This window comes from Clostridium mucosae, assembly GCF_024622765.1.
Classification (GTDB): Bacteria; Bacillota; Clostridia; order Clostridiales; family Clostridiaceae; genus Clostridium.
Genome location: NZ_JANKAF010000008.1, coordinates 1 through 167,071 on the forward strand (window position 1 = coordinate 1; position 167,071 = coordinate 167,071).

The 167,071-nt window shown below is 29.1% G+C and carries 159 protein-coding genes, 3 pseudogenes, 1 riboswitch and 1 other annotated feature; of the genes and pseudogenes, 151 read left to right on the forward strand and 11 right to left on the reverse strand.

The genetic code is table 11. The features are described 5' to 3' along the window. Nucleotides 1–83 (forward strand): IS3 family transposase (locus NSA50_RS10160; RefSeq protein WP_257443380.1); only part of this gene is annotated, 83 nt, incomplete at its 5' end. Nucleotides 84–274: 191 nt separating this feature from the next. Here the strand turns inward: NSA50_RS10160 and NSA50_RS10165 are convergent. After that, nucleotides 275–682, reverse strand: coding sequence for a hypothetical protein (locus NSA50_RS10165; protein ID WP_195264345.1), 408 nt, complete (start codon nt 680–682; stop codon nt 275–277). Nucleotides 683–970: 288 nt separating this feature from the next. Here NSA50_RS10165 and NSA50_RS10170 point away from each other — a divergent pair, with 288 nt between their 5' ends. The 15 genes from NSA50_RS10170 to NSA50_RS10240 all read left to right on the forward strand — a co-directional run bounded on the left by NSA50_RS10170 (nt 971) and on the right by NSA50_RS10240 (nt 16,069). Continuing rightward, entirely contained in the window at nt 971–1,270 is a 300-nt protein-coding gene (locus NSA50_RS10170) for an ATP-dependent Clp protease adaptor ClpS (RefSeq protein ID WP_257444897.1), read from the forward strand. 1 nt (nt 1,271) lies between these two features. Next, a complete protein-coding gene (gene clpA / locus NSA50_RS10175; protein WP_257444899.1) occupies nt 1,272–3,503 on the forward strand; it encodes an ATP-dependent Clp protease ATP-binding subunit ClpA in 2,232 nt (743 codons plus the stop codon). A gap of 381 nt (nt 3,504–3,884) precedes the next feature. After that, nucleotides 3,885–5,018, forward strand: coding sequence for an SEC-C metal-binding domain-containing protein (locus tag NSA50_RS10180; protein ID WP_195264348.1), 1,134 nt, complete (start codon nt 3,885–3,887; stop codon nt 5,016–5,018). Nucleotides 5,019–5,033: 15 nt separating this feature from the next. Beyond that, nucleotides 5,034–5,303, forward strand: coding sequence for a hypothetical protein (locus NSA50_RS10185; protein ID WP_257444902.1), 270 nt, complete (start codon nt 5,034–5,036; stop codon nt 5,301–5,303). A gap of 18 nt (nt 5,304–5,321) precedes the next feature. After that, nucleotides 5,322–6,248 carry a tetratricopeptide repeat protein gene (locus tag NSA50_RS10190; RefSeq protein ID WP_195428327.1) on the forward strand — a complete coding sequence of 309 codons (927 nt, stop codon included), beginning with the start codon at nt 5,322–5,324 and terminating at the stop codon, nt 6,246–6,248. A 273-nt stretch (nt 6,249–6,521) separates the two neighbouring features. Further along, nucleotides 6,522–7,448: a 4Fe-4S dicluster domain-containing protein gene (locus tag NSA50_RS19890; protein WP_257444905.1), complete on the forward strand. Its 927-nt coding sequence runs from the start codon at nt 6,522–6,524 to the stop codon at nt 7,446–7,448. 27 nt (nt 7,449–7,475) lie between these two features. Continuing rightward, nucleotides 7,476–8,366, forward strand: coding sequence for an RnfABCDGE type electron transport complex subunit D (locus tag NSA50_RS10200; RefSeq protein WP_257444907.1), 891 nt, complete (start codon nt 7,476–7,478; stop codon nt 8,364–8,366). Nucleotides 8,367–8,373: 7 nt separating this feature from the next. Then, nucleotides 8,374–8,988, forward strand: a complete 615-nt coding sequence (locus tag NSA50_RS10205; RefSeq protein WP_195264353.1) for an RnfABCDGE type electron transport complex subunit G — start codon at nt 8,374–8,376, stop codon at nt 8,986–8,988. Between the two features lie 21 nt (nt 8,989–9,009). Then, on the forward strand, nt 9,010–9,726 hold the full coding sequence (gene rsxE / locus NSA50_RS10210) for an RnfABCDGE type electron transport complex subunit E (protein ID WP_195264354.1): 717 nt from the start codon (nt 9,010–9,012) through the stop codon (nt 9,724–9,726). A gap of 14 nt (nt 9,727–9,740) precedes the next feature. Next, nucleotides 9,741–10,319 (forward strand): electron transport complex subunit RsxA, encoded by a 579-nt coding sequence (rsxA, locus tag NSA50_RS10215; protein ID WP_195264355.1) that lies wholly within the window; start codon nt 9,741–9,743, stop codon nt 10,317–10,319. A gap of 13 nt (nt 10,320–10,332) precedes the next feature. Then, nucleotides 10,333–11,130 carry an RnfABCDGE type electron transport complex subunit B gene (locus NSA50_RS10220; protein WP_195264356.1) on the forward strand — a complete coding sequence of 266 codons (798 nt, stop codon included), beginning with the start codon at nt 10,333–10,335 and terminating at the stop codon, nt 11,128–11,130. Nucleotides 11,131–11,375: 245 nt separating this feature from the next. Beyond that, nucleotides 11,376–12,161, forward strand: a complete 786-nt coding sequence (locus NSA50_RS10225; protein WP_257444911.1) for a C1q-like domain-containing protein — start codon at nt 11,376–11,378, stop codon at nt 12,159–12,161. Between the two features lie 31 nt (nt 12,162–12,192). Further along, entirely contained in the window at nt 12,193–12,333 is a 141-nt protein-coding gene (locus NSA50_RS10230; protein ID WP_195264358.1) for a hypothetical protein, read from the forward strand. A 215-nt stretch (nt 12,334–12,548) separates the two neighbouring features. Further along, nucleotides 12,549–13,562 carry a DNRLRE domain-containing protein gene (locus NSA50_RS10235; protein WP_257444914.1) on the forward strand — a complete coding sequence of 338 codons (1,014 nt, stop codon included), beginning with the start codon at nt 12,549–12,551 and terminating at the stop codon, nt 13,560–13,562. A gap of 32 nt (nt 13,563–13,594) precedes the next feature. Continuing rightward, nucleotides 13,595–16,069 carry a collagen-like protein gene (locus NSA50_RS10240; protein ID WP_257444916.1) on the forward strand — a complete coding sequence of 825 codons (2,475 nt, stop codon included), beginning with the start codon at nt 13,595–13,597 and terminating at the stop codon, nt 16,067–16,069. Between the two features lie 235 nt (nt 16,070–16,304). Here the strand turns inward: NSA50_RS10240 and NSA50_RS10245 are convergent. Both NSA50_RS10245 and NSA50_RS10250 read right to left on the reverse strand, forming a co-directional pair. Further along, nucleotides 16,305–16,837 (reverse strand): annotated as a pseudogene (locus NSA50_RS10245) (transposase); the annotation flags it as partial. Between the two features lie 137 nt (nt 16,838–16,974). Continuing rightward, nucleotides 16,975–17,331 carry a winged helix-turn-helix transcriptional regulator gene (locus NSA50_RS10250; protein WP_195266887.1) on the reverse strand — a complete coding sequence of 119 codons (357 nt, stop codon included), beginning with the start codon at nt 17,329–17,331 and terminating at the stop codon, nt 16,975–16,977. Nucleotides 17,332–18,206: 875 nt separating this feature from the next. On the opposite strand from NSA50_RS10250, the gene NSA50_RS10255 reads away from it, so the two are divergent. Then, nucleotides 18,207–19,010 carry an SDR family NAD(P)-dependent oxidoreductase gene (locus NSA50_RS10255; protein ID WP_257444919.1) on the forward strand — a complete coding sequence of 268 codons (804 nt, stop codon included), beginning with the start codon at nt 18,207–18,209 and terminating at the stop codon, nt 19,008–19,010. Between the two features lie 263 nt (nt 19,011–19,273). On the opposite strand, the gene NSA50_RS10260 is transcribed toward NSA50_RS10255, so the two are convergent. Continuing rightward, complete coding sequence (locus NSA50_RS10260; protein ID WP_257444920.1) at nt 19,274–20,542, reverse strand: FAD-dependent oxidoreductase; 1,269 nt, start codon at nt 20,540–20,542, stop codon at nt 19,274–19,276. Between the two features lie 141 nt (nt 20,543–20,683). Continuing rightward, complete coding sequence (locus NSA50_RS10265) at nt 20,684–21,004, reverse strand: YqfO family protein (protein WP_257444922.1); 321 nt, start codon at nt 21,002–21,004, stop codon at nt 20,684–20,686. A gap of 286 nt (nt 21,005–21,290) precedes the next feature. Here NSA50_RS10265 and NSA50_RS10270 point away from each other — a divergent pair, with 286 nt between their 5' ends. The 65 genes from NSA50_RS10270 to NSA50_RS10590 all read left to right on the forward strand — a co-directional run bounded on the left by NSA50_RS10270 (nt 21,291) and on the right by NSA50_RS10590 (nt 89,269). Beyond that, nucleotides 21,291–21,695: a hypothetical protein gene (locus tag NSA50_RS10270; protein WP_195428322.1), complete on the forward strand. Its 405-nt coding sequence runs from the start codon at nt 21,291–21,293 to the stop codon at nt 21,693–21,695. Nucleotides 21,696–21,915: 220 nt separating this feature from the next. After that, nucleotides 21,916–23,913 carry a methyl-accepting chemotaxis protein gene (locus NSA50_RS10275; RefSeq protein WP_257444924.1) on the forward strand — a complete coding sequence of 666 codons (1,998 nt, stop codon included), beginning with the start codon at nt 21,916–21,918 and terminating at the stop codon, nt 23,911–23,913. Between the two features lie 398 nt (nt 23,914–24,311). Further along, entirely contained in the window at nt 24,312–25,028 is a 717-nt protein-coding gene (locus tag NSA50_RS10280; protein WP_195263698.1) for an MgtC/SapB family protein, read from the forward strand. A 114-nt stretch (nt 25,029–25,142) separates the two neighbouring features. Then, nucleotides 25,143–25,595, forward strand: a complete 453-nt coding sequence (locus NSA50_RS10285) for a MarR family winged helix-turn-helix transcriptional regulator (RefSeq protein ID WP_195263697.1) — start codon at nt 25,143–25,145, stop codon at nt 25,593–25,595. 102 nt (nt 25,596–25,697) lie between these two features. Further along, the gene (locus NSA50_RS10290; protein WP_195428320.1) at nt 25,698–26,111 is read left to right on the forward strand and encodes a HutP family protein; all 414 of its coding nucleotides are present in this window, start codon (nt 25,698–25,700) and stop codon (nt 26,109–26,111) included. Between the two features lie 801 nt (nt 26,112–26,912). Continuing rightward, nucleotides 26,913–29,537, forward strand: a complete 2,625-nt coding sequence (adhE, locus tag NSA50_RS10295; protein WP_195263695.1) for a bifunctional acetaldehyde-CoA/alcohol dehydrogenase — start codon at nt 26,913–26,915, stop codon at nt 29,535–29,537. A 152-nt stretch (nt 29,538–29,689) separates the two neighbouring features. Beyond that, nucleotides 29,690–30,172 (forward strand): hypothetical protein, encoded by a 483-nt coding sequence (locus NSA50_RS10300; protein WP_257444929.1) that lies wholly within the window; start codon nt 29,690–29,692, stop codon nt 30,170–30,172. Between the two features lie 27 nt (nt 30,173–30,199). Further along, on the forward strand, nt 30,200–31,441 hold the full coding sequence (locus tag NSA50_RS10305) for a replication-associated recombination protein A (RefSeq protein WP_195263693.1): 1,242 nt from the start codon (nt 30,200–30,202) through the stop codon (nt 31,439–31,441). Between the two features lie 102 nt (nt 31,442–31,543). Then, complete coding sequence (locus NSA50_RS10310; RefSeq protein WP_195263692.1) at nt 31,544–31,996, forward strand: RrF2 family transcriptional regulator; 453 nt, start codon at nt 31,544–31,546, stop codon at nt 31,994–31,996. Nucleotides 31,997–31,998: 2 nt separating this feature from the next. After that, nucleotides 31,999–33,198: a cysteine desulfurase NifS gene (gene nifS / locus NSA50_RS10315; RefSeq protein ID WP_195263691.1), complete on the forward strand. Its 1,200-nt coding sequence runs from the start codon at nt 31,999–32,001 to the stop codon at nt 33,196–33,198. Then, nucleotides 33,182–33,613, forward strand: a complete 432-nt coding sequence (nifU, locus tag NSA50_RS10320; RefSeq protein WP_008678265.1) for a Fe-S cluster assembly scaffold protein NifU — start codon at nt 33,182–33,184, stop codon at nt 33,611–33,613. Before nifS ends, nifU begins: the two co-directional genes overlap by 17 nt. Before the next feature lie 8 nt (nt 33,614–33,621). Continuing rightward, nucleotides 33,622–34,704, forward strand: coding sequence for a tRNA 2-thiouridine(34) synthase MnmA (gene mnmA, locus NSA50_RS10325; protein WP_207733771.1), 1,083 nt, complete (start codon nt 33,622–33,624; stop codon nt 34,702–34,704). 87 nt (nt 34,705–34,791) lie between these two features. Then, nucleotides 34,792–35,274, forward strand: a complete 483-nt coding sequence (locus NSA50_RS10330; RefSeq protein ID WP_195263690.1) for a PRC-barrel domain-containing protein — start codon at nt 34,792–34,794, stop codon at nt 35,272–35,274. Beyond that, complete coding sequence (locus tag NSA50_RS10335; protein WP_257444933.1) at nt 35,268–36,299, forward strand: AI-2E family transporter; 1,032 nt, start codon at nt 35,268–35,270, stop codon at nt 36,297–36,299. The genes NSA50_RS10330 and NSA50_RS10335 overlap by 7 nt, the downstream gene beginning before the upstream one ends. Nucleotides 36,300–36,361: 62 nt before the next feature. After that, nucleotides 36,362–36,534 (forward strand) — a binding site (T-box leader). A gap of 63 nt (nt 36,535–36,597) precedes the next feature. Beyond that, nucleotides 36,598–39,237 carry an alanine--tRNA ligase gene (gene alaS / locus NSA50_RS10340; RefSeq protein ID WP_257444936.1) on the forward strand — a complete coding sequence of 880 codons (2,640 nt, stop codon included), beginning with the start codon at nt 36,598–36,600 and terminating at the stop codon, nt 39,235–39,237. A 159-nt stretch (nt 39,238–39,396) separates the two neighbouring features. Then, on the forward strand, nt 39,397–39,654 hold the full coding sequence (locus NSA50_RS10345; protein WP_008678270.1) for an IreB family regulatory phosphoprotein: 258 nt from the start codon (nt 39,397–39,399) through the stop codon (nt 39,652–39,654). A gap of 47 nt (nt 39,655–39,701) precedes the next feature. After that, a complete protein-coding gene (ruvX, locus tag NSA50_RS10350; protein WP_195263687.1) occupies nt 39,702–40,118 on the forward strand; it encodes a Holliday junction resolvase RuvX in 417 nt (138 codons plus the stop codon). An 80-nt stretch (nt 40,119–40,198) separates the two neighbouring features. Next, nucleotides 40,199–40,474 (forward strand): DUF1292 domain-containing protein, encoded by a 276-nt coding sequence (locus NSA50_RS10355; RefSeq protein ID WP_195263686.1) that lies wholly within the window; start codon nt 40,199–40,201, stop codon nt 40,472–40,474. Nucleotides 40,475–40,509: 35 nt separating this feature from the next. Beyond that, on the forward strand, nt 40,510–40,977 hold the full coding sequence (locus tag NSA50_RS10360; protein WP_195263685.1) for a transcriptional repressor: 468 nt from the start codon (nt 40,510–40,512) through the stop codon (nt 40,975–40,977). Nucleotides 40,978–41,052: 75 nt separating this feature from the next. Further along, nucleotides 41,053–42,720: a ribonuclease J gene (locus NSA50_RS10365; RefSeq protein WP_195263684.1), complete on the forward strand. Its 1,668-nt coding sequence runs from the start codon at nt 41,053–41,055 to the stop codon at nt 42,718–42,720. 150 nt (nt 42,721–42,870) lie between these two features. Then, nucleotides 42,871–44,697, forward strand: coding sequence for a translational GTPase TypA (gene typA / locus NSA50_RS10370; protein WP_195263683.1), 1,827 nt, complete (start codon nt 42,871–42,873; stop codon nt 44,695–44,697). A gap of 96 nt (nt 44,698–44,793) precedes the next feature. Then, nucleotides 44,794–45,801, forward strand: coding sequence for an endolytic transglycosylase MltG (mltG, locus tag NSA50_RS10375; protein ID WP_195428318.1), 1,008 nt, complete (start codon nt 44,794–44,796; stop codon nt 45,799–45,801). A gap of 48 nt (nt 45,802–45,849) precedes the next feature. Beyond that, on the forward strand, nt 45,850–46,494 hold the full coding sequence (locus tag NSA50_RS10380) for an O-methyltransferase (protein ID WP_195263681.1): 645 nt from the start codon (nt 45,850–45,852) through the stop codon (nt 46,492–46,494). 4 nt (nt 46,495–46,498) lie between these two features. After that, entirely contained in the window at nt 46,499–47,734 is a 1,236-nt protein-coding gene (locus NSA50_RS10385) for a peptidase U32 family protein (protein WP_195263680.1), read from the forward strand. Nucleotides 47,735–47,755: 21 nt separating this feature from the next. After that, nucleotides 47,756–48,373: a uridine kinase gene (gene udk, locus NSA50_RS10390; protein ID WP_257444944.1), complete on the forward strand. Its 618-nt coding sequence runs from the start codon at nt 47,756–47,758 to the stop codon at nt 48,371–48,373. A gap of 64 nt (nt 48,374–48,437) precedes the next feature. Further along, nucleotides 48,438–50,051: a penicillin-binding transpeptidase domain-containing protein gene (locus NSA50_RS10395; protein ID WP_257444946.1), complete on the forward strand. Its 1,614-nt coding sequence runs from the start codon at nt 48,438–48,440 to the stop codon at nt 50,049–50,051. A 278-nt stretch (nt 50,052–50,329) separates the two neighbouring features. Further along, entirely contained in the window at nt 50,330–51,025 is a 696-nt protein-coding gene (sigK, locus tag NSA50_RS10400; protein ID WP_008678288.1) for an RNA polymerase sporulation sigma factor SigK, read from the forward strand. 117 nt (nt 51,026–51,142) lie between these two features. Continuing rightward, nucleotides 51,143–52,198, forward strand: coding sequence for a type IV pilus twitching motility protein PilT (locus NSA50_RS10405; protein ID WP_195263677.1), 1,056 nt, complete (start codon nt 51,143–51,145; stop codon nt 52,196–52,198). Between the two features lie 583 nt (nt 52,199–52,781). Then, nucleotides 52,782–53,903 carry a cell division protein FtsZ gene (ftsZ, locus tag NSA50_RS10410; protein ID WP_195263676.1) on the forward strand — a complete coding sequence of 374 codons (1,122 nt, stop codon included), beginning with the start codon at nt 52,782–52,784 and terminating at the stop codon, nt 53,901–53,903. A gap of 218 nt (nt 53,904–54,121) precedes the next feature. Beyond that, nucleotides 54,122–54,919, forward strand: coding sequence for a sigma-E processing peptidase SpoIIGA (gene spoIIGA, locus NSA50_RS10415; RefSeq protein ID WP_257444949.1), 798 nt, complete (start codon nt 54,122–54,124; stop codon nt 54,917–54,919). An 8-nt stretch (nt 54,920–54,927) separates the two neighbouring features. Further along, on the forward strand, nt 54,928–55,635 hold the full coding sequence (sigE, locus tag NSA50_RS10420; RefSeq protein ID WP_257444951.1) for an RNA polymerase sporulation sigma factor SigE: 708 nt from the start codon (nt 54,928–54,930) through the stop codon (nt 55,633–55,635). 81 nt (nt 55,636–55,716) lie between these two features. Then, the gene (gene sigG / locus NSA50_RS10425; protein WP_195263673.1) at nt 55,717–56,490 is read left to right on the forward strand and encodes an RNA polymerase sporulation sigma factor SigG; all 774 of its coding nucleotides are present in this window, start codon (nt 55,717–55,719) and stop codon (nt 56,488–56,490) included. A 127-nt stretch (nt 56,491–56,617) separates the two neighbouring features. Continuing rightward, the gene (locus tag NSA50_RS10430; protein ID WP_195263672.1) at nt 56,618–56,935 is read left to right on the forward strand and encodes a YlmC/YmxH family sporulation protein; all 318 of its coding nucleotides are present in this window, start codon (nt 56,618–56,620) and stop codon (nt 56,933–56,935) included. Between the two features lie 80 nt (nt 56,936–57,015). Continuing rightward, nucleotides 57,016–57,471 carry a transcriptional regulator NrdR gene (nrdR, locus tag NSA50_RS10435; protein ID WP_195263671.1) on the forward strand — a complete coding sequence of 152 codons (456 nt, stop codon included), beginning with the start codon at nt 57,016–57,018 and terminating at the stop codon, nt 57,469–57,471. A gap of 161 nt (nt 57,472–57,632) precedes the next feature. Then, entirely contained in the window at nt 57,633–58,370 is a 738-nt protein-coding gene (gene pgeF, locus NSA50_RS10440; RefSeq protein WP_195263670.1) for a peptidoglycan editing factor PgeF, read from the forward strand. A 12-nt stretch (nt 58,371–58,382) separates the two neighbouring features. Then, the gene (locus NSA50_RS10445) at nt 58,383–59,081 is read left to right on the forward strand and encodes a winged helix-turn-helix domain-containing protein (protein ID WP_195263669.1); all 699 of its coding nucleotides are present in this window, start codon (nt 58,383–58,385) and stop codon (nt 59,079–59,081) included. Nucleotides 59,082–59,084: 3 nt separating this feature from the next. Next, nucleotides 59,085–60,791: a HAMP domain-containing sensor histidine kinase gene (locus tag NSA50_RS10450; RefSeq protein ID WP_257444956.1), complete on the forward strand. Its 1,707-nt coding sequence runs from the start codon at nt 59,085–59,087 to the stop codon at nt 60,789–60,791. A gap of 192 nt (nt 60,792–60,983) precedes the next feature. Then, nucleotides 60,984–61,829 (forward strand): phosphate ABC transporter substrate-binding protein, encoded by an 846-nt coding sequence (locus NSA50_RS10455; protein WP_257444958.1) that lies wholly within the window; start codon nt 60,984–60,986, stop codon nt 61,827–61,829. A 60-nt stretch (nt 61,830–61,889) separates the two neighbouring features. Next, nucleotides 61,890–62,777, forward strand: a complete 888-nt coding sequence (gene pstC, locus NSA50_RS10460) for a phosphate ABC transporter permease subunit PstC (RefSeq protein ID WP_257444960.1) — start codon at nt 61,890–61,892, stop codon at nt 62,775–62,777. Nucleotides 62,778–62,779: 2 nt separating this feature from the next. After that, entirely contained in the window at nt 62,780–63,604 is an 825-nt protein-coding gene (gene pstA / locus NSA50_RS10465; protein ID WP_195263665.1) for a phosphate ABC transporter permease PstA, read from the forward strand. A 43-nt stretch (nt 63,605–63,647) separates the two neighbouring features. Beyond that, complete coding sequence (gene pstB, locus NSA50_RS10470) at nt 63,648–64,397, forward strand: phosphate ABC transporter ATP-binding protein PstB (RefSeq protein WP_195263702.1); 750 nt, start codon at nt 63,648–63,650, stop codon at nt 64,395–64,397. A 23-nt stretch (nt 64,398–64,420) separates the two neighbouring features. After that, nucleotides 64,421–65,077 carry a phosphate signaling complex protein PhoU gene (gene phoU, locus NSA50_RS10475; RefSeq protein ID WP_195263664.1) on the forward strand — a complete coding sequence of 219 codons (657 nt, stop codon included), beginning with the start codon at nt 64,421–64,423 and terminating at the stop codon, nt 65,075–65,077. Nucleotides 65,078–65,311: 234 nt separating this feature from the next. Beyond that, nucleotides 65,312–66,646: a DUF512 domain-containing protein gene (locus NSA50_RS10480; protein ID WP_195263663.1), complete on the forward strand. Its 1,335-nt coding sequence runs from the start codon at nt 65,312–65,314 to the stop codon at nt 66,644–66,646. Beyond that, nucleotides 66,646–67,962 carry a ribosome biogenesis GTPase Der gene (der, locus tag NSA50_RS10485; RefSeq protein WP_195263662.1) on the forward strand — a complete coding sequence of 439 codons (1,317 nt, stop codon included), beginning with the start codon at nt 66,646–66,648 and terminating at the stop codon, nt 67,960–67,962. The genes NSA50_RS10480 and der overlap by 1 nt, the downstream gene beginning before the upstream one ends. Before the next feature lie 2 nt (nt 67,963–67,964). Then, the gene (locus tag NSA50_RS10490; RefSeq protein WP_195263661.1) at nt 67,965–68,960 is read left to right on the forward strand and encodes an NAD(P)H-dependent glycerol-3-phosphate dehydrogenase; all 996 of its coding nucleotides are present in this window, start codon (nt 67,965–67,967) and stop codon (nt 68,958–68,960) included. Nucleotides 68,961–69,134: 174 nt separating this feature from the next. After that, nucleotides 69,135–70,613 carry a stage IV sporulation protein A gene (gene spoIVA, locus NSA50_RS10495; protein WP_195263660.1) on the forward strand — a complete coding sequence of 493 codons (1,479 nt, stop codon included), beginning with the start codon at nt 69,135–69,137 and terminating at the stop codon, nt 70,611–70,613. Between the two features lie 155 nt (nt 70,614–70,768). Further along, nucleotides 70,769–71,164 carry a PBECR3 domain-containing polyvalent protein gene (locus NSA50_RS10500; RefSeq protein ID WP_195263659.1) on the forward strand — a complete coding sequence of 132 codons (396 nt, stop codon included), beginning with the start codon at nt 70,769–70,771 and terminating at the stop codon, nt 71,162–71,164. A 215-nt stretch (nt 71,165–71,379) separates the two neighbouring features. Beyond that, nucleotides 71,380–72,372 carry an asparaginase gene (locus NSA50_RS10505; RefSeq protein WP_195263658.1) on the forward strand — a complete coding sequence of 331 codons (993 nt, stop codon included), beginning with the start codon at nt 71,380–71,382 and terminating at the stop codon, nt 72,370–72,372. A 50-nt stretch (nt 72,373–72,422) separates the two neighbouring features. Next, a riboswitch (purine riboswitch) is annotated at nt 72,423–72,524 on the forward strand. Nucleotides 72,525–72,637: 113 nt separating this feature from the next. Then, nucleotides 72,638–74,005 carry an NCS2 family permease gene (locus tag NSA50_RS10510; protein ID WP_195263657.1) on the forward strand — a complete coding sequence of 456 codons (1,368 nt, stop codon included), beginning with the start codon at nt 72,638–72,640 and terminating at the stop codon, nt 74,003–74,005. Nucleotides 74,006–74,299: 294 nt separating this feature from the next. Further along, nucleotides 74,300–75,181 (forward strand): YicC/YloC family endoribonuclease, encoded by an 882-nt coding sequence (locus tag NSA50_RS10515; RefSeq protein ID WP_195263656.1) that lies wholly within the window; start codon nt 74,300–74,302, stop codon nt 75,179–75,181. Between the two features lie 14 nt (nt 75,182–75,195). Then, complete coding sequence (remA, locus tag NSA50_RS10520) at nt 75,196–75,465, forward strand: extracellular matrix/biofilm regulator RemA (RefSeq protein ID WP_008678315.1); 270 nt, start codon at nt 75,196–75,198, stop codon at nt 75,463–75,465. Continuing rightward, a complete protein-coding gene (gene gmk / locus NSA50_RS10525; protein WP_195263655.1) occupies nt 75,465–76,103 on the forward strand; it encodes a guanylate kinase in 639 nt (212 codons plus the stop codon). The genes remA and gmk overlap by 1 nt, the downstream gene beginning before the upstream one ends. Further along, on the forward strand, nt 76,084–76,308 hold the full coding sequence (gene rpoZ, locus NSA50_RS10530) for a DNA-directed RNA polymerase subunit omega (protein ID WP_195263654.1): 225 nt from the start codon (nt 76,084–76,086) through the stop codon (nt 76,306–76,308). The genes gmk and rpoZ overlap by 20 nt, the downstream gene beginning before the upstream one ends. A 2-nt stretch (nt 76,309–76,310) precedes the next feature. Further along, nucleotides 76,311–77,510 carry a bifunctional phosphopantothenoylcysteine decarboxylase/phosphopantothenate--cysteine ligase CoaBC gene (gene coaBC, locus NSA50_RS10535; RefSeq protein WP_195263653.1) on the forward strand — a complete coding sequence of 400 codons (1,200 nt, stop codon included), beginning with the start codon at nt 76,311–76,313 and terminating at the stop codon, nt 77,508–77,510. A gap of 55 nt (nt 77,511–77,565) precedes the next feature. Further along, nucleotides 77,566–79,764, forward strand: coding sequence for a primosomal protein N' (gene priA / locus NSA50_RS10540; protein ID WP_257444970.1), 2,199 nt, complete (start codon nt 77,566–77,568; stop codon nt 79,762–79,764). Nucleotides 79,765–79,775: 11 nt separating this feature from the next. Further along, nucleotides 79,776–80,219, forward strand: coding sequence for a peptide deformylase (gene def / locus NSA50_RS10545; RefSeq protein WP_195263652.1), 444 nt, complete (start codon nt 79,776–79,778; stop codon nt 80,217–80,219). A gap of 15 nt (nt 80,220–80,234) precedes the next feature. Continuing rightward, nucleotides 80,235–81,161 (forward strand): methionyl-tRNA formyltransferase, encoded by a 927-nt coding sequence (fmt, locus tag NSA50_RS10550; protein WP_195263651.1) that lies wholly within the window; start codon nt 80,235–80,237, stop codon nt 81,159–81,161. Nucleotides 81,162–81,204: 43 nt separating this feature from the next. Further along, nucleotides 81,205–81,903 carry a zinc metallopeptidase gene (locus NSA50_RS10555; RefSeq protein WP_257444973.1) on the forward strand — a complete coding sequence of 233 codons (699 nt, stop codon included), beginning with the start codon at nt 81,205–81,207 and terminating at the stop codon, nt 81,901–81,903. A gap of 11 nt (nt 81,904–81,914) precedes the next feature. Next, nucleotides 81,915–83,234, forward strand: coding sequence for a 16S rRNA (cytosine(967)-C(5))-methyltransferase RsmB (gene rsmB / locus NSA50_RS10560; protein WP_195263649.1), 1,320 nt, complete (start codon nt 81,915–81,917; stop codon nt 83,232–83,234). Between the two features lie 8 nt (nt 83,235–83,242). Further along, nucleotides 83,243–84,274 (forward strand): 23S rRNA (adenine(2503)-C(2))-methyltransferase RlmN, encoded by a 1,032-nt coding sequence (gene rlmN / locus NSA50_RS10565; protein WP_195263648.1) that lies wholly within the window; start codon nt 83,243–83,245, stop codon nt 84,272–84,274. A gap of 15 nt (nt 84,275–84,289) precedes the next feature. Further along, entirely contained in the window at nt 84,290–85,009 is a 720-nt protein-coding gene (locus tag NSA50_RS10570) for a Stp1/IreP family PP2C-type Ser/Thr phosphatase (RefSeq protein WP_195263647.1), read from the forward strand. Between the two features lies 1 nt (nt 85,010). Next, entirely contained in the window at nt 85,011–87,014 is a 2,004-nt protein-coding gene (gene pknB, locus NSA50_RS10575; RefSeq protein WP_195263646.1) for a Stk1 family PASTA domain-containing Ser/Thr kinase, read from the forward strand. Between the two features lie 107 nt (nt 87,015–87,121). Next, complete coding sequence (gene rsgA, locus NSA50_RS10580; protein ID WP_195263645.1) at nt 87,122–87,991, forward strand: ribosome small subunit-dependent GTPase A; 870 nt, start codon at nt 87,122–87,124, stop codon at nt 87,989–87,991. Beyond that, nucleotides 87,985–88,632: a ribulose-phosphate 3-epimerase gene (rpe, locus tag NSA50_RS10585; protein WP_195263644.1), complete on the forward strand. Its 648-nt coding sequence runs from the start codon at nt 87,985–87,987 to the stop codon at nt 88,630–88,632. Before rsgA ends, rpe begins: the two co-directional genes overlap by 7 nt. Nucleotide 88,633: 1 nt before the next feature. Continuing rightward, complete coding sequence (locus tag NSA50_RS10590; RefSeq protein ID WP_195263643.1) at nt 88,634–89,269, forward strand: thiamine diphosphokinase; 636 nt, start codon at nt 88,634–88,636, stop codon at nt 89,267–89,269. Between the two features lie 261 nt (nt 89,270–89,530). On the opposite strand, the gene rpmB is transcribed toward NSA50_RS10590, so the two are convergent. Next, nucleotides 89,531–89,722 carry a 50S ribosomal protein L28 gene (rpmB, locus tag NSA50_RS10595; protein ID WP_008678335.1) on the reverse strand — a complete coding sequence of 64 codons (192 nt, stop codon included), beginning with the start codon at nt 89,720–89,722 and terminating at the stop codon, nt 89,531–89,533. A 237-nt stretch (nt 89,723–89,959) separates the two neighbouring features. Between rpmB and NSA50_RS10600 the strand changes: the two genes are divergently transcribed. The 6 genes from NSA50_RS10600 (at nt 89,960) to NSA50_RS10625 (ending at nt 95,778) form a co-directional block, all read left to right on the forward strand. Further along, a complete protein-coding gene (locus tag NSA50_RS10600) occupies nt 89,960–90,307 on the forward strand; it encodes an Asp23/Gls24 family envelope stress response protein (protein ID WP_008678337.1) in 348 nt (115 codons plus the stop codon). A gap of 11 nt (nt 90,308–90,318) precedes the next feature. Then, nucleotides 90,319–91,989, forward strand: a complete 1,671-nt coding sequence (locus NSA50_RS10605) for a DAK2 domain-containing protein (protein WP_195263642.1) — start codon at nt 90,319–90,321, stop codon at nt 91,987–91,989. An 86-nt stretch (nt 91,990–92,075) separates the two neighbouring features. Beyond that, entirely contained in the window at nt 92,076–94,106 is a 2,031-nt protein-coding gene (recG, locus tag NSA50_RS10610) for an ATP-dependent DNA helicase RecG (protein ID WP_195263641.1), read from the forward strand. Nucleotides 94,107–94,170: 64 nt separating this feature from the next. Beyond that, complete coding sequence (rsmD, locus tag NSA50_RS10615; protein WP_195263640.1) at nt 94,171–94,725, forward strand: 16S rRNA (guanine(966)-N(2))-methyltransferase RsmD; 555 nt, start codon at nt 94,171–94,173, stop codon at nt 94,723–94,725. 17 nt (nt 94,726–94,742) lie between these two features. After that, complete coding sequence (coaD, locus tag NSA50_RS10620; protein ID WP_195263639.1) at nt 94,743–95,216, forward strand: pantetheine-phosphate adenylyltransferase; 474 nt, start codon at nt 94,743–94,745, stop codon at nt 95,214–95,216. 25 nt (nt 95,217–95,241) lie between these two features. After that, nucleotides 95,242–95,778 carry an ATPase gene (locus NSA50_RS10625; protein WP_195263638.1) on the forward strand — a complete coding sequence of 179 codons (537 nt, stop codon included), beginning with the start codon at nt 95,242–95,244 and terminating at the stop codon, nt 95,776–95,778. Here the strand turns inward: NSA50_RS10625 and ylbJ are convergent. Both ylbJ and NSA50_RS10635 read right to left on the reverse strand, forming a co-directional pair. After that, the gene (ylbJ, locus tag NSA50_RS10630; RefSeq protein ID WP_195428307.1) at nt 95,764–96,954 is read right to left on the reverse strand and encodes a sporulation integral membrane protein YlbJ; all 1,191 of its coding nucleotides are present in this window, start codon (nt 96,952–96,954) and stop codon (nt 95,764–95,766) included. The two genes, NSA50_RS10625 and ylbJ, sit on opposite strands and share 15 nt — an antisense overlap. Nucleotides 96,955–97,001: 47 nt before the next feature. Beyond that, a complete protein-coding gene (locus NSA50_RS10635) occupies nt 97,002–98,207 on the reverse strand; it encodes a nucleotidyltransferase (protein WP_195263636.1) in 1,206 nt (401 codons plus the stop codon). A gap of 224 nt (nt 98,208–98,431) precedes the next feature. On the opposite strand from NSA50_RS10635, the gene pta reads away from it, so the two are divergent. The 19 genes from pta (at nt 98,432) to NSA50_RS10730 (ending at nt 115,697) form a co-directional block, all read left to right on the forward strand. After that, on the forward strand, nt 98,432–99,433 hold the full coding sequence (gene pta, locus NSA50_RS10640) for a phosphate acetyltransferase (RefSeq protein WP_195263635.1): 1,002 nt from the start codon (nt 98,432–98,434) through the stop codon (nt 99,431–99,433). 26 nt (nt 99,434–99,459) lie between these two features. Then, on the forward strand, nt 99,460–100,656 hold the full coding sequence (locus tag NSA50_RS10645) for an acetate kinase (RefSeq protein WP_195263634.1): 1,197 nt from the start codon (nt 99,460–99,462) through the stop codon (nt 100,654–100,656). Nucleotides 100,657–100,855: 199 nt separating this feature from the next. Then, nucleotides 100,856–101,365: a YceD family protein gene (locus NSA50_RS10650; protein ID WP_195263633.1), complete on the forward strand. Its 510-nt coding sequence runs from the start codon at nt 100,856–100,858 to the stop codon at nt 101,363–101,365. A gap of 2 nt (nt 101,366–101,367) precedes the next feature. Continuing rightward, nucleotides 101,368–101,553, forward strand: coding sequence for a 50S ribosomal protein L32 (rpmF, locus tag NSA50_RS10655; RefSeq protein WP_008678357.1), 186 nt, complete (start codon nt 101,368–101,370; stop codon nt 101,551–101,553). A gap of 57 nt (nt 101,554–101,610) precedes the next feature. Next, nucleotides 101,611–102,612, forward strand: coding sequence for a phosphate acyltransferase PlsX (gene plsX, locus NSA50_RS10660; RefSeq protein WP_195263632.1), 1,002 nt, complete (start codon nt 101,611–101,613; stop codon nt 102,610–102,612). A gap of 76 nt (nt 102,613–102,688) precedes the next feature. Beyond that, nucleotides 102,689–102,919, forward strand: coding sequence for an acyl carrier protein (gene acpP, locus NSA50_RS10665; protein WP_008678360.1), 231 nt, complete (start codon nt 102,689–102,691; stop codon nt 102,917–102,919). A gap of 131 nt (nt 102,920–103,050) precedes the next feature. Further along, entirely contained in the window at nt 103,051–103,749 is a 699-nt protein-coding gene (gene rnc, locus NSA50_RS10670) for a ribonuclease III (RefSeq protein WP_195263631.1), read from the forward strand. After that, the gene (locus tag NSA50_RS10675; RefSeq protein ID WP_257444988.1) at nt 103,742–104,776 is read left to right on the forward strand and encodes an elongator complex protein 3; all 1,035 of its coding nucleotides are present in this window, start codon (nt 103,742–103,744) and stop codon (nt 104,774–104,776) included. Before rnc ends, NSA50_RS10675 begins: the two co-directional genes overlap by 8 nt. A 189-nt stretch (nt 104,777–104,965) precedes the next feature. Beyond that, nucleotides 104,966–108,529 (forward strand): chromosome segregation protein SMC, encoded by a 3,564-nt coding sequence (smc, locus tag NSA50_RS10680; protein ID WP_257444990.1) that lies wholly within the window; start codon nt 104,966–104,968, stop codon nt 108,527–108,529. A gap of 16 nt (nt 108,530–108,545) precedes the next feature. Continuing rightward, on the forward strand, nt 108,546–109,463 hold the full coding sequence (gene ftsY, locus NSA50_RS10685) for a signal recognition particle-docking protein FtsY (protein ID WP_195263700.1): 918 nt from the start codon (nt 108,546–108,548) through the stop codon (nt 109,461–109,463). A 124-nt stretch (nt 109,464–109,587) separates the two neighbouring features. Beyond that, the gene (locus NSA50_RS10690) at nt 109,588–109,917 is read left to right on the forward strand and encodes a putative DNA-binding protein (RefSeq protein ID WP_195263628.1); all 330 of its coding nucleotides are present in this window, start codon (nt 109,588–109,590) and stop codon (nt 109,915–109,917) included. A 19-nt stretch (nt 109,918–109,936) separates the two neighbouring features. Continuing rightward, nucleotides 109,937–111,289: a signal recognition particle protein gene (gene ffh / locus NSA50_RS10695; protein ID WP_257444992.1), complete on the forward strand. Its 1,353-nt coding sequence runs from the start codon at nt 109,937–109,939 to the stop codon at nt 111,287–111,289. A 33-nt stretch (nt 111,290–111,322) separates the two neighbouring features. Next, entirely contained in the window at nt 111,323–111,568 is a 246-nt protein-coding gene (rpsP, locus tag NSA50_RS10700) for a 30S ribosomal protein S16 (protein WP_008678375.1), read from the forward strand. Nucleotides 111,569–111,612: 44 nt separating this feature from the next. Continuing rightward, on the forward strand, nt 111,613–111,852 hold the full coding sequence (locus NSA50_RS10705; RefSeq protein ID WP_008678378.1) for a KH domain-containing protein: 240 nt from the start codon (nt 111,613–111,615) through the stop codon (nt 111,850–111,852). Between the two features lie 210 nt (nt 111,853–112,062). Further along, nucleotides 112,063–112,560, forward strand: a complete 498-nt coding sequence (gene rimM, locus NSA50_RS10710; protein ID WP_008678380.1) for a ribosome maturation factor RimM — start codon at nt 112,063–112,065, stop codon at nt 112,558–112,560. Continuing rightward, complete coding sequence (trmD, locus tag NSA50_RS10715; protein ID WP_195263626.1) at nt 112,550–113,263, forward strand: tRNA (guanosine(37)-N1)-methyltransferase TrmD; 714 nt, start codon at nt 112,550–112,552, stop codon at nt 113,261–113,263. The genes rimM and trmD overlap by 11 nt, the downstream gene beginning before the upstream one ends. Before the next feature lie 113 nt (nt 113,264–113,376). Next, nucleotides 113,377–113,727 (forward strand): 50S ribosomal protein L19, encoded by a 351-nt coding sequence (gene rplS, locus NSA50_RS10720; RefSeq protein ID WP_195263625.1) that lies wholly within the window; start codon nt 113,377–113,379, stop codon nt 113,725–113,727. Between the two features lie 283 nt (nt 113,728–114,010). After that, nucleotides 114,011–114,880, forward strand: coding sequence for a ribosome biogenesis GTPase YlqF (ylqF, locus tag NSA50_RS10725; RefSeq protein ID WP_257444997.1), 870 nt, complete (start codon nt 114,011–114,013; stop codon nt 114,878–114,880). 4 nt (nt 114,881–114,884) lie between these two features. After that, on the forward strand, nt 114,885–115,697 hold the full coding sequence (locus NSA50_RS10730) for a ribonuclease HII (protein WP_195263623.1): 813 nt from the start codon (nt 114,885–114,887) through the stop codon (nt 115,695–115,697). Between the two features lie 191 nt (nt 115,698–115,888). Here NSA50_RS10730 and NSA50_RS10735 read toward each other — a convergent pair whose 3' ends face one another. After that, the gene (locus tag NSA50_RS10735; RefSeq protein WP_195263622.1) at nt 115,889–116,260 is read right to left on the reverse strand and encodes a YraN family protein; all 372 of its coding nucleotides are present in this window, start codon (nt 116,258–116,260) and stop codon (nt 115,889–115,891) included. Between the two features lie 146 nt (nt 116,261–116,406). Here NSA50_RS10735 and NSA50_RS10740 point away from each other — a divergent pair, with 146 nt between their 5' ends. From NSA50_RS10740 to NSA50_RS10785, 10 genes are all read left to right on the forward strand, one after another. Beyond that, nucleotides 116,407–117,930 carry a YifB family Mg chelatase-like AAA ATPase gene (locus tag NSA50_RS10740; protein ID WP_195263621.1) on the forward strand — a complete coding sequence of 508 codons (1,524 nt, stop codon included), beginning with the start codon at nt 116,407–116,409 and terminating at the stop codon, nt 117,928–117,930. 15 nt (nt 117,931–117,945) lie between these two features. After that, complete coding sequence (gene dprA / locus NSA50_RS10745; protein ID WP_195263620.1) at nt 117,946–118,983, forward strand: DNA-processing protein DprA; 1,038 nt, start codon at nt 117,946–117,948, stop codon at nt 118,981–118,983. Nucleotides 118,984–119,029: 46 nt separating this feature from the next. Then, nucleotides 119,030–121,120, forward strand: a complete 2,091-nt coding sequence (topA, locus tag NSA50_RS10750) for a type I DNA topoisomerase (protein WP_195263619.1) — start codon at nt 119,030–119,032, stop codon at nt 121,118–121,120. A gap of 200 nt (nt 121,121–121,320) precedes the next feature. After that, nucleotides 121,321–122,097, forward strand: coding sequence for a GTP-sensing pleiotropic transcriptional regulator CodY (gene codY / locus NSA50_RS10755; RefSeq protein ID WP_195263618.1), 777 nt, complete (start codon nt 121,321–121,323; stop codon nt 122,095–122,097). A gap of 335 nt (nt 122,098–122,432) precedes the next feature. Then, nucleotides 122,433–123,134: a 30S ribosomal protein S2 gene (rpsB, locus tag NSA50_RS10760; protein ID WP_195263617.1), complete on the forward strand. Its 702-nt coding sequence runs from the start codon at nt 122,433–122,435 to the stop codon at nt 123,132–123,134. Between the two features lie 84 nt (nt 123,135–123,218). Next, the gene (gene tsf, locus NSA50_RS10765) at nt 123,219–124,130 is read left to right on the forward strand and encodes a translation elongation factor Ts (protein WP_195263616.1); all 912 of its coding nucleotides are present in this window, start codon (nt 123,219–123,221) and stop codon (nt 124,128–124,130) included. Nucleotides 124,131–124,199: 69 nt separating this feature from the next. After that, a complete protein-coding gene (gene pyrH, locus NSA50_RS10770) occupies nt 124,200–124,916 on the forward strand; it encodes a UMP kinase (protein WP_195263615.1) in 717 nt (238 codons plus the stop codon). 9 nt (nt 124,917–124,925) lie between these two features. Beyond that, on the forward strand, nt 124,926–125,483 hold the full coding sequence (frr, locus tag NSA50_RS10775) for a ribosome recycling factor (protein ID WP_195263614.1): 558 nt from the start codon (nt 124,926–124,928) through the stop codon (nt 125,481–125,483). A gap of 55 nt (nt 125,484–125,538) precedes the next feature. Continuing rightward, nucleotides 125,539–126,300: an isoprenyl transferase gene (locus tag NSA50_RS10780; protein WP_195263613.1), complete on the forward strand. Its 762-nt coding sequence runs from the start codon at nt 125,539–125,541 to the stop codon at nt 126,298–126,300. A 16-nt stretch (nt 126,301–126,316) separates the two neighbouring features. Beyond that, entirely contained in the window at nt 126,317–127,111 is a 795-nt protein-coding gene (locus NSA50_RS10785; RefSeq protein WP_257445031.1) for a phosphatidate cytidylyltransferase, read from the forward strand. A gap of 146 nt (nt 127,112–127,257) precedes the next feature. On the opposite strand, the pseudogene NSA50_RS19945 reads toward NSA50_RS10785, so the two are convergent. After that, nucleotides 127,258–127,368: pseudogene (locus NSA50_RS19945) on the reverse strand (hypothetical protein); the annotation flags it as partial. Nucleotides 127,369–128,020: 652 nt separating this feature from the next. Here NSA50_RS19945 and NSA50_RS10795 point away from each other — a divergent pair. From NSA50_RS10795 to NSA50_RS10950, 33 genes and pseudogenes are all read left to right on the forward strand, one after another. Continuing rightward, the gene (locus NSA50_RS10795; protein ID WP_257445033.1) at nt 128,021–128,581 is read left to right on the forward strand and encodes an aminotransferase class V-fold PLP-dependent enzyme; all 561 of its coding nucleotides are present in this window, start codon (nt 128,021–128,023) and stop codon (nt 128,579–128,581) included. 33 nt (nt 128,582–128,614) lie between these two features. Further along, nucleotides 128,615–128,812: a hypothetical protein gene (locus tag NSA50_RS10800; protein ID WP_257445035.1), complete on the forward strand. Its 198-nt coding sequence runs from the start codon at nt 128,615–128,617 to the stop codon at nt 128,810–128,812. A 113-nt stretch (nt 128,813–128,925) separates the two neighbouring features. Beyond that, nucleotides 128,926–129,027, forward strand: a pseudogene (locus NSA50_RS19950) (hypothetical protein); the annotation flags it as partial. A 48-nt stretch (nt 129,028–129,075) separates the two neighbouring features. Continuing rightward, on the forward strand, nt 129,076–129,276 hold the full coding sequence (locus NSA50_RS10805) for a hypothetical protein (RefSeq protein ID WP_257445037.1): 201 nt from the start codon (nt 129,076–129,078) through the stop codon (nt 129,274–129,276). 1 nt (nt 129,277) lies between these two features. Then, nucleotides 129,278–130,027, forward strand: coding sequence for an ABC transporter ATP-binding protein (locus NSA50_RS10810; RefSeq protein ID WP_257445039.1), 750 nt, complete (start codon nt 129,278–129,280; stop codon nt 130,025–130,027). Between the two features lies 1 nt (nt 130,028). Further along, on the forward strand, nt 130,029–132,527 hold the full coding sequence (locus NSA50_RS10815; protein WP_257445041.1) for an ABC transporter permease: 2,499 nt from the start codon (nt 130,029–130,031) through the stop codon (nt 132,525–132,527). Between the two features lie 945 nt (nt 132,528–133,472). Continuing rightward, the gene (locus NSA50_RS10820) at nt 133,473–134,429 is read left to right on the forward strand and encodes an AI-2E family transporter (protein WP_257445043.1); all 957 of its coding nucleotides are present in this window, start codon (nt 133,473–133,475) and stop codon (nt 134,427–134,429) included. 23 nt (nt 134,430–134,452) lie between these two features. After that, the gene (gene dxr / locus NSA50_RS10825; RefSeq protein WP_257445045.1) at nt 134,453–135,613 is read left to right on the forward strand and encodes a 1-deoxy-D-xylulose-5-phosphate reductoisomerase; all 1,161 of its coding nucleotides are present in this window, start codon (nt 134,453–134,455) and stop codon (nt 135,611–135,613) included. 13 nt (nt 135,614–135,626) lie between these two features. Continuing rightward, nucleotides 135,627–136,646 (forward strand): M50 family metallopeptidase, encoded by a 1,020-nt coding sequence (locus tag NSA50_RS10830; RefSeq protein ID WP_257445047.1) that lies wholly within the window; start codon nt 135,627–135,629, stop codon nt 136,644–136,646. A gap of 13 nt (nt 136,647–136,659) precedes the next feature. After that, nucleotides 136,660–137,709, forward strand: a complete 1,050-nt coding sequence (ispG, locus tag NSA50_RS10835; RefSeq protein ID WP_195263608.1) for a flavodoxin-dependent (E)-4-hydroxy-3-methylbut-2-enyl-diphosphate synthase — start codon at nt 136,660–136,662, stop codon at nt 137,707–137,709. Between the two features lie 159 nt (nt 137,710–137,868). After that, entirely contained in the window at nt 137,869–142,227 is a 4,359-nt protein-coding gene (locus NSA50_RS10840) for a PolC-type DNA polymerase III (protein ID WP_458339757.1), read from the forward strand. Between the two features lie 265 nt (nt 142,228–142,492). After that, entirely contained in the window at nt 142,493–142,951 is a 459-nt protein-coding gene (rimP, locus tag NSA50_RS10845) for a ribosome maturation factor RimP (protein WP_195428284.1), read from the forward strand. Nucleotides 142,952–142,967: 16 nt separating this feature from the next. After that, the gene (gene nusA / locus NSA50_RS10850; protein ID WP_195263605.1) at nt 142,968–144,050 is read left to right on the forward strand and encodes a transcription termination factor NusA; all 1,083 of its coding nucleotides are present in this window, start codon (nt 142,968–142,970) and stop codon (nt 144,048–144,050) included. A gap of 12 nt (nt 144,051–144,062) precedes the next feature. Continuing rightward, nucleotides 144,063–144,329: an RNase P modulator RnpM gene (gene rnpM / locus NSA50_RS10855; RefSeq protein WP_257445053.1), complete on the forward strand. Its 267-nt coding sequence runs from the start codon at nt 144,063–144,065 to the stop codon at nt 144,327–144,329. Further along, on the forward strand, nt 144,322–144,636 hold the full coding sequence (locus NSA50_RS10860; RefSeq protein ID WP_257445055.1) for a ribosomal L7Ae/L30e/S12e/Gadd45 family protein: 315 nt from the start codon (nt 144,322–144,324) through the stop codon (nt 144,634–144,636). Before rnpM ends, NSA50_RS10860 begins: the two co-directional genes overlap by 8 nt. Before the next feature lie 15 nt (nt 144,637–144,651). After that, on the forward strand, nt 144,652–146,697 hold the full coding sequence (gene infB / locus NSA50_RS10865) for a translation initiation factor IF-2 (protein WP_195263602.1): 2,046 nt from the start codon (nt 144,652–144,654) through the stop codon (nt 146,695–146,697). A gap of 18 nt (nt 146,698–146,715) precedes the next feature. Beyond that, the gene (rbfA, locus tag NSA50_RS10870; RefSeq protein WP_195263601.1) at nt 146,716–147,066 is read left to right on the forward strand and encodes a 30S ribosome-binding factor RbfA; all 351 of its coding nucleotides are present in this window, start codon (nt 146,716–146,718) and stop codon (nt 147,064–147,066) included. Then, nucleotides 147,066–148,043 (forward strand): DHH family phosphoesterase, encoded by a 978-nt coding sequence (locus NSA50_RS10875; protein ID WP_257445059.1) that lies wholly within the window; start codon nt 147,066–147,068, stop codon nt 148,041–148,043. Before rbfA ends, NSA50_RS10875 begins: the two co-directional genes overlap by 1 nt. Then, nucleotides 148,043–148,921: a tRNA pseudouridine(55) synthase TruB gene (gene truB / locus NSA50_RS10880; protein WP_257445061.1), complete on the forward strand. Its 879-nt coding sequence runs from the start codon at nt 148,043–148,045 to the stop codon at nt 148,919–148,921. Before NSA50_RS10875 ends, truB begins: the two co-directional genes overlap by 1 nt. 11 nt (nt 148,922–148,932) lie before the next feature. Further along, entirely contained in the window at nt 148,933–149,856 is a 924-nt protein-coding gene (locus NSA50_RS10885) for a bifunctional riboflavin kinase/FAD synthetase (RefSeq protein WP_257445063.1), read from the forward strand. A gap of 128 nt (nt 149,857–149,984) precedes the next feature. Further along, entirely contained in the window at nt 149,985–150,248 is a 264-nt protein-coding gene (rpsO, locus tag NSA50_RS10890; protein WP_195263597.1) for a 30S ribosomal protein S15, read from the forward strand. 80 nt (nt 150,249–150,328) lie between these two features. Next, nucleotides 150,329–152,443 (forward strand): polyribonucleotide nucleotidyltransferase, encoded by a 2,115-nt coding sequence (locus NSA50_RS10895; RefSeq protein ID WP_257445065.1) that lies wholly within the window; start codon nt 150,329–150,331, stop codon nt 152,441–152,443. 154 nt (nt 152,444–152,597) lie between these two features. After that, complete coding sequence (locus tag NSA50_RS10900) at nt 152,598–153,905, forward strand: M16 family metallopeptidase (RefSeq protein WP_257445067.1); 1,308 nt, start codon at nt 152,598–152,600, stop codon at nt 153,903–153,905. 77 nt (nt 153,906–153,982) lie between these two features. Then, nucleotides 153,983–154,309 (forward strand): YlmC/YmxH family sporulation protein, encoded by a 327-nt coding sequence (locus NSA50_RS10905; RefSeq protein ID WP_195263594.1) that lies wholly within the window; start codon nt 153,983–153,985, stop codon nt 154,307–154,309. Between the two features lie 18 nt (nt 154,310–154,327). Continuing rightward, nucleotides 154,328–155,530, forward strand: a complete 1,203-nt coding sequence (gene dapG / locus NSA50_RS10910) for an aspartate kinase (protein ID WP_257445070.1) — start codon at nt 154,328–154,330, stop codon at nt 155,528–155,530. A gap of 46 nt (nt 155,531–155,576) precedes the next feature. Next, a complete protein-coding gene (locus tag NSA50_RS10915; RefSeq protein ID WP_195263592.1) occupies nt 155,577–156,311 on the forward strand; it encodes a ClpP family protease in 735 nt (244 codons plus the stop codon). 178 nt (nt 156,312–156,489) lie between these two features. Further along, on the forward strand, nt 156,490–158,895 hold the full coding sequence (locus NSA50_RS10920; protein WP_257445072.1) for an FtsK/SpoIIIE family DNA translocase: 2,406 nt from the start codon (nt 156,490–156,492) through the stop codon (nt 158,893–158,895). A gap of 86 nt (nt 158,896–158,981) precedes the next feature. Beyond that, nucleotides 158,982–160,319 carry a 30S ribosomal protein S12 methylthiotransferase RimO gene (gene rimO / locus NSA50_RS10925; protein ID WP_195428271.1) on the forward strand — a complete coding sequence of 446 codons (1,338 nt, stop codon included), beginning with the start codon at nt 158,982–158,984 and terminating at the stop codon, nt 160,317–160,319. Further along, a complete protein-coding gene (gene pgsA, locus NSA50_RS10930) occupies nt 160,303–160,893 on the forward strand; it encodes a CDP-diacylglycerol--glycerol-3-phosphate 3-phosphatidyltransferase (RefSeq protein WP_195263589.1) in 591 nt (196 codons plus the stop codon). The genes rimO and pgsA overlap by 17 nt, the downstream gene beginning before the upstream one ends. A 175-nt stretch (nt 160,894–161,068) precedes the next feature. Beyond that, entirely contained in the window at nt 161,069–162,109 is a 1,041-nt protein-coding gene (gene recA / locus NSA50_RS10935; RefSeq protein WP_195263588.1) for a recombinase RecA, read from the forward strand. 316 nt (nt 162,110–162,425) lie between these two features. Then, nucleotides 162,426–163,970 (forward strand): ribonuclease Y, encoded by a 1,545-nt coding sequence (gene rny / locus NSA50_RS10940; protein WP_306813933.1) that lies wholly within the window; start codon nt 162,426–162,428, stop codon nt 163,968–163,970. A 181-nt stretch (nt 163,971–164,151) separates the two neighbouring features. Continuing rightward, on the forward strand, nt 164,152–164,412 hold the full coding sequence (locus NSA50_RS10945; protein WP_016206312.1) for a stage V sporulation protein S: 261 nt from the start codon (nt 164,152–164,154) through the stop codon (nt 164,410–164,412). A gap of 190 nt (nt 164,413–164,602) precedes the next feature. Then, nucleotides 164,603–164,863: an HPr family phosphocarrier protein gene (locus NSA50_RS10950; RefSeq protein ID WP_008678438.1), complete on the forward strand. Its 261-nt coding sequence runs from the start codon at nt 164,603–164,605 to the stop codon at nt 164,861–164,863. Nucleotides 164,864–165,094: 231 nt separating this feature from the next. On the opposite strand, the gene NSA50_RS10955 is transcribed toward NSA50_RS10950, so the two are convergent. After that, nucleotides 165,095–165,313 (reverse strand): DUF378 domain-containing protein, encoded by a 219-nt coding sequence (locus tag NSA50_RS10955; protein WP_195263587.1) that lies wholly within the window; start codon nt 165,311–165,313, stop codon nt 165,095–165,097. Nucleotides 165,314–165,499: 186 nt separating this feature from the next. Here NSA50_RS10955 and purB point away from each other — a divergent pair, with 186 nt between their 5' ends. Then, nucleotides 165,500–166,930: an adenylosuccinate lyase gene (purB, locus tag NSA50_RS10960; RefSeq protein WP_257445079.1), complete on the forward strand. Its 1,431-nt coding sequence runs from the start codon at nt 165,500–165,502 to the stop codon at nt 166,928–166,930. Nucleotides 166,931–167,071 lie beyond the last annotated feature (141 nt).

Consider the following 167,071-nt stretch of genomic DNA (forward strand, 5'->3'; position numbering starts at 1 on the left):
TTTATTATAATAACTACAGATATAAATGGGATCAAAAAAAGATGACCCCTGTTCAATACAGAAATCATCTTCTTTGTGCATAACCCTTTTTTTATAATGTCCTTGACATAGGTATCAGTTTATTTCGTTAGCCCCTTTATAAAAACAAGAGATTAATTTTTTTAAGGCAATAAAGCTTGCTCCAAATTGGATAAATTTTATATTAAATAGATTTTTGAGATTGCGCTTTTTTTATAAAAAATCTAGTAGGACTGTATATGAAGTTACAGTCCTACTAGATTTTCCAGTGCTCTTTAAATTTTAGAACTTCATTTAAACTTTTAGTAGACATTTGTTGAGTTAACACTAGTTCATCTTCAAGTTCAGTCATCCTCTTTCCTAGGACTTGATCTAATACAGATAAATCGTCTTGAAGTTTATCAATTACATTAAATTTCTCAGATATTATATTTAATACATGAGTAATATCATTTTTAAATTTATCTTGCTCAGATTTCATAACTTGAACTTCAGTTTGAAGTAAGGCTAAGTTGTGACTAGTGTTTAAGATAATATTTTTCATTTGGTTTAATATTTTAGGTAATTGCTTAAGCATTTCATTTGTCTCTTGTAATGTAAAATCAGTATTATCTTTTATGTGAGATGTTATACTTCCTAAATTTAAAATTTGATCTTCCAACATTTATCACCTCTTTATAATATATGCTTTTAAATATATTAGGTACATACAAAATAAAAAAAGTCAAAATGATGGTTTAAATATGTATTAATTACTAGTTTATAATTATTTATATTTTTCAATCTTTAATAATATAAATAATATATATGATAAATAAGTTTGAGTGCTTAAATAATCACTGCTATTAAAATAGAACTTAATTTATTGTATAATAGTATATAGTCTGAAATATGATATCTTAAGAAAAAAGTGTATTAATTTTTATACAACTATATTTATGGAGGAATCAATTTGGAAACTAATGCTAATATAGTAGAAAAGGTAGATTTAAAGATAAAAAAGCCTAAAAAATTTATAGTTATTATGCATAATGATGATTTTACAACTATGGAATTTGTAGTTGCAATTTTAAATGATATTTTTAATAAGAATATGGAAGAAGCTAACAAAATAATGATGGAAGTCCATAAAAATGGTAAGGGGGTAGCAGGAATATATCCATATGATATAGCTATATCAAAAGCAACTAAGGCAATGACCATTGCTAAGGAAGAGGGATTTCCATTTAAGCTTACAGTAGAGGAGGAGTAAAATGGATATTAGTAAAGTAGTTAGAGATATTTTGCTTAGATCATATAGTAATGCAAAAGAAAATAAAAATGAATATGTAACACCAGAGCATCTATTATTAAGTGCACTAGAAGAAGATTATTTTGTTGAGATAATAAAAAAGTTAAATGGAGATGTAGAAGAACTAAAAAGTGATTTAATAAGCTATATAGATGAGTATGTTGACAAGATAGAAGATGGAGAGCCAGAAGAAAGCTTTGGTATTAGAAATATATTAATTGTTGCTACTCAGCAGGCTGCTTTTAGTGAGAAAAATGTTGTTGCACTAGAGCATATAATTGCAGCAATTTATGCACTCAAAGATAGTTATGCAGTATTCTTTCTAGAAAAGCAGGGGATAAATAAGCAAGAATTATTATTTGAACTTTCACATAATAAATCAGAAGAAGAAAATGTATCTAAAGATGCAATAAGAATAATAAGAGCAGATAAAGCTCATGAAAAGCAAAATAAAAGTATAATAAACAGTTATTGTACAAATTTAATAGATGCTGTTTCACAAGAAGAAGGCGATCCTCTAATAGGTAGAAAAGATATAATAGATAGGACAATACAAATACTTTGTAGAAGAACTAAGAATAACCCTGTTCATATAGGAGAGCCTGGAGTTGGGAAAACTGCTATAACATTAGGACTTGCAAAATTAATAAAGGAAGGAAATGTTCCAGATAAACTTAAGAATGCACAAATATTTTCCTTAGATATAGGAACTATACTTGCAGGAACAAAGTATAGGGGAGATTTTGAAGAAAGAATAAAACAAATATTAGATGAAATAAAAACTTATGAAAATCCTATAGTTTATATTGATGAAATTCATAATATAGTTGGAGCAGGAGCACTAAATGGAAGTTCATTAGATGGTGGAAGCTTAATTAAAGGTTATTTATTAGAAGGTAAAATAAGATTTATTGGAGCAACTACATTTGATGATTACAAGAAATACTTTGAAAAAGATAAAGCACTTATAAGAAGATTTCAAGTAATTGAAGTGAAAGAAACTAGTATAAAAGAAACTGTTAAAATATTAGAAGGTATTAGAGAAAATTTTGAAGAATACCATAAAGTAAAGTTTACAAATGAATCTCTAAAGGCAGCGGTTGATTTAAGTGCTAAGTATATTAACGATAGATTTTTACCAGATAAGGCAATTGATATAATAGACGAGGCTGGAGCATATGTAGACATTAATAGAGAAACTTATAAAGATGGAATAGTAGATGAAAGAGTAATTGAAGAAATAATATCTAAAATTTGTCATATTCCTAAGCAAACAATTGAAAATACCGAAATAGAATCACTTAAAATTCTAGAAAGTGAACTTAAGAAAAATATTTTTGGTCAAGATCAGGCAATAGAAGAAGTTACTAGATGCATAAAAATGTCTAGAGCAGGATTAAATGATGATAATAAACCAGTTGCATCTATGTTGTTCGTTGGGCCAACAGGAGTAGGTAAGACTGAAATTGCAAGAGTTTTAGCTAAAACATTGGGTGTTGATTTAGTAAGGTTTGATATGAGTGAGTATGGAGAAAAACATGCTGCATCAAAACTTATAGGGTCTCCTCCTGGATATGTAGGATATGAAGAAGGAGGACTCTTAACAGATACTATAAGGAAGAAACCTAATTGTGTTTTACTTTTAGATGAAATAGAAAAGGCACATTCAGACATATTAAGTGTATTGCTTCAAGTTATGGATTATGCCACACTTACAGATAATAAGGGACGAAAAGCAGATTTTAGAAATGTAATAATAATAATGACATCTAATGCTGGTGCTAGAGATATTGGTAAAAATCTTGTTGGATTTGCTAGGGACACAATAAAAATGGAGGCTATAAGTGATGAAGTTAAAAGAGCATTTACTCCTGAGTTTAGAAATAGATTAGATAAGGTTGTAGTATTTAATCAAATAAATAAAGAAATGGCTAAGGATATAGCACAAAAAGAATTAAGTAAATTTAAGTATAAACTTACAAATAAAAGTGTAAACTTAGAATTTAGTGAAGAATGTATAGATTTTGTAAGTGAAAAGGGATTATCTAAAGAATTTGGCGCAAGAGAAATTCTAAGAGTTATAAATTCAGAGATAAAACCACTGTTAGTAGATGAGTTATTATTTGGAGAATTATCGAATGGTGGAAGCTGTAAGATAGTCATAAGTAATAGCAAATTTAAGATAGAAAAATAAATTAATATATTAGTAAGAAAAGACATGGTTGTATCAAAATAAATTTTGATATTAGCCGATAACAGGGGAAGTTCTAATTCGAGATTCCCTTGTTGCTCATATATAAATAATAGACAAAAATTTTAATTTAAGTTTAAAAACGTCTTTAAGTAAGTAAAATCAATGGCTTAAAAGGAGCTCGCGTTTAGCGAGCCCCTTTATAAATATAATAGATCAACTTCTTTAGCAGTAAAACTTACTTGAAATGGAATAAATTTTATATTAAATAGATTTCTGAGATGGTGCCATCTGTTTTATTATATTAAAATCTTATTATGTACACAAATACGAAAAACATATATAATGGTATTTGTTTTTAATTGAATATAAGAGGTGACACAGATGGATAAGGATATAAGTAAAATACAAGAAGATATAATAAAAAAGGATATAAGGAAAGTTGAAAAGTTATGGAAGGATGTAGAAGAAAATGATACTTTAGAGTATCATTTAGATAGGATGACCAAAGATGAGCTAGTTAAAGTTGCTAGTAATTATTCTGTAAGAGGGATTACATCATTAAAAAAAGCAGATGCAGTAAATAAAGTAAAAGATGGAATAATAAATAATATTGATTATGTATTAGAACTTTTAGATTTAGATGCATTTTTATATTTAGATGAAATAATAAAATTAGATGGTAAAAAGGAATACTTTGGATCAGAACTTATTAACGCAAATTATTTTAGAAATAGAGGAATAATGTTTACTGGAATAGATCATGGTAAGCTATATGTTATAACACCTAAAGTATTATGTGATATAATAAAAGATAAGTTAAATGATAATTTAAAATCTATTGCAAATAATAATTCTGATATTATAAAACTTTCTGCTGGCCTAATATATTTTTATGGAGTTCTAACAATTGAAGAGTTAAGCAGAATTTTAAATGAAGAATATAGTTTTGATTTAGAATATGAGAAGTTCAAAAAGTTGCTTTTAATTGGAGAAGAAGTAGGATTTGATTATCAAATAGAGGAAGATTTTGTTTATCACATAGATGTTGAGGATCCTCTTTTTATAATGGAAGAAAGAAATAAAAATATAGATATAAATTTTGCAAAGTTTGATAGGAAAACTTTATTAAAAGCTGCAAAGCCTGATTATATAGAAGAAAATAAACAAGCAGATAAACTTGAGAAAGTATTGAATGAGTTATTTGTTATAGATAAAAATATATTAAGAGAAGAAATAGATAGTTTTTCAATAGCTATAAAAAATGAAGCACCATTAGATGAAGCAATAGATACATTCTTAGAGGCTTATGAAATAGAAAGTGAAGAAGAAAATGAAATTCTTAAGGAAGAGTTAAAGAAATTATCATTAGGTGTTAAAAGATGGACATTAAAAGGGCTTACTCAAAGGGAAATAGATAATAAGAAAAAAACTATTGTAAACGAAGAGAAGATAGGAAGAAATGATCCATGCCCATGTGGAAGCAATAAAAAATATAAAAAGTGCTGTGGTAAATAAAAGGGGAGTTTAAATATGATCTTTAAATATTTAATATTAGGATTTATAGTTGAAAGTTTTTCAATTCTAAATAATGAGTTTAATGTTTCAAATATAAAAGACATAAAAACTTTTTCAAGGTGGATTGGAGAAGTTGTAGTGTTAGAAGGTTCATTATATATATTTTTAGCATCTGCATCAATATTTTTTGAAATGAGTATAGTAATCATTATAGTATTTATAATCCTTATTGAGATATTTTTCTTTAATGTAATAAATAAAGGAATAAAAAACTTTATTAAATAAATATAAATGAGGTAAAAGATGAAAGATAATAGATATCTTTTTGACAATTATATTAATATAGCTAGAAATTTTATAACAGAAAAAGAATATGTAAAAGCATTAAAGTTTTATAAAAAAGCATATAAATTCGAACAGGGAAGAAAAGATATAGAACTTATATTGGATATAGCACTTTTATATGATAAATTAGGTTATAAAGATTTATCAGAGGAAAAATATAGAGAAGCTATTTTAATAGAAGAAAAAGATGCAAGAGCATATTATGGACTAGGGGTTCTTTATGATGAAGATGGATTTTTAGAAGATGCTATAGAATATTATAAAATTGCTATTAATTTAGATAATAATTACGATAGAGCATATTTTTATTTAGCTAATGCATACGACGAATTAAGTGATAAAAAAAGTGCTATAAAATATTATAATAAAACCTTAGAATTAGTACCCGATGATTTATGGGCAAATGCAAATTTAGGATGTATTTATGAAGAACTAGGAGAATATTCTAAAGCTTCAAAATACATGAATAAATCCTTAGAAATTGATCCAAATAATTTTAGAGTCTTATTTAATATGGGAGTATTACTTAAAAATTTAGGAAGAGAAGAAGAAGCAAAAAAATATTACAAAAAATCTATAGAGAAAAATTCATATTATCCATATAGTTATTTAAATTTAGCGGTCTTATATAGAGAGAAAAATGATTTTAATAAAGCAATAGAAATTATAACTGATGGAATAAAAAATAATTCCGATTCAGGTTTCTTGTATTATAATAGAAGCTGTTTTTATGTCAATATAGGAGAGTTACATAAAGCTTTTAATGATTTAACTAAAAGTATAGAGCTTAATGATCTATTTTTTGAGTATATGATGAAAGATAAAGAATTAGATAAATTAAGAAATTTACATGAATATAATGACTATTTAAAAAGTAAGCTATAGTAGCTTACTTTTTCATTTGAAAGTGATTGTTAAAAAAATAACTAAAATGTAGATAAATAAAAAAAATCTTAGTAATTTTAGGCAAAGTTAAGGTATTTATGATATTTAATATAAAAATTTTAAAGTTTATATTAAAAACTTTGTTAAATAAATTACAAAAGTTGTGGGAAGATAGTATTTATGGTAAGATGAGAATATAACCGTTAAAATATACGGATTATATAGTATATTTTAACGTTAAATACTTTAAATAAAAGTAGGAGGTTTTTTATAGTGTTAAGTAATCTTTTTAGTAATGTAAATGTTTCTAATAAATTATTTACATTAAATGATTCTAGCATACTAGAATTATCAATTGATAATTCTAAAGAGTTAGATGCTAAAGAAATCGAAGAAAGCTTAGTGTTACCTTATGAAAATAATAAAGGTAAAAAAGTAATAATAAAAGCTTTTAGTTTACAACCTAATTTAAATGGGTATGGAACAATAGTAAAAGAGAGAAAAGAAGATTTAAAAAAAGGATTAGAAAAAATTAAATCAGTTTCAAAGTTCAAATTTGTAGTAGATGGAAGGGATAAAAGTCTACAAGAATCTCTAAAAGAATATGGAGAGATTATAAAAGTATCATCTACAACAGATCTATATGAAAGTAAATTAATTTCTAAAGTATATAGCGAAGAAAAAGATATAGCTATATATGATATTATTGAAATTATACAATTAGGACAAGCTTTAAATGGAAAAAGCACAGAAATACTAACTACTGTTTATGGAAGCGCTATAAATGGTAGAAAAGTTGTTGCGCTAAAAAAAGGAACAACATATAAAGAAGTGTTTGATGCATTAAATGGTAATGCAAATGAACTTAAGAAAGTTATTAATGGTGGTAGTATAAATGGAACACCTATATATAATTTAGATTCAGTAATAGGTGATACAACTACAGGGATTTTATTCTTAACAGAAAAAGATTCACCATCTGAAGCAAGTTACAGTTGTATAAGATGTGGAAAATGCTTAAGAGTCTGTCCAGAAGGATTAAACCCAATAAAATTAGTTGAACTTTATAAAATGGGTGCAAAAGAAGAATTTGTAAAGTTTGGCGGAGAAAAATGCATTGATTGTGGTTTATGTAGTTTTGTTTGTCCTTCTAATATAGAAATAGCACAAACAATTAAAACTTCAAAAACATTTAAATAGTAATAAATCTGAATAGGAGTGAAGAGAGTGGAAATTAAAAATCTTAAAATATCACCAGCACCTCATGTGAAAAAAGGTCTTGGGATTAATAAGATAATGCTTGATTTTATTATAGCATTAATTCCAGCAATATTTGCAGGAGTATATTTTTATAAGATCGATGCTGTTAAAGTAATAGTTGCAACTGTTGTAACTAGTATTATAGCAGAAGGGCTTTGGAATAAGTTTGTAAAGAAAAAATCTTTTTTTACTGATTTAAGCCCAATAGTTTTAGGTATTATTCTAGCACTTATTATGCCGACTTATGTTCCGTTATGGATCCCTATCATAGGATCAATATTTGCAACAATTGTTGTTAAACAGTTTTTTGGTGGACTTGGCCAAAACTTTATGAATCCAGCATCCGCTACAAAGGCATTCTTAATTGCTTCATGGGCTGGAGTTATGGCAAAGCCAGCTACAGATGCAACATCAGCAGCATCTAGTTCAGCAGAAGTAGTAGTTCCATTAATTGATAAAATTATAGGACAAGCAAATGGAAGTATAGGAGAGGTTTCTATCTTAGCATTATGTATAGGGGGACTATACTTAGTATTAAGAGGAAGAATAAGCTTAAGAGGACCAATCGCATTTATAGCTTCATCAATGATTATGTATAATATTTTTGGAAAAGACTTATTACTTCCTGGAGCATTTTTTGTAGCAGCTATATTTATGACTACAGATTATGGAACAACACCAATGACAAAGATAGGACAATACATATTCGGAATAATAGCAGGGGTTTGTGCAGCAATTATAGCTGTTAAGGGATTTAATCCAGAAGGACCTTATTATGCAATTATAATTACTAATTTATTTACTCCTCTTATAGAGTATTTTACAACTAAAAAAATAAAAGTTAAGAAGGAGGCTTAATAGAATTATGAAAGAGAATTTTAAGCTAGGAGGAATCCTTCTAATTATAACTATGATTGCAGGTCTTGTACTTGGATTTGCAAATGATTTAACTAAAGAAGCAATTATAGAAAATTCAAAAGTAAGTAAAGAGGATTTAAGTTATATAATGCCTGAGGCAGAAGGTATTCAAGATATGGATATTGCACTTGATTCTGAAGGTAATGTAAAGGAAATATATGAAGCTGTTAATGGAAATGATGTAGTAGGATATGTATTAAAAGTTACTAGCAAAGGATTCCATGGGGCAGTCGATTTTGTAGTAGGAATATCAAAAGAAGATAAGGTTTCAGGAATAAAGGTATTAGCGCATAGTGAAACACCAGGTCTTGGAGCTAAAATTGCAGAAGATAAATTTACTTCTAGATTTAAGGATAAGCCTGCAGTAGGATATTTAGAAGTAGTTAAAGTAACTCCTAATAAGGATAATGAAGTAGAGGCTATATCAGGAGCTACAACTTCAAGTAAAGCATCTGTTAGTGCAGTAAATGAAGCTATAACTTTCTATTTAGAAAACATAAAGGGAGAAGAAGTAGCACCACAAGAAGATACTGATGCAGATACAGGGGCTAGTGCAAATTAATAATAAATTAGGAGGAAAATAATGAATAAGTTAATTGAAAGATTAAAAAATGGGATAATTACTGAAAACCCGATTTTTGTTCAAGTTTTAGCTATGTGTCCTACTTTAGCAGTTACAACAAGTGCTAAAAATGCATTAGGTATGGGACTAGCTTCAACTGTAGTTTTAATATTTTCTAATATGATGATTTCAGCAATAAGAAAATTAGTTCCAGATAAGATTAGAATACCAGCGTATATAGTAGTTATAGCATCATTTGTTACAGTAGTAGATATGTTAATGCAAGGGTATATTCCTAGCTTATATTCATCTTTAGGAATCTTCATACCGTTAATAGTTGTTAACTGTATAATATTAGGTAGAGCAGAAGCTTATGCTTCAAAAAATCCAATTTTACCATCTATATTTGATGCTATTGGAATGGGACTTGGATTTACTATTGCATTATTCTTAATAGGAACATTTAGAGAAATCTTAGGAGCAGGACAAATTTTAGGTATTCAAATAATACCTGAAAGTATTAAACCTGCGTCCATAATGATATTAGCGCCAGGTGCCTTCTTTACTTTAGGTGGGCTTATGGTAGTCTTAAATGCTTATAATATAAGAAAAGCAGCAAAAACTGGTGAAGCAGTTAAAACGCTAGAACATAGTTGTGGAAGTTGTTCAGGATGTGGAACAGGAAGCTGTGGTAGCAGTAATAGTGGAATAGAAATAAAAGAAAATAAGAAAAACTAAGAGGGGTGTAACAAATGGAATTATTTATGATTTTCATAGCAGCAATGCTTGTAAATAACTTTGTACTTTCAAAATTCCTAGGGATATGTTCATTCCTTGGAGTTTCAAAGAAAAAAGATGCTGCAGTAGGAATGGGACTTGCAGTAACATTTGTTATGACATTGGCTTCAATAATGTCATGGCTAGTATATAATGGAATATTAGTTCCATTAGAATTAGAATATTTAAAAACAATAGCTAATGTACTAGTAATTGCGGCATTAGTTCAATTTGTTGAAATGGCAATGAAAAAATTATCTCCAGCTCTTCATAAGGCATTAGGGATATATTTACCACTTATAACAACAAACTGCGCAGTTTTAGGGATGGCTACATTAAATATACAAGAAGGATACAACTTTATAGAAGCTATAGTAAATGGATTAGGCGCTGCATCAGGATATATGCTATCAATAGTACTATTAGCTTTCATAAGAGAGAAAATAGATAATAATGAAAATATACCAGTTGTTCTAAGAGGGTTGCCAATAACATTATTTACAGCGGCATTAATGTCAATTGCCTTTTTAGGATTCCAAGGATTAATTCACTAGGAGGAGATTTAAAATGAATATTTTATTTGCAGCGTTAAGCTTAGGAATTCTAGGATTAATTTTTGGAGTGCTTTTAGGCTTTGCTTCAAAGGCTTTTGAAGTTAAAGTTGATCCTAAGATACCTATGTTAAGAGAATGTTTACCAGGAGCAAACTGTGGGGGATGTGGTTTTGCTGGATGTGATGCTTATGCAGAAGCTGTTGTAACAGCTGGTGCAAAACCAAATTTATGTTCTGTAGGCGGAGTAAAAACTGCAGGAGATATAGGTGGAATATTAGGTATAGCAGTAGATGCAACAGAAAAGATGACTGCATTTGTAAAGTGTAATGGAAATTGTGATTCAGCTAAGTCAAAATATGACTTAGAAGGTGTAAATGATTGTCTTACAGCATCATTAATGATTGATGGTGGTGCTAAATCATGTTCATATGGATGTTTAGGTCTTGGAAGTTGTGTTAGCGTTTGTGAGTTTGGAGCATTAGAAATCGTAAATGGAATTGCTAAAGTCAACATGGACAAATGTACAAACTGTGGAGCGTGTATAAATATATGTCCTAAAGGACTTATTGAATCAGTCCCTGTTTCAAGTAAAGTAAGAGTTGAATGTAACAATATAGAAATAGGAAGACATGTTAAAGAAAATTGTTCGGCTGCATGTATAGGCTGTAGGTTATGTGAAAGAAATTGTCCTAAGGATGCTGTTCATGTAACTAATAATTTAGCTAAGGTTGATTATGATAAGTGTGTAAATTGTCAATTATGTACTAAAAAATGTCCAACAGGTGCTATAAAAAATATATTTTTAAATTAAAATTATTTTTAATTTATATACAAAGTGGATTCGTTAAGAATCCACTTTTTTATAATATTTTATTAAGTTTATATTAAAAAATGAATTATAAAAAATAAGATTGTGCAATGCTAATTTTGTTTAAAAAAAATATATATTTAAATTAATTTTTGTTTTATTTATAAACGAAGAACATACTATAATTGTTAGAATATTATGTATTATACGAAGTAAATTTATATAAAACTAAGGAGGAAAAATAGAATATGAATATGGATGAGTATTTAGAAGAACTTGAACGTAGATATAGATATTCTAATAATAATCAATGTCAACCGAATTGTAGATGTAATAATTGCTGTTGTGTTGGACCAAGGGGACCAGTGGGGCCAAGAGGACCAATTGGTCCAGCAGGACCAAGAGGGGCAATGGGACCAGTAGGATCAATGGGGCTACCAGGAATAAATGGCGTAGATGGTGAAAGAGGTCCGAGGGGACCAGTAGGGCCAAGAGGACCACAAGGAATTCAAGGACCATATGGACCACAGGGACCAGTAGGAGCACAAGGAGCAACCGGAGCAATGGGACCACAAGGACCAGTAGGACCAGCAGGAGCACCAGGAGCAACAGGAGCAACAGTCCAATTAAGAGGCATAAATGCGGATTTGATAGGAAGTAGGTCTGGATCAATTTTAAATGAAAACAATGTAACATTTGATAATATAATTAATAATCAAAGTCAAAATATTAGTTATAATAGGTCAACTGGTGAATTTACAATTAATGCCGCAGGTAATTATTATGTTACTTGGTGGATAAATACTGATGGTGCAGGATCAGCTAATTTTATAGATTTTGATTTACAATTAAATAATGATGTAGTAGGTTCTAGTTCATCTCCTAATACAACAGGACAAATTCATGGAATGGCGTTTGTAACAGTTTTGAATACTCCTTCTACACTAACTTTAGTAAATAGAACAGGTCAAACTGTTAATTATGCAGGAACATCAATACAAGCTAATATAGTAATTGTAGAAGCAACAGTCTAAGTTTCTGCATAGTATTAATGTAAGAGAATATATGTATGAACTAATTACTGGAATAACTCAAAATTTATCAGTACCAGTAATATTAGGAGAAGGTTTGCTATTATTTTTCGCAGCAACAATTCCTGGTACCACTGGTAATGGTACTACAATTGCAGGTATTTCTATAGATTAATTTATATTTCTAATTAAATATATCAAAAAATTTGTACAGAGGGTAGTTCTTCTGTACATTTTTTTGTTCGAAAGTAAGATCAAATTATAAATTTATAATTAATAGAAGAATTAAATAGAAACTTCAGTAATTATATGATAAAAATGCATTTTAGATAAACATAATTTACTTTTTTGAATATTATGTAATAAGAAGCTAATTAGGGGGTGCTACAATTGGTTTATAGAAATATATATACTTGCGAAGATACTTTTGTATTTAATAGACTAGTAAATAAAAATTTTTCTGATTTACCATATTTAGCAGTAGGCTACAACTGTAGTAGTTACAGAAGATTTATAGGAGAGTTTATGACATTGATGAAGTTCAATCTTAATGAATTTAATCAAATTATGTATTTTTCTGAAAGTAATCTAATGCTATATGTTACATCAGCAAACTTTACAAATTGTGACAGAGTAAAAATAGATATATATAGAAATTTAGAAGATTATAATGTAAATAGTGTTACTGATTCTACTGCACCTAGAGCTATATATACAGGAATAAGTAAGATAATATCTTCTGCAGATGTTAATATGTATATAAGTATAAGCATTAAAGAATTGATAAGGGATTGGATTAATGATATTTTTCCTAACTATGGTATAACTATACGGATAGAAAATTCAAAAGAATATGTCGAATTTGCTTCAAGCAGATCTGGAAATGGTCCTTATTTAAAATTGTGTCAAAACCATACAATACCGATCGGAGCAACGGGAGCAATAGGAGCAACGGGAGCAACAGGAGCAACGGGTGCAACAGGAGGAATTGGTCAGTTAAGGGGAATTCAAGCTCAATTAATAGGAGATCCTGTGGGGTTTGTTAACAATAATAGTAATGTAATATTTAATATGGTTTTAAATAATCAAAGCTTAGATATTATTTATAATTCATTAACAGGAGAGTTTACAATTTTGAAAACTGGTAATTATTATGTTACTTGGTGGGTATCAGTAGATGGTGCAGGAGAAAGTACATTTACTAATTTTGCTATAAGATTAAATGGTAGAATGGAAGTTAGTGGATCCTCGCCAATAGTAACTGGACAACTAAATGGAAGTGCACTTGTCACTATTGGGTCAGTGCCAGCTATATTAAGTTTAGTTAACACTACTGGAAATAGCGTTATATATGGAAATACGCCTAGACAGGCTAATATTATAATTTCAGAGATATCTGTGTAATTATATTAACAAACATGATGAAGGAGGTAAGTATGAGTAATATAGCTTTACAAATAGAACGTTCATCTGGTGGAAGTATAGTTTCTGGTGCAAATGTAATATTTGAAACATTAGTTTATTCTTCAGGAAATGTTAATTATAATGGCCTAACTGGAGTAATTACGTTTAATGAACCAGGAAGATATGTGATAGATTGGTGGGTAGCTACACAATCGACCACATCGACAAATGGTGCAGTATTTGCTATAGCATCATCTCAAGGAGATTTTTTTGAAGGAAATTCACCAATTAAAACTGGAGAAGTAGTAGGAATAGGAATAATTGAAGTTATAACTGCACCAGTTACATTATCTTTAGTAAATGCAAGTAATGGTGTAGTTTATTATGCTACAATAGTACCTTTAAAGGCAACTATTGTAGTAATTGAAGATGATAATTTATCAATAGGAGTCACAGGAACAACTGGATCAACTGGAGCAACCGGGGTAACTGGATCAACCGGAGCTACAGGAATAACGGGAACAACAGGAGTAACAGGAACAACGGGAGCAACAGGATCAACGGGAGTGACTGGAATAACAGGAACAACAGGAGTAACTGGAATAACTGGAGTAACTGGAATAACAGGAACAACCGGAGAAACCGGAGCAACAGGAGTAACTGGAATAACAGGAACAACTGGAGTAACAGGGACAACTGGAGCAACGGGAGTAACAGGAGTAACCGGGGCAACAGGAATAACAGGAGCAACTGGAGCAACTGGGGTAACTGGAGTAACTGGAACAACTGGAGTAACAGGAATAACAGGAACAACTGGAGTAACTGGAGTAACCGGGGTAACTGGGGTAACTGGAGTAACTGGAACAACAGGAGAAACAGGAGCAACGGGAGTAACTGGGGTAACTGGAGTAACTGGAACAACTGGAGTAACTGGATCAACGGGAACAACAGGAGTAACTGGGGCAACCGGAGCAACTGGAGTAACTGGGGCAACCGGAGCAACTGGAGTAACTGGAACAACAGGAATAACCGGAGCAACTGGAGTAACTGGGGTAACAGGATCAACAGGAATAACAGGAGCGACCGGAGTAACAGGAGAAACAGGAACAACGGGAGCAACAGGAATAACTGGAGAAACAGGATCAACGGGAGTGACTGGAGTAACTGGAATAACAGGAACAACCGGAGAAACCGGAGCAACGGGAGTAACTGGGGTAACAGGATCAACAGGAGCAACAGGAATAACTGGAGTAACAGGAGTTACCGGGGTAACAGGAGAAACAGGAGCAACTGGGGTAACTGGAGTAACTGGAGTAACTGGCTCAACTGGAGTTACTGGGACAACAGGTGTGACAGGAGAAACCGGGGCAACAGGAACAACAGGAGTAACAGGAATAACAGGAGAAACAGGAGCAACCGGGCTAACAGGAACAACTGGAGCAACTGGATCAACGGGAACAACAGGAGCAACTGGAGTAACTGGAACAACAGGAATAACCGGAGCAACGGGAGTAACAGGAGCAACTGGAGTAACTGGAACAACAGGAATAACCGGAGCAACGGGAGTAACTGGGGTAACAGGATCAACAGGAACAACAGGAATAACTGGAGTGACAGGAGTTACCGGGGTAACAGGAGAAACAGGAGCAACAGGAATAACAGGAGAAATAGGAGAAACAGGAGTAACTGGGGCAACAGGAACAACAGGAGAAACAGGAGTAACAGGAATAACAGGAATAACTGGAGTAACTGGAATAACAGGAACAACAGGAGTTACTGGGACAACAGGTGTGACAGGAGAAACCGGGGCAACAGGAACAACAGGAGTAACAGGAATAACAGGAATAACTGGAGTAACTGGAATAACAGGAACGACAGGAGCAACAGGAATAACAGGAGCGACCGGAGTAACAGGAACAACTGGAGTTACCGGAATAACTGGAGCAACGGGTGTAACAGGAGTAACCGGGGTAACTGGGGTAACTGGAGTAACAGGAATAACAGGAGTAACTGGATCAACAGGAGCAACCGGGGTAACTGGAGTAACTGGAATAACAGGAGTAACAGGAACAACTGGAACAACAGGAGCAACAGGCTCAGGAATATCAACTTATGGTTATGTATATCATTTAGCATCTGCGTTAACATCTGTTGTTGCAGGAGGTGCTGATGTTCCTTTTAGTAATAACGGTCCTTTATCAGGAATAGTTCATACAGCAGGAGCAACAAGTATAACAGTTCCGCTTGGTGGAGTATATGAAATAACCTATAATATCTTTATTACAGCTGGAGTAGGTGCAGCACTTGCAATTGCTGTAGGTGGAACAGTTCAAACATCAACTAATATTTCAGCATTAATAACTACAGGAGAAATAAGTGGAACAGCTATGTTAACTTTAGCAGCAAATGCTGTAGTGACATTGCGTAATAATTCTGCAACGTCTTTAACTTTAGCATTATCACCAGCAGTCGGAGCACAATTAAATATAATTAGATTAAGTAATTAAATAATTTTATAGAATATTTATAGAAAAAAATAAAAGAGATATAGGTTTTATTAATATTTTAAGAGAATATCTAAAAATTTGTGTAAATAATAAATTTAATTTACTAATATAACTGGAAATTTTATTTCCAGTTATATTTTTATCCTTTTATTGAAATAATAATACTGAGTTTTTTTATACCTTTAGTTTCTGATAAAATGATTTAATATTCATTAGAACTTAAAAAGTAGAAGCTTTAAATTATTTCATTCTTATTTAATCTATCCCAAGATATTATCATAAATTGAGATATGATTAACACCAAATTAGAAATTGGTGACGTCAATTTTTGCATAATAACTTCGGTAGCTAAATATAATGATTTTCTTAAAGGATCGTCTGTTGGTAAGATGGTTCTTGTTTTTGTGAATTTTCTTATCTGTCTATTTATCCATTCTAAAATATTTGTAGTATATATCATTTTTCTTATTTGTTCATTAAAAGCAAAGAATGTTGATAATTTATCCCAATTTATATAACAAGAATCAATTACATTTGAGTACTTGTCATTCCATATATTTTTAACGTTTCTATTATTTAAGCCATTGCATACACTTAGCCAAAATTTTGCACCTTCTGCTTCATCAATCCAAATTCCAAGGATATCTTCATATCTATTCATATCAATTCATAAGCATATATAGGCTGCTTTAGTTGCTATTCTATGGCATCTCTAACCTTGAAATGAATAGCATCCATATATACTATAGGATAAACATCATCTACCACTTAAAATATAAAAAAGGATGTAGTAGATTTGCTTTTACACAAATCTTTCTACATCCTCATTTTTTTATAAGAATGAAATTTAAAATGTATAATCATTTAGAAGGAAATCAAGCTCATGGGCATTAGTTGTTTAAGATTTATTTTTTACAGCGTAAGGCGACATCTTTTCCTTGTGTTATTAGGTGATTTACATGTGATTCTCCCCAATTGCATAACACATCAAGTACATCACCCAATGATTTTCCATATTCACTCAATGAATATTCTACCTTTGGCGGAACTTGATTATAGACAGTACGAGTAATGATATTGTCAGCCTCTAGTTCCCTAAGTTGTTGTATTAACATCTTTTGGCTAATTCTTGGAATATTTCTTTGTAGATCACTTGGTCTTAATGAAGAATAACGTAGATTGCACAAAATGATAGGTTTCCATTTGCCGCCAATGACGTCCATTGTGGCCTCAACACCAATGTTATAAATTTTTTTCTCCATAATTACCTCCAAATTTCTTAGTTCGATCTGTTAAGTTATATGAACATTGATCTTCTCTACTCAAGGAAATACAATAAGTTTGAAAGGAACTTACTTACAGCATTCATACAAACATTATAATCGCATAAATTTAATAAAAAAATAAAGCTAAAAAATATGGTTCACCATTAAATTTAATTTCAGATAGATGGTAAGCATATAAGAAAGCAATAGCTATGTTATTGCCAGATACAAAACACCCCTAAGGAGAACAAATGTCTAATGATATAAACAATAATATTATAGAATCTTCTAGCAAAATTTTTAAAGCGCGGTATAAACACAAAAAAGGATTTAATTCATTTTCGCTATCGATAGCTTTACTAAAAACTCTTGTTTATTATCTGCATAATTAGCTTTAATATCTTTGATTAACCTGAAAATCTAATTTTATTGCAGGCTTATTTGCTATGCAAAAAATATCCAAACTTAGATAGTTTTCAAAGAATGAGAAATTCTAAGATTTATTAAGATTTTTTTCATAACGGCTTAACAGATTCTTTTATTTTAATAAGATTTACTTTTAGGTAAGTATAACACAAAAAAGTAGGTACTAGACAAATTATCTTTGAAAATTATATATTATATAATGATGTTGGTAATAATAAAAAGAGGATATATAAATTATTTATACATTAGAAACGAGAATGATATTGGAAAATGGAGTTGAAATAAATGGATTTGGTTTTGAATTATTTAAATTAAACTATAATGAAACAAATGAAACTATAAAAGAAGAGATAATTAGAGATATTGTTTATATGTAGGACCAGATCCAGCAAGTTTTCATTTCATATAATTTAATATAATATCATAATCTCAATGAGTTGAAAGGAGTGTTTATTTTGGAATTAGGATTAAGGAATAAGCTTGCACTTGTTACTGGTTCAACGAAAGGCATTGGAAAGGCAATTGCCATTGAGCTGGCAAAAGAAGGAGCGAATGTTATAATAAATGGTAGAAAAGAAGATGATGTATTGAAGGTTGTAGAGGAAATTAAGGAGAAGTTTCCAGATACAAAACCTCAGAGTGCTTCCGCGGATTTAGCAAATTATTCAGAAAGGGAAAGGTTGTTTCAGAAGTTTCCAAGAGTTGATATTTTAATTAATAATATGGGAATTTTTCAGCCAATGGAATATTGGGATATAACTGATGAGATTTGGGAAAGGTTTTTCCAAGTTAATGTTATGGCAGGAAATGCCCTAGTAAAATTTTATATGCCGCATATGTTGGAGCAGAATTTTGGTAGGATCATTTTTGTTGCAAGTGAGGAAGCATTAATGCCATCTGGGGAAATGCCACAGTACAGCATGACAAAAACTATGAATCTATCACTTGCGAAAAGTCTGTCAAAATTGACAAAGGGAACACAGGTTACAGTGAATACCATTATGCCTGGTTCTACACTAACAGAAGGAGTGCAGGAAATGCTTGAGAATATGTATCGTGATAGCTCTATAGCACCAGAGGAATGGGAAGCTGATTTCATGAAGAATCATAGACCACTTTCTCAGATACAGCGATTAATTAGACCAGAAGAAATTGGGCGTTTTGCAGCCTTTGTTGCAAGTCCATTTGCTTCATCTCTTTCTGGAGCAGCACTTCGTATTGATGGCGGGATGGTTCCCACTATATTCTAGAATATAGATTTATGTTATGAAAGCTTTCCAGCTGGTATGTAGGAACACTGTTACAGGGAGATCTTCGGAAATAGTCCAATTAAGAGGTATAAATGGAGAGAGTTTGGGAGGGATTGATGCAAATTATTCAATGTCTTTATCTCTAGCATTATTATTAAAATAATGGACATATTTAATATAATTAGCTTAAAATAAGATTAATTAAAGAATAAAAAGAGATATAAGCTTTATTGACAAATTAAAGTTTATATCTCTTTCTTATATTACTTATTAAATATATCTAATAATGATAAAGATTTAACTCTTTCATAAATAATATCTTTATCTGTAGTATATAAATTAAGTTCTTTCATTCTTTCAAAGTATTCTCCACCAGAAAATGTATGTCTTAGGCTTTTACCATCTTCCATATCTAAAGCTTCATTTGCAAAGGCAATTATATCACCTATTGCTAAATCTCTAGGTAAAACTAATAATGGCTCATTTAATGTAAATTTAACAGCATTATATCCTGCTAAAGCCCCTGTTACCATAACTTCTGTATGACCTACAAAAAATCCAGATTTTTCACCAGCACAAAACATATTATTTAACCCTAATATTTTCATTGAATTATCTCTAGGACTTGAAGCTAAATATCTAATAGAATTTGATTGACCACCAGACAATGGATCGATATATCTTGCATTCTCAAGTCCGGGTATTTTTCTAAGCTTATCTAATGGATAGTATGAAGTCATAAGTTTAATATGTCCAGTATCCAATAAAATAACATTTTCAGCAAATTCTTTTAAAGCATATTGCTGGCAAACTTTTTGACTTAGTTTATCTAGATTTATATCTTCTTGTGGAATTGGTAGAGTAGCAACCCCATATTGATTAAGTATATCTAGTATATCTTTAGATAGTGATTCTCGAGGGAGTTCACAGGATCCACTCATAGCTCCAGGAGTACCATTTGCTCTTTCTCCTATGATATCTTTTATACCAGCTTTAGCACTTAGGCTTTCTCTTCCACCAAATGAAGGACACCTTAATATGCACATGGAACAACCATTTCCATACCTGTTACAATTAGTCATAGGACCTGTTGAACCAGTAGTTTCTATAAATACATCACCATCTATAAAAGATCCATCGGCCAATTTGATTTTAGTTATAGAGTTGTTTGCCAAAGATACGTTGATTGCTCTGCTCTTAAAATGAATATTAATTCCTAAAGATAAAATGTATCTTCTTATCTCTGGTTCTGCTTTAGCTATGTCAGTTAAATTAGCATGTTTATGGCCAGAAAATTCTATATTTTTATGAATAGCAAGAGAATCGATAATATCTATTAACTCATTAGCACCTAATAATGAAAGTTCTTCTGCAGCTGTAAATCTACCATTGTTTCTCATTATTCCACCGACATTACCAACACCTAAAAGCATATCAGTTCTTTCAATTATATGAACTTCTGCGCCCATTTTTCTTGCTTGTATAGCAGCTTGACAACCAGCAAAACCACCACCTATTATAATAATTTTCATTATATTATACCTCAAATATTAATGTTAATAATAAACTATTCTATGGTCATTAAAATGATACTATAATTTGGTTTTTATTACATAGCTATTAAAACGGAAATGACGACTTTAAAATAAAGTCGTCATAATTATCTTTATAAATTAATTTATTACAGGAAATATGTTATAAACAGGCTCTTCATATGGATGAAGTTTTTTTATAACGTTAATAACTTCAAAGGCTAAATCTTTATCACATCTAAATTCTATTTTAGCCTCTTTCTCAATAGATAAGTTACCTTCTTTCCCAATATGAGGATTAGATCCTTTTAATGGTCTGAAGTAACCATTAACTTCGCTTATAGACATACAATTATCATAGTTTCCTATAGTCAAAGCACCAGTTCTATTTATTGTTTCCCTCAATTTATCTACAAATTCAAAAGGAATAAATATTTCAAACTTAACTTTTGTGTAATTCATATATTGAATAGACCCCCTATTAATAGCTATATTTAAATAATATCTTATTAGAAGAAAATAGTAAACGAAATTAATGTCTATTATCAACAAAAGTTAAATTTAAAAAATTTCATAAAATGCCTAAAAAAACTAATAAATTATTATTAATAATAAAATTTATGAAAGAAAATAGCAGATATTTAGAGAAAAAACTAGAAAAGTATGAAAAAACTTATATCATATATCTTTTAAATATATACAGCATACTATATAGTGAAGAAAATAAAATTTAGTTGGGGGAATTAAAGTGGGAATTTTATTTGCGATCATTGGGATAATATTAACTATATTTACGGCTTTTAATTTAATAAGAAGTATTGAAGTAAAGAAAAAATCTATAATAAAAAAGGCTAAAGTAATAGGGTTTGAAAGCTATACTTACTTTATGCCAGGAGCTGAATATCATGCAGTTTATAATGCTAGTATTTATCCGATTTTAGAAGTTGAGGAAGATAATAAGAAGGTAAGAGTTGCTATATCATATTTAAATGAAAAGTTTAATTTGGAAAAGGGTGATGAATTAGAAGTAATATATCCAAAAGGAAAAGTAGAAAAGCTTAAGATATATAGTAATGAAGAGATATATAACTTTTATTATTTAACAATTATAATAGGAATAGTTATCACCTTATTATCAATGACTATAATTTAAAAGGGCTAATGTTTAGCCCTTTATTATTTTTAAATTGTATAAGAATCCAAAATATTACAAAATACTTATGCAAATATACTATTGTATCAGTATAAATTTAGGAGATATAATTGAAATATAGAAGTAAATGTTTACTTATCTTATATTATATCAATCAAATGAATTGTAATATAAAGTTTCGGAAACGTTACCAAGAAAAATAAGTATATGGGGGATTATGATGAATTTTAAAAAGCTATTAGTAAAGATGCTACTATTTTTTATTCCAGTAATAGCTATAGGAACTATTAGTAACTCAACTATATCATATTATACTGCAAAAAATACATTAGTAAAAAATAGCCTAATTATAATGGAGGAAATGTCAAAACAAGCCTCAATGAGAATAAATGATAAGTTCTTAGAAAGTACTAAAAATTTAGAAGAAATAGCTATGGATAAAAGACTTTCTAGCGATGAAATATCAATAAAAGAAAAAAGAGATATACTGAAAAATGAGATTGAAAAGAGGAACTTTGATAATATAGGAATATGTGGATTAGATGGAGTTGTTTATTATAATGATGGAATGGAACATATACAAGATAAGGATTATTTCAAGAAGACAATAAATGGTAGTGAGGTAATATCAGATCCATTTATATCATCTATTGATAAAAGTAGAGTAACTGCATATACTGTACCACTAAAAAAGGATAATAAAATAGTTGGAGCCATACTAGGATTAAAATCAACAGAAGATTTTAGTAAATTATCAAATGATATTGAATTTTTAGATACTGGCTCAGCTTTTATTTTAAACTCTGAAGGAACTGTTATAGCCCATGATGATTTTTATTTTGTTATGGAAAAAAGCAATTTAATTAATCAATATGGAAATGATGAGAATTATAAGGATGTTATAAATGTACAAAAAGATATGATTTCTGGAAAAAGTGGTTCCTCAGAGTATAATCAAAATGGTAATAAATCTTATATTGCTTATTCTCCTATAGCAAGTACTGGTTGGTCTATAGGAATAACTGTAGATAGTGATGATTTGCTTAAATCATTGAAAGAATTTAGAAATACTACATTACTAATAGTTTCTTCTATATTAATTTTTAGTATTTTATTAATATATATTATTACTAGGGGAATAACAAAAGTTTTAGAAAATATAAAAACTAATATGATACATATTTCTAACGGAGATTTAACAGTTAGTTTTGCAGAAAATCATCTAAATAGAAAAGATGAAATAGGGGATATATGTAAGTCTATAGAAACTACTAGAAGTTCAGTAAAGGATATTATATCTAAAATAAAAATATCTTCAAAAGATGTCTCAGAAAAATCAACTTCTCTTGCTGTTGTTTCTAAAGAATTAAATAAATTAGCAAGTGATATATCTACTTCTATTTTTGAAGTAGCAGCATTTAGTAATACTCAAAAAGGGGAATTAGAAAATACAATAGGTGTAATTAATGTCTTTAGTGAAGAAATAGATGAAATTTCAAGGAATATTGTAAAGATAGATGATATGGCAAAAGATATCGAAATTAAATCAATAAAGAATAGTAGTGAAATGAATACTTTAATAGTGACGGCTGAGGATTTTGATAATAGATTTAGTGAATTTAGTGATAATATGGATAATATGCTTAATGATATAAGCACAGTAAAAGATATACTAGTTTTAATAAATGATATTTCGGATCAAACAAACTTATTAGCTTTAAATGCAGCTATAGAAGCAGCTAGAGTTGGGGAAGCTGGAAAGGGTTTTGCTGTAGTAGCTGATGAAATAAGGAAGCTTGCGGAAAATTCAAATAATGCATCAAATAATATTCATATTATACTAAATAATGTATTTAAAAATACAAAGGCAATAGCAGAAGATACTGTAGAAATTAATAAAAAGCTTCACTTACAAAGAAGTATTATAAATAATTCAATTAATTCATTTAATGATATAGCTAAAGAAGTAAAGAGTATAACACCTAGAATAAGTAATATAAATACTTCATTTATAGAAATAGATGAAAGAAAGAAGAATATACTAGAGAAAATTATAAATGTAGCAAAAGCATCAAGGGAGATATCTAGTGCATCTGAAGAAATAACGGCATCATCAAATGATTTAAATAAATTTAGTGAAAATGTAGCTGAGGATTCTGAGGATTTAGCATATAGAAGTATTGAAGTTTTAAAATCTATTGATAGGTTTAAGATATAAAGCTAAAGGTGTAGTCTCAGAAATCTATTTAATATAAAATTTATTCAATTTCAAGTAAGCTTTATTGCCTTAAAAAGTTAATCTATTATTTTTATAAAGGGGCTCGCGTTTCGCGAGCCCCTTTTAAACCATTGATTTTACTTACTTAAAGACGTTTTTAAACTTAAATACAAATTTTTATTTATTATTTATATATTTACAAAAAGGGAAGTTTGAATTAAATTAGAACTTCTTTTTTGTAGGCTAATATTAAAATTTATTTTGATATAGCCCCTTTTTTATTATAAAAAAATATAGAAAATAATATATGTTTTATAGAAATATAATCAAAATACTTTACTTTGAATCATAAGATAAATAATGTAGTATTTTAACTTAGCACTTTAAAGGAGGATAAGATGATATTAGACATTAGAGAAATAATAATCAGGTTAGTTCTTGCTGTTATAGTTGGAGGAATAATTGGATATGAAAGGGAAATGCAACATAGAGCAGCAGGATTTAGAACCCATATATTAGTATGCTTAGGAGCAACAATAATATCTTTATTACAAATTGATATGGGAAATAAAGCAATTGCAATGATTGAAGCAAATAAAGAGTTAAGTGATGTTATAAAAATTGATTATGGAAGACTAGGAGCACAAGTAATTACTGGGGTTGGATTTATTGGAGCAGGAGCTATAATCCATACCAAGGGAAATATTAAGGGATTAACTACTGCAGCAACTTTATGGATAGTTGCTTGTCTAGGACTATCTATAGGGATGGGAGAATATTATATAAGTATATTTGGAGCTATTATAATAGTTATAACATTAGTTTTTTTGAAAAGAATAGAAAGCAAGTTTATATCAAAGAATATAGTTAAGAAAGTTGAAATTAAATATCATGATATAGAGAATGTAAATATAGAAATACAAAAATCGCTTGAAAATGAAAACTTAAAGATAAAAATAGTTGAATACCTTTTAGATAAAGAAAAAAATCGTTATGATGAAAGTGAGGTTCATGCTATATATACAATTATACAACCTGGATATGTAAAATTGGATAAAATAATAGATGTATTAAGAAATAATGAAAATATAATTTATATAAAAATGTTAAATTAATTTTGATATTCAAAATACTTTATATAAAAATATTTATTATACAATTGAAATTTGATTACTATTAGATTATTATTTAATTGAGGAACTATAGAAAAAGGATGGGATAAAGTTATTATGCAAAGAAGTGAAAATATAGTTAATGAGTTGCTTGTAAAAATATTTAATGAAATATTACAAATTGAAGAAAAAACTTTGAAAAGTGGGCATTTTTCAGACTTATCTGTTAGAGAAATGCATACAATCGAGACAATAGGAAGAAAAGAACAAAGAATGATGAGTGAAGTAGCACAGGATTTAGGTATAACTGTTGGAACATTAACTACATCAATTAATAGATTAATTAAAAAGGGATATGTAGATAGAAAAAGAATAGAAGAAGATAGAAGAGTAGTGTTAGTTGAATTAACTAAAAAGGGAAAAGTTGCACATAGACTACATGAAAGATTTCATAATGAAATGGTAAGAAGTATGATGGATGATCTTTCAGAAGATGAAAAGAATGTATTGATAGGGTCTTTAGATAAATTAAATAAATATTTTAAAGATAAATGTGAAAATATAAAGTAAGAAAAACTAGTTGTTCTAATAAAGTAATCAGTTTAAGTTACTATAATGAATCTAATGTTTATGATATTATTAATGTATAAATATTAGGGGTGGGAGGATATTATGGGAAACACTAGTTTAGAAGTTGCTAAGTATGCAACTAGGATGGCAATTTCATCTAGAGATGAAGAGGAAGAACTTAAGGTTGAATTTAAGAAAAAAGGTGTCTTAGTAACTGCTGTAAATATAGGTGGTAATATAAATGATTCAACATCTAAAATATTAGAAAGAGCATTAGTAGCTTCTAAAAGAAATGGAGTAATAAGAGAAGAACATTTACACGAAGGTGGAGTAATTGGAGCAACTAGAGATGCATTGATGCAGGTTTGGAACAGAGCAAGTGGACAAAATGTAGGTGGAAAAGTAGGGATTGCAAGAAGAGGAGAACACCTAACTGTATGTATTTTTCTAAGTGTTGGACTCCTACATTTAGATGAAGTAGTGATTGGGATAGGGCATAGAGCTATTCCTGAATGATTAGTACAAATAAAGGTAATATGTTTATAAATATAAACATATTACCTTTATTTTTTATAAAATAACTAATAAAAATTTAAATAAAAATAATGATTATGATGTTTATATATTATGGATGGAATATATAATTTATAGAATATATTCTTTTGAATATTTTAAATTAATTATATAAGAAAAAAGGGAAACTTAATAATAAGTAATTAAAGAAAAATAGCTTTTAACCTTATTAGATAATTACGTATAAAAATATATAAGTGAATATAAAGTTTAATATAATAATCTTACGAATTAAAGATTGTTATATATGAATATTTAAACGGATTTTTGGAAAATTAATATTAGCTTTAGTATTTCTAATAAAGCTAATATTTTTATTTTTGAAAATATTGGTCAAGGAATTGTTATGTTTAACTCATTAATTGTTATAAATATAACAATTAACTACCGAAATTTACAAAATTAACTCAACAAATTTCTTGGGGATTTTTTCTAAAATTATACCATAACTCAAAAATGAGCAAGTATTCAGAAAATGGTAGAGGTATAAAGTCGAATATTATAAGAAATATCAAACTTGAATACAAAATAAATAAAGAAAGGAAAATTTAAACTTATGAAATTGCATTAAAATAGTACAAAAAATAAGAAAATAAAAAATGTGATAAACTTTTAACAAAAAAAGATTGACAAAAATTAAACAATGGAATAAAATGAAAATGTAGTTAAGTTAAACATAATATTAAAAAAGTAAATAAATCAGAATGTAAAAATTAACTTATAGATATTTAGGAGGAATAAAAGATGGCTGTAACAAATGCACAGGAATTAACTCAAAGAATTAAAGAATTAAGAGAAGCACAAAGGGTATTTGCTACTTATAATCAAGAGCAAGTAGATGAGATTTTTAGACAAGCAGCTATGGCGGCAAATGATAACAGAATTAAATTAGCAAAGATGGCAGTTGCTGAAACTGGAATGGGAATAGTAGAAGATAAAGTTATTAAGAATCATTTCGCAGCTGAATATATATATAATCAATATAAAGATATGAAAACTTGTGGAGTTTTAGAAGAAGATAAAACTTTTGGTATAACAAAGGTTGCAGAACCAATAGGAGTTATAGCAGCTATAGTTCCAACAACTAATCCAACTTCAACAGCTATATTTAAAACTTTAATAGCATTAAAAACTAGAAATGCAATAATTATATCACCACACCCAAGAGCAAAGAAAGCTACAATTGAAGCTGCTAGAATAGTATTAGAAGCAGCAGTTAAGGCTGGAGCTCCAGAGGGAATCATAGGATGGATAGATGAGCCATCAGTAGAATTATCACAAAATGTTATGAGAGAATCTGATATAATTCTTGCAACAGGTGGTCCAGCAATGGTAAAAGCGGCTTATTCATCAGGAAGACCAGCTTTAGGAGTTGGAGCAGGTAATACTCCAGCTATAATAGATGAAACTGCTCACATAAAGATGGCTGTAAACTCAATATTACTTTCAAAAACATTTGATAATGGGGTTATTTGTGCATCAGAACAATCACTAGTTGTTATAGATCAAGTTTATGATGAAGTTAAGAGTGAATTAAGTGATAGAGGAGCTTACATTCTTAAGGGTGAAGAAGTAGATAAGGTTAGAAAGATTATATTAAATGAAAAAGGTGGATTAAATGCAAATATAGTTGGTCAATCAGCTTATAAAATTGCAGAAATGGCAGGAGTTAATGTTCCAACAACAGCTAAAGTTTTAATTGGTGAAGTTGAATCTGTAGAATTAGAAGAACCATTTTCACATGAAAAATTATCTCCAATTTTAGCTATGTATAGAGTTAAGTCATATGAAGAGGCTTTAGAAAAGGCTAATAGATTAATAGAATTAGGTGGTATGGGACATACTTCAATTCTTTACACTGATCAACTTAAATCAAGAGATAGAATATTAAAATTTGGAGAAATGATGAAGACAGCTAGAACATTAATAAACATGCCAGCATCTCAAGGTGCTATTGGGGATATATTTAACTTTAAACTAGCTCCATCATTAACTCTTGGATGTGGATCATGGGGAGGAAACTCAGTTTCAGAAAATGTTGGTCCAAAGCACTTAATTAACATTAAGAGCATAGCTGAAAGGAGAGAAAATATGCTTTGGTTTAGAGTTCCAGAAAAAGTTTACTTCAAATATGGTTGTTTACCAGTAGCTTTAGAAGAATTAAGAGATATGGGTAAAAAGAAGGCATTTATAGTAACTGATAAAGTATTATTTGAAATGGGATATACAAATAAGGTTACAGAAGTTTTAGAAAGAAACGGAATACAATTTAAAATATTCTCAGATGTTGAACCAGACCCGACACTTAGATGTGCAAAAGCTGGAGCAAAAGAAATGTTAGATTTCAATCCAGATGTAATAATTGCCCTTGGTGGTGGATCAGCAATGGATGCTGCAAAAATTATGTGGGTAATGTATGAACATCCAGAAGTTAAATTTGAAGATTTAGCAATGAGATTTATGGATATAAGAAAGAGAGTTTATAAATTCCCAACTATGGGTGAAAAAGCTATGATGGTATCAATAGCTACATCAGCAGGAACAGGTTCAGAAGTAACTCCATTTGCTGTTATTACAGATGAAACTACAGGTGTTAAATATCCACTTGCAGATTATGAACTAACTCCAGATATGGCAATAGTTGATGCTGAGCTTATGATGACTTCACCAAAGGGATTAACAGCTTGTGCAGGAATAGACGTATTAGTTCACTCAATTGAAGCGTATGTATCAATAATGGCTTCAGAATATACTAATGGTTTAGCTTTAGAAGCAATAAGATTAGTATTTAAGTATTTACCAGATGCTTATAATGAAGGAACAACTAATGTTAAAGCTAGAGAAAAAATGGCTCATGCATCATGTATGGCTGGGATGGCATTCTCAAATGCATTCTTAGGAATTACACACTCAATGGCTCATAAATTAGGTGCATTCCATCACTTACCACACGGTATGGCAAACTCATTATTAATGAATGAAGTTATAAGATTCAATGCAACTGATGCTCCAACTAAACAAGCAGCATTTGCTCAATACAAATATCCAAATGCAGCATGGAGATATGCTAGAATAGCTGATCATCTTGGATTAGGCGGAAACACTGAAGAAGAAAAGGTAGAATTATTAATAAAGGCTGTTGAGAAATTACAAGCTCAAGTTAATATGCCAAAAACTATAAAAGAAGCTGGAGTATCTGAAACTAAGTTCTATGAAACATTAGATGAAATGGTTGAGCAAGCATTTGATGATCAATGTACAGGTGCTAACCCAAGATATCCATTAATGAGTGAATTAAGAGAAATGTATATTACAGCTTATGAAGGTCCAAAGACTAAAGAAGTTAAAAAAGAAACTAAGAAAAAATAATATTTTATGATAAAAAAATAGAGGCTACTCTTATGTAGTCTCTATTTTTTATTTACATATTACTCATATATGACAAGAAATTGTGATATTATTTATAAAGAGAATTTGTTAAGATATTACAAAGAATTAATATTACAAAATGGAGGAAATATATGAAAAAGAAAATATTAATAATATCTTTATTATTATTTGCACAAATATTTATGTTTGGATGTACAAAGGATGTAAGTAGGCAAGATGAGAAAAGGATAAAAGAAACAATTGATTTAGTTTTATCATATAAAGATGGATACGATGATACTATGAAGAAACATATAAGTGAGGATAATTTTTATGTTTGCAATTATGTAGAGTTTTACTCATTATATATAGGTGAATTAAATCTTGAGAAATATGAAAGTAAAATAGTAAGTATAAAAAATGAAAATGGAAAATATAAAGTGTATATGACTCTTGATATGGTAGCAAAAGCTTTAGAGACACATGGCGATGAACATGCAAGTGATGAGGCTATAGGCGAAGATGTACCAATTGAAGTAATTGTAAAAGAAAAAGACGGAGAAATTTTTATAGAAGGATTTACTGAATATGAAGATATTGAAAAGGCTAAAGAATTAAATGAAGGATTTAATTAAAAATAACAAAAAGAAAGAGTGAAAATAATGAAACCATTAGCAGAAATAATGAGACCAAAAACATTAGAAGATTTTGTTGGTCAAAATGAGATATTAGCTAAAGGAAAGCCGTTATATAACTTAATTATAAATAAGATGATTCCAAATTGTATACTGTATGGACCACCAGGAACAGGAAAAACAACTTTAGCAAATATAATGGCAAATTATGTTGATAGAAAATTTTATAAATTAAATGCTACAACTGCTTCTGTAAAAGATATACAAGAAATTACTGAGAGTTTGGATAGTTTACTTAACTATAATGGAGTAGTTATATATATTGATGAATTACAGCATTTTAGCAAAAAACAGCAACAAGCACTTTTGGAATTTATAGAGAATGGAAGAGTTACATTAATAGCAAGCACTACAGAAAATCCTTATTTTGCAATTCATAAGGCAATATTAAGTAGATGTAATATATTCAAATTTGAGGCACTAAATATACATGATATAACTATAGGGTTAGAGAAGGCGATAAAAAAGCTAATTGGTGAAGGTATTAATGTAGAGTATTCTTTAGAAGCTTTGAAGTATATTGGTGAAATTTCTCAAGGAGATTATAGAAAAGCTTATAATATATTAGAATTAACTATAAATTCACAACTTAAAAATATAAAGGAAATATCTGTAGAATATATAGAAAGTTTGAATCAATCTCATATGAGAGCAGATGCAAGTGGTGATGAGTATTACAATTTATTAAGTGCATTGCAAAAAAGCATAAGAGGCAGTGATCCTGATGCAGCTATACATTATTTAGCAAGGCTTATTAAATCAGGAAACTTAACGGCAATAATAAGAAGAATTTCTGTAATAGTAGCAGAAGATATAGGACTTGCACATCCTAATGCGCTAAGTGTAGTAAATTCAGGTATAGAGTTGGCTTTAAAGGTAGGGCTTCCAGAGGCACAAATAATACTAGCAGAACTTGTTATATATTTAGCTACATTACCTAAATCTAATAGTGCATATTTAGCTATTGCTAATGCTATGAAGGATTTAGAAAACAAGAATATAGGAGATGTACCCAATTATTTAAAGGATGCACATTATTCTGGAGCAGAAAGCTTAGGTGTTTCAGGGTATAAGTATCCACACGATTATGAAAATAACTATGTAAAACAAATATATATGCCAGAAAGATTAAAAGATTCTAAATATTATTTTCCTCAAAAAAATAAATATGAGGAAAGCATAACTATGTATTGGAACAAGATAAAATAAGGAGTTATGATGAAATGATGATTATTGACAATAGTAGAGTGGTTTGGTAAGATATATAAAGTAAATACTAGTAAAATAGTCAACATTAAAGGGGGAAGTATAATGAAGCTTTCTACTAAAGGTAGATACGGGGTCAAGGCTATGGTAGACCTTGCAATGCACTATGGAGATGCCCCCGTTTCAATAAAAACAATCTCCCAAAGACAAAATATATCAGAATATTATTTAGAGCAATTATTTTCACCACTTAGAAAAGCAAAACTTATTAAAAGTATAAGAGGTGCTCAAGGTGGATATGTGTTAAATTATGCTCCAAAGGATATAACAGTAGCAGATGTTATGAATGTACTTGAAGGACCTGTTGAAATTGCTGAATGCATTGAAGGAACAGAGTGTGATAACGTAGATTTTTGTGCTACTAGATTGTTATGGGAAAAAATTAAAAATAGTATTGATGAAGTAATGAAAAACATTACACTTCAAGATATAGTAGATGATTATGTAAGAATGAAGGATGAAAATCAATCCGTTAAGATTGTTAAAAGGAGCGAATAGACATGAGAAATGTATACATGGATTATGCAGCAACTACATATGTTAAACCAGAAGTTTTAGAAGAAATGATGCCATTCTTTACTGAAAGGTACGGAAATCCATCATCTTTCTATGGAATTTCTAGAGAAACTAAAATGGCTATTGATAAAGCTAGAAGTAGAGTTGCTAATACTTTAAATTGTGATCCAAATGAGGTTTATTTTACTGGTGGCGGATCAGAAGCAGATAACTGGGCTATTAAAGGAATAGCATCAGCTCATAGAAAAAAGGGAAACCATATTATAACAACAAAAATTGAACACCATGCAGTACTTCACACATGTGAATACTTAGAGAAAAATGGATTTGAAGTGACTTATCTGAATGTAGACAAAGAAGGTTTTATTGACTTAGAAGAACTTAAAAATGCTATAACTGATAAGACAATATTAGTTTCAATTATGTTTGCAAATAACGAAATAGGAACTATTCAACCTGTTAAAGAAATAGGTGAAATTTGTAGAGAAAGAAAAGTTTTATTCCATACTGATGCAGTTCAAGCAATAGGAAATGTTCCAGTAGATGTTAAAGAAATGAATATTGATTTATTATCTTTAGCAGGACATAAAGTTTATGGACCAAAAGGAATAGGAGCACTTTATATAAGAAAAGGCGTTAGAATTGACAACTTAATTCATGGTGGTGGTCAAGAAAGAGCTAGAAGAGCTGGAACTGAAAATACAGCTTCTATAGTAGGGCTTGGAAAGGCAATTGAACTTGCTACTGAAAATTTAGAAGAACATAATAAGAAGATAACTAAACTTAGAGATAGATTAATTGAAGGTTTATTAAATGTACCACATACAAGATTAAATGGACCAGTAGGGGAAAAAAGATTACCAGGTAATGCTAATATTACTTTTGAATTTATAGAAGGTGAATCAATACTTCTATCATTAGACTTTGAAGGTGTATGCGCATCAAGTGGTAGTGCATGTACTTCAGGATCACTTGATCCATCTCACGTATTACTAGCAATAGGATTACCTCATGAGTTAGCTCATGGATCTCTAAGATTGACATTAGGTGATGGTTCAACAGATGAAGATGTAGATTATGTACTTGAAGTTGTTCCACCTATTATAGAAAGACTTAGAAATATGTCTCCATTATGGGAAGACTTTTTAAAGAAGGGAGAAAAATATTATGATGTACAGCGATAAGGTTATGGATCATTTTAGAAATCCAAGAAATGTAGGGGAAATTGAAGATGCAAATGGCGTAGGTGAAGTGGGAAACGCTAAATGCGGAGATATAATGAAGGTTTATTTAAAAATTGAAGACAATATAGTTAAAGATGTTAAATTCAAAACATTTGGATGTGGATCTGCTATTGCTTCATCATCAATGGCAACAGAATTAATAAAAGGAAAGACTGTAGAAGAAGCTTGGGAATTATCAAATAAAGCAGTAGCAGAAGCTTTAGATGGACTTCCACCTGTAAAGATGCATTGTTCTGTTTTAGCAGAAGAAGCTATACATAAGGCAATTAATGACTATAGAAAAAACACAGGTTTAGAGCTTTGGGATTTTGAAGAACATGATGATATACATGATCATGTTCATGGTCACGAATAGGAATTAATATGAAGAAAAAAGTAGTTGTAGGTATGAGTGGCGGAGTTGATAGCTCCGTTGCTGCATATCTTTTAAAAGAGCAAGGTTACGAAGTAATAGGCGTAACAATGAAACATTTTGATGATGAAGATGAAGACTATGTTGAAAGAGAAGGTGGATGTTGTTCTCTTTCTTCAGTAGAAGATGCAAGAAGAGTTGCCGATAAACTAGGAATACCTTTTTATGTTCTTAATTTTAAGGATTCATTTAAAGAAAAGGTAATAGATTATTTTGTACAAGAGTATATGGAAGGAAAAACACCTAATCCATGTATTGCTTGTAATAAACATATAAAGTTTGATGAATTTCTAAGAAGAGCAAAAGGGATTGGAGCTGATTATGTAGCTACAGGACATTATGCTAAAATAGAGAAAAAAGAAGATGGTAGATATCTTTTAATAAAAGCGGATGATGATAAAAAAGATCAGACATATGCTTTATATAACTTTACACAAGAACAATTAAGTCAAACATTAATGCCTTGTGGAGATTATACTAAGGATAAAATAAGAGAAATAGCTAAAGAGATTGGTCTTGCAGTTCACAATAAAAAAGATAGTGAAGAAATATGCTTTATACCTGATAATAATCATGGTAAATACATTTTAAATGCTAGACCAAATCAAGTGAGAGAAGGAAATTTTGTTGATAAAAATGGTAATATATTAGGTAAACATAAAGGTATAGTTTATTATACAATTGGCCAAAGAAAAGGCTTAGGTTTAGCATTAGGAACTCCTATTTTTGTTACTGATATAAACCCAAGAACTAATGAAGTTGTTATAGGGCCAGAAGAAGATGTGTTTAAAACTGATTTAGTTGCAAAGGATGTTAACTTTATTCCTTTTGATTCTCTTAATGAAGAAACAACTGTATTTGCTAAGGTTAGATATCAGGCAAAACCTTCTGAAGCAATAATATCACCACTTGCAGATGGAAAAGTTAAAGTTTCTTTTAAGGAAAAGCAAAGAGCTATAACTAAAGGACAATCAGTTGTATTTTATGATGGAAACGTCGTTGTTGGTGGCGGAATAATAGAAGAAATTATATAAATAAGAAAATTCTCATATGTATATATGAGAATTTTTTTTTATCTTTAGGAGATAATATAGTTATTCTATATAGAAGGGAGAAAGCTTATGTTAAAGAGTAAGGATTTCTATCTACTAAAAGTGTATGATATAAGGGGGAAGTACCTAGGTGTTGTAGATGACATATATATTAATTTTCATGAAGGTAAAATAGTTGGTTTTTTTGTTTCTAATTATCTTCTGTTTAGTAAGAAAAATTTTGTTAGAAGCGGTGATATTATTTCTTTAGAAGAAGTAATGATTGTAAAAGAATTAAATAAAAAAGAAGGATTATCTTTTAAGAGTATAAAAGATATGGATATTAAAGATAAAAATAATACAATGAGAGGGGTATTAGAAGATTTAATAATTGAAAAAAAAGATTTATCAATAAAAGGCATAGTTATGAGTTCGGGAATATTTGATAGGATGATAAAAGGTAAAGAAATATTGTTATTGAAAGATTGTTTATTAGGTGAAGACTTTATCTTATATTATGGAAGTGATGAGGTTAGGCTTCAAAGTATACCTCGTAAAAGAAAAACATGTTGATATATAAGAAATATAAAAAGATTATAAATTCAATTTTAATAATCCTATCAATTGTTTTAATTTTAATTTTGTATATAAAAATTAAGACAATAAACAGTATAGTAAATATTATTTTTATAGGATTTATATTGGCCTATGCTTTAAAACCTCTAAGAGATACTATAAGTGAGAAGTTTAAATTAAGCAAAAGGATTTCGTCAATTTCTATAATACTAACTATATTATTTGGTTTAATATTACTTTCATATATAGTTATCCCTTCAATGTTAAGAGAAAGCTCTAATATTGGATATATACTAGATAATATTGATGAATATGTTAAGAATATTGTAGATAAATTGAATTTAAATGATATATCCTTTTTAAAATCAATATATAATCAAATGAGTGAAGAAATAAATATGTTTTTTAGTAAAGCTACTGATAATTTTTTGGAAAACTTAATGGTTTGTTTTGAAAGTATGATTTCTTTTGCTATTGTACCAATAGTAACATATTATTTCCTAGTTGATGGTGATCTTATTTATGATAAGCTTTTATTAATATTACCAACAGAAAAGAGGATAATTGCTAAAAAGGTTATTAGTCATATAGATAAAGTTTTGTCAAGATATATAATAAGTCAATTATTATTATCATTAATTATAGGAGTACTAACATTTATTGTTCTACTTATAATAAATGTTAAATTTGCATTAATACTTGGTATATTTAATGGTGTCTTGAATATAGTACCTTATTTTGGGCCAATAATAGGTGGAGTTCCTGCTATATTTGTAGCACTTTTGGAATCGCCCAATAAAGCTTTATGGACACTTTTAGCAATATTTTTGATACAACAAATTGAAGGAAATATATTATCTCCTAAAATAACAGGTGATAGTACTAATATGCATCCTATAATAATTATAATTTTATTGTTGGTAGGAGAAAAATTAGGTGGGCTCATAGGGATGATAGTGGCAGTTCCAATAGGAGTTATAGTTAAAGTAATATATGATGATATCAATGATTATTTGTTTTAATAAAATAATTGACATATTTTAATAAATAAACTATAATTTCATTGAAATATAAGAAAAATTAATATTTAGCGTTGAAGAGAATGAGTAAATATACACTATGTATTTAGAGAAGAAGTGGTTGGTGAAAACTTCTTACATAATATATTGAAGCTATCTTGGAGCTATATTATCTAAGTGATGTATTTTTAATACATAATTAGGGTGGTACCGCGGAATTTATGTTTTCGTCCCTTTTTTATAGGGATGGAAACTTTTTTTATTATAAAATACTGTAAAGTAAAAAATGGAGGTAATATATATGAAGTTCATGGGAACAAACGAGCTTAGAGAAGCTTATTTAAGATTTTTTGAATCAAAAGATCACTTAAGATTAGAGAGTTTTCCTCTAGTCCCTAAAAATGATAAATCTTTATTATTAATAAATGCAGGTATGGCACCTCTTAAACCATATTTCACTGGCTTACAAGAGCCACCAAGAAAAAGAATAACTACTTGCCAAAAGTGCATAAGAACAGGAGATATAGAAAATGTAGGTAAGACTTCAAGACATGGTACATTCTTTGAAATGCTTGGGAACTTCTCATTTGGAGATTATTTTAAAGAAGAAATTATTCCTTGGGCTTGGGAGTTCATAACTGAAACTCTTCAAATTCCAAAAGATAAATTATACGTAACAATATATTTAGAAGATGATGAAGCTTATGATATTTGGTGTAAAAAGACAAATGTAGATCCAAGTAGGATATTTAGATTAGGAAAAGATGATAACTTCTGGGAAATAGGTGTTGGCCCATGTGGACCATGTACAGAAATTCATTATGATAGAGGCGAGGGTGTAATTACAAATGTAGATGACTTTGTAAAAGCAAGTGATGAAGATAGAGTAGTTGAGTTTTGGAATCTTGTATTTACTCAATTTGATAAGGACGAAGAAGGAAATTACAATAAATTAGCAAATCCTAATATAGACACAGGAATGGGACTTGAAAGAATTGCAACTATAATGCAAGGTGTAGATAATATATTTGAAATAGATACAGTTAAAAATATTTTAAATAAAGTATCAGAGCTTTCAGGAGTAAAATATGGGGAAGATAAGCTTAAAGACATTTCTTTAAGAATAATAACAGATCATGTTAAATCTGTAACTATGCTAATTTCTGATGGTGTTCAACCAAGTAATGAAGGTAGAGGATATGTATTAAGAAGACTTTTAAGAAGAGCAGCTAGACATGGAAGATTACTTGGTATAAAGGGATTATTCTTAACTGAAATAGTTCAATCAGTAGTTGAAAACTATAGTGGTGCGTATCCAATGCTTATAGAAAATAAAGAATATATAGAAAGAATAGTTTCACTAGAAGAAGAAAGATTTAATGAAACAATAGATTCAGGAATGAACATATTAAATGACTATATAGAAGATATGGAATCTTCTAATGAAAAAACTTTAAAGGGTGAAAAAGCATTTAAACTATATGATACTTATGGATTCCCTATAGAGTTAACAGAAGAAATCTTAGAAGAAAAAGGCATGAATGTTGATCACGAAGCATTTAGAAAAGAAATGGATGAGCAAAGACAAAGAGCAAGAAGTGCAAGAGGGGAATCATCATATATGGGAAGTGATGAAAGCCCAATTAATAAGATAGAAGCTTCAATAAATACTGAGTTTATTGGATATAGCAATGTTGAAGTAGATTCTAAAATTCTTGTTTTAGCTAATGATAATGAGTTTGTAGATGAATTGTCAAAAGGTGAAAAGGGATATATAGTTACTGAAAAAACACCTTTTTATGCTGAAATGGGTGGTCAAGTAGGTGACAAAGGTATTATAAAAACTTCTTCTGGAGAAGCTTGTGTCTATGATACTAAGAAAAATGTTGGTGGAAAAACTATTCATTATGTTAAAGTTTTAGATGGAACAATAAAGATAAATGAAGTGGCAAATCTAAAGATAGATGTTTTAAGAAGAAATAATATAGCTAAGAATCATACTGCTACACATATGCTACATGAGGCGTTAAAACAAGTTGTAGGTAAGCATGTAAATCAAGCAGGTTCATATGTTGATGATGAAAGATTAAGATTTGACTTTGCTCACTTTCAAGGGTTAACAGAAGATGAAATAGAAAAGGTAGAAGAGTTAGTTAACAAAAAGATAATGGAAGTATTTAATGTTAATACAAATCTTATGACTTTAGATGAAGCAAGAGAATCAGGTGCAATGGCTTTATTTGATGATAAATATGGAGATAAGGTTAGAGTTGTAAGTGTTGGAGAATTCTCAAAGGAACTTTGTGGAGGTACTCACGTTAATAACTCAGGAGAAATTGGATTATTTAAAATAATAAATGAAGCAGGTGTTGCTGCTGGAATAAGAAGAATAGAAGCAGTGTCAGGATTAAATGCTATAAAATATATGGAAGAAAAGCAAAGACTCCTAAAAGAAGCGTGTAGTGCTTTAAAATGTAGTGAAAAAGATGTATTAAAGAAGATAGCTTCACAAGGTGTTGAAATTAAAGAAAAAGAAAAAGAAATTTTAGAGCTTAAGAGCAAGTTAACAAGCGGTGTTGAAGATGATATTTTAGCCTCAGTTAAAGAAATAAATGGTGTAAAAGTAGTAGCTTATGGTGTAGAAGGAATAGATGGAAATGCATTAAGAGACTTAGGAGATAAAATGAGAAATAAACTTTCAAGTGGAGTTGTTGTCTTATTAAGTAATGTAGGTGGAAAAGTTAATGTGGTTTCTATGGCTACTAAGGATGTTTTAGAAAAAGGTATTCATTGTGGAAAGATAATTAAAGAGGTTGCTGCAGTAGTAGGCGGAGGCGGCGGTGGAAGACCGGATATGGCTCAAGCTGGCGGTAAGAATCCAGAAAATATCAAATCTGCAATTGAAAAAACATACGTAGTAGTAGAATCTTTAATAAAATAATCTTTAGCAAAATAGTGTACTTTTATAATTATATGGTTTATAATATAATTAAATTAAGTAAACCCGTGAATAGAATTTTTAAAATAAGAGATAATATTATTAGGGATACTGTTAAACTAAATATAAGTAAGGGGGTGAGCTGCAAATAGCAGCAGTTGTATGAATAATAACTTAGATCAAACAATGCAATTTAATTTAAACATCAACAAAGAGGATTTAACAAAGTCAATATTGACAGATGTTTACAATGCGTTACAGGAGAAAGGTTATAATCCGATAAATCAGTTAGTTGGATATCTTATTTCAGGGGACCCTTCTTACATCACAAGCTACAACGGAGCAAGAGCTTTACTAAGAAAACTTGAAAGAGATGAAATTCTTGAGGAAGTTATAAAATCTTATTTAGAAATAAAATAAAGAGTGCCCGTTAAATCGGGCACTCTTTAATGTTTAAGGAGATAAATATGAGAATACTAGGTTTAGATGTTGGATCTAAAACTATAGGTGTTGCAATAAGTGATCCTTTAGGTTGGACTGCACAGGGAATTACTACTATAAGAAGGACTAAAAGAGAGCAGGATATAGAAGAAATCAAAAAAATATGTAAAGAATATTCTGTTGAAACTATAGTAATAGGTTTACCTAAAAATATGAATGGGACTATAGGGGAATCAGGAGAAAGAGTACTAGAACTTTCAGAGATAATAAAAGAAGCTACAGGTATAAAAATTGAGATGTGGGATGAAAGACTTACTACTGTAGCTGCTCATAAGGCGATGCTTGAAGCGGACTTATCAAGGGGAAAAAGAAAGAAAATAGTTGATAAAATAGCAGCTACTTATATACTACAAGGATATTTAGATAGGCTTAGTATGAAATAATTAATTCATTTCCAATTGAAAATTATTATTGACAACCATTAAGGTAAAAATTACAATTATAAAAAAAGGAGAGAAAATTTATGGATAAGGATTTAAAACAATTAGAATTATATGATGAAGATGGAAAATTAGTAAAGTTAAATGTTGTTGCATTTTTTGATATGGTAAATCCAGATACAGAAGAAAAAAGTGAATATGTTATAGTTTATGATGATGATTATACTGAAGATGATATATTTGCTTTAAAGGTAGGAGTAGATGAAGACGGAGATGATCTATTAATACCTATAGATGACGAAGTTGAATTAGCAGCCGTTCAAGAAGCTTATGATACTATTTTTGCTGATGAAGAATAAAATCTAACTAAGAAAAAAGGAAAGGGGTGTTGTTTGTGGAACAATCAAATAGTATAGATTTTAATGTTTTAAAAGAAGATTTAAAACAAAAAGGGTATAAATTGACGCCTCAAAGAAGAGCTATAGTTGACACTATTATAGATAAAGAAGGAGAACATTTAACTGCAGAAGAAATTTATGATGAAGTTAAAAAGAGTTGTCCTGAGATTGGTTTAGCTACAGTATATAGAACTATAATTTTGTTAGAAGAATTAGGTGTAATCTGTAAGCTGGATTTAAATGATGGTTGTAGTAGATATGAATTAGTTCGTAAAGATGAGGGGCATAGACACCATCACTTAGTTTGTAATGAATGCAAAAGCGTTATTGAGGTTCAGGATGATTTATTAGATGAACTTGAAGAAGAAGTTGAAAGATCATATGGTTTTAAAATTGTAGACCATAGTGTTAAATTCTTTGGTGTTTGTAGAAAATGCCAAAGCAAAATGGATAACAATAAATAAGATAAATAAGGGAAATCCTCTCTATGGAGATGACAACCTTTGTAATACATATTTTAGGAAGAAGGAGGGGACATATTGAAAAACGAGAAGGCAAAAGTTAAGATTATTCCTTTAGGTGGGATAAATGAAATAGGTAAAAATATAACTGCAATAGAATATAAAAATGATATAGTAGTTATAGATTGCGGCTTGAAATTCCCAGATGAAGATATGTTCGGTATTGACTTAGTAATACCAGATATTAGTTATTTATTAAAAAATAAAGATAAGATAAGAGGGATATTTTTAACTCATGGGCACGAGGACCATATAGGTGCATTACCTTATGTTTTAAAACAATTAGATGTACCTGTATATGGAACAAAATTAACTCTTGGAATTGTTGAAACTAAGCTTAAGGAGCACGGATTATTAAGTTCAACAGAATTAATAAGAGTTAAACCAAGAGATGTAATTAAATTAAACTCAGTTTCAGTAGAGTTTATAAAAACAAATCATTCTATTGCAGATTCAGTTGCAATAGCAATACACACTCCACTTGGGGTAGTTTTACACACAGGAGATTTTAAAATTGACTACACTCCTATAGATGGAGAACCAATGGATTTTGCAAGATTTGCTGAAATTGGTAAAAGAGGTGTGTTAGCAATGATGGCTGATTCAACAAATGTTGAAAAGCCAGGATACACTATGTCTGAAAAAGTAGTAGGTGAAAGTTTTGCAAGATTATTTTCGAAAGCAAAAGGTAGAATTATCGTTGCAACATTTGCATCTAATGTACACAGAATACAACAAATAATTGATGCAGCAAGTATGCATGGAAGAAAAGTTGCAGTATCAGGAAGAAGTATGGAAAATATAGTAGCTGTAGCTGCGGAACTTGGATATTTAGAATTTGAAAAAGATATTTTGGTCAGCATAGATCAAATCAACAAGTACACAAATGACAAAGTAGTAATTATAACTACAGGTAGTCAAGGTGAACCGATGTCAGCACTTGCAAGAATGGCAAGTTCAGAGCATAGAAAGGTTAACATTGTAGAAGGTGATACTGTAATAATCTCTGCAACGCCAATTCCTGGAAATGAAAAATTGGTTTCTAAGGTTATAAATCAATTATTCCAAAAGGGTGCTGAAGTTATATATAAATCATTAGCCGAAATTCATGTATCTGGGCATGCATGTCAAGAAGAATTGAAGTTAATGCAATGTTTAGTAAAACCTAAGTTCTTTATACCGGTTCATGGTGAATATAGACACTTAAAGCAACATGGTGAGCTAGCAATATCTCTAGGTATGCCAGAACAAAATGTTATAATTCCTGAAAATGGTGGAGTTATAGAAGTTAATAGAAGTAGTATTAGAAGAAATGGATCTGTAAATTCAGGTCAAGTCTTTGTTGATGGATTGGGTGTTGGAGATGTTGGAAATATTGTTTTAAGAGATAGAAAACATTTATCTCAAGATGGTATTTTAACTGTTGTAGTAACTTTATCAAAAGAGAACAATTCAGTTATTGCAGGACCTGATATAATATCTAGAGGATTTGTTTATGTTAGAGAATCTGAGGGATTAATGGACGAGGCTAAAGAAATAGTTAAGGATGCTTTAAGACAGTGTGAAGAAAATAATATAACTGATTGGGCAAGCTTAAAGTCTAAAGTAAGAGATGAACTAAGAGGATATCTATATGAAAAGACAAAAAGAAAACCTATGATATTACCAATAATAATGGAAATATAATCTGTAAGGTTGACATTTTGCAATAATAATCTTAGAATGGAATATAGTCTAAGATATAAATTTTAAAAAAATTGGATACAGGTGTATCCAATTTTATTTTGGGAAAAATAAGTTATAGGTTTACATTAAAAATATACTGGAGGAAATTAAATGAATTTAATAAGTAGAGATGATATAAGAAATATAGCTATAATAGCTCACGTTGACCATGGTAAGACTACACTTGTAGATGCTTTATTAAAAGAGAGTCACGTTTTTAGAAACAATGAAAAAGTAGAAGAAAGAGTAATGGATTCAAATGATTTAGAAAAAGAAAGAGGAATTACAATTCTTTCTAAAAATACAGCTATTATGTACAATGGGGTTAAAATAAATGTAGTAGATACTCCAGGGCATGCTGACTTCGGTGGAGAAGTTGAACGTGTACTTAAGATGGTAGACTCTGTTTTATTAGTAGTTGATTCTTACGAAGGCCCAATGCCTCAAACTAAGTTTGTTTTAAAGAAGGCATTAGAACTTGGATTACAACCTATAGTTGTTATAAATAAGATAGACAAACCAAATGCAAGACCAGAAGAAGTAATTGATGAAGTATTTGAATTATTCCTAGAGCTTGGAGCAGATGATGAACAATTAGATTTCCAAATAATCTATGCATCTGCAAGAGAAGGATTTGCAAGATATAATGTTGAGGATACAAATACTGATATGGTTCCATTATTTGAAACTATATTAGAAAATGTAGAACCTCCAAAGGGATATATAGATGGACCTTTCCAAATGCTTGTAACTACATTAGATACAAATGAATATGTAGGAAGAATAGCTATTGGTAAAATACATAGAGGAACCGTTAAAAAGAATCAACAAGTTGCTTTAGTAAGAAAAGACGGTAGTACAACAAATTATAGGGTTTCAAGTATATTTACATATAACGGATTAAATAGAGAAGATGCTCAAGAAGCTTCACTTGGAGATATAATTGCATTAAGTGGTATTCCTGATTGTAATATAGGGGAAACTATAGCAGATGCCCAAGAACCTGAAGCTCTACCATTTGTTGAAATAGATGAACCTACATTAAGTATGAACTTTATGGTTAATGATTCTCCTTTTGCAGGTAGAGAAGGTGAATTTGTTACATCAAGACATTTAAGAGATAGATTATTAAAAGAATTAGAAACAAACGTAAGTTTAAAAGTTAATGAAGTATCTTCAGATTGCTTCGAAGTTTCAGGAAGAGGGGAACTACACTTATCTATTCTTATTGAAACAATGAGAAGAGAAGGTTATGAATTCCAGGTTTCAAAAGCCAATGTTATCTTTAAAGAAGAAAATGGTAAAAAGTTAGAACCTATGGAGTACTTAACTATAGACGTTCCAGAAGAATTTATGGGACCTGTTATGGAAAAATTAGGACCAAGAAAAGCTGAAATGGTAAATATGACTTCAGCAGTAAATGGTTATACAAGATTAGAGTTTGTTGTTCCAGCAAGAGGTTTAATTGGATTTAGAAGTGAATTCATGACTGATACAAAAGGTAATGGTATAATGAACCACGTATTCCATGGATATGATAAATATAAAGGAGAAATTCCAGGAAGAAGTAGAGGATCAATATGTTCATTTGAAGATGGTGATGCAATAACATATGGCCTATTTAATGCACAAGAAAGAGGAACATTATTTATTGGAGCTGGAATTCCTGTATATCAAGGAATGATAGTTGGTGAATGTTCAAGAGCAGAAGATATAGATATAAACGTATGTAAAGGTAAAAAGTTAACTAATACTAGAGCATCAGGATCAGATGATGCACTTAAGCTAACACCACCAAGACCAATGTCATTAGAACAATGTCTTGAATTTATTAATGCAGATGAATTAGTTGAAGTTACACCTGAAAATATAAGAATGAGAAAAAGAGTATTAGATGCAGCTGAAAGAAGAAGAATATCAAGTAGAAGCAAAAAATAATAAATGAAATAAAATCTCTTTATAAGTATAAAAAAAAGTATTATAATAAAGTAAATAGCCATAATAGGCTATTTACTTTATATGTAGGGGGTTTTTATGAGAAAATTTAAATCCAAAACAATTCCCATAATAATAATTTTAATACTAATTATAAGTTTGTTTGTTTTATTTAAAAGAGTAATAAATAAACCATTAAACACTTCAGAAGACATAGTTATCAATGTACAAGAAGGGGATAGTTTTTATAGTATAATAAATACTTTAGCAAAAGAAAAAAAAATTAAAAGTCTGCCGCTTATTAAATTGTTTGTTAAGGTTTCAGGAAAAAACATAGATGTGAAACCAGGTGAATATGTGTTACAAAAAGATTTAAGTGTTAATGAATTAATAAATAAATTAACTAATGAATCGTCACTAAATATAGTGAAGTTTACAGTTCCTGAAGGATATACAATAGATGACATAAGTGAGGAAATGGAAAGACAGGGAATATGTAGTAAAGAGGATTTTATTAAAGCTATAAAAGAATATGAGTTGCCGTCATTTGTAAAAATAAATAGTGAAAAAAGATATAATTTAGAAGGGTATTTATTTCCAGATACATATTTAATAAAAGTTGGAGAAACACCTAAAGAAATAATTACAAAAATGGTTTCAAGATTTAAAGAAATTCTTAATAAAGCAATGGAAGAAACAAATACAAATATTGAGGATGAAGATATTGAAACTGTAATAACAATTGCATCAATGATTGAGAAAGAAGCAATAGTTCATTCTGAAAGGCCTATGATTGCATCTGTAATAATCAATAGACTAAATATTGATATGATGTTACAGATAGATGCAACTGTAATATATGCATTAGGTGAACATGTAGATACAGTATTATATAGTCATTTAGAAACAAATTCTCCATATAATACATATAAAAATTATGGATTACCTGTAGGACCAATCTCTAATCCAGGTTTAGAATCAATAAAAGCTGCACTAAAACCTGATGAAACAGATTATTTATTTTATGTTTTACAAAATGATAAAACCCATTACTTTACTAATAACTATGAAGATTTTATGAAAAAACAAGATGAACTTGGATATTAAGATAAAAACTTAATGTTATAAATTATAGCCGCTATTCGGAGGAGTAATATGAGTGGAATAACCCATGATTATATGGAAGAATATATAAGAAGTTTAATACCTGAAGCTTGTGATAAATACAGAGATTTAGAGGATTTTGCTAAGGAAAATAAGGTTCCAATAGCACAAAAAGAAACAGCTAAATTTCTAGAATTTATGGTTAGTATGAAAAAACCTTTAAGGATTTTAGAACTTGGAACAGCTATAGGATATTCAGCGATATTAATGTATGAAGCTTCAGGTACGAAACCAACTATTACTACTATAGAACGTGATGAAAATATGATAAGATATGCTAGAGAAAATTTTAAAAAGTATAATCTCGAAGGGAAAATAGAGATTAAAGAAGGAGATTGTCTAGAAATTTTAGAGGATTTAAAAGAACCATATGATTTAATATTTATGGATGCTGGCAAAGGTCACTACAATCATTTTTTACCACATTGTTTAAGATTGTTAAAAGATGATGGAATTATAGTAGCAGATAATGTTTTGTTTAGAGGCATGGTTGCATCTAATGAATTAGTAAAAAGACGAAAAATTACAATAGTAAAAAGAATGAGAGAATACTTAGAATTAGTATCTAATGATAAAAATTTAATAACTTCTGTAATACCAATGGGGGATGGAATTGCAGTGACTAAAAGGAGGTAAAAATATGATAAAACCAGAAATTTTAGCACCAGCAGGGAGCCTAGAAAAATTAAAAATTGCAATAGACTTTGGAGCAGACGCAGTATATATAGGTGGAGGAAGGCTTAATTTAAGAGCTTTTTCAGATAACTTCACAAATGAAGAAATGGCAGAAGGTGTAAAATACTGTCATGATAGAGGGAAAAAATTATATGTAACTATGAATGTATTTCCAAGAAACCATGACTTAAAAGGTGTAGAAGAATACATTAAAGGATTATATGATTTAGGTATAGATGCAATTATAGCTGCAGATCCATCAATAGTAATGGCAGCTAAAATAGCAGCACCAGATTTAGAAATACATTTAAGTACTCAAGCTAATACAGTTAACTGGATGGCAACTAAGTTTTGGTATGAACAAGGTGTTAAGAGAGTAGTTTTAGCTAGAGAATTAACTTTAAATGAAATTAATGTAATAAAAGCAAATATACCAGAGGATTGCGAATTAGAAGTATTCATACATGGTTCAATGTGTATTGCATATTCAGGTAGATGTCTTATTTCAAATTATATGTTAGGCAGAGATGCTAACAAGGGAATATGTTCAAATGCATGCAGATATAAGTATTATTTAGTTGAAGAAACTAGACCAGGCGAATATTATCCAGTTGTAGAAGATGATAATGGTACATATATAATGAATTCAAAAGATTTATGTATGATAAAGCATATACCAGAACTTATTAAGAGCGGGATTCATTCATTAAAAATAGAAGGAAGAATGAAGAGTGAATTTTATGTAGCTTCAGTTGTTAAAGCATATAGAGAAGCTGTTGATTCATATATGGCAAATCCTGAAGGCTATGAATTTAAGCAAGAATGGATGGATACATTATTAAAAATAAGTCATAGACAATATCATACAGGTTTCTTCTTTGGCAAGACTGGAGAACAAAATTATGATGTGTCATCTTATGTTAGAGATTATGATATAGTAGGTATTGTTCAAAGTTATGATCCTGAAACTAAAGAAGCAACTATCCTTCAAAAAAATAGAGTTTTTGAAGGAGATGAAGTTGAAGTTTTAAGAGCTCATACACCTAATTTCAATGTAAAACTTGAAGAAATGTTTGATGTGGAGAAAGATGTTAAAACTAATGTTGCGAATAGAGCACATATGATATTTAAAGCTAAAGTTGAGACTCCATTAAAAGAAAAAGATATGTTAATTAAAGGTAAGAAAGTTTTAGAGCTATAGACATAAGAAGGAGGAACTATAATGAAAAAGCCAATCTTAATTGGAATAACTGGGGGAACAGGATCTGCTAAAAGTAGCATTGCAGATGCCATATATTCAAGTTTTTCTAATGAATGTATAGTAATGATACAACAAGATATGTATTATAAAGATCAAAGTCATTTATCTATGGAAGAAAGGGTAAAAACAAATTATGATCATCCAAGGGCATTTGATAATGATTTGCTAATTAAACATTTAAGCGATTTAATGAATGGAATTGCTATCGATAAGCCTATTTATGATTTTTCAAATCATAATAGAGCTAAAGAAACAGTAAGGATAGAGCCTAAAGATATCATAATCGTTGAAGGTATATTGGTATTAGAAGATGAAAGACTTAGAGAGCTGTTAGATATAAAGGTATATGTTGATACTGATGCTGATATAAGAATCCTTAGAAGATTAGTTAGAGATATTAATGAAAGAGGAAGAACTGTAGATTCAGTTATTAGTCAATATTTAGATGTTGTTAGACCTATGCATATGCAATTTACAGAACCAACAAAAAGATACGCAGATATTATAGTTCCAGAAGGTGGACAGAATAAAGTTGCAATTGATATACTTGTGACTAAAATAAAAGATATAATAAAATAGAAAAAAATGTATAGAAAACACCTCTAAAGGCTAGAATTAAGCCTAGGGAGGTGTTTTTTTAATAATGAATAAAAATAGAGTGAATTTAAAAAGAGTTATAATAATAATGGGGAGTTACTTAATAATTATATCTTTATTGATTGTAAGATTATACTTTCTTCAGATACATCCATCATCCAATGTTTCGGGACAAATGCAAAATTACCAATCAGAAAATCTATCTCAGATGAAATATAGAATTTTCGATACTAATGGAAAGGACATGATGGATTATAATAAAAAATATATAGTAATATTAGATACTAAGCCTTTTATGCTTAATAACTATGAAGAGACATTAGAAGATTTAATGGCCTTAAATTTTATCATGAAATCTGAAGAGCCTGATTTTAACTATTCAGATGTTATGAAAAATGATGGTAAAATATACTATAATGTTAGTGAGGAAACTTTTAATAAAGTAAATAAATTAAAGAATATAAAAGGAATATATACCTATACATATGATGAAGTTGATACTAAAGAAGCTTGGAAGACAAGTAATTTTTTAGCTAATATATCTGATGAAAATGTTATTGAAGGATCACTAGAATACGATTTAAATTCTTATATAAAAAATAATACTTATCCAGAAGCTAAATTTTATTTAGATGAAAAAGCTATTTATGGAGATGGGGAGCTAACTTTAGAAAATAATAATAATATTAAACTAACTGTAGATGAAACTTGGGAAGATAAAGTTAGGGAAGTACTTAAAAAAGAGGATTATGCATTTTTAAAAAATGTTGGCGTAGTAGTATCTGATGCAGAAACAGGGAAAATAAAAGCTATGGTTCAGAAGGATGAAACTCAAGCTAATGTAGATTTAGGAATAGAGCAATTAGGCTATGAACCAGGGTCAATATTTAAAGTAATAACAGAAACCATTGCATTAGATAAAGGTATTATAAGTCCAACAGATGTTTTTTCTTGTACTGGTGAGATTTGTAGCAAGAATGGCAAGCCTTATGGTCATGGCGATTTATCAGTAGAAGATGCACTAAAAGTATCATGTAATGATATTTTTGCAAAAGTAGGGGCAAAAGTTGGCTATGATGAAATGATGACTTATTTAGAAAAGATGGGATTATTTAAACCAGTTTTAAACTTAAAAGGTGAAAATAGAAATGAAGCTTCAGGAGTAAAGCCTACTTTAGAAAATAGTATGAATAATATTTCAATAGGTCAAACTATAATGGTTACTCCAGTACAAATGGCTGGATTATATAATACAGTAGTTAATGATGGAGTTTATATAAAGCCTACTATAGTTGAGTCAATAGTAGATGATAATGATAATATTGTAAAAGAATTTAAAGAAGAGCAGGTAAGGGTATTCAGTCAAACTGCTGCAAGACTAGCTCAGGAAACTATGTCTAAAGTAATTTGGGAAGGTTCAGGGTTTGAAGCTAAGGTAGAAGGTGTTAATATTGGAGGTAAAACTGGTACATCAACAGGTAATGGTGGTACTAATCATGGGTGGTTTGCTGGATATTTTGAAATGGATGGCAAAAAGTATACTATAGTGGTTATTGCCCCTAATATCGGAGAAAAACATCCAGATGGAAGAGAACTTGGAGGAGGAAATACTGGAGCTCCTATATTTAGAGATATAGTTACATCATTAACTAAGAACTAAGAACTAAGAACTAAGAAGCTAAATTTTAATAAAAAAATATAAAATTATTATAAATAATAAAACTGTTATAAAATCTGTGTTGATTTTATAACAGTTTTTATTTTATGAGATAATATGATTTTATAAGTTGTATTATATATTGATATAAAAAAATAATAATAATGAAAAATGACTCATATAACAATATAAAAAAATATTCCAACTTTATTTTAAGAAACACAAGCAATATTTTCGGATTTCATCATATTATATAATAAGCACTACGAGGAGGAAGTTCTGTGTTTTTTTTATCTAATATTATAGAGCTGTTATGTAATTCTGTATTTTTAACAGGATATATTTCAGGCAATAATACATTTCCAAAACCACTTGATGAAGAAGAAGAAGAGCAATATTTAAAACTTTTAAAAAATGGGGACAAAGAAGCAAAAAGTATATTAATAGAAAGAAATCTTAGATTAGTAGCACATATAGTAAAAAAATATAATTTTCCAAATAAAGATATTGACGAACTAATATCTATAGGAACTGTTGGGCTTATAAAGGCAATAGATTCATTTGATGCATCAAAAGGAACTAGATTAGCGACTTATGCATCAAGATGTATAGAAAATGAAATATTAATGCTTTTTAGAAATAATAAAAAACAAAAAAATGAAGTTTATTTACAGGATCCTATTGGAGTTGATAAAGAAGGAAATGAAATTTGCTTAATTGATGTCTTAAGTAGTGAAAAAGATTCTGTTTTAGAAAAAGTTGAAAGTAACCTTCAAATTAAGCAATTATATAATAAAATATGTGTTTCATTAAGCGAAAGAGAAGGAGAAATTGTGAAAATGAGGTATGGTCTTATTGATGGTAGGTGCAGAACCCAAAGGGAAATAGCAGCATTATTAGGAATATCAAGATCATATGTTTCAAGAATTGAGAAGAAAGCTTTAAAGAAATTGAAAAAAGAATTATCAACAAAATAGTGTTATAAACACATATATCCTATGTTGAAATATTATGTAATATAAAGAAGGAATATGAAAAGTTTTATCGAATAAATTAAAGTAGACATAGTCTAGCAACATGGAGGATATAGAATTATGTATGTGTTGAATGATTTATTAAATGAGACAATAGAAAAGGGTGCATCAGATTTGCACTTGACAGTTGGGTTACCTCCAACTATAAGAGTTAATGGAAGTTTGATCAAATTAGGAACTGAAAAACTAATGCCAAGTGCATTAAGGGATTTTTCAAAAGAAATTTTAGGAGAAAATTTTGAGTTATATAATAAAACTGGTGAAATGGATACATCGTATTCTATTTCTGGAACAGGAAGGTTTAGAGTAAATATATTTAAACAAAGAAACAGTGATGCTATTGCTATTAGAGTAATTGCATTAAAAATACCTAGTTTAGATGAATTAAAGCATCCTAAAGTAATAAAGGATATAATTCAAAAGCAAAGAGGATTAGTATTAGTTACTGGGCCAACAGGAAGTGGCAAAAGTACAACATTAGCAGCCATGATAAATGAAATAAACAATACAAGAGAGGCCCATATTATAACATTAGAGGATCCAATAGAATACCTTCATAAGCATAATAATTGCATTATAAATCAAAGAGAAATAGGAAAAGATAGCAAAAGTTATCAAAGTGCACTAAGAGCTATTTTAAGAGAAGATCCAGATGTTATACTTGTAGGGGAGATGAGAGACCTAGAAACTATTTCAATTGCAATAACTGCAGCAGAGACAGGTCATTTAGTATTCTCCACACTACATACAATAGGAGCTGCTAAAACTATTGATAGAATTATAGATGTTTTTCCACCGCATCAACAGCAACAAATAAGAGTACAATTAGCAGCGGTATTACAAGGTGTTGTATCTCAGCAATTAGTACCAGTTGAAGATAATAAAGGAAGGGTTGCGGCCTTAGAGGTAATGACTACAACACCGGGTATTCAAAATCTGATTAGAGAAGGTAAAACACATCAAATAGAATCAGCAATTCAAACAGGTGGAAAATATGGAATGAAAACTATGGATATGGCGTTAGCAGAATTATATAAAAAGGGAATCATAAGTGGAGAAACTGCATTAACATATTCAGTTGATAGAGATACTATAAAAAGAATAATGATGTTATAAAACAGAGTTTATACTCTGTTTTTTTATTAAATTTATAAAATAGTATAACTTATTAGAGGAAATTTAGAATCTTTGTTGAATATAAGATTATAAATATTTTTTTATATATTTTAAATGTATTTAACAATAGATAATAAGAAAAGCTTATTATACATGGATAAAGGGAGTGTTATTAAAAGAAGTACGGATGATTTCTTTAAAAATAATCATAATATTAACGAAAAGGTTGAGTTATTTCACTGTAGATGATAAAATATAATTGAATTTTATTAAATTTAATTATAAAAATTATGGTTATATTTATAAAAGTAAATAAAATTTACATTGATTTCTAAATTTTAATAGTAATTAAAAAGAATATAAGTAAAAAATACAAGTGAAAGTCCAAGAATATACATTTATTGTCTTTAAATAACAAAATCTTTCTTATTTAGGATATTAAAGTATTGTTAAAAAGGTACAGTATGATGTAAAATTAATATACGAAGATATATTATTATTGAATTTGAGATTGGTAAATGAATGAAGAGAAGAAACAAAGTAGAAAAATTACTAGTAGATATTTTCTAAAGGAGGAATTATTTTGTTAGATTTCGAAGTAGATATGCAAGAGTTAACCAACATTAAGGTAATTGGTTGCGGAGGCGGTGGAGGAAATGCCGTTAATAGAATGATTGCTGAAGGGCTAAAAAACGTTGAGTTTATTGCCGTTAATACAGATAAACAAGCTTTAATGCTATCTCATGCTAATGTTAAAATCCAAATTGGAGAAAAGTTAACAAAGGGGCTAGGAGCTGGTGCTAATCCTGAAATAGGAAAAAAAGCAGCAGAAGAAAGTAGAGAAGAAATAGCTGAAGCTATAAAGGGAGCAAACATGGTATTTATAACTGCTGGTATGGGCGGTGGAACAGGTACTGGTGCAGCTCCTGTAGTTGCAGAAATAGCTAAGTCTATGAGCATACTAACTGTAGGTGTAGTTACTAAGCCATTTCCTTTTGAAGGTAAAAGAAGAATGAGACATGCGGAAATGGGGATTGAAAACCTTATGAAGGCTGTTGATACTTTAGTTATTATACCAAATGAGAAATTACTAAGTATGGCTGATAAGAAGACAACTTTATTAGACTCATTTAAATTAGCAGATGAGGTATTAAGACAAGGGGTACAAGCTATATCTGACCTTATAACTATTCCAGGGGTAGTTAATGCCGACTTTGCAGACATAGAAACTGTTATGTTAAATAAAGGTCTTGCTCATATGGGAGTCGGTCATGGAACTGGAGATACTAAAGCACAAGATGCTGTAAGACAAGCTATTTCATCTCCATTACTTGAAACATCAATAGATGGAGCAACAGGAGTTATTATTAACTTTACAGGTGGAGTAGACCTTGGAGCTATAGAAGTATATGAAGCAGCTGATATCGTTAGAGAAGCGGCTGATCCAGATGCAAATATAATATTTGGAGCTGTTATAGATGAAACACTGTCTGATGAAATTAGAATAACAGTTATAGCTACAGGATTTGAGGAAGATAACAATAAAATATTACATCATGAACCGGTATTTGAGAAGAAAGTAGTTAAAGAGCAACCAATTAAACAGGAAGTTGAAATATCCGAGCCTACAAAAAGAGTAGATCCTCTTTTAGATATTGAAACTGACAGTGTAAATATACCAAGCTTTTTAAGATCAAGAAAATAGTTAATTAAAAAGACTAAGAAAGTCATACTTTCTTAGTCTTTTTTGTTTTTAATGCGCATTAACAATTATAGTACTTCTTTGTTTTTTTTATTATAATAATCAAATAACTGTAGTTATATGTAATAAATAAGAGATGAAAATATATTTTGCGAAGAGTTTTTATGACAAAATTTTAAAGAGTAACAGTTTATAATTTAAGTACGAGGGGGGAGATGTATATGGTAGTTTACATAGATATACTTATAATAGAAAATTTTATTGTAAATCTATTTTTATTATTAATTACTATGAAGGTGTCTAGGTATAAATATAATAAAACTATTTATTTTGCAGCTGTAATTGGATCGCTTTATACGATAGTATTATTCTTTGAAAATAGTATTTTAACATCTTTACCATTTAAACTTTTAGTAGTCTTAATAATGGTCACAATTTCAAATAAAAGTTTTAAAATACTTAGTATTATAAAAGCTTCAATAACATTTTTAATTATGTCATTTACACTAGCTGGATTTTGTTTTAGTTTTTCGTTGATGGACAACCAGTACAGTATCTTTGATTCTTTTAAAATAAGTAATTATTCTATGAAGGATTTATTAATATCAATAATGATACTATACATAGTTATAGTTAGGGTAGTAGATTACTTAAGGGAAAGAGCTGTAATTAATAATTTTATATATGAAATTGAAATATCGGATGAAAAAAACACATTATTTATTAAAGGATTATTAGATACTGGAAATGCTTTAAGAGAGCCTGTTACTAATTTGCCTTGTATTATAATAGAAAATGATTTTTTAAATGGATTTGAGATACAAAAGGATGAAGAATTTTACATTCCTTATAGCACTATTGGAGAGGAAGGAAATTTAAAGGGGTTCAAAAGTGAAAAAGTAAGAATTCGTGGAGAAGATAAAGAATGGAGAACTATAGAAGCTATAATTTGTAGCTGTAAAAATAAATTAAGTAAGGAAAATGAATTTAACGCATTATTATCAAGAGGAGTAATATAGGTGAGAATATGATGAATTTAAGAGTATTAATAAATAGAATTTTACAAAGACTTAAAATTTTTAAGAATGAAGTCAATTACGTGGGAGGAAATGATGCACTTCCACCACCTTTAAAAAAGGAGGAAGAAGAAGAACTTGTAGAGAAACTTATACATGGTGATGAATCTATAAGGGATATATTAATTGAAAGAAACTTAAGATTAGTAGTATATATAGCAAGAAAATTTGAAAACACAGGAGTATGCGTAGAGGATTTAATTTCTGTAGGAACTATTGGATTAATAAAGGCGGTTAATACTTTTAATCCAGAGAAAAAGATAAAATTAGCTACGTACGCTTCTAGATGTATAGAAAATGAAATTTTAATGTATTTAAGAAGAAATAGTAAAGTAAAAGCAGAAATATCTTTTTATGAGCCATTAAATATTGATTGGGATGGTAATGAACTTTTATTATCAGATATTTTAGGAACTGAAAATGATATTGTTTATAATTTGATTGAAGATGAGGTTGATAGACAGTTATTATTTTTAGCATTAAAGCATTTAAATGATAGGGAAAAAGAAATAGTTAAGCTAAGATTTGGTTTAAATGGTACTAGAGAAAAGACTCAAAAAGAGGTTGCAGATATGCTTGGAATATCTCAATCATATATTTCAAGGTTAGAAAAGAAAATAATAAATCGATTGAAAAAAGAAATCAATAAAATGATATAGGTTGTCTTTAGTATAAAATTAATCACTCTCGGGGATAATTTTTAATGCAGTATGTTATTACTTCCGAAGGGGTTGATGAGCTTGATTATTAATAAAGTAGAAATATGTGGAGTAAATACTTCAAAACTACCTATATTAAAAGAAAAAGAAAAAAGAGAGTTACTTTTAAAAATGAGAGACGGAGATAAGGGTGCTAGAGAAACTTTTATTAAAGGTAATTTAAGATTGGTTTTAAGTGTTATACAAAGATTTAATAATAGAGGTGAAAATGTTGATGACTTATTCCAAGTTGGCTGTATAGGGCTAATGAAGGCAATAGATAATTTTGATTTAGGTCAAAATGTTAAATTTTCAACTTATGCAGTACCAATGATAATAGGGGAAATAAGGAGATATTTAAGGGATAATAACTCAATAAGGGTTAGTAGATCACTAAGAGATATAGCTTATAAAGCTTTATTAGTAAGAGATAAACTAATAAAGGAAAATAACAAAGAACCTACTGTTTCACAAATAGCTAAAGAACTTAATTTACCAAGAGAAGAAGTAGTATTTGCATTAGATGCTATTCAAGATCCAGTATCTCTATTTGAGCCTATATATCATGATGGTGGAGACGCCATTTATGTTATGGATCAAATAAGTGACTCAAAAAACAGTGATGAAAATTGGCTTGAAAATATATCTATAAAAGAGGCAATGAAAAAGTTAAATGATAGGGAAAAACTTATATTAACATTAAGGTTTTTTAATGGAAGAACTCAAATGGAAGTTGCTGACGAAATAGGAATATCTCAAGCTCAAGTTTCAAGATTGGAGAAAACTGCATTAAAGCATATGAGAAAGTATGTATAGAGCTCTTTTAATAGAGCTCTTTTAAAATAATAAAAGATGTACATGCTATTAATTTTGTATTGAATAAATTAAATCTTAAGAACATAAGAATATTTATTATAGGCGATTATTTAAAGGGGGATTTTTTATGGGATTATTTGATAATATCAAAACTGAAAATGAAATGTATTCTGAAGTAGAAGAAGATGATTTATTACTACATTCTTTAAATGCATTAAGAACTATGGAAGTCATAGATATTAAAACAGGATCGAAAATGGGATATATAAAAGATTTTGTTATTAATATAGAAGAAAGTAAGGTTATATCAATAATATTACCAGGAACCGCTAAGGGCTGGTTTAGTAAGGAAGAAGATTTAGAAATACCATGGAGTAAGGTTAAAAAAGCAGGAGTAGAAGTTATATTAGTTGATAGTTCTGATATAGAAGGATTTAATTTATAAAATAATATCTAGTAAAATTCTAAAAAAATCTGTATAATCTATATATACTTAAGACAATACTTAGGAAAGGCGTGAATAAAATGAGATGTCCTTTTTGCTCCTTTGAAGAGAGTAAGGTAGTAGATTCTAGATCTACAGATGATAATACTACTATTAGAAGAAGAAGAGAATGTTTGAACTGCAATAAAAGATATACTACATATGAAAAGGTTGAAGATATTCCGATATTAGTTGTTAAGAGAGATTTGACAAGAGAAAATTTTAATAAAGAAAAGATAATTAATGGTCTAATTATAGCTTGTCAAAAAAGACCAATATCAAGAAAACAAATAGAAGAGTTAGCAGAAGACGTTGAAAAGGCTATTTCAAATAAAATGATAACAGAAGTTAATTCTAAAATCATTGGAGAAATGGTAATGGAGAGGCTTAAAAATTTAGATGAAATATCATATGTTAGATTTGCTTCTGTTTATAGACAATTTAAAGATATAAATACTTTTTTAGAAGAAATTAAAAATTTGGTATCTAATGAATAAAAAGTTAACTTAAAGTAGAAATTTTCTATTTTAAGTTAACTTTTTTTATGTAAAAAACAAGATTAAAAGTAAGTTAAAACATGATTAATAAAGTAAAAAAAAATAGAAAACATACTTAATAAATGGTAAAATGTATTAAAACAAATTAAAGAGGTGACTACATGATAAACTTATCTGTAAGGGATTTTAAGTTAAAAAAAGATTTTTTAGTTTATGATTTAGGAAAAATAGAGCTAGTTTTTTCAACAGCAGAAAAAGATAGAAGTTTTAATAGACATACAGAGGATGGAGTTAATAATTTAAAAAGTATAATAAAAGATTTTGATTTAAGTGACATTGTTTATTTAAATCAAATCCATAGTGATAAAATTTATACTTATGACAAAAATTATATAAATATAAAAGATGAAGAAGGAGATGCTTTAATTACAAAAGAGAAAAATATAGCAATAGGGGTGTTTACAGCAGATTGTGTGCCAATAATAATAGTGAATGAAAAAAGTAATATAGTAGCAACTATTCATAGTGGGTGGAAGGGAACATTTAACTCAATAGCTTTGAAGACTTTATTAAGAATGAAGGATGAGTTTAATATAGATATAAATGAAACAAAGGTTTTTATAGGACCACATATAAGAAAGTGTTGTTATGAAATCTCTGAAGAATTGAAAGAAAAATTTATAGAAAAGACCATGATAGAAGAAGATAAATTATTTGATGGAAAAAATTTAAGTATGCAAGAATGTATCTTAAAAGATTTAAGAGAATTTGGGATAAATGAAAATAATATATATTCACTAAATTTATGTACACATTGTGAGAAGAATATAAAGTTATATTCATATAGAAAATCAGTTGGTACTTACGGAAGACTATTTTCATTTGCATTTATAAAATAGGGAGGAATATTAATGGCAGAAGAAAAAATACTAGTAGTTGATGATGAGGACCATATAGTAGAACTCATAAGCTATAATTTAATGAATTCAGGTTATAAAGTTTTAACTGCTAATAATGGAATAGATGCTGTTAAACTAGCAAAAGAAGAAAATCCAAAGCTTATACTATTAGATTTAATGATTCCTGGATTAGATGGATATGATGTCTGTAAAGCTATAAGAAGTGATAATGATACTAAAGATATATCGGTTATAATGTTAACAGCAAAAGGAGAAGAGTTAGATAAAATATTAGGGCTTGAGCTTGGCGCTGATGATTATATGACAAAACCTTTTTCAATAAGAGAATTACTAGCAAGAATAAAAGCAGTTTTAAGAAGAACCAAGTCATTAGGGGGAAGCGAGGAGATATTTAAGACAAAGGGAATTCTAATAAACTTTGATAGAAGAGAAGTAATTATATCTGATAAAAAAATAGATTTAACACTAAAGGAATTCGAGCTGTTAGAAATATTAATTAAAAATAAAGGGAAAATATTAACTAGAGAAACTCTTCTAGATAAAATATGGGGATATGAGTATGTTGGTGAAACGAGAACTGTAGATGTTCATATTAGATATTTAAGAAAAAAGATAGAAGTAGATGATAAAAATCCAAAGTTTATAGAAACTATAAGAGGAGTAGGATACAGATTTAATCCTAATAACTAAATTATGAAGAAGAGAATATTAGCATCATCATTAATAACTGTAATTTTTGCATTACTAATTGTAACATGTTCTTTTATAGCATTAGTAAATATTAAAGAAATAGATAAAACTAAAGAAATTTTATCTGTTTATAATAATTTAGTAATAAAATCAAATAGCTTTAAAGATGGCAATTTAGATGAGTTTAAAATAAATAATACAAAGGTAAGATTTACTTTTGTGGATAAGTATGGAAATGTATTGAAAGATACTGATGGGGAAAATCTTGAAAATCATTTAAATAGAGATGAAATAGTTGAAGCTTTAGAAGGAGGAGAAGCTTCATCTACTAGATATAGTAATACTGAAGCTACAAATGTTATTTACTATGCAACTAAAATAGATGACAATATATTAGTAAGATCATCTGTACCTTTATATACAATAAAAGTATTTTCTGAAAGTTATATTATATATTATTTTATAGTTATAGTATTTGTGATTTTATTATCATTAGGGCTTTCTTTAAAACTGATTAGAGCTATAATTTATCCTGTTAAGGAATTAGAAATTGCTACTAATAAAATTGCAAATGGTGATTATAGTAGAAGAGTTAGTATATATACAAATGATGAAATTGGATCATTAGCAAGCACTTTTAATAATATGGCAGATCAGTTGCAATCTAGAATTAGTGATTCACTAGATAAACAAAATAAGTTGGAAGCTATATTGGAAAGTATGGAGAGTGGAGTAATTGCAGTAGATAATAAGCAAAAGGTAATGCTTATTAATCCATATGCTAAAAATTTGTTTGGCATACAAAAGGATATTATAGGAGAAAATATTTCAGAGTATATAATTGATTATGATATATTAAGCTTTATGAAGAATATTCCAGCAATAGGAACAAAAGAAATAAAAATTATTCATCCAATATTAAGAGAACTTAGAATTAAGAAAGCTCCTATAATAAATGATAAGAAAATTCCAATAGGTGTAGTAATAACTGTTTTAGATATAACAGATATAAAAAGGCTTGAAAATATAAGAAGTCAGTTTGTTGCAAATGTATCTCATGAATTAAAAACACCTTTAACATCCATAAAAGGTTTTGCTGAAACACTTAAATTTGTGGAGGATTCACCTACTAGAAATAAATTTTTGGATATAATTGATAAAGAAGCAGAAAGATTAACAAATTTAATAAATGATATATTAATTCTTTCTAATATTGAAAATAATCATAAAATGAAAGATGAAAAGTTTAATCCATCAAAGGTAATAGAAGATGTTATAAATATGGTTACTCCTCAGATGAATAGTAAACAAATTGAAATAGATTTTTCGAATAATTGTACAAATGAATTGATTGGAGATAGAGATAAATTCTTTCAAATGATATTGAATTTAGTAGAAAATGCTATAAAATACTCAAATGATAAAACTTTAATAAGTATTAAGACTTATGATGTTAATGATTATACCTATATAGAAGTAGAAGATAATGGAATTGGCATCCCTAAAGAGGATTTACCAAGAATATTTGAAAGATTTTATAGGGTTGATAAATCAAGAGCTAAGGGTGGAACTGGTTTAGGATTAGCCATAGTAAAGCATATAGCTAAAATGTTTAATGGAGAAATTTTTGTTAAATCAACTTTAAATAAAGGAACTAAATTTACAATAAAATTAAGAAAAAATATAAATATAAATGATTTTACATATTAAAAAGAAAAGGCTGTATTGCCTTTTCTTTTTTTGTATTTAAATCTGAAGTAGTGTTAATTTTTCTTAACAAGATCATAACTTTTCTTAACTTTGAACTAATATTTACTTAACTTTTAGGGATTAATATAAGTATGTAGAGAAAATTAATAAATATAAAAGATTAAATTAAATTATTAATTGGAGGAGAAATTTATGAAAAGAAAGAGCTTAAAACTTATATGTACAGTTTTATTAGTTACAATAATAGGAGGAGCTTTTGTAGGTTGCGGTAATGGCGAAGAAAATGGTGAAGGTGCTGGAAAGTCAGTAACAATATCAATTTCAGGGTCGACATCAGTTGGACCGTTAATGGAAAAAATTGCAGAAAAGTATGAGGGTGACAATGGTAATGTATCAATTGAAATAAATCAAGTAGGATCTTCAGCAGGAATAAAAGATACTATAAATGGAATATCTGAAATAGGTATGTCTTCAAGAGAACTAAAGAGTGAAGAAGAAAAAGAAGTTAAGTCAACGGTTATAGCTTATGATGGTATAGCAATAATAACTAATAAAAATAATCCAATTAAAAATATTACATTAGATCAAATAAAAGGAATATTCACAGGAAAAATAACTAACTGGAGTGAAATTGAAGGTGGAAAAAATGCACCTATAGTTGTATCTTCAAGAGAAGAGGGGTCAGGAACAAGAGACGCATTCCAAGAAATAGTTGGATATAAATCAGAAGAATTAAAAGCTGATGCAATGATTTCTAATGGAAATGGGGGATTAAAAGAAATAGTTGTAGGAAATGAAAATGCAATTGGATTTGTATCTTTTGAATACTTAGATGACAAAGTAAATATTGTAAATGTTGAAAATGTTGAGCCAAAAGCTGACTTAGTAAAATCAGGGGAATATAAGATTTCAAGACCATTCTTATTAGCAACTAAGGAAGGAAACTTAAGTGAAAATGGTCAAAAACTAATTGATTTTATTTTAAGTGATGAAGGTCAAATAATAGTTAAAGAAAATAAATTAATTCCAGTTAAATAACTTTGAGTTATTAAGAATGCTCATTATCGAGAATTCTTACTTTCATAGGAGAGGATAAGCATGTTAAATGTAAAAAAAAACAACAATAGTAAATACTTAATAGAAAATGTATCAAAAGGAGTATTTTTAGTAAGTGCTCTAATTGCAGTAATAAGTTTATTGTTAATTATATGTTTTGTATTTTATAAGGGATTAACGCCTTTTGTAAGTAAAGGATATTCTTTTAAAGATTTTTTATTTGGAACAAGGTGGATTCCCAGTTCTGACCAATTTGGAATTTTACCAATGGTACTAGCATCTATTTTTGGAACTTTAGGATCTTTAATAATAGGAGTACCAATTGGAATACTGACAGCTATTTTTATAGCAGAAATTGCACCTAAAAAAGTTGGTAAAATAATATCTGGAGCCGTTGAACTTTTAGCAGGAATTCCATCAGTTTTATATGGGGTATTTGGCTTAGCGGTAATAGTACCATGGATTATGGACACATTCAGTTTACCAAAAGGGCAAAGCCTTTTAGCGATTATAATAGTTTTAGCAATTATGATGCTGCCAACAATAGTAACAGTTTCAGAAACTGCAATTAGAGCAGTTCCTAAATCATATAAAGAAGGATCTTTAGCTCTTGGAGCTTCACATATAGAAACAACTTTTAAGGTTGTTGTACCAGCTGCAAAATCAGGTATTTTAGCCGCTGTTGTTCTTGGTATAGGTAGGGCCATTGGAGAAACTATGGCAATAATATTAGTAGCAGGGAACTCAGCTATAATTCCAAGTTCATTAATGGATTCTGTAAGACCTTTAACTACGAATATTGCATTAGAAATGGGTTATGCATTCGGAACACATCAAGAAATGTTGTTTGCAACAGGAGTAATATTGTTCTTATTTATATTATTGTTAAACTTAGTATTAAGTAAACTTTCTAATAAGGAAGGTAATTAGATATGAGAAAATTTAAAGAAAATTTACTAAAAGCATTAGTATGGATTTCTGCCGGACTCACAGTTGGAGTATTAATATTTATATTAGGATTTATATTTTTAAAAGGTTATAAAGATATAAATATAAGTTTTTTAACTAAAAATTATTCCGCATCAGGTAATGGTGGGATTTTACCTATGATAGTGGCTACCTTATATACGGTTTTTATATCAATAATAGTAGCAACGCCAATAGGAATATTAGCTGCTATTTATTTAACAGAATATGCAAAGCAAGGTAAATTAGTGAAAATTATAAGATTTGCAACAGAAAGTTTATCTGGAATACCATCAATAGTATATGGATTATTTGGGTCAATATTTTTTGTTGTAACATTAAAACTTGGATATTCATTATTGGCAGGATCACTAACAGTGGCAATAATTATATTGCCAGTAATAATGAGAACCACAGAAGAAGCTTTAAAATCAGTTCCAGCATCATATAAGGAAGCATCATTGGGACTAGGAGCAACAAGATTCCAAACTCTTTATAAGGTTATAGTGCCTAGTGCTATTCCAGGTATTTTGGTTGGGGTAATACTATCAGTAGGGCGTGTAGTCGGAGAATCGGCAGCAATACTTCTAACTGCAGGTACTGTTGCTAAAATGCCTAAAGGGATAATGTCTAGTGCAAGAACACTAACAGTTCAATCCTATTTAGTGACCCAGGAATCTGGAGATATAGAACAAGCAGCAGCTGTTGGTATAGTATTAATAGCAATAATATTGATTTTAAATATTTTAGCAAAGTTAATAACTAAGAAATTTAGTAAGGCAAATTACTAATTAAGAATAAAAGCTAAGAGGTGTAAGTATGTCAAAGGAATTAATGCCTAAAATTAGAGTAAGAAATTTGAATTTATATTATGGGGATAATCAAGCATTAAAAAACATAAACATAGATTTGGAAGAAAATAAAGTAACAGCATTTATAGGACCTTCAGGATGTGGTAAATCAACATTTTTAAGAACCTTAAATAGAATGAATGATTTAATAGATAATGTTAAAATTGATGGTGAAATACTAGTTGATGGAGAAAATATTTATAAAAGTAAAGATGTTATAGCATTAAGAACAAAGGTAGGAATGGTTTTTCAAAAGCCAAATCCTTTTCCAATGTCAATTTATGATAATATAGCATATGGGCCTAGATTACATGGGATAAGCGATAAAAAAGCTTTAGATGAAATAGTTGAGAAAAGTTTAAAAGGTGCAGCACTTTGGGATGAAGTAAAGGATAGACTCAAAAAAAGTGCTTTAGGTTTATCAGGAGGACAGCAACAAAGGCTTTGTATAGCTAGAACTATAGCAGTTTCACCAGAAGTTATATTAATGGATGAGCCAACTTCTGCACTTGATCCTATTTCAACTAATAAAATGGAAGAATTGATGGAAGAGTTAAAAAAGAAATACACAGTTATAATAGTAACTCATAACATGCAACAAGCAGGAAGAATTGCTGATAAAACTGCATTTTTCTTAAATGGTGAGGTAATAGAATATGCTGATACGGAAGATATATTCTATAAGCCTAAGGATAAAAGGACAGAGGATTATATTACAGGAAGATTCGGTTAAAAATATATAAGAGGTGATTTGAAATGATGAGAGAAGTAATGAGCAACAAGATAAAATTGTTAAACTCAGAACTTATAGAAATGGCTAGCTTGGTAGAAAAACAAATATATGACGGTATGACTGCGCTTAAAAATCAAGATTTAGATTTAGCAAAGAAAGTTATGAAAAATGATGATAAGGTGGATAATCTTCAAAGAGAGATAGAAGAAAAGTGTGTAAAGTTTATGGCTACTGAATCACCAGTTGCAAGAGATTTAAGAAGTATATATACTACATCTAAAATTGTAACTGACCTTGAGCGAATGGCTGATTATGCAGTAGATATTTGCAAGATAGTTCCAAGAGTTAAAGGGGTAAATTTTTCAAATGAAATAGCACCAATTTGGCAAATAGTAGATATAATTATAAGCATGATAAAACTTGCAATTGAAGCCTATGTAAATGGAGATGAAAAAGCTGCATATGAAATTTGCGATATGGATGATAGAGTAGATGAAATTTATCAAGGCATGTTTGAGATTGTATTAAAGAAAATGGGGAAAGATGAATCCATGATAAATCAAGGAACACAAATATTATTTGCATCTAAGTATTTAGAGAGAGTTGGTGACCATGTCACTAATATATGTGAGTGGATAATATTCTCTAAGAATGGTAATTATGTTGATTTAAATGAATAGATAAAGAAAAACATCCCCTATAATGGGGATGTTTTCTGTTGACTAGAATTTATTATTAATGTAATATAACATCAAGTGATTATTATACTTAGGTGGGGTATGCTTATAATTAAATAAGCTCTCTATCACAAAAAATAAACTAAGTATTTATGGATATTTAAGTTGATTAAAAAAAGATAATGTTAATTTAGATAAACTATAAGACAATATGTTTAAGATATTGAGGTGAAAAAAATGAAAAATCTAATAAAAAAAGTAGACCTTGGAAGTATCGCGGAAGAGGTTGGAATAGAAGTTAATGACGTATTACTATCAATTAATGGCACACCTATAGATGATATTATAGATTATAAATTTTTAGCTGTAGATGAAGAAGTACTACTAGAAATTGAAAAACCTAATGGTGAAGTTTGGGAATATGAAATTGAAAAGGAATATGGAGAAAATTTAGGTCTTGAATTTGAAGGCGGAATAATGGATAAGGCAAAGAGCTGTTCTAATAAGTGTATGTTTTGTTTTATAGATCAACTTCCTAAAGGAATGAGAAATTCTTTATATTTTAAAGATGACGATTCAAGATTATCATTTTTACAAGGTAATTTTGTAACTTTAACAAATATGAAAGATGAAGACATAGATAGGATAATAAGATATAAAATAAGTCCTATAAATATTTCAGTACATACAACAAATCCAGAGCTTAGAGTAAAGATGTTGAAAAATAGATTTGCAGGAGCTATAATGGATAGACTTAAAAAGCTTAGAGATGCAGAAATTGAAATGCATGCACAAATAGTTTGTATTCCTAATGTAAATAATGGAGAAGAATTAAGAAAAACTGTTCTTGATTTATATGAATTACATCCATATGTGAAAAATGTAGCTGTTGTACCAATAGGAATTACTAAGTTTAGAGAAAACCTACCTTATGTTGATACATTTACAAAAGAAACATCAAAAAAAGAAATAATGATGATACAAGATCTACAAAAGAGGTTTATTGAAGAAACAGGAGCACCATTTGTTAGATTATCAGATGAATTTTATATAGTATCTGGATTAGATGTTCCAAACGAAGAATTTTATTCAGAATATGACCAACTAGAAGATGGGGTTGGAATGATTAGATATTATAGGGAAGTAGTGCAAAGATCAATAGAATTTCTAGATAAAAAGTCAAAAGGAAGTTTTTCAATGGTAACTGGAGAATTAGCTTATGATGAAATAAAAAGGTCTGCAGATCTTATTATGAAGCATAATTCAAACATTGAAATAGATGTATATAAGGTTATTAATAACTTCTTTGGAAATACTATAACTGTAGCAGGACTTTTAACTGGAACTGATATAATAGATCAATTAAAAGGAAAGATAAAAACAGATTATTTAATTATGCCAAGTAATATGTTTAGAAAAGGATATGAACTTGCACCTGCAGATATGGTTATGTTAGATGATTTAAGAATTGATGATGTAGAAAAAGCGTTAGGCGTTAAGGTGATAGTTTGTGATTATACAGGAGATGACCTTATTGATATAATAAATGCAAATTGTAAGGAGGAAAAATAATGGCTAAACCAATAGTAGCAATAGTTGGAAGACCAAATGTAGGTAAATCTACCCTATTTAATAAATTAGCTGGACAAAGAATATCTATAGTTCAAGATACACCGGGGGTAACTAGAGATAGAGTATATGCTCAAGCAGAATGGCTTAACTATAATTTTACAATGATAGATACTGGTGGTATAGAACCAGAAAGAGAAGATATAATAGTAAAACAAATGAGAAGGCAAGCAAATATAGCTATAGAAACTGCTGATGTCATAATATTTGTTGTGGATGGTAAGGAAGGGTTAACTCCTGCTGATCATGAAGTAGCAAATATGCTTAGAAAAAGTAAAAAAGAAGTAGTTTTAGTAGTTAATAAAGTAGATTCTTTAAAAGAGGAAGAGAACGCATGGGAATTTTATAACTTGGGAATTGGAGACCCAGTAACTATTTCAGCTTCTCAAGCATTAGGGCTTGGAGATATGCTAGATAGAGTTGTAGAAAACTTTGATAAATTTATCGAAGAAGATGAAGAAGATGAATTTATAAGAATAGCTATGATAGGAAAACCTAATGTAGGAAAATCATCTTTAATAAATAGATTATTAGGAGAAGAAAGATTGATAGTTTCTGATATCCCAGGAACAACAAGAGATTCTATAGATAGTGCTTTAGAAACTGAGCAAGGGAAGTTTGTTTTAGTTGATACAGCTGGTCTTAGAAGAAAAAGTAAGGTTAAAGAGGAAATAGAAAGATATTCAGTGATTAGAACATATACAGCTATTGAAAGAGCTGATGTATGTATATTAATGATAGATGCTACTGAAGGTGTTACTGAACAAGATGAAAAAATAATAGGTTATGCTCATGAAATGAATAAAGCTATTATGGTTATAGTAAATAAGTGGGATTTAATTGAAAAAGATGATAAAACAATGCAAAGATATAAAGAAGAACTACAAATGAATCTTAAGTTTCTAAAGTATGCAAAGTACTTATTTATATCTGCTAAGACAGGACAAAGAACACATAAGGTTTTAGAAACTGCAAAGGAATGTTATGATAACTATTCAAAGAGAATCCCTACAGGAATATTAAATGAAGTTATAAATAAAGCGGTTCTTATGAAAGAACCTCCGATAGTAGGACTTAAGAGAATGAAAATATATTATGCAACTCAAGTAGCATCAAAACCACCAAAGTTCATATTCTTTGTTAATGATTCAAGTGCATCTCATTTTTCATATGAAAGATATCTTGAAAATCAATTAAGAGAAAGCTTTGATTTTAGTGGAACAGGTATTCAAATAGAATATAGAGAAAGGAAGGAATAAGCATGAGCAAGGTGACTTTTTTAGGCGGAGGTAGTTTTGGTACTGCTTTAGGAATATTGTTAGCTAAAAAGGAAAATAATGTTAGCATATATGATAGAAATAAAAATGTTGTTGACGATATAAATATAAATAGAAAAAATAATAGATATATTAAAGATCTACATATACCTGAAAATGTCACTGCTTATACGAATCTAGATGAGGCTATAGAAGGAGCAAATTATATAGTATTATCAGTTCCATCTCATGTAATAAGAACAATTGCAAGATCATTAAAAGGTAAAATAAATGATGATGTAATTATAGTAAGTATAGCAAAGGGAATTGAAGAAGGAAGTAATTTAAGATTATCGCAAGTTATTAAAGATGAATTGCCAAATAATGAAGTTGTGATATTATCTGGACCTAGTCATGCTGAGGAAGTTGCTTTCGATATTCCAACAACTGTAGTTGTTTCTTCTGAAAATATAGAGGCTGCTAAAAAAGTTCAGGATTTATTTATTAATAAAAACTTTAGAGTATATACTAATGAAGATTTAGTAGGTGTTGAAATAGGTGGTGCAGTTAAGAATATTATTGCATTAGCAGCAGGAGTTTGTGATGGTATTGGATATGGAGATAACTCAAAGGCAGCTCTTATGACGAGGGGAATGGCCGAAATAGTTAGAGTTGGAATGAAGCTTGGAGGAAAGTCTGAGACGTTCCTTGGGCTAACAGGAATGGGTGATCTTATAGTAACTTGTACCAGTCTTCATTCTAGAAATAGGAAGGCAGGATATTTAATAGGTAAAGGAAAGACAACTGAGGAAGCTATTAAAGAAGTCGGAATGGTTGTTGAAGGTATTAAAGCATGTAAGGCTTTTTATGAAGTTAAAGAAAATTTAAATGTAGAAATGCCTATAACAGATATTTTATATAAGATTTTATTTGAAAATAAAAATCCTAAGGAAGCCGTTATAGATTTGATGGAAAGAAAAAGAAAAAGTGAAATATACTAATGAGAAAGGAGAAGTAAAGTTTACTTCTCCTTTTTCATTAGTAATAAATTATAACTAGAGACAATATATTATTATATATGTAATTGAGAAAAAATTAAAATTTAAAAAAAGTTGTATACTTTTTTCCACTCTCGAATATATATATAGTGTTAAAAATAAATAGGAGGTTACACCGTGGACAGCTTTAATATATACAAGGATATAGCTGAAAGAACACAAGGGGACATATATGTAGGTGTTGTTGGTCCAGTTAGAACAGGTAAGTCAACATTTATAAAAAAGTTTATGGACCTTATGGTAATACCAAAGATTGATAATAATTATAAGAAGGAAAGAGCAAAGGATGAACTACCTCAAAGTGGATCAGGAAAAGGCATTCACACCACAGAGCCTAAATTTATTCCAAATGAGGCTGTAGAAATTACTATTGATGAAGACATAAAATTTAAGGTTAGAATGGTTGATTGTGTTGGTTATATAGTAAAGGGTGCAGTAGGATATATGGATGGCGACCAAGCTAAAATGGTAAATACTCCATGGTATGAATACGAGATACCTTTTGAAGATGCGGCAGAAATAGGAACTAGAAAAGTAATAACAGATCATTCTACAATAGGCCTTGTGGTAACAACAGATGGAAGTATTACAGGGATAGAAAGAGATGAGTACTTAGAAGCGGAAGAAAGAGTAATAGAAGAATTAAAGGCAATAAATAAGCCTTTTATAGTTGTACTTAATACGAAATATGTTAATGCTCCAGAAACAAGAGCAATGAAGAAAGAATTAGAAGAAAAATATGATGTTACAGTTCAAGTTATGGATGTAGCTAATATGAATGAAAATGATGTAGAGGATGTATTTAAACATGTACTTAAAGAATTCCCAGTTAAAGAAATCAATATTGAAATGCCTAGCTGGGTTGAGAAGTTAGAACCAGAGCATTGGTTAAAAAAGAATTTCTTTGGTATAATTAAAGGAATGTGTGAAAACATAAGTAGAGTTAGAGATATAAAATCTACATTGAATCTATTAAAAGAGGAAGAAAACCTAGCTCCAACAGAAATGAGTTCAGTTAATTTAGGTGAAGGTAAGGCAACAATTACTATGAAACCTAAAGATGGAATATTCTATAACATATTAAGTGAAATTTGTGATTTAGATGTTAAGTCTGAAAGTGATTTATTATCATTAATAAAAGAACTTAACTTTGCTAAAAAAGAATATGATAAAGTGAAAGATGCATTAATTGATGTACGTGAAACTGGTTATGGTTTAGTTGCACCTCAATTATCAGAGATGAAATTTGAAGAACCTGAAATGGTTAAGCAAGGAACCAAGTTTGGTGTCAAATTAAAAGCATCAGCACCATCATTGCATTTTATTAAAGCTAATATAAAAACTGAGATAAGTCCTATAATGGGTTCAGAAAAAGAAAGCGAAGAGCTTGTAAAGTCTTTAATGGAACAATTTGAAAAAGATCCAGCTTCATTATGGCAAAGTAATATGTTTGGTAAACCGCTAGAAGTATTAATTAAAGAAGGATTACAAAATAAACTATATAAAATGCCTGATGATGTTCAAGTAAAGATTCAAAAAACTCTTCAAAAGATTATAAATGAAGGTAGTGGCGGATTAATCTGCATAATATTATAAGGGAGGAAGACTAGTCTTTTTTAGGCTAGTCTTTTTCTTTTTTTATACAAATTTCTAATATCGGTAAATTTATACAATGTTAATGAATAATATATTATATAAGAGATGTTTTACAAATTAAGCTCATATACACTATACAGAATTGAGGGATAGATATGGAAGACAGATTTAGTACCTATAAGAGAGTAGGGTATTTTAAAGAAAGAATGGCAGAAAACTTAGGGGTAAAATTTACAGGTACCATCTATGCATCCCCAGGGGTAATAAAGCATATTAAAAAAAGACATGGAAAACATTTGAGTAAAAAGATAGCTGGGAATTTAATAGAATGTATGAAAGATATAATTGAAGAACCAGACTATATAGGAGTATATAAGCTAACTGAAAATGGAACTCATATTGAATTGATTAAAAAGGTAGATTCTAATATACTAATAGGTATAGATATAGATAACGAGAGAGATTATATATATGTTTCTACTATGTATCCTATAACAGAAGGGAAGATAAATAATAAATTATATAGTGGAAAATTAATAAGATGGAGATAAAAATAAAAGTTGAAACATTTTAATATAAAAGCTATAATATGTATATTGGCTTAGAATAAAGAGATTATTGAGGTGAGAAATGGCTCCTCATGCGCTGGATTTTCAGTAATAAGAGATGTAGGATACGCCGACCTACCAATAATCAACTTTTACAATTTTTAAACTTTTGGGTACACCAAGAGTTTTTATTTTATAATTAACTTTAGGAGGAAACTATGAAAAAGGTAGCAGTAGTTTTTAATGGTGGAACAATTTCAATGAAGGTTGATGAAAGAATTAAAGCAGCTGTTCCAAGCTTGACTGGGGAAGAAATAATGTCAATGGTAACTGGAATAGAGGAGTTTGCAGAGGTAGAATCTCATAGCTTTTCTAGCAAGCCTTCTCCACATATGACTATACAAAATATGTTAGAGCTTAGTAAATTTATAAAAGAATTAATAGATAGAGATGATATAGATGGTGTAGTGTTAACTCATGGGACTGACACTTTGGAAGAAACAGCATATTTTTTAGATTTAACTATAGATACTGAAAAGGTCATAGTAGTTACTGGAGCAATGAGAAGTAGTTCAGAGCTTGGTTATGATGGTCCTTTTAATTTAGCGACTTCTATTTGTACAGCAATTTCAGAGGATGCTAAAGGTAGAGGTGTGTTAGTTTGTTTTAATGGAGAACTGAATTCAGCAGCTGAAGTTACAAAAGTAAATTCTATGGCACTTAATGCTTTTAAGACTCCTAACTTTGGTCCGATAGGTATAGTAGATAATAATAAAGTTTTATTTTATAGAAATACAAAAAAACATAGGGTATATCATGTAGAAAATATAATTGATGAAGTTGCTTTAATAAAATGTGTTGCAGGAATGGGTGCGGATTATATAGATTATTTTATAGATAAAGGATATAAAGGAATAGTAATTGAAGCATTAGGAAGAGGGAATGTTCCACCTACTATGGTTGATGGTATAAAAAGAGCTTTAAATAAGAATATACCTGTGGTTGTTGTATCAAGATGTTTTGAAGGAAGAGTTTATGAATCATATGGATATGATGGAGGCGGAAAGATGCTTAAGGATTTAGGGGTATTTTTTGAAGAAAGTATGCCAGGACAAAAGGCAAGAATTAAGCTTATAGTAGCTCTTTCAAGTAAAAAAGCAATTGATATTAGAGAATCATTTAAAAATAATACGAATTTTAACGGAAATTAAAATAAAATCATGCGTATATATTGACAAGGATTTATCTAAAATATATAATAATATTCGCAGAGGAGATAACTCATATAATATTGGCGATAAGGGTCAAAAGTTTCTACCGAGATACCGTAAATATCTTGACTATGAGTAAAATGCGAGCAAGTTTATATTATTAGATATATAATCATGTCAGCATTTCTAGCTAAAAGCCGCTATGAGTTATCTATTGATAATTCATAGCGGCTTTTGTTGTATAAAAATACTAGGGGGATTAGCAATGAAAAACTCATCAAAAACACAAGTATTATTACCTATATTATCAAATGAAAATGTAAATTTAAAAAGAGAAATAGTAGCTGGTATTACTACTTTCTTAACAATGGCTTACATAATAGCAGTAAATCCAAATATATTATCAGAAACAGGAATGCCAGCAGGGGCTTTAGTTACTGCAACCTGTTTAACAGCAGCTATTGGATGTATATTAATGGGGATATTTGCAAACTTACCTTTTGCACTAGCATCTGGAATGGGACTTAATGCATTTTTTGCCTTTTCAGTTGTGATAGGAATGGGAATATCTTGGGAAATGGCTTTAACAGCAGTATTTATAGAAGGAATTATATTTATATTATTATCCATATTTAAAGTTAGAGAAGCTGTTGTAAATGCAATACCAATGACAATGAAGCATGCAGTAACTGCAGGTATTGGAGTTTTTATAGCATTTATAGGAATGGTTGGAGCAGGATTAGTAGTAAATGATGATTCAACATTAGTAACAATGGGACACTTTTCACCAACAGTTATAATTGCATTAGTTGGTGTTGTTATAATAGCAGTATTAGATAAAAAGAAAATAAAAGGATCTATATTATTTGGAATATTGACAAGTACATTACTAGCATGGGGATATGCATTAATAAATCCAGAAGTTGCAGCAGACCTTGGAATATATTTACCAGAAGGATTATTTAAGTTTGAAAGTATAGCACCAATAGCAGGGAAGTTAGATTTTTCACATTTAACAAACAAAGAAACCATAGGAACATTTATAGTTGTAATATGCACTTTCTTATTCGTTGATTTCTTCGATACAGTTGGTACTCTAGTAGGTGTATCATCAAGAGCAAATATGCTTGACGAAAATGGAAATGTTCCTAATGCAGGTAGAGCTTTATTAGTTGATGCTGTTTCAACAACAATAGGAGCAGCAATGGGAGTATCCACAGTTACAACATATGTAGAAAGTTCAACAGGAGTTGCAGCAGGGGGAAAAACAGGGTATACAGCAATAGCTACTGGAATATTGTTCTTACTTGCTATGTTCTTTTCACCGGTATTTATAGCTATACCATCATGTGCTACTGCACCAGCATTAATTTATGTAGGATACCTAATGCTTGGGGCTGTAAAAAATATTGAATTTGATAATATAACTGAGGGTGTGCCAGCTTTCCTAACAATAACAACTATGGCTTTAACATATAGTATAGGTGATGGTTTAACTATAGGAATATTATCATATGTAGTTATTAATTTAATTTATAACTTATTATGTAAAGATAAAGAAGATAGAACTAAGGTATCAGTAGTTATGATAATACTTGCAATATTATTCATAATTAAGTTAGCTTTTCTATAAAATAAAGATAATTTATATCAAAATTTATATAAATTATAAAAGAGATAACTCTTTTGTATTCGTAAATCCCAAAAAAGAAGTAGAATTTATCTACTTCTTTTTTAGTGATAAAAATAAAATGTTAACAATTTATGAACAAGTTATTGACAGTTAAGTGAAATATAAATTAATATTAATATGTTCTTAAGGAATTAAAATAATATAAATCTATAAAATGATTTATATAAATTTATAACGATTTATAGAAATATACATATTTATAAAATTTATATAAGATAGGCTGTGGAGGCATATATGGTTAAAAGTATGACTAGTTTTGGCAGAGCTAGTAGCGAAGAAGGAAATAAATATTTATTTTCAGTTGAAATGAAAAGTGTAAATAGTAGATATTTAGACGTTAATGTAAGATTACCTAAAAGCATAATTTCTTTGGAAGAAGAAATTAGAAAGTTAATAAACTCAAAGCTTTTTAGAGGAAAAGTAGATGTTTTTATTAATCAAAAAAGTTATTCAGGTGGAGAAGGAATAGCTAAATTAAACTTGAGACTTGCAGAAAGTTACTATAATTGTTTAAAAGAAATAGAAGAAAATCTTAATTTAAAAAATGATATCACAGCTACTCAAATAGCAAGATTTTCAGATGTTATAACAATTGTTGAAGAAGAGGGTTCAATAGAAGAAATTTGGGGTGTTATAAAGCCGCTTATAGATTCATCTTTATCAATGATGGATGAAATGAGAATACTTGAAGGCGAGAAGCTTAAAGAAGATATTCTACAAAAATTAAATGAAATAGAGTCTTTAGTTTATGAAATAGATAAAATAGCATATACAGTGCCAAGTACATATAAAAAGAAACTAGAGTTAAAACTTAAAGATTTACTTGGTGGCATAGAAATAGATGAGACAAGAATAGCGCAAGAAATAGCTATAATAGCAGATAAGTCTGCAGTAGATGAAGAAATTATCAGATTAAAAAGCCATTTAAATCAAATGAGAAAAACCTTTGAAGAAGGCGGGCAAATTGGAAGAAAACTTGATTTTATAATTCAAGAAATGAACAGAGAAGCTAATACTATTGCTTCTAAATCCAGTGATATGAATATGACAAATTATGTCATTAACATAAAAAACTTAATTGAAAAAATAAGAGAACAATCGCAAAATATAGAATAACTAGGAGGAAAGTAATGGGTATAAAGTTAATTAATATTGGATTTGGTAATATAGTTTCTGCTAATAGACTTGTTGCTATTGTAAGTCCAGAATCAGCGCCTATAAAAAGAATAATACAAGAGGCTAGAGATAGAGGAATGCTTATAGATGCAACTTATGGTAGAAGAACAAGAGCTGTAATAATAACAGATAGTGATCATGTTATATTATCAGCTGTTCAACCAGAAACAGTAGCTCATAGACTTGTAGCAAAAGATGAAGCTGTAGATGAGGTTGATGAATAATGCAGAGTAATAGAGGTGTATTAATAGTTATTTCAGGTCCATCAGGAGCGGGAAAGGGTACTATTTGTAAGGAACTATTAGAAAGACATGAAAATATATACATTTCAGTTTCAGCTACAACAAGATCTCCAAGAGCTGGAGAAGTAGATGGAATAAATTATTACTTCTTAACAAAAGAATCTTTTGAAGAAAAAGTAGCTGAAAATGGATTCTTAGAATATGCTAATGTACATGGAAACTTTTATGGTACTCCAAAAGTTAATGTGGAAAAAATGCTTGAAGAAGGTAAAGATGTGATATTAGAAATTGATATCCAAGGAGCATTACAAGTTAAAGAAAATTTCAGTGAAGGTGTATTCATCTTTATTCTTCCTCCATCAATGGAAGAATTAAAACAAAGAATTATAAAAAGAGGCAGCGAAACAGAAGAATCATTAATGACTAGATTTAAAAATGCATATAAAGAAATAAATTATGTATCAAAATATAATTATGCTGTAGTTAATGATACTTTAGATTTAGCAGTTTCAAAGGTAGAATCAATTATAGCTGCTGAAAAGTGCAGAGTTGATAGAATAAAAGAAAATACAATTTTAGATTCTAAGGAGGGCTTAATTCATGAACAACTCTATGATTAATCCATCAATAATGGATTTACTTAAAAAGGTAGACGACAGATATTCTTTAGTAATAGTTACTTCAAAAAGAGCAAGACAAATAATAGATGGAAGTGAACCAATGGTTGCAACAAAATCAAAGAAGCCATTAACAATTGCTATTAATGAAGTTAATGAAGGTGAAGTAGGATATGAACCTGCTCCTTTAAAAGAAGGATTTAAATAATTATGAATGAAAAAAAGTGTGTATGTATAGGAGTAAGCGGAGGGATTGCAGTTTATAAAGCTTTAGACATAGTAAGTGCTTTAAAAAAGAAAGATATTGATGTAAGAGTTATTATGACTGAATCTGCAACTAAGTTTGTAACTCCTTTATCATTTCAATCATTAAGTCAAAATATGGTTGTAACTGATATGTTTGCAGAACCTAAGGCTTTTGAAATACAGCATATATCACTAGCAAAAAGAGCAGATGTTTTCTTAGTGGCACCAGCCACTGCAAATATAATTGGAAAAGTTGCAAATGGAATATCTGATGACATGCTATCCACGACTATTATGGCCACAAAAGCAAAAGTTATTTTTGCTCCAGCTATGAATACTAATATGTATGAAAATGCAATAGTCCAAGATAATATGGAAAAATTAAAGAAATATGGATATGAATTTATTGAGCCAGCTTCAGGAAGACTTGCTTGTGGCGATTTAGGAAAAGGGAAGCTTGCAGATGTAAATACAATTGTAGAAAGAGTATTAGAAGCATTAGATGAAAAAGAATTTACTAAGGATTTAAGCGGTAAAAATGTTTTAGTTAGTGCAGGACCAACTCATTCTAAAATAGATCCAGTAAGGTTTATTACAAATAGGTCTACAGGAAAGATGGGATATTATATAGCAGAAGAAGCTAAACGTAGAGGTGCTAATGTCACATTAGTATCAGGACCTACAAATCTTAATCCTCCTAATGGAGTGACTGTAATAAATGTAACAACAAATGAAGAAATGAAAAATGCAATTTTAGATAATTTTGAAAAAAGTGACATAGTTATTAAATCTGCGGCTGTTGCAGATTATAAAGCAAAAAATTATAGTAATGAAAAGATAAAAAAAGGTGATGAAGATTTAGTCCTAACCTTTGTAAGAGATAATGATATCTTAAAAATATTAGGCGAAAAGAAAAGTAATCAAATTCTTGTTGGATTTGCAGCAGAAAGTAATGATGTATTAGAAAATGCAAAGAGGAAACTAAAAAATAAGAATTTAGATTATATAGTAGCTAATGATATTACAAGTGCTGATACCGGATTTGGAAGTGAAGATAATAAAGTTATTATCATTTCAAAAGATGGAGAAGAAATATATTTAGATAAGATGAGTAAAAAAGAAGTTGCATCTAAAATATTTGAAACTATATTAAGAAAGCGCTAAGATGCGCTTTCTTCTTGTATAGGGGGAAATAGAACCTAATAAAAGGGTGATGAGTTTGAAAATATATGCACAAATTATTATAAATAGTGATGCTTTAGATATAGATAAACCCTTTACTTATGAAATACCAGATGATCTTAAAAGTGATATAAGGGTAGGGCAATGGGTAAAGGTACCTTTTGGAATGAAAAATTCCCTTGTAGATGGATTCATATTATCTATAAAAGAAGATGAAATAAAAGGTATTAGAATAAAAAAGATAAAATCTATAGGTTCAATAGAACCGCTTTTAAATAATGACGATTTAAGACTTGTTTACTTTATAAGGGAAAATTATTTATGTAAATATATAGATGCAATAAGACTTCTTATTCCACAAGGTGTCTTAAAGGGTGCAAAAAATAAATACAAGATGGTAATAGCACTAGGAAATAAGTCTTACGGCAAAGACGTTGAAGAGAAATATGGAGATATATTAAAATTTATAAAAGATAATAATGGGAAATTTAATAAAAATGAACTTGTAAATTTACATTCACTTTCATTATATAAAATAAATAAGCTTATTAAAGAGGGATATTTGAAAGTGGATGAAGAAATAGTATATAGATATAATGATAAAGAATATATTGATTATAAAGAGAAAAAGCTTACAAAGGATCAAATTAAAGCTTTAGAAAAAATTGAAAAGTCTGATAAAAAAGTATTTTTACTGAAAGGTGTTACCGGATCAGGAAAAACAGAAGTATATATGAAGCTTGTAAGTGATACTATAAGAGATGGGAAATGTGCTATAGTTTTAGTTCCTGAAATTTCTTTAACACCACAAATGATAGAAAGATTTAAAGGAAGATTTGGAAAGGAAGTTGCAGTTTTTCATAGTAAATTATCAGATGGAGAAAGATATGATGAATGGTTTAGGGTGAAAGAAGGAAAAGCTAAACTTGTAATAGGAGCAAGAAGTGCGTTGTTTTTACCAGCACCTAACTTAGGTGTAATTATAATAGATGAAGAACATGAAAGTACTTATAAGTCTGAACAAAATCCTAAATATGTAACAAGAGAAGTAGCTGAATTTTTAAGTGAAATAAAAGATTGTAAAGTTATATTAGGATCAGCAACCCCTTCTATAGAGACATATTACAGGGCTATAACAGAGGAGATAGAATTAGTAGAATTAAATAATAGAATAGATAATAAGCCAATGCCTATAATGGATATAGTAGATATGAGAGAAGAATTAAATAGTGGTAATGTTTCTATGTTTAGCAGAAAACTTTTTACTGAAATCAATGAAGCATTAAATAAGAAAGAGCAAATCATTTTGTTTTTAAATAGAAGAGGATTTTCTACATTTGTATCTTGTAGAAGCTGCGGATATGTATTTAAATGCCCTAAGTGTGATATAGCAATGACATTCCATAAAAATGGATATTTAGTGTGTCATTATTGTGGTTACGGCCAAAAGCAACAAAAGATTTGTCCAAAATGTAAAAGTAAGTATGTAAAACATTTTGGGGCTGGTACAGAGCGGGTTGAAGAAGAGGTTAAAAAGTACTTTAAGGACGCTAGAGTTCTAAGAATGGATGTAGATACTACAAGAGGTAAGAATTCTCATGAAGAAATATATAAAGCATTCAAAAATGGAGAAGGAGATATCCTTATTGGAACTCAAATGATATCAAAAGGTCTAGATTTCGAAAATGTAACATTAGTAGGAATACTTGCTGCTGATATGTCTATAAATATACCAGATTATAGATCAGCAGAAAGAACTTTTCAAATAGTAACTCAGGTTGCTGGAAGGGCAGGTAGAGGAAGTAAAGAGGGTAAAGTAATTGTTCAAACATATAATCCAGAGCATTATAGTCTAATTTATGCAAAAAACTATAATTATGAAGGGTTTTATGATGAAGAATTTACTACAAGGGGTTTGATGTATTATCCTCCTTTTGGTAAAATACTATTAGTGAATGTTTCTTCTAAAAATGAAAACTCACTTAAAGATTTTATGAAATTAATAAAAGGTGAGATGGAAATAATTAAAGATGAATATTTAAATATAGAAATGCTTGGACCAGTTCCATGCATAGTTTCTAAAATAAAAGATAATTATAGATGGCAAATATTATTTAAAGGTGATTTATCTCTAGATTTTTGTAAAAAAATAAAAGATAAACTTTATCAATTAAATAAGAATGTATATAATGAAGTAAAAGTAACTATTGATATTAATCCAAACAATTTGACTTAGGAGGTAAAGAAATGGCAATTAGAAATATAAGACAAAATGGCGATGAAGCATTAAGAAAGAAATGTAAGGTTGTTACTGAAATAACACCAAGAACACTTAAATTAATAGAAGATATGGCAGACACTATGTATGAAGCCGATGGAGTTGGTTTAGCAGCACCACAAGTTGGAATACTTCAAAGAATATTTGTTATAGATGTTTATGATGATTATGGATTAAGAGTATTTATAAATCCAGAAATTTTAGAAGTTTCAGGAAGTCAATTAGGAGAAGAAGGATGTTTAAGCGTACCTGGAGAAGTTGCAGATGTTGAACGTCCAAATTATGTAAAGGTAAAAGCTTTAAATGAAAAGGGAGAAGAGTTTGTTTTAGAAGCAACAGAACTTTTAGCAAGAGCTATACTTCATGAAAATGACCACTTAAATGGAACTCTATTTATAGATTATTTAAAATAGCAAAGGAGGATTAACATGAAAATAGTATTTATGGGAACTCCAGATTTTGCAGTACCATCATTAAAAAAGATAATAGAGACTTATGGAGTTGAAAGTGTATTTACTCAACCTGATAAACCGAAGGGAAGAGGAAAGAAAATGGCCTATTCTCCAGTTAAGGAAGTAGCTTTAGAAAAAAATATAAGGGTTTTTCAACCTATTAAATTAAAAGAAGATAGGGAAGCTATAGAGTATCTAAAAGAGTTAAAGCCAGATTTTATAATTGTAGTAGCTTTTGGTCAAATACTGACTAAAGAAGTGTTAGATATTCCAAAGTATGGATGTATAAACCTACATGCATCATTGTTACCGATGTATAGAGGAGCAGCACCTTTAAACTGGGCTATAATAAAAGGTGAGAAGAAATCTGGTAATACTACAATGTTAATGGACGTAGGTCTTGATACTGGAGATATGCTTCTTAAGGATGAAGTTGAAATAACTGATAATATGACAGCTGGAGAATTACATGACGTATTAATGGAGAAAGGTGCAGAACTCTTAATTAATACTATAGAGGGATTGTATAATGGAAGCATCATTCCAGAAAAGCAAAGTGAAGAAACTTTTTACGCTAAAATGTTAAATAAAGAACTTGGAAGAATAAATTGGAATAATACTGCTAAGGATATTCATAATTTAATTAGAGGACTTAATCCATGGCCTATTGCGCATACTACTTATGATGATAAATCAATGAAAATATATGAGAGCGAAGTATTATGTGAAAATAGTAATAAAGAGCCTGGTACTATAATAAATGTATCAAAAGAAGGTATGAAAGTTTCAACAGGTTCAGGAGTACTATTAGTTAAAAAAATTCAATTTCCAAATGGTAAGCCTTTAACTATAGAGCAATATATAAATGGTAATGAACTAGAAATAAGTAAAAAAGTTATTTAAGAGCTATAATAATTAATTAAACTATATAAAAGGAGATGGGTTTATGTTTTACCCAGGATTTTTATTTGACCCAACATATTTAATTTTAATACCAGCTATGATAATAGCTTTTTGGGCACAGTTTAAAATAGATAATGCTTATAAAAAGTATAAAACTGTTAGAACTTTAAGTGGTGTTACTGGAAGCGAAGTTGCAAGAAGTATATTAGATGGAGCAGGACTTTTTGATGTAAGAGTTGAAAGGTATGGAAAGCATCTTGGAGATCATTATGATCCATCATCAAGAGTAATTAGACTTTCACCAGAAGTATATGACGGAGCAACTGTAGCAGCTGCTGGGATAGCTGCCCATGAATGCGGGCATGCAATTCAGCATCAAACTCACTATGCACCTTTAGTTTTAAGAACTAGGATAGCGCCAGTTGTTAATATAGGAAGTACATTATCAATATATTTATTCATGATAGGGATATTCTTAGGTAATCCACTATTTGCTAGGGTTGGTATAATATTCTTTGGAGGTGCAGTTATTTATCAATTAGTAACCCTTCCAGTAGAATTTAATGCATCAACAAGAGCATTAAATATATTAAAAACTAGAACCTTCCTATATGGAGATGAATTAAAAGGAGCACAAAAAGTTTTAGATGCAGCTGCAATGACATATGTAGCAGCAACTCTTATGGCTATTTCTCAGTTAATAAGATTAATAGCTATAAACAATAGATATAATGATAATTAAGAGGTAGAAGGATGAACAGTAGAAAACTTGCAAGACAAATTATACAAAGAGTTTTAGAAGAAGGAGCATATTCAAACCTAGTTCTTTCAAATGAACTTAATAGCAGAGATATTGAAGATAAAGATAAGGGACTTGTAACAGAAATTGTGTATGGTACTTTAAGAAGAAAGAAAACTTTAGATGTATTAATAGGAAACTTTGTTAAAGATATTAATTTAATTGATACAACTGTATTGAATATATTAAGAGTAGCTATTTATCAAATGTACTTTTTAGATAAAATACCTGAATATGCTGCTTGCAATGAAGCAGTAGAAGAAGCAAAGGAAATTTCTTTAGAAGCATCAAAGCTTGTAAATGGTATTTTAAGAAATTATATTAAGGATGAAAAGGAAATTGTAGTTCCAGGAAATAGAATAGATGAACTTGCTTATAAATTTTCTTTCCAACCTTGGATGATAAGATTGTTTATAAAACAATATGGTGAAGAAAGAACTATGAGATTAATGGCTGGATTAAATGAAACGCCAAAGGTTACTGTAAGAGTAAATGAATTTAAAGCAGAGTATGATGAAGTTTATGAAAAATTAGAGGAAATAGGATATAATATTGAAGATGGATATGCTTGTCCAGAAGCGATAGCTATAAAAGGTGGAAAAGGGATAGAGGATAACGAATTATTTAAAGAAGGACTTATTACAGTTCAAGATGAAAGTGCAATGCTAGTGGCACCTCTATTAGATTTAAAAGAAGGAGATAAAGTACTTGATCTTTGTGCTGCTCCAGGTGGTAAAACAACTCACATTGCTGAATTACTAGCAAATACTGGGGAAGTTTTAGCTTTTGATTTACATGAAAATAAACTTTCTCTTATAGAAGAAAATGCAAATAGATTAGGATTAAATAATATAGTGTGTAAGGCTATGGACGCTACCAAGCTAAATAGTGATTATATAAGCTATGGAGATAAAGTATTAATAGATGTACCTTGTTCAGGACTTGGTATAATAAGAAAGAAACCAGAAATAAAATGGAATAAAACAAGACAACAATTAAAAGATTTAGTTCCAATACAAAGAGAAATAATGGAAAATGCATGGCAATATTTAAAGCCAGGTGGAACACTTGTTTATTCTACATGCACATTAAATAAAGAAGAAAATGAAGAAAATCTACAATGGTTCTTATCAAAACATAATGATGCAGAAATAGAAAAAATATATATAGGAAACAACAATAACTTTATATACAATGAAGATGGAAGTTTAACCATATTACCAAATGATTCTATGGATGGTTTCTTTATAGGAAAAATAAAGAAGATAAAATAGGTGATATAATGAATAATATTTTAAATTACAGTTTAGATGAAATTTCCTTATGGATGAAGGAAAATGGAGAAAGTGCTTTTAGAGCAAAACAAGTTTTTTCATGGATTTACAAGAATATTTGGGATTTCGATGATATGAAGAATTTACCTAATTCTCTAGTAGAGAAACTTAAAGAAAATTTTTATATAGGAATACCAAAAGTTGTAGAAAAGTATGAGTCAACTTTGGATGGTACACAAAAATTATTATTAGCTTTCGATGATGGTAACATCATTGAAAGTGTAATAATGAAATATAAACATGGAAACTCTATATGTATTTCTACACAAATTGGATGTAGAATGGGATGTAAGTTTTGTGCATCAACTTTAGAAGGTAGAGTGAGAAATTTAACAGCTGGAGAAATTTTATCAGAGGTTATTGTAGCACAAAAGGTCTTAGGAGAAAGAATCTCTAATATAGTATTGATGGGAAGTGGAGAGCCTTTAGATAACTATGAAAATGTTACTAAATTCTTAGATTTAGTAAATGCAGAGTATGGTTTAAATATAGGTCAAAGACATATAACTTTATCTACTTGTGGATTAGTACCTAAGATTTATGAACTAGCAGATAAAGGATATAGCATAACACTAGCTATATCATTACATGCATTTAGTGATGAAAAAAGAAGAGAAATAATGCCTATTGCCAATAAATATTCAATAAAAGAAATACTACAAGCGTGTGATTACTATTTTGAGAAAACGGGTAGACGTATAACTTTTGAGTATTCATTAGTATCAGGTATAAACGATGGTAAGGAAGACGCGAAATCCCTTTCAAAATTATTAAAAGGAAGGCATTGTCATGTTAACCTTATACCTGTTAATGAAATAAAAGAAAATACTCTAAAAAGACCTTCAAAAAAGACTATAGAAGAATTTGAAAAGATAGTAAATGAAAATGGAATTGAAGTAACTGTAAGAAGAGAAATGGGTAATGACATCAATGCAGCTTGCGGCCAATTAAGGAGAAATTTCTTAAAGTCTCAAAATTAGAGGGAGTGGGTGTTCATGATTGGTATAAAAAGTGATGTAGGGAACTTAAGAAACCTAAATGAAGATTATGCAGAATTTTATGAAGATGAAGAGTTTAAAATTTATGTAGTGGCAGATGGAATGGGCGGACATAATGCTGGCGAGATTGCTAGTAAAATGGCTTCAAAATCTTTAATAAAATACATAAGAGATAATTTTAAAAATATTAATAATACAGAAATATTAAGAAAAGCTATTAAACATGCAAACTTGAAAGTTTTTAACTTAGCACATTGCAATGAAACTTATAATGGAATGGGGACTACTTTAGTTGCATGTTTAATAACTAAAGATACAATTCAAGTAGCTAATGTTGGAGATAGTTCTTGTTATGGAATTAAAGTAAATAAAATTACTAAAATAACAAAGGATCATTCTTTGGTTCAAGAACTATTAGATTGCGGTAGCATTTCTAAGGAACAAGCTGTAAATCATCCTCAAAAAAATGTTATAACTAGAGCAATTGGAACAGAAGAAACTGTAGATGTAGATGTATTTGATATAGAAAAAGATAAATTTGAGTTTTTTCTTATGTGTAGTGATGGATTAAGCAATGAAATAGATTTAGAAGAGGTTTTATCATTTGAAATAGAAGAAAAATACTTACAGAATATTTGTGAAAAGCTTGTTGAATTAGCTAAAATTAATGGTGGAAGAGACAATATAACTGTAATGTTATTTGGAGGAGAGGTGTAATATGAACGGAATTATACTAGGTGGTAGATATGAGCTTCTTGAAAAAGTAGGGGAAGGCGGAATGTCTGAAGTTTATAAAGCTAAATGTAATAAGCTTAATAGATTTGTTGCAGTAAAAATATTAAAAAAGCAATTTGCAGACAATAAAGAAATTTCTCAAAAGTTCAAAAGAGAAGCAACTGCCATTGCAAATTTATCTGATACTAATATAGTTAATGTTTTGGATGTAGGTACACAAGATGATATAGATTATATAGTAATGGAATATATAAGTGGAAAAACTTTGAAGGAGTTTATTAATTATAGTGGAAAGCTTAATTATAGTACTGCTATAAAAATAGCACTTCAAATAGCTAAAGCTTTAGATTGTGCACATAGAAATAATATTATCCATAGGGATATAAAGCCACAGAATATATTAGTTACAGAATCTGGTGAAGTAAAGGTTACTGATTTTGGAATAGCAAAATCTACAGATTCTCAAACTATAACTAATACTACAAGTATTATTGGATCAGCACATTATCTTTCACCAGAGCAAGCAAAAGGAACATATATTGATTTTAGATCAGATATTTATTCTTTTGGAATAGTTTTATATGAAATGGTTACAGGAAAACTACCTTTTGAAGGTGATTCACCAGTTACAGTTGCATTAAAGCATTTGCAAGAAGATCCTATTCCACCTAAAAATATAAATTCTGCTATTCCAGATAGTTTGAATAAGTTAATACTTAAGGCTGTTGAGAAAGAGCCAATTAAGAGATATCAAAATGCAAAAGAAATTATTCAAGATTTGCAAAAAATACAGGAAAATCCAGATGTAGTTATTGGTAATCCAATCGTTGATAATAGTGATCATACTATAATTATGACACCAATTAATAATCAAAAAGCAACTAATATTTCTAAATTACAAGATGATTATTATGAAGACGATGAGTATGACGAAGATTATGATGATGATTATGAAGAAGAAGATGATGATGAGCTACCTAAGAAGAAAAAGAAAAACAAAAATTCAGCTAAAAAAGCTATAGTTATAATTGGAATTATAATTGGAGTTATAATTTTAGGTTCTGTGGGTTTCTTCTTAGCTCAAGGGAATGGAAGTAGCAAAGAAGTTGAAGTTCCAAGTATTATTGGAAAGACTATAGATGAAGTTAAAGAAGAAGTTGAAAAATTAGGCTTAAAAATAGAAATTAAATCTACACAAAATAGCGATAAGCCTGAAAATACTATATTAGAAACAGATCCAAAAGCAGGAACAAGAGTAAAAAAAGATTCGACAATTAAAGTTGTGGTTTCAGCTGGAGAAGAACAAATTGATATGCCTGATTTTAGAGATTATGAAGTTAATAATATAAAGCAAGTTTTAATATCTCAAGGATTCACTAATTATACAATTAGTGAAGAATATAGTGAAACATTTGATAAAGGATATTTAATAAGACAAAGTCCTGAAGCTCATTCTAAAATTAGTAAAAATACTAAGATAGATATAGTAGTTAGTAAGGGACCAGAAGTTAAACTTATAGATGTAAAAGATGTAAAAGGTAAATCATTATCAGAAGCTCAAGAGTTATTAAATGGTCTTAAAATTGAGGTTAAAGAAGAAATAACTAAGGATAAAAAACAAGATGGGGTAGTATTAGATCAAAGTTACTCTGGTACTAAGGTTCAGGAAGGAACGCCAATTACTTTAACAGTAGGAAAGTATGAGGAGAAGGTTAAGGAAGAAGCTATAGATATTGCTGGATTAGGACTTAAGTCAGGAATGAGAGTAGATGACGCAGTAACAATACTTCTTTCACACGATTTATCATATGAAATTGATGGTGTTGGGGATATCGTTGAAAGCTTTACTAAGGAAATCAAAAAAGGTCAAACAGTAAAAATTAAAGCCAAAAATTCAGCTAATGCAGAAGAACAAGAGAAACCTCAAGTCAATAACAGCAATATAAATGCTAACAATAGTGCTAATAATAATGAAGATAATCAATAAAATAAAAATCAGCTTTTAGCTGATTTTTATTTTATTTAAAATTTATTTGCATTTTTTGGTGAAATCTGTTTATTATAAATATAAAGATTAAATTATTCGGAGGAAGTATGGAAGGAAAAATAATAAAAGGCATTGGTGGGTTTTACTATGTTAAAACTAAAGAAGGAATTATAGAATGTAAGGCAAGAGGAAAATTTAGGCATAAGGATATGAAGCCTATGGTTGGAGATAATGTAGATATAAATGTTTCTAATGGAAAAGGAGTAATAGAAGATATACACGATAGAACTTCTGAATTAATAAGACCTACGGTAGCAAATGTTACACAAGCTTTTGTAGTGTTTGCAATAAAAAATCCAGACATTAATTTTGATCTTTTAAATAGATTTTTGATTTTATGTGAGTATAACAATATTAAGGCAATAGTTTGTCTAAATAAAGTAGATTTAGCAAGTACAGAAGAAAAAGAAGAAGTTAAGAAAAAAATTAATGATATTGGTTATGATGTATTATTTATAAATGCAAAAAAGGGATTAGGCATAGAATTACTTAAAGAAAGATTGAAAGATAATGAAACTGTATTATGCGGTCCTTCTGGGGCAGGGAAGTCAACTCTTATAAATACTCTTATAAATAGATCACATATGGAAACAGGAGTTGTATCAGAAAAAATAGGTAGAGGAAAGCACACTACAAGGCATAGTGAGCTTATTGAAATAGAAGATGGATATTTAGTAGATAGTCCAGGTTTTTCAAATATAGATATTAGCTTTATGGACAAAGAAGAACTTAGATATTCTTTCCCAGAATTTGAAGAATACAATCATAATTGTAAATTTAGAGGATGCCTTCATAATAAAGAACCTGAATGCGCAGTAAAAAAGGCACTACAAGAAGGTAAAATTAACGAAACTAGATATAATTTTTATATAAGAATACTAGAAGAATTACTAGAGGGGGAAAAATACAAATGGTAAAAATATCACCATCAATATTATCAGCAGACTTTTCAAAATTAGGTGAAGAAATTATTAATGTAGATAAGGCGGGAGCAGACTTTATTCATATAGATGTTATGGATGGAAATTTTGTGCCTAATATAAGCATAGGATTACCAGTAATAAAATCAATAAGGAATAAAACATCTAAAATTTTTGATGTTCATTTAATGATAGAAAATCCATCAAGATATATAGATGAATTTGTAAATGCAGGAGCAGACATAATAACTATACATTATGAAGCAGAAAAGCATATAGATAGAGCTATAGAATATATAAAATCAAAGGGAATAAAAGCAGGAGTATCACTAAATCCTGGAACTCCAACTTTTGTTTTGAAGGATATAATAAATAAATTAGATTTAGTTTTAATTATGTCGGTTAATCCTGGATTTGGTGGGCAAAAGTTTATACCGTATACTTTAGAGAAAATTAAAGAAGTTAAAGAAATGAGCTCAAATTCAAATAAAGATTTATTAATAGAAGTAGATGGAGGGGTAGATAGAACAAATGCTAAAGTTATAATTGAAGCTGGAGCTAATGTTTTAGTAGCTGGATCTGCTGTATTTGGAGATGGAAAACTTGAAGAAAATATAAAAGCAATAAGAGGAGAATAAAATGAAGGCAGTAATAGTATCAGGAGGAAAAGCACCTTCAAAAGAACTATTGTTAAATGAAATTAAGGATGCGCATTTAATAATAGGTGCTGATAAGGGGTGTGAGGTATTATATAAGTATAATATATCTCCAAATTACATATTAGGTGATTTTGATTCAGCTAATAAAGATATAATAAAAGCTATGGAAGTTTTAGATTGCGAAAAGCTTAAATATAAAAAGGAAAAGGACTTTCCAGATACAGAAATTGCCTTTAACTTAGCAATTGAAAAAGGTGCTAGTAATATAGTGTTATTAGGAGCTACAGGAACGAGATATGATCATTCACTAAGTAATTTAGGACTCATGCTAAAAGGCTTAAAAAAGTCAATTTGCACTAAAATAATAGATGATAACAATAAAATTTTTTTGACTGATAAAAGCATAGTACTAAAAGGAAATAAAGGAGAAACTGTGTCTTTTCATGCATATTGCGAGGTAGTAAAAAATCTTAATATAAATGGAGCTAAGTATAATCTTTTAAATTATGATTTATATTTTGGTGATGGATTAACAACATCGAATGAATTTATAGGTAATGATATAGAAGTTACATTTGATAATGGAATTTTAATGGTTCTCTATACACAAGATTAAATTTAAAAAAGTAATCACTCATTTTATTTATTTGCATACAATGTATATAAAGAGATGAGTGATTTTTTATTGGAGGGAGAATTTATGAAGATAATAGCTATAAAATTACCGAAGTTTATTTCGAATTTTATAAGATTTTTTAAAAGAAAAAAATAAAATACATATGAAGAGTATATGACTATTAAGGAAGAATCCTTTAAAAATTAAAAAAGGCAAAATAAAAAATGCAATTGCTAAGTCAATTGCATTTTCTATTTGAACTTATATTGCTCTTTGAACCTTACCAGATCTAAGGCATCTTGTACATACATGAACTGTCTTTGGTGTTCCGTTAACTAAAGCCTTTACTCTCTTTATGTTAGGAGCCCAAGTTCTCTTTGATTGACGATGTGAGTGGGAGTATTGAGTTCCAGATACAACCCCTTTATTACAAACTTCGCATCTTCTTGCCACTTGAAAACACCTCCTTATTTGTGAAGATAATTTCTCTTCAATAGGACAGATTAAATTTTAACATAGTAAGTGTCAAAAAAGCAAGAGAAATTGAGAAAAAAATGAAAAAACTTTTAAATTAAAAAAAATTATATATCTAAGCATATTTCCATATACTAACCTATGTAATATTTACTTGAATAATAAATGTAAGTAATATAAAATATAGTATAAGGATATTTATAAGGAGGATTCTATATGGTAGGATATTCAAATGAACTTGGAAATATACATTACTCTGAAGAGGTACTTGCAAAAATTGTTGGACTTTCAACTATGGAGTGCTATGGAGTAGTTGGTATGGTTTCTAAGAATGCCACTGAAGGCTTATGGGAATTAATGAGAATAGAAAATTTAAGTAAGGGTGTTAAGCTAAAGTTTAATGAAGATAAATTAGTTATAGAATTATATGTTATGGTTGAATACGGAACAAAGATTTCTGTAATAGCAAATAACATAATACAAAAGGTACGTTATAGTGTGGAAAACTTTACTGGATTAAAAGTTTCATCTGTTACAGTAAATGTTCAAGCAGTTAGAGTCTAGGAGGTAAAAAGATGAAATATCAGAAAATAAATGGCCATGATTTTTATAATATGGTTGTTAACGCTAGCAATAGATTGTTAGAAGAAAGTGAATACGTTAATTCTTTAAATGTATTCCCTGTTCCAGATGGAGATACAGGAACAAACATGTCAGCTACATTTAAAGCTGCGGTTAAAGAGATAGAAGGATTAAATTCTGATTCAATTGCAGAAACTTCAAAAAAGCTTGCAAAAGGAGCTTTAATGGGTGCAAGAGGAAATTCAGGAGTAATTCTTTCACAAATACTAAGAGGTATCTCTAAGGGATTAGAAGGAAAAACTGAAGTAGACACTGTAGAACTTGCAATAGCGTTTAAAGAAGGTAGTAATGCTGCTTATAAAGCAGTTATGAGACCAACAGAAGGAACTATACTTTCTGTAATTAGAGCAGCTGCAGAAGCAGCTATAGATACAGATGTTAAAGATGTGGTAGATCTTATGGATGTTATAGTAACAGAAGCAAAAATAATGTTAGATAAAACTCCAGATTTATTACCAGCTTTAAAGAAGGCTAAGGTTGTAGATTCAGGTGGAATGGGATTATATATTATCCTTAAAGGGATGTATGATGCTTTAAAAGATGATATAAAAGCAGAAATAAAAGATATTAAGCCAGCTTCATCTAAAATGCAAGGAGCTCAAGGTACAGAAGATATTGATATAAAATTTGGATATTGTACTGAATTTATAATTCTTGCAGATGCTATTAAAGCAGACAAATTTAGAGATGAAATAATACCTATGGGAGACTCACAAGTTGTAGTTGGATATGAAGATGTAATAAAAGTACATATTCATACTAATGATCCTGGTGCTGTTTTAGCAAAGGCTGTTAAATTAGGAGAATTATCTAAAATAAAAATAGATAATATGAGAGAAGAGCATAGAGAAGTGCTTTTAAGTAAAGAAGAATATAAAGAAGCTCATGTAGATGATTCAAATCATTTTGAAGGTGAAGCTGCTGTTGAAGAATTAGAGCAAGAAAAGAAGAAATATGCTTTCGTAGCAGTTGCTATGGGAGAAGGAATAACGAATATATTTAAAGATTTAGGTGTTGATTATGTTATAGAAGGTGGTCAAACGATGAATCCTTCAACTCAAGATATAATGGAGTGTGTATCTAAATTAAATGCTGAACATATATTTGTTTTACCTAATAATAAAAATATAATAATGTCAGCAAATCAAGCAGCTGAAATATCTGATAAAGATGTTAAAGTTATTCCAACAACTACAATTCCTCAAGGGATAACATGCATAACTATGTTTAATCCAGAAGCTGAAGTTGAGGAAAATATAGATAATCTTAATGAAGCAATGGGAATGGTTAAGACAGGTTCTGTAACTTATGCTGTAAGAGATACAGAAATGGATGGAATAGAAATAAAAGAAGGAAATATGCTTGGACTAATTGAAGGCAAGATAAAGAAAGTTGGATCATCATATTGTGATGTCGCAAAAGAAGTACTTGCTGAGATGATAGATGAAGAAAGTGAACTTATAACAATATTATATGGTGCAGATGTTACTGAAGAAGAAGCAGAAAAATTTGCAGAAGAAATAGAAGAAAAGTATGAAGATTTAGATGTTCAATGCTACAGAGGAGCACAACCTCTTTATTACTTCTTAATGTCAGTGGAATAATGATAAGAGCACAAGTTACTACTTTATTTACATAAGTGGAAACTTGTGCTTTAATATTTATTGAATTAAAATTTTGAGGTGAGCAAATGAATATATTTATGGAAATATCTACTCTAAAAGGAGTGGGACCAAAGCTTACTGAAAAGCTTAATAAATGTGGGATATTTACCATATATGATTTACTTTTATATTTTCCTAGAGATTATGAATTTATTAAAGGTGATGTTGACTTTAATGAAATAGATGGCGAAGAAAAACAAATTTTAACTTGTAGAGTAATAGGATACGATAGAGATGTTAAAACTAAAACTGGTAAGATAATATCTGCAATAAAATTTGATTATAAAGGACATATAGTTATCGCAAAATGGTTTAATCAAAGATACATAAAAAATTCTTATAGATTAAATGAATCTTATGATTTAGTTGGGAAGTTTAAAAGAACAGGAAATTTATTAGAAGTAATAAATCCTATGGTTGGATGTAGAGATGCAAAAAAAAGCGAAATTATCCCCAAATATCCATTAAAGGGTGATTTAAGTGATAGGATAATTACAAAGCTTATAAATCAGATATTAGATGAAGTAATAATAACAGATAATTTACCAAAGGAAATTTTAGATAAGTATAATATGATAGGTCTTGATAAAGCTATCAGAGAAATACATTTTCCAAAAGGAAAAGGTGATTTAAATCAAGCAGTTATAAGATTAAAATTTCAAGAATTATTTACCTACTCAATGAAACTGTTATTACTTAAAAATAAGTTAAGAAGCAATGATGGTATTTCTTTTTATTGGCATAAAGAATTAACTTTGTTAAAGGAATCATTACCTTTTAATTTAACAGATGCACAAACAAAAGTTGTTAGAGAAATCTTAAGAGATCAAAAAAGTAAATATTCTATGAACAGGTTAGTTCAAGGGGATGTTGGTAGTGGAAAAACTATTGTTGCCATAATAGCTATGTTTAATGTTATAAAAAATGGGTTCCAAGCTTCTTTAATGGTTCCTACAGAAATACTCGCTAATCAACATTATGAAGAAACATTGAAAATTTTAAAAAATTTCAATGTAGAAGTTGAATTGCTAACTGGAAGTACTAGTTTAAAAGAAAAAAGAAGAATAAAAGAAAGAATATCAACTGGAGAACCATTAATAGTTATAGGAACACATGCGTTAATACAAGAAGATGTAGATTTTACCAATTTAGGACTTGTTATTACTGATGAACAACATAGATTTGGTGTTGAACAAAGAAGTAAGCTTATAAACAAGGGAAGAAGACCAGATGTTTTAGTTATGACAGCTACACCTATTCCTAGGACACTAGCTTTATATATGTATTCTGATTTAGATGTATCAATAATTGATAAGTTGCCTCCAGGAAGAAAGAAAATAGATACAAGATTTTATTCTGAAAATGATAGAATGTTAGCGTATGATTTAGCTTTAGATGAAATAGGAAAAGGAAGGCAAGTTTATATAGTTTGTCCTTTAATTGAAGAAAATGAGAAAATGGAATTAAATTCAGTAGAAAAGCTTTATGAAGAATTAAAAGATGGTGTATTCAGGAATGTGAGTGTAGAAATATTACATGGTAAAATGAAGCCAAAAGAAAAAGATGAGCTCATAAACTTATTTAAAGATAATAAAGTAAAAGTTATTATTTCAACCACTGTTATTGAGGTAGGTGTAAATGTGCCTAATGCATCAATGATGATTATAGAGAATTCAGAAAGATTTGGATTAGCACAACTTCATCAATTAAGAGGGAGAGTAGGAAGAGGGCAATATGAATCATATTGTATTTTAATAGGAAAAGCTAAAAATGAAAAGACAAAAAAGAGAATGGAAATAATGACAGAGTCAACAGATGGTTTTTATATATCAGAACAAGATCTTAAGCTAAGAGGTGCAGGTGAAATGTTTGGACTTAAGCAAAGTGGGGATATTGGGCTTGTTCTTGCAGATATATATGAAGATATAGATATATTGAAATGTGCAAGATATGAAGCTAATAATTTAATTAACTCTGATAAAATAGAGCATGTAAAATTATGTAATGAAATATCTAATTCAATTGAGAGATATAGTCGATATATTTGTTTTAACTAAAAAAATTGTATATAAAGAAATATTATGTTAAAATTGAAATGATAGTACCTAAGGAGGAAACTAAATGAGAATAATAGCAGGAAAAGCAAGAGGAAGAAAATTAATACCTCCTGCAACTATGGAAACTAGACCAACTTTAGATAGAGTAAAAGAAGCTATGTTTAGTATAATTCAAGGATACATACCAGAAGCAGTTGTTGTAGATGTTTTTGCAGGGACAGGAAGTCTTGGTTTAGAAGCAGCAAGTAGAGGAGCTAAAGAAGTTTATTTAATTGATAAAAGTAACACAACATTTCCTTTATTAAAACAAAATGTAGAAAATTTAAAATTTCAAGATTTTTGTACTCCATTAAATATGGATTCATATGATGCTTTAAAAATGTTAAATAAAAAAGGAAAGATTTTTGATATTATATTTATAGATCCACCTTATTGTAAGGAAATGATTCCAGAAGCAATAAAAATAATTAAAGAAAATAATATGCTAAAAGAAAGTGGAATAATAGTCACTAAAATAGATTCTATAGAAGAAATATATGATGGATATAAAGATATAAAGTTATTACAAAGTAGAAAGTATGGTAATACAACAGTATGTTTTTATAAATATGAGGAGTAATTTAAAAGGTGAGAGATATGAATATAGCAGTTTATCCAGGAAGTTTTGATCCTATTACTAATGGTCACTTAGATATAATTACTAGGGGCGCTAAAATTTATGATAAGCTTATAGTTGCAGTGCTAGTAAATATGGATAAAAAATGTTTATTTGACATTGAAGAAAGAGTTGAGTTAATAAAAAAAGTTACTAAGGATTTAAAAAATGTAGAAGTCTTAAGCTTTGATGGATTGTTAGTGGATTTTGCAAGAATGCATAATTCAAAAGTTATATTAAAGGGTCTTAGAACAGTATCTGACTTTGAATATGAATTTCAAATGGCACTTATGAATTCTAAACTTGATTCAGATATAGAAACTGTATTCATTATGACTTCTTCAGAATATTCTTACGTAAGTTCATCTTCAGTAAAGCAAGTAGCAAAGTTTGGTGGAAATATTAAAGGTCTTGTACCTGAAGAATTAATTACAGAAGTTATGGATAGATTTTAATGATTTTTATCAAGGGGGAAGAGGTATGGAGAAGATTGAAGTTAATATTATAGAACTTTTAGAATACTTAGAGGAATTAATTGAAACAGCACCTAAGGTACCTATAACAGGTAAAAGTGTAATAGATAAGAAGGAATTCTTAGAAGTAATAGATCAAGTAGTAAATTATCTTCCAGATCAATTAAAAAAAGCACAATGGGTAATGACTGAAAAGGATAGAATTTTAGGTGATGCTCAAAAGCATTATGAATCAACCAAAAGTGAAATTATGGAAATGATGAAGCAGAAAGTTGAAAATCATGATATAGTTAAGGAAGCAAAAATAAGAGCTAATGAAATAATTGCCCTAGCTCAAAGAGATGCTAAGGCAATTAGAATTGGTTCTAGAGAATATTCAACAGAAATTTTAGCTCAATTAGATAGAGAAATTGAAGAAAAAAGAAATACGCTAATTGAAAATATGCAAAAATCTTTTGAAATGGCAGCAAAAGATATAGATGAAAAATTAAGTAGTACAGGAGATAAAATTAAAGAAAACATTTCAGAATTAAGAGGAATGTAATCTTCTTTTAAAGTTTTTTACTATCATCGATATTAATAGTGTTATAGTAAAGAATATTAATATAGGAATAAAAAATTTATAAAATGTTAAAATAGTATAATTTTCACTTGGAGTTATATTTGAAGTAGGTATTGAAGATAATAATATATTACTTACTACAAAGGTTATTACAAAACTTATTACTCCTTGGATAAATTTATAAAAAATATATTTTTTCATATTTGGATTACTTTTGCTTACTATAGAGCTTACTTGAGCTATAACTGATAAGCTTGAAAATGATAAAATAAAACTCATCATGCTTAATTTTAAGTTCATAGATATATTGGATATAGATATTAATTTACATCCGTTTGTAAATTCAATACTACCTAAAAATAAGTTGTATAAAGTTCCAGATGGTAATTTAATTAAGTTTTCCAAAGTTTCAAAAGCAGTACTTATATAAGTGTTGCTTTTTATTATGCTTATAACTACAGAAAATATTATTACAAAGGCACCTACATTGATAGTTGTAGTAATAGCACCTTCTATGGAATTTTTCAAATTAGTTCCAAAAGGATGTTCTTTATAAGTACTATTAATATTATTAGATGAAATAATATTAATAGTTTTTTTTCTTGTTAAAAAACCTACAATAATTATAGATAAGTAATTGGCAATTAATAAGATATATCCAAATTTTATATTATAAAGCATAGAAGCAGCAACTGATCCTAATATGAAAATAGGACCTGCATTAGAAGCTATATTTAATAGCCTTTCATACTCGCTTTTATGTATATATCCAAGTTCATAAATATCTGAAGAATACTTTGCTCCTAAAGGATAGCCGCATATAAAGCTTGCAGCTAATGGGAAAGAGCAAGTTTTTGAAAGACCTAATGGTTTGCAAAGCAATGGACCTAGTATTTTTGAGTAAAGTCCTATACCATCATAATAAATTAGTAAATTACATATAACACTAAACGGAAAAATTGTTGGTAATATTGCAGCTACAACTAGTTTTGCTCCATTTATGGCTGCAGCCATACTGACTTGTAAATTTACAACAAATATAATAATAAAAATTGTGATTGCAAAGCAAATTACATAATTCTTTTTTACATTTAAAAGTTTTAATAATAAAGCTACAAGAAAAAAAACAAAAAGCCATAAAACAAAAATACTAAACATAAAATTAACCTCCTATATAGTATTTATATGCCTATGACTTTTTAATATTAATCTTTTATTATAGGTGATTTAAAATAATCACTTAATGGATTTAATTTGTTATTTAAGATTGAGTATGCCTTAGTTGCTTGAATATCTAAATTCAATAAAGGGTTATTTATATTTTTAGGCACTTTTGTTATAATTGGTATTTTTGATTTTTTTTTCATTTCTTTTAATATAGATCTTCCAGTGTTATTGAAACCAAGAACTCTAGCATACAGATTTGTTGGTTTAATTAGTTCCTCATGTGAATACTTATCTAAAGATAAATATATCTGAGCCATTAATCTAGAAATTTTTGTATATGTATATCTCTTACTTTTTACTTTGAATATTAAATCTTCATATGAATTACTGTTGCAAATTTCCTTTAAAAATTTGTTATCTAAGCCTTCTTTTATTTCGAAAAGATTGTTAAAATCTATACAATTAGTTAGTAGTTTATACTTAATGTATGGATACATTTCTCTTTCAAATACAAAAGGGTAATTAATTTCTTTTAATGAATAAAGAATATCTAAAGATACACTAGGTAAATATTTATTTAGTTCTTCTAAAGATAAATCTTTTTTTAAGTTTTCTCTGATACTTGTTGCTGAAGCAAAAGTACTAGTTAATGATTTATCGTTATATCTTGCCCCTTCTCGTTTTAAAGTCATTGGGACAATAGAACTATTTAAATTTATTAGAGATTTTATGTATTCAATTCCTAAAATATTATTTGAGCTGGATAAGACTTCTTCAAGAGAGTCATCTTTTAATATCTCTTTTAAAGATAGTTCTCTTGCTTTAGCAAAGGTCATTCCAGTTTTTAAATTTTCTTTAATTTTAGATTGTAAATCATAGGATTCAATTGTTAATGTTTTAGCGATTTTTTCTAAGTAACTTATATTGCCGCATTCACTTCCAAAAAAAATGTTATTGATTACACCGATTGAGTCAAGAATATATATAGAACCTTTTGCGAAAAATTCTGCAGAAGATAAAGCATAAAAAGTAGGTAATTCAATAACTAAGTCAACACCATTTAAAATTGCCATTTCAGTTCTTTTCCATTTATCAATTAATGCGGGTTCACCTCTTTGAACAAAATTTCCGCTCATTATACAAACTATGCCATCGCAATTCGTTTCTTTTTTTGCAGAATTTAAGTGGTAAAGATGACCGTTGTGAAAAGGATTATATTCTGTTATTATTCCTGTTATATTCATAAATACACTCCTTATTGGGAAATATAAAATTATTATAGCATAATAAAAATTTATTAAAAGATTAATATGAAAGATGAGGACTATAAATACGAGGAGAATATTCTGAATATTTATAATATAAAGAATTAAATCTTTCGGCTATTTTTATGTTGAAAATTATAGTTACTTAGGAGTATATTAGTATATGAAGATGAGTCCGTGTCTTTTTGAAAGGAGTAAATATTATGGAACTTATGAATAAATTATGGGATGCAGCTAAAGCTGATAAAAGAAGAATAGTTCTTCCAGAAGGTGATGAGGAGAGAACTTTAGTAGCAGCTCAAAGAATCCAAGAGCTTGGTTTAGCTTATCCAGTTTTAGTTGGAGATAATACTAGAATTAATGAAAAGGCTAAAGAATTAGGAGTAAACTTAGAAGGAATAGAAGTAGTTGATCCAAATAATTCAGAAAGATTAGAAACTTATATTAATGAGTTTTATGAATTAAGAAAAAGTAAAGGTATGACCTTAGAAAAGGCAGAAAAAATAGTAAAAGATCCGTTATATTTTGGGACTATGATGGTTAAGTTAGATGATGCTGATGGAATGGTATCAGGTGCTGTACATACGACAGGAGACTTACTTAGACCAGGATTACAAATAATAAAGACTGCCCCAGGAGTGTCAGTTGTTTCAAGTTTCTTTATAATGATGGTACCTGGATCTAAATATGGAGAAGAAGGTATGCTTCTATTCTCAGATTGTGCAGTTAACCCAAATCCAAATTACGAACAATTAGCTGCAATAGCAATAGCTACAGCGGACACAGCTAGAAATCTTTGCAAGGTAGAACCAAGAGTGGCAATGCTTTCATTCTCAACAATGGGAAGTGCAGATCATGAAATGGTTGATAAAGTAAGAAAAGCTACAGAACTTGCAAAGGAATTAAGACCAGACCTTTTAATAGATGGAGAATTACAATTAGATGCAGCTATAGTTGATAAAGTAGCAGCACAAAAGGCTCCAAATAGTAATGTTGCAGGTAAAGCTAATGTATTAATATTCCCAGATTTACAAAGTGGTAATATAGGATATAAATTAGTTCAAAGATTTGCTAATGCAGAGGCTATAGGTCCTATGTGTCAAGGTTTTGCAAAGCCAATAAATGATTTATCAAGAGGATGTAGCTCTGATGATATAGTTAATGTTGTTGCATTAACTGCTGTTCAAGCGCAAGCTCAAAAATAATTATCCATTAGGAAGGAGTAAAACAAATGAAAGTATTAGTAATTAATTGTGGTAGTTCATCACTAAAATATCAATTAATCGATATGGCTACTGAAGAATCATTAGCTCAAGGATTAGTAGAAAGAATAGGAATTGAAGGATCAGTTTTAACTCAAAAGGTTGAAGGAAGAGATAAGTATATAGTTAAGCAACCTATGAATGATCATAAGATAGCTATAAAGTTAGTTTTAGATGCATTGATAGATGCAGAAAATGGAGTTATTTCATCAATGGATGAAATAACAGCTGTTGGACATAGAGTTGTTCATGGTGGAGAAAAATATAAAAATTCTGTAGTTATAAATGAAGAAGTTAAGGACTATATTAAAGATTGCTTTAAATTAGCTCCTCTTCACAATCCAGCTAACATGATAGGTATTGAAGCTTGTGAGGATTTAATGCCAAATACACCAATGGTAGCTGTATTTGATACTGCTTTCCATGGTACAATGCCAGAAGAAGCATATTTATATGCTCTTCCATATGATTTATATAATAAACATGGAATAAGAAAATATGGATTCCATGGTACTTCTCATAAATATGTTTCTCAAAAAGTAGCAGAAGTTATGGGAAAAGATATAAAAGATTTAAAAATAGTTACATGCCATTTAGGAAATGGTGCAAGTTTATGCGCTGTTAAGAATGGTGTATCTATAGATACATCAATGGGATTCACTCCACTTGAAGGGGTAGCTATGGGAACAAGAAGTGGGAATATAGATCCAGCTATAGTTACTTTCTTAATGAAAGAAGAAGGTTTATCAATTGATGAAGTTAACGATTTATTAAATAAGAAATCAGGTGTTCTTGGAATATCAGGAATTAGCTCAGATTTTAGAGATATTGAAGATGCTGCATTTAAAGAAGGAATTCATAGAGCTAAATTAGCACTTGCTATATTTGAATATAAAGTAAGAGCTACAATTGGATCATATGCTGCTATAATGGGTGGCGTTGATGCTATAGTATTTACTGCTGGAGTTGGAGAAAATGGACCAGAAACTAGAGAGTCAATTCTAAAAGGATTAGAATTCTTAGGAGTAGAAGTAGATACTGAAAGAAATAATGTTAGAGGTAAAGTAAGAGAAATATCTAAAGATGGTTGTAAGGTAAAAGCTTTTGTTATACCAACTAATGAAGAATTAGTTATAGCAAGAGATACTGTTGAACTAATAAAGTAGTTGATTTTTAGAGTGCATAATTATTAGTTGGGTTATTTAGAATAAATTGCTTGACTTTTAATCATGCACTTTATATAATAAATTGTGTTTATTCGGCAAATATTTATCTAAGGAGTGAAATGAAGCTTTGCTCAAGCTATACACATAAGGTGTATAATGTATCCTGAAGGATATGAGGACATTGTCTAGAGCAGTACATATGATTATACAATTTTCAGACTTAATTTCATCAAAGAAAAGAAAAAAAGAAATCAATGTAACATATGAATTAGCTCCACTTTATTTTGATGGAGAAAAAATAGAAGCTGTAGAAGCTGTAAATTTAGTTGGAAATGTTATCTCTGTTGAAGATGTTTTAACTTTAAAAGCTTCAATAAAAACAAAATTGAAATTAAATTGTTCAAGATGCCTAGAGGCCTTTATCTATCCAATAGATATTGATATAGAAGAAAGGTTTACAAATAATAAGGAACTTCAAGATAATGAAGAAATTATTTTTGTAGATAGCGATACTTTAGATATTGCTAAAATAGTTGAAAATGTTATTATTTCAACCTTACCTATTAAGAGACTTTGCACAGATGACTGTAAGGGACTTTGCTACCAATGCGGTAAAAATCTTAATGAAGGTTCTTGTCAATGTGAGACAAATGATGTAGACTTAAGACTGGCAAAGTTACAAGAGTTGTTTGGAAATAAGGAGGTGTAGTAATGGGAAATCCAGCTAGAAAAACATATAGAGCAAAGAGAAATTCAAGAAGAGCTCAAACTTTTAAGGCGAGCTTACCTGGAATAGTTGAGTGTCCACAATGTCACGAAATGAAGTTAGCTCACAGAGTTTGCAAGAACTGTGGATTCTATAAAGGTAAAGAAGTAGTTGCTTCAGTAGAAGAATAAAGAAAGTCTAATGACTTTCTTTTCTTTATATATAAAGAAAAGGGGCGAAGTGGTATTATGAAAATAGCTATAGATGGTATGGGTGGAGATAATGCACCTAAAGCCGTAGTAGAAGGCGTTATTCAAGCTTTGAAGGAATATGAAGGAATAGAATATTATATAACAGGTCCTAAAGAGCAAATAGAAGAAGAGCTAAAGAAATACCAATATGATGAAGGACTAATTAGTATAGTCGATGCAAGAGAGGTTATTTCTCCAAATGAGCATCCTGTAATGGCTTTAAAGAAGAAAAAGGATTCAAGTATATGCAAAGCATTGAGACTTGTTAAAGAAAAAGAATGTGATGCTATTATATCAGCAGGTAGTACAGGTGCATTTTTAGCAGGTTGTACACTTATAGTTGGAAGGATAAAAGGTGTAGAGAGACCAGCACTTGCTCCAATTATGCCTGGTAAAAATGGTAGTTTCATGATAGTAGATGCTGGAGCAAATGTAGATTGTAAGCCTAATTACTTAGTTCAATTTGCTAAGATGGGGAAAGTATATTATCAAGGTGTACTAGGGAATGATAATCCTTCAGTAGGGCTTGTTAATATAGGTGCAGAAGAAGAAAAAGGGAACGAATTAACTAAAACTGTTCATAAGCTGTTAAAAGAAGAAGATAGTTTGAATTTTATTGGTAATGTAGAACCAAGAGATACATCAAAAGGTGATGTAAATGTTTTAGTTTGTGATGGCTTTGTAGGAAATACATTGTTAAAAATGTATGAAGGGGTAGCATCAACATTATTAAACATGATAAAAGAAGAAATTTTATCAGGTGGTATAATGAGTAAAATAGGTGCTGGTCTTTTAAGTTCTGTATTTAAGTCATTAAAAGTGAAATTTGATTATAAAGAATATGGTGGAGCACCATTTTTAGGCGTAGAAGGTATTTGTATTAAAGCTCATGGAAGTTCAGATGGAAAAGCTTTTAAAAATGCTATAAGGCAAACAAAAACTTTTTATGACAATGGTGTATTAGAAAAAATAAAAGAAGAACTTCAAAATAATATATAATTTATTCCAATATGCATATTGACTAGATAAATAATATATAATATTATCTAAATGATGTATGTAGGAGGTGAATTAGATGTTTGAGAAAGTTAAAGAAATAATAGCTGAAAAATTAAGCATTAACGAAGATGATATAACAATGGATTCTTCATTCGTTGACGATTTAAATGCAGATTCATTAGATTTAGTTGAACTTATGATGGCTTTAGAAGACGAGCTAGATACTGAAATCCCAGATGAAGAAGCAGAAAATTTTAAAACTGTCGGAGATGTAGTTAAGTATTTAAAGAATCATGTTGAAGAATAATATAATCCCGCTTTAATGCGGGATTTTATATTTAAAATATACAGGAGAATTTGGTTTATTCTTGAATTTGCTCTATTAAAAAGAGTTTCTTAAAAAGCAAATTGAAGAATAAACTTCAAGGAGTGTACGAAATGGCGAAGTTTAATATAAAAGAAGTTGAGGATAGTATAGGATTAACGTTTAATGAGCCAAAGCTTTTAAAAACAGCATTAACACATAGTTCTTACGCAAATCAACACAAAGATCAAGAGTATAATGAAAGATTTGAATTTTTAGGAGATTCTATATTACAGTTATGTATAACTGAGTATCTTTTCTTAAATTATAAAAATAAGAGTGAAGGTGAATTAACAAAAATAAGAAGCCTTATAGTTTGTGAAAACTCACTTTATGAAATTGGTAAAAAATTAAATTTAGGATATTTTATTAGAATAAGTAGGGGTGAAGAGCTAACAGGAGGAAGAGAAAGGGTTTCTATAATAGCTGATGCTGTAGAGGCTTTACTTGCAGGAATTTACTTAGATAAAGGGCTTGAATTTGTTAAGGATTATATTTTAGGCCACTTTAAAGAAATAATAAATAAAGCAATAAATAATGATATTGTTTTAGATTATAAAACTAAGCTTCAAGAGGAAATGCAAAAGTCAGGTGAAGTCTCTATAATATATGAATTACTTAAGTATGAAGGACCTCCACACAGGAGAAAGTTCTATACCTCAGTTTTAATTGAAGATAAAGAGCTTGGAAAAGGTGAAGGTTATAGCAAAAAAGAATCAGAGCAAAATGCAGCTAAAGAAGCCTTAAGAAACTTGGAGGAATTAAATGAGTAAAAGACATTATATAATACCAATATTTATATCTCATCAAGGGTGTCCGCATCAGTGTGTATTTTGTAATCAAGATAGAATAGCAAAAGTTGTTCATGAAGAAGTTACAGATAAAGATGTAAGAGAAACTGTAGATGAATATCTTAAGACTATAGATCATAAAAATGCAACTGTCGAAATATCATTTTTTGGAGGAACTTTTACTGCAATAAATGTAAATAAACAAAAAGAATTACTAGCAGTTGCAAAAGAATATAAAGAAAAAGGTTATATAGATAAAATTAGAATGTCTACAAGACCTGATGCAATAAATAATTACATATTAGATTATTTAAAAGATTATAAGGTAGATGTAATTGAACTTGGAGTACAATCTTTAGATGATGAAGTGTTAAGATTATCAGGAAGAGGGCATAGTGCAGAAGATGTAGAAAAAGCTTCTAAACTAATAAAAGAATATGGTATTACATTAGGACATCAAATAATGCCAGGACTTCCAGGGGATACTTTTGAAAAAGATATAGAAACTGTAAAGAAGTCTATAAAAATGAAGCCGGATATATGTAGGATATATCCTTCATTAGTAATTAAAGACACACCTATGGCTGCCATGTATGAAAGAGGTCAATATAAACCGTATTCCTTAGAAGAAGCTGTTGACATATCTAAAGATCTATATAGGCTATATAAAGATGCAAATGTTAATATAATTAGAATAGGTCTTCAGCCAACTGAAAGTATAACATGGGGAAAAGATATAATAGATGGACCGTTCCATCCATCATTTAGAGAATTGGTAGAGGGAAGTTTAATTTGTGATAAAATTGGATCTGTCATAAATGAAAATGAAGATATAATTATTGAAATAAATTCAAAAGATTTAAGTAAGCTTTATGCAAATAAGAAAGTATATTTTAATAACTTAAGAAATAATCATAAAGGAAAAATACTAATAGCTACCAAAGATAAAGTAGACAGAGGAAATGTTAATATTATCGTGCTAAAAAGAATAGAAAAGGTTAGTATATAAGGTAGGCAAGATTTTGCCTACCTTATTATTGATATTTTAGCATCTTTACTATAAACTTAAATAAGAATAGGAGTGGTAATTATGAAGAAGCAAACAAGACAAAAAATGATATATGTAATTACTATAATTTTAGCAATCATGTTTTCAATGAGTTTAGTAGTATCATTGATATAGGTAAGGAGTGTATCTATGTTTTTAAAATCCCTAGAAATAAGAGGTTTTAAATCTTTTGCAGATAAAACCCAGTTAAAGTTTAGAAAAGGAGTAACAGCAGTAGTAGGTCCAAATGGAAGTGGAAAAAGTAATATATCTGATTCTGTAAGATGGGTTCTTGGTGAACAAAGTGTAAAAACACTTAGAGGTGGAAAAATGGAGGATGTCATATTTGCGGGGACTCAGTTTAGAAAACCGGTTGGACTAGCTCAAGTTTCACTTACGCTAGATAACTCAGATAATTCATTGGATACAGATTATTCAGAAGTAACTGTTACAAGAAGGATATTTAGATCTGGTGAAACAGAGTATTTAATAAACAATCAAAAATGTAGGCTAAAAGACATTAATAATTTGTTTATGGATACAGGGATAGGTAAAGAGGGGTATTCGCTTATTGGACAAGGTAAAATAGAAGCTATATTAAGTGGTAAAGCAGAAGATAGAAGAGCTCTATTAGAAGAAGCTGCAGGTATAGTTAAATTTAAGTCAAGAAAAGAAGAAGCAGAAAGAAAGCTATCTAATACTGAAAATAATTTAGTTAGAATACGAGACATAATATCTACTTATGAAGAGCGAATAGAGCCATTAAAAATAGAGAGAGAAAAGGCTTTAAAGTATAAAACTTTAGCAGAAGAGCTTAAAGTTAAAGAAGTTTCTGTTTTAGTTAATAATATAAGTAGAATTGACGAAGAAATTAATGGAATAAGTGAAGATATAACTGGTAGAAAAAGTGATATTGAAACTAAAAGAAATAAGTTACATAAAGACAAAGAAGAGCTTCTATTGCTAGAAAGTAAGATAGAAGAGTTAGAAAACAAAAATAATGCAGAAAAAAGTGAATATTATACTAAAAAGGAAGAATTAAATCAAAGTCTAAAGAATATAGAAATATTCAAAGAGAGAATAAAAAATTTAGATGAAGTAATAAAGAGAGACTCATCAGAAATAGAAGATTTAGAAAAGAGTTTGAAAATTTCTATAGATGAAAAAAAACTTTTAGGCAAGGAACTAGAAGAAAAGATAAAAGAGCAAATACAAAGAGAAGATGATATTAAGAGGTTAGAAAAAGAAGTACAAGATTTAAATAGGGAAATTCAGGAGTTAGAGAAAAAGATTCAACATTTCAAAGATGAAGAATTTGAACTTTTAAGGAAGACATCAGAAATAAATAATAATATAGCTTTATTAAATAAAGAAATCTTAAATAAAGAGGAACTAGGAGCAAATGGAGAAAATACTTTAAAGACTATTGAAGGAAATATAAGTATTAACTTAGCTACAATTTTAGGCCTTAAGAAAAATATTGATGAAACAAGAAAAGTAAGAGAAGAAATAAAAAATAATATAATTGAAAATAAGAAAAAGCTTTCTAATTTTAGTAGTTCAGCAACAAAGAAGGAAAGCCTTATAAGAGAAATATCTAAAAATATTAATACTTTAGAAGGTAAATTAACAACTTTAAAGGATTTAGAAAAAAGCTATGAAGGTTATCAATTATCCGTAAAGAGATTGATGGAAAGAATAGAAAAAGGTCAGGTTTCTTATGGAAAAGGTACTAAGGTTTTAGGTGAGATATTTACTGTGAATAAGGAGTATGAAACTGCTATAGAAATAGCTTTAGGTGGAGCTATTTCAAATATAATTACAAAAGATGAAAATGTAGCAAAGCTATTAATAGATTATCTTAAGAAAAATTCTTTAGGAAGAGCGACTTTTTTACCATTAAATATTATTAAGGGTAATAGATTAATAATTTCTGACAATATAAAAAATGTTCCTGGATTTTTAGGATTAGCATCTGATTTAATTGAGTTTGACAGTACATTTAAGGAAATAATGGATTATTCTTTAGGTAAAACAATAATAGCAAGAGATATGGATTGTGCCTTAAAAATATCTAAACTTGGAAATTATAAATTAAAAATAGTTACTTTAGATGGTGAAGTTATTAGTCCAGGAGGAGCTCTTACTGGAGGGAGTATATATAAGAAAAATAATTCAAGTATTTTAGGAAGAAGAAGAGAACTTCAGGAATTAGAAGAAAATATATCAAAGAGTAAAGAAAGATATTCTTTAGAGCAGGAGTCTTTAAATAAAATAAAAGAAGAAATAAAAGTAATAGATGAAGAAAATCTAAATAAAAGCGATGAAGTCCATGAAAAGACAATTGACATAACAAGATTTGAAAGTGAAATTAAAGCATTAGAAAATGAAGGTTATAAGCTTAAAAACTCTCTTGAAGTTTCAAAAAAAGAATTATCTTTAAATAAGGAAACTTTAAATAGATTAAGAGAAGAAATAAAGATAAAAAAAGAACTATTAGAGAAATTAAAAGAAAATAATTCGAGCAATAAAAATGAGTCACAAAATTTACAAACATTATTGATTGAAAAGAAGGAAAACTTTGATAAAATAAAAGATGAAGTTATGCAAATAAAAATAAATAAAGCAACATTAGACGAAGTAGTTTATGGAAAAGAATCAGAAATAAAAAGAAAAGAAAAAGATGAAAAAGAAAAAGAAGAAAAGATATTAAAGCTTAAAGTTGAAAATACTGAAAAGGAAAAAAATATAAACTACTTAAAAAATCAAATAGATGAAAAAGTAAATTTAATAGATGAAATCAATAAGAGGTTAAATGAACTTGAAGATATTTTTAAGTCTGATGAAGTAAGAAGAATAACTTTAAAGGATAGGTTAAAAATAAAAGATGGAGAAACTAATGAATTAATAGAAACATTAAGAAATCTAGAAGGAGAGCTAAATAAAAGGGAAATAGCATATGCCAAAATAGAAAGTGAAAGGGAAAATCATTATAAAAGGTTAAATGAAGAATTAAATTTAACCTTAGCAGAAGCTGTTGAAATTGCATTAGAGATAGAAAATATTTCAAATGTTAAGGATGAGATATTTAAGTTAAAAGCTAAAATTACTGCACTTGGAACAGTAAATTTAGCAGCAATTGCAGAATATGAAGAAGTTTGCGAAAAATATGAGTTTATGTCTGCTCAAGAAGAGGATTTAAACAAAGCAAAAGATGAGTTGATGACTGTTATTAATGAAATGACTTCAAAGATGCAAGAGTTATTTAGAGAAAATTTCAAGATACTAAATAAAAACTTTAATGAAACATTCAAGGATTTATTTAAAGGTGGAAATGCAGAACTTATTTTAGGTGAAGGTGATGAACTAACAGCTAATATAGAAATAAATGTTCAACCACCAGGTAAAAAGCTTCAAAATATAAATTTAATGTCAGGTGGAGAAAAAGTCCTTTCTGCTATAGCACTTTTATTTGCAATTTTAAAGATGAAGCCAACACCATTTTGTATATTAGATGAAATTGAAGCAGCATTAGATGATGCAAATGTATATAGATATGCAGAGTTTTTAAAGGAATTCTCTGAGAATATACAATTTATAGTTATTACACATAGAAAAGGTACCATGGAAGCAAGTGATGTTATGTATGGAGTGACTATGGAAGAAAAAGGAGTTTCAAAAGTAGTTTCTGTTGACTTAAGCAAAGATAATTAGGAGGTAAACTATGGCCATATTTGGAAAAATATTTGACAATTTAAAATCAGGACTTTCAAAAACAAAGGATGCACTTACAGATAAAATAAATGAAACACTAAAACTAGCTATTACTATAGACGAAGATTTATATGAAGAATTAGAAGAAATTTTGGTTATGTCTGATATAGGAATGGATACAACAGTAGAAATTATAGATAGATTAAAAGCAAAAATAAGAAAAGAAAAAATTAATGATCCAAGTGAAGTTTATCCAGCTTTAAAAGCTGTAATCAAAGATATATTACTTGAAGGAACAGAAGGAAAAGAAGAAGATATAGCTTCTAAAAAGAAAGTATTACTTGTAATAGGTGTAAATGGAGTAGGTAAGACTACTTCTATAGGGAAGCTTGCAGCAAAGAGTAAAGAAGAAGGTAAAAAAGTATTACTTGCAGCAGCAGATACATTTAGAGCAGCTGCTATAGACCAACTAGAAGTATGGAGTGAAAGAGCAGGGGTAGACTTAGTAAAGCATATGGAAGGTTCTGATCCAGCAGCAGTAGTTTTTGATGCTGTAAATGCAGCTAAGTCAAGAAATATTGATTTATTAATATGTGATACAGCAGGAAGGCTTCATAATAAGAAAAATCTTATGGATGAATTATCTAAAATAGGCAGAATAATAGATAGAGAATTTAATGATGCATCAAAAGAAACACTTTTAGTATTAGATGCAACTACAGGTCAAAATGCCGTAATTCAAGCAAAACAATTTATGGAGGCTTGCCCTATTGATGGTATTATATTAACTAAGCTAGATGGAACAGCTAAAGGTGGAGTTGTAATTTCAATTAAAAACACGTTAAATATACCAGTTAGATATATAGGTGTAGGAGAAGGAATAGATGACCTTCAAGAATTCGATGCAGAAGGATTTGCAGAAGCACTGTTTTAACAATTGATAATTATCAATTGTACATTTAAAAATTTTGAACAAAATTTTTATTGGGTGTTAAGTAAAAATACTTGACAGTATAGAATTGTTTTGTTAAAATCTCTTTTGTGGGTAAGGTGATGAAATGGAAGATAGGGTTGAGATTTCATTATTAATGGATTTATATGGTCCATTATTAACAGAGAAACAGTATAAAATTATGGAGCTTTACTATAATGAGGATTTATCCTTAGCTGAAATTGCTGAATTGAATAACACGAGTCGTCAGGCTATCCATGATTTAATAAAGAGATGCTATAAACAATTTCTATCCTATGAAAGTAAACTTAATTTACTTAAAAAAAGTTTTAATCAAGAAAAAGTAATTATAAGTCTTCTTGAGGATTTAAAAAATAAATACTCAATATCTGAAGATGATTATAATAAATATAAAAGTATTTTAGAAGATTTATAAGATCATAGGAGGGATTAACGTGGCTTTTGAAGGTTTATCCGATAAGTTACAGGAAGCTTTTAAGAAGCTTAAGGGCAAAGGAAAGCTAACTGAAAAAGATATAAAAGAAGCCATGAGAGAAGTAAAACTTGCGTTACTTGAAGCTGATGTTAACTTTAAAGTAGTTAAGAAGTTTATTTCAAGCGTTAGTGAAAAGTGTGTTGGAAATGAAGTTTTAGAAAGCTTAACTCCAGCTCAACAAGTTATAAAAATTGTTAACGAAGAACTTACTAATCTTATGGGAGGTAGTGAAAGTAAATTAGACTTTAACTCTGTAGGTCCAACAGTTATAATGATGGTTGGTCTTCAAGGGGCAGGTAAAACTACAATGAGTGGTAAGCTTGCACTACAACTTAGAAAGCAAAATAAAAAACCTCTTTTAGTAGCTTGTGATATATATAGACCAGCAGCTATTAAACAATTAGAGGTAGTTGGAAAGCAAATAGATATTCCGGTTTTTCAAATGGGTGATAAAGTAAATCCTGTTGATATTGCAAAAGCAGGTATAGCTCATGCAAGGGAAAATGGAAATAATGTAATAATAATAGATACAGCAGGTAGACTGCACATAGATGAAAATCTTATGGAAGAATTGAAATCTATCAAAGAAGTGGTAAATCCACAAGAAGTATTACTTGTAGTAGATTCAATGACAGGTCAAGATGCCGTAAATGTTGCTGAAAGCTTTAATAATTCATTGGATGTTTCTGGTGTTATATTAACTAAGCTTGATGGTGACACAAGAGGTGGAGCAGCTTTATCAATTAGAAGTGTTACAGAAAAACCAATTAAGTTTATTGGTGTGGGTGAAAAAATGAGTGATTTTGAAGTTTTCTATCCAGATAGAATGGCTTCAAGAATATTAGGAATGGGAGATGTCCTTTCATTAATAGAAAAAGCTCAGCAAGCCTTTGACGATAAAGAAGCACAAGAATTAAGCTCAAAAATGCTAGAAAATGATTTTACTTATGAAGATTATTTAACAGCAATGGAACAAATGAAAAAACTAGGATCTTTAAGCAAGATAATGGAAATGGTGCCTGGGATTCCAAAGGAAGTGAAAGATATAGATTTCGATGCTAGTGAAAAACAGTTAGGCAGAGTAAAAGCTATAATTCATTCAATGACACCAAAGGAAAGAAGAAATCCAAAGCTTATAGCTGGATCATCTTCAAGAAAGAAAAGAATTGCTAAAGGTTCAGGTACATCATTACAAGAAGTAAATAAACTCATTAAGGGCTTTGATATGATGAGAAAGCAAATGAAACAAATGAAGTCATTTCAAAAGAAATCTAAAAAAGGATTCTTTGGTAAATTACCTTTTATGAGTTAATATAAATTATACTTTTAAAGGAGGTGAAACAACATGGCAGTAAAAATCAGATTAAGAAGAATGGGTGCAAAGAAAGCTCCTTTCTATAGAATAGTAGTTGCTGATTCAAGAGCACCAAGAGATGGTAGATTCATAGAAGAAATAGGATACTACAATCCTTTAACTGAACCAGCTGAAGTTAAAATCAATGAAGAAAAAGCTACTAAATGGGTTCAAAATGGAGCTCAACCTACAGATGTAGTTAAGAGACTTTTTGCTCAAGCAGGATTAAATAAGTAATTTTTAGGAGGTGAACTCTGTAATTATCATAATTACAGGTGTTTATGAAGGAATTAATTGAAATTATAGCTAAATCCCTTGTGGATAATCCAAATGAAGTTCATGTAAATGAAATCGAAGGAGAGCAATCAATTATTCTGGAACTAAAGGTTGCTCCTGCAGACATGGGAAAAGTAATTGGTAAACAGGGAAGAATAGCAAAAGCTATTAGAACTGTTGTAAAAGCAGCAGCAATGAAAGAAGACAAAAAAGTAGTAGTTGAAATTATTGATGTAAAGAGTTAGGATAATCCTAACTCTTTTTAAACATACAATTACTATAAGAAAATATATAATTAATTGTAATATTTCTAATGTATCTATCAAATATTATAGAAATATTAGAAATATTAAATATGCTAAATTAAAATTAGTGTTTTAACTTTAGTATATATGGACAATACTAAGCTAAATAGATAAATTGAAATAAATAATTTAATAAAAAGAGGTGCTAAAATGAGGGATATTTTAAGAGTTGGGAAAATAGTAAATACTCATGGATTAAAAGGAGAAGTAAAAGTTATAGCTTTAACTGATGACCCTAAAAGATATAATGATTTAGATTTTGTATTAATTGATGGAGTAGAAAGAAAAATTCAAGGTTGTAAATTTCAAAAAGATAGAGTAATAGTGAAAATAGAAGGAATTGATTCTATAGAAGAAGCAGAAAAATATAAAAATAAATATATGGAAATTCCAAGAGAATATGCAGTTCCATTAGAAGAGGATACATATTATATTGCAGATATAATAGGATGCAATGTTTATGATACAGAAGGTAAATCTTTAGGGGAAGTTTATGATGTAATACAAACAAAAAATAATGATGTGTATTGGATAAGAAAACCAAAGGAGTTATTAATACCTGTTCTTTTGGATATAGTGACAGATATAGATGTAGAAAATAGAAAAATTACAATAAAACCAGTAGGAGAATGGCAAGATGAAGATTAATATTCTTACATTATTTCCTGAAATGTTTGATATATTTAATCACAGTATTATAGGAAAAGCTAAAGAAAAAAAACTTGTAGAAATAGATGCAATAAATATAAGAGATTTTACAGTGAATAAGCACAAAAAAGTAGATGATTATCCTTATGGTGGAGGAGTTGGAATGGTAATGACTCCTCAGCCATTAGTAGATTCTATAAGGCATTGCAAAAAATCTAATAATGGAAAAGTAATTTTTCTAGGACCACGAGGAAAAACTTTTAATCAAGATATGGCTAAAGACTTAGCAAAGGAAGATGAGCTTATATTTATGTGTGGACATTATGAAGGTATTGATGAAAGAGTTTATAAGCATATAGATTTAGAAATATCATTAGGAGATTTTATATTGACTGGTGGTGAAATGGCAGCAATTCCTATAATTGATTCTATATTAAGATTAAAAAATGGAGTTTTGGGAAAAGAAGAAAGTTATATTGATGAATCATTTTCAGATGGATTATTAGAATATCCACAGTATACAAGACCAGAGGAATTTGAAGGAGATAAGGTTCCAGATATATTGCTTTCAGGACATCATGAGAATATAAGAAAATGGAGAAGAGCTCAATCATTAATAATAACTAAAAGAAAAAGAGAAGACTTATATAATAAAATGACTCTTACTAAAGAGGATAAAAAAATACTAGAAAAGTATAAATAAATTGTTGAAATATAACATTACTTATGTTAAAATAACCTTTGTGTTAGTACGGGCGGTCCTCTGTCAAGTATTTGTTAAGAACGTCTAATATAAATTTAAGGAGGGACTACACAATGAACGAAATAATAAGAGCTATTGAAGCAGAACAAATGAGAAGTGATCTTCCAAATTTCCACGTAGGAGATACTGTTAAAGTATACGTTAAAATTAAAGAAGGTACAAGAGAAAGAGTACAAATGTTTGAAGGAACAGTTATTAAGAAGCAAAACGGTGGATTAAGAGAAACTTTCACTGTAAGAAGAGTTGCTTACGGAACTGGAGTAGAAAGAACTTTCCCAATGAACTCTCCAATCATTGATAAAATGGAAGTTGTAAGAAAAGGTAAAGTTAGAAGAGCTAAGTTATTCTACTTAAGAGACAGAGTAGGTAAGGCTGCTAAAGTTAAAGAATTAAACGTTAGATAATTATCTAATGATTAAGTAAGGGACTTTTATAAGTCCCTTTTTCTTTATTTTTAGGAAAGTACAATGATATTATTGTGTAAATAAGTTTATATAATATTTATCTTCATTTTTAAAGTGACCATATGTAAATTTGCGTTAAACTGAAATAAGGCAACGGAATGATATGTGAATTACATATGATTGCTTTTTTACTTATAAAGAAATTAAATTTTAATTATTGATATATAAGAAAATATAAATGGATATAATACAAAATATTAAGTAGATAGGGAGGAATTTTAATATGCCTACAATTAACTGGTTTCCTGGACATATGAAAAAAACTCAAAGAGAAATAAAAGAAAACTTAAAATTGGTAGATGCAATTATTGAAATAAGAGATGCTAGAATACCAAGAAGCTCAGCAAATCCTGATATAGATAAACTTTGTGAAGGAAAGCCAAGAGTTATACTTTTAAATAAAAGTGATTTATCAGAAGCAAGAGTAACAAAAATGTGGATGAATCATTTATCTTCAGAAAATGTAAAAGTTATAGAAGTAAATTGTTTAACAGGAAAAGGATTAAATCAAATTAAACCAACCTTAGATTTATTATTAAAGGAAAAGCATGATAGATTAAAGGCTAAGGGTTTAGTAAAAATACAAATGAGAGTTATGGTAGTAGGAATACCTAACGTGGGTAAGTCTACATTTATAAATAAGATGGCTAAAAATAATATAGCAAAGACAGGGGATAGACCTGGAGTAACAAAGAGTAAACAATGGATTAAAACTAAGATGGATATAGAAATGCTTGATACACCTGGAGTTTTATGGGCTAAGTTTGAAGATGAAAAAACCGCCCTTAATTTAGCTTTTACTGGAGCAATTAAGGATGAAATAATGGATATAGAGGAACTATCATTTAATTTAGTAAAAAGACTTCAAAGCTTTTATGGTGATAAATTAAAAGAAAGATATAAAATTGAAGAAATAAATGAAGATCCACTAGAAACACTAAATAGCATAGCGAGAAAAAGAGGATGCTTAGTTAAAGGCGGAGAAATAGATTATAATAGAATAGCTGTAATTCTTTTAGACGAGTTTAGAGGTGGTAAAATAGGCAATATTTCATTAGAGCGCCCAAATGATATAGAAGAGTTAGAGGGGTAATTTAATGGATTTATTAAAAAAGGATATAAAAACTTTAAGTTATAAAGATATAAAGTCTCATGTAGATAATATAAATATAATTGAAGAAAGAAATAATGCAGAACTTGTATATTTGATTGATAAGCTATCTTTAGATGAAAGAAAAAATGTTAAAGCATTAGCTGAAAAGTTACTTAAAGAAAAGAAAAAGATAGAAAAAGAAGTTCAAAGAGTAAAATTAATGTATAATTTCGATAAAGGATTTGGAAAGTATACATATGTAGCTGGAGTTGATGAAGTAGGAAGAGGTCCGCTTGCAGGACCAATTGTATCATGTGCAGTTATATTAGATTTAAATGTCATGGAAGATGAACTTATACTTTGGTTAAATGACTCTAAGAAATTATCAGAAAAGAAAAGAGAAGCTTTATCGGAAATAATAAAAGAAAAAGCGTTAGCATATTTTATCTCAGAAAGCTCAAATGATGAAATCGATGAAAAGGGTATAGCTTATTGTAATAATAATATATTCCTAGAAGCTTGTACATCAATGAAAATTAAGCCAGATCTTGTTTTATCAGATGGATATTTAGTTAAGGGAATTAATATTCCAAATAAATCAGTAATAAAAGGTGATGCAAAGTCAGCATCAATAGCTGCTGCATCTATTTTAGCAAAGGTTTATAGAGATAATTTAATGAAAGATTATGCAAAAGAGTATCCACATTATGCTTTTGAGGAAAATGCAGGTTATGGTACTAGTAAACATATTGAAGGTTTAAAGAAATTTGGAGCATGTAAAATACATAGAAAATCATTTTTAAAGAATATACTTTAAGTCAAATATATAATATAGAAGTACAGTCTTATGAATTTACTTTATTTAATTTTAGTAAGGTTTATTGCCTTAAAAAAGTTAATTTATTTTTTTGAAAGGGGGTCGCATTTCGCGACTCCCTTTATGATTCCATATTATTTTTTAGGGGTAACGAAATGTGAGATCCTTTTAAACCGTTTATACTTATTTTATTAATAACCTCTAAAGGCATCTTCTATATGATTTAGTAAATAAGATTCATTATTTGAATTGAAATAAATTTCCACAACATCAAACCTACAATTATAATTAAATAACTTTCTTGTAAGTATATAAAATTTACATAAATTAATTATTTGTTTTTGTTTTGAAGAAGTAACAGATTCACATGGTAATCCATAGTTGTAGTTATACCTGCTTTTTACTTCTACAAATATTATTAAACCATCATGTCTACATATCAAATCAATTTCTCCATATTTATTTCTAAAATTTTTTTTCAATATGTAATAGCCTTTAGATTTTAAATAAGATGAAGCTAAATCTTCACCATAAGATCCAATACATTTATTAAATTTACTCATAAAATACCACCATTAATTAAATAAAATTAATAATTATAGAAAATTATCATCACCTTATAATATTGACAAAAATAATATATTAAATCATAAAAAATGATGTTTAATAATTAAATTAGAATGTCAATAATGTTTAAGAGGTGATAATTATGTCAATAGAAATAATAAGTGCTACACATAATGGACTTGATGGAATACTTATAAATGTTGAAGTGGATATTAATAAAGGAATGCCAAGTTTTAGTATAGTGGGTCTTCCTGATGCTTCAATAAAAGAATCAAAGGAACGAGTAAGGTCTGCTATAGTTAATAGCGGGTTTGAGTTTCCACTAGGAAGAATTACTATAAATTTAGCGCCAGCAGATATTAAAAAGATAGGTTCATTACTTGATTTACCTATAGCTCTTGGCATACTTATGAAATCAAATCAAATAATTAACAAAAATTTAAAAGAATTTATAGTTTTTGGTGAACTTTCTTTAGGTGGAGATCTAAAAGAGATAAAGGGAATACTTCCGATAATATTTGAAGGGGAAAATAATAAGAAAAATAATTTCATTTTTCCTTTTAATAATCTAAATGAATTAAGATCCTTTAATGTAGGTAATTTTTATCCTTTTAGAAATTTAAAAGAAGTTGTTTCATTTATTAATAATGAAGATTTATTGCCATTTAGTTTTGAAGAAAAGGTTAAAAAAGCTAATAAATTATATTTAGATTTTTCAGATATAATAGGACAAAAAACATCTAAAAGAGCAATGGAAATAGCAGCTGCAGGTAAACATAATATATTGCTTTATGGGTCACCAGGTTCAGGCAAGACAATGCTTGCAAAGGCATTGCCATCTATATTACCACCTCTTACTTATAAGGAAGAAATGGAAATTGCAAAGATATATAGTGCATCTGGTATATTTTCAGGTGAAGATGGAGTGATTAGACCTTTTAGAAATCCACATCATACAATAACTAAAATAGCATTGGTTGGTGGTGGAAAAGAAGTAAAGGCTGGGGAAATAACTTTAGCACATAATGGAGTACTTTTTTTAGATGAAATATTGGAATTTAAAAGAGAAGTGTTAGAAGTTTTAAGAGAACCATTAGAAGAAAAAGTTATTAATATCAATAGGGTTAATGGAACATATAAATTACCTTCTAATTTCTTGCTTGTTGGAGCTTTTAATCCTTGTCCTTGTGGACTTTACTTAGGAGGAGTAGATGAAAATAGATGTATATGCTCAGAAAATGAAAGAAGAAAATATTTAAATAGATTATCAAGAGCCCTTCTAGATAGAATTGATTTGTTAAACTACGTACCGAGATTAAAGTATGAGGATATATCGAAAAAAAATGATAATTTAAGTTCCGAAAAGATGAAAATAAAGGTATTAGAAGCGAGAGAAATACAAAAAATCAGATATAAAAATAGTGAATATAGCTATAATTCAGAGGTGAGAGGAAGAGATTTTGAGTATTTATTTAAAATTTCAGAAGGTGCAAAAAGTTTATTAAAGATGTGTTATGAAAGATACAATTTAACAATGAGAGGATATGATAAAATAATAAAGATTTCTAGAACAATTGCAGATTTAGAAGCTTCAGATAAAATATATGAACATCACGTTTTTGAAGCATTAGGGTATAGAAAAAATGTAGATGGAGAAATAATTTAATTAAAGGTGGTTATTATGAAAAATGACGAATTATGGTTTATTTTAACTAATATATCTAACGAGAAGAAGTTATTACTATTAAAAAGATATGAAAATGAAAGTAATATTAGGAAGCAAAAAAATGAAATAAGAGAATTACAAAAGATAAAAGATAAAAATATTTCTGAAGAGAAAATCAGTGATTTTAATAATTACATAAATAGTAGTGGAATAGGATATATTACAATTAACTCAAAAGAGTATCCAGAAATTTTAAAGCATATTGAAGAACCACCTTACGTACTATTTTATAAAGGAAACTTAGATTTATTAAGGGGAAAATTAGCAGCTGTAATAGGAGCTAGAAAATGCACACAATACGGAATAGAAGTAGCTAAAATTATAGGAAGAGAATTAAGTGAAAATAATATAACTGTTGTAAGTGGATTAGCAGCTGGAATAGATTCAGTAGCACAAAAAATTGCTTTAGAATATAGAGGTAAAACTATAGGGATATTAGGATGTGGTATAGATGTAGTATATCCTAAATGCAATAAATTATTATATGAGAAAGTTATAAGAGAAGGGTTATTAATTTCAGAATTTTTACCTAAAACTCCACCTATGGCATATAATTTTCCAAGAAGAAACAGAATAATAAGTGGAATAAGTGACAAAGTAATAATAGTGGAAGCAACCAAAAAAAGTGGTACTCTTATCACTGTAGATTATGCTTTAAACATAGGTAAAGACATAATGGCAGTTCCTGGACCGGTGATAAATGGGAATAGTGAAGGATGTAATAAATTAATAAGAGATGGAGCAAAACCATTTACTGAAATAGAAGATTTATATGATTTTTTTAATATAAAAAAAGATATTAAAGAAAAAAATGAAAATAATGGATATAAACAGTGTCTTTTAAAGGTTATAGATAATGAACCAAAACATTTAGATGATATAATAGAATCTGTAAATGTTGACAGAAAGGTATTATTTGAGTTATTATTTGAAATGCAAAATAGAAATGAAATTATTTGTCTTCCAGGCAATTATTATGCAAAATCATTATAAATTTAAGGGGGTGTAAACTCCATAAAAATTACTGGAGTTTTTATGTATGGGACAAAATCTTGTAATAGTAGAATCACCTGCAAAGGCTAAGACTATAGGAAAGTATCTTGGTAAGAATTATATAGTAGAAGCATCTATGGGACATGTAAGAGATTTGCCAAAAAGTACATTGGGCGTTGATATAGAAGATAATTTTAATCCAAAATATATAACTATAAGAGGAAAAGGCGAACTTTTAAGTAAACTTAAAAAGGCAGCTAAGAAAGCAGATAAGATATATCTTGCAACTGACCCTGACCGTGAAGGGGAAGCAATATCATGGCATTTAGCTAATATTTTACATATTTCAGAAGATGAAAAATGTAGAATAGTATTTAACGAAATTACTAAAACAGCTGTAAAGGCATCTATAAAAGAAGCGAGAAAGATAAACATAAATTTAGTAGATGCACAACAAGCGAGAAGAATATTAGATAGATTAGTTGGTTATGAAATTAGCCCTATATTATGGAAGAATATAAAATGGGGTTTAAGTGCAGGAAGAGTTCAATCAGCAGCGTTAAAACTTATATGCGATAGAGAAGAAGAAATTAATCGTTTTGAACCTAAAGAGTATTGGACCGTTGATTGCATAGCAACTAAAGACAGAAAGAAGTTTCCAATAAAGTTATCACAATATAAAGGTAAAAAGATTGAAATAAGTACTAAAGAAGAAAGTGAGAAAATAATAGACGAGTTAAAGAAAGATAAGTTTATTGTAACTAAAGTGAAAAAAGGAACGAAGGTAAAAAATCCATTACCACCTTTTACAACAAGTACACTTCAACAAGAAGCATCAAAAAAGTTGAACTTTATGACTAAAAGAACAATGTCTATAGCTCAAGTGCTATATGAAGGTGTTGAAGTTAAAGGTTATGGAACAGTAGGATTAATAACTTATATGAGAACTGACTCAGTTAGAATTTCAGATGAAGCACAAGGAAAAGCATTAGAATTTATCAATTCGAATTTTGGAGAAGATTATGCACCAAATTCTCCAAGAATATATAAGGGAAAGAAAAATATTCAAGATGCTCATGAGGCCATAAGACCATCTATAATTGATATTACTCCGGAAATTGCAAAGGCTTCTTTAACTACAGAGCAATATAAGTTATATGCATTAATTTGGAATAGATTTATGGCAAGTCAAATGGCTTCCTGTGAGTTGAATACTAATAACATAGAAATTAAAAATGGAGACTATAAGTTTAGAGCAAGTGGATCTACTGTAAAATTTGATGGATTTATGAAACTTTATGAATATTTAACGGATGAAGATAATGAAGATGTTTCATTGCCTAAGTTAGAAGAAAATGATGAGTTAAATAAAGTTGATATAGAAGGAAAACAACATTTCACACAACCGCCGGCACGTTATACTGAAGCATCCTTTGTAAAATTACTAGAAGAAAAGGGAATTGGAAGACCGAGTACTTATGTTCCTACAATAACTACATTATTGAGTAGAGATTATATAAAGAGAGAGAAGAAAGTATTATTTCCAACAGAACTTGGTTTTATAGTTAATAATATGCTTAGCGAATATTTTAAACAAATAGTAGATGTTGATTTTACAGCTGAAATGGAAAGAAATCTCGATCATATAGAAGAAGGTCAAGAAGAATGGAGAAAAGTAGTTGGAGAATTCTTTGGGCCATTAAAAATTGCAATAGATAAGGCTGAAAAAGAGGTTTCTAAGGTCGTTATAGAGGATAAGGTAAGTGATGTTCCGTGTGATAAATGCGGTCGTATGATGGTAATAAAGCATGGTAGATATGGGGATTTCTTAGCTTGCCCAGGATATCCTGAATGTAAAAATGCAAAACCTATTGTTGAAGAAATTGAAGCACCTTGTCCAAAATGTGGAGGAAAGATATTAGCGAAAAAAAGTAAAAAAGGTAAAAAGTTCTTTGGTTGTGCTAATTATCCGCAATGTGATTTTGTTAGTTGGAATGAACCGTTAAAAGATAAATGCCCAGATTGTGGTGCTTATATGGTTTTAAAATATAGTAAAGCTAAAGGAAGCTATGCACAATGTTCTGATTCGAATTGTAACAAAACTGTTAACTTAAATAGGGAAAGTAATGATAATTAACGAATAGAAATCAATTACAATTTAATAAAATATTAAAATAAGCAATTTTTCTAAGGAAATGTCGAAAAGCATAAAAAATTTGTTGAAAATAAGTACTTCCTATGTTAGTATAAATAAGTAATTAAGATGTTTTGAGAAAATTTGATCAATTTCAAATTTTCAAAAAATTTAACAGGCTTTATTTATAGGAGGAAGATGGGATGTCATCATTATTAAATAAGACAAGAATGTTGAATAAGATACTGCAAAAATCCGGTACAGATCCTGTAGCGTTTGAAGACATATGTTCTTTATTAAGTGAAGTATTATTATGTAATGTCTATGTGGCAAGCAGAAAAGGTAAGATTCTTGGATATTCATTTTCAAAAAATTTTGAATGTGATGTTATGAAAAATCAAGTTATAGATGAAAAGAGATTTCCAAAAGATTATAATGATAATTTATTAAATGTTCATGAAAGTATTGCTAATTTAGCTAATAAAGGTTTATGTGTTTTTGAAAATCAAGGAAATTGTATTATGGAAGATAAGATTAGTACAATAGTTCCTATAATCGGAAATAGAGAAAGACTTGGTACTTTAATTCTTGCAAGATTTGGTGAAGAATTTACAGATGAAGATTTAGTTTTAGCTGAATATAGTGCAACTATAGTAGGAATGGAAATACTAAGATCAAAGCAATTAGAAATAGAAGATGAAGCAAGAAAGAAAGCTGTTGTACAATTAGCTATAGGAACTTTATCATACTCAGAACTTGAAGCTGTGGAACATATTTTTGGTGAATTAGAAGGAAATGAAGGATTATTAGTTGCATCAAAAATAGCTGATAAAGTTGGTATAACAAGAAGTGTTATAGTTAATGCACTTAGAAAATTTGAAAGTGCAGGAGTAATAGAATCAAGATCTCTTGGGATGAAGGGAACACACATAAAAATATTAAATGAAAAGTTATTAGATGAATTAAAAAAGATAAATTAACATAAACTAAAAGCGTCAAGTTACTTGTTGTAATTTGACGCTTTTAGAATTTATAAGAAAAATTAGAATAGTTTATACAAAAATATTTGATAGTAATTAAAAAGTTTTATGAAATAAAAAGATTGTAGAAAGATATTGAATTTTCTAATAATGTAAAAAATATTTAATTTTACATTTATTGATTTTTAGATGAAAAAAATGTTGCTACTACAATTAGCTTATGTTATACTATCTAAGGTAAATAAATACACACATTGTCAGATTTATAGAGATGGTGCCTTATTTTAGGAAACTCTATAAGAAGGCAATGGAGGAAAAAACCAGGAGGTAACAGAATGTCAGTTATATCAATGAAACAATTATTAGAAGCAGGTGTACACTTTGGACACCAAACAAGAAGATGGAACCCTAAGATGGCTCCTTATATATTCACAGAAAGAAATGGAATATATATAATAGATCTTCAAAAGACTGTTAAGAAAGTTGATGAAGCTTATAACTTTATAAAAGAAGTTGCAGCAGAAGGAAAAGAGATCTTATTTGTAGGAACTAAGAAACAAGCTCAAGAAGCTATCGAAGAAGAAGCAATAAGATCAAACATGCACTTTGTTAATAACAGATGGTTAGGTGGTATGTTAACAAACTTCAAAACTATCAAAACAAGAATTAACAGATTAGAAACTTTAAAGACTATGGAAGAAGATGGTACATTTGAAGTTTTACCAAAGAAAGAAGTTATAAAGTTAAAAGGTGAAATGGAAAAACTAGAAAAGAACTTAGGTGGAATTAAGAACTTAGATTCTACTAACATAGGTGCTATATTTGTAGTTGACCCAAGAAAAGAAAAGAACGCAATTTCAGAAGCTAAGATATTAGGAATACCAGTAGTAGGTATAGTTGATACTAACTGTGATCCAGAAGAAGTTGATTACGTAATTCCAGGAAACGATGATGCAATCAGAGCTGTTAAATTAATAACTGCTAAAATTGCTGATGGTATAATCGAAGGAAGACAAGGCGAACAATTAGCTGAGTAATAAAATTAAAGGGTAGGTGAGTTAACTCATTTACCTTTTGACCTAAATAATAAGGTTTACATTAAGTTAGGAGGAATTTACATTATGATAACTGCTCAATCAGTTAAAGAATTAAGAGAAAAAACTGGTGCAGGAATGATGGACTGCAAAAAAGCTTTAACAGAAGCTCAAGGAGATATGGAAAAAGCTGTTGAAATATTAAGAGAAAAGGGTCTTGCTGCTGCTGCTAAAAAAGCAGGAAGAGTTGCTGCTGAAGGTATAGTAAAAACTTACATATCTGAAGATAAGAAATCAGCAGGTATAGTTGAATTAAACTGTGAAACAGACTTCGTTGCTGCTAATGAAGAATTTGTAACTTTTGCAGATAGATTAGCTCAAATGGCATCTACAACTTCTGCTACAACTGTAGAAGAATTTGTTGCTGAAAAATTTGATGCTGAAAATACAGTTTCAGAAGCACTTACTGCTTTAATAGCTAAGTTAGGTGAAAATATGACTGTAAGAAGATTCAACAAGTTTGCTGTGGCAAATGGCGTTGTAGAAAGCTATATCCATGGTGGTGGAAGAATAGGTGTTGTAGTTGAATTAGGATGCGAAGCTGATAATGCTACTGTTTTAACAGAAGTAGCAAAGGACGTTTGTATGCAAGTTGCTGCAGCTAACCCAACATTCTTAAGCAGAGAAGATGTTGATCAAGAATCATTAGAAAAAGAAAAAGAAATCTACAGAGTTCAAGCTTTAAATGAAGGAAAACCAGAAAACATAGTTGAAAAAATGGTAATGGGAAGAATTCAAAAATACTATAAGGAAGTTTGTCTTTTAGATCAAGCATGGGTAAAAGATGGCGATAAGAGCATAAGCAAATACCTTCAAGAAAAATCAAAGGAAGTTGGTTCTCCTATAACTATCAATAAGTTCGTAAGATTCGAAAGAGGAGAAGGTATCGAAAAAGCAGAAGATAACTTCGCAGAAGAAGTAGCTAAGATGACTAAGTAATACAAAGGAGGACACATATGTGTTCTCTTTTTTTAGGAAGTAACCGAATAATATATGGAGGTACTAAGAATGGATAAATGTCAATATAAGAGAGTAATTCTAAAGGTTTCAGGAGAAGCTTTAGCAGGTGTAAATGGATTTGGATTTGATTTTGATATAATAAAAAGAATCACATTAGAAGTTAAAGACTTAGTAGAAATGGGAGTAGAAGTAGGATTAGTAGTAGGTGGAGGAAACATCTGGAGAGGAAGAAGTGGAGAAGGTATGGATAGATCACAAGCAGATCATATGGGAATGCTTGCTACATGTATAAATGCTTTAGCGCTTCAAGATTCACTTGAACAAAACGGAGTAATGACAAGAGTTCAAACAGCTATCGAAATGAAAGAAATTGCTGAACCATTTATAAGAAGAAGAGCAGTGAGGCATTTAGAAAAAGGTAGAGTAGTTATATTTGCAGCAGGAACAGGAAATCCATATTTCTCAACTGATACTACAGCAGCTTTAAGAGCAGCAGAAATTGAAGCTGATGTTATACTACTAGCTAAAAAAGTTGATGGTGTATATGATAAAGATCCATATAAGTACTCAGATGCTAAAAAATATGATACACTTACTTATATAGAAGTTCTTGAGAAGGGGTTACAAGTAATGGATTCAACTGCAACTTCTTTATGTATGGATAACAGTATTCCAATCTTAGTATTTGGATTAGAGGAACCAGGAAATATAAAAAGAGCTATTTCTGGTGAGAAAATAGGAACTTTAGTTTCATCTAAAAAATAGGAGGTTTTTATGATTAAGGATATTATTCAAAGAGCAGAAGAAAAAATGAACAAAACTATTTCTGTATTAAAATCTGATCTTTCAACTATGAGAGCCGGGAGGGCTAACCCAACAATGCTTGATAGAATACAAGTTGATTACTATGGTAGTCCATGTCCATTAAATCAAGTAGCTAATATTTCGGCACCAGAACCAAGAGTTTTAGTAATATCACCTTGGGAAAAAAGTTTAATGAAAGAAATAGAAAAAGCTATACTTACTTCAGATTTAGGAATAAATCCATCAAATGATGGTAGCGTAATCAGATTAGTAGTTCCAGAATTAACAGAAGAAACAAGAAAAAACCTTGTTAAAAATGTTAAAAAAACAGGTGAAGAAGCAAAGGTTGCTTTAAGATCTATAAGAAGAGAAGCTAATGATAAGATTAAAGCATTAAAGAAAGATGGAGAAATAACTGAAGATGAACTTAAAAATTCAGAAGAAAAAGTTCAAAAGGTAATAGATTCTTTCGTTAAAGAAGTAGATACAATAATTGTGGCAAAAGAAAAAGAGATTATGTCAATTTAAAACCTGCCTTTAGCAGGTTTTTTTCCATATTAGTAATGGTGGAGGGAACATAAATATGTTAGATATTTTTAAAACTAGTAGAAATAAAAAAAATAAAGAAGAAATAGTTTTAGATAAAGAAAATATACCTAAACATATAGCTATAATCATGGATGGAAATGGAAGATGGGCTAAGCAAAGAAAGCTTCCAAGAACTATGGGGCATAAAGCTGGTGTTGAAACTATAAGAAGAGTAATAAAAGAATCGCATATTTTAGGAATAAAATACCTTACGTTATATGCATTTTCAACTGAAAATTGGAAAAGACCAAATGAAGAAGTTTCTGCACTTATGAAATTGCTAGTTGAATATTTGAGAAGTGAATTAGCAGAATTAAATAGAAATGGTGTTGTAATCAAAGTTTTAGGGGATATTAACAAGTTACCTATTGATGCTCAAGAAGAAATTAATGAAGCAATAAATATAACTAAAGATAATAAAGGAATAGTTTTAAGTATAGCTTTCAATTATGGTGGGAGAGATGAGATAATAAGAGCAGTTAAAATGGTATCAGAAGATGCTAAAAAGGGAAATATAAATATAGATGATATTAATGATAAAATATTTGAAAGATATTTATATACTAATAATACACCAGATCCAGATTTGATTATAAGACCTTCAGGTGAACAAAGAATTAGTAATTTCCTGTTATGGCAATGTGCTTATTCAGAATTTTGGTACTCCAATGTATGTTGGCCAGATTTTAAAGAAGAACATTTACATAAAGCCATATATGATTATCAGCATAGAGACAGGAGATATGGTGGAGTATAATAGTTGAGGTGGAAATATGAAGTTAAATAGTAGATATTTGGGAGCGGCTATGATAGCTCCATTTATACTGTTTATTTTACTAGGTGGAATTTGGCTTAAGTCTTTTACAATAGTCATTTCAGTATGTGGTTTATATGAGTTTTATAAAGCATTAAAAGAAAAGAAGTTTAAGCCAGTACCTATAGTAGGATATGCACTTTTAGCAATTTTTTATTTAAGAGGAAATAATTTTGAGGAAATTATGTATATTATAGTTCTTGCAGCTATAGTTTTACTAATTATACCTATTATAAATTTAAAATATACATTTATTGATGTTTCAATAACTTTATTAGGTTTCTTATATATAGGTGTGCTATTTAGCTTTATTCCTATAGTAAATAGTAAAACTGGTGGAGAATATTTAGTTTGGTTAATTTTCTTAGGATCTTGGGTTGCTGATACAACTGCATATTATGCAGGTAAGTATTTAGGAAAAAGAAAGATTTGTCCAGAGGTTAGCCCTAAAAAGACAGTTGCAGGATCGGTTGGGGGATTTTTAGGAAGTACTATTGGTTGTGGAATATATGGGTTGATAATTGTTAACTATGTTCCAGAGGTTTCAATAATTCATTTCTTTTTAATAGGTGCATTATGCGGAATAATGGGTCAATTCGGTGATTTAGTTGCATCATCTGTAAAAAGATATGTAGGGATTAAAGATTATAGTAACTTAATACCTGGACATGGTGGGATTTTAGATAGATTTGATTCTATATTATTTAATGCAGCTGTAGTTTTCTATTACCTAACTTTTATTGTGGGAATTTAAATAGAATTTATAAAAAGTGAATATATGTAGTTTGACAAGTGAAAAAAGGTAGGGAGTGATTAAATCCGATACCTATGTCAAGGACATTATAAAAAAGTTATGCACAAAGAAGATGATTTCTGTATTGAACACAGGAGTCATCTTTTTTAATCCCATTTATGTCTGTAGTCATTATAATAAATCATATATTTATTAATTTCACTTTTAAGTTTTTCATATGAATTACACTTTTTAGATTTAATAGAGTCTTTCAAATAATCAAAAAAAGATTTCTGCGGGGCGTTGTCCTAATAGTTCCCACATCGAGACATAGATTGAAATTATCTTGGACAAAAAAGTAAAACTTTTTTATGATATATTTCTGCCTAATAATTCACATTGGTGCGGAATCATGTAATTAATTAAAGAGTGTACCTTTTCTGGGTAAATGATTGAATAATATTAAATTTATTGCATATTTCTTTTAAATAATTACTAGTATATTGGGATTCTAAGTCATTATGGAATATTAATTGCTTATTTTTATCAGGAGGTTTGCTATAATAGGTATTCTTTAAAGATTTAATAACTAAATAATAGGTCCTTCTTAACTCTTTCAGCAATTTCTTTTAATTCCAAATTTTAATCTAAGTCGTATTCTATTATAAGTCGATCTTCTTATTCTAAGATGTTTTCTTTCTTTTTTAGCATTTATTATTTGACATAATTAATTGTCCTAATATTATTAGGACAAATATCAAATTAATTATATCAGATGCTTTGCAAGACTAACTTCTGTTTAAGTAAAAAACGGAAGTTACTTTTTTCAATTTACACTTTGATAATCTTTAAAAACTTTAATTGTAAAAAAAGATGTATTTCAATATATTGATAAATATGTAATAATAGATTATATTAGTAAAAAAGAGGATGATTATAAGGAATAAAAAAGAGTTTTTAAAATGCATAAAATGGATTGTTGGTATCGAAAATCCCATATATTTTAGTGGAGATTTAAATAAATATATTTATGCAGGTTGGGCAGCGAGTGGACGTATATATAAAGGAATAGAAGAGAAAATGTTCAAATTATATGCATCGTATTATAGTAATATATATACTAAGGATAATATTATAGGAAATTTTATGAATAATGAATATGAAAAATCAAAAGAGATTATAAAAGATCATTTTGGAGCAAAAAATAATTATTTTCTATTTTTGAATGGAACAGGAAAGAATGGTGCAATTGATAGACTTCAAAGAATTTTATTTGAATATATTGATATAGATGAAGCTGTTATTTTTATAACTAGCATGGAGTATAATTCCAACTATTTATTATGGTTAGAGTTAGGTGTTAAAGTAGAGATAATTGAACCGGATAATGATGGAAATCTTGATTTAAATTCCTTAAAGGAATTACTTATTAAAAATAATGATAAAAAATATAAGATAGGATCATTTACAGCGTGCTCTAAATTAACTTGAATAAAAGTTGAATGGAGGAAATTTACTGACATAATGCATAGAGGTGGAGGTATAGTATTTGTAGATTTTTCAATTAGTGCACCCTATACTGAAATAAATTTAGAAAGACTAAATCCAATAGAAAGGCCAGATGGAATCCTTTGTTCAATACACAAATTTTTAGGTGGACCAGGAACCCCTGGATTATTATTTTTGAAAAAGAATTATATAGAAGAAAACCTCCAACAATAGCTAGCAGTAGGACTGTATTATGGACTAATCCATGGGGGAAAAGGAATATCCTTGATATCTATGTTATTAATTGAAGAATTAATTAATGACATAGATAACAAGGATATTAGCAAATCAAGTTATATAAAGATGCTGAAGAACTGTCTGGTGGAGAGTGGCAAAAAATAGCTATAGGAATAGGAATATTTAAAAGTAGTAATATAGTAATTTTAGATGAACCTACTTCAGCTTTAGATCCGTTATCAGAATTAGAGGTTTTTAAATTGTTTGAAGAACTTTCAAATGATAAAACGACAATAACAATATCTCATAGATTAGGGATAACAAGGTATTCTAATAAAATAATTGTTATGGAGAAAGGTGAAATAATTGAAATAGGAACACATAAAGAACTTATTAATTTAGGTAAAAAATACTTTGAATTATATACTTCACAATCAAATTGGTATAAGGAGAATTTGTGATATGAAAAAAATATTATCTGTAGAGAGTTTATGTAAGGTTTATAGAATTTCTAATACAAATGTTAATGCACTAAAGGATATAAATTTATACTTAGAAGATGGAGAGTTCTTAGCTATTATGGGAAAGAGTGGTTCAGGGAAAAGTACTTTTCTTAATATAGTAGCAGCTTTAGATTCTCCAACTTCAGGTAAAATAAAGCTTGAAGATGAGGAAGTAATAGGAATGTATGAAGAACCTAATGCAAGTATATATAGATCAGAAAACATAGGCTTTATCTTTCAAGATTTTAATTTACTTAAGGATTTAACAGTAGAAGAAAATATAGTGTTACCACTTATCTTAAAAGGAATTAAAGAAAAGGAATCAATAGAAAAGGTTAATGAAATAATGAAGGAGTTAAACATATATAATTGGAGAAAACATAGACCTGTTCAGTTATCAGGAGGACAAAAACAAAGAGTAGCTATAGGTAGAGCAATAATAACTAATCCTAAGTTACTACTTGCAGATGAGCCAACAGGAAATTTAGATTATAACACATCGATAGAAATATTAAATATACTTCAAATAATGAAAAATAAGATGAATAAAAGTATAATTATGGTTACCCATGACCCTGAGGTAGCAAGTTATGCTGATAGGGTTTTATTTTTCCATGATGGAGAAATAATAGAGGAGTATAAGATTAAGAAGGATAATAATGATATAGATTTTATTATGAATATTTTTAAGAAAATAATGAGGTTATAGTATGATTAGGAAAGTGAGAGATGTAGGATTTAAGAATATTAAGCATAATAAATTTATAGTTATTTCATCAATATTTAGTATAATGATAGCTCTTGTTATATTTCTTAGTATGTTTAACTTCATAAGAAACTCAGAAAAAACTCTTATGGATAATATTCATAAAGTTTATGGAGATATGGATATATCGATTAGTTATGATAGAGAATTAAATAAGGATTTTACACAAGAAACTGTAAATAAAATTATAAATAATGAAGGAGTTGAAAAATCCTCAGAGGTGTTGATAGACTTTTTATATGTGGAAGGAAGTGACACTTATATAGCTGGTTTAGAAGATAATGACTTAAGTAAGAGTAGATATAAATATACTAGTAGTCTTAAGGATAACTCAATAGTTATAAATACTGGACTAGCTCAAAGATTAAATAAAGGTATTGGAGATACAGTAGAAATAGAGAATGACTTCTTCACTATTAAAGAAGTATTGCAAAATGATAAAAATAACTTAGATATTCCAAATATTTTAATAATGGATATAAATAATCTTAGAGAGTTTACTGGGAAAATAGCTACAGGAGTTATGGTAAAGCTTAATAAAGATGTAGTTAATACAGTGAATTTTGCAACATCAATAAAAGAAGAAATAGATAAAGATATAGAAAGTGAGATTGTAGAAGAGAATGAGGTAGTTAAGGTTAACCTTCAAAGTCTAAAAATATTTATATATATTTTAGGTGCGCTTATATTAATAATGAGTGGATATTTAATTCTAATTAATTTTAATACATTTTTATATAAATATAGAAAAGACTTTTCTATAATAAGATCAATTGGAGCAAGTGGAAGACAATGTTTTAAGATAGTTTTTGTTCAAAGCACTTTTATAAATATTATAGGATGCGTATTAGGTTTCATAACAGCTTATATTTTTAATTCTAAAATTATAAATTTAATAAAGCCTTTATTTAATTTTGAAATAGAAATTTATAATTTTAATCTCTTGGAATCTATAGTCATAACTTTAATTACTGCAATAATAATTGAAGTTATGATGCTAATACCAGCTTATAAATCTTCAAAAATATTACCTTTAAAAATAAAGGAAGAAAATGAAGGTTTGTATATTAAAAAAGGCTCTAATATAGGTACTTATATTATTTATTTTATAGGATTTTGCATTTATTGCTATGGAGTAGTATTTAAATCAAATAGTGAGAGTGCTACTATATATGCTTTAGTAGCTTCAGTTTTTTTTGTTATGGGCACTGTTATTTACGTAATGAACAATATACAATTTATATTAAATAAATTACTTTTACCAGTGAAAAAGGTAGGGGGTGTGTATAGCTTTATAGCAATAAAAAATATGATTCCACAGGTGAAAAGATATTCTGCCATTATAATATTTATATCTGTTTTGTTTATGGTTATTACTTTTTCAACTAGCATATTTAATATAATAGAAAAGAATGGTATAGAATATACTAAAAGTGATAATCCAGGGGATATAACAGTTACAAGCGTTCTAAAATGGGATTCAAATTTGAATTATTCAATAATGGAGGATTTTAAAAAGTTAGATAAAAATAGTAGTGTTAGTTTTATAAATAATTCTACAGCATTTGTAACAGATTTATCTGATGATTTAACATCAGTTGGAGTTATGGATATAAAACCATTTATTGAAAATAACATATTAAAAGTGGACAATAATATTAATTTAAATGATAAGGTTGTAATTACAGAAGAATTCGCTAAGAAAAATAATTTGGAGATAGGAAATAAAATAACTTTAGCGTCACGTGAGTATGGTGAATCTATTGAAGATAAGATAGACTATCCTATTGGTGAATTCATAGTAATTGGGCACATGAATAAACTTCCCAATAATGGGGCTGAGATAGTTATAGATTTTACCAGTAAAGCTTCTCAAAGAATTATAGAAGAATTAGAGAAGAATGATATAAATAAATTTGAAAGGTTAATAGTATTTACTGAAAATCCAAGGAATTATGCAGAAAAGTTAGAAACACTTAAAGGTAAATATCCAGAATTAAAATGGAGTATTACTGAGGATTTATTGGAAGAAAATAGACAATATTTATTTCAAAGATGGGCAGTACTTATTATATCTATGGGAGCTATATTATTTATTGTAGTTTTAGGTGCTATTAATTCTTTGATGAATGATATAAATAATAGAAGAAGCGAGTATGCGATATTAAGAGTTTTAGAACTTAAGCCTAAGAATGTAATTCAAATAATAGCTACGCAGGTATTAACATATATTACATTAGGATTAATTATTGGAGTAATTTCTGGAGAAATTATAAGTATAATCATTATGTCTTCAGAGGGGATATTTTCTTTAGGCTTTAATGGAAAGATAATATTAACATTTTCAACATTAATTTATATATTAGTATTCAGTATAATTTTACCTTTTGCAATAAAAATATCAAGAAAAAATATAGCTAAGGAATTAAAAAGTGAGGTTTAGATGTAAGCGTCCAAGTTTTAGTGTATTTTATAATTTAAAAAATAGCATTGAAATATCCTAGTAAGGCAAAATTAAGCTTTACTAGGATATTTTATTTAATTTAATTTTCATATTTTTAGTAATCTTATTACATAAAGTCATAAGGTTCTCCGGGCTTATATATATATTTTAGATAGATTATAAAATAAATAAACCAACTACGTTTCTATAACTAAATTATTAGCAATGATAGTATTAACTATGATATAAATATTAGAACTATAAGTCATATATTTAGCAATATTAGCAAAGTAGAAGTTTTTCTTCTAATATACTCAATAAAATTATATATAATTGAAGCTAACTTTTCAGTTCTTTATGATAGTAAATTTAGAAATAATTTCATTACATCGGATAGTAAGAATTCATATGAGAATATAAGAGATAATATTAAAGATTTGGAAATACACAAAATGACTAGAAGTAGTATTAATATTATTTCTGAAGTAATAAATTATTTCAGTAAATACAATTCGTTAACTATTAAGTATACTGTGGAATGCATACAGTTAGGATCGGTAAATGGGCTATTTGCAAATATTAGAATTTAGTGGGCGTAAGCAATGAGTAAAAAATAGTTCTTAGAAGTAAAAGCTAGAGAGTTAATGCTATTTACTCATTGAAGCTATAAAGAATTGATATTTTTGAATTATAAGAGTCGTATTAAAGAGGCTTTCACGTATGGTTATGTGAGAAGTTTAGAGTGAAACTCATTTTATTTACTCATTGAGAAGACAGAAAATAAAATAATTATTTTCTTACTACTTGATTAAAATGAATTTATATAAGAAGAGTAAGTCATGTATCAACATTAATATTAATATAATCATAGTATGTAGCTTTGGCTTAGTAGTATATTTTATAGTTGTTTCAAGTGTAATTTATATAAAAAGAAAGGAGGGGGCTATGAAGTTATATCAAACCTATAATAAAATAATAAATTTAGTAATTACATTTATTATTATTTCGTTAATTACATTATTAATAAAAAACTATTTTCAACCTTTTATTATTGTTGTTATAATGATTTTAATAACTCAGCCATTATATAAATTTTTTATAAAAACTAACTTACCGAAATCTATGTGTGCAATCTTAAGTTTACTTATAATAAATATTTTTATGTTTGTTATAATATTTTATTTTGGAAATACAATTTTAAGTTTATTTTATAAGTTTTATAGAAATAATATGTCAGAAGTAGATACATTTATTAAAAATATGAAAATACTTTTGAATTTTGACTTGAATAAAATGCTACAAACTTTAAGTGGTTTCTTTAGTAGTAATATGATAATGCAAGGTGCAATAGTAACTGGAGATGGAGTTATAGCATACTTTTTAGCTAATATTATAGATTATTTTATATTAGTTGATAAGAGTAAAATTTATGATTTGTTAAAAAACATATTTCCAAATGAAGTTATAAATAATTTCATGGAGAAAATAAAAAATTTAAAAGAAGTTTTTAAAATAGAAGTAAGGTTAATAATATTAAGTGCTTTTATAATAACATTAGGATTTAAGATACTTGGAATACATAATAGTATTTTTTTAGGAAGTCTATGTGCAATTTTAGATATACTTCCTTTTGTTGGAACAACAATTGTTTTTATACCAATTATAATATACAATATTATAATGAAGAGGTATTTATTAATAATTGGATTAATTTCATTATATTTGTTAGAACGGTTTGTTAGGGAAATATTAGAGGCAAAATTTCTAAGTAGCAAATTAGAAATTCATCCATTAATAGTAATAGTATCGATTTATGTAGGGGTAAAAATGTTTGGATTTATTGGTATAATTGCAGGTCCAATTTACAGTATAATTGCAAAAGATATGATATACAGTAGTTAAATACTGAATTCGAGGAGGTAAGTATGAAAAACATTTCGATTTTAGGGGCTACAGGCTCAATAGGTACTCAAACTTTAGATGTAATAAGAAGTTCAAATAATGAAATTAAGCTTATAGGTGTAAGTGCTAATTCATCTGTTGAAAAGATTAAGGAAATAATAAATGAATTTAATCCTAAATATGTGGCTATGATGGATGAGGAAAGTTCAAAAGTTATTAAACGTTATTGTTTAGATAACAATTTGAAGATAGAAGTCTATTCAGGAATAGAAGGTCTTGAAAAAATAGCTACATTGGAAGAAATAGATATGGTTTTAACTTCAGTAGTGGGGATGATTGGATTAAGACCAACTATAAAAGCTATTGAAGCAAAAAAAGATATAGCATTAGCTAATAAGGAAACTTTAGTTGTAGCTGGCGAGTTAGTTATGAAAAAAGCAAAAGAAATGGGAGTAGATATACTACCAGTAGATTCGGAACATAGTGCTATATTCCAAGCTTTAAATGGGTATACTGAAAATGATGTAAGTAAAATTATTTTAACAGCTTCAGGGGGACCATTTAGAGGAAAAGATAATGAATACTTAAAAAGTGTGACGGTAAATGATGCATTAAAACATCCTAAATGGAATATGGGTCAAAAAATATCTATAGATTCAGCAACACTTATGAATAAAGGACTTGAAGTTATTGAAGCGCATTTTTTGTTTAATTGTCCATATGAAAATATAGAAGTAGTAGTGCACCCTCAAAGTATAATTCATTCAATGGTAGAGTATAATGATGCAAGTGTTATTGCTCAGTTAGGTTCAACGGATATGAAGTTACCTATACAATATGCAATTAATAAAAAAGAAAGAAAACATGCTATAGCAAAAAAACTTAATTTTTATGAAATTGGAGCATTAACTTTTGAAAAACCTGACTTAGAAACTTTCAAGTGTTTAAAGCTTGCTTATAAAGCTGGAAAAGAAGGAGGGTTAGCTCCATGTATATTAAATGGTGCTAATGAAGAAGCGGTATCTTTACTTTTAGAAGAAAAGATAAAGTTTTTACAAGTTTCAGAAATCATAGAAGAGGCTTTAGAAAATTTTAAAGAAGAAAAATCAAAGGAAGTTAATTTAGAAAATGTAATTGAATTAGATAAGAAAGTAAGAGAATATATAAGGGTAAGATGGAATTAGGAGGAGAAATATATTGTATATAATCTATGCGTTATTGGGATTTAGTTTACTTATAATAGTCCATGAACTTGGTCATTTTGTAATGGCAAAGGTAAATGGAATAAAGGTTGAGGAATTTGCTATTGGAATGGGACCTAAAATACTTTCAACTCAAGGAAAAGAAACAAAATATTCAATAGGTTTGTTTCCTATTGGAGGATATGTTAAAATGATGGGAGAAGAAGAAGAGGTTCAAGATGAAAGGAGCTTTTCTTCGAAATCGCCTCTTAGAAGAATAAGTGTTATTATAGCTGGAGCAACTATGAATTTCTTATTTGCTATAATTATATTTACAGTATTTTTAAATAAGTTTGGATATAGTTTACCTAAGGTAAATAGCTTAATTGAAAATATGCCAGCAATGGAAGCTGGATTACAAGAAGGCGATACTTTCGTAAAGATTAATGGAAGTAGAGTATTTTCAGCAGATGATTTAACTATAGGTATAAGTCTTGCAAAAAATAATCCAATTAACTTTTTAATTGAAAGAAATGGGGAGAAGAAGGAAGTTACTGTTACTCCAAAGTTGACAGAGGAAAATGGAAGGGAAAGATACATGATAGGCTTTGGATTCGAAAGAGTAGATAACCCTGGTATTGTACAAAGTTTTAAACAAAGCTTCAAAGAAACATTATCAGTAATTAGTCAAACTTATAAAAGTTTAAAGATGATGATTATGGGTGAAGTTAATTTTAAAACAGATGTAGGGGGACCGGTATCTATTATCAGAATGTCTAGTGAGGCCGCAAAAAATGGTATATGGAATCTTATGTATTTTGTAGCCTTTATAAGCATAAATTTAGCTGTATTTAACATGTTACCATTCCCAGCCTTAGATGGTGGGTGGACTGTAATATTATTAATAGAGCTTATTACAAGAAGAAAAGTACCAGATAAATTAGTTGGGGCAATGAACTATGTTGGAATAATGTTACTTTTTGGGCTTATGATTATAGTTACAATAAAAGATATATTATTCCCTATACAACTTTAGGAGAGGAAATAAAATGGAAAGAAAACAAACAAGAAAAGTTAAGGTTGGAAGTTGTTATATAGGAGGAGATGCTCCTGTATCTATTCAATCAATGACAAATACAGATACAAGAGATGTAGAAGCTACATTAGAACAAATAAATACTTTATATAAAGCAGGATGTGAAATAATAAGATGTGCAGTTCCTGATATGAAGGCGGCAGAGGCATTAAAGGAAATATGCCAAGGTTCACCAATTCCTGTAGTTGCAGATATACATTTTGATTATAAATTAGCTTTAGCAGCTATCGAAAATGGAGTATCTGCATTAAGAATAAATCCAGGTAATATTGGAAGTATAGAAAAAGTTAAAATAGTTGCAGAAGCAGCAAAGGCTAAAAACTTACCAATTAGAATTGGCGTAAATTCAGGGTCTTTAGAAAAAGATATTTTAGAAAGAGATGGAAAGCCAACTGCAAAGGGGTTAGTTGAATCAGCTTTAAGACATGTTAAAATACTAGAAGAATTAGACTTTTATGATATAGTTATTTCAATAAAATCATCTGATGTTGTAATGATGATAGAAGCATATAGATTGATGAGTCAAAGTTGCAATTATCCTCTTCATTTAGGTGTAACTGAATCAGGAACACCTTTTAGGGGAACAATAAAATCAAGTATTGGACTTGGTACACTTTTAGCAGAAGGTATAGGCGATACTGTTAGAGTATCTTTAACTAGTGATCCGATTGAAGAAATAAAGGTTGCTAAGGAAATATTAAAAGCCTTAAAATTAAGAGAAAGCGGATTACAATTTATATCTTGTCCTACTTGCGGCAGAACTCAAATTAACCTTATTAAAATAGCACAAGAAGTTGAAAAAAAATTAGAAAGTATAAACAAAAATATTAAGGTTGCTGTAATGGGCTGTGCTGTTAATGGACCAGGAGAAGCAAGAGAAGCAGACATTGGAATTGCCGGTGGTAGAGGAGAAGGTTTAATCTTTAAAAAAGGTATAATTGTTAAAAAAGTAAAAGAAGAAGATTTAATTGAAGAGTTAATGAAAGAAATAGAAAATATGTAATTAGAATAATTGACAATGAATAATGAAAAATTAAGTTGGATAAATACTTAATTGACATTTTACATTGTCAATTATTTCGTTAATTATTATTTGCCAAATATTAATAAATATTTTACTCAACACTTCATAAAATATTAAACTATGCATTATCAATTAGATATGATCAAGTATACAGGAGGTGTTATTTATTTGAGTGAAGATGCTTTAAAACTTATAAAGAAAGAAATAAATAAGAATGAATCATTAGAAGATAAAGGAATAAATATAATAAAGTTTCAGTTTTTAAAGAAAAGCAATCTTCTAAAAGTTGTATTACGTGGAAAAGATGGTTTAAATAATCAAGAAGAAGATGAAGTTAAAAGGGCAATTAAGAAAACATTAGGAATTGATATAAATATAGAAGTCTTATTTTATAGGGATATATCAAACTTAACACTAAATGAGATAGTAGAAAAACATTGGCTTGAAGTTACAGAAGATGTAATGAAAAAAGCACCTTTATCTAAATCAGTACTTATTAAAGGAAAGAAGAGTGTTAATGGTAATACTATAAATATAGCTAGTGGATATGAGAAAATAAATGAGCATCTAAATACAAAAGATATTCCAAAGCAAATAGCATTAAAGATAGAAAGTATATTTGGAATAAAATCTAAAATAACTTTAGAGTATGATAGTAGCTTGGAAGTAGAAAGTGACTATACTGAAAAACTTGAAAAAGAAAAAGAAGTTTTAAAAGAAATCTTCAGTGGAAGAAATATTTCAGTGCAGTCTACAAGTAATCCAAGTGAAGAAAAACAAAATGCTAAGGCTAAGAAACCATATGAAAAAAGAGAATTCAAAAGAGAGCCTAAAAGTGAAAATAGCATTTTAGGAAGAGGTATAAGTCAAGAAGCTATACCAATTAAGGAAATTGATGAAACTTCAGGTGTTGTTGCTGTTATAGGGGAAGTATTTAAAACAGATATAGTTGAAACTAAAACAGGTAAAATTATATTAACTTTCTTTATTACAGACTATACAAGTTCAATAACCGTAAAATGCTTTTTAAAGCCACAAGAAACTGAAGAAGTATTAGAGAATGTTAAAAAAGGCTTATACTGTAAAGTGAGAGGAGAAGCAATTTATGATACATATGCTAGAGAAGTAGTAATAATGGGAAGAGATATCTTAAGAATGAGTAAGATAGAAAGAATGGATGGAGCTGAAGAAAAAAGAGTTGAGCTTCATTGTCATACAACCATGAGTGCTATGGATGGCGTTGTGTCAGCTACTAAAATAATAGAAAGAGCAGCAAAATGGGGGCATAAAGCTATCGCAATAACAGATCATGGTGTTGTTCAAGCTTTTCCAGATGCTCAAATTGCAGCTAAAAAGAATAAAATTAAGGTGCTATATGGAGTAGAAGGATATTTAGTTAATGATGGAATACCTATAGCATTAAATGATATGGGGCAAAGCTTTGATGATACTTTTATAGTATTTGATATAGAAACTACAGGATTTTCAGCTAAAAATGATAAGATAATAGAAATAGGAGCTGTGAAGATTAAGGGAAGAGAAGTAATAGATACATTTAGTGAATTTGTATATCCTAAATGTAGAATTCCTTATAAGATAACGGAACTTACTGGAATAACTGATGAAATGGTTCAAGATGCAGATCCTATAGAAGCTGTTTTACCTAAATTTATGGAGTTTATAGATGATTGTGCAGTGGTAGCTCATAACGCAGCATTTGATACAGGATTTATAAAAAAGAATTGTAATGACTTAGGTCTTGAATTTAATTCAACTATAGTAGATACAGTTCCTCTTGCAAGATTTTTATACCCTGAATTAAAAAGAGTAAAATTAAATTTAGTAGCTAAACATCTTGGAGTTTCACTTGAAAATCATCATAGAGCAGTTGATGATGCAAAGGCAACTGCAGAAATTTTCTTGATATCTATCAAAAAGATGGTAGAAGAATTAAATATGAATAGTCTTAATGATTTAAATAGGGAATTCCTTGAAAAAATGGATATTAAAAAGGAAAAGACATATCATATAATAATTTTTGCAAAGACTCAAGCAGGTATGAAGAACTTATATAAATTAGTATCTGAAGCTCATATAGATAATTTTCATAAGAATCCAAGGGTTAGAAAAAGTAAGCTTATGGAAATGAGAGAAGGGCTAATTATTGGTTCGGCTTGTGAAGCTGGAGAAGTATATAGAGCTGTTTTAGATGGAAAGTCAGATGAAGAACTAAAAGAAATCATGGGATTTTATGATTATTTAGAAATCCAGGCTATAGGGAATAATGAATATCTTATAAATAAAGGAAATGTAAAAGATGAAGACGAACTTAGAAGTTTAAATACTAAGATATATAATTTAGGTAAAGAACTTAATAAACCAGTAGTAGCAACAGGAGATGTACACTTTTTAGATCCACAAGATGAGGTTTTTAGAAGAATAATAATGGCAGGGCAAGGTTTCTCAGATTCAGAAAAACAGCCACCTTTATATTTAAAAACTACTGAAGAAATGTTAAAAGAGTTTTCTTATTTAGGAGTAGATGGTGCAAAAGAAGTTGTAATAACTAATCCAGGAGAAATAGCAGATTCTATAGATGTTTTAAAGCCAATACCAGATGAAACATATCCACCTAAAATAGAAGGTGCAGATGATGAAATTAGAGAAATGACTATGAAAAAGGTACATTCAATTTATGGAGATCCACTGCCCGAAATAGTTCAAAAAAGATTAGATAAGGAATTAAACTCAATTATAAATAATGGGTATGCTGTGTTATATTTGATTGCCCAAAAACTAGTTGCAAAATCACTAGCAGATGGTTACTTAGTTGGATCAAGAGGATCTGTTGGATCATCTTTTGTTGCAACAATGTCAAATATAACAGAGGTTAATGGGTTACCTCCACATTACGTTTGCCCTAACTGTAAAAATTCGGAGTTCTTCTTAGATGGTTCTGTAAGCTCAGGTGCTGATTTAGAAGATAAGGATTGTCCGAAATGTGGAGCTAAATATATAAAAGATGGTCATGATATACCGTTTGAAACTTTCCTAGGATTTGAAGGTGATAAGGAACCTGATATAGATCTTAACTTTTCAGGTGATAACCAAGGAGAAATTCATAAATATACAGAAGTTTTGTTTGGTAAAGGATACGTATTTAAAGCAGGAACAATAGGTACTGTTGCTGAAAAAACAGCATATGGATATGTAAGAAAATATTTAGATGAAAGAGGGCTTAGAGCATCAAGTGCTGAAATTGAAAGATTAACTATTGGTTGCACAGGAATAAAAAGAACAACAGGGCAGCATCCAGGTGGTATTATGGTTGTTCCAAGTGATAATGAAATTTATAATTTCACACCAATACAACGGCCTGCTGATGATCCAACATCAGATGTTACAACAACTCATTTTGATTATCACTCTATATCAGGAAGATTACTTAAACTTGATATACTTGGACACGACGATCCAACTATGATAAGAATGCTTCAAGATTTAACTGGAGTAGACCCTAAAACAATACCTTTAAATGATAAAAAAGTTATTTCTTTATTTACTTCACCAGAAGCACTAGGAGTAACTAAGGAAGAACTAGGGTGTGAAGTTGGTAGTTATGGACTTCCGGAATTTGGTACAAAATTTGTTAGAGGAATGCTTGTAGATACTCAACCCAAAAGTTTCGCAGATTTAGTTAGAATATCTGGTCTTTCACATGGTACAGATGTATGGCTTAACAATGCACAGTACTTTATAAAAGAAGGATATACTACACTTAAAGACTGTATATCTACAAGAGATGATATCATGGTTTATCTAATGTATGCTAGAGTACCTCCTAAGATGGCGTTTACCATAATGGAAAGTGTAAGAAAAGGTAAGGGACTTACAGAAGAATTTGAAAAAACAATGAAGGAAAATAATGTTCCTGATTGGTATATAGAGTCATGTAAAAGAATAAAATACATGTTCCCTAAAGGGCATGCTGTTGCTTATGTAATGATGGCTGTAAGGATAGCTTACTTTAAGGTATATTATCCTGAAGCATATTATGCAACATATTTTACTGTAAGGGCAGATGATTTTGATGCGGACCTTATTTGTAAGGGACCAGGAGCAATAAAAGCAAAATTAGATGAACTTTACGAACTAGGAAATAAAGTTACAGCAAAAGATAAGGGATTAATTACTGTTTTAGAACTTTCCTATGAACTTTATGCAAGAGGACTCAAATTCTTAAAGGTAGATTTATATATATCAGAAGCAACAAAGTTTACAATTGAGAAGGATGGAATAAGACCTCCTATAAGTGCGCTTCAAGGAGTTGGAGATAACGCAGCAAAAAGTATAGTAGAAGCTAGAAAAGAAGGCGAATTTATATCTAAAGAGGATTTAAGAGTAAGATCAAAAGTTTCAAAAACTGTAATAGAAACATTGAGTAATCATGGGTGCCTTGAAGGAATGTCAGAAACGAATCAGTTATCTTTGTTTTAAATTAAGTATAAAAATAATATATATGGGGCAAGTAATTAATATAAGTAGCGTAACAATTTAATTACTACCCCTTGTATTAATTAGGAAATTATGATAGGATAATTAAAGAAGTAATTTACTAATAGCTAGAAAATGTGAGTGGGAGTGATAAATGCCCGCTCTTTCTATTTAATTGCAACTACAAATAGTTGCTTTTTTTATAGAGTAGTTAAGATTTAGTAAAGCTTTAAAATTTAAAAACTGAATATAGTAAAGGAGGGTTAATATGAAAGTTGATGCATTATTAGAAACTATTGATCAATTAGTAAGACCTATAGCTGAAGAACTTAATTATGAAATTTATCACATTGAGTATGTAAAAGAAAATGGAGATTATTATTTAAGAATATATATTGATAAAGATGGTGGTATAGCATTATCTGATTGTGAAGCATTGTCTAGAAGAGTAAGTGATGTCATGGATGAAAAAGATCCAATCAAAGATGCATACTTCTTGGAAGTTTCATCACCGGGATTAAATAGAGGACTATTTACAGATGAACACTTTAAAAAGCAAATAGGAAAAGAGATAATGGTTAAATTCACAAAATCATTAAATGGAAGAAAAAATTTAAAAGGTATATTAAAGGAAGTAAGTGATGATTCAGTTGTAGTTGAAGCTGATGAGTTAGTTACAATTCCAAAAGATAAAATAAAATCAGCCAATTTAGAAGGGGAAATATAATAAGGAGGATATTAAAATGAACCAAGAGTTTATAGGTGCTCTTAGAGAAATTGTTAAAGATAAGGGGATTAGCGAAGATTTACTTTTTACAACTATTGAGGATGCGTTAGTTGCAGCATACAAAAAGAACTACGCTAGCCCAACAACTTCAGCACAAAATGTTAAAGTAAGTATAAATAGAGAAACAGGAGAAATTCATGTATACGCTCAAAAAGTAGTAGTTGAAGATGTGTATGATGATGTAACTGAAATAAGTTTAGAAGAAGCTAAGGAAGTTAGCCCAAGATATGATCTTGATGATATAGTTGATTTAGAAGTTACTCCAAAGAATTTTGGTAGAGTAGCAGCTCAGCTTGCTAAGGGTGTGGTAACTCAAAGAATAAGAGAAGCTGAAAGAAACATAGTATATTCAGAGTACAAAGAATTAGAATATGACATAATTACTGGTACTGTCTTAAGAAAAGATAAAGGTAATGTCTTTGTAAATCTTGGAAGAATAGAAACATCTATTGGACCAAATGAACAAATTCCAGGAGAAGAATATAAATTTAATGAAAAAGTAAAACTATATGTTGTAGAAGTTAAAAATGGATCAAAAGGGGCTCAAATTTTAGTTTCAAGAACCCATCCAGGTTTAGTAAAAAGACTATTTGAGTTAGAAGTGCCTGAAATATATGAAGGTGTTGTTGAAATAAAGAGTATTTCAAGAGAAGCTGGTTCAAGAAGTAAAATTGCTGTTTACTCAAATGATGAAAATGTAGATCCAATGGGGGCTTGTGTTGGACCGAAAGGAACAAGAGTACAAAATATAGTTAACGAGCTTAAAGGTGAAAAGATTGATATAATAAAATGGAGCAAAAATCCTGAAGAGTTTATAGCAGCATCATTAAGTCCTGCTAAAGTTTTAGAAGTAGTTGCTTGTGAAGAAACAAAATCTGCTAAAGTAGTTGTAGACGATAATCAATTATCACTTGCAATAGGAAAAGAAGGGCAAAATGTTAGACTTGCAGCTAAGTTAACAAATTGGAAAATAGATATAAAAAGCAAATCTCAAGCAGATGCATTAAAAGAAGAAACAGTTGAAGAAACTATAGAATAAGGGAGGATTTTTATGAAAGTAAAGAAAATTCCTTTGAGAATGTGCACAGGATGTATGGAGATGAAACCTAAAAAGGAACTTATAAGGGTTGTAAAAACTCCAAAAGGTGATGTTTCAGTTGATTTAACTGGGAAAAAATCAGGCAGAGGCGCATATATTTGCAAAGATAAAGAGTGTTTAGAAAAAGCTTTTAAAACAAAAAGGCTTTCAAGAAATTTAGATATAGCTATAGATGAAGTTATATACAATAGATTAAGGGAAGAGATTGAAAATGAATAAATTTTTTAATTTTCTAGGCCTAGCTAAAAGATCAGGAAATTTAGTTGAAGGGTATAGTAAATGTGACGAGCAAAGAAATAGGAAATCTATTTTTTTATTCATCATGTCTAATGATGCTTCAAATAGTACAAAAAAGAAATTTAAAAATCATTGCGTATCAAAAGATATAAAATTTATAGAAGACTTTTCAAAAGAAGAGTTAGGTGCTGCAATTGGAAGAGAAGAAGTGAAAATATTAGCTATAACAGATGAAAATATGGCTAAAAAACTTTATACCATTTACGAAGAGGAAAAAGTTAAAATTTAACCGGGGGTGATTTTATTGTCAAAAATCAGAGTATATGAATTGGCAAAAGAACTGCAAATAAGTTCAAAGGAACTTATAGAATTATTAATGAATGAGTTTAGCGTTGATGTAAAAAATCATATGAGCGTTATAGAAGATGAAGATGCAGAGTTAATCAAAGAGTTAATTGGAGATACTGGAGCATCAGGAGATAAAACTATAGTTGATGAATATGAAGAAATATTAGCTGAAGAAGTTAATAATCAAGCTAAAAAAAGAAAAAGAAAGAAAGTAGAAGAAGACGCTAACATAATTGGTGAAGGCGGATCAGGTGTTGTTGAAATTGGAGAGACAATAACTGTAAAAGAACTTTCAGAAAAACTTGGAAAACCAAGTGCAGATGTTATAAAGACTCTTATTTTTACAGGAGTTATGGCTGCTATAAATCAAGAAATAGATTTTGCAACTGCTGAAAAAGTATGTGAAAAATATGAGTGTTTAGTTGTTAAAAAAGAAGAAAAAGAAGAGCTAGAAGTGGTTGAAGAAGAAGAAGTGGTAGAAGAAAACCTAGTTAAGAGACCTCCTATAGTTACAGTTATGGGTCACGTTGACCATGGTAAGACTTCATTATTAGATGCTATAAGAAAAGCTAATGTTACTGCTCATGAAGCTGGTGGTATAACTCAACATATTGGAGCTTACACTGTAAATTTAAATGGCGAAAAATTAACATTTTTAGATACACCAGGACACGAAGCTTTTACAGCAATGAGAGCAAGAGGAGCTCAAGTTACAGACGTAGTTATATTAGTTGTTGCAGCAGATGATGGTATAATGCCACAAACAAAAGAAGCTATTAGCCACTGTAAAGCAGCAGAAGTTCCTATGATAGTAGCTATAAATAAAATAGATAGACCAGGAGCTAATATAGATAGAGTTAAACAAGAATTAACTGAGTATGAATTAGTAGCCGAAGACTGGGGTGGAGATACTATATGTGTTCCTGTATCAGCAAAGACAGGTGAAAATTTAGAACAATTATTAGAAATGGTTCTATTAACAGCAGAAATGGCAGAACTTAAAGCAGATCCAAAGAGAAAAGCTAAGGGTACTGTTATAGAAGCTAAACTTGATAAAGGTAGAGGTGCAGTAGCAACACTACTTATTCAAAATGGTACATTACATGTAGGAGATTCAATATTAGTTGGTTCTACATATGGTAGAATAAGAGCTATGTTTGATGATAAAGGAAAGAGTATAAAAGCAGCTGGTCCTTCAATTCCAGTGGAAATTTTAGGACTTTCAGAAGTTCCAGCAGCAGGAGATAGATTTACTGTTGTTAAAGATGAGAAAACAGCAAGAAATATGGCTGAAACAAGAAAACAAAAAATTAAAGATGAAAGCTTCCATTCAGCTAATAGAGTTTCTCTTGAAGATTTATATAGCCAAATTCAAGAAGGAACAGTTAAAGAACTTGGTATTATAGTTAAGGCTGATGTTCAAGGGTCAGTTCAAGCTATAAAACAATCATTAGAAAAGCTTTCAACTGAAGATGTTAAAGTAAGAGTAATTCATGGTGGTGTTGGTGCTATAACTGAAACAGATGTTACTCTTGCAACGGCTTCAAATGCATTACTTATAGGATTTAATGTAAGACCAGATTCAAATGCTACAGTAGTTGCAGATAAAGAAGGGGTCGAAATTAAAACATATAGAATAATTTACGATGCAATAGAAGATGTTAAATCAGCTATGATTGGAATGCTTGATCCAGAGTATAAAGAAGTTGTAAATGGAAAAGCAGAAGTAAGAATGGTTTATAAGATTTCAAATGTAGGAACAATTGCTGGATGTTACGTTACAGATGGTAAAATAATAAGAAACTCTGAAGTTAGAGTTATAAGAGATGGAATAGTAATATTTGAATCAACTTTAGCTTCACTTAAGAGATTTAAAGATGATGCAAAGGAAGTAAACACTGGTTATGAATGTGGTTTAAGTGTTGAAAAGTTTAATGATCTTAAAGAAGGTGACGTAATAGAGTCATTTAGTATGCAAGCAATTGAAAGAAAGCAGCTTTAATTAAAGAGGTGATTTTAAATGGCTAATTACAGAGGTGGCAGAATAAACGAAGAAGTTAGAAGAGAAATAAGTGTTATCATAAGAGATGAAATTAAAGATCCTAGAATGACTGCTATGGTTTCAATTACAGCAGTTAAAGTAACTAAGGATTTAAGATATGCAAAGGTATTTGTAAGTATTTTTGGTAAAAATGAAGAAGAAAAAAATGAAACCTTTGCAGCATTAAAAAGTGCAAGCGGATATATAAGAAAAGAAATAAGCCAAAGAATGAATTTGAGAAATACACCTCAAATATTATTTGAGCTTGATGATTCTATAAGCTACAGTATGAAAATAGAAGAGCTTATAGAAAAAGTTAAGGAAAAGTAATGAACACATTACAAGATATATCTAAAGCAATTTTAGATAGTAAAAAAATAGGCATTACCTACCATGTATCACCTGATGGTGATGCAGTAGGTAGTGCACTTGCACTATTAAATGGATTAAGAACCTTAAAAAAAGATGCTTATTTAATTTCAAAAGATATAATATCAGAAAATCTTCAATTTCTTAAAGGTGCAAATGAAGCTACAGGAAATTTAATAACTCCAGTTGATGATACTTCAATAGTTGTAGTATTAGATTGTGGAAATTATGAAAGAATATCTGCAGACTTAGATAATTTTAAAGGAAGTATATTAAATTTAGATCATCATATTACAAATGATAAATATGGAGATTTAAATTATGTAGATGTAGAAGCTGCGGCTACGGCAGAAATAGTTTTTGAATTGTTAGAATCATTAGGAATTAATTTTAATAATCAAAGTGATGATATAAGAGAGATAGGTACTTGTCTTTATACATCATTAGTCACAGATACAGGTGCATTTAGACATTCAAATGTAACTTTTAGAACTCATAATATTGCAGCAAAATTAAGAAAAATTGGTGTAAATAATACCTACATACATCAAAATCTTTTTGATAACAAGAGTTTTGAAAAGATTAGATTGATGGGTAAAGCATTGAATGACATGGAACTTTTATTTGATCGTAAAGTAGCATTAATTAAAATTCCTATGGCTTATGGGGATGAGCTTGGGATAGAAATAGGGGATACATCAGATATAATATCTTTCGGTTTACAAATAAAAGGTGTAGAAGTTGCAGTTCTAATAAAGGAAATAGAAAATGGTTCTAAGGCAAGTTTAAGATCAAAAGATAAATTTGATGTTAGAAATATAGCTGAAAAGCTAGGCGGCGGTGGCCATGTAAAAGCTGCGGGGATAACTTTAAAGGGTATAAAATTAGACGAGGCTAAGAACAAAATTCTAGAGGAAATAGAGAAAGAGTTGTTATAATGAACGGCGTAATTAATATTTTTAAGAATACTGGTATGACTTCTTTTGATGTTGTAAGAATAATAAAAAAAGCAGCAGGCACTGGAAAGGTTGGACATACTGGAACACTAGATCCAGAAGCAAGTGGTGTTTTGCCTATATGTATAGGCAAAGGAACAAAAATTATTGATTATATAATGAATAGTGAAAAAATCTATGAAGTAGAGTTTAAGATTGGTATAAAAACTACTACATATGATTTAGAGGGAGATATAATAGAGGAAAAAGATCCATCTAATATAAGCGATGAAAATATAGTGAAGGCTATTTATTCTTATGAAAAAGAATATTCTCAAGTTCCACCTATGTATTCTGCTTTAAAGCAAAATGGTGTAAGGCTCTATGAATTGGCGAGAAAAGGCATAGAAGTAGAAAGAGAAGGTAGACTTGTAAATATATATAAGATAGAAGATGTAAAGATAAACAATCCATATATTAGTATGAAAGTTACATGTTCAAAAGGGACATATATAAGAAGTCTTTGTTATGATATAGGGGAAGCTTTAAATGTTGGAGCTACTATGACAAAGCTAAAAAGAAGTAAAACATCTAAATTTACTGAGGATGAATCTATTAATATAAAAGATATAAATTCTGAAAATATAAAAGATTACATTATAAGTATAGAAGATGCTTTAGATTCCTATGAAAAATTAATAGTTTTAACTAAATATTCAAAACTTTTAATTAATGGAGTTAAAGTTTTTGATAAGAGATTTACCAAAGAAAATATTGAAATAGGAAAACTATATAGAGTTTATGATGAAAGTGGAATGTTTATAGGACTTGGTAAAAGCGATCATCAAGGCTTTAAAATAGAAAAATTATTAATTAATTAGGGGAGCAGGATATGATAGTAATAGATGATATTATTATGGAAAATAAGGATAGTGACAACTATGTAGCATTAGGAAGTTTTGATGGACTTCATTATGGTCATTTATCCCTTGTAAAAAAGACTGTCCAAGTTGCTAATGAAAAAAAAGGCAAAAGTATGGTGTTTACATATAAAAATCATCCTAAAACATTAGTAAAGCCAGAAAGTACACCTAAATTAATTATGGATTTAGAAACGAAGCTTAAATATTTAGAACAAGAAGATGTAGATATAGTAATACTAAGAAGCTTTACTAAAGAATTTATGTCAATGTCTGCAGAGGATTTTATAAAATTACTTTGTGTAGACTATAATGTAAAAGGAATTATAGTTGGATTTAACTTTAAATTTGGATATAAAAATTTAGGGGATGTAAATTTATTAGAAGATCTTCAAAGTAAATATGGATATGAATTATATATTATGGAACCATACACTTATAAAGGTGATGTAATAAGTAGTACTAGAATAAGAAAAAGTATTTTAGAAGGAGATGTAAAAGAAGCTTCTAAAATGTTATCTAAGCCATATTTAATTAAAGGAAGAGTTATTCATGGTAAAAAACTAGGAAGAACAATAGGATTTCCAACTGCAAATTTAGAGTTCGATAATAAAATAATAATTCCGGATAAGGGAGTTTATTATACTAATGTAGAGTATAATAATAAAATTTATAAAGGAATTACATCTGTTGGGAATAATCCTACAGTAAATGGGCAACAATTAACTATAGAAACATATATATTAAATTTTGATGATACTATCTATGGACAAGAAATTAAAGTTTATTTTATTGAAAGAATAAGGGGTGAAATAAAGTTTAATTCCTTAGAGGAACTTGTTGAACAAATTAAAAAAGATGAAAAATTTGCGGAAGATAGAGATATAGTAATATAATTATGTAAATTTATAATTTACAATATCTATATCATTTGTTATAATAGCAAAGAAGAACCTAATTCTAAGATATGAGGGTGCTAGCTCATTTCCTGGATATAGGGGATAAATTTACGGAGGTGCGAACAATGGACGCAATAAGAAAGCAAGAAATAATCAAAGAACACGGAAGACATGAAGGAGATACTGGTTCACCAGAAGTGCAAATCGCTTTATTAACAGAAAGAATTAATTCTTTAACTGATCATTTAAAGATGCACAAGAAAGATCACCACTCAAGAAGAGGTCTTTTAATGATGGTTGGACAAAGAAGAGGTCTTTTAAATTACTTAGCTGATCAAGATATCGAAAGATACAGAGCTATAATTAAAAAATTAGGCTTAAGAAGATAGTCTTTAGAGCGGTTTTTAAGCCGCTCTATTATTTTAACAATTTTAAATGATAAGATATAAGCCTGAAGGGAGGTTACAAAATGAACAATGTAATGAAAACAACTATAGCTGGTAGAGAACTTAAGTTGGAATTTGGAAAGATTGGGATGTTATCAAATTTAGCATCATTTATTAGCTATGGAGACACAGTAATTTTAACTAATGTTAATGCTTCAGAAAAACCAAGAGAGGGAATAGATTTCTTTCCTCTAAGTGTTGAATATGAAGAAAGATTATACTCAGTAGGAAAAATACCAGGTGGTTTTATTAAAAGAGAAGGTAGACCTTCAGAAAATGCTATATTATTTGGAAGAGCAGTTGACAGACCATTAAGACCTTTATTTCCAAAGGGATATAGAAATGATGTTCAAGTTGTATGTACAGTAGTATCAGTTGAGAAGGATAACCTACCAGAAATTCTAGCAATTAATGCAGCATCATTGTCATTATGCTTATCAAGCATTCCTTTTACAACTCCTGTTGCAGCTGTGCAAGTAGGTCTAATCAATGGAAATTTCATTTTAAATCCAACATCTAAAGAAAGAGAAGAAAGTGAACTCCAATTAACTGTTTGTGCAACTAGTGAAAGAGTTATGATGATTGAAGCTGGTGGTCAAGAAATTCCAGAGGATGTTATGCTTGCTGCCATTAAATTTGGATTTGATAGTTGCCAAGATATCATTAAATTCCAAGAAGAAGCAATGCAAAGATTTGGAAAAGAAAAAATGGTTCCTGAATTATATAAGCCAAGTAAAGAGTTAGAAAATGAAATAAAAGAATTTGCTGGTGAAATAATTAAAGAAGCTATGTGGATAACTGATAAAGATGAAAGAAATGCTGCAATGGACGAAGTAAATGAAAAGGTTTATGCAGAATTTGAAGAAAAGTATCCAGAAAACGTAGGAGATATAAAGGAAATAATCTATAACTTACAAAAAGAAGTTGTAAGAGATATGCTTTTAAATCACCATAGAAGACCAGATGAAAGAGCATTTGATCAAGTTAGACCAATATCATGTGAAGTAGGAATTTTACCAAGAACTCATGGTACAGGATTATTTACAAGAGGATTAACTCAAGTAATGACTGTTGCTACATTAGGAGCAGTAGGAGATATTCAAATAATTGATGGTATAGGTGAAGAAGAATCAAAAAGATACATGCACCACTATAACTTCCCAGGATATTCAGTAGGTGAAGTAAAGCCTTTAAGAGGCCCAGGAAGAAGAGAAATAGGTCATGGAGCTTTAGCAGAAAGAGCATTAGAACCATTAATACCTTCAGAAGAAGAATTCCCATATACTATTAGATTAGTATCAGAAGTATTAAGTTCTAATGGTTCAACATCACAAGCTTCAGTTTGTGGTAGTACTTTAGCATTATTAGATGCAGGAGTTCCTCTTAAGAGACCAGCAGTAGGTATAGCAATGGGACTTATAACTTCAGAAGATCTTACAAGAGAAGAAGTTTTAACTGATATTCAAGGAATAGAAGACTTCTTTGCTGATATGGACTTCAAAGTTGCAGGAACTGTAGAAGGAATTACGTCAATACAAGTTGATACTAAGATAAAGGGATTAAGTTTTAAAGTTATAGAAGATGCTATAATGGGAGCTAGAAAGGCTAGACTTCATATCTTAGATAAAATAAGTGAATGTATTCCAGGACCAAGAGGAGAAGTTTCAACATATGCTCCTAAAACTTCAATAATAAGTATAGATCCAGAAAAGATAAGAGATGTTATAGGTGCTGGTGGAAAAGTTATAAATAAGATTATCGAAGAAACTGGAGTTAAAATTGATATTAAAGAAGATGGTACAGTTTTTGTATCTTCAGCAGATCATGATGGCGTAAATAAAGCAATAGCTATTATAGAAGGTTTAACAAAAGAAGTTAAAGTCGGAGAAGTTTACTTAGGAAAAGTAACTAAGATAGCTACTTTTGGTGCTTTTGTTGAAATTCTTCCTAATAAAGAAGGATTATGTCATATATCAAAATTAGACAAAGCAAGAGTAAATAAAGTTGAAGATGTGGTATCTGTAGGTGATGAAATATTAGTCAAGGTAACCGAAATAGATAATCAAGGAAGAATTAATCTTTCAAGAAAAGATGCTTTAACTGATGACTCAGAAGAAAAGACTGAGAAAAGCGAATAGAAAAAGTTAGTAAAGGGCAATTTATTGCCTTTTTTTCTTTATATGATAAAATTTAAATTAAACACTAATAATTAATAATTAAGTATTACATAACTATAAAATAATATAGAATAATAGTAATATAGAATAAATTTAGAAATAAAGAGGAGGAACTATGTACAATATATATATATTAAAAAATGGTTTAAGAGTTGTAACAGAATATATAGATCACGTAAATTCAATAAGTGTCGGTGTTATGGTTCAAAATGGTTCAAGAAATGAGGATTTAGAGTTAAACGGTATATCACATTTTATAGAGCATATGTTTTTTAAAGGAACAGAAAAAAGAACTTCAAAGGAAATTGTTCAACAAATAGAAAATGTAGGGGGTCAAATAAATGCTTATACAAGCAAAGAAGCAACTTGTTATTATATAAAAGCTTTAAATACACATTTAGATTTATCAATAGAAATTTTAGCTGATATGATATTAAATTCTAAGTTTGATGATGAAGAAATAGAAAAAGAAAAAGGTGTAGTTATTGAGGAAATAAATATGAGTGAAGACACTCCAGAAGATGTTTTAGATAATGATTCATCAAAGGCTATTTTTGGAGATAATTCATTATCTTATCCTATACTTGGTACTATAGAAAATATAAAGTCATTTAATAGTAAAAAGATAAAGAAATTTGTTAAATCACATTATGCGCCTCATAATTCAGTAATTTCTGTATGTGGAAAATTTGATGAAAAAGAATTATTGAAAATGATAGAAGATAATTTCGGGTCTTGGGAAGGGGAAGGAGATTATAAGCCAGAATATAAAACCCCAATTTTACTTTCACAAAGTAAATATACAAATAAACCAATAGAACAACTTCATATAAATTTAGCATTTAAAGGATTGCCATATGCGCATGAAAAATCTTATTCTCTAGTACTTCTAAATAATGTGTTTGGAGGAGGAGCATCATCTATATTATTTCAAAATGTAAGAGAAGAGTTAGGACTTTGCTATACTATTTATTCATATGCTCAGCCATATTTAGGGACTGGAATAAATAATATATATACAGGAGTAAGTAAACAATCTGCAGATAAGGCACTAGATGTTATTAATAAGGAACTTAAAAAATTTGCTGAAAATGGAATTTCTAATGATGTATTAGAAATTAACAAGGAAAAAATAAAGGCAAGTTATATATTAGGTTTAGAAAGTACATCATCAAGAATGTTTTCAAATGCAAAGAGTATGCTACTACAAAATAAGATTAAAACACAAGAGGAAGTAATAAAAAGAATTAACAATATAAATGCTGATGACATAAATTATGTATTAGATACTTGCTTTAAACCAGGCATAATAAGTTCAGCGTATGTAGGTCAAGATATAGAATGGGAGAAATTAAATAATATAATAGAACCTAATATAAAAGCATATGATAATTCAAATAAAAATGGAATAAGAAGAATATAATTTTAATCATAATATTAGGTACTAAATTATCTCTGATTAGCATAGGATTTACATAAGATAGTGTGGAGGTGAATCTTATGTTAAGAGGAGATAGAAAAAAAGGTGAGTATTATGAAGATGAGTCCAAAAGAGAATCTAAGTATAGACTTCTTAGTGATTTAGAAAGATATGAAATATTTAATACAGAAGAAGCAGAAAAATATGATACTCAGCAAGCTTTAGATTTTATAATTGATGAAAATGGAAATTTGCAATTTATAGTTGCTGCTGTTGCCGGAAGTAAATTAGGCCTATTCAGTAGTAGGGAATATGTAGAAATCCCTTGGAGCTATGTTACTAAAATTGGAGCAAATGTTATAGTTGTTTCAGCTGATAAGGAGAAAATAAAAAGGGCAAGAGCATAAATTTAGGGAGGTTATTACTTGAAAATAATTATACAAAAATTTGGAGGTACATCTGTATCTACTGAAGAGAGAAGAAATCAAGTAGTAGCTAAGGTTAAAAATGCAATAGATGAAGGATTTTCCCCTGTAGTAGTTGTATCTGCAATGGGAAGAAAAGGAGAACCTTATGCTACAGATACTTTATTATCTTTATTAGATAATAATTTCAAGAGGAATAACCTACAGGCAACTGATATGCTTATGTGCTGTGGAGAAATTATAAGCAGTGTAGTAATGAGCAATGTTTTAATAAATGAAGGTATCCAAGCAGTTCCACTTACTGGTGGTCAAGCAGGTATTATAACAAATGATAATTTTTCTGAAGCAGATTTACTTTATACAAAAACAGAAAATATTAAAAGTATTATAGAAAGCGGAAAAGTTCCAGTTGTTACTGGATTCCAGGGAATAACTGGAAAAGGATATTTAACAACCCTTGGAAGAGGGGGAAGTGATACATCAGCATGTATTATAGGTGAAGCTTTAAATGCAGAAGAAATAGAAATATATACAGATGTAGATGGTATAATGACTGCTGACCCAAGAATCGTTGATGATGCTTCGTTAATAGATACAATAACTTATAATGAGGTTTTTCAACTTGCAGATCAAGGAGCAAAGGTTATACATCCACGAGCTGTTGAGTGTGCAAGAAAAGCTAATATTCCAATTGTTATTAAGAATACTATGAGTAACTGTAAAGGTACTTTAGTTAATAGCTATGGAACAAGTAATCATGAAAGAACTATTTCAGGGATAACACATTTAAATAATAGAGCTCAAGTAACAGTAAGATTAAATGAAAATAAAGATAAAGTAAATTATAGATATTTATTAGAAATTTTAGCGAAAAATAATATCAGTCTAGATTTAATAAATATATTTCCAACTGAACAAATTTTCACTATAGATTCATGTAAAAAGGAAAAACTAGAAAGAGTTCTTAAGGAAGCAGATATAAAATATAACTTAATAGAAAATTGTAGCACTATAGCTATAGTTGGGATAGGAATGACTGGAGTACCTGGTATAATGGCGAAAATAATAAATACATTATCAAAAGGTTCAATAGAAATTCTTCAAACAGCTGATTCTAATATGACAATATGGTGCTTAATTAAATCTGAGTATGTTAAGAGAGCTCTCAATTTACTTCATAAAGCATTTAATTTAGGTGAATAAAATAAATCCTCTTGTACAAAATAATATTGTATAGGAGGATTTTATTATGAATAATTTTTTTAACTCATCAAAAGATGAAAATAAGGATATAGAGAATGAAGAAGAAAAGCTAAAAGAAGCTAAGGAAAAAAGAGAAGAAATAAAAGAATTTGGAACTGATAATGGTGTTGCACAAGACGAAAGTATTCAAATACTACCTATAATAGGGCAAATAGAAGGACATCAAGTTTTACCAGCACAATCAAAGTCAACAAAGTATGAACATGTGATTCCTCAACTTATATCTATGGAACGAAACGATAATGTAAAAGGAGTATTAATAATACTAAATACAGTTGGTGGAGATGTAGAAGCTGGGTTAGCAATTGCGGAAATGATAAATTCCCTATCAAAGCCTACAGTTTCAATAGTTATAGGTGGTGGACATTCAATTGGGGTACCACTTGCAACTTCATCAAGTTATTCTTTTATAACACCATCAGCTACAATGATAGTTCATCCTATAAGAATGAATGGATTTGTTATAGGTGTAGCTCAAACATTTAATTACTTTCAAAAGATGCAAGAGCGCATAGATAATTTTATTGTAAGAACATCTAAAATAAATAAAGATGAATTAAAACAAATGATGCTAAAATCAGATGAGCTATTAAATGATATGGGAACTATTTTAATTGGAAAGCAAGCAGTAGAATGTGGCTTAATAGATGAAGAGGGTGGAATTAAAGACGCTTTAAGTAAATTGAAGGAGCTAATTGAAGAAAAAGAAAATCAAAAATAAGTTAAGGAATAATTATATAAATTTATGAAAAAGGAAATTTACTTTAGAATATATTATATTAATTTAAGCAGTTTAAATAATAGACAGTTATTTAAATTGCTTTTTTTTCATTAAAGTTTATAATAATATTATGTAAATAATTAACTTACAATAAGTGGGGAAATTGCGAGGTGATTGTGTGTCTAGAGTCAAAGCAAAAAATACTAATAGCAAAAAGGACACAAATAAAAAAAAGGATGTAAAAGAAAATGGAGATATTAAAGGAATAGTTTATATAGCAATAGGTATTTTATTAGCTATAGCAATTTACACAACTTGGGCAGGAGCATTATCTATTTTATCAAGGCAAGTAATATATAAACTAATAGGAGTAAGTGCTTTTGTACTTCCATTATATTTAATTTATTTTGGGTATCATAGTATAGTTTCGAAGGGAAGCATTAAAGTAACAAGAAGGTTTTTTGGTATTACCCTAATTATAGCATCAATAACATTAGGTTGTGCAACTGGTAGTATTCATGTATTGCAACCAAAAGAAGGATTTTATGAAACTTGGCAAGAAGTAGTTAGGGTTTCTGGAGTACATGGAGGACTTGTAGGACATTTAATTTCTTATCCATTAGGGAAACTTATAGGTTATATAGGGTCATATATATTATATGTTGCATTTTGGGCAATAGGAACAATATTAATATTTGATATAACTTTATATGATATAATCATGTTCTTTAAAGAGGAAAGTCAAAAGATAAAACCAAAAAGAAAGGAAATAAAGACTAAAGTTAATGTAGAAAAAGAAATGGAAAAAGAAAAAACTCCATTAATAGATGCTGTTCCTAAGGTGAAAGAAAGAGAAAGAGAAGAGTTTATAAATGGAATAAATAATAAAATAAAAATTCTTGATTTTATGAAGAATTCTTCTTTAGATGAAGGAGCACTTGAAAGTTCAGTTGAAGAGTTAAAAGAAAATAAAAAAAATAATCCTTTTAATATAGAAGTCTTTGATGAAGAAAAGCAAGATGATACAGTAAATAAAGCAGTTAAAGAAGAAAAGATTAAGAAAAAAGAAAAATTAGATAACACAGTTAAGGATGTGGTAAGTAAAGAAATAGAAGAAAGTTTAACAGATGAAAAGAAGGAAGAGAAAATTTATAATCATCCATCTGTAGAGCTTTTAAATATAAATAGTAAGATGAAGCTTAAAAGTGAGGATAAGAAAGAGTTGATAGAAAATGCAGGTAAGCTAGAGGGGATTCTTAATGATTTTGGAGTAGATGCAAAGGTAGTTCAAGTAACTAAAGGACCTTCAGTAACTAGATTTGAAATTCAACCAAGTCCTGGGGTAAAAGTTTCAAAAATAGTAAATCTACAAGATGACATAGCTTTAGGACTTGCAGCTAGTGGTGTAAGAATGGAAGCTCCTATACCAGGAAAAGCAGCAATAGGCATAGAGGTTCCAAATAATAAGCAAACAGCAGTATTTCTAAGAGAAGTTTTAGACTCTAATGAATTTAGGACATCAGATAAAAAATTGGCTTTTGCATTAGGAAAAGATATAGCAGGTAAATGCGTAGTAGGAGATTTATCTACAATGCCTCATATGTTAATTGCAGGGGCAACTGGATCTGGTAAATCAGTATGTATTAATACGCTTATAGTCAGTTTGTTATATAAATATAGTCCAAATGAAGTTAAATTATTAATGGTTGATCCAAAAGTAGTAGAACTTAGTGTATATAATGGAATACCACATCTTTTAATCCCAGTAGTTACAGATCCTAAAAAGGCAGCAGCTGCACTAAACTGGGCAGTTAATGAAATGAATAAGAGATATAAATTATTTGCAGATTCATCAGTAAGAAATATAGAAAGCTATAATGCTCTTTATGAAAAGGGAATAATTGAAGAAAAGCTACCATATATAGTTATGATAGTAGATGAGCTTGCTGATTTAATGATGGCTTGCCCTAATGATGTAGAAGATTATATATGTAGATTAGCACAAATGGCTAGAGCAGCAGGAATGCATTTAATAATTGCAACTCAAAGACCTTCTGTAGATGTAATTACAGGTGTAATTAAAGCTAATATACCATCTAGAATTTCGTTTGCTGTTTCTTCTGGTATAGATTCTAGGACTATATTAGATTCAACAGGTGCTGAAAAATTACTTGGAAGAGGAGATATGTTATATTGTCCAATAGGGGAAAATAAACCTATTAGAGTTCAAGGAGCATTTATATCCGAAGAAGAAGTAGAAAAGGTTGTTAGCTTTATAAAAGATGAAGAATCAAATGTAGATTATGAAGAATCTATAATTGAACATATAGAAAATGGAGCAAAAGATACAGGTAATTTTGGAGATAATGAGAGTGGTGATGAACTTTTAGATGAAGCAATAAAAGTTGTTATAGAATACAATCAAGCATCTACATCATTCCTTCAAAGAAAGCTTAGAATAGGGTTTAATAGAGCTTCAAGAATAATGGATGAACTTGAAGAGCGTGGTATTATATCAGAGAAAGATGGAAGCAGGCCAAGACAAGTTTTAGTTTCAAAAGAAGAATTAAATATGGAAGATTAAAAAAACTTGTAAATATTATTTTTCTACATTAAAATAATATTTAGGCCAAATGAGCAATAATTTATAGAACATAGGAGGAAGTAGCTTTGGAAAAATATAAAGTTGGGATGGTAAGTTTAGGATGTGATAAGAATAGAGTTGACTCTGAACTTATACTTGGAACAATAAATAAATTTTATGAAATAACTAATGATCCTAAGGAAGCTGAAATAATAATCGTTAATACGTGTGGATTTATAGAAAGTGCAAAGCAAGAATCTATAGATACAATACTAGAAATGGCTGAATACAAGAATAAATATAAATGTAAGATGCTTATAGCCACAGGATGTTTAACTCAAAGGTATGGTGAAGAATTATTAGAACTTATGCCTGAAATTGACATACTTATGGGTGTTAACGACTATATGAAGTTACATAAGCTTATCTTAGATTTTATAAAAGGGGAAAGAAAGCTACTTGCAACAAATTATAGCGATGAAAATATAAATGAAGGAATAAGACTTTTAACTACTGATAAATATACTGCATATGTTAGAATTGCAGAAGGCTGTGATAATTACTGTACTTATTGCATAATACCTAAAATAAGGGGAAAATTTAGAAGTAGATCCAAAGAAGCAATATTAGAAGAAGTAAATCTTCTTGTAAAAAATGGAGTTAAGGAAATCATATTAATAGCTCAAGATTTAACATACTATGGAATGGATATATATAAAGAAAATAAACTTCATGAATTAGTTAGTGAAATTTCTAATGTTAATGGAGTTGAATGGATAAGGTTACTTTATTGTTATCCAGAAGAAATAACAGAAGAGTTAATTGAAGAAATGGCGACAAATCCAAAGATTGTAAAATATTTAGATTTACCAATACAACATATAAGCAATAATATTTTGAAGCGTATGGCAAGAAGAACAAATAAAGAAACAATAACTAATATAATTGATAAATTAAGAAAAAGAATTCCAGAAATAGCTCTTAGAACATCTCTTATAGTTGGGTTCCCTGGAGAAACAGAAGAAGATTTTAATGAGTTATGTGACTTTCTAAAGGACTATAAACTTGATAACGTTGGTGTTTTCAAATACTCAAAAGAAGAAGGAACTCCAGCAGCTAATATGGAAAATCAAATTGAAGAGGAAATAAAGGAAGAAAGACAAGAAAAACTAATGATGGTTCAAAAAAATGTAGTAGAAGAATTAAACAAATTGAAAATATCAAAAGTTTATGATACTATTATAGAAGGAAGAAAAGGTAAATATTTCATTGGAAGAAGTTCAGAAATGGCACCTGAAATTGATGGAAATATTTTGGTTAATACAACTCAAAAGCTTGAAAAAGGTGATATTGTAAAAGTCAAAATTAAGGAAGCATTAGAGTATGATTTAGTAGGAGAGATATACGATGAATTTAGCAAATAAGCTAACAATGCTAAGAATATTTTTAGTACCTTTATTTTTAATATTTATTGCTGTAAAAAATATTCCATATGGTACTTTCATAGCTACGTTTATATTTATAATTGCATCTTTAACAGATCAATTGGATGGATATATTGCAAGGAGTAGAAATCAAATAACTAATTTTGGAAAATTTATGGATCCTCTTGCAGATAAGCTTTTAGTTACAGCTGCATTAATATCATTAGTTGAGCTTCAGCTTATACCAGCATGGGCAACTGTGGTTATAATAGCAAGAGAATTTGCAGTTTCAGGACTTAGAACAATTGCAGCTGCTGAAGGAAAAGTAATTGCAGCAAGCACTTGGGGAAAAGTGAAAACTGTTACTCAAATAACAGCTATAATAGCTTTATTAATTCAAGTTAATGTAGGATCTTCAAAATATTTAACAACATTGGTTGTTGAAAGTGATATATTTAGAAATATTATTACATATGGTCCAAAGTTTTTATTATTACTAGCTGTTGTGATGACAATAGTATCTGGAATTGACTATTTTAGTAAAAATAAAAAAATAATAAATACTAATAAATAGTTTATTATAAAATAAATAGGATATAATTAAAAATAAAAGTTCCATCTTCCAAAGTTGGAACTTTTAATATGCAAGATATTAGTATGAAATTATATATTATATGTTGACTATAGTTAACATATAATATATAATTTATTTATAGAACAGATGTTCGTTTTAGAGAGGAAGGTGCTATATGGGAAATATAGATATGGATAAGTTAAAAGCTATAGAAAATGCAATGGGTCAAATTGAAAAGCAATTTGGTAAAGGATCCATAATGAAGCTAGGAGAAAATAGCGCATTAAACATTGAGACTATTTCAACTGGGTGTCTTGACTTAGATATAGCTTTAGGTGTAGGGGGATTACCTAAAGGAAGAATTATAGAAATATATGGACCGGAAAGTTCAGGTAAAACAACAGTAGCATTACATGTTGCTGCTGAAGCACAAAAGCTAGGAGGAGCAGTTGCATTTATAGATGCAGAACATGCTTTAGATCCAAGTTATGCTAGAAGATTAGGTGTTGATACAGAAAATCTTATAGTTTCTCAACCAGATACAGGAGAACAAGGTCTTGAAATCGCTGAGGCTTTAGTTCGTTCTGGAGCAATAGATGTTATAGTAGTTGACTCAGTTGCTGCATTAGTACCAAGAGCTGAAATAGAAGGTGAAATGGGAGATTCTCACGTTGGACTTCAAGCAAGACTTATGTCACAAGCTTTAAGAAAACTAACAGGAACTATACAAAAAACAGGCTGTATAGCTATATTTATAAACCAATTAAGAGAAAAAGTTGGTGTTATGTTTGGAAATCCTGAAACTACAACAGGAGGAAGAGCGTTAAAATTCTATTCTTCAGTAAGACTTGATGTTAGAAGAATAGATTCAATAAAGCAAGGTGAAAATGTTGTAGGAAACAGAACAAGAGTTAAGGTAATTAAAAATAAGGTAGCACCTCCATTTAAACAAGCTGAATTTGATATAATGTATAATGAAGGTATATCAAGAACTGGTAATATAGTTGATGTAGGTGTTAAAGAAGGAATGGTTCAAAAGAGTGGAGCATGGTTCTCTTATGGAGATGTAAGATTAGGTCAAGGTAGAGAAAATGCAAAACAATACTTAAAGGAAAATCCAGAAATTGCTCTAGAAATAGAAAATAGAATAAGAGAGAAGTATGAATTACCTCTTATGAAGGAAGTTGCTATAGATAATAATGTGGAAGAAAAATAAAATTTGTAGTAACTAGAATATAATTAGCTAAATATGTTAATAATATAAGTCGATAATAATAATATTTTTATATTATTATTATCGACTTTCTTGTTTAATAGTAAGATAAAGCAACTTAAATTTACGTAACAATAAGGATGTAAACAATTAAATTTACTTTGTGAATTATACAACTAAACTTGACATAATTTTAATTTTAAGATAAAATAATAACAAATACTGGTTTTATCATATTTCAAATATCAGTTAGATTAAGTATGATACCTACTACATTTTCTGTTAAACATAAGTTTATATGAATGGAGGAGGTGTTGTTATGGATAATATTCTTACTTGGATAATAGTTGATATTATAGTATTAATCGTATTCGTTTTTTTACTTTATAAAGCTATACAAAGAGCTTCTAAAAGTAAGATAGAAGGCTTAGAAAAAGAAGCAGAAACTCTTTTGGAAAATGCTAAAAGAGAAGCTGAAGCTACTAAGAAGGAATCAATTTTAGAAGCAAAGGAAGAGGTTCATAGACTAAGAAATGATCTAGATAGGGATTCAAGAGAAAGAAGAAATGAAATTCAAAGACTTGAAAGAAGAATAATTCAAAGAGAAGAATCCCTAGACAAAAAAAGTGATCTTTTAGAAAAGAAAGAAGAAGCTCTAAATAAAAGATTACAAGAAATCGATGAAATGGAAGCAAATGTACAGGAACTGTACTCTAAGAGAAGAGAGGAGCTTGAAAGAATAGCAACTTTATCTAGTGATGAAGCTAGAGAAATCCTTTTAGAAGAAGTTAGAAGAGAAATAACTCATGAAACTGCTATAATGATCAAAGATATAGAAGCTAGAGCAAAGGAAGAAGCAGATAAAAAAGCTAGAGAAATTATAACAACTGCTATTCAAAGATGCGCAGCAGATCATGTATCAGAATCAACAGTACATGTTGTTGCCCTTCCTAATGATGAAATGAAGGGTAGGATTATAGGTAGAGAAGGTAGAAATATCAGAACTCTTGAAACATTAACAGGAGTAGATTTAATAATAGATGATACTCCAGAAGCAGTTATTTTATCAAGTTTCGACCCAGTTAGAAGAGAAATTGCTAAAATAGCTTTGGAAAAGTTAATTGTAGATGGTAGAATTCATCCAGCTAGAATCGAGGAAATGGTAGAAAGAGCTACCAAAGATGTAGAAAATGATATTAAAGAAGAAGGAGAACAAGCAACACTAGAAACTGGTGTTCATGGTGTTCATCCTGAAATAATCAAATTACTTGGTAGACTAAAGTATAGAACTAGTTATGGACAAAATGTGTTAAAGCATTCTATTGAAGTTTCATATTTAGCTGGTGTTATGGCTGCAGAATTAGGCTTAGATGTAAATCTAGCTAAAAGAGCAGGTTTATTACATGACATAGGTAAAGTAGCAACACAAGAAGAAGAAGGTCGTCATGCTGTAATAGGTGGAGATCTTGCTAAAAAATATGGAGAATCACAAGTTGTAGCAAATGCTATAGCTGCGCATCATGGAGATGTTGAAATGTTAACACTAGAAGCCGTTTTAGTTCAAGCAGCTGATGCAATATCAGCAGCAAGACCAGGTGCTAGAAGAGAAACTCTAGAAGCTTATATTAAGCGTTTAGAGAAACTTGAAGAAATTGCAAATTCTTACGAAGGTGTAGAAAAATCATATGCAATTCAAGCTGGTAGAGAGATTAGAATTATGGTTAAACCAGATCAGTTAGATGACGCTGGATCTGTAGAATTAGCTAGAAACTTAGCTAAAAGTATAGAAGAACAATTAGAATATCCAGGTCAAATTAAAATTAATGTTATAAGAGAAACAAGAGCAGTAGATTATGCTAAATAATATAAAGTACATTTTGCAATGCAAAGTGTACTTTATTTTTTATGTTGAAATTTGAAAAAAAAGATTAAAAAATTTTCAAAATAAAGGAGGATTTTTTAATAACTTATAGAATATATATATTGCAAGAGTAAAAACTCTGCAATATATTGTAAACGATTTTTATCTAGGAGGTAAAGACAAAGTGGAAGTATTAAAAGTTTCAACAAAATCAAATCCAAATTCAGTGGCAGGTGCATTAGCTGCCATAATTAAAGAAAAAAATATAGTAGAAATCCAAGCAGTAGGAGCAGGTGCTATAAATCAAGCCGTAAAAGCAATTGCTATAGCAAGAGGCTTCGTTGCCCCTAGCGGAAAAGATATTGTTTGTGTTCCAGCATTCACTGATATTGAAATAGATGGTGAAGAGAGAACAGCAATAAAACTAATCGTTCAACCAAGATAGTAAGTTCTGGAATTTAATTTGGGGAGAGAATTTATTTTAGGGGAGATAAAGAAAAGGACTACATAATAGTAGTTCTTTTTCATATTAAGGAAAATAGGTGTCATAAGCCTTGAATTTTTTTTGATTTACATATATAATGTAATAGTTAAATAGATAACTATTTGAAATTTAATGTAAAGAGGTGTGTTTAATGGTATCTAAAGAGGTTGTAGTAAACAACGGAACTGGTTTACATGCTAGACCAGCAACTTTATTAGTGAAGAAAGCTTCATCTTTCAAATCAGATGTAAGCATAGAATTTAACGGAAAGAAAGCAAACGTTAAGAGTTTAATAGGAGTTCTTTCTTTAGGAGTAACTAAAGGAGCTGCTATAACTGTTTTAGCAAGTGGAGATGACGAAGCTTTAGCAGTAGAAGAAATTTCTAACTTAATAGCTAGCTTAGAAGACTAATAAAAAAAGTGCCAATAGGCACTTTTTTTATTTATAGTAAAGGTTAAAATCTTAAAATTATATTATATAAAGCTTTTAGTACTATTATACTAAAAATATATCTATTTTAACTTTTATTACTTTAGTTCTAAGTGAACATATATAAGAGTTAGTTAATCTTTAAGAAATGTTAGAATAAGTAATAATATATATCCACTTTTTATTTAACTTAATATTTATGATAGTATGTAGTTAACTAAATAAATTTAGAGATTTACATTTAAATATTAAAACAATCAAGTCTATAGCTCCAGCAAATACTAAGATATAAACTATTCTTTGTAATAAAACTGACCCACCAACAAGGAAAGTAACTAGGTTTATACTTAATAAGCCTATAAAGCCCCAATTTATTGCTCCAATTAATACTAATATAAAAGATATTTTGTCAACGAGATTTATTTTACACATAATTTATCCTCCTTATGAATTAATACAGTATATATATATTAATAAATAACAAGAATATAACTGAATTAATAAATAATAAAAATATAGCTGAAAATTATTTTAAAAATACTGAAAAAATAATTATGTTATGTTATAATACGAATTATAAAGTAAAAAAATAAAAAATTATTCGGAGGTTATCTAAGGATGAGAGATTTATATGATTCACCATTAAATTCAAGATATGCATCAAAAGAAATGAGTTTTATATTCTCAGAAGATATGAAATTTTCAACATGGAGAAAATTATGGGTTGCATTAGCAGAAGGAGAAAAAGAATTAGGTTTAAATATAACTGAAGATCAAATAGATGAGCTAAAATCTAATATATATAATATTAATTATGATGAAGCAATAAAAAGAGAAAAAGAAGTTAGACATGATGTTATGAGCCATGTATATGCATATGGATTACAATGCCCTAGTGCAAAAGGAATAATACATTTAGGAGCGACTAGTTGTTATGTAGGTGATAATACAGACATAATTATTATGAGAGATGCTTTACTATTGATTAAGAAGAAGATAGTAACAGTATTAAATCATTTATCAAATTTTGCCATGAAATATAAAGATATGCCAACCCTTGGATTTACACATTTTCAGCCTGCTCAATTAACTACTGTAGGAAAAAGAGCAACTCTTTGGATGCAAGATTTAGTGTTAGACATAGAGAATATAGATTTTTTACTATCAACATTAAAATTAAGAGGAGTAAAAGGAACTACAGGTACTCAAGCAAGTTTTATGACTTTATTCAATAACGATGAAGAGAAGGTTAAAGAATTAGATAATATAGTAGCAAAAAAAATGGGCTTTGATAAAAGCTATGGTGTTACTGGTCAAACATATCCTAGAAAATTAGACTCTATAGTATTAAATAGATTATCAGAAGTTGCTCAAAGTGCTTATAAATTTAGTAATGACTTAAGATTATTACAAAGTATGAAAGAAATTGAAGAACCATTTGAAAAAAATCAAATAGGATCATCTGCTATGGCTTATAAAAGAAATCCTATGAGAAGTGAAAGAATGGGATCCTTAGCAAGATATGTAATAGTTAATTCACTAAATCCAGCAATAACAGCTGCAACTCAATGGTTTGAAAGAACTTTAGATGATTCAGCAAATAAAAGAATTGCTGTAGCAGAAGCTTTCTTAGCTTTGGATGGAGTTTTAAATTTATATATAAACATTGCAGAAAATATGGTTGTATATGAAAAAGTAATAACAGCGCATGTAAATAATGAGTTACCTTTTATGGCCACAGAAAATATAATGATGGAATCAGTTAAAAGAGGTGGAGATAGACAAGAGCTCCATGAAAGAATTAGAATTCATTCAATGGCAGCTGCACAAAGAGTAAAAGGTGAAGGTTTAGATAATGATTTAATTGAAAGAATTATAAAAGATAATAGTTTTATGTTAAGTGAAGAAGAAATAAAAAATATAATTAATCCAGTTAACTTTGTAGGTAGAGCGCCAAGTCAAGTTATAGAATTTATAGAAAATTATATAAACCCAATTATAGAATTTAATAAAGATGCTTTAGAAATAAAGAGTGAAATTTCTGTTTAGCATAATTATTTATGAAGGGGCTGTTGCAAAAGCAACTAGCCGAATAAATGGGAAAAGGTGGATTCAATAGAATCCACCTTTTTTGCATAAACTTAAATCATGAAACTATTCAGTTTATACAATACTAATCAACAATTAGTA

What these genes read in the sequence shown, in the direction of transcription:
- NSA50_RS10165 (WP_195264345.1), bottom strand. Translation starts at nt 682, where the DNA reads ATGTTGGAAGATCAAATTTTAAATTTAGGAAGTATAACATCTCACATA.
- clpA (WP_257444899.1), top strand. Translation starts at nt 1,272, where the DNA reads ATGGATATTAGTAAAGTAGTTAGAGATATTTTGCTTAGATCATATAGT.
- NSA50_RS10180 (WP_195264348.1), top strand. Translation starts at nt 3,885, where the DNA reads ATGGATAAGGATATAAGTAAAATACAAGAAGATATAATAAAAAAGGAT.
- NSA50_RS10185 (WP_257444902.1), top strand. Translation starts at nt 5,034, where the DNA reads ATGATCTTTAAATATTTAATATTAGGATTTATAGTTGAAAGTTTTTCA.
- NSA50_RS10190 (WP_195428327.1), top strand. Translation starts at nt 5,322, where the DNA reads ATGAAAGATAATAGATATCTTTTTGACAATTATATTAATATAGCTAGA.
- NSA50_RS10205 (WP_195264353.1), top strand. Translation starts at nt 8,374, where the DNA reads ATGAAAGAGAATTTTAAGCTAGGAGGAATCCTTCTAATTATAACTATG.
- rsxE (WP_195264354.1), top strand. Translation starts at nt 9,010, where the DNA reads ATGAATAAGTTAATTGAAAGATTAAAAAATGGGATAATTACTGAAAAC.
- rsxA (WP_195264355.1), top strand. Translation starts at nt 9,741, where the DNA reads ATGGAATTATTTATGATTTTCATAGCAGCAATGCTTGTAAATAACTTT.
- NSA50_RS10220 (WP_195264356.1), top strand. Translation starts at nt 10,333, where the DNA reads ATGAATATTTTATTTGCAGCGTTAAGCTTAGGAATTCTAGGATTAATT.
- NSA50_RS10225 (WP_257444911.1), top strand. Translation starts at nt 11,376, where the DNA reads ATGAATATGGATGAGTATTTAGAAGAACTTGAACGTAGATATAGATAT.
- NSA50_RS10230 (WP_195264358.1), top strand. Translation starts at nt 12,193, where the DNA reads ATGTATGAACTAATTACTGGAATAACTCAAAATTTATCAGTACCAGTA.
- NSA50_RS10240 (WP_257444916.1), top strand. Translation starts at nt 13,595, where the DNA reads ATGAGTAATATAGCTTTACAAATAGAACGTTCATCTGGTGGAAGTATA.
- NSA50_RS10250 (WP_195266887.1), bottom strand. Translation starts at nt 17,331, where the DNA reads ATGGAGAAAAAAATTTATAACATTGGTGTTGAGGCCACAATGGACGTC.
- NSA50_RS10260 (WP_257444920.1), bottom strand. Translation starts at nt 20,542, where the DNA reads ATGAAAATTATTATAATAGGTGGTGGTTTTGCTGGTTGTCAAGCTGCT.
- NSA50_RS10265 (WP_257444922.1), bottom strand. Translation starts at nt 21,004, where the DNA reads ATGAATTACACAAAAGTTAAGTTTGAAATATTTATTCCTTTTGAATTT.
- NSA50_RS10275 (WP_257444924.1), top strand. Translation starts at nt 21,916, where the DNA reads ATGAATTTTAAAAAGCTATTAGTAAAGATGCTACTATTTTTTATTCCA.
- NSA50_RS10280 (WP_195263698.1), top strand. Translation starts at nt 24,312, where the DNA reads ATGATATTAGACATTAGAGAAATAATAATCAGGTTAGTTCTTGCTGTT.
- NSA50_RS10285 (WP_195263697.1), top strand. Translation starts at nt 25,143, where the DNA reads ATGCAAAGAAGTGAAAATATAGTTAATGAGTTGCTTGTAAAAATATTT.
- NSA50_RS10290 (WP_195428320.1), top strand. Translation starts at nt 25,698, where the DNA reads ATGGGAAACACTAGTTTAGAAGTTGCTAAGTATGCAACTAGGATGGCA.
- adhE (WP_195263695.1), top strand. Translation starts at nt 26,913, where the DNA reads ATGGCTGTAACAAATGCACAGGAATTAACTCAAAGAATTAAAGAATTA.
- NSA50_RS10300 (WP_257444929.1), top strand. Translation starts at nt 29,690, where the DNA reads ATGAAAAAGAAAATATTAATAATATCTTTATTATTATTTGCACAAATA.
- NSA50_RS10305 (WP_195263693.1), top strand. Translation starts at nt 30,200, where the DNA reads ATGAAACCATTAGCAGAAATAATGAGACCAAAAACATTAGAAGATTTT.
- NSA50_RS10310 (WP_195263692.1), top strand. Translation starts at nt 31,544, where the DNA reads ATGAAGCTTTCTACTAAAGGTAGATACGGGGTCAAGGCTATGGTAGAC.
- nifS (WP_195263691.1), top strand. Translation starts at nt 31,999, where the DNA reads ATGAGAAATGTATACATGGATTATGCAGCAACTACATATGTTAAACCA.
- nifU (WP_008678265.1), top strand. Translation starts at nt 33,182, where the DNA reads ATGATGTACAGCGATAAGGTTATGGATCATTTTAGAAATCCAAGAAAT.
- mnmA (WP_207733771.1), top strand. Translation starts at nt 33,622, where the DNA reads ATGAAGAAAAAAGTAGTTGTAGGTATGAGTGGCGGAGTTGATAGCTCC.
- NSA50_RS10330 (WP_195263690.1), top strand. Translation starts at nt 34,792, where the DNA reads ATGTTAAAGAGTAAGGATTTCTATCTACTAAAAGTGTATGATATAAGG.
- NSA50_RS10335 (WP_257444933.1), top strand. Translation starts at nt 35,268, where the DNA reads ATGTTGATATATAAGAAATATAAAAAGATTATAAATTCAATTTTAATA.
- alaS (WP_257444936.1), top strand. Translation starts at nt 36,598, where the DNA reads ATGAAGTTCATGGGAACAAACGAGCTTAGAGAAGCTTATTTAAGATTT.
- NSA50_RS10345 (WP_008678270.1), top strand. Translation starts at nt 39,397, where the DNA reads ATGAATAATAACTTAGATCAAACAATGCAATTTAATTTAAACATCAAC.
- ruvX (WP_195263687.1), top strand. Translation starts at nt 39,702, where the DNA reads ATGAGAATACTAGGTTTAGATGTTGGATCTAAAACTATAGGTGTTGCA.
- NSA50_RS10355 (WP_195263686.1), top strand. Translation starts at nt 40,199, where the DNA reads ATGGATAAGGATTTAAAACAATTAGAATTATATGATGAAGATGGAAAA.
- typA (WP_195263683.1), top strand. Translation starts at nt 42,871, where the DNA reads ATGAATTTAATAAGTAGAGATGATATAAGAAATATAGCTATAATAGCT.
- mltG (WP_195428318.1), top strand. Translation starts at nt 44,794, where the DNA reads ATGAGAAAATTTAAATCCAAAACAATTCCCATAATAATAATTTTAATA.
- NSA50_RS10380 (WP_195263681.1), top strand. Translation starts at nt 45,850, where the DNA reads ATGAGTGGAATAACCCATGATTATATGGAAGAATATATAAGAAGTTTA.
- NSA50_RS10385 (WP_195263680.1), top strand. Translation starts at nt 46,499, where the DNA reads ATGATAAAACCAGAAATTTTAGCACCAGCAGGGAGCCTAGAAAAATTA.
- udk (WP_257444944.1), top strand. Translation starts at nt 47,756, where the DNA reads ATGAAAAAGCCAATCTTAATTGGAATAACTGGGGGAACAGGATCTGCT.
- NSA50_RS10395 (WP_257444946.1), top strand. Translation starts at nt 48,438, where the DNA reads ATGAATAAAAATAGAGTGAATTTAAAAAGAGTTATAATAATAATGGGG.
- NSA50_RS10405 (WP_195263677.1), top strand. Translation starts at nt 51,143, where the DNA reads ATGTATGTGTTGAATGATTTATTAAATGAGACAATAGAAAAGGGTGCA.
- spoIIGA (WP_257444949.1), top strand. Translation starts at nt 54,122, where the DNA reads ATGGTAGTTTACATAGATATACTTATAATAGAAAATTTTATTGTAAAT.
- sigE (WP_257444951.1), top strand. Translation starts at nt 54,928, where the DNA reads ATGATGAATTTAAGAGTATTAATAAATAGAATTTTACAAAGACTTAAA.
- NSA50_RS10430 (WP_195263672.1), top strand. Translation starts at nt 56,618, where the DNA reads ATGGGATTATTTGATAATATCAAAACTGAAAATGAAATGTATTCTGAA.
- nrdR (WP_195263671.1), top strand. Translation starts at nt 57,016, where the DNA reads ATGAGATGTCCTTTTTGCTCCTTTGAAGAGAGTAAGGTAGTAGATTCT.
- pgeF (WP_195263670.1), top strand. Translation starts at nt 57,633, where the DNA reads ATGATAAACTTATCTGTAAGGGATTTTAAGTTAAAAAAAGATTTTTTA.
- NSA50_RS10445 (WP_195263669.1), top strand. Translation starts at nt 58,383, where the DNA reads ATGGCAGAAGAAAAAATACTAGTAGTTGATGATGAGGACCATATAGTA.
- NSA50_RS10450 (WP_257444956.1), top strand. Translation starts at nt 59,085, where the DNA reads ATGAAGAAGAGAATATTAGCATCATCATTAATAACTGTAATTTTTGCA.
- NSA50_RS10455 (WP_257444958.1), top strand. Translation starts at nt 60,984, where the DNA reads ATGAAAAGAAAGAGCTTAAAACTTATATGTACAGTTTTATTAGTTACA.
- pstC (WP_257444960.1), top strand. Translation starts at nt 61,890, where the DNA reads ATGTTAAATGTAAAAAAAAACAACAATAGTAAATACTTAATAGAAAAT.
- pstA (WP_195263665.1), top strand. Translation starts at nt 62,780, where the DNA reads ATGAGAAAATTTAAAGAAAATTTACTAAAAGCATTAGTATGGATTTCT.
- pstB (WP_195263702.1), top strand. Translation starts at nt 63,648, where the DNA reads ATGCCTAAAATTAGAGTAAGAAATTTGAATTTATATTATGGGGATAAT.
- phoU (WP_195263664.1), top strand. Translation starts at nt 64,421, where the DNA reads ATGATGAGAGAAGTAATGAGCAACAAGATAAAATTGTTAAACTCAGAA.
- NSA50_RS10480 (WP_195263663.1), top strand. Translation starts at nt 65,312, where the DNA reads ATGAAAAATCTAATAAAAAAAGTAGACCTTGGAAGTATCGCGGAAGAG.
- der (WP_195263662.1), top strand. Translation starts at nt 66,646, where the DNA reads ATGGCTAAACCAATAGTAGCAATAGTTGGAAGACCAAATGTAGGTAAA.
- NSA50_RS10490 (WP_195263661.1), top strand. Translation starts at nt 67,965, where the DNA reads ATGAGCAAGGTGACTTTTTTAGGCGGAGGTAGTTTTGGTACTGCTTTA.
- NSA50_RS10500 (WP_195263659.1), top strand. Translation starts at nt 70,769, where the DNA reads ATGGAAGACAGATTTAGTACCTATAAGAGAGTAGGGTATTTTAAAGAA.
- NSA50_RS10505 (WP_195263658.1), top strand. Translation starts at nt 71,380, where the DNA reads ATGAAAAAGGTAGCAGTAGTTTTTAATGGTGGAACAATTTCAATGAAG.
- NSA50_RS10510 (WP_195263657.1), top strand. Translation starts at nt 72,638, where the DNA reads ATGAAAAACTCATCAAAAACACAAGTATTATTACCTATATTATCAAAT.
- NSA50_RS10515 (WP_195263656.1), top strand. Translation starts at nt 74,300, where the DNA reads ATGGTTAAAAGTATGACTAGTTTTGGCAGAGCTAGTAGCGAAGAAGGA.
- remA (WP_008678315.1), top strand. Translation starts at nt 75,196, where the DNA reads ATGGGTATAAAGTTAATTAATATTGGATTTGGTAATATAGTTTCTGCT.
- gmk (WP_195263655.1), top strand. Translation starts at nt 75,465, where the DNA reads ATGCAGAGTAATAGAGGTGTATTAATAGTTATTTCAGGTCCATCAGGA.
- rpoZ (WP_195263654.1), top strand. Translation starts at nt 76,084, where the DNA reads ATGAACAACTCTATGATTAATCCATCAATAATGGATTTACTTAAAAAG.
- coaBC (WP_195263653.1), top strand. Translation starts at nt 76,311, where the DNA reads ATGAATGAAAAAAAGTGTGTATGTATAGGAGTAAGCGGAGGGATTGCA.
- def (WP_195263652.1), top strand. Translation starts at nt 79,776, where the DNA reads ATGGCAATTAGAAATATAAGACAAAATGGCGATGAAGCATTAAGAAAG.
- fmt (WP_195263651.1), top strand. Translation starts at nt 80,235, where the DNA reads ATGAAAATAGTATTTATGGGAACTCCAGATTTTGCAGTACCATCATTA.
- NSA50_RS10555 (WP_257444973.1), top strand. Translation starts at nt 81,205, where the DNA reads ATGTTTTACCCAGGATTTTTATTTGACCCAACATATTTAATTTTAATA.
- rsmB (WP_195263649.1), top strand. Translation starts at nt 81,915, where the DNA reads ATGAACAGTAGAAAACTTGCAAGACAAATTATACAAAGAGTTTTAGAA.
- rlmN (WP_195263648.1), top strand. Translation starts at nt 83,243, where the DNA reads ATGAATAATATTTTAAATTACAGTTTAGATGAAATTTCCTTATGGATG.
- NSA50_RS10570 (WP_195263647.1), top strand. Translation starts at nt 84,290, where the DNA reads ATGATTGGTATAAAAAGTGATGTAGGGAACTTAAGAAACCTAAATGAA.
- pknB (WP_195263646.1), top strand. Translation starts at nt 85,011, where the DNA reads ATGAACGGAATTATACTAGGTGGTAGATATGAGCTTCTTGAAAAAGTA.
- rsgA (WP_195263645.1), top strand. Translation starts at nt 87,122, where the DNA reads ATGGAAGGAAAAATAATAAAAGGCATTGGTGGGTTTTACTATGTTAAA.
- rpe (WP_195263644.1), top strand. Translation starts at nt 87,985, where the DNA reads ATGGTAAAAATATCACCATCAATATTATCAGCAGACTTTTCAAAATTA.
- NSA50_RS10590 (WP_195263643.1), top strand. Translation starts at nt 88,634, where the DNA reads ATGAAGGCAGTAATAGTATCAGGAGGAAAAGCACCTTCAAAAGAACTA.
- NSA50_RS10600 (WP_008678337.1), top strand. Translation starts at nt 89,960, where the DNA reads ATGGTAGGATATTCAAATGAACTTGGAAATATACATTACTCTGAAGAG.
- NSA50_RS10605 (WP_195263642.1), top strand. Translation starts at nt 90,319, where the DNA reads ATGAAATATCAGAAAATAAATGGCCATGATTTTTATAATATGGTTGTT.
- recG (WP_195263641.1), top strand. Translation starts at nt 92,076, where the DNA reads ATGAATATATTTATGGAAATATCTACTCTAAAAGGAGTGGGACCAAAG.
- rsmD (WP_195263640.1), top strand. Translation starts at nt 94,171, where the DNA reads ATGAGAATAATAGCAGGAAAAGCAAGAGGAAGAAAATTAATACCTCCT.
- coaD (WP_195263639.1), top strand. Translation starts at nt 94,743, where the DNA reads ATGAATATAGCAGTTTATCCAGGAAGTTTTGATCCTATTACTAATGGT.
- NSA50_RS10625 (WP_195263638.1), top strand. Translation starts at nt 95,242, where the DNA reads ATGGAGAAGATTGAAGTTAATATTATAGAACTTTTAGAATACTTAGAG.
- ylbJ (WP_195428307.1), bottom strand. Translation starts at nt 96,954, where the DNA reads ATGTTTAGTATTTTTGTTTTATGGCTTTTTGTTTTTTTTCTTGTAGCT.
- NSA50_RS10635 (WP_195263636.1), bottom strand. Translation starts at nt 98,207, where the DNA reads ATGAATATAACAGGAATAATAACAGAATATAATCCTTTTCACAACGGT.
- pta (WP_195263635.1), top strand. Translation starts at nt 98,432, where the DNA reads ATGGAACTTATGAATAAATTATGGGATGCAGCTAAAGCTGATAAAAGA.
- NSA50_RS10645 (WP_195263634.1), top strand. Translation starts at nt 99,460, where the DNA reads ATGAAAGTATTAGTAATTAATTGTGGTAGTTCATCACTAAAATATCAA.
- NSA50_RS10650 (WP_195263633.1), top strand. Translation starts at nt 100,856, where the DNA reads ATGATTATACAATTTTCAGACTTAATTTCATCAAAGAAAAGAAAAAAA.
- rpmF (WP_008678357.1), top strand. Translation starts at nt 101,368, where the DNA reads ATGGGAAATCCAGCTAGAAAAACATATAGAGCAAAGAGAAATTCAAGA.
- plsX (WP_195263632.1), top strand. Translation starts at nt 101,611, where the DNA reads ATGAAAATAGCTATAGATGGTATGGGTGGAGATAATGCACCTAAAGCC.
- acpP (WP_008678360.1), top strand. Translation starts at nt 102,689, where the DNA reads ATGTTTGAGAAAGTTAAAGAAATAATAGCTGAAAAATTAAGCATTAAC.
- rnc (WP_195263631.1), top strand. Translation starts at nt 103,051, where the DNA reads ATGGCGAAGTTTAATATAAAAGAAGTTGAGGATAGTATAGGATTAACG.
- NSA50_RS10675 (WP_257444988.1), top strand. Translation starts at nt 103,742, where the DNA reads ATGAGTAAAAGACATTATATAATACCAATATTTATATCTCATCAAGGG.
- smc (WP_257444990.1), top strand. Translation starts at nt 104,966, where the DNA reads ATGTTTTTAAAATCCCTAGAAATAAGAGGTTTTAAATCTTTTGCAGAT.
- NSA50_RS10690 (WP_195263628.1), top strand. Translation starts at nt 109,588, where the DNA reads ATGGAAGATAGGGTTGAGATTTCATTATTAATGGATTTATATGGTCCA.
- rpsP (WP_008678375.1), top strand. Translation starts at nt 111,323, where the DNA reads ATGGCAGTAAAAATCAGATTAAGAAGAATGGGTGCAAAGAAAGCTCCT.
- NSA50_RS10705 (WP_008678378.1), top strand. Translation starts at nt 111,613, where the DNA reads ATGAAGGAATTAATTGAAATTATAGCTAAATCCCTTGTGGATAATCCA.
- rimM (WP_008678380.1), top strand. Translation starts at nt 112,063, where the DNA reads ATGAGGGATATTTTAAGAGTTGGGAAAATAGTAAATACTCATGGATTA.
- trmD (WP_195263626.1), top strand. Translation starts at nt 112,550, where the DNA reads ATGAAGATTAATATTCTTACATTATTTCCTGAAATGTTTGATATATTT.
- rplS (WP_195263625.1), top strand. Translation starts at nt 113,377, where the DNA reads ATGAACGAAATAATAAGAGCTATTGAAGCAGAACAAATGAGAAGTGAT.
- ylqF (WP_257444997.1), top strand. Translation starts at nt 114,011, where the DNA reads ATGCCTACAATTAACTGGTTTCCTGGACATATGAAAAAAACTCAAAGA.
- NSA50_RS10730 (WP_195263623.1), top strand. Translation starts at nt 114,885, where the DNA reads ATGGATTTATTAAAAAAGGATATAAAAACTTTAAGTTATAAAGATATA.
- NSA50_RS10735 (WP_195263622.1), bottom strand. Translation starts at nt 116,260, where the DNA reads ATGAGTAAATTTAATAAATGTATTGGATCTTATGGTGAAGATTTAGCT.
- NSA50_RS10740 (WP_195263621.1), top strand. Translation starts at nt 116,407, where the DNA reads ATGTCAATAGAAATAATAAGTGCTACACATAATGGACTTGATGGAATA.
- dprA (WP_195263620.1), top strand. Translation starts at nt 117,946, where the DNA reads ATGAAAAATGACGAATTATGGTTTATTTTAACTAATATATCTAACGAG.
- topA (WP_195263619.1), top strand. Translation starts at nt 119,030, where the DNA reads ATGGGACAAAATCTTGTAATAGTAGAATCACCTGCAAAGGCTAAGACT.
- codY (WP_195263618.1), top strand. Translation starts at nt 121,321, where the DNA reads ATGTCATCATTATTAAATAAGACAAGAATGTTGAATAAGATACTGCAA.
- rpsB (WP_195263617.1), top strand. Translation starts at nt 122,433, where the DNA reads ATGTCAGTTATATCAATGAAACAATTATTAGAAGCAGGTGTACACTTT.
- tsf (WP_195263616.1), top strand. Translation starts at nt 123,219, where the DNA reads ATGATAACTGCTCAATCAGTTAAAGAATTAAGAGAAAAAACTGGTGCA.
- pyrH (WP_195263615.1), top strand. Translation starts at nt 124,200, where the DNA reads ATGGATAAATGTCAATATAAGAGAGTAATTCTAAAGGTTTCAGGAGAA.
- frr (WP_195263614.1), top strand. Translation starts at nt 124,926, where the DNA reads ATGATTAAGGATATTATTCAAAGAGCAGAAGAAAAAATGAACAAAACT.
- NSA50_RS10780 (WP_195263613.1), top strand. Translation starts at nt 125,539, where the DNA reads ATGTTAGATATTTTTAAAACTAGTAGAAATAAAAAAAATAAAGAAGAA.
- NSA50_RS10785 (WP_257445031.1), top strand. Translation starts at nt 126,317, where the DNA reads ATGAAGTTAAATAGTAGATATTTGGGAGCGGCTATGATAGCTCCATTT.
- NSA50_RS10795 (WP_257445033.1), top strand. Translation starts at nt 128,021, where the DNA reads ATGATTATAAGGAATAAAAAAGAGTTTTTAAAATGCATAAAATGGATT.
- NSA50_RS10800 (WP_257445035.1), top strand. Translation starts at nt 128,615, where the DNA reads ATGCATAGAGGTGGAGGTATAGTATTTGTAGATTTTTCAATTAGTGCA.
- NSA50_RS10810 (WP_257445039.1), top strand. Translation starts at nt 129,278, where the DNA reads ATGAAAAAAATATTATCTGTAGAGAGTTTATGTAAGGTTTATAGAATT.
- NSA50_RS10815 (WP_257445041.1), top strand. Translation starts at nt 130,029, where the DNA reads ATGATTAGGAAAGTGAGAGATGTAGGATTTAAGAATATTAAGCATAAT.
- NSA50_RS10820 (WP_257445043.1), top strand. Translation starts at nt 133,473, where the DNA reads ATGAAGTTATATCAAACCTATAATAAAATAATAAATTTAGTAATTACA.
- dxr (WP_257445045.1), top strand. Translation starts at nt 134,453, where the DNA reads ATGAAAAACATTTCGATTTTAGGGGCTACAGGCTCAATAGGTACTCAA.
- ispG (WP_195263608.1), top strand. Translation starts at nt 136,660, where the DNA reads ATGGAAAGAAAACAAACAAGAAAAGTTAAGGTTGGAAGTTGTTATATA.
- NSA50_RS10840 (WP_458339757.1), top strand. Translation starts at nt 137,869, where the DNA reads ATGATCAAGTATACAGGAGGTGTTATTTATTTGAGTGAAGATGCTTTA.
- rimP (WP_195428284.1), top strand. Translation starts at nt 142,493, where the DNA reads ATGAAAGTTGATGCATTATTAGAAACTATTGATCAATTAGTAAGACCT.
- nusA (WP_195263605.1), top strand. Translation starts at nt 142,968, where the DNA reads ATGAACCAAGAGTTTATAGGTGCTCTTAGAGAAATTGTTAAAGATAAG.
- rnpM (WP_257445053.1), top strand. Translation starts at nt 144,063, where the DNA reads ATGAAAGTAAAGAAAATTCCTTTGAGAATGTGCACAGGATGTATGGAG.
- NSA50_RS10860 (WP_257445055.1), top strand. Translation starts at nt 144,322, where the DNA reads ATGAATAAATTTTTTAATTTTCTAGGCCTAGCTAAAAGATCAGGAAAT.
- rbfA (WP_195263601.1), top strand. Translation starts at nt 146,716, where the DNA reads ATGGCTAATTACAGAGGTGGCAGAATAAACGAAGAAGTTAGAAGAGAA.
- NSA50_RS10875 (WP_257445059.1), top strand. Translation starts at nt 147,066, where the DNA reads ATGAACACATTACAAGATATATCTAAAGCAATTTTAGATAGTAAAAAA.
- truB (WP_257445061.1), top strand. Translation starts at nt 148,043, where the DNA reads ATGAACGGCGTAATTAATATTTTTAAGAATACTGGTATGACTTCTTTT.
- NSA50_RS10885 (WP_257445063.1), top strand. Translation starts at nt 148,933, where the DNA reads ATGATAGTAATAGATGATATTATTATGGAAAATAAGGATAGTGACAAC.
- rpsO (WP_195263597.1), top strand. Translation starts at nt 149,985, where the DNA reads ATGGACGCAATAAGAAAGCAAGAAATAATCAAAGAACACGGAAGACAT.
- NSA50_RS10895 (WP_257445065.1), top strand. Translation starts at nt 150,329, where the DNA reads ATGAACAATGTAATGAAAACAACTATAGCTGGTAGAGAACTTAAGTTG.
- NSA50_RS10900 (WP_257445067.1), top strand. Translation starts at nt 152,598, where the DNA reads ATGTACAATATATATATATTAAAAAATGGTTTAAGAGTTGTAACAGAA.
- NSA50_RS10905 (WP_195263594.1), top strand. Translation starts at nt 153,983, where the DNA reads ATGTTAAGAGGAGATAGAAAAAAAGGTGAGTATTATGAAGATGAGTCC.
- NSA50_RS10915 (WP_195263592.1), top strand. Translation starts at nt 155,577, where the DNA reads ATGAATAATTTTTTTAACTCATCAAAAGATGAAAATAAGGATATAGAG.
- pgsA (WP_195263589.1), top strand. Translation starts at nt 160,303, where the DNA reads ATGAATTTAGCAAATAAGCTAACAATGCTAAGAATATTTTTAGTACCT.
- recA (WP_195263588.1), top strand. Translation starts at nt 161,069, where the DNA reads ATGGGAAATATAGATATGGATAAGTTAAAAGCTATAGAAAATGCAATG.
- rny (WP_306813933.1), top strand. Translation starts at nt 162,426, where the DNA reads ATGGATAATATTCTTACTTGGATAATAGTTGATATTATAGTATTAATC.
- NSA50_RS10950 (WP_008678438.1), top strand. Translation starts at nt 164,603, where the DNA reads ATGGTATCTAAAGAGGTTGTAGTAAACAACGGAACTGGTTTACATGCT.
- NSA50_RS10955 (WP_195263587.1), bottom strand. Translation starts at nt 165,313, where the DNA reads ATGTGTAAAATAAATCTCGTTGACAAAATATCTTTTATATTAGTATTA.
- purB (WP_257445079.1), top strand. Translation starts at nt 165,500, where the DNA reads ATGAGAGATTTATATGATTCACCATTAAATTCAAGATATGCATCAAAA.